This window comes from Micromonospora sp. DT43, from assembly GCF_049841645.1.
In the GTDB taxonomy this organism is placed as follows: domain Bacteria; phylum Actinomycetota; class Actinomycetes; order Mycobacteriales; family Micromonosporaceae; genus Micromonospora.
In genome coordinates, this window is the sequence record NZ_JBNCKR010000003.1 from 619941 (window position 1) to 801963 (window position 182023).

165 protein-coding genes, 3 tRNA genes and 3 pseudogenes (1 of these 171 running past the window's edge) are annotated in these 182023 nt (G+C 71.9%); 69 read left to right on the plus strand and 102 right to left on the minus strand.

Annotated elements, in window-relative coordinates; all coding sequences use genetic code 11:
- A protein-coding gene (locus ACLQ26_RS10615) for a YhjD/YihY/BrkB family envelope integrity protein (protein WP_425744254.1) crosses the window boundary here: on the minus strand, positions 1-107 show its start. The gene continues 754 nt to the left of window position 1, outside the view; 107 of the gene's 861 nt are visible here — the first part of the coding sequence; its start codon is at positions 105-107; the stop codon falls past the left edge of the window.
- 51 nt (positions 108-158) lie between these two features.
- Between ACLQ26_RS10615 and ACLQ26_RS10620 the strand changes: the two genes are divergently transcribed.
- Entirely contained in the window at positions 159-710 is a 552-nt protein-coding gene (locus ACLQ26_RS10620) for a GNAT family N-acetyltransferase (protein WP_425744255.1), read from the plus strand.
- Between the two features lie 278 nt (positions 711-988).
- Positions 989-4957 (plus strand): CARDB domain-containing protein, encoded by a 3969-nt coding sequence (locus ACLQ26_RS10625; RefSeq protein WP_425744256.1) that lies wholly within the window; start codon positions 989-991, stop codon positions 4955-4957.
- A 173-nt stretch (positions 4958-5130) separates the two neighbouring features.
- Here the strand turns inward: ACLQ26_RS10625 and ACLQ26_RS10630 are convergent, their stop codons facing one another.
- Positions 5131-5574, minus strand: a complete 444-nt coding sequence (locus tag ACLQ26_RS10630) for a hypothetical protein (RefSeq protein WP_425744257.1) — start codon at positions 5572-5574, stop codon at positions 5131-5133.
- A gap of 165 nt (positions 5575-5739) precedes the next feature.
- Positions 5740-5907, minus strand: coding sequence for a hypothetical protein (locus ACLQ26_RS10635; protein WP_425744258.1), 168 nt, complete (start codon positions 5905-5907; stop codon positions 5740-5742).
- Between the two features lie 180 nt (positions 5908-6087).
- On the opposite strand from ACLQ26_RS10635, the gene ACLQ26_RS10640 reads away from it, so the two are divergent.
- The 4 genes from ACLQ26_RS10640 (at position 6088) to ispG (ending at position 10528) form a co-directional block, all read left to right on the plus strand.
- The gene (locus ACLQ26_RS10640; RefSeq protein WP_425744259.1) at positions 6088-6729 is read left to right on the plus strand and encodes a Uma2 family endonuclease; all 642 of its coding nucleotides are present in this window, start codon (positions 6088-6090) and stop codon (positions 6727-6729) included.
- A gap of 156 nt (positions 6730-6885) precedes the next feature.
- Positions 6886-8097 carry a 1-deoxy-D-xylulose-5-phosphate reductoisomerase gene (gene dxr / locus ACLQ26_RS10645; RefSeq protein ID WP_425744260.1) on the plus strand — a complete coding sequence of 404 codons (1212 nt, stop codon included), beginning with the start codon at positions 6886-6888 and terminating at the stop codon, positions 8095-8097.
- The gene (locus tag ACLQ26_RS10650) at positions 8097-9347 is read left to right on the plus strand and encodes a M50 family metallopeptidase (RefSeq protein WP_425744261.1); all 1251 of its coding nucleotides are present in this window, start codon (positions 8097-8099) and stop codon (positions 9345-9347) included. Before dxr ends, ACLQ26_RS10650 begins: the two co-directional genes overlap by 1 nt.
- An 8-nt stretch (positions 9348-9355) precedes the next feature.
- Positions 9356-10528: a flavodoxin-dependent (E)-4-hydroxy-3-methylbut-2-enyl-diphosphate synthase gene (gene ispG, locus ACLQ26_RS10655; protein WP_425744262.1), complete on the plus strand. Its 1173-nt coding sequence runs from the start codon at positions 9356-9358 to the stop codon at positions 10526-10528.
- 73 nt (positions 10529-10601) lie between these two features.
- On the opposite strand, the gene ACLQ26_RS10660 is transcribed toward ispG, so the two are convergent.
- Positions 10602-11192, minus strand: coding sequence for a PadR family transcriptional regulator (locus tag ACLQ26_RS10660; protein ID WP_425744263.1), 591 nt, complete (start codon positions 11190-11192; stop codon positions 10602-10604).
- A gap of 111 nt (positions 11193-11303) precedes the next feature.
- On the opposite strand from ACLQ26_RS10660, the gene ACLQ26_RS10665 reads away from it, so the two are divergent.
- Both ACLQ26_RS10665 and ACLQ26_RS10670 read left to right on the plus strand, forming a co-directional pair.
- Positions 11304-12527, plus strand: a complete 1224-nt coding sequence (locus ACLQ26_RS10665) for an MFS transporter (RefSeq protein ID WP_425744264.1) — start codon at positions 11304-11306, stop codon at positions 12525-12527.
- 57 nt (positions 12528-12584) lie between these two features.
- On the plus strand, positions 12585-13424 hold the full coding sequence (locus tag ACLQ26_RS10670) for a GNAT family N-acetyltransferase (protein WP_425744265.1): 840 nt from the start codon (positions 12585-12587) through the stop codon (positions 13422-13424).
- A gap of 113 nt (positions 13425-13537) precedes the next feature.
- Here the strand turns inward: ACLQ26_RS10670 and ACLQ26_RS10675 are convergent, their stop codons facing one another.
- Positions 13538-14104, minus strand: a complete 567-nt coding sequence (locus ACLQ26_RS10675; RefSeq protein ID WP_425744266.1) for a hypothetical protein — start codon at positions 14102-14104, stop codon at positions 13538-13540.
- A 657-nt stretch (positions 14105-14761) separates the two neighbouring features.
- On the opposite strand from ACLQ26_RS10675, the gene ACLQ26_RS10680 reads away from it, so the two are divergent.
- Positions 14762-15058, plus strand: a complete 297-nt coding sequence (locus tag ACLQ26_RS10680) for a DUF1540 domain-containing protein (RefSeq protein ID WP_355063537.1) — start codon at positions 14762-14764, stop codon at positions 15056-15058.
- A gap of 15 nt (positions 15059-15073) precedes the next feature.
- Here ACLQ26_RS10680 and ACLQ26_RS10685 read toward each other — a convergent pair whose 3' ends face one another.
- Positions 15074-17074: a protein meaA gene (locus ACLQ26_RS10685; RefSeq protein WP_425744267.1), complete on the minus strand. Its 2001-nt coding sequence runs from the start codon at positions 17072-17074 to the stop codon at positions 15074-15076.
- Positions 17075-17226: 152 nt separating this feature from the next.
- Between ACLQ26_RS10685 and ACLQ26_RS10690 the strand changes: the two genes are divergently transcribed.
- Entirely contained in the window at positions 17227-18078 is an 852-nt protein-coding gene (locus ACLQ26_RS10690) for an ABC transporter ATP-binding protein (RefSeq protein ID WP_425744268.1), read from the plus strand.
- Complete coding sequence (locus ACLQ26_RS10695; protein WP_425744269.1) at positions 18075-18920, plus strand: ABC transporter permease; 846 nt, start codon at positions 18075-18077, stop codon at positions 18918-18920. The genes ACLQ26_RS10690 and ACLQ26_RS10695 overlap by 4 nt, the downstream gene beginning before the upstream one ends.
- Positions 18921-18962: 42 nt before the next feature.
- On the opposite strand, the gene ACLQ26_RS10700 is transcribed toward ACLQ26_RS10695, so the two are convergent.
- Both ACLQ26_RS10700 and murA read right to left on the minus strand, forming a co-directional pair.
- On the minus strand, positions 18963-19811 hold the full coding sequence (locus ACLQ26_RS10700; protein ID WP_363679853.1) for a 3-hydroxyacyl-CoA dehydrogenase family protein: 849 nt from the start codon (positions 19809-19811) through the stop codon (positions 18963-18965).
- A 75-nt stretch (positions 19812-19886) separates the two neighbouring features.
- Positions 19887-21329 carry a UDP-N-acetylglucosamine 1-carboxyvinyltransferase gene (gene murA / locus ACLQ26_RS10705; protein WP_425744270.1) on the minus strand — a complete coding sequence of 481 codons (1443 nt, stop codon included), beginning with the start codon at positions 21327-21329 and terminating at the stop codon, positions 19887-19889.
- Here murA and ACLQ26_RS10710 point away from each other — a divergent pair.
- Positions 21328-21900, plus strand: a complete 573-nt coding sequence (locus ACLQ26_RS10710; RefSeq protein ID WP_425744271.1) for a cob(I)yrinic acid a,c-diamide adenosyltransferase — start codon at positions 21328-21330, stop codon at positions 21898-21900. The genes murA and ACLQ26_RS10710 overlap by 2 nt on opposite strands.
- A gap of 438 nt (positions 21901-22338) precedes the next feature.
- On the opposite strand, the gene ACLQ26_RS10715 is transcribed toward ACLQ26_RS10710, so the two are convergent.
- From ACLQ26_RS10715 to glyA, 13 genes are all read right to left on the minus strand, one after another.
- Positions 22339-22794, minus strand: a complete 456-nt coding sequence (locus ACLQ26_RS10715; protein WP_405429862.1) for a DUF2550 domain-containing protein — start codon at positions 22792-22794, stop codon at positions 22339-22341.
- 13 nt (positions 22795-22807) lie between these two features.
- Complete coding sequence (locus ACLQ26_RS10720; protein WP_425744272.1) at positions 22808-23089, minus strand: F0F1 ATP synthase subunit epsilon; 282 nt, start codon at positions 23087-23089, stop codon at positions 22808-22810.
- An 89-nt stretch (positions 23090-23178) separates the two neighbouring features.
- A complete protein-coding gene (locus ACLQ26_RS10725; protein ID WP_425744273.1) occupies positions 23179-24321 on the minus strand; it encodes an LCP family protein in 1143 nt (380 codons plus the stop codon).
- A 219-nt stretch (positions 24322-24540) separates the two neighbouring features.
- Positions 24541-25977, minus strand: a complete 1437-nt coding sequence (gene atpD / locus ACLQ26_RS10730) for a F0F1 ATP synthase subunit beta (protein WP_425744274.1) — start codon at positions 25975-25977, stop codon at positions 24541-24543.
- A complete protein-coding gene (locus ACLQ26_RS10735; RefSeq protein WP_266245724.1) occupies positions 25977-26906 on the minus strand; it encodes a F0F1 ATP synthase subunit gamma in 930 nt (309 codons plus the stop codon). The genes atpD and ACLQ26_RS10735 overlap by 1 nt, the downstream gene beginning before the upstream one ends.
- A 4-nt stretch (positions 26907-26910) precedes the next feature.
- Positions 26911-28563, minus strand: a complete 1653-nt coding sequence (gene atpA, locus ACLQ26_RS10740) for a F0F1 ATP synthase subunit alpha (RefSeq protein WP_393300213.1) — start codon at positions 28561-28563, stop codon at positions 26911-26913.
- Positions 28564-28731: 168 nt separating this feature from the next.
- Positions 28732-29553, minus strand: coding sequence for a F0F1 ATP synthase subunit delta (locus tag ACLQ26_RS10745; RefSeq protein ID WP_425744275.1), 822 nt, complete (start codon positions 29551-29553; stop codon positions 28732-28734).
- Positions 29553-30092 carry a F0F1 ATP synthase subunit B gene (locus ACLQ26_RS10750; protein WP_425744276.1) on the minus strand — a complete coding sequence of 180 codons (540 nt, stop codon included), beginning with the start codon at positions 30090-30092 and terminating at the stop codon, positions 29553-29555. The genes ACLQ26_RS10745 and ACLQ26_RS10750 overlap by 1 nt, the downstream gene beginning before the upstream one ends.
- A 27-nt stretch (positions 30093-30119) precedes the next feature.
- Positions 30120-30347 (minus strand): ATP synthase F0 subunit C, encoded by a 228-nt coding sequence (locus ACLQ26_RS10755; protein ID WP_007464523.1) that lies wholly within the window; start codon positions 30345-30347, stop codon positions 30120-30122.
- 63 nt (positions 30348-30410) lie between these two features.
- Positions 30411-31208 (minus strand): F0F1 ATP synthase subunit A, encoded by a 798-nt coding sequence (gene atpB / locus ACLQ26_RS10760; protein WP_425744277.1) that lies wholly within the window; start codon positions 31206-31208, stop codon positions 30411-30413.
- An 11-nt stretch (positions 31209-31219) separates the two neighbouring features.
- Positions 31220-31456 (minus strand): AtpZ/AtpI family protein, encoded by a 237-nt coding sequence (locus tag ACLQ26_RS10765; RefSeq protein WP_039908965.1) that lies wholly within the window; start codon positions 31454-31456, stop codon positions 31220-31222.
- Between the two features lie 189 nt (positions 31457-31645).
- Positions 31646-32056: a hypothetical protein gene (locus ACLQ26_RS10770; RefSeq protein WP_425744404.1), complete on the minus strand. Its 411-nt coding sequence runs from the start codon at positions 32054-32056 to the stop codon at positions 31646-31648.
- 7 nt (positions 32057-32063) lie between these two features.
- Positions 32064-33353 (minus strand): serine hydroxymethyltransferase, encoded by a 1290-nt coding sequence (gene glyA / locus ACLQ26_RS10775; protein WP_425744278.1) that lies wholly within the window; start codon positions 33351-33353, stop codon positions 32064-32066.
- A gap of 35 nt (positions 33354-33388) precedes the next feature.
- Here glyA and ACLQ26_RS10780 point away from each other — a divergent pair, with 35 nt between their 5' ends.
- Positions 33389-34852: an SDR family oxidoreductase gene (locus ACLQ26_RS10780; protein ID WP_425744279.1), complete on the plus strand. Its 1464-nt coding sequence runs from the start codon at positions 33389-33391 to the stop codon at positions 34850-34852.
- A 19-nt stretch (positions 34853-34871) separates the two neighbouring features.
- Here the strand turns inward: ACLQ26_RS10780 and ACLQ26_RS10785 are convergent, their stop codons facing one another.
- The 4 genes from ACLQ26_RS10785 to prmC form a co-directional block, all read right to left on the minus strand.
- Positions 34872-36986, minus strand: a complete 2115-nt coding sequence (locus ACLQ26_RS10785; protein ID WP_425744280.1) for a transglycosylase domain-containing protein — start codon at positions 36984-36986, stop codon at positions 34872-34874.
- Positions 36987-37092: 106 nt separating this feature from the next.
- Positions 37093-37704 carry a phosphotyrosine protein phosphatase gene (locus tag ACLQ26_RS10790; protein WP_425744281.1) on the minus strand — a complete coding sequence of 204 codons (612 nt, stop codon included), beginning with the start codon at positions 37702-37704 and terminating at the stop codon, positions 37093-37095.
- Positions 37705-38352: an L-threonylcarbamoyladenylate synthase gene (locus tag ACLQ26_RS10795; protein WP_007464540.1), complete on the minus strand. Its 648-nt coding sequence runs from the start codon at positions 38350-38352 to the stop codon at positions 37705-37707. It abuts the gene before it with no gap.
- The gene (prmC, locus tag ACLQ26_RS10800; protein ID WP_425744282.1) at positions 38352-39299 is read right to left on the minus strand and encodes a peptide chain release factor N(5)-glutamine methyltransferase; all 948 of its coding nucleotides are present in this window, start codon (positions 39297-39299) and stop codon (positions 38352-38354) included. Before prmC ends, ACLQ26_RS10795 begins: the two co-directional genes overlap by 1 nt.
- A gap of 72 nt (positions 39300-39371) precedes the next feature.
- Here prmC and ACLQ26_RS10805 point away from each other — a divergent pair, with 72 nt between their 5' ends.
- Positions 39372-40919, plus strand: a complete 1548-nt coding sequence (locus tag ACLQ26_RS10805; protein WP_425744283.1) for a diguanylate cyclase domain-containing protein — start codon at positions 39372-39374, stop codon at positions 40917-40919.
- 161 nt (positions 40920-41080) lie between these two features.
- On the opposite strand, the gene prfA is transcribed toward ACLQ26_RS10805, so the two are convergent.
- Together prfA and rpmE are read right to left on the minus strand one after the other, a co-directional pair.
- Positions 41081-42169: a peptide chain release factor 1 gene (prfA, locus tag ACLQ26_RS10810; RefSeq protein ID WP_425744284.1), complete on the minus strand. Its 1089-nt coding sequence runs from the start codon at positions 42167-42169 to the stop codon at positions 41081-41083.
- 126 nt (positions 42170-42295) lie between these two features.
- On the minus strand, positions 42296-42520 hold the full coding sequence (gene rpmE / locus ACLQ26_RS10815) for a 50S ribosomal protein L31 (protein WP_007464546.1): 225 nt from the start codon (positions 42518-42520) through the stop codon (positions 42296-42298).
- 275 nt (positions 42521-42795) lie between these two features.
- Here rpmE and ACLQ26_RS10820 point away from each other — a divergent pair, with 275 nt between their 5' ends.
- Entirely contained in the window at positions 42796-43692 is an 897-nt protein-coding gene (locus ACLQ26_RS10820; RefSeq protein WP_425744285.1) for an AAA family ATPase, read from the plus strand.
- Positions 43693-43836: 144 nt separating this feature from the next.
- On the opposite strand, the gene rho is transcribed toward ACLQ26_RS10820, so the two are convergent.
- The 9 genes from rho to argS all read right to left on the minus strand — a co-directional run bounded on the left by rho (position 43837) and on the right by argS (position 58591).
- On the minus strand, positions 43837-46053 hold the full coding sequence (gene rho / locus ACLQ26_RS10825; RefSeq protein ID WP_425744286.1) for a transcription termination factor Rho: 2217 nt from the start codon (positions 46051-46053) through the stop codon (positions 43837-43839).
- A 295-nt stretch (positions 46054-46348) separates the two neighbouring features.
- Positions 46349-47293 (minus strand): homoserine kinase, encoded by a 945-nt coding sequence (thrB, locus tag ACLQ26_RS10830; RefSeq protein WP_425744287.1) that lies wholly within the window; start codon positions 47291-47293, stop codon positions 46349-46351.
- 97 nt (positions 47294-47390) lie between these two features.
- The gene (locus ACLQ26_RS10835; RefSeq protein WP_425744288.1) at positions 47391-48635 is read right to left on the minus strand and encodes an MFS transporter; all 1245 of its coding nucleotides are present in this window, start codon (positions 48633-48635) and stop codon (positions 47391-47393) included.
- Between the two features lie 11 nt (positions 48636-48646).
- Positions 48647-49462 (minus strand): polysaccharide deacetylase family protein, encoded by an 816-nt coding sequence (locus tag ACLQ26_RS10840; RefSeq protein ID WP_425744289.1) that lies wholly within the window; start codon positions 49460-49462, stop codon positions 48647-48649.
- 159 nt (positions 49463-49621) lie between these two features.
- Positions 49622-52906, minus strand: coding sequence for an efflux RND transporter permease subunit (locus tag ACLQ26_RS10845; protein WP_425744290.1), 3285 nt, complete (start codon positions 52904-52906; stop codon positions 49622-49624).
- Between the two features lie 119 nt (positions 52907-53025).
- Positions 53026-54075: a threonine synthase gene (gene thrC / locus ACLQ26_RS10850; RefSeq protein WP_363679910.1), complete on the minus strand. Its 1050-nt coding sequence runs from the start codon at positions 54073-54075 to the stop codon at positions 53026-53028.
- Positions 54076-54208: 133 nt separating this feature from the next.
- The gene (locus tag ACLQ26_RS10855) at positions 54209-55519 is read right to left on the minus strand and encodes a homoserine dehydrogenase (RefSeq protein ID WP_425744405.1); all 1311 of its coding nucleotides are present in this window, start codon (positions 55517-55519) and stop codon (positions 54209-54211) included.
- Positions 55520-55527: 8 nt separating this feature from the next.
- A complete protein-coding gene (lysA, locus tag ACLQ26_RS10860; RefSeq protein ID WP_425744291.1) occupies positions 55528-56913 on the minus strand; it encodes a diaminopimelate decarboxylase in 1386 nt (461 codons plus the stop codon).
- A gap of 4 nt (positions 56914-56917) precedes the next feature.
- Positions 56918-58591 carry an arginine--tRNA ligase gene (gene argS / locus ACLQ26_RS10865; protein WP_425744292.1) on the minus strand — a complete coding sequence of 558 codons (1674 nt, stop codon included), beginning with the start codon at positions 58589-58591 and terminating at the stop codon, positions 56918-56920.
- Between the two features lie 97 nt (positions 58592-58688).
- Here argS and ACLQ26_RS10870 point away from each other — a divergent pair, with 97 nt between their 5' ends.
- From ACLQ26_RS10870 to ACLQ26_RS10890, 5 genes are all read left to right on the plus strand, one after another.
- On the plus strand, positions 58689-59495 hold the full coding sequence (locus ACLQ26_RS10870) for a DUF3105 domain-containing protein (RefSeq protein ID WP_425744293.1): 807 nt from the start codon (positions 58689-58691) through the stop codon (positions 59493-59495).
- A gap of 8 nt (positions 59496-59503) precedes the next feature.
- Positions 59504-60172, plus strand: coding sequence for a DUF305 domain-containing protein (locus ACLQ26_RS10875; protein WP_363679918.1), 669 nt, complete (start codon positions 59504-59506; stop codon positions 60170-60172).
- Positions 60173-60521: 349 nt separating this feature from the next.
- A complete protein-coding gene (locus tag ACLQ26_RS10880) occupies positions 60522-61214 on the plus strand; it encodes a winged helix-turn-helix domain-containing protein (protein ID WP_363679920.1) in 693 nt (230 codons plus the stop codon).
- Between the two features lie 93 nt (positions 61215-61307).
- Positions 61308-61379: transfer RNA gene (locus tag ACLQ26_RS10885), tRNA-Arg, on the plus strand.
- A 469-nt stretch (positions 61380-61848) separates the two neighbouring features.
- On the plus strand, positions 61849-62316 hold the full coding sequence (locus ACLQ26_RS10890) for a hypothetical protein (protein WP_425744294.1): 468 nt from the start codon (positions 61849-61851) through the stop codon (positions 62314-62316).
- A 16-nt stretch (positions 62317-62332) separates the two neighbouring features.
- Here the strand turns inward: ACLQ26_RS10890 and ACLQ26_RS10895 are convergent, their stop codons facing one another.
- From ACLQ26_RS10895 to ACLQ26_RS10910, 4 genes are all read right to left on the minus strand, one after another.
- On the minus strand, positions 62333-64714 hold the full coding sequence (locus ACLQ26_RS10895; RefSeq protein ID WP_425744295.1) for an ATP-binding cassette domain-containing protein: 2382 nt from the start codon (positions 64712-64714) through the stop codon (positions 62333-62335).
- A 77-nt stretch (positions 64715-64791) separates the two neighbouring features.
- The gene (locus ACLQ26_RS10900; protein WP_425744296.1) at positions 64792-65241 is read right to left on the minus strand and encodes a helix-turn-helix transcriptional regulator; all 450 of its coding nucleotides are present in this window, start codon (positions 65239-65241) and stop codon (positions 64792-64794) included.
- A gap of 82 nt (positions 65242-65323) precedes the next feature.
- On the minus strand, positions 65324-66283 hold the full coding sequence (locus tag ACLQ26_RS10905) for a DNA polymerase domain-containing protein (protein WP_425744297.1): 960 nt from the start codon (positions 66281-66283) through the stop codon (positions 65324-65326).
- On the minus strand, positions 66280-67740 hold the full coding sequence (locus ACLQ26_RS10910) for an MFS transporter (protein ID WP_425744298.1): 1461 nt from the start codon (positions 67738-67740) through the stop codon (positions 66280-66282). Before ACLQ26_RS10910 ends, ACLQ26_RS10905 begins: the two co-directional genes overlap by 4 nt.
- A gap of 75 nt (positions 67741-67815) precedes the next feature.
- Between ACLQ26_RS10910 and ACLQ26_RS10915 the strand changes: the two genes are divergently transcribed.
- From ACLQ26_RS10915 to ACLQ26_RS10930, 4 genes and pseudogenes are all read left to right on the plus strand, one after another.
- Positions 67816-68250, plus strand: coding sequence for a winged helix-turn-helix transcriptional regulator (locus ACLQ26_RS10915; RefSeq protein WP_425744299.1), 435 nt, complete (start codon positions 67816-67818; stop codon positions 68248-68250).
- Between the two features lie 100 nt (positions 68251-68350).
- Positions 68351-68902: a TetR/AcrR family transcriptional regulator gene (locus tag ACLQ26_RS10920; protein ID WP_425744300.1), complete on the plus strand. Its 552-nt coding sequence runs from the start codon at positions 68351-68353 to the stop codon at positions 68900-68902.
- A gap of 34 nt (positions 68903-68936) precedes the next feature.
- Positions 68937-69942, plus strand: a pseudogene (locus ACLQ26_RS10925) (MMPL family transporter); the annotation flags it as partial.
- A 110-nt stretch (positions 69943-70052) separates the two neighbouring features.
- Positions 70053-71180, plus strand: a pseudogene (locus ACLQ26_RS10930) (MMPL family transporter); the annotation flags it as partial.
- Between the two features lie 57 nt (positions 71181-71237).
- Here the strand turns inward: ACLQ26_RS10930 and ACLQ26_RS10935 are convergent.
- A complete protein-coding gene (locus ACLQ26_RS10935; protein ID WP_425744301.1) occupies positions 71238-72494 on the minus strand; it encodes an erythromycin esterase family protein in 1257 nt (418 codons plus the stop codon).
- Between the two features lie 100 nt (positions 72495-72594).
- On the opposite strand from ACLQ26_RS10935, the gene ACLQ26_RS10940 reads away from it, so the two are divergent.
- The gene (locus tag ACLQ26_RS10940) at positions 72595-72786 is read left to right on the plus strand and encodes a DUF2795 domain-containing protein (protein WP_363679940.1); all 192 of its coding nucleotides are present in this window, start codon (positions 72595-72597) and stop codon (positions 72784-72786) included.
- 8 nt (positions 72787-72794) lie between these two features.
- On the opposite strand, the gene erm is transcribed toward ACLQ26_RS10940, so the two are convergent.
- Together erm and ACLQ26_RS10950 are read right to left on the minus strand one after the other, a co-directional pair.
- Positions 72795-73592, minus strand: coding sequence for an ErmE/ErmH/ErmO/ErmR family 23S rRNA (adenine(2058)-N(6))-methyltransferase (erm, locus tag ACLQ26_RS10945; RefSeq protein WP_425744302.1), 798 nt, complete (start codon positions 73590-73592; stop codon positions 72795-72797).
- A 483-nt stretch (positions 73593-74075) separates the two neighbouring features.
- A complete protein-coding gene (locus ACLQ26_RS10950) occupies positions 74076-74978 on the minus strand; it encodes a Gfo/Idh/MocA family protein (protein ID WP_425744303.1) in 903 nt (300 codons plus the stop codon).
- A gap of 531 nt (positions 74979-75509) precedes the next feature.
- Between ACLQ26_RS10950 and ACLQ26_RS10955 the strand changes: the two genes are divergently transcribed.
- The 3 genes from ACLQ26_RS10955 (at position 75510) to ACLQ26_RS10965 (ending at position 77643) form a co-directional block, all read left to right on the plus strand.
- Positions 75510-75902, plus strand: a complete 393-nt coding sequence (locus ACLQ26_RS10955) for a hypothetical protein (protein ID WP_393300297.1) — start codon at positions 75510-75512, stop codon at positions 75900-75902.
- A complete protein-coding gene (locus ACLQ26_RS10960; RefSeq protein ID WP_425744304.1) occupies positions 75895-76302 on the plus strand; it encodes a hypothetical protein in 408 nt (135 codons plus the stop codon). The genes ACLQ26_RS10955 and ACLQ26_RS10960 overlap by 8 nt, the downstream gene beginning before the upstream one ends.
- A gap of 138 nt (positions 76303-76440) precedes the next feature.
- Positions 76441-77643: a DUF418 domain-containing protein gene (locus tag ACLQ26_RS10965; protein WP_425744305.1), complete on the plus strand. Its 1203-nt coding sequence runs from the start codon at positions 76441-76443 to the stop codon at positions 77641-77643.
- Between the two features lie 26 nt (positions 77644-77669).
- Here ACLQ26_RS10965 and fabG read toward each other — a convergent pair whose 3' ends face one another.
- Both fabG and ACLQ26_RS10975 read right to left on the minus strand, forming a co-directional pair.
- A complete protein-coding gene (gene fabG, locus ACLQ26_RS10970) occupies positions 77670-78428 on the minus strand; it encodes a 3-oxoacyl-ACP reductase FabG (protein ID WP_425744306.1) in 759 nt (252 codons plus the stop codon).
- A gap of 43 nt (positions 78429-78471) precedes the next feature.
- Positions 78472-80124, minus strand: a complete 1653-nt coding sequence (locus ACLQ26_RS10975) for an alpha-amylase family protein (protein WP_425744307.1) — start codon at positions 80122-80124, stop codon at positions 78472-78474.
- A 78-nt stretch (positions 80125-80202) separates the two neighbouring features.
- Between ACLQ26_RS10975 and ACLQ26_RS10980 the strand changes: the two genes are divergently transcribed.
- Positions 80203-80817 carry a DUF1349 domain-containing protein gene (locus ACLQ26_RS10980; RefSeq protein ID WP_425744308.1) on the plus strand — a complete coding sequence of 205 codons (615 nt, stop codon included), beginning with the start codon at positions 80203-80205 and terminating at the stop codon, positions 80815-80817.
- 121 nt (positions 80818-80938) lie between these two features.
- Entirely contained in the window at positions 80939-81610 is a 672-nt protein-coding gene (locus tag ACLQ26_RS10985; RefSeq protein WP_425744309.1) for a DedA family protein, read from the plus strand.
- 33 nt (positions 81611-81643) lie between these two features.
- Here the strand turns inward: ACLQ26_RS10985 and ACLQ26_RS10990 are convergent, their stop codons facing one another.
- Together ACLQ26_RS10990 and ACLQ26_RS10995 are read right to left on the minus strand one after the other, a co-directional pair.
- Positions 81644-82387 carry a YidC/Oxa1 family membrane protein insertase gene (locus tag ACLQ26_RS10990; protein WP_425744310.1) on the minus strand — a complete coding sequence of 248 codons (744 nt, stop codon included), beginning with the start codon at positions 82385-82387 and terminating at the stop codon, positions 81644-81646.
- A gap of 98 nt (positions 82388-82485) precedes the next feature.
- Entirely contained in the window at positions 82486-82779 is a 294-nt protein-coding gene (locus tag ACLQ26_RS10995; protein WP_425744311.1) for a DUF6412 domain-containing protein, read from the minus strand.
- A 207-nt stretch (positions 82780-82986) separates the two neighbouring features.
- Here ACLQ26_RS10995 and ACLQ26_RS11000 point away from each other — a divergent pair, with 207 nt between their 5' ends.
- The 3 genes from ACLQ26_RS11000 to ACLQ26_RS11010 all read left to right on the plus strand — a co-directional run bounded on the left by ACLQ26_RS11000 (position 82987) and on the right by ACLQ26_RS11010 (position 86574).
- Positions 82987-84123 (plus strand): carboxylate-amine ligase, encoded by a 1137-nt coding sequence (locus tag ACLQ26_RS11000; RefSeq protein WP_425744312.1) that lies wholly within the window; start codon positions 82987-82989, stop codon positions 84121-84123.
- Between the two features lie 24 nt (positions 84124-84147).
- Complete coding sequence (locus tag ACLQ26_RS11005) at positions 84148-85527, plus strand: FAD-dependent oxidoreductase (RefSeq protein WP_425744313.1); 1380 nt, start codon at positions 84148-84150, stop codon at positions 85525-85527.
- Positions 85528-85599: 72 nt separating this feature from the next.
- The gene (locus ACLQ26_RS11010) at positions 85600-86574 is read left to right on the plus strand and encodes a LacI family DNA-binding transcriptional regulator (RefSeq protein ID WP_425744406.1); all 975 of its coding nucleotides are present in this window, start codon (positions 85600-85602) and stop codon (positions 86572-86574) included.
- Positions 86575-86665: 91 nt separating this feature from the next.
- Here ACLQ26_RS11010 and ACLQ26_RS11015 read toward each other — a convergent pair whose 3' ends face one another.
- The 3 genes from ACLQ26_RS11015 to ACLQ26_RS11025 all read right to left on the minus strand — a co-directional run bounded on the left by ACLQ26_RS11015 (position 86666) and on the right by ACLQ26_RS11025 (position 89550).
- Complete coding sequence (locus tag ACLQ26_RS11015) at positions 86666-87619, minus strand: carbohydrate kinase family protein (RefSeq protein ID WP_425744314.1); 954 nt, start codon at positions 87617-87619, stop codon at positions 86666-86668.
- Entirely contained in the window at positions 87616-88884 is a 1269-nt protein-coding gene (locus tag ACLQ26_RS11020; protein ID WP_425744315.1) for an AGE family epimerase/isomerase, read from the minus strand. The genes ACLQ26_RS11015 and ACLQ26_RS11020 overlap by 4 nt, the downstream gene beginning before the upstream one ends.
- Before the next feature lie 240 nt (positions 88885-89124).
- Positions 89125-89550 (minus strand): nucleoside deaminase, encoded by a 426-nt coding sequence (locus tag ACLQ26_RS11025; RefSeq protein ID WP_425744316.1) that lies wholly within the window; start codon positions 89548-89550, stop codon positions 89125-89127.
- 76 nt (positions 89551-89626) lie between these two features.
- Here ACLQ26_RS11025 and ACLQ26_RS11030 point away from each other — a divergent pair, with 76 nt between their 5' ends.
- Positions 89627-90493: an aminoglycoside phosphotransferase family protein gene (locus ACLQ26_RS11030; protein ID WP_425744317.1), complete on the plus strand. Its 867-nt coding sequence runs from the start codon at positions 89627-89629 to the stop codon at positions 90491-90493.
- A gap of 14 nt (positions 90494-90507) precedes the next feature.
- Here the strand turns inward: ACLQ26_RS11030 and ACLQ26_RS11035 are convergent, their stop codons facing one another.
- The 3 genes from ACLQ26_RS11035 to ACLQ26_RS11045 all read right to left on the minus strand — a co-directional run bounded on the left by ACLQ26_RS11035 (position 90508) and on the right by ACLQ26_RS11045 (position 92665).
- A complete protein-coding gene (locus ACLQ26_RS11035; protein WP_425744318.1) occupies positions 90508-91317 on the minus strand; it encodes an Fpg/Nei family DNA glycosylase in 810 nt (269 codons plus the stop codon).
- Between the two features lie 267 nt (positions 91318-91584).
- The gene (locus ACLQ26_RS11040; protein ID WP_425744319.1) at positions 91585-91785 is read right to left on the minus strand and encodes a DUF397 domain-containing protein; all 201 of its coding nucleotides are present in this window, start codon (positions 91783-91785) and stop codon (positions 91585-91587) included.
- Positions 91778-92665: a helix-turn-helix domain-containing protein gene (locus tag ACLQ26_RS11045; RefSeq protein WP_425744320.1), complete on the minus strand. Its 888-nt coding sequence runs from the start codon at positions 92663-92665 to the stop codon at positions 91778-91780. The genes ACLQ26_RS11040 and ACLQ26_RS11045 overlap by 8 nt, the downstream gene beginning before the upstream one ends.
- Positions 92666-93073: 408 nt before the next feature.
- On the opposite strand from ACLQ26_RS11045, the gene ACLQ26_RS11050 reads away from it, so the two are divergent.
- The 3 genes from ACLQ26_RS11050 (at position 93074) to rocD (ending at position 96674) form a co-directional block, all read left to right on the plus strand.
- Positions 93074-94297 (plus strand): hypothetical protein, encoded by a 1224-nt coding sequence (locus ACLQ26_RS11050; protein ID WP_425744321.1) that lies wholly within the window; start codon positions 93074-93076, stop codon positions 94295-94297.
- A gap of 350 nt (positions 94298-94647) precedes the next feature.
- Positions 94648-95463, plus strand: a complete 816-nt coding sequence (ddaH, locus tag ACLQ26_RS11055) for a dimethylargininase (RefSeq protein ID WP_181518433.1) — start codon at positions 94648-94650, stop codon at positions 95461-95463.
- Positions 95460-96674: an ornithine--oxo-acid transaminase gene (gene rocD, locus ACLQ26_RS11060; protein ID WP_425744322.1), complete on the plus strand. Its 1215-nt coding sequence runs from the start codon at positions 95460-95462 to the stop codon at positions 96672-96674. Before ddaH ends, rocD begins: the two co-directional genes overlap by 4 nt.
- A 52-nt stretch (positions 96675-96726) precedes the next feature.
- Here rocD and ACLQ26_RS11065 read toward each other — a convergent pair whose 3' ends face one another.
- The 7 genes from ACLQ26_RS11065 to ACLQ26_RS11095 form a co-directional block, all read right to left on the minus strand.
- On the minus strand, positions 96727-97881 hold the full coding sequence (locus ACLQ26_RS11065; protein WP_393300346.1) for an FHA domain-containing protein: 1155 nt from the start codon (positions 97879-97881) through the stop codon (positions 96727-96729).
- Positions 97878-98171, minus strand: coding sequence for a 4a-hydroxytetrahydrobiopterin dehydratase (locus tag ACLQ26_RS11070; protein ID WP_425744323.1), 294 nt, complete (start codon positions 98169-98171; stop codon positions 97878-97880). Before ACLQ26_RS11070 ends, ACLQ26_RS11065 begins: the two co-directional genes overlap by 4 nt.
- Before the next feature lie 94 nt (positions 98172-98265).
- Positions 98266-99318, minus strand: coding sequence for a fatty acid desaturase family protein (locus ACLQ26_RS11075; RefSeq protein WP_425744324.1), 1053 nt, complete (start codon positions 99316-99318; stop codon positions 98266-98268).
- Between the two features lie 133 nt (positions 99319-99451).
- On the minus strand, positions 99452-103024 hold the full coding sequence (locus ACLQ26_RS11080; RefSeq protein WP_425744325.1) for an SCO7613 C-terminal domain-containing membrane protein: 3573 nt from the start codon (positions 103022-103024) through the stop codon (positions 99452-99454).
- A gap of 48 nt (positions 103025-103072) precedes the next feature.
- Positions 103073-103393: a divalent-cation tolerance protein CutA gene (cutA, locus tag ACLQ26_RS11085; RefSeq protein ID WP_363679981.1), complete on the minus strand. Its 321-nt coding sequence runs from the start codon at positions 103391-103393 to the stop codon at positions 103073-103075.
- Between the two features lie 9 nt (positions 103394-103402).
- Positions 103403-104419: a 1-acyl-sn-glycerol-3-phosphate acyltransferase gene (locus ACLQ26_RS11090; RefSeq protein WP_425744326.1), complete on the minus strand. Its 1017-nt coding sequence runs from the start codon at positions 104417-104419 to the stop codon at positions 103403-103405.
- The gene (locus tag ACLQ26_RS11095; protein ID WP_425744327.1) at positions 104419-105252 is read right to left on the minus strand and encodes a patatin-like phospholipase family protein; all 834 of its coding nucleotides are present in this window, start codon (positions 105250-105252) and stop codon (positions 104419-104421) included. Before ACLQ26_RS11095 ends, ACLQ26_RS11090 begins: the two co-directional genes overlap by 1 nt.
- 165 nt (positions 105253-105417) lie before the next feature.
- Between ACLQ26_RS11095 and ACLQ26_RS11100 the strand changes: the two genes are divergently transcribed.
- Positions 105418-106926, plus strand: coding sequence for a serine/threonine-protein kinase (locus ACLQ26_RS11100; RefSeq protein WP_425744328.1), 1509 nt, complete (start codon positions 105418-105420; stop codon positions 106924-106926).
- Positions 106927-106941: 15 nt separating this feature from the next.
- Here ACLQ26_RS11100 and ACLQ26_RS11105 read toward each other — a convergent pair whose 3' ends face one another.
- The 9 genes and pseudogenes from ACLQ26_RS11105 to ACLQ26_RS11145 all read right to left on the minus strand — a co-directional run bounded on the left by ACLQ26_RS11105 (position 106942) and on the right by ACLQ26_RS11145 (position 116104).
- Complete coding sequence (locus tag ACLQ26_RS11105; RefSeq protein ID WP_425744407.1) at positions 106942-107997, minus strand: glycosyltransferase family 4 protein; 1056 nt, start codon at positions 107995-107997, stop codon at positions 106942-106944.
- Between the two features lie 157 nt (positions 107998-108154).
- Positions 108155-108643, minus strand: a pseudogene (locus tag ACLQ26_RS11110) (BON domain-containing protein); the annotation flags it as partial.
- Between the two features lie 137 nt (positions 108644-108780).
- Positions 108781-110442 (minus strand): trypsin-like peptidase domain-containing protein, encoded by a 1662-nt coding sequence (locus ACLQ26_RS11115; protein ID WP_425744329.1) that lies wholly within the window; start codon positions 110440-110442, stop codon positions 108781-108783.
- A 62-nt stretch (positions 110443-110504) separates the two neighbouring features.
- Positions 110505-112067, minus strand: a complete 1563-nt coding sequence (locus tag ACLQ26_RS11120) for a sensor histidine kinase (protein WP_425744330.1) — start codon at positions 112065-112067, stop codon at positions 110505-110507.
- The gene (locus ACLQ26_RS11125; protein ID WP_110561683.1) at positions 112064-112765 is read right to left on the minus strand and encodes a response regulator transcription factor; all 702 of its coding nucleotides are present in this window, start codon (positions 112763-112765) and stop codon (positions 112064-112066) included. The genes ACLQ26_RS11120 and ACLQ26_RS11125 overlap by 4 nt, the downstream gene beginning before the upstream one ends.
- Positions 112766-112850: 85 nt before the next feature.
- On the minus strand, positions 112851-113462 hold the full coding sequence (locus ACLQ26_RS11130; protein WP_425744331.1) for a PadR family transcriptional regulator: 612 nt from the start codon (positions 113460-113462) through the stop codon (positions 112851-112853).
- Complete coding sequence (locus ACLQ26_RS11135) at positions 113459-114283, minus strand: DUF4097 family beta strand repeat-containing protein (protein WP_425744332.1); 825 nt, start codon at positions 114281-114283, stop codon at positions 113459-113461. Before ACLQ26_RS11135 ends, ACLQ26_RS11130 begins: the two co-directional genes overlap by 4 nt.
- A gap of 103 nt (positions 114284-114386) precedes the next feature.
- A complete protein-coding gene (locus ACLQ26_RS11140; protein ID WP_425744333.1) occupies positions 114387-115325 on the minus strand; it encodes a lysophospholipid acyltransferase family protein in 939 nt (312 codons plus the stop codon).
- Positions 115322-116104, minus strand: coding sequence for a GNAT family N-acetyltransferase (locus ACLQ26_RS11145; RefSeq protein ID WP_425744334.1), 783 nt, complete (start codon positions 116102-116104; stop codon positions 115322-115324). The genes ACLQ26_RS11140 and ACLQ26_RS11145 overlap by 4 nt, the downstream gene beginning before the upstream one ends.
- A gap of 151 nt (positions 116105-116255) precedes the next feature.
- On the opposite strand from ACLQ26_RS11145, the gene ACLQ26_RS11150 reads away from it, so the two are divergent.
- The 3 genes from ACLQ26_RS11150 to ACLQ26_RS11160 all read left to right on the plus strand — a co-directional run bounded on the left by ACLQ26_RS11150 (position 116256) and on the right by ACLQ26_RS11160 (position 118793).
- On the plus strand, positions 116256-116900 hold the full coding sequence (locus ACLQ26_RS11150) for a hypothetical protein (protein ID WP_425744335.1): 645 nt from the start codon (positions 116256-116258) through the stop codon (positions 116898-116900).
- Between the two features lie 139 nt (positions 116901-117039).
- On the plus strand, positions 117040-117975 hold the full coding sequence (locus tag ACLQ26_RS11155) for an ABC transporter ATP-binding protein (protein WP_425744336.1): 936 nt from the start codon (positions 117040-117042) through the stop codon (positions 117973-117975).
- Positions 117972-118793 carry an ABC transporter permease gene (locus ACLQ26_RS11160; RefSeq protein WP_393300392.1) on the plus strand — a complete coding sequence of 274 codons (822 nt, stop codon included), beginning with the start codon at positions 117972-117974 and terminating at the stop codon, positions 118791-118793. Before ACLQ26_RS11155 ends, ACLQ26_RS11160 begins: the two co-directional genes overlap by 4 nt.
- Positions 118794-118844: 51 nt before the next feature.
- Here ACLQ26_RS11160 and ACLQ26_RS11165 read toward each other — a convergent pair whose 3' ends face one another.
- Positions 118845-119252, minus strand: coding sequence for a hypothetical protein (locus ACLQ26_RS11165; RefSeq protein WP_425744337.1), 408 nt, complete (start codon positions 119250-119252; stop codon positions 118845-118847).
- Complete coding sequence (locus ACLQ26_RS11170; protein WP_425744338.1) at positions 119249-119587, minus strand: hypothetical protein; 339 nt, start codon at positions 119585-119587, stop codon at positions 119249-119251. The genes ACLQ26_RS11165 and ACLQ26_RS11170 overlap by 4 nt, the downstream gene beginning before the upstream one ends.
- Before the next feature lie 256 nt (positions 119588-119843).
- On the opposite strand from ACLQ26_RS11170, the gene ACLQ26_RS11175 reads away from it, so the two are divergent.
- Both ACLQ26_RS11175 and ACLQ26_RS11180 read left to right on the plus strand, forming a co-directional pair.
- Entirely contained in the window at positions 119844-123614 is a 3771-nt protein-coding gene (locus ACLQ26_RS11175; protein ID WP_425744339.1) for a multifunctional oxoglutarate decarboxylase/oxoglutarate dehydrogenase thiamine pyrophosphate-binding subunit/dihydrolipoyllysine-residue succinyltransferase subunit, read from the plus strand.
- Between the two features lie 64 nt (positions 123615-123678).
- Entirely contained in the window at positions 123679-123858 is a 180-nt protein-coding gene (locus ACLQ26_RS11180; RefSeq protein ID WP_425744340.1) for a DUF6104 family protein, read from the plus strand.
- Positions 123859-124242: 384 nt separating this feature from the next.
- On the opposite strand, the gene ACLQ26_RS11185 is transcribed toward ACLQ26_RS11180, so the two are convergent.
- The 3 genes from ACLQ26_RS11185 to ACLQ26_RS11195 all read right to left on the minus strand — a co-directional run bounded on the left by ACLQ26_RS11185 (position 124243) and on the right by ACLQ26_RS11195 (position 129604).
- Entirely contained in the window at positions 124243-124743 is a 501-nt protein-coding gene (locus ACLQ26_RS11185; RefSeq protein ID WP_425744341.1) for a hypothetical protein, read from the minus strand.
- Positions 124740-128834 (minus strand): polymorphic toxin-type HINT domain-containing protein, encoded by a 4095-nt coding sequence (locus tag ACLQ26_RS11190; RefSeq protein ID WP_425744342.1) that lies wholly within the window; start codon positions 128832-128834, stop codon positions 124740-124742. Before ACLQ26_RS11190 ends, ACLQ26_RS11185 begins: the two co-directional genes overlap by 4 nt.
- A 254-nt stretch (positions 128835-129088) precedes the next feature.
- Positions 129089-129604 carry a hypothetical protein gene (locus ACLQ26_RS11195; protein WP_425744343.1) on the minus strand — a complete coding sequence of 172 codons (516 nt, stop codon included), beginning with the start codon at positions 129602-129604 and terminating at the stop codon, positions 129089-129091.
- A 689-nt stretch (positions 129605-130293) separates the two neighbouring features.
- On the opposite strand from ACLQ26_RS11195, the gene pta reads away from it, so the two are divergent.
- Both pta and ACLQ26_RS11205 read left to right on the plus strand, forming a co-directional pair.
- A complete protein-coding gene (gene pta / locus ACLQ26_RS11200) occupies positions 130294-132363 on the plus strand; it encodes a phosphate acetyltransferase (RefSeq protein ID WP_425744344.1) in 2070 nt (689 codons plus the stop codon).
- Positions 132360-133475 (plus strand): acetate/propionate family kinase, encoded by a 1116-nt coding sequence (locus tag ACLQ26_RS11205; protein WP_425744345.1) that lies wholly within the window; start codon positions 132360-132362, stop codon positions 133473-133475. Before pta ends, ACLQ26_RS11205 begins: the two co-directional genes overlap by 4 nt.
- A gap of 60 nt (positions 133476-133535) precedes the next feature.
- Here ACLQ26_RS11205 and ACLQ26_RS11210 read toward each other — a convergent pair whose 3' ends face one another.
- On the minus strand, positions 133536-133706 hold the full coding sequence (locus ACLQ26_RS11210; protein ID WP_425744346.1) for a hypothetical protein: 171 nt from the start codon (positions 133704-133706) through the stop codon (positions 133536-133538).
- Between the two features lie 154 nt (positions 133707-133860).
- Here ACLQ26_RS11210 and ACLQ26_RS11215 point away from each other — a divergent pair, with 154 nt between their 5' ends.
- Positions 133861-134757: an alpha/beta hydrolase family protein gene (locus ACLQ26_RS11215; RefSeq protein WP_425744347.1), complete on the plus strand. Its 897-nt coding sequence runs from the start codon at positions 133861-133863 to the stop codon at positions 134755-134757.
- A 51-nt stretch (positions 134758-134808) separates the two neighbouring features.
- A complete protein-coding gene (locus tag ACLQ26_RS11220; protein WP_425744348.1) occupies positions 134809-135354 on the plus strand; it encodes a nucleotidyltransferase domain-containing protein in 546 nt (181 codons plus the stop codon).
- Here the strand turns inward: ACLQ26_RS11220 and ACLQ26_RS11225 are convergent.
- Positions 135236-135697: a MerR family transcriptional regulator gene (locus ACLQ26_RS11225; protein WP_425744349.1), complete on the minus strand. Its 462-nt coding sequence runs from the start codon at positions 135695-135697 to the stop codon at positions 135236-135238. The genes ACLQ26_RS11220 and ACLQ26_RS11225 overlap by 119 nt on opposite strands.
- A gap of 90 nt (positions 135698-135787) precedes the next feature.
- Between ACLQ26_RS11225 and ACLQ26_RS11230 the strand changes: the two genes are divergently transcribed.
- Together ACLQ26_RS11230 and ACLQ26_RS11235 are read left to right on the plus strand one after the other, a co-directional pair.
- Positions 135788-136837 carry an aldo/keto reductase gene (locus ACLQ26_RS11230; RefSeq protein WP_425744350.1) on the plus strand — a complete coding sequence of 350 codons (1050 nt, stop codon included), beginning with the start codon at positions 135788-135790 and terminating at the stop codon, positions 136835-136837.
- Between the two features lie 176 nt (positions 136838-137013).
- Entirely contained in the window at positions 137014-137979 is a 966-nt protein-coding gene (locus tag ACLQ26_RS11235) for an alpha/beta hydrolase family protein (RefSeq protein ID WP_425744351.1), read from the plus strand.
- 106 nt (positions 137980-138085) lie between these two features.
- Here the strand turns inward: ACLQ26_RS11235 and ACLQ26_RS11240 are convergent, their stop codons facing one another.
- From ACLQ26_RS11240 to ACLQ26_RS11250, 3 genes are all read right to left on the minus strand, one after another.
- Positions 138086-139048: a zinc-binding dehydrogenase gene (locus tag ACLQ26_RS11240; RefSeq protein WP_425744352.1), complete on the minus strand. Its 963-nt coding sequence runs from the start codon at positions 139046-139048 to the stop codon at positions 138086-138088.
- A 106-nt stretch (positions 139049-139154) separates the two neighbouring features.
- Positions 139155-140333, minus strand: a complete 1179-nt coding sequence (locus tag ACLQ26_RS11245; protein ID WP_358142231.1) for an NAD(P)-dependent malic enzyme — start codon at positions 140331-140333, stop codon at positions 139155-139157.
- A gap of 145 nt (positions 140334-140478) precedes the next feature.
- Complete coding sequence (locus tag ACLQ26_RS11250) at positions 140479-140844, minus strand: S24/S26 family peptidase (RefSeq protein ID WP_363680020.1); 366 nt, start codon at positions 140842-140844, stop codon at positions 140479-140481.
- A 69-nt stretch (positions 140845-140913) separates the two neighbouring features.
- Here ACLQ26_RS11250 and sodN point away from each other — a divergent pair, with 69 nt between their 5' ends.
- The 3 genes from sodN to ACLQ26_RS11265 are packed head-to-tail and all read left to right on the plus strand — an operon-like array spanning position 140914 to position 142330.
- Positions 140914-141318 (plus strand): superoxide dismutase, Ni, encoded by a 405-nt coding sequence (sodN, locus tag ACLQ26_RS11255; protein WP_266245848.1) that lies wholly within the window; start codon positions 140914-140916, stop codon positions 141316-141318.
- Positions 141315-141890, plus strand: coding sequence for a GNAT family N-acetyltransferase (locus tag ACLQ26_RS11260; RefSeq protein WP_425744353.1), 576 nt, complete (start codon positions 141315-141317; stop codon positions 141888-141890). Before sodN ends, ACLQ26_RS11260 begins: the two co-directional genes overlap by 4 nt.
- 32 nt (positions 141891-141922) lie before the next feature.
- On the plus strand, positions 141923-142330 hold the full coding sequence (locus tag ACLQ26_RS11265) for an ATP-binding protein (RefSeq protein ID WP_425744354.1): 408 nt from the start codon (positions 141923-141925) through the stop codon (positions 142328-142330).
- Positions 142331-142456: 126 nt separating this feature from the next.
- On the opposite strand, the gene ACLQ26_RS11270 is transcribed toward ACLQ26_RS11265, so the two are convergent.
- Complete coding sequence (locus ACLQ26_RS11270; protein ID WP_425744355.1) at positions 142457-142846, minus strand: hypothetical protein; 390 nt, start codon at positions 142844-142846, stop codon at positions 142457-142459.
- Between the two features lie 43 nt (positions 142847-142889).
- Between ACLQ26_RS11270 and ACLQ26_RS11275 the strand changes: the two genes are divergently transcribed.
- Positions 142890-143840: a diacylglycerol/lipid kinase family protein gene (locus tag ACLQ26_RS11275; RefSeq protein ID WP_425744356.1), complete on the plus strand. Its 951-nt coding sequence runs from the start codon at positions 142890-142892 to the stop codon at positions 143838-143840.
- A gap of 447 nt (positions 143841-144287) precedes the next feature.
- On the plus strand, positions 144288-144545 hold the full coding sequence (locus ACLQ26_RS11280) for a WhiB family transcriptional regulator (protein ID WP_088950012.1): 258 nt from the start codon (positions 144288-144290) through the stop codon (positions 144543-144545).
- Between the two features lie 67 nt (positions 144546-144612).
- Here ACLQ26_RS11280 and ACLQ26_RS11285 read toward each other — a convergent pair whose 3' ends face one another.
- Genes ACLQ26_RS11285 through ACLQ26_RS11300 form a run of 4 tightly spaced genes read right to left on the minus strand, consistent with a single transcriptional unit; the run spans position 144613 to position 148026 of the window.
- Positions 144613-145401 (minus strand): sirohydrochlorin chelatase, encoded by a 789-nt coding sequence (locus ACLQ26_RS11285; RefSeq protein ID WP_425744408.1) that lies wholly within the window; start codon positions 145399-145401, stop codon positions 144613-144615.
- A complete protein-coding gene (locus tag ACLQ26_RS11290; protein ID WP_425744357.1) occupies positions 145398-146159 on the minus strand; it encodes a phosphoadenylyl-sulfate reductase in 762 nt (253 codons plus the stop codon). The genes ACLQ26_RS11285 and ACLQ26_RS11290 overlap by 4 nt, the downstream gene beginning before the upstream one ends.
- Positions 146156-146317, minus strand: a complete 162-nt coding sequence (locus tag ACLQ26_RS11295; RefSeq protein ID WP_167517323.1) for a hypothetical protein — start codon at positions 146315-146317, stop codon at positions 146156-146158. Before ACLQ26_RS11295 ends, ACLQ26_RS11290 begins: the two co-directional genes overlap by 4 nt.
- Positions 146314-148026, minus strand: coding sequence for a nitrite/sulfite reductase (locus ACLQ26_RS11300; protein WP_425744358.1), 1713 nt, complete (start codon positions 148024-148026; stop codon positions 146314-146316). Before ACLQ26_RS11300 ends, ACLQ26_RS11295 begins: the two co-directional genes overlap by 4 nt.
- Before the next feature lie 348 nt (positions 148027-148374).
- On the opposite strand from ACLQ26_RS11300, the gene ACLQ26_RS11305 reads away from it, so the two are divergent.
- Complete coding sequence (locus ACLQ26_RS11305; RefSeq protein ID WP_425744359.1) at positions 148375-149952, plus strand: glycosyltransferase family 39 protein; 1578 nt, start codon at positions 148375-148377, stop codon at positions 149950-149952.
- Between the two features lie 248 nt (positions 149953-150200).
- On the opposite strand, the gene ACLQ26_RS11310 is transcribed toward ACLQ26_RS11305, so the two are convergent.
- Together ACLQ26_RS11310 and ACLQ26_RS11315 are read right to left on the minus strand one after the other, a co-directional pair.
- Entirely contained in the window at positions 150201-151793 is a 1593-nt protein-coding gene (locus ACLQ26_RS11310) for a histidine kinase N-terminal domain-containing protein (RefSeq protein WP_425744360.1), read from the minus strand.
- A 30-nt stretch (positions 151794-151823) separates the two neighbouring features.
- Complete coding sequence (locus ACLQ26_RS11315; protein WP_425744409.1) at positions 151824-152855, minus strand: SIS domain-containing protein; 1032 nt, start codon at positions 152853-152855, stop codon at positions 151824-151826.
- A 183-nt stretch (positions 152856-153038) separates the two neighbouring features.
- On the opposite strand from ACLQ26_RS11315, the gene ACLQ26_RS11320 reads away from it, so the two are divergent.
- Entirely contained in the window at positions 153039-154868 is a 1830-nt protein-coding gene (locus ACLQ26_RS11320; RefSeq protein WP_425744361.1) for a tetratricopeptide repeat protein, read from the plus strand.
- A gap of 58 nt (positions 154869-154926) precedes the next feature.
- Here ACLQ26_RS11320 and ACLQ26_RS11325 read toward each other — a convergent pair whose 3' ends face one another.
- Positions 154927-156513 (minus strand): MDR family MFS transporter, encoded by a 1587-nt coding sequence (locus ACLQ26_RS11325; RefSeq protein ID WP_425744362.1) that lies wholly within the window; start codon positions 156511-156513, stop codon positions 154927-154929.
- 112 nt (positions 156514-156625) lie between these two features.
- On the opposite strand from ACLQ26_RS11325, the gene ACLQ26_RS11330 reads away from it, so the two are divergent.
- A complete protein-coding gene (locus ACLQ26_RS11330; RefSeq protein WP_425744363.1) occupies positions 156626-157237 on the plus strand; it encodes a TetR/AcrR family transcriptional regulator in 612 nt (203 codons plus the stop codon).
- Between the two features lie 71 nt (positions 157238-157308).
- On the opposite strand, the gene ACLQ26_RS11335 is transcribed toward ACLQ26_RS11330, so the two are convergent.
- A complete protein-coding gene (locus ACLQ26_RS11335) occupies positions 157309-157818 on the minus strand; it encodes a GNAT family N-acetyltransferase (RefSeq protein ID WP_425744364.1) in 510 nt (169 codons plus the stop codon).
- Positions 157815-158036 (minus strand): biotin/lipoyl-binding carrier protein, encoded by a 222-nt coding sequence (locus ACLQ26_RS11340; RefSeq protein WP_425744365.1) that lies wholly within the window; start codon positions 158034-158036, stop codon positions 157815-157817. The genes ACLQ26_RS11335 and ACLQ26_RS11340 overlap by 4 nt, the downstream gene beginning before the upstream one ends.
- Positions 158037-158258: 222 nt before the next feature.
- On the opposite strand from ACLQ26_RS11340, the gene ACLQ26_RS11345 reads away from it, so the two are divergent.
- On the plus strand, positions 158259-158333 hold the full coding sequence (locus ACLQ26_RS11345) for a 50S ribosomal protein bL37 (protein ID WP_369814844.1): 75 nt from the start codon (positions 158259-158261) through the stop codon (positions 158331-158333).
- Positions 158334-158456: 123 nt separating this feature from the next.
- Here ACLQ26_RS11345 and rsrA read toward each other — a convergent pair whose 3' ends face one another.
- The 5 genes from rsrA to ACLQ26_RS11370 form a co-directional block, all read right to left on the minus strand.
- Positions 158457-158744 carry a mycothiol system anti-sigma-R factor gene (rsrA, locus tag ACLQ26_RS11350; RefSeq protein ID WP_007464731.1) on the minus strand — a complete coding sequence of 96 codons (288 nt, stop codon included), beginning with the start codon at positions 158742-158744 and terminating at the stop codon, positions 158457-158459.
- Between the two features lies 1 nt (position 158745).
- Positions 158746-159573, minus strand: a complete 828-nt coding sequence (locus tag ACLQ26_RS11355) for a sigma-70 family RNA polymerase sigma factor (protein WP_039906834.1) — start codon at positions 159571-159573, stop codon at positions 158746-158748.
- Between the two features lie 216 nt (positions 159574-159789).
- Positions 159790-160407, minus strand: coding sequence for an alpha/beta family hydrolase (locus ACLQ26_RS11360; RefSeq protein ID WP_425744366.1), 618 nt, complete (start codon positions 160405-160407; stop codon positions 159790-159792).
- 53 nt (positions 160408-160460) lie between these two features.
- Entirely contained in the window at positions 160461-160853 is a 393-nt protein-coding gene (locus ACLQ26_RS11365; protein WP_425744367.1) for a WhiB family transcriptional regulator, read from the minus strand.
- A gap of 197 nt (positions 160854-161050) precedes the next feature.
- Positions 161051-161761, minus strand: coding sequence for an SOS response-associated peptidase (locus tag ACLQ26_RS11370; RefSeq protein ID WP_425744368.1), 711 nt, complete (start codon positions 161759-161761; stop codon positions 161051-161053).
- A 102-nt stretch (positions 161762-161863) separates the two neighbouring features.
- Between ACLQ26_RS11370 and aroA the strand changes: the two genes are divergently transcribed.
- From aroA to ACLQ26_RS11390, 4 genes are all read left to right on the plus strand, one after another.
- Positions 161864-163165 carry a 3-phosphoshikimate 1-carboxyvinyltransferase gene (gene aroA, locus ACLQ26_RS11375; RefSeq protein ID WP_425744369.1) on the plus strand — a complete coding sequence of 434 codons (1302 nt, stop codon included), beginning with the start codon at positions 161864-161866 and terminating at the stop codon, positions 163163-163165.
- A 121-nt stretch (positions 163166-163286) separates the two neighbouring features.
- On the plus strand, positions 163287-164297 hold the full coding sequence (gene rsgA, locus ACLQ26_RS11380) for a ribosome small subunit-dependent GTPase A (RefSeq protein WP_425744370.1): 1011 nt from the start codon (positions 163287-163289) through the stop codon (positions 164295-164297).
- Positions 164298-164325: 28 nt separating this feature from the next.
- Positions 164326-165144: an inositol monophosphatase family protein gene (locus ACLQ26_RS11385; RefSeq protein ID WP_425744371.1), complete on the plus strand. Its 819-nt coding sequence runs from the start codon at positions 164326-164328 to the stop codon at positions 165142-165144.
- Positions 165145-165203: 59 nt separating this feature from the next.
- Complete coding sequence (locus ACLQ26_RS11390) at positions 165204-166058, plus strand: hypothetical protein (RefSeq protein ID WP_425744410.1); 855 nt, start codon at positions 165204-165206, stop codon at positions 166056-166058.
- A gap of 115 nt (positions 166059-166173) precedes the next feature.
- Here the strand turns inward: ACLQ26_RS11390 and ACLQ26_RS11395 are convergent, their stop codons facing one another.
- Positions 166174-167373, minus strand: a complete 1200-nt coding sequence (locus ACLQ26_RS11395; RefSeq protein WP_425744372.1) for a glycosyltransferase — start codon at positions 167371-167373, stop codon at positions 166174-166176.
- 229 nt (positions 167374-167602) lie between these two features.
- Here ACLQ26_RS11395 and ACLQ26_RS11400 point away from each other — a divergent pair, with 229 nt between their 5' ends.
- From ACLQ26_RS11400 to ACLQ26_RS11410, 3 genes are all read left to right on the plus strand, one after another.
- Positions 167603-168598: an SDR family oxidoreductase gene (locus tag ACLQ26_RS11400; protein WP_425744373.1), complete on the plus strand. Its 996-nt coding sequence runs from the start codon at positions 167603-167605 to the stop codon at positions 168596-168598.
- Positions 168598-169404: an ATP-binding protein gene (locus tag ACLQ26_RS11405; protein ID WP_425744374.1), complete on the plus strand. Its 807-nt coding sequence runs from the start codon at positions 168598-168600 to the stop codon at positions 169402-169404. Before ACLQ26_RS11400 ends, ACLQ26_RS11405 begins: the two co-directional genes overlap by 1 nt.
- 88 nt (positions 169405-169492) lie before the next feature.
- Complete coding sequence (locus ACLQ26_RS11410) at positions 169493-170065, plus strand: DUF5709 domain-containing protein (protein WP_007464755.1); 573 nt, start codon at positions 169493-169495, stop codon at positions 170063-170065.
- A gap of 5 nt (positions 170066-170070) precedes the next feature.
- Here ACLQ26_RS11410 and ACLQ26_RS11415 read toward each other — a convergent pair whose 3' ends face one another.
- Together ACLQ26_RS11415 and macS are read right to left on the minus strand one after the other, a co-directional pair.
- Positions 170071-170718 (minus strand): response regulator transcription factor, encoded by a 648-nt coding sequence (locus tag ACLQ26_RS11415; protein WP_358104513.1) that lies wholly within the window; start codon positions 170716-170718, stop codon positions 170071-170073.
- A 14-nt stretch (positions 170719-170732) separates the two neighbouring features.
- Positions 170733-171857 carry a MacS family sensor histidine kinase gene (macS, locus tag ACLQ26_RS11420; RefSeq protein ID WP_425744375.1) on the minus strand — a complete coding sequence of 375 codons (1125 nt, stop codon included), beginning with the start codon at positions 171855-171857 and terminating at the stop codon, positions 170733-170735.
- Positions 171858-171975: 118 nt separating this feature from the next.
- Between macS and ACLQ26_RS11425 the strand changes: the two genes are divergently transcribed.
- Entirely contained in the window at positions 171976-172431 is a 456-nt protein-coding gene (locus ACLQ26_RS11425; protein ID WP_425744376.1) for an ATP-binding protein, read from the plus strand.
- Positions 172432-172444: 13 nt separating this feature from the next.
- Here the strand turns inward: ACLQ26_RS11425 and ACLQ26_RS11430 are convergent, their stop codons facing one another.
- Positions 172445-173383: a ribose-phosphate diphosphokinase gene (locus tag ACLQ26_RS11430; RefSeq protein WP_425744377.1), complete on the minus strand. Its 939-nt coding sequence runs from the start codon at positions 173381-173383 to the stop codon at positions 172445-172447.
- Positions 173384-173460: 77 nt separating this feature from the next.
- On the opposite strand from ACLQ26_RS11430, the gene glpK reads away from it, so the two are divergent.
- Positions 173461-174945: a glycerol kinase GlpK gene (gene glpK / locus ACLQ26_RS11435; RefSeq protein WP_425744378.1), complete on the plus strand. Its 1485-nt coding sequence runs from the start codon at positions 173461-173463 to the stop codon at positions 174943-174945.
- Positions 174946-175047: 102 nt separating this feature from the next.
- Here glpK and ACLQ26_RS11440 read toward each other — a convergent pair whose 3' ends face one another.
- Positions 175048-175881 carry a phosphoribosylaminoimidazolesuccinocarboxamide synthase gene (locus tag ACLQ26_RS11440; protein WP_425744379.1) on the minus strand — a complete coding sequence of 278 codons (834 nt, stop codon included), beginning with the start codon at positions 175879-175881 and terminating at the stop codon, positions 175048-175050.
- A 134-nt stretch (positions 175882-176015) separates the two neighbouring features.
- On the opposite strand from ACLQ26_RS11440, the gene ACLQ26_RS11445 reads away from it, so the two are divergent.
- The gene (locus ACLQ26_RS11445) at positions 176016-177347 is read left to right on the plus strand and encodes an ABC transporter substrate-binding protein (RefSeq protein WP_425744380.1); all 1332 of its coding nucleotides are present in this window, start codon (positions 176016-176018) and stop codon (positions 177345-177347) included.
- 55 nt (positions 177348-177402) lie between these two features.
- On the opposite strand, the gene ACLQ26_RS11450 is transcribed toward ACLQ26_RS11445, so the two are convergent.
- Complete coding sequence (locus ACLQ26_RS11450) at positions 177403-177657, minus strand: hypothetical protein (RefSeq protein ID WP_363680083.1); 255 nt, start codon at positions 177655-177657, stop codon at positions 177403-177405.
- A 194-nt stretch (positions 177658-177851) separates the two neighbouring features.
- Here ACLQ26_RS11450 and ACLQ26_RS11455 point away from each other — a divergent pair, with 194 nt between their 5' ends.
- Positions 177852-181625, plus strand: coding sequence for a S8 family serine peptidase (locus ACLQ26_RS11455; RefSeq protein ID WP_425744381.1), 3774 nt, complete (start codon positions 177852-177854; stop codon positions 181623-181625).
- A 120-nt stretch (positions 181626-181745) separates the two neighbouring features.
- On the opposite strand, the gene ACLQ26_RS11460 is transcribed toward ACLQ26_RS11455, so the two are convergent.
- Both ACLQ26_RS11460 and ACLQ26_RS11465 read right to left on the minus strand, forming a co-directional pair.
- Positions 181746-181822: transfer RNA gene (locus tag ACLQ26_RS11460), tRNA-Met, on the minus strand.
- 124 nt (positions 181823-181946) lie between these two features.
- A tRNA-Met gene (locus ACLQ26_RS11465) sits at positions 181947-182020 on the minus strand.
- Between the last annotated feature and the right edge of the window lie 3 nt (positions 182021-182023).

The window sequence follows — 182023 nt, forward strand, 5'->3', positions numbered from 1 at the left end:
GCGCCGTAGAAGGTGATCGCGGCGGCGTGCAGGGACAGGTCCCGCCCGCGTACCGGACGGAACGCGGCACTGGTGATCCGTTTTGCGCGCTGCCATCCGTTGCCCATCGCGACCTCCTTCCCCGTCGTCGGGGACGTCACTCCTTAAGATCGCCGCCCATGACTGTTCTCACCACCGAACGCCTCATCCTGCGCGACTGGACCGCCGAGCCGGACGACCTGGCCCGGATCTACGACATCTACCGCCGCCCGGAGATCACCCGCTGGCTGGGCGCCTCGCCGGGGCTGCCGATGACCGACCCAGCGCAGGCCGTCGAACGGTTGCAACTGTGGCGGGAGCGGCACGCCGCCGACCACGGACGGTACGGCACCTGGGCGATCGAGGTGCGCGAGACCGGCCTGGTGGCCGGCACCGCGTTGCTCAAGCCGCTGCCGGGGCGCGACGAGGCGGTGCGTACCGAGGACATCGAGACGGGTTGGCACCTGCACCCGGATTCGTGGGGTCACGGCTACGCCACCGAGGCCGCTCGGGCGCTCGTGGCACGGGAGTTCGCCACCGGTACCCGGGAGATCTACGCGGTCGTGTCGCCGGGCAACGATCCGTCGATGGCTGTCGCGCGGAGGTTGGGCATGACCCACGTGGGCCAACGCACCGACTGGTACGGCGGCGAGCTGCTGGAGACCTTCGTGCTGGCGGCTCCGGACGCCTGATCGTTCTCGTGGAGGCTGCGGCCCCGGTTCGCTCCGGCGGATCGGGGCCGCACGCACCCAGGCCCGTCAATAGTCACGACTGTCGAAGTGTTGACGCTCCCGTAGCACGTCAGTAACCTTTGGCCAAAGTCATGCAAGATTTGGACAACGGCGTGTCTGCTTTCTTGCATCTGCTCGGAAAACCCCGTGAACCGCTTTCGTGGTGCCCCCGCACCCACCACCTGCTCCACCCCGTGGTCCCGCCACCCGCGGCGCCGTCCCCCAACGACAGGACAGTCATGAGACGAACGAATCTGTTCCGGATGGTGGCGACGACAGTCGCGGCCACGATGATCGCGGCGGCAGGCGCGACGGCCGTGGCGACACCGGCCGCCGCCCGCCCCGTCGAGACGACCGCCGCGTCCGGCAGCGCCTTCGCGGCTGCCGCCACCAACCTCGCCCAGGGTCGTCCCACCCAGGAGAGCGGCCACGCCGACGTGTACGACTCGTCGAAGGTCGTCGACGGCAACGCCGGCAGCTACTGGGAGAGCCTCAACAACTCGTTCCCCCAGTGGGTGCAGGTCGACCTCGGCTCGTCGCAGTCGGTCAACCAGGTCGTGCTGAAGCTGCCGACCTCCGGTTGGGGCACCCGGACGCAGACGCTGAGCGTGCGGGGCAGCGCCAACGGATCGTCGTTCACCGACCTGGTCGGGTCGCAGACGTACAGCTTCAACCCGGCCAGCGGCAACACGGTCACGATCAACGTCAGCGCGACCTCTACCCGCTACGTCCGGATCACCATCACCGCCAACAGCGGCTGGCCGGCCGGGCAGCTCTCCGAGCTGGAGGTGTACGGCAGCGGCGGCACCACCCCCGACACCACCGCGCCGAGCGTCCCGGGCAACCTGTCGTACACCCAGTCGGGCACCACCATCAGCCTCACCTGGGTCGCGTCGACCGACAACGCGGGCGGCAGCGGCATCGCCGGCTACGACGTCTACCGCAACGGCGCGTTCCTCCAGTCCGTCGGGAACGTGACCACCTTCAACGACACCCAGCCGGCCACGGCGACGGTCTCGTACTACGTCCGGGCCCGTGACGCCGCCGGCAACCTCTCCGGCAACAGCAACACGGTCACCCGTACGGGCAGCGGTGACACCACCGCGCCGAGCGTTCCGGGGACGCTGTCGCAGAGCACGTCGGGCAGCACCATCACGCTCACCTGGGGAGCCTCCACCGACTCCGGCGGCAGTGGGCTCGCGGGCTACAACGTCTACCGGGGCGGCAACCTGATCGCGACGCTCGGCACCCTCCTGACCTATCAGGACACCCAGCCGGCCACGGCGACCGTGTCGTACTACGTCCGGGCCCGCGACGGCGCGGGCAACCTGTCCGGCACCAGCAACACCGTGACCCGGACCGGCAGCAACCCGCCCGCCTGCACGAACGTGGCGCAGGGCAAGAGCATGTCGGCGAGCGGCTCCACCTTCAGCTTCACCCCCGACAAGGCGAACGACGGACAGCTCGCCACCTACTGGGAGGGCGCGGCGAGCTACCCGCAGAACCTGACAGTGGCGCTGGGCGCGAACCACTCCATCTCCGCAGTCACCGTGAAGCTCAACCCGGACCCGTCGTGGGGCACCCGTACCCAGACCATCCAGGTCCTCGGCCGCGACCAGGCGTCGTCCGCGTACACCAGTCTGGTCGCTGCGGCGGCCTACCAGTTCGTTCAGGGCACCAACGCGGTGACCATCGGAGTCACCGCGACCACCGCGGACGTGCAGTTGCGCTTCACCGGCAACACCGGCGCACCGTCCGGCCAGGTGGCCGAGCTGGAGGTGTGCGGCACGCCGGCGCCCAACCCGGACCTGGTCGTCAGCTCGGTGACCTGGTCGCCCACGTCGCCCAGCGAGGCCAGCGCGGTCACGCTCTCGGCCGTGGTGCAGAACATCGGCTCGGCGTCCGCCGGTGCGACGACTGTCAACTTCAGCCTGGCCGGCGCGGTCGTCGGCAGCGCCACGGTGGGCGCGCTCGCCGCGGGCGGCTCGACCACCGTGTCGTTCAACGCAGGTACGCGGCCGATGGGCAGCTACGCCGTCTCGGCGGTGGTCGATCCGACGAACACGATCGTCGAGCAGAACAACGGCAACAACAGCCTCACGGCGGCGTCTCCGCTTGTGGTGACGCAGGCCCCCGGGCCGGACCTCCAGGTGCTCAGCATCGCGTCGAACCCGCCGAACCCGGCCGTCGGAGCCGCCGTCACGTTCACCGTGGCCGTCCGCAACCGGGGCACCACCGCGACGGGCGCGAGCACCGTCACCCGGCTGGTGGTCGGCGGCACCACGCTCAACACCACTACCGCGTCGATCGCGGCCGGCGCGACGGCCACCGTGGCCGTCAGCGGTAGCTGGACCGCCACCAGCGGCGGGGCCACCATCACCGCCACTGCTGACGCGACGAACGTGGTCGCCGAGACCAACGAGAGCAACAACGCGTTCAGCCAGGCCATAGTGGTCGGCCGTGGGGCCGCCGTCCCGTACGTCTCCTACGAGGCCGAGGCCGGCCGTTACCAGGGCACGCTGCTGGAACCCGACGCGCTGCGCACCTTCGGGCACACCAACTTCGCCAGCGAGTCCTCCGGCCGCAAGTCGGTACGGCTCACCAGCACCGGCCAGTTCGTCGAGTTCACCTCGGCCAACCAGGCCAACTCCATAGTGGTGCGCAACTCCATCCCGGACGCCCCCGGTGGCGGCGGCATCGAGGCGACCATCAGCCTCTACGTCAACGACGTCTTCTCCCGGAAGCTGACCCTGTCGTCGAAGCACAGCTGGCTCTACGGCAACACCGACGGGCCGGAGGCGCTCACCAACACCCCGCAGGCCGACGCCCGACGGCTCTTCGACGAGTCGAACGCGCTGCTGGCGCAGTCCTACCCGGCCGGCACGCGGTTCAAGTTGCAGCGCGACTCGGGTGACACCGCCTCCTTCTACGTCATCGACATGATCGACCTGGAGCAGGTGGCCCCGGCCGCGAGCCAGCCGGCCGGCTGCACCTCGATCACCGCGTACGGCGCGATCCCGAACGACGGGCTCGACGACACCGCCGCCATCCAGCGGGCCGTGACCGACGACCAGAACGGCGTCATCGGCTGCGTCTGGATCCCCGCCGGGCAGTGGCGGCAGGAACAGAAGATCCTCACCGACGACCCGCTGAACCGGGGTACGCACAACCAGGTCGGCATCAGCAACGTCACCATCCGGGGTGCCGGCATGTGGCACTCGCAGCTCTACACGCTCACCGAGCCGCAGAACGTGGTGGGCGGCATCAACCACCCGCACGAGGGCAACTTCGGCTTCGACATCGACAAGAACACCCAGATCTCCGACATCGCCATCTTCGGCTCCGGCCGGATCCGCGGCGGTGACGGCAACGCCGAGGGCGGCGTCGGTCTGAACGGTCGCTTCGGCACCGGCACGAAGATCAGCAACGTCTGGATCGAGCACGCCAACGTGGGCGTCTGGGTGGGCCGCGACTACGACAACATCCCCGACCTGTGGGGCCCGGCCGACGGGCTGGAGTTCAGCGGCATGCGGATCCGCGACACGTACGCCGACGGCATCAACTTCAGCAACGGCACGCGCAACTCGCGGGTCTTCAACTCGTCGTTCCGCACCACGGGCGACGACGCGCTCGCCGTCTGGGCCAACCCGTACGTCAAGGACCGCAGCGTCGACATCGCCCACGACAACCACTTCGTCAACAACACCATCCAGCTGCCCTGGCGGGCCAACGGCATCGCCATCTACGGCGGCTACGACAACTCGATCGAGAACAACCTGATCTGCGACACCGCCAACTACCCGGGCATCATGCTGGCGACCGACCACGACCCGCTGCCGTTCTCCGGCACGACGCTCATCGCCAACAACGGCCTCTACCGCACCGGTGGCGCCTTCTGGAACGAAGACCAGGAGTTCGGCGCCATCACGCTCTTCCCCTCGACCAGGGACATCACCGGGGTCACGATCCGCGACACCGACATCATCGACTCCACGTACGACGGCATCCAGTTCAAGAACGGCGGCGGCAACATGCCGAACGTCGCCATCACCAACGTACGTATCGACAAGTCGAACAATGGCGCCGGCATCCTCGCGATGAGCGGCGCACGCGGCAACGCCAACCTGACGAACGTGACAATCACCAACTCGGCCGACGGCAACATCGTCATCCAGCCGGGCTCACAGTTCGTCATCAACGGCGGCTGATCCCGGTCGCCGCTTGATCAACACGGTTTCAGTGAAGTCGGGGTGTCCGCAGCCAGCGGACGCCCCGACTTCCATGAAGGCGAGTCGATCACCGTGGCCTGGCGCGGCCCCGTCGTGGCGCCGCCCGTGGTGGCGGGGTGGGGCCGGGTGCGGCGGGGTGGGGCCGGGTGCGGTCAGGCGGTCGCCACCGGCACCAGGGCCGCCGCGAGGGCCTCGGCGTTCTTCTTGTCCACCCGGGGGAAGGTCAGGGTGATCCCGTCTCCCGCGGCGCCGAAGGCGATGCGCAGCAGGCTCACGATGCCCATCTTCGCCTCGGCGAGTGCGACCTGCTCCCGAGGCACCTCGGCCAGAACACCGGTGCCGGGCCCGCCGAGGAAGGTCTGCGGCAGGAAGATCAGTCGCCGGTCGGTGACGACGACGAACTGCTTCTTGGTCCGCGCCAGCGCGTGGCCCACCGCCCCGGCACCCGCAGTGATCAGTCCCTGCGAGACGACCGTGCCGAGTCGACTGGCCGAGAAACTGCCTACCATTGCCCGGGTCGCGGTGACCGGCTGTTCCCCGGGTTGCAGGATCGACGCCACTCGCTCGAACGCGCGGGTCTGAAGCTTCTGGTTCATGTGCTTCCCTCCGTGTTTGACCGTGATCGGCGCTGATGCTTGCGCAACAGGAGGCCCCGGGCCATCCGTCGATCAGGCGCATGATCAAGACGGTCAGCCATGGTCGGTGTCGGGTCACCCGCGGCTTCGGGCCTGCGCGCAGGGGCCGTCGTGGGCGTCGGGACGTCAGCACCGGCCGACGCCGCCGAGCCGGGCGTCACAGAACACTCGGGTACGTAGAAACTGCGCGTCCTCCTCGCTGAGCGTCATCTCGCCGAAGTCGACGACGGCGAGGTGGCCGAGCGAGTCGCACAGCGCCACGGCCAGCGCGGCGACCTCGTCGAGGCTGGTCAACGTGGTCGGCAGGTGGATGATCCAGCGTGGCCGGGTTGCGAAGCTCAGGGCAGGATCACCGTTCCTCCAGCGATCAACGTCTAGAGATCCGTGCGGACTGGGTGTGCGATGAACGTGCTTCTGGGGCTGCGGTGGCTAGGCTGAGCTGACCAGAATGTCCCGCTGAGGGGGTGAGCCCGGATGGCCCAGGCAGCGTTCACGCCGGAGCCGGCGCCGCAGCACACCGAGCCGTCGTTCGACGTCCTGCGGTGGCACGACGAGCCGTGGACCGCGCAGCTCGCCCTCGACCTGTTGCCGGAGACCAACGGCCCCAAGGTTGAGGTCCTGAGCGGAAGCGTGATCGTGACACCACATGCCGGGTACGACCATCAGGACGCGGAACTGGAGCTCGCCTACCTCCTCAAGCAGGCGGCCCGTCGCGCGAAGCTGTGGCTCTATCTCGAGACGAACATCGTCTCGGGCGGGGATCTCTTCATTCCGGACATCGTCCTTCTCGACGCTCCCGGCGGCGGTCGAACGACGATGGACATCGGGCACGCCGTGCTTCTCGGGGAGATCGTCTCCCCCGTAAACCGACGCAAGGACATCATCGACCGCCCGCGCGAGTACGCCTCCGCCAGCGTGCCCTTCTTCCTCCGGGTAGACCTGCGCAATCGGGTGCCCACCATCGCGTTGTACGAGCTGACCGACGGGGAGTACAGGCCGGTGGCTGCCGCTGCGGCCGGGACGCGCTTCGTCATGCGGGAGCCGTTCGAGTTCGCCATCGATCCGGCCGACCTGCTCGGCGAGGAGGCAGTCCCGGAAGAGCCCGGCACCGCTTGATCGACACGCGTTCAAGGAAGTCGGGCTGTCCGGGTGTGGGGGAGGCCGCGACTTCCTTGAAGGCGAGTCGATCATCGGCGCGCGACGAGGAAGCGGTGGGCGGGGAGGGCTGAGGCTCCCAGCGGGCGTCCAGCGACGGTGGGGGAGAATGGCCGCGTGACTTCCCCCCGCGACCTCGTCCTGCTCGGGTCCACCGGTTCGATAGGTACGCAGGCCATCGACATCGTCCGGCGCAACCCGGACCGGTTCCGCGTGGTGGCGCTCGGCGCCGGTGGCGGCAACGTCGGGCTGCTCGCCGCGCAGGCCCTCGAACTGGGCGTCGAGGCGGTCGGGGTGGCCAAGGCGTCCGCCGCGCAGGACCTGCAACTCGCGTTCTACGCCGAGGCGAGTCGGCGGGGCTGGGCCACCGGCGACTTCAAACTTCCCAAGATCGTGGCCGGGCCGGACGCCATGACCGAGTTGGCGCAGTGGCCGTGCGACATCGTGCTCAACGGCGTGGTCGGCTCGCTGGGCCTCGCTCCTACGCTGGCCGCGCTGCGCGGTGGTCGTACTCTCGCGTTGGCCAACAAGGAGTCGCTGGTGGCCGGCGGCCCGCTGGTCAAGGCCGCGGTGACGCGACCGGGGCAGATCGTTCCTGTCGACTCGGAGCATTCGGCGTTGGCCCAGTGCCTGCGGTCCGGGTCGCGCGGTGAGGTGCGGCGGCTGGTCGTCACGGCCAGCGGCGGCCCGTTCCGGGGTCGGCGGCGCGACGAGTTGACGCAGGTCACACCGGAGCAGGCGCTGGCGCACCCGACGTGGAACATGGGGCCGGTCGTCACGATCAACTCGGCGACCATGGTCAACAAGGCGCTTGAGGTGATCGAGGCGCACGAGCTGTTCGACGTGCCGTACGCCGACATCACCGTGATGGTGCACCCGCAGTCGGTGATCCACTCGATGGTCGAGTTCGTCGACGGGTCGACGATCGCCCAGGCCAGCCCACCGGACATGCGCCTGCCGATCGCGCTGGGCATCGGCTGGCCGGACCGGGTGCCCGAGGCGGCCACCGCCGTCGACTGGACGGCCGCGCACACCTGGGAGTTCACGCCGCTGGACGACGTGGCGTTTCCGGCCGTCGCCCTGGCCAAGGCCGCCGGGGAGGCCGGGCGCTGCCGTCCGGCGATCTACAACGCGGCGAACGAGGAGTGCGTGGCGGCGTTCGTGGCGGGTCGGCTGCCGTTCCTCGGCATCGTCGACACCCTCGAACGCGTGTTGGAGGACGCTCCGGACTTCGCCGAACCAGGTACCGTCGAGGACGTGCTCGCGGCCGAGTCGTGGGCGCGCGCGCACGCGCAGGAGATCATCGCGGGTTCGGTGGAAGGAGCTTGATGTCTAACCTGCTCGGGGTGGTGCTCTTCGCCCTGGCCATCCTCATCTCGGTGAGCCTGCACGAGGCCGGTCACATGGTGACCGCCAAGGCGTTCGGGATGAAGGTCACCAAGTATTTCGTCGGCTTCGGCCCCACCCTCTGGTCGTTCAAGCGGGGCGAGACCGAGTACGGCGTCAAGGGCATTCCGCTCGGCGGTTTCTGCAAGATCGTCGGCATGACCGCGCAGGACGATGACGTCGACCCGGCCGACGAGCCGCGCGCGATGTGGCGTTACCCCGTCTGGAAGCGGACCATCGTCATGAGCGCGGGCTCGATCACCCACTTCGCGCTGGCGCTGGTCACCATCTGGCTGGCGGCCGTCTCCCTCGGCCTGCCCAACCCCAAGTTCCCCACCAACGACACGCAGGTCCGGCAGGAGCCGGCGGTGATCTCGCTCTCCGACTGCGTGATGCCGAAACTCGACCAGCGCACCTGCGCCCCGGGTGACCCGGCCAGTCCGGCGGCCCAGGCCCAGTTGCGCGACGGCGACCGGATCACCTCGCTCAACGGCAAGCCGGTCAACAACTACGGTGAGATGCTCGCCGGCCTGCGGGCGCTGAAGCCGGGCGACACCGCGCAGATCGGGTACGTCCGCGACGGGCAGCCCGGCCAGACCAGCACGGTGCTCGCCCAGACCGAGCGTCCACCGATCGACGACCCGAAGGGCGCCGTCGCCCCGGTCGCCGCGCTCGGCGTCACGCTCACCATCACCACCCCGAACCGAGTGACGTACGGGCCGGTCGCGGCGTTCGGCGCCACCGGCGACTTCACTCGCGAGCTGGCCGTCGGCACCGTCCAGGCGTTGCAGCGGCTGCCGCAGAAGGTGCCAGCCCTGTGGACCGCCATCACCGGCGGCGAACGTGACGTGGACACTCCGATCAGCGTCGTCGGCGCCAGCCGCCTCGGCGGTGAGGCGTTCGCCAACAAGGCGTGGTCGCTGTTCGTGCTGCTGTTCATCTCGCTGAACTTCTTCATCGGCGTGTTCAACCTGCTGCCGCTGCTCCCACTGGACGGCGGCCACATCGCCATCGCCTGGTTCGAGCGGGCCCGCTCCTGGCTGTACGCGAAGATCGGCCGCGCCGACCCCGGGCGGGTCGACTACCTCAAGCTGATGCCCTTCACGTACGCGGTGATCCTGATCGGTGGCGTGTTCACGCTGCTGACCATCACCGCGGACGTCGTCAACCCGATCACGCTCTTCCCAAGGTGAGTGCTGAAGTGACCGCAATCAGTCTCGGTATGCCGGCCGTACCGCCCCCGTCGCTCGCCCCCCGCCGGGCCAGCCGCCAGATCATGGTCGGTTCGGTGCCCGTCGGCGGCGGTGCGCCGGTGTCCGTGCAGTCGATGACCACGACCCTCACGTCCGACGTCAACGCCACCCTTCAGCAGATCGCCGAGTTGACCGCGTCCGGCTGCCAGATCGTCCGGGTGGCCGTGCCGTCCCAGGACGACGTCGAGGCGCTGCCCGCGATCGCCAAGAAGTCGCAGATCCCGGTGATCGCCGACATCCACTTCCAGCCCAAGTACGTCTTCGCCGCGATCGACGCCGGCTGCGCGGCCGTCCGGGTCAACCCGGGCAACATCCGCCAGTTCGACGACAAGGTCAAGGAGATCGCCCGCGCCGCGGGGGCGGCGGGGGTGCCGATCCGCATCGGCGTCAACGCCGGCTCCCTCGACAAGCGGTTGCTGGCCAAGTACGGCAAGGCCACCGCCGAGGCGCTCGTCGAGTCGGCGCTGTGGGAGTGCTCGCTGTTCGAGGAGCACGGCTTCCGCGACATCAAGATCTCGGTCAAGCACAACGACCCGGTCGTGATGATCCGCGCGTACCGGCAGTTGGCCGAGCAGTGCGACTACCCGCTGCACCTCGGTGTCACCGAGGCCGGGCCTGCCTTCCAGGGGACGATCAAGTCGGCGGTCGCCTTCGGCGCCCTGCTCGCCGAGGGCATCGGCGACACCATCCGGGTGTCGCTGTCCGCCCCGCCGGTCGAGGAGATCAAGGTCGGCAACCAGATCCTGGAGTCGCTGGGCCTGCGTGAGCGCGGCCTGGAGATCGTCTCCTGCCCGTCCTGCGGGCGCGCCCAGGTGGACGTCTACAAGCTCGCCGAGGAGGTCACCGCCGGCCTGGAGGGGCTGCCGGTGCCGCTGCGGGTGGCCGTCATGGGCTGCGTCGTCAACGGTCCGGGCGAGGCCCGCGAGGCCGACCTCGGCGTCGCCTCCGGCAACGGCAAGGGCCAGATCTTCGTCAAGGGTCAGGTCGTCAAGACGGTGCCCGAGGCGCAGATCGTGGAGACGCTCATCGAGGAGGCGCTCCGCATCGCCGACGAGATGGGCGCCGAGCTTCCCGAGGAGCTGCGCGGGCTGGTCACCGGCCCGACCGTCACCGTGCACTGACCTCCGCTGCCTGCGGAAAGCGGCCGCCTCCCCTCGGGGAGACGGCCGCTTTCGTCTGTGCCGGCTTCGCGCGTCACTCGGACTCGGCGAGGATCGCGTACAGCTTGCGTCGGGTCTCGTCCAGCACCTTGGCGGCCCGCTCACGCTGGTCGTCGGTGCCGTTCATCATGACCTGACGCAGGGCGTTCATCGCCTGCGCGCCGGAGTCGCGGATGTCGTGCCAGCTGCTCACCGTGCCCTGGGCGACGTCCGCCCACGGCGGGGTCTGCGCTGCCTCGGTAGCCTCGGCCTGGCCGGCCTCGGTGACCGTGAACCGCTTACGTCCGCCGCCGGCCTCCTCGGTGCTGGCGACGATCGCACCCTCGTCCTCCAGGAGTTGGAGCGTGGGGTAGATCGAACCGGGGCTCGGCCGCCACGCCCCACCGGTGCGGGAGTCGATCTCCTGGATCATCTCGTAACCGTGCATCGGCCGCTCGGTGAGCAGGGCCAACACCGCACCACGGACGTTGGGGCGTCGGCCCCTGCCTCGTCCGCGACCGCGTCCGCCCCAGGGGCCGCCGTGTTCGTGACCGTGCGGGCCATGGGGGCCGGGCGGGACCGGCGGGAAGCCGAACCCACGCATCCGGGCCTCGTGCATCGGGTGGTGCTGTCGGTGGAACCTCATGGGGCTCTTCCTCTCTGCGTACTGTCGCTGATGCATCAACGATATATCGGCAATGCATCGTCGACAAGGCCCAATTCAAAAACCGTACGTACGTCTTGTTAAAGTGTCGGCATGCCCCTGCTTCCGCCGCCCGGCCCGGCCCGGGTCCTCACCCTCGGCACTCTGGTCAAGACCGTCGGGCGGGGCCTGTGGCTGGTGGCCAGCGCGCTCTTCCTCACCCGCTCGGTCGGTCTCTCGGCCACCCAGGTCGGTGTCGGGCTGACCATCTCGGCGCTCGTCGGCGTGCTCGCGAGCGCGCCGAGCGGCTACCTGGCCGACCGCGTCGGGCCGCGCGGCGCACAGGTCGGCGGGCTGATGGCGGCCGGCATCCTGACCGCCGGGCTGATCACCGTCCGATCATTCCCCGCCTTCCTGCTGGTCGGCGCGGCCACGGCGCTCGCCGACGCGGTCGAGCGCGGCGCCCGCGGAGCGCTCATCGCCGGCGCGATCCCTGCCGACCAACGGGTGCACACACGCGCCTACCTGCGGGCCACCACAAACGTCGGGATCTCCGTCGGCGCCGTCCTTGGCGGCTTCGCCATCGCCGCCGACACCCGCGCCGGCTACCTCACGCTGATCCTGACCACGGCGGCGGCGTCGCTGGCCGCCGCAGCGATCTCCGTCCGGCTGCCCACCGTCGCACCCGTCGCCGCCCCGACGCGAGGACCCCGGCTGGTCGCCTTGCGGGACCGCCCGTTCCTCGCCTTCACCCTGCTCGACGGGCTGATGTCCATGCACTTCAGCCTGCTCACCCTCGCCTTGCCGTTGTGGATCGCCGGGCACACCACCGCGCCGGCCTGGATGATCTCGGTGTTGACGCTTGTCAACACCGCGCTCGTGGTGCTCCTGCAGGTACGCGCGGCACGCAGCGCCGTCACCCTGCCGAGGGCGGCCCGCGCATCCGGCCGGGCCGGAGTCGCCATCGCCCTGGCCTGCGTACTGTTCGCTGCCAGCGGCGCACTGCCCACACCGGGCGCCATCGGGCTGCTCTGCTGCGGGTCGCTCGCGCACGTGATCGGGGAGCTGTGGCACTCCGCCGCCGGATGGGGGATCTCCTTCGGGCTGGCGCCCGCCGACGCGCAGGGCCAGTACCAGGGGACGTACGGCATGGGTTACGAGCTGGGCAAGATGCTTGCGCCCGTCGCGGTGACCAGCCTCGCCCTCGGTTGGGGCGTACCGGGATGGCTCGCGCTGGGCGGGCTGTTTCTCCTGCTCGGTGCCCTGGTGCCCCCGGTCGTCCGGTGGGCTGGCCGGACCCGTCCGGCCAGCCCTGTCACCGAGCCGCTGACCGTCTGACGACGGGCTCGCCACTCGGCCGGCGGGGCGGGGGGTCGATCTGGCAGGCTGGTAGTCGTGCTGACGGTGCCGGTACGGCAACTGGGGGAATCGGAGCGCCGCGCGGTCGAGCGCCTCCTCGACCGTGACCCGTTCGCGGGCGCGCAGGTCGCCGAGCGCATCGCCGCGCGCGGGCTCTCCTGGTGGCGGGCCGAAGGGCGGATCCTGGGGTACGGCGCCCGGCGCAACCTCGAATCGCTGTGCTGGCTCGGCGGCAACCTGACACCTGTGCTCGCCACCGACGCCGCCGTCTCCGCCTTCGCCGACCTGCTCGCCGGGGAGGAGCGGCTGTGCTCCTCCATCGTCGGCCGCGCCGACGCCGTCCTCGGCCTCTGGGACCGGCTCTCCGACACGTGGGGCCCCGCCCGCGACGTCCGACCCAACCAGCCACTGCTGGCGACCGACACAATGCCTCCCGTACCGGCCGACCCGCAGGTACGCCGCGTCCGCTCCGGCGAGGTCGACAGGCTCTTTCCGGCGGCCGTCGCCATGTACACCGAGGAGGTCGGGGTCTCCCCACTCGCCGAGGACGCCGGCCGCAGCTACCGCCGCCGGGTCAACGACCTGGTCCGCGCCGGCCGCGCGTACGCCCGGTTCGTCGACGGCAAGGTCGTGTTCAAGGCCGAGTTGGCAGTCGTGACCAAGCGGACCGCCCAGGTCCAGGGCGTCTGGGTCGCGCCGGAGTGGAGAGGCCGTGGCATCGCCGCCGCTGCGATGGCCGCCGTCGTACGCGACGCCCTGCTCCGGGTCGCCCCCACCGTCAGCCTCTACGTCAACGACTTCAACCTGCCGGCCCGCCGGGTGTACGAGCGGTGCGGCTTCCAGCCGGTCGGCACGCTCGCCACGGTCCTCTTCTAGCCCGTCCGCTGCTGCGGCTCACGGCACCCTTGCGGAGGTCGGGGTGCTGGATATGCCGCTGGCCGGCACCCGCAGTGCGGATGCCGGCCAGTCGGTCGGGGTCGTGCGGTGGGTCAGCTGTTCCAGTGCTGGGCGACGATGTCGGTGGCCTGCTGCTCCCACTGGGCGTACGCGTCCGGGTAGGCGGAGACCTGCACGGTCTGCGCGGCCTCGGTCAGCGGCATGTCCTGCCAGCCGTCGACCTGCTTGAGGCCCTTGAGGAACGCGGTCGTGGAGTACTCGGGGTTGGTGATCTGCTCCGGGGTGCCCCAACCACTGGACGGGCGCTGCTGGAACAGGCCCAGCGAGTCGTGGTCGTTGGCGTCGCCGAGGTGACCCAGGTTGTCGAGCTTCGACTCCTGCAGGCTCGTCGCGATCGAGATGACCGCGGCGCGCTCGGGCAGGCCGGCCTTCTTCGTGGCCGCGATGATCGCCTTGGCGTTGCCGGTCTGCTCGTCGTTCAGGTCGATGTGCGACTGCTCGCCCTGCGGCTTCGGCGCCGCGGTCTGCACGGCGGCGGCGACGGGCTTGGCGTCCATCGTCGGGGTGGCGGCGTGGGCGGCGATCGGGCCGGCGAAGACGCCACCGGCGAACGCGAGACCGGCAACGGAGAGCATGCTCTTACGGAAGATCGTGTTCATGAGGGGTAGCTCCTTCGGGGGTAGGAACACCCGCATCACCAGGGGGGCGGTGGCGCGGGTGTGAGCACCTCGTCCGGCGCTGCACAGTTCAAAGGGGGAAAGTCTGGGGGTCGGCGGCCTGCGAGCGGGGGGCTCGTGGCGCCGGGACCGTGTGTAACGACCGGCTGGCCGGGGTCATTCCCGCGGCCGGCCTGCCCAGGGATACCGGATCGGGCCGGTGCGCCCGGCGGGCCAGTGGTCGTTCGGGGATCTGCAACGACCCGACCGGGCCGGCCATTCCCACCCTCACCACGGGGCGGGCGGCGGTGGCCGTGGTCCTGCGATCGTCAGGGTGTGAAACGACCCCCGGCCCGCCACGATTCCGGCCCACGGATGCACCCGGTCACACCCGACCGAACGCAGAAACGGACATTGCGCCCAGACCGACCGAGCCGTGACACCGAAGCGGACGTGCAGGCGATGATCGACACGAGTTCGCTGATACCGGGCTATCCGGGGCACCGGGACCCCCCGGTATCAGTGAACTCGTGTCGATCACGCTAAACCGCCCCGGGTGCCCTGCCAGGAGGGCGCGAGGCTGATCGGCGGGCGGACATATCAAGTCTCCGGAGACCGGCAAATGCCTAGGATCGGGGCAAGAGCCTAGAGGAGGTTGGCATGACCACAGCGATGGAGATGCCCCGGGTCCAGGAGTGTGTGGTCGCGGCGTGTGCGTACAACCAGGGCGGTGACTGCCACGCCTTCGCGATCACCATCGGCAGCATGGACCACGCGCACTGCCACACCTTCGTCGAGTCGCCCGTCCGTGGCGGCGTGGACGGCCTCACCGCCCAGGTGGGCGCCTGCCAGCGTTCCGACTGTCGGCACAACGAGCAGTTGGAGTGCCACGCCTCGTCCATCAAGGTTGGCCCGGACAACGACATGGCCGACTGCATGACGTACGCCGGTCGCTGACCCGCGAAAGCGGGCTCAGGGCAGGTCGTTGGAGTGGCGGATGACCGTCACCAGGTCGTCGATGATGCCGGTGAGGGCGAAGTCCTTCGGGGTGAAGACCCGGGCCACCCCGGCTGCCCGCAGGGTGTCGGCGTCGCCGACGGGGATGATGCCGCCCACCACCACCGGCAGGTCCGCCCGGCCGGCGGCGCGCAGCCCGTCGAGCACAGCGGGTACGGCGGCCAGGTGTGAGCCGGACAGCACGGAGAGCCCGACCAGATCGACGTCCTCCTCGACGGCGGCTGCCACGATCTGCCCGGCGGTCAGCCGGATGCCCTGGTAGACGACCTCGAATCCGGCGTCGCGGGCGCGTACCGCGATCTGTTCCGCGCCGTTGGAGTGCCCGTCGAGGCCGGGTTTGCCGACCAGCAGCCGGAGCCGGCCGCGGCCCAGCTCGCGGGCTGTGGCGTTGACCCGCTCACGGACGGCGGCGAGGCCGGGGTCGCCGCCGCTGCCGGTGGCGCCGGCCAGGCCGGTGGGCGCCCGGTACTCGCCGAAGACCTGGCGCAGCGCGCCGGCCCACTCGCCGGTGGTCACCCCGTCGCGTACACATTCCAGGGTGGCGGGCATCAGGTTTGTCGTGGTCGCGGCGTCCGCGCGGAGCCGGGCCAGTGCCGCGTCGACCGCCGCGTCGTCCCGGCCGGCACGCCACTGGCGTACGGAGGCGACGGCCGCCGCCTCGACCGCGGGGTCGACCTGTTCGACGACATCCGCTCCGGCGGCGGTCAGCGGGGAGGGTTCGGTCTCGGCGTACCTGTTGACGCCGACCACCACGTCGGCGCCGGACTCGATCCGGCGGCGGCGTTCGGCCAGCGAGGCGACAAGCGCGCTCTTGAGGTAGCCGGTCTCCACGGCGGCGACCACCCCGCCCAGCTCCAGCACCTTGGTCAGCTCGGCGCGCGCCCCGGTGACGATCTCGTCGACGAGCGCGGTCATCACGTGCGAGCCGGCGAAGAGGTCGGGGTATTCGAGCAGGTCCGACTCGTACCCCAGGACCTGCTGCATCCGCAGCGACCATTGCTGGTCCCAGGGGCGGGGCAGGCCGAGCGCCTCATTCCAGGCGGGCAGTTGCACGGCGCGGGCCCGGGCGTCACGGGACATCGTCACGCCGAGCATCTCCAGCACGATGCGCTGGATGTTGTTCTCCGGCTGCGCTTCGGTGAGGCCGAGCGAGTTGACCTGTACGCCGTAGCGGAACCGGCGCTGCCGGGCCTCGGTCACCCCGTACCGGTCCCGGGTGATCTCGTCCCAGAGCGCGCCGAACGCGCGCATCTTGGCGATCTCCTCGACGAAGCGCACGCCTGCGTTGACGAAGAACGAGATCCGCTGGACCACCTCGCCCATCCGCTCGGCGGGCACCTGGCCGGAGTCACGGACGGCGTCGAGCACGGCGACTGCGGTGGCCAGCGCGAAACCCACCTCCTGGACGGGCGTGGCGCCGGCCTCCTGGAGGTGGTACGAGCAGATGTTGACCGGGTTCCACCGCGGCATGGTCTTCAGCGTGTGGGCGATGACGTCCGCGGTGAGCCGCAGCGAGGCGGCCGGCGGGAAGATGTACGTGCCCCGCGACAGGTACTCCTTGATGATGTCGTTCTGGGTGGTCCCGGAGAGCATGTCGACGGTCCAGCCCTGCTCCACGGCGACCGTTTCGTACAGGGCCAGCAGCCACATCGCCGGAGCGTTGATGGTCATCGAGGTGTTCATCTCGGCGAGCGGGATGCCGTCGAACAGCGCCCGCATGTCGCCCAGGTGGGCCACCGGCACGCCGACCCGACCGACCTCACCGGCGGCCAGTTCGTGGTCCGGGTCGTACCCCGTCTGGGTGGGCAGGTCGAAGGCGACCGACAGGCCGGTCTGGCCCTTGGCGAGGTTGCGGCGGAAGAGGGCGTTGGTCGCGGCGGCCGACGAGTGGCCGGCGTACGTGCGCATCACCCACGGGCGGTCCCGCTCGGGCAGGCGACTCGGCGTCTCATCCATGGCCGGAGTCTAAGTTACCGTCCAGTAGATCGGGTTGTGGAAAACCACACAGGTCCATGTCGCGGACGTCCAGGCGGGAACTGCCGACAGTGGCGCGCGTCGCCACACCCCGGGGCACCGGAGCGGCCGGTCCAGGGCGCACACTTGACGCCATGGATGACGAGCTGGCGATCTCCGTCCGGGGATTACGCAAGGCGTACGGCGAGAACGTGGCAGTTGCGGGTGTGGACCTCGACGTCCGCCGCGGTGAGGTGTTCGCGTTGCTCGGCCCGAACGGCGCCGGCAAGACCACCACCGTGGAGATCCTGGAGGGCTACCGCCGTCGCGACGCCGGCGAGGTCTCCGTGCTCGGCACGGACCCGGCCCATCCCGACGCGGGCTGGCGATCCCGGGTGGGCATCGTGCTCCAGGGCACCGGCGAGTTCGACGAGCTGACAGTTGCCGAGGTGGTCCGGCACTTCTCCGGCTTCTATCCCGACGCCGACGACCCGGCCAAGGTGATCGAGCGGGTCGGGCTTGCCGGCAAGGCGAAGGCCCGGACACACACCCTCTCCGGTGGGCAGAAGCGTCGTCTGGACGTGGCGCTGGGCATCATCGGCCGCCCCGAGCTGCTCTTCCTCGACGAACCGACGACAGGCTTCGACCCGGAGGCCCGCCGCGAGTTCTGGGAGCTGATCCGCGACCTCGCCGCGGCCGGCACCACAATCGTGCTCACCACCCACTACCTGGACGAGGCCGAGGCGCTCGCCGACCGGGTCGGTGTGATCGCCGCCGGTCGGCTGGTCGAGGTGGCCGCACCCAACCTGCTGGGCAATCGGCAGGAGGCCCTGGCCACGGTCTCCTGGCGTACCCCGGAAGGCGCGCTGGAAAGCGCGCAGAGCGCGACGCCGACGGCCCTGGTGGCCGACCTGGCCGCGCGCCACGGCGGCGAGGTCCCCGGGCTCACCGTGACCCGGCCGACCCTGGAGGACGTCTACCTCACCATGATCGGACACGCGCGATGACGACCACGACGAAGCCTGCGACGCCTGTCGCCGCGAGCCCCGGCCGGCGGCCGGGTACCGGCAGCCTCGCCCTGCGCCAGGGCCGCCTGGAGATCACCCAGTTCCTGCGCAGCCGGGAGTCAGTGGTCTTCACGATGGGCTTCCCCATCATCATGATCGTGATCTTCGCGTCGATCTTCCACGGCACGATCGGCGGCGGGGTCAAGTTCACGCAGTACTTCATCACCGGCATGATCGCGACCGGCCTGATGACTGTGAGCTTCCAGAACCTGGGCATCTGGATCCCTGTCGAGCGGGACCGGGGCGTGCTCAAGCGCTACCGGGGCACGCCCATGCCGAAGTGGGTCTGGTTCGCCGGCAAGGTGCTCATGGTGGTGGCGATCGGCATCGCCGAGACGGCGCTGCTGCTGGCCGTCGCGGTGGCGCTGTTCGACCTCGACCTGCCCGGCACCGCCGGAAGGTGGCTCACCTTCGGTTGGGTGTCCGTGCTGGGGGTGACCGCGTGCACCCTGTGCGGCATCGCCATCTCGTCGCTGGCCCGCAGCGCCCGCAGCGGCTCGGCGGTGGTCACCCCGGTCGCCCTGGTGCTCCAGTTCATCTCCGGGGTGTTCTTCGTGTTCACCGACCTGCCCACCTGGATGCAGCAGGTGGCGGCGCTGTTCCCGCTCAAGTGGATGTGCCAGGGGCTGCGCGCGGTCTTCCTGCCGGAGAGCTTCGGCGCCCAGGAGCCGGGCGGGTCGTTCGAGCTGGGCCGGGTGGCGTTGGTGCTGGCCCTGTGGTGCGTGATCGGCCTGGTGCTCTGCCTGACCACGTTCCGCTGGACCACCAAGCGCGACGGCTGAGCTGTCGACCGGGGCGGGCCGCCGCCCCGGTCGACGTCACTCTCAGTACGTGTAGAAGCCCTTGCCGGTCTTGCGACCCAGGTCGCCGGCGGTGACCATGCGCTGCAGCAGCTCCGGCGGGAAGAACTTCTCGTCCGCCGTGTCGGTGTAGATGTTCTTCGAGGCGTGCAGCAGGACGTCCACGCCGGTCAGGTCGGTGGTGGCCAGCGGGCCCATGGCGTGCCCGAACCCCAGGCGGCAGGCGGTGTCCAGGTCCTCGGCCGACACCACGCCGGCCTCGACCAGCTTGACCGCCTCCACCACCAGGGCGGAGATCAGCCGGGTGGTGACGAAGCCGGCGATGTCCCGGTTGACCACCACTACCGTCTTGCCGATCTCCTCGGCGAAGGCCCGCACGGTGGCGAGCGTGGCGTCGCTGGTCTTGTAGCCGCGCACCAGCTCGCAGAGCTGCATCATCGGCACCGGCGAGAAGAAGTGGGTGCCGACGACGGCCTCGGGCCGCTCGGTGACCGCGGCGATCTGCGTGACCGGAATGGCCGACGTGTTGGTGGCGAGCACCGCGTCGGACTTGCAGATCTTGTCCAGAGCGCGGAACACCTCGTGCTTGATCTCCAGCCGCTCGAAGACGGCCTCGACCACGATGTCCGCGTCCGCCGCAGCCTCCAGGTCGGTGGTCGGGGTGATCCGCGCGAGCGTCGCCTCGACGTCCGACGCCTCGATCTTGCCCTTCTCGGCGAACTTCTCCAGAGACTTCCGGATGCCGCCGAGCCCTCGGGTGGTGGCCGCGTCGTCCAGGTCGCGCAGTGTCACCTGCCAGCCCGCCTGCGCCGCCACCTGGGCGATGCCGGAGCCCATCAGCCCGGCCCCGACGACCGCGAGTCGACCCGCCATCTGCTTCTCCCTCGCTGCGATTGAGTGCCTGCCTGCACCCTAGTCGGCGAGCCTGAACGATGGCTAAGTGAGGCGTCAGATCTCCAACGCCGGCTCCTGCACGGTGGTGCCCCGCTCGACGGCCACACCGAGCGCACGCAGGTCGGCCACGAAGTCCGGGTACCCCCTGTCGACGTGGTGCACGTGCGAGACCTCGGTGGGCCCGTCCGCGCAGAGCCCGGCGATGATCAGCCCGGCTCCGGCACGGATGTCGGTGGCCCGCACGGGAGCGCCGGAGAGGCGTCCCCGCCCCCGGACCACCGCGTGGTGCCCGTCGGTCTTGATGTCCGCGCCGAGCCGCATCATCTCGTTGGCGAACATGAACCGGCCGTCGAAGATGTTCTCCGTGATCAGTGACGCGCCGTCGCTGACCGCCGCGAGCCCGATCGCCATGGGCAGCAGGTCGGTGGCGAAACCGGGGTACGGCAGGGTCACCACGTCCACCGCCCGGGGCCGGTCGTCCATCCGTACCCGAAAGCCGTCTCCCCGCGTCTCGACCAGGCCGCCGGCCGCGACGACCTTGTCCAGGGCGACCTCCAGGTAGGCCGGGTCCAGCCCCGTCACCGTCACGTCGCCGCGCGTCATGGCGGCACCGAACGCCCAGGTGCCGGCGACGATCCGGTCCCCCACGGTGGCGTGCCGCACCGGGTGCAGCCCGGGGACCCCGGTGATCCGCAGGGTGGACGTACCGGCACCGGAGATCCGCGCGCCCATCTGGTTGAGCATCGTGCAGATGTCGACGATCTCCGGCTCCCGGGCCGCATTGTCGATCATCGTGGTGCCCTGCGCCAGGACCGCTGCCATCACCAGGTTCTCGGTGGCGCCGACGCTGGGGAAGTCGAGAACGATGTCGGCGCCGCGCAGCCCGTGCGGTGCCTCGGCGATGACGAAGCCGTGCTCACCGGAGATCTCCGCGCCCATCCGTGTCAGCCCGGAGATGTGCATGTCCAGCCCGCGCGATCCGATCGCGTCGCCGCCGGGGTGTGCCACCCGGACGTACCCCCGGCGGGCCAGCAGGGGGCCCAGCACGCAGATCGACGCGCGCAGCCGCCGCACGAGGTCGTAGTCGGCCTCCGCGCCCGGCTGCTCGGGCACGTCGATGGTCACCGAACGGGACCTGGCGACTCCGCCTCGGGCCACCATCGGGTCGACGGGGTCGTCCGCGTCGAATCGGACGTCGCAGCCCAGCCGCCGCAGCACCTCCCCCATGATCGCGATGTCGGTGATCCGCGGAACATTGGTGATCACGCTGCGGCCGGGCGCGAGCAGCGCGGCGGCCATCAACTTCAGCGCGGAGTTCTTGGCGCCGACGACGTGCACGGTGCCCGACAGCCGGGCGCCACCGCAGACCCGGATGACGTCGACGTCGTCGACCGCCGAATCACCGGCGTCGCCGGGGCCCACCACCGCAGGCCAGCCGGCAGTGGCGTCCGGCCGCGCGGGGATCGTCAGGTCCGGTATCCGTAGGCTGTGCGTCATGGCCGTCCACCTCACGCGCATCTACACCAAGGCCGGCGACGCCGGCATGACCAGGCTGAGCAACAACGAGCAGGTGCCGAAGACCGATCCACGGATCGCCGCGTACGCGGATGTCGACGAGTGCAACGCGGCGATCGGCGTCGCGCTCGCCCTGGGCCACCTCGACGAGGAACTGCGGGGCGTGCTGGCGTCGGTGCAGAACGACCTGTTCGACGTCGGGGCTGACCTGTCCACCCCGGTGGAGCCGGAGCCGAAGTACCCGCCGCTGCGGGTGACCGAGGAGTACGTCGAGCGCCTGGAGGGCTGGTGCGACGAGTACAACGCACGCCTGAGCAAGCTCGACTCCTTCATCCTCCCCGGCGGCACCGCGGGCGCGGCGCTGCTGCACGTGGCGCGGACCACCGCCCGGCGTGCGGAACGGGCGGCGTGGGCGCTGGTCAGCCACGATCCGGACCGGACCAGCCCGCTCCCGGCAAAGTATCTCAACCGGCTCTCCGATCTGCTCTTTATCCTGTCAAGAACGGCAAATCCGGCAGGCGATGTGCTATGGGTGCCAGGCGGCAATCGCTGACCGCTCGCGCCGTGCAGGCGTGGGTTCCCCATCTGACCGCGCCCACGCGTAACCAGCGCTTGATCGACTCAGCCAGCCGGCCGACCAGCGCCTTGATCCACTCGGATTCATGAAACTCGGGGCATCCAGACCGCAGGACACCCCGACATCAGGAAAACCGAGTGGATCAGACGAGAAGGCGAGACCCAACCAAACCGGTAACGGCAGGTGATCGAAACCGCGCCGGGCTGACGCACAGCGACAACGACGGGTTTCCGGGGGAGCCCGCCCGGCGCAGGGATCAAGCCTGACCGCCCGGAGCCGGGCGGGCTCCCCCGGAAACCCACAAGAGCGACCACGGACGGCCCAGCAGGGCTCCCCCGGAAACCCCCAACAGCGACCACGGACGGCCCAGCAGGGCTCCCCCGGAAACCCGCAAGGGCGACCCAGACGAGCGGATCAGGCAGCCGGCCAGTCCTGGGAGGCCATACGCGGCGAGACCGCCCCCGGAGGGGCGGCCTCGAGCCAGGAGAGAAAACCGGTGACGGTCGATCGCGCCATGGCGATCTCCACCGGTGCGTGGTGACTCGTACAGCGGAGGATCACCCAGTCGGCCGGCATGGAGAGCCGTTCCTGCCCTTCGGGCAACCGCCGGCGCTCGACCGCCAGATCCTTGCGGAACAGAACCCGCTTGGGACGGAGCGCGAAGCTGAACATCCGATACCAGCGCAGCTCGTCACCGGCGAACCGGCCGAAGCCGGGTGACCAACCGCGCCCGTCGAGGACTGTGGTGACCCGGACGCTGAGCCGGATGATGCCACCGCTGCGGGTCACGACGGCCCGCCGGACGAAGAGCACGAGAAGCGCGACGAGGATGACGGCGACGCCGATCCCGATCCCTTCGACGATCTCCATCCTCGGTGTGAACTCAGCGGCTCTGCGCGGAGACCGGGGTTGCGCTCTCGGCCAGTACGGTGACGCCCTCGGCGCTCACCGAGAGGAAGCCGCCGGCCACCTCGTACGCGACCTGCTCGCCACCGGCCAGCTTGATGCGGACCTCGCCCGGCTCGGCGAGCTGGCCGAGCAGCGGCGCGTGCCCCGGCAGGACACCGAGCTCGCCCTCGGTGGTCCGGGCGACGACCATGTCGGCCTCACCGGACCAGACCTTCTCCTCGACGGCGACGAGCTCGACGTGAAGCTGCTGTGCCACGCTGTCTCCTTGCTGCGGCGACGGATTGCCGAAAGTCTAGTCGTGACGCCGAGCAGACCCCAAGGCGGGTGGGGAGAGCTGCGCCACGGCTACTTGGTCTTGTTCTGGAATTCCGGGTGCTCCAGCAGGAACGGGTCCAGTTGTTCATTGTGCAGGGCGGTGAAGAAGTCCGGGACGCCTGCCTGGAACTGCTCACCCTTGTAGGTCTTACCGTCGAAGACCCCGCCACCGGGGAGTTTGATCATCTGGATGGTGTTCGGGCGGATGTTCTTCAGGGCGAGCCCGAAGTCGACAACGCTGTTGCCCCGACCGTTGAAGATCAGCGACTGGCCGGCGGCGCGGAGCACCTTGTCCAGCTTGATCGGGTTGGCAACCACGTCGGCGCTGAACGCCTGCCCGACCATCGCCTTCACGAACTGCTGCTGGTGGCGCTGCCGACCGTAGTCCGAGTCCGGCACGCCGTTCTTCGGGTACCGCTGCCGGACGTAGTCCAGCGCCTGCCACCCCTTGAGGTGGTGCGTGCCCTTCGTGTAGACCGCCTGCGGCCCGACGTAACCCTCTCCGTACGTCTTGCCCGGCCGCGCAGTGCCGTCCGGCTGCTTGTGCTCGGACCGCACCTCCCGCTCGACGTACATGTCGACGCCGCCCATCGCGTCGACGATCTTCTGGAAGCCCGTGAAGTTGATGATCGCGCCACCGTCGAACCGCTTGATGCCTGTCACGTTCTGCACAGTGGTGGCCAGTAGCTCGAAGCCCCGCGCCGCGTCGGGGTTCTTGCCGGGCACCCGACTGCCGAACGACATCGCCGCGTTGATCTTGTTCTTCTCGCCGGGGAAGTTGGCCTTCTTGAACGCCGGAATCTGCACGTAGAGGTCCCGCGGCACCGAGAACAGGTAGGCCCGGTCCATCGAGGCCGGCACGTGCAGCACCATGATCGAGTCGGCCAGCGGCGCCGCCGTCGGCGTACGCGGGTCGATGCCGACCAGCAGGAGGTTGAGCGGGCCCTTGATCTCGCTCTTCTTCTCCTTGGCGCCCGCCGCCTGGTCACCGAAGAGGTCGGCCTTGCCGACGGCGCCCTCGTAGCGGGCCATCAGCACCTCGCTGCCGACGAGCACCCCGCCGCTGAGCACGGTAAGCACCATGCCGAAGACGGTGCACACCCTGGCCCAGCGCGGCACACCCCGCCAGATGGACGACTTGCGGCCACGCTTGCCGGCCTTACCCACGTGCATCTCCGTTCGTTACGCCCACAGACATGAGACGGGCGCACGTCGTCGAAAGGTTGCAGAAGTCAACGCTCGTTCTGGTGAACGCGCGGACCCGACCGTATCTCGCGTGTCGCCGGAACGACGACCACCGGTAACGGAAGGCGACGATGGTAAGACGCCAAGATGAACAAAAGACTGCCCCGACATTGCCGGGGCAGTCTTTTGCGGTACGAATCCGGGCTGTCAGCCCTTCATCAGCTCCTCAGCCTTGCGCTCCAGGTCCTCGAGACCGCCGCACATGAAGAACGCCTGCTCGGGGAAGTGATCGTACTCACCCTCGCTGATCTTGCGGAACGCCTCGATGGTCTCCTTGATCGGGACCGTCGAGCCCGGCACGCCGGTGAACTGCTCCGCCGCGTAGGTGTTCTGCGAGAGGAAGCGCTCGATCCGCCGCGCGCGCTGCACGGTGATCTTGTCTTCCTCGGAGAGCTCCTCGATACCGAGGATGGCGATGATGTCCTGCAGGTCGCGGTAGCGCTGCAGGATCCGCTTCACCTCGGTGGCGACCTGGAAGTGGTCCTGGCCGACGAACTCCGGGGCGAGGATCCGGGACGAGGACGCCAGCGGGTCCACGGCCGGGTAGATGCCCTTGTCGGAGATCGACCGCTCCAGGTTGGTGGTCGCGTCCAGGTGGGCGAACGTGGTGGCCGGAGCGGGGTCGGTGTAGTCGTCCGCCGGCACGTAGATCGCCTGCATGGAGGTGATGGCCTGGCCCCGGACGGAGGTGATCCGCTCCTGGAGCTCGCCCATCTCGTCCGCCAGGGTCGGCTGGTAACCCACGGCGCTCGGCATGCGGCCGAGCAGCGTGGAGACCTCGGAGCCGGCCTGCGTGAAGCGGAAGATGTTGTCGATGAAGAGCAGCACCTCCTGCTTCTTCACGTCCCGGAAGTACTCCGCCATGGTCAGCGCGGAGAGCGCCACCCGCAGCCGGGTGCCCGGCGGCTCGTCCATCTGGCCGTAGACCAGCGCGGTCTTGTCGATGACGCCGGACTCGGTCATCTCAGCGATGAGGTCGTTGCCCTCACGGGTGCGCTCACCCACGCCGGCGAACACCGAGGTACCACCGAAGTTGCGGGCAACCCGGGTGATCATCTCCTGGATGAGCACCGTCTTGCCCACGCCCGCGCCGCCGAACAGGCCGATCTTGCCGCCCTTGACGTACGGGGCGAGCAGGTCGATGACCTTGATGCCGGTCTCCAGCATCTCGGTCTTCGGCTCCAGGTCCGCGAAGGCCGGGGCCTTGCGGTGGATACCCCAGTGGTCGTCCGGGGTCAGGGTCTCGCCCTCTTTGAGGTTGAGCACCTCGCCGATCGCGTTGAACACGTGGCCCTTGACGGCGTCGCCCACCGGAACGGTGATCGGCTCGCCGCGGTCGGTCACCTCCGCGCCGCGGACCAGGCCGTCGGTCGGCTGCATCGAGATGGCACGGACCAGGTTGTCACCCAGGTGCTGGGCGACCTCCAGGGTCAGCGTCTTCTCACCGCCGGACAGGTTCACCTTGACGTTGAGTGCGTTGAACAGGGGCGGCATGGCGTCGCGCGGGAACTCGGCGTCGACGACCGGGCCGATGACCCGGACCACGCGACCCGTGGCCGTCTTGGTCTCTACTGGTGCAGTCATCACACTTCACTTCCCGACGCGGCCAGCGCGTTCGCGCCGCCGACGATCTCGCTGATCTCCTGGGTGATCCCGGCCTGGCGAGCCGAGTTCATCTCGCGCGTGTACTTCTCGATCATGTCTTCGGCGTTGTCGGTGGCGCTCTTCATCGCCCGCCGACGCGACGCCGACTCACTCGCCGCCGACTCGATCAACGCCGCGTAGATCCGCGTGTTGATGTACCTCGGCAGGAGCGCGTCGAGCAGCGCCTCCGCCTCCGGCTCGAACTCGTACGCCGGCAGCAGCCCCTCGGAGCGCGGCCGGTCCTCCACCTGCATCGGACCGATCACCTTGGTGACCGGGCTCTGCGTCATCAGCGAGTGGAACTCGGTGTAGACGATGTGCAACTCGTCGACGCCGAGCACCCCGTCCGCCCCGGCCCCGCCGTCGGCGTCGTCCGCACCGGCCGTGAACGCCTTGATCAGCGTCTCACCCACGGTACGGGCGTCCTCGAACGACGGCTGCTCGCTGAAGCCGGTCCAGTTCGCCTCGATCGGCCGATCGCGGAACCGGTAGAACCCGACACCCTTACGCCCGATGACGTAGAGCACCGGCTCCTTGCCGTCCGCCTTGAGCCGCGCGATGAGCGACTCCGCCATCCTGATCGCGTTGGAGCTGTAACCGCCGGCCAGGCCACGGTCGCTGGTAACCAACAGGACGCCCGCCCGCCGCACCCGCTCGCGCGGGGTGAGCAGCGGGTGGTCGATCCGCGCGTTGGACGCCAGCGCCGTGAGCACACCGGTGATGGCCTGGGCGTACGGCAGGGACGCCTGCACCCGGGCCTGGGCCTTGGCGATCCGGCTCGTCGCCACGAGCTCCATCGCCTTGGTGATCTTCTTCATCGACTTCGCCGAGCGGATCCGTTGACGAAGAACGCGTACCTGGGCCGCCATCGGATCAGCTCTCGGCCGGGCGGTCGGTAGTGCCGTCCCGGAAGCGGGTCACCGTCTCGCGGTTCTCGTCGCCCTCAAGCGGCTGCGCCGGCGCGTCGTTGACCTTGCGCTCGTCGGCCTTGCCGAGGAAGACCTGCTTGAACTCGGTGATCGCCGCCTCCAGGGAGCCGACGATGTCGTCGCCCCACTGGTTGTCGGCGATACCGGCCAGCACACCCTCGTGCTTGTGCCGCAGGTACTGGAGGAACTCCGCCTCGAAGCGCCGCACGTCACCCACCGGGATGTCGTCCAGCTTGCCCTCGACGCCGGCCCAGACCGAGACGACCTCCTGCTCGACCGGGAACGGCGAGTAGTTCGGCTGCTTGAGCAGCTCGACCAGGCGGACACCGCGGTCCAGCTGGGCCCGGGAGGCCCGGTCCAGGTCGGAGGCGAAGGCGGCGAACGCCTCCAGCTCGCGGTACTGGGCCAGGTTGAGCCGCAGCGAACCGGCGACCTTACGCATCGGCTTCACCTGCGCGGCGCCACCGACCCGGGACACCGAGGTGCCGACGTTGATGGCCGGCCGGACGCCCTGGTTGAACAGGTCGGTCTCCAGGAAGATCTGGCCGTCGGTGATCGAGATGACGTTGGTCGGGATGAACGCCGAGATGTCGTTGGCCTTCGTCTCGATGATCGGCAGACCGGTCATCGAGCCGCCACCCAGCTCGTCGGAGAGCTTCGCGCAGCGCTCCAGCAGGCGGGAGTGCAGGTAGAAGACGTCACCCGGGTACGCCTCACGGCCCGGCGGGCGACGCAGCAGCAGCGACACGGCCCGGTACGCCTCGGCCTGCTTGCTCAGGTCGTCGAAGACGATCAGGACGTGCTTGCCGCCGTACATCCAGTGCTGCCCGATGGACGAGCCGGTGTACGGGGCCAGGTACTTGAAGCCGGCCGGGTCGGACGCCGGCGAGGCGACGATGGTCGTGTACTCCATCGCGCCCGCCTCCTCCAACTGCCCCTTGATCGAGGCGATGGTGGAGGCCTTCTGGCCGATGGCGACGTAGATGCAGCGGACCTGCTTCTTCGGGTCGCCGGTGCGCCAGTTGTCCCGCTGGTTGAGGATGGCGTCCAGGGCGACAGTGGTCTTGCCGGTCTTGCGGTCGCCGATGATCAGCTGACGCTGACCCCGACCGATCGGGGTCATCGCGTCGATGGCCTTGATGCCGGTCTGCAGCGGCTCGAACACCGACTGGCGGGACATCACGTTCGGAGCCTGCAGCTCCAGCTCGCGGAAGCCCTCGTTGGCGATGTCACCGAGCCCGTCGATGGGCTGGCCGAGCGCGTCGACCACGCGGCCGAGGAAGGCGTCGCCGACCGGAACGGAGAGAACCCGCTCGGTGCGCTTGACGCGCTGCCCCTCCTCCAACTTGGCGGAGTCACCGAGAACGACGACACCGATCTCCCGGACGTCGAGGTTCAACGCCACGCCGAGCGTGCCGTCCTCGAACTCCAGGAGCTCGTTGGTCATGGTCGAGGGCAGGCCCTCGACGTGGGCGATACCGTCACCGGTGTCGGCGACGGTGCCGACCTCCTCGCGGGAGACGTCGGACGAGTAGGAGGAGACGTAGCGCTCCAGGGCGCCGCGGATCTCCTCCGTCGAGATGGTCAGCTCGGCCATCCTCTGCTTCCTTAAAATTCAGGGGCCCGGGATACCTAGTACCGACCGGTCCGAATGGCGTCTGTCAATCCGGGCGCTGCGGCGGCGGAGCCGCCCCAGCGTTGAGGCGGCGGAGCCACCGCATTGCTGAGGTAGCGGAGCCACCGCATTGCTGGGCGGCGAAGCCGCTCAGCGCTTCGCGAGCGCGTTGCGGGTCTCGTTGAGGCGGCGAAGGATGGTGCCGTCGTACAGGTCGGAACCGACCCGCACGCTCACGCCACCCAGGACGTGGGGGTCGACCGTCTGCTTGACGGAGACCTCTCGACCGTATATCGCGCTGAGGCTCGCTCCCAGTCGGCGCTCGTCCGAGTCACTCAACGGAGCCGCGACGGTCACGTACGCCACCTGCCGGTCACGTCGCTCGGCGGCGAGCTCCACCAGGCGGGTGAGTGCCCCGCTGAAGGAGCGGCCACCGAACCCGCCCAACGCCACCTCGACGAGGCGGACGGTGACCGGGCGGGCCTTGTCGGCGAGCAGCTCGCGGGCCAGGGTGGCCCGCTGCTCGACCGGGGCGACCGGGTCGGCAAGCGTGTTGCTCAGCGCCGACTGACCCGACACGACCTGACCGAAGCGGAACAGCTCGTCCTCGACCTCGCCCAGCTCGCCGGCCTTGTCTGCGCTGGCGAGCAGCGCCTCCACGCCCAGGCGCTCGGCGCCGTCGAGCAGCTCCGACGGTGCCGACCAACGGCCGGACACCAGCGTCACGAGCAGGTCGAGAGCGTCGGCGCCGATCCGCCCGCCCAGCATGTCGCCGAGCAGGGCGCCCCGGTCCGCGCCGGAGCGAGCCGGCTCGGACAGGGCCCGGCGCAGCCGCGGCTCGCGCCGCAGCAGGCCCGCCACGGAGAGGATGGCGTCGGCGGTGGACGTCACCGCCGACGGCTCCGCGCCGCGGACGTACGCGTCGAGGCGCTCGGCCGCGACCTTGTACGACTCCCGGCTGGCGGCCTGCATCAGCGGGCCCCCGTGCTCTCGAGACCGTTCAGGAACCGGTCGACGGTGCCCTTGCGCCGCGCCTCGTCGGCAAGCGACTCGCCGACGATCTTGCTGGCCAGGTCCACCGCGATCGTGCCGACCTCGGCGCGCAGCTCGCGCACGATGGTGGCCCGCTCGGCGGCGAGCTGGTCCTTGCCGGCCTGGATGACCCGGTCGGACTCTTCCCGCGCCTTGGCGAGGATGTCCTGCCGGATCCCCTCGGCGTCGGCCCGCGCGTCGTCCCGGATCTTGGCGGCGTCGGTGCGGGCCTCGGCGAGCTGGGCACGGTACTGCTCGAGCAGCTGGTTCGCCTCGGCCTGGGCGGCCTCGGCGCGCTTGATGCCGCCCTCGATCGCGTCGACCCGAGCCTGGAACGTCTGCTCCATCCGCGGGAAGACGAACTTCATCAGCACGAAGCAGAGCACGGCGAAGGCGATCGTGCCGACCACGATCTCCTCCCCGATCGGAATGATCGGGTTGTGGCCTGACTCACCACCCTCAGCGGCAAGGTTGAACATGGTGACCTCCCGGTCGAGGGGCGGGTACTACTTGGCCCAGATGAAGCCGAAGGCGATGCCGAACAGCGCGAGCGCCTCGATGACGGCGAAGCCGATCCAGACGTACGGCAGGGTCATCCGCGAGGACTCGGGCTGCCGGGCGGTCGACTGGATGTAGGCGGCGAAGACCAGGCCGACGCCGATGCCCGGGCCGATGGCCGCGAGACCGTAGCCGATGGCGGCGGTGCTGCCATTTACCGCGGCGAGAACGTCCATTAGTGGTTCCTCCTGGTTATCACGCGTGACTTTCACGCGGGACGACAACGGTTGGTGCGTGGATCAGTGCTCTTCGGCGAGCGCGCCCTGGATGTAGCTGGCGCTCAGCACCGTGAAGACGTAGGCCTGCAGGACGATGACCAGCGCCTCGAGAAGGGTCAGCGCCACGGTCATCACCCAGGACACCACCGAGACCGGTGCCAGCCAGGCGTTGGCGTTGAGCATCGCGAAGCCGCCGAGCGTGAAGACCAGCAGGAGCATGTGGCCGGCGAACATGTTCGCGAAGAGACGAACGGCAAGCGAGAACGGCCGGATGATGAAGGTCGAGAACGCCTCGATCGGGATCAGCAGCGGCAGGATGTACCACGGTGCCGGTGGGATCAGGGCGTGCTTGAAGTACTTCCCGAAGCCGTGGTGCCGGATGCCGATGTAGTTGAACAGCACGTAGCTGATCACCGCGAGGATCGCCGGGAAGGCGATGTGCGAGTTCGGCGAGATCTGGAACAGCGGGATGATCGCGAACGCGTTCGTCACCAGCACGAAGCAGAACAGCGTCGTGAAGTACGGAGCGAACCGCACACCCTGGTGCCCGATCATGTCGACCGAGATGTTGTTGCGCACGAAGCCGTAGATCGACTCGGCGAACCACTGCTTCTTGGTCGGCACCAACTTCGGGTTCCGATAGGTCGCCAGGAAGAAGATGATCAGCACGCCGACCGCGATCCAGATCATCAAGGTGAACTTGGTGACCCAGTACGAGTCGTGTGCACCCCAGGGCAGGATGCTGGGCAGGTAGAAGTCCTCCACACTGGGTGGGAAATTCGCCTGGCCAGCTGCCAGGACGTTCGCCTGTCCGAACACCGCGTCCCTTCCTAAGTAGGCGTGCCGAGTCGGCGGATGACCAGGATGACTCCCCCAGCCATGCCGAGCACGAAGCCGATGCCGGTGGCGACGCCACCGGTGTCGAGCCACTGGTCGACCAGCCAGCCGATGAAACCCCACACGAGCATGCCTCCGACGAGGTAGCTGAGCGCGGTCCAACCCTGACCGGCGCCGGACGGATAGTCGTCCGGTTGACCGGGGGGACGGGGGGTTTGGTCATCAGCCATGACGGGGCGAACGATATCAGCCGGGAAGACGAGGCTGTGCCTCACCCCCCGCACAACCATCGTTGTGTGGGCATCTCGGGGCTCGCGTCGTCTGTGGGCACGCTACTCCCCTTCCGCCCGTCGGAGAATGACCGGAGGCCGACACGTTCCCGCGCGTCCGATGGTTGGGACGACCGGCCGAGCGGCAGGTCAGCCCTGCGGTCGACGAGCGTGCACCGTGGTCAGCCACCAGAGGTGCACCGCCGTCCACACTGCCACCCCGGCGACGATGCCGAGGCAGAGAGGGATCAACCCGGGCCAACCGGTCGAGGCCACCGCCACCAGCACGACACCCAACAGGGTGAACTTCAGCGCGTACAGGCCCAGACCCAGCGGCAGCAGCAACTGTGGGTTGACCTGGTCGGCCCGGGCCAGCACCACAGTCGTGAGGGTGTAGCTGAACACCGTGACGCCCACGCCGGCCGTCGCGCCGAGCGCGGCCGTCGCGCCGCCGGTCACCGCGCCCACCACCGCGGCGAGCACGGCCAGGGCCACCGACGCGCCCAGGAGCACCGGCAGGTGCCGCAACCGCCACCGCCGGTCGGCGGCGGCCTCGACCACCCCGGGCTCAGCCACGGGGGTACGCCGGGAAGGCAGCGGCCAGCTCGGCTACCTCGGCGCCGATCCGGGTCAACGCGTCGACGCCGCCCGCGGCACCCGGGTCCGTCCGCACCGCGCGGGCGATCAGGGCGGCCACCTGCCGCAGCTCACCCTCCCGCATGCCCTGGGTGGTGACGCTCGGCGTGCCCACCCGGATCCCCGAGGCCACCAGCGGCGGCTGCGGGTCGTACGGGATGGCGTTCTTGTTGAGCGTGATCGCGGCGGCGTCGCAGCGGGCCTCGGCCTCGGCGCCTGTCACGCCCACCTCCCGCAGGTCGATCAGGGCGAGGTGGGTGTCGGTGCCGCCGGACACCGGGCGCATCCCCTCGTCGGCCAGCCCGGCGGCGAGCGCCTGCGCGTTGCGGACCACCTGGCCGGCGTACGTCTGGAACTCGGGTTGGGCCGCCTCGCGCAGCGCGACCGCCTTCGCCGCGACCGCGTGCATGAGTGGGCCGCCCTGCGTGAACGGGAAGACCGCCTTGTCGATCCGCTGGGCCAGCGACTCGCGGCAGAGGATCATGCCGCCGCGCGGCCCGCGCAGCACCTTGTGGGTGGTGGCGCAGACGACGTCGGCGTACGGCACGGGGGACGGGATCGCCCGCCCGGCGACCAGGCCGATGAAGTGCGCGGCGTCCACCATGAGGTACGCGCCGACCTCGTCGGCGATCTCCCGGAACCGCGCGAAGTCGATCAGGCGCGGGTACGCGGTGGCACCGCAGATGATCAGCTTGGGCCGGTGCGTCCGGGCCAGGTCGCGAACCTCGTCGTAGTCGATCAGCTCGGTGTCCGGCCGGACCGGGTAACCGACCGGGCGGAACCACTTGCCGGAGAAGTTGACCCGGCTGCCGTGGGTCAGGTGCCCGCCGTGCGGCAGGTCCATCGCCAGCACCGTGTCCCCCGGCTGCACCAGCGCGGCGTACGCGGCCAGGTTGGCGCTCGCCCCCGAGTGTGGCTGGAGGTTGGCGTGCTCGGCCCCGAACAGCTCCTTGGCGCGGGCGATGCCGATCTCCTCGGCCCGGTCCACCTCGGCACAGCCGCCGTAGTAACGCCGGCCCGGATAGCCCTCGGCGTACTTGTTGGTGAGCGTCGAGCCGAGCGCGGCCAGCACCGCCGGTGAGGTCAGGTTCTCGCTCGCGATGAGCTGCAGGCCGCCGCGCAACCGGTCCAGTTCGCCGAGGACCACCCCGGCGATCTCCGGGTCGGTGGCCCTGAGCTGCGCGAAATCCGGCCCCCAGAAGGTGCTCGTCTCGGTCTCCACAGCGAACGAGTCTAGGGGGCCGCACACTGGAAGCCGTGAGATGCCTCGTCACCGGCGCTACCGGATACATCGGCGGGCGGCTGACCCCGCTGCTGCTCGCCGACGGGCACACCGTGCGATGCCTCGCCCGCAAGGCGGTGCGGCTGCGCGACGTGCCCTGGGCCTCCGCGGCCGAGATCGTCGAGGGCGACCTGAGCCGCCCGGAGACACTGCCCGCCGCGTTCGCCGACGTGGACGTCGCGTACTTCCTGGTGCACTCGCTGGGCCGGTCCGACTTCGAGGCGGCCGACCGGGCGGCGGCGACCAACTTCGCGGCGGCGGCCCACGCGGCAGGCGTACGCCGGATCGTCTACCTGGGCGGCCCGGAGCCGGCGTCCGACGCGGAGGTGCCCTCACCGCACCTGCGGTCCCGCGCCGAGGTCGGCCGGATCCTGCTGGCCAGCGGGGTGCCCACCGCGGTGCTGCGCGCCGCGGTGATCATCGGCTCCGGCTCGGCGTCGTTCGAGATGCTGAGGTACCTGACCGAGCGGCTGCCCGCCATGATCACCCCCCGCTGGGTCCGCAACCGGATCCAGCCGATCGCGGTGCGCGACGTGCTGCGCTACCTGGCCGGCTGCACCGCGCTGCCGCCCGAGGTCAATCGCGGCTTCGACATCGGCGGGCCGGACGTCCTCACCTTCCGCGAGATGATGCAGCGGTACGCCCGGGTGGCCGGGCTGCGCCGACGGATCATCGTGCCGGTCCGGCCGCTCACCCCGTCGCTGTCCTCGCACTGGGTCGGCCTCATCACCCCGGTGCCGAACGCCATCGCCCGCCCGCTCGTGGAGAGCCTGATCCACGAGGCCGTGGCGCACGAACACGACATCGCCAGGTACGTGCCCGACCCACCGGGCGGCCTCACCGGCTTCGACGACGCGGTGGCACTGGCGCTGGCCAAGGTGCGCGACGCCCAGGTGGAGACCCGCTGGTCCACCGCGAGCGGCCCGGACGCGCCGGCCGAGCCACTGCCCACCGACCCGGACTGGTCCGGCGGTACCGCGTACACAGACGTCCGGGAGCGGACTGTCGACGCGTCACCGGCGGCGCTGTGGCGGGTCATCGAGGGCGTCGGCGGCGAGCACGGCTGGTACTCGTTCCCCCTCGCCTGGTCCGTGCGCGGCTGGCTGGACCGGCTGGTCGGCGGGGTGGGACTGCGGCGGGGCCGGCGTGACCCGCACCGCCTCCAGGTCGGCGAGGCGCTGGACTTCTGGCGGGTGGAGGAGATCGTCCCGGGTGAGCTGCTGCGGCTGCGCGCGGAGATGCGACTGCCCGGCCGCGCCTGGCTGGAGATGCGGGCGCTGCCCGTCGACGGCGGGCGCAGCCGCTACCAGCAGCGCGCGGTCTTCCTGCCCCGCGGGCTGGCCGGCCACGCCTACTGGGGATCGGTGGCCCCGTTCCACGCCGTGGTCTTCGGCGGCATGGCCCGCAACATCGCCCGGAACGCCGAACAAACCCCCTGACCGCCCCGCCTCGTTCGGGTCAGTTGCCGGTGCGGGCGCCGGTCGTCTGGAAGGCTGCGCGTTCGCTCGGCGGGACGAAGTCGCGGACCGGCTGGTCGCGCAGGGCGACGCGGAGCACCTCCCCCACCGCGGTCACCATCTGCGCCTGCACCGCCTGACCGACCGCGTCGCGCGGGTCGTCCGGGTTGGCCGCCATCGAGGCGACCGCCAACTGCGGGGTGAAGGCCACCACCGTCTCCGTCTCGTACCGCTCGGAGCTACCGGTCTTGCCTGCCACCGGGCGACCGAGGCGGGAGCGCAGGTCGGGTGCGGTGGCACCGTCGCACCGCCCGTACATCGACTGGTCGCCCACCGGGCACCGGGCCGCGTCCGCCGCCGCCCGCGCCACGTCGGTGTCGAGCACCTGCCGGCAGTCCGGCTTGGCGGCGTCCACCGGCCGGCCCGCCGAGTCGCTTATCGAGACCACCGGCAGCGGCGCGCACCAGGTCCCCTCGGCCGCCACGGTGGCGTACGCGGTGGCCAGGTCCAGCGGGGTCGTCGCGGCCACGCCCAGGGTGAACGGGCCCCAGTTCTTCGCGCCGTAGCGGGCCAGCCGCTCGTCGGAGTCGGCGCGCAGCACGACGCCGAGCCGCTCGGCCATCTCCACCACCCGGTCGGCGCCGACCCGCTCGGTGAGCCAGGCGAAGTAGGTGTTCACCGACCGGCCGAACGCGGTCCACATGGTGCGGGGGCCGTCCATCGACGACGGGCTGGCGTTCGACGGGCACCAACGGCCGTCGCAGCTTCCCGTCCCCGTCGCCGGGAACCGGGTGAGCAGTTGGCTCGGCGCCGTGAACTCGGTCGACAGCGGCAGGCCGGACTCCAGCGCGGCCAGCATGGCGAACAGCTTGAACGTCGAGCCGCCCTGGTAGCCGTCGATGGCCCCGCCGCCGGCGACGAGCTGGTTGACAGTGTTCGGATGGTTCTTCTGCCCGACCGGGTTGTCCGCGACGCTGTAGGCGCGGTTCACCGACATCGCCAGCACCCGCCCGGTGCCGGGCTGCACCACCGTGGTCGGCACCGCCCGCGCCTCGGTCGGGCGGTAGATCTTGCGCACCTGCTCGGTGGTGGCCCGCTGCACCGCCGGGTCCAGCGACGAGACGATGGAGAAGCCGCCCCGGCGCAACGTGCGCTGCCGCTCGTCGGCACTCGATCCGAACGCGGACTGGCTGCTCCACCAGCGGGTGAACCAGTCGCAGAAGAAGCCCCAGTCGTTGTGCCCGTCGGGCACCCCCGTGCAGTCGTTGGGCGTCTGGCTGGGCCGCAGCTGCAACGGCTCGGCCTGCGCCGCCGCCGCCGCGTCGGCCGGCACCTGACCGGTCTCGACCAGCCGTTCGAGCACGTACGTCCGTCGCCCCAGGGCGCTGTCGGCGTCGCCGTTGATCGGGTCGTCGCTGTCCGGCGAGCGGACCAACCCGGCCAGCAGCGCGGCCTGGGCCAGTGTCAACTCGGCCGGCGAGCGGGAGAAGTAGCGCTTGCTGGCCGCCGCGATCCCGTACGCTCCGGCGCCGAAGTAGGCGATGTTGAGATAGCGGGTGAGGATGTCCTCCTTGCTCAGCTCCCGCTCCAGCGCCAACGCGTACCGCATCTCCTGGAGCTTGCGGGCGGTGGTGACCTCGGTGGCCGCCTGACGCTCCCGCTCGGTCAGCCGGGGGTCGCTGCTGAGCACGTTGCGGACGTACTGCATGGTCAGGGTGGAGGCGCCCTGCCGGGTCTTTCCGTCCCGCTTGTTCACGGTGAAGGCGCGCACGACACCGCGCAGGTCCACACCGCTGTGCTGGTAGAACCGGACGTCCTCGGCCGCCACGATGGCCTGGCGCATCACCGGGGCGACCTCGCGCAGCGGAACGTCCACCCGGTCCTCCTGGTAGAAGGACGTGATCAGGGTGGCGCCGTCGTTGGCGTAGAGGTTGGAGCGCTGGGCGGTGGGCGGCGTACGCAGCGTGCTGGGCAGCTCCGAGTAGGGCGTGGACAGGGCGCTGAAGCCGATCCCGAAGACCAGGGCCGCGGGTAGGGCGGCCCCGGCCAGCACCAGCCCGGCCAGCACGCCGGCGATCACCACGGTCAGCAGTTTGTCGAGTCGGGCCCGGATCATCAGCTCTCCCCGCAGGAGCCGGTCACGCTAGGACCCGTTCAGAATGACCCGGAACACCCCTTTCGCCCCTGGTTTTCCCCAAACCCGGAGGAAACTCGCACGAGGGTCAGGGCAGCAGCGCGGCGGCCAGCGGGTGGACCGTCTCCTCGATCTCGTCGGCGACCCGGGTGAAGCACTGGTCACCGCGACCCCAGGGATCGTCGAGATCGTCGGTGGGCAGCGAGGACGCCCCCAGCCGACTGTCGTGCGCCGCCGCCACCAGGGCCACGCCCCGGGCGTACACCGCGTCCGGGGTCGCCTCGGCCGCCGGCAACACGGCGGCGTCCACCGCGGCCAGCAGCCGGCCGAACTCACCCAGCACGAAGGTGCGGGCCGCCGCGTCCGGGCGGAGCGCCACCACGTACTCCTGCTGGTCGGCAGTGGCCGTCAGGACCAGGTCGGCGGCGTCGATGTGGTCCGAACGCAGCTTGCGCGCCGCGAACCCCTCGACGGCGCCGCCCCGGTCGACGACCTGGCGCGCCGCCGGCGGGTTCATCTCCTCGCCCGCGTGCCAGCCGCCGGTGCCGGCGCTGTGGCTGTGCAGCAGCTCCTCGGCGGCGGCCGGGTCCTGCGCACGCCGGGTCAACCGCTCCCGCATCGCGAGGGCGAGCAGCCGCTCGGCCATCGGCGAACGACAGATGTTTCCCATGCAGACGTGCAGGACGGTGAACGGGGGCACTCAGGCCCCCTGGACATCGACGAGATCCGGAACGACGTCCCGCAGCTTCTCCAGCGGGATCGCGCCGGCCCGCAGCAACTGCGGCACCTCGCCGGTCAGGTCCACGATCGTGCTCGGCACCGGGTCCGGGCAGGGCCCGGCCTCCAGGTACGCGCGCACCGAGTAGCTGAGCTGGTCACGCGCCTCCTCGGCGGTGACCGCGGCCGGCTGGCCCGTCTTGTTGGCCGAGGAGACAGCCATCGGGCCGGTCTCCCGCAGGACCTCCAGGGCCACCGGGTGCAGCGGCATCCGCACCGCCACCGTGCCCGTCTTGTCGCCCAGGTCCCACTGGAGGCTCGGCGAGTGCTCGACCACGATCGTCAGCGCACCCGGCCAGAACGCCTCCACCAGGTCCCGTGCTGCCGTGGGCAGCGAGAAGACCAACCCGTCCAGGGTGTGGCGCGAACCGATAAGCACCGGCGGCGGCATCTGCCGCCCCCGGCCCTTCGCGTCCAGCAGCGCCTTGACCGCGTAGGGCGTGAACGCGTCAGCGCCGATCCCGTAGACCGTGTCCGTCGGGAGGACGACAAGCTCGCCGTTCTTGACCGCCTCGATGGCCGCAGCGATGCCGCGGTCCCGATCGGCGGGCGATCGGCAGTCGTAGAGCATCACGAGGAGTCAGTCTGCCACGCCGGCCCGGACGCGGTGTGCTGGCCGTCCGCCCGTCGGGACGCGGTCGCGTAGCGGGGGCGGCCGGTGAGGTCCGGATGCTCCGCGACGGCCTCGAACCGGCCGTCGGAGGCGAACAACGCCGGCACCGCCACGCCGTGCGTGTCGTCGTGCTCGACCCCGATGACGCCGCCGGGGCGCAGCAGCGCCGCCGCCCGGCCGATCACCGGTCGGATCACCGCCAGACCGTCCACGCCGCCGAAGACCGCCTCCGCCGGGTCGTGCGCCGCCACCTCCGGCGGCACCACCACCTCCACCGGCACGTACGGCGGGTTGCAGAGCAGCACGTCCACCCGGCCCATCAGGTCGGCAAGCAGGTCCGGCGCCGTCACGTCGGCCTCGACCACCTCGATCGGCCGGTCGCCCGCGGCGGCCCGCTCGGCCGCGTTGCGGCGCAGCCACTCCAGCGCCGCCGGGGACCGCTCGACAGCGATCACCCGCGCCCCGGGCAGCTCCTGCGCCACCGCCAGCGCGATAGCGCCGGTGCCGCTGCACAGGTCCACGACCAGTGGCTCGGATCTGCCCCGCCCCTGCTCGACACCCCAGCCCGCCAGCAGCTCCGTCTCCGGGCGGGGCACGAAGACGCCCGGACCGACCGCCAGCTCCAGATGCCGGAATCCCGCCCGACCGGTCAGGTGCTGCAACGGTTCCCGACCGGCGCGACGGCCGACCAGCTCGTCGAGCCGGACCAGCTGGGCGTCGTCCAGGTCGTCGGCGAGCGCCAGGCGACCCCGGGGCACCCCCAGCACGTACGCCGCCAGCAGCTCGGCCTCCACGCGCGCCGGGCCCACCCCGGCGGCGGCGAGCGCCCGTGCCGCGCGGGCGACCGCGGCGGACGGACGGGTACGGCCTGTCCCTTCGGGGGGGTGTTGCGGCAGAGTGGTCACGCGACAATCATGAGGCGTCACGGACGACGCCACGAACGGGTGCGTCAAGACGCACACGGCAGGAGGTTGTGGGTGGGCTGGCTCGACCGGGTCCACGACCAGGTTGACACCCTCACGCAGGCGCGGACTTTGCAAGAAGCAAGTCGCTCCGCGGAGTCGTACGCGTTGCTGGAGCGGGTGATCCGCACCACCACCGACCCGGCGGCCCGCGCGGACGCCCTGGTGCAGCGCCTCTCCGCGCTGATCAATCTCGGTCGGACGGCGGAGTTCACCCGGGCCATCGAGGAGGCGTCGGCGGCCGTTCGCGATCTCGCCGAGCCCTACCTGCACGGGCACCTCAACGCGCTGGCCGCGCTCGCCGCGCACCACCAGGGCGCGCTGGACCGCTGCGTCACCCACCTCGTCAAGGCCGCCCGGGCGCTCAGCGCCGTGGAGGACCCGGACCGGGACACCGCGTGGGGCTGGCACGACCTGGCGATGGCCTACAGCTACCTCAGCTTCCACGGCTACGCCCTGGGGGCTATCGAACGCGCGCGGCAGCTCGGGTCGACCTCCGGCATCCCGGAGGAGACGTTCGCCGCACCGGGCATCCGGCTGCGCAACGCCGTGGCACTGGACCACAACGGGGACAGCGACGGCTGCCTGCGGGTCCTGCGGGACGTCGCAGCCGACCTGGCCCGGTTCGTCCGCAGCGGGCGGGCCGGCCGGCTGCGCCCGAGCAGCCTCGCCGCGTACGGATACTCGGCGGCGCGGCAGGCCGCGCTCGGCGACCCGTTGGAGTCGACAGGCGAGGCCGAGCCGTCCCACCTGCTCAGCCACGGCGGGGACAGCGCCCGTGCGCGGGACATGCGACAGCTCGGCATGGTCTGCCTGGCCATCGCGGACGGTCGACCCATCGAGGCGGTCGCCCGGCTGGACACCATCCGGGTGTCCACCGAGACGCTCGGCGCGGCCGAGCCGGCCCGGCTGCGCAGCATCGCGCTGGCCCGCGCCGGCGACCACCCGGCGGCGCACCGTGCCGACCGGCTGGCGTTCCGGCTCGCCGCACAACGCAACGACCGGCTGCGCGACGTCTACATCGACGGCATCGCCGCCCGTATCGACCACGAGGAGATGCGCCGGGAGGCGGCACGGTACGAGGGCGAGGCGCTTACCGACCCGCTCACCGGGCTGCCCAACCGGCGTCGGCTTGAGCGGTACATCACCGCCGTCGTCACCCGGGGCGAGCGGGTCGTCATCGGCGTCTGCGACCTGGACGGCTTCAAGGCGGTAAACACCCGCCACGGGCACCACTCCGGCGACCTGGTGCTGCAACGCATCGCCGGGGTGATCAACCGGGTGATGCGCCGGGGTGACTTCGTGGCCCGCTACGGCGGGGACGAGTTCGTGGTGGTGCTCCCGGAGACCGGGATGACCGAGGCCGCCGAGGTGGCCCGCCGGATCGAGGCGGCGGTGCGCAACGAGGACTGGGAGTCCCTGGTGCCGGGCACCCCGGTCGGCGTGAGCATCGGCTTCGCGGAGGTGTCCGGTGGCGGCGGGCTGCGCGACGCGCTCAGCGTCGCCTTCGAACAGGCCGACCGGGAGATGCTGCGGGCGAAGTCACGCCCCCGCGCGAGCTGACCGCCGGCGTCCGGTGCGACCACCGCGCCGGCCTGGGCCGTCCGGTGCGACCACCGCCGGCCTGGGCCGTCTGGTGCGACCCGCCGGCCTGGGTGAGGAAGGCGGCAGCGTCCGCGACCCGGCTCGGCGCCGGCCCGCCCCACGGGTCGGCGGCGGCAGGGTCAGCGGCGGGTGAGCTCGGTGTCGCCGGCCAGCCGGGCGGCACGGTCGGCCTCGGCCAGGGCGTCCAGCACCCCGTCCAGGTCGCCGGCGAGCGCCAGGTCCAGGTTGTACGCCGTGTAGCCGATCCGGTGGTCGGTGATCCGGTTCTGCGGGAAGTTGTAGGTGCGGATCCGCTCCGAGCGGTCCACCGTCCGCACCTGCGCCTTGCGCGCGTCCGAGGCGGCGGCGTCGGCCTGCTCCTGGGCGGCGGCGAGCAGCCGGGCCCGCAGGATCCGCATCGCCTGTTCCCGGTTCTGCAACTGGGACTTCTCGTTCTGGCAGGAGACGACGATGCCTGTCGGCAGGTGGGTGATCCGCACCGCCGAGTCGGTGGTGTTCACCGACTGGCCGCCCGGCCCGGACGACCGGAACACGTCGATGCGCAGCTCGTTGGCGTCGATGGTGACGTCGACGTCCTCGGCCTCGGGCAGCACCAGCACGCCTGCGGCGCTGGTGTGGATCCGGCCCTGCGACTCCGTGACCGGGACGCGCTGCACCCGGTGCACGCCGCCCTCCCACTTGAGCCGCGACCAGACGCCGTTGCCACCCTCGGGTACGCCCTTCGTCTTGATCGACAGCGAGACGTCCTTGACCCCGCCGAGATCCGAGTCCTGCGCGTCGATCACCTCGGTGATCCAGCCGTGGCGCTCGGCGTAGCGGGTGTACATCCGCAGCAGGTCGCCGGCGAACAGCGCCGACTCCTCGCCACCCTCACCAGCCTTGATCTCGACGATCACGTCCTTGGCGTCGTGCGGGTCACGCGGGATGAGCAGCTCGGCGAGGCGCTCCTCCAGTCCCGGCAGGGACGCCGCGATGGCCTCGGTCTCGGCCGCGAACGAGGGGTCCTCGGCGGCCAGCTCGCGGGCCGCCGCCAGGTCGGCGCGCGCCTGCTCCAGCTCACCGGCGGCCTTGTGCAGCGGCACCAGCGCGGCGTACCGGCGACCGACCCGGCGCGCGGTGGCCTGGTCGGTGTGGATGGCCGGGTCGGCCAGCCGCTTCTCCAGCTCCGCGTACTCGTCGAGGAGGCCGGCCAGACGCTCGCTGCTCATGCTGCGGATGCTCCTTCGACAATGCGACACCGGCTGGCCGAGGACCGGTCGCCGGGCGGAACCACTGGGAAACGCGGACGGCGCCCGTGCCCGGTGGTAAACCGGACACGGGCGCCGAACGGGGAGTTACTTGGCCTTCTTGGCCTGAACCTTGGCGTACTTCTGCTGGAACTTCGCGACCCGGCCGGCGGTGTCGAGAACGCGCTGCTTACCGGTGTAGAACGGGTGGCAGGCGCTGCAGGTCTCGACGTGGATCGCCCCGCCCTTGGCGGTGCTGCGGGTCGTGAACGTGTTACCGCAGGAGCAGCTGACCTCGGTGGTCACGTACTCCGGGTGGATGTTTGCCTTCATCTCGCCTCGGTCCTCTCGTTGGTGGTCGCCGGGTCGCCGTCATCACTCGTCGCGCCGTACACGACGGGCTCGGGCGTGAACCGGAACCGGTGGCCGATTGACCAGTGTGCCATGGGCCTGAGCCGACCCGGCAAGCGGGCCGCACACCTCGTCCGGCATCGTCAACACGTGCCTACCCGTCCGCATTCCCGCCGCCTGCCGGGGCAATCGCGCACCCTGGGAGCCGCCACCGCGTACCCCACCGGGGGTACGCCTGTCGAGCCGGAGGTGTGCCGATGACCCGACTGATCGCGACCCGGGGGCTGCCCGCCTCGGGCAAGACCAGCTTCGCCCGTACGCTCCAGCCGTCAGTGGTGCGGGTCAACCGGGACGACCTGCGCCGGATGCTGCACGGCGAGCGCCTGTTCACCCAGTGGGCCGAGGCCCAGGTGACAGTCGTGCAGCGGGCTCAGGTGGAGGCGCTGCTGCGGGCGCGGGCGGACGTCTGCGTCGACGACACCAACCTGCGCGCCCGCACCCTGCGGGGCTGGGCCGAACTGGCCTCCCGACACGGCGCGGATTTCGAGGTGCACGACTTCACCGACGTACCGCTGGACGAGTGCCTGCGCCGCGACGCCGCCCGCCCGGCGGCCGAGCAGGTCGGCGCGGACGCGATCCGTCGGCTGCACGAGCGGTACCTGGAGGGTCGGGCCCTGCCCCTGCCGGTGCCGCAGGCCCGCAGCGGAGGACCCGCCGCCGTGCACCCGCCGTCGACCGAACCGCCGGAGATCGTTCTGGTGGACATCGACGGCACCGTCGCGCTGGCCGTGTCCCGCAGCCCGTACGACATGACCCGGGTGGGCGAGGACGAGCCGAACCCGGCGGTGATCGCGGCGGTCCGGGCCATGCACGCCGCCGGGTACGGAGTGGTCTTCTGCTCCGGGCGGGACGCCTCGGCCCGGCCGGCCACCGAGGCGTGGCTGGCCCGACACGTCCGGGTCCCCTACCTCGGTCTGAACCTGCGCGCCGTCGGCGACACCCGGAAGGACTCGATCGTGAAGCGGGAGATCTACGACCGGGAGATCCGGGACCGTTACCGGGTGGTCGGGGTCTTCGACGACCGCGCCCAGGTGGTCCAGATGTGGCGGGCCCTCGGCCTCACCGTCTTCCAGGTGGCCGACGGCGACTTCTGAAGCGAGGGGTTCCCGAGCGGCGCGGCATCCGTCCGTCGTGGACGATGGCCGGGAGGGGCTGGGTGCGTCGGCCTCCTGGCGGGACACGACGAAGGGGCACGGCCACAGCGGCCGTGCCCCTCGTCGTTAGTCACCCGGGGATGGCTACTCCCCCGGCGTGGACTTCGCGATCTGCATCAGGAACTCGATGTTGGTGCGGGACTGCTTGAGCCGGTCCAGCAGGAGGTCCATCGCCGCCTGCGAATCCAGCGAGTGCAGCACCTTCCGGAGCTTGTGGATGATGGCCAGCTCCTCGGGCGCGAGCAGGACCTCTTCCTTCCGGGTGCCGGACGGATTGATGTCGATGGCCGGGAAGGTCCGCTTGTCGGCGATCTTCCGGTCCAGCTTCAGCTCCGCGTTGCCGGTGCCCTTGAACTCCTCGAAGATGACCGTGTCCGCCATGGACCCGGTCTCCACCAGCGCCGTGGCGATGATGGTCAGCGACCCGCCGTTCTCGATGTTGCGGGCCGCGCCGAGGAAGCGCTTCGGCGGGTAGAGCGCGGTGGAGTCGATACCACCCGACATGATCCGGCCGCTGGCCGGCGCCGCCAGGTTGTACGACCGGCCGAGCCGGGTCACCGAGTCGAGCAGCACGACGACGTCGTGGCCCAGCTCGACCAGGCGCTTGGCCCGCTCGATCGCCAGCTCCGCCACCGTCGTGTGGTCCTGCGGCGGACGGTCGAACGTGGCCGCGATGACCTCGCCCTTGATCGACCGCTGCATGTCGGTGACCTCTTCGGGCCGCTCGTCGACAAGCACCACCATGAGGTGGCACTCCGGGTTGTTCCGGGTGATCGCGTTCGCGATCGCCTGGAGCACCATCGTCTTACCCGCCTTCGGCGGAGACTGGATGAGCGCCCGCTGGCCCTTGCCGATCGGCATGACCAGGTCGATGACCCGGGTGGTCAGGATGTGCGGCTCGGTCTCCAACCGCAGGCGCTCCTGCGGGTAGAGCGGCGTGAGCTTGTAGAACTCCGGCCGCCGCCGCGCCTCGTCCGGCTCCATCCCGTTGATCGTGTCCAGCCGCATCAGCGGGTTGTACTTGTCCCGCCGCTGGTCACCGGTGTTGCCGCCCTCGCGGGCCGCACGCACCGCGCCGGTGATCGCGTCACCGCGGCGCAGACCGTACTTCTTGATCTGGGACATCGAGACGTACACGTCGTTCGGGCCGGCCAGGTAACCGGTCGTCCGCACGAAGGCGTAGTTGTCGAGCACGTCGATGATGCCGGCCACGGGGACGAGCACGTCGTCCTCGCCGACCTGCGGCTCACGGCCACCGGTGTCGCCACCGGTCTCCGCCCGCTCGCCACGGCCACGGCGACGGTCGCGGAAGCGGCTGCGCCGGCCACGCCGACCGCCGCCCTCACCGTCGTCGTCGTCGTTGTCCCGCTCGACACGCTGACCGCGGTCGTTGCGGTCGGCGCGCTCCGAACGGTCGTTGCGCTCGGCGCGCTCGCCCCGGTCGTTGCGGTCGCTCCGGTCGTTGCGCTCGGTCCGCTCGCCACGGTCGGCACGCTCGCCCCGATCGTTGCGCTCGGCCCGCTCACCACGGTCGGAGCGGTCGTTACGCTCGCCGCGATCGTTACGGTCGGTCCGGTCGTTACGCTCGGTCCGGTCGTTGCGCTCGGTCCGGTCGTTGCGGTCGGCCCGCTCACCACGGTCGGAGCGCTCGGCGCGGTCGTTACGCTCGGCGCGGTCGCGACGGTTCTCGCCGCGCTCGGGCCGCTCGCCGGCCTCCACCTCATCGGTACGGGCCTCAGAGGAGCGGACCTCGGAAGTGCGCGCCTCAGAAGAACGCGCCTCAGAAGAACGCGCCTCAGAAGAACGCGCCTCGGAAGAACGCGGCTCAGAAGTGCGCGGCTCAGAAGTGCGCGGCTCAGAAGTGCGCGGCTCAGAAGTGCCGGCCTCGGAGGTACGAGACTCGGCCGAAGCGGTCCGGCTGCGCCGGGTACGACCACGACCCTCGGTCGCAGTCGCCGGCTCGGCCGACGCCTGCTCGGTGTTGCGGCCCTCGGTCGCCGGGCGATCCACGCTCTCCCGCACCTCCTCACGGGCCGGAGCGGCCGCAGCCGCGACCTCGGCTCGCGGTCGAGGGGTCCCGGCGGCGTTGCCGCCCTGCCGCTCGGAGATCGCGGCGATCAGCTCACCCTTACGCATGCGAGCCGTGCCGGAGATGCCGAGCGACGCGGCCAGGCTCTGCAGCTCTGGCAGCAGCATCGCCGACAGACCGGTGCCGCTGCGCCGACGACGGGCGGGAGCGGCAGCGGTGGCATCGCCAGCGACGTTGGAAACATCCGACGTCACGTCGGTGGTGTCGCTCAATGGATTCCTTCCCTCGATAAGGCCGGGACTGCCCGGAGTCGGAGCTCAGGTGGCCGGGCGGCCTCGGTGCACCCGCCTCGCAAGGACGCGTCGCGGGAGTCTGTGACACAGCAGCCGGTGGTTTCCCGACCCACCAAACGTCGGTGAGCAGGTCTCGCCGTCTGCGGCGACCTGTGGAAACTGCGGTGCGGCGTGGGCCTTGGCAGGGGTGACGGGCTGACCGCCGAGAGCTTCGGGGGTGCGCCGCCCCGCAGGAGATCGCGTGCTTCGCGGCTGTGCTAGGTCTAGAGCGTAATCAACTCTTCCGACCTGCGGCAACAGGGTCCCGCTCGGCGTGTCCCAGTCTACCCCGGGCGACCCGGGCACCGCTGACGTCTATCGGTAACTGCCAGATCTGCCAGTCTGTTCCCGCGTCGAGGCTTGGCGGCGGCTCACTGAGCGCCAGCACGCTCGGCCCGGCCCCACTGACCACAGCCGCCACACCGGCCGCACGCAGCTCGCTGACCAGGGCAGACGTGCCGGGCATCCCGGGCGCGCGGTAATCCTGGTGGAGGCGGTCGACGGTCGCAGACAGCAACAGCGCCGGGGCCGTGGTGAGCGCGTGCACCAGCAACGCCGCCCGCCCCGCCGTCAGCGCGGCGTCGGCGTGGGGCACGGTGGCCGGCAGCGCCGCCCGCGCGGTCGCGGTCAGGCCGCGCTCGGCCGGTACGAAAACCGTGGGTCGTACGTCGTCGGCTACCGGCAGGGACACCGCCCGCGCGCCGCCTGGCTCGGACCAGGCCACTGTGAAGCCGCCGAGCAGGCACGGCGCGACATTGTCCGGGTGGCCCTCGATCTCGGCGGCCACCCGGAGCACACCCGGCTCGTCCAGCCGGCGCTCGCCGTCGACGACCAGGGCACGGGCCAGCAGCACCCCGGCGACGATGGCTGCCGAAGACGACCCCAGGCCACGCGCCTGCGGGATGCGGTTCACGCACTCGACGCTCAGGCCGGCGGGCTGCGTGCCGAGAACGTCGAAGGTGGCACGCATGGCCCGCACCACCAGGTGCCGGTCGTCGTCCGGCAACTCACCCGCGCCCTGCCCGGTGACCGTCACCCGGACGCCGGCGGGTGCGACCTCGGCGGCCAGGTCGTCGTAGAGCCCGAGGGCGAGCCCCAGCGCGTCGAAACCCGGACCGAGGTTGGCGCTGGTCGCGGGGACCCGGACCCGGACCGGCCCGGCGGCGAAGTTCGTCGGCACGCGCTCATGCTAGGGCCTGTGTCAAAGTCCTCGGTCGAGCCGAGGCGGAGTCCAGGCGGCGATCCGGGCCGCCGCCCGCCACGGGACCGCCGGTTCTTCAGCCGGCCGGGTTGGCAACCGGCTCGGTGGCCGGGTCGGTAAGCGAGAGTCGGCGCGTGGCGATCCGCCAGCCGACCGCGTACACGAGGGTGACCAGGCCGCAGCCGGCCAGCACCACCCGCTCGTCCACCACGTCGACCACCAGGGCCACCGCCAGTTGACTCACCGAGATGGCAAGCGTCGCGAGCATCATGTCGGTGGCGAAGACCCGACCGCGCAGCCGGTCCGGCACCTCGCCCTGGAGGGCGAAGTTCGACATCACCCAGTTGCTGCCGCCCGCGAAGTGCGCCACGAACACCAGCAGCAGCACCAGCGGGAACCAGCGGACCACCGACGTACCCAGGTAGGACAGACCGTAGAGCGACATGGACAGCGCGAGTCCGGGCAGCAGCCAGGACCTGTTGGTCAACACCCGGCGCATCAGGATCGGCCCGACCAGGGCACCGGCCCCCCGGACCGCGAAGAGCAGGCCGGCGCCCAGCGAACCGACCCCGTAGACGCCGGCGAGCAGCGGAAACACGGTCAGCACGCCGTTGCCCAGGCCGACAGCCGACTTGACCGTGACAAGCGCCAGCACCCGCGGCCGGTGCCCGATGTAGCCGAGCGCCTCGCGGACCGCCGACCAGGTGCGCTGCGCCGGCAACTCCGGGTCGCGGGCCGCCTGCAGGGGCCGGCGGATCCGGGTGGCGAGGCCCGCGGCCAGCGCGAGGCCCACCGCCGCAACCCAGAAGCAGGCGTACGGGCCGGCAGCCGAGCTGAGCACACCACCCAGCGAGGCGCCCACCACCGTCATGGTGCCCCAGGCCGAGCCGGCCACGGCGTTACCGGCGGCCAGCTCGTGCGGCTCCAACACGTTGGGGAGCGCGGCCTGGGCGGCCGGTGAGTAGAACGCCTTGGCGACCGCGACGACCCCGATCGCCACCAGTGCCAGCCACGCCGTACCGCGGTTGCGGACGCCGAGCAGCAGCAGCACGCCGGCCAGCGCGGCCACGTTCGCGGCGATCATGATCTTGCGACGGTCGAAGCGGTCGGCGATCGTGCCGGTGTACGGCAACAGCAGGGCCACGATGCCGGTGTCCACCGCCAGCACGAGGGCGCCCCAGACCCCGCTGCCGGTCAACTGGGGCAGCAGCACCAGCAGCGGCACCATGACGAACCAGTCGGCGCCGAAGACCACCAACTCGGCGAGGAAGAGGTTGCGAAAGCTCCGATTGCTGGTGAGGACCGCGAGGGTGGACGCCACGCAGCGGGACCCTACCCGGTGGGCGTGGGGGCCACACCGGGTGCCAGCAGCGTCGAGACGGTGACGAAGGTGTAGCCACGCGCCCGCAGCCCGGCGATCATGTCGGGGAGGCCGTGCAGCGCGACCAGACGTCGCGGGTCACCGACATCGTGCCCGAGCACTATCGTCCCCGGCCGGACGTCGGCCACGATCCGCCGGGCGTGGCCGGCCGGGTCGTCGGGAAAGTCCCGCTCCACCATCTGCGACGACCAGAGCACGAGCCGGTAGTTCAGCCGGGCCGCCGCGTGCAGCACCGCACCACCCAGGTGGCCGTACGGCGGGCGGACCAGCTGGGGCGGCCTGCCGGTCACGTCGGCGATCGCGTCGTGGCTGCGGTGCAGGTCGTCGTACGCCGCGGCGGCATCCAGTTGCGCGAGGTCCCGGTGCGCCCAGCTGTGATTGCCCACCTCGTGCGTGGCGAGCCTGTCGCGCAGGAGGTCGGCGTGCTTCCTGACCTGGGCGCCGACCAGGAAGAACGTCGCGGGCACCCGGTGCTGGGCGAGGGTGTCCAGCACCATGGGCGTCCACCGTGGCGCCGGCCCGTCGTCGAAGGTGAGCGCGACCAGCCGCTGCGTGGTCGACCCCGACCAGATGACCGGCACCACGCCGGCGCCGACGTCCTGCGCCCCGTTGCCGACAGTGGCGCTGGCCGGGCCCCCGGCGAGCGGCAGCCGCCGGTGGGTGAACCACAGGTCGGTGGCGCCTGCACCGACGGCCGCTCCGGTCGCCAACAGGGCACTTCGGCGCAGCAGATCGCGCCGGGACCATCTGTGCGCGCTCTCGGTCATTCTGCCGCCCTGCTCGCCGACACCCCCGCCATGCCTACCAGGAGTATGCAAGACATGACGCAAGGTCCCGGGTTCGTCGACCGATCGGAGTGTCCGAGGTGGTACGGCGAACGCCCCCGGCAGGCGAGCCTGCCGGGGGCGTTCCGGGATATCGTCCGACTACTCGGTCGGCTCCGCCGGGGGCAGCGGCGAGCGACGGCTGCGGGGCAGCCGTAGCACCTCGAACTGGTCCGTGCCGTCCACGAGCGCGCCCGACGGGGTGGGGCGTGCCGCCGCCGGCTGCGCGCCCTCGGCCGGCGTCGAGGCCGGTGCGCTCGTCGGCACGGCCACCTGGTTCGGGCCGTCCGGCGCGGTCGGTCCGGTCGGCTCGGTCACCGTCGGGTCGCCGGAGCGCCGCCGACGACGACGCTCCCGCAGCGACTCCTTGGTGTGCTCCACCATCGTGTAGAGCGTCGGCACCAGGATCAGCGTCAACAGCGTCGAGCTGAGCAGGCCGCCGATCACCACGACCGCCAGGGGCTGCGAGATGAAGCCACCCTCGCCGGTCAACCCGAAGGCCATCGGCAGCAACGCGAAGATCGTCGCGACCGCGGTCATCAGGATCGGGCGCAGTCGGCGCCGGCCACCCTCGACCACCGCCTCCCGGACCCCCATGCCCTGTGCCCGGTACTGGTTGATCAGGTCGAGCAGCACGATCGCGTTCGTCACCACGATGCCGACGAGCATCAGCACACCGATCAGCGCCGGCACTCCCAGCGGCGTCCCGGTGGCCAGCAGCAGGCCGATCGCGCCTGTCGACGCGAACGGGATGGAGATCAACAGGATCAACGCCTGGGTGAGGCTCCGGAACGTGGCCACCATGATCAGGAACACGATCGCGATGGCGACCAGCACCGCCAGGCCCAGGTCACCGAAGGCGTCCGCCTGATCGGCGCTGACCCCACCGATGGTGAAGCTCGCCCCCGGGACGTCGATGCCGTCGAGCCGCTTCTGCAGCTCCTTGGTGGTCGCACCCAGGTTCGAACCGGTCGCGGCGCCGGTCACCGAGACGCTGCGGTCACCGTCGATCCGAGTGACCTGCTGCGGCCCCTCGGCCTGGGTGACGTCCGCGATGTCGTCCAGCTTCACCGGCCCGACCGGAAGGGCCCGCAGCTCCTCCAGCGACACCGGCGCGGTCGCGCTCAGCCGCAGCACCACGTCCTGCTGGCGGCCGTCGAGCGCCACCTGCCCCAGCGGAGCGCCACGGAACGCCTGCGACACGAGCTGACCCACGGCGGCCTCGGTGAGGCCGACCCGTCCGGCGGCGACCCGGTCGACTGTCACGTCGACCCTCGGCACCCGCTCGGCGAGGCTCGTGGTGACGTCCTCGACGTCCGGGACGCCTGCCATCGCCGTCCGGGCCGCCTCGGCGGCGCGGGTCAGCACCTCCGGGTCACCGGCCTGGACGATCACCTCCAGCTGGCTGGTCGAGGCATCCTGGCCACCGCCGAAGCTGACCTCACCCAGGCTGGTGCCGATCTTGTCGAACTCCCGGCGCAGCTCCTCACGGACCTGCTTGGCGTCGGTGTCGCCGTCGAGCGCCAACGACCAGCTCGCGACGTTGTTGCCTCCGCCGCCCGCCCACGGGGTGTCGCCCCCGCCCGCGGTCACCTGGTACGTCTCGACCCCGCCGACCCGCCCGAGGACCGCCTCGACCTGCTTGGCCGCCGCGTCGGTGGCGGCCAGGCCGCTGCCCGCCGGCAGTTCCTGCCGGAAGCTGAGCGTGTCCTGACCGGAGTCGTCCAGGAAGTTCGTCTCCAGCTTCTGCGCCAACCCGAAGGTGCCGAAGAGCACCAGCAGGCCGAGCCCGACGGTGATCCAGCGGGTCGACCGCTTGCGGGTGGCGAACCCGATCACCGGCAGGTACGCGCGCTGCAACGGGTTGCGCAGCTCCTTCTCCTCGGCGTCGCGGCGCACCGCCTCGTCGTCGACGGTGCCGCCGCGCGGCTTGAGGAACCAGTACGCCAGCACCGGGATCACGGTCAGCGAGACCAGCAGCGAGGCGAGCAGCGCCACCGTCACCGTGATCGCGAACGGCGCGAAGAGCTGCCCGACGAACCCGCCGACCAGGGCGATGGGTGCGAACACCGCCACCGTCGTGAGGGTGGACGCGGTCACCGCGCCGGCCACCTCGCGAACGCCTGTGACGATCGCCTGCCGCTTCTCCTCGCCGTACTCCAGGTGTCGTTTGATGTTCTCCAACACCACGATCGAGTCGTCCACCACCCGGCCCACCGCGATTGTCAACGCGCCGAGGGTCAGCAGGTTGAGCGAGTAGTCGCCGATCCACAGGGCGATCAACGCCACCAGCACGGAGAGCGGAATGGAGACCGCGGTGACCACCGTCGAGCGCACCGACAGCAGGAAGACGAGGATGACGATGACCGCCATCACCAGGCCCAGCAGGCCCTCGGTGGTCAACGACTCGATCGACTTCTCCACGAACGGCGCCTGGTCGAAGACCACTGTCAGCTCCGCGCCGGAGGCGTCCTTCAGGTCGGCCAGCCGGTCCCGGATCTCGTGGGAGATCTCCACCGCGTTGCCGTCCGGGGCGGCGGTGACGGCGATGCCGAGGCTGTCCTTGCCGTTGGTCCGGGTGATCGCGGTGGCCGGGGCGAGCTGCTGCTCGACCGCCGCCACGTCACCGAGACGAACCGGCGTCGCCCCGGGCGCGACGATGATGCCGCGCAGGTCGTCCAGGGTGGCGACCGGCGTTCCGACCTGCACCGGAAGGGCCAGGCCGCCGTCGGTCACCGCGCCGGCCGGCACCGACACGCCGTTGGTCTTCAACGCGGCGCCGATCGCTGTCGGCTGGACCTTCGCCGCTGCCAACTTCGCCGGGTCCGGGGTGACCACCACGACGTCGTCGCGGGTCCCGGTCACCTCGACCGTACGGACGCCCTCGATGCCCTCCAGCTCCGGCACCACTGTCGCGCGCAGCTTCTCGGCGAGCGCCCGCTCGTCGGCGCCGCCGGCCGCGGCCAGCACCACCGCCGGCAGGTCGTCGGTGCTCCCCGCGATGACCTGCGGGTCGACGCTCTCCGGCAACTGGGCGTCGATCCGGCTCAGCGCGGTCTGCATCTTGTTGACCACGTCGTCCAGGTCGGTGCCGAACTCGTACTGCACCTGGACCGTGGCCGACCCCTCGCGGGACGTGGAGGTGACCTTGTCCAGCCCGGTAATGCCCTGCAGGGCGTTCTCGATCGGCTCGGTCACCTGCGACTCGACGATCTCGGGGCCGGCGCCGGGGTAGGCGGCCACGATGAACGCGGCAGGGAACTCGAGCGACGGCAGCAGTTGCTGCTTCAGTGACGGCACGGCGAACGCTCCGAACGCCGTAATCACCACCGCGATGAGGGCGACAAGCCCTCGGTTGGCGAGGCTGAATCTGGCGAGCAGCGACATCGGCCTGGCTCACTCCTGAAAGAGAATGCGGGCGGGGATAGGGGAAAGTGTGCCGGATTCGATCACCGGAGCCCCCGCCGCCCCCGGCTGCGTCCCACCGCCGCCGGGCGCTACCGCTCTCAGGCCAGGTCGAGCGCGCGGGCCGCAGCCAGCGAGTCGTTCTCGATGGTCACCGGGGCGGGCGCGGTCGAGATCGCCCACTCCGGGTCCTTCAGGCCGTGGCCGGTCACCGTGCAGACGACAGTCGAGCCGGCCGGAACCGCGCCCGCCGCGGCCTGCTGGAGCAGGCCGGCCACGCTGGCCGCGCTGCCCAGCTCGACGAAGACGCCCACCTCGCGGGCGAGCAGCCGGTACGCGGTGAGGATCTCCCGGTCGGTCACCGCCGCGATCAGGCCACCGGAGGCGTCCCGGGCGTCGAGCGCCTTGGTCCAGCTCGCCGGATTGCCGATCCGGATGGCGGTGGCGATCGTCGACGGCTCCGGCACCACCTGGCCGGTCACGATCGGCGCCGCCCCGGACGCCTGGAAGCCGTACATCTTCGGCGCCCGCGTGGTGGTGCCGGCGGCGTGCTCCTCGGAATATCCCATCCAGTACGCGGAGATGTTGCCGGCGTTGCCGACGGGCAGGCAGTGGATGTCTGGTGCGTCGCCGAGCGCCTCGACGATCTCGAAGGCGGCGGTCTTCTGGCCGTGCAGCCTGTCGATGTTCACCGAGTTGACAAGCGCGACCGGGTGATCCTGGGCCAGCTTGGCGGCGAGCGCGAGGCAGTCGTCGAAGTTGCCGCTCACCTGGAGCAGCTTCGCCCCGTGCACAAGCGCCTGGGCCAGCTTGCCCAACGCGATCTTGCCCTGCGGCACCAGCACCGCGCAGGTCAGCCCGGCACGGGCCGCGTACGCCGCGGCGGAGGCGCTGGTGTTGCCGGTGGAGGCGCAGATGATCGCCTTGTTACCGGCCTCGACCGCCTTGGAGACCGCGAGGGTCATCCCCCGGTCCTTGAAGGAGCCGGTCGGGTTGGCGCCCTCCACCTTCAGGTAGACGTCGCAGCCGAGCCGGGCCGAGAGCACGGGCGCCGGCAGCAGCGGAGTGTTTCCCTCGTGCAACGTGACGACCGGCGTGGCCGCGGTGACCGGCAGCCGATCCCGGTACGCCTCGATCAGACCCCGCCACATGTCGCTCTCCTCGCCTCTGTCCCTGCACCGACCCGAGCATCAGGCACCCTGGACCACCCTGCCGCAGCCATCGATGGCACACCCCGGGTTACCCACCTGGCGGGACGCGGGAGCCGCCCGGTGGTTCAACGAGTCAGGCGCCGCCCTCGACCCGCAGCACGCTCGTCACCGAACGGACGATGTCCAGGCCCCGCAGCTCGACCACCGTCGCGGCGAGCGCGGCGTCCGGCGCCACGTGGGTGACGATTACCAACTCGGCGTCGCCGTCCCGGCCGGGCGCCCCGCCCGCCGAGCCCTGCCGCACGGTCGCGATCGACACGTCGTGCCGGGCGAACACGCCTGCCACCGCGGCCAGCACACCCGGTCGGTCGGCCACGTCCAGGCTCACGTGGTAGCGGGTCAGCGCCTCGCCCATCGGCCGCACCGCCAGGGCCGCGTACGCGCTCTCGCTGGCCGCGCGGACCCCGGCGAGCCGGTTGCGGGACACCGCCACCACGTCGCCGAGCACGGCGCTTGCGGTCGGCGCGCCACCCGCGCCCCGGCCGTAGAACATCAGCTGCCCGGCGGCGTCGGCCTCGACGAAGACCGCGTTGAACGCGTCGCCGACGCTGGCCAGCGGATGGCTGCGCGGGATCATCGCCGGGTGCACCCGGACGCTCACCGTCTCCTGGCCGGCCGGGTCGACACCCCGCGCCGCGATGCAGAGCAGCTTGATCGTGCAGCCCATGGCCTGGGCGCTGGCCATGTCGGCGGCGGTCACCTCGGTGATGCCCTCGCGGTGCACGTCTGCCGCCCCGACCCGGGTGTGGAACGCCAGCGAGGCGAGGATCGCGGCCTTGGCCGCCGCGTCGAAGCCCTCCACGTCGGCGGTGGGGTCGGCCTCCGCGTACCCCAGCTCGGTGGCCTCTTCCAGGGCCTCGGCGAAGCCGGCGCCGGTGGCGTCCATCGCGGAGAGGATGAAGTTGGTGGTGCCGTTGACGATGCCGGTGACCCGGTTGATCCGGTCACCGTGCAGCGACTCGCGCAGCGGTCGCAGCAGCGGGATGGCGCCGGCCACGGACGCCTCGTAGTAGAGGTCGCCGCCGCCCTCGGCGGCGGCTTCGTGCAGGGCCACGCCGTCCTCGGCGAGCAGCGCCTTGTTGGCGGTGACCACGCTCTTACCGGCCCGCAGCGCCTCGACCAGCCAGCTTCGGGCCGGCTCGATCCCGCCGACCACCTCGATCACCACGTCCACGTCGTCGCGCTTGATCAGGCCGAGCGCGTCGGTGGTGAACAGGTCCTCGTCGACCGGCAGGTCACCGCGGTCGCGGCCGAGCCGGCGGACGGCGATGCCGGCGATCTCCAGTGGAGCGCCGATGCGGGCGGCCAGGTCGGCCGACTGCTCGTGCAGCAGCCGGACCACCTCCTGGCCGACCGTGCCGCAGCCGAGCAGCGCCAAGCGCACAGGTGACGTCATCCCACATCCAATGCCAGCAGATCGTCTTCGGTCTCCCGCCGGACGATCAGACGCGCCTCGCCGTCGCGCACCGCCACGACCGGTGGCCGGGGCACGTGGTTGTAGTTGCTGGCCATGCTCCGGCAGTAGGCGCCGGTGCCGGGCACTGCGACAAGATCTCCGGGCTGCACGTCGGCGGGCAGGAATTCATCCTTCACCACGATGTCCCCGGACTCACAGTGCTTTCCCACCACGCGGGCGAGCAACGGCTGCGCGGTCGACGCCCGGGAGGCCAGCGTCGCCGAGTAGGACGCGTCGTAGAGCGCGGTGCGAATGTTGTCGCTCATCCCGCCGTCGACGCTGACGTACGTGCGGAGGCCCTCCAGGTCCTTGACCGTGCCGACCTCGTAGAGGGTGAACACGGCCGGCCCGACGATGGCCCGCCCCGGCTCGATCGACAGGTGCGGCACTGCCAGGTTCTCCGCCGCGCACTCCGAGTCGACGATCTTGCGCAGGCGCTTGGCCAGGTCCTGCGGAGCGGCGGGGTCGTCCTGGGTGGTGTACGCGATGCCGAAACCGCCACCCAGGTCCAGCTCGGGCAGCTCCACCCCGCGCGCGTCGCGGATCTGCGCCTGCAGGGCGAGCACCCGGCGGGCCGAGACCTCGAAGCCGCTGGCGTCGAAGATCTGTGAACCGATGTGTGAGTGCAGACCCCGCAGCTCCAGCACACCCTCGTCGAGGATCTTGAAGGCGGCGTTCGCGGCGGCACCGCCGGCCAGCGAGAAGCCGAACTTCTGGTCCTCGTGGGCGGTGGCGATGAACTCATGGGTGTGCGCCTCGACACCGACGGTGACCCGGACCAGCACCCGCGGCCGTACCCCGCGCTCGCGGGCCAGCGCGGTGAGCCTGTCGATCTCGGTGAACGAGTCGACGATGATCCGCCCCACCCCGGCGTCCAGCGCCCGGGCCAGCTCGGCGACCGACTTGTTGTTGCCGTGGAAGCCGATCCGCTCCGGCGGCATCCCGGCCGACAGCGCGGTGGCCAGCTCACCACCGGTGCAGACGTCGAGGTGCAGCCCCTCCTCGGCGATCATCCGGACCACAGCCCGGCAGAGGAACGCCTTGCCCGCGTAGAAGACGTCCTCGGTCGGGAAGGCAGCCCGGAAGTCGCGGCAGCGCGAGCGCAGGTCGGCCTCGTCGAGGACGTACACCGGGGTGCCGAACTCGGCCGCGATGTCGCGGACGCTCAGGCCCGCGACGGCGACCGCGCCGTCGGCCCCGCGCGTCACCGACCGTGGCCACAGCGCCGGCACGAGGGCGTTGACGTCGGCCGGGGCACGCAGCCACGCCGGCCCCTGGTTGCTGATGTCCGCGTGCAGTGCTCCGGCCTCGTGAGCGCGCATCGTGCTACATCCTTTCCGGGGCGGAGACGCCGAGCAGGTGCAGCCCGTTGGCGATCACCGTGCGGGTGGCGTCGTTCAGCCAGAGCCGGGCGCGGTTGGCGTCGGTGACGGGCTCGTCGCCGCGCGGCAGGATCCGGCAGGTCGGCTCGTCGTAGAACCGGTGGTACGCCTGCGACACGCGCTCCTCGAGGTAGCGCGCGACCCGGTGCGGTTCCCGCAGCTCGGCTGCCGACGCGACCACGGCGGGGAACTCGGCGAGCGCCTTGAGCAGCTCGTTCTCCTTCTCGTGGTCGAGCAGGTCGGGGCGGAACGCCGCGCCGTCGCCACGGGTGAGGCCGACCTGGGCGGCCTGGCGGGCGGCGCTTGCCGTCCGGGCCGCCACGTACTGCACGTAGTAGACCGGATTGTCGCGGCTCGCCCGGGTCCACAGTTCGATGTCGATGTCGATGGGCGAGTCGCTGGAGTAGCGGGCCAGCGCGTACCGGGACGCGTCCACGCCGATGGCGTCGACCAGGTCCTCCAGGGTGATCACCGTGCCGGCCCGCTTGCTCATCCGCATCGGGGCGCCGTCGCGCAGCAGGTTGACCAGCTGCCCGATGAGGATCTCCAGGTTGCGCTCCGGGTCGTCGCCGAAGCACGCGGCCATCGCCTTCATCCGGCCGATGTAGCCGTGGTGGTCGGCGCCCAGCATGATCACGACCCGCTCGAAGCCGCGCTCGCGCTTGTGCAGGTAGTAGGCGCAGTCCGCGGCGAAGTACGTCCACTCGCCGTTGGACTTGCGCAGCACGCGGTCCTTGTCGTCACCGAAGTCGGTGGTACGCAGCCAGGTGGCGCCCTCGGACTCGTAGAGGTGGCCCTGCTCGCGCAGCCGGGCCAGTGCGAGGTCCAGCTCACCCCTGTCGTGCAGGTCCTTCTCGTTGAAGTAGGTGTCGAACTCGACCCCGAAGTCGCGCAGCGACGAGCGGATCTCGTCGAACATCAGCGCGACGCCCTCGACCCGGAAGACCTCCTGGGCGGCGTCGTCGTCGAGCGAGCGCACCTCCGGCCGGCGGGCCTGCACCTCGGTGGCGATCTCGGCGATGTACGCGCCGCCGTAGCCGTCCTCCGGCGCGGGCTCGCCCTTGGACGCGGCGAGCAGCGAGCGGGCGAACCGGTCGATCTGGGAACCGGCGTCGTTGAAGTAGTACTCAGTGCCCACCTCGGCACCGGTGGCCCGCAGCAGCCGGCTCAGCGCGTCACCGACGGCCGCCCAGCGGACCCCGCCGATGTGCACCGGGCCGGTCGGGTTGGCCGAGACGAACTCCAGGTTGATCTTCTCGCCGGCGAGCCGGTCGCTGCGGCCGTACTCCGCGCCGGCCTCGACGATCAGCCGGGCGAGCTGGCCCGCGGCGGCGGCGTCGAGGCGGATGTTCAAAAAGCCCGGCCCGGCGATCTCCACCGACTTGATCCCCGGCGCCCGGCCCAGCTCGTCGGCCAGGGCGCTGGCCAGTTCGCGCGGTGGGACGCCCACCTTCTTGCTCAACTGCAGAGCGAGCGTCGAGGCGTAGTCGCCGTGCTCGGGGTTGCGCGGTCGCTCCACCACCGTGCGCTCCGGGAGCGCGGCGTGATCCAGGCCACGGTCGGTGAAGACGGCGTGGGCGGCGGTGAGGACGACCGAGGCGAGTTCTGCAGGAGTCACCCAACCATGTTATCGGGGGTAGACTCGGGCACTCGGCGGCTACCCTGCGCGTCATCCGGCCCGCCACTCCCCTGACCGACCGACCTGACGAGGCACGATGAGCATCAGCACCCCGGGCGGCCCTGAGCGCCGCCCGACCGTGGTCAGCACCGGCAAGAAGCCGGCTGCGGGCCGGCCGGCGTCCGGCGCCAAGGCCGGCACCGGCAAGCCGGCAGGCACGCCACGGGCAGGCGGCAGCGGCAAGGGCCCCCGCAAGCCGGTCACTCCGGTCAAGGTGAGCCAGGGCCGGGCCTGGGGCCCGATCGCGCTCTTCGTGACCGTGGGCGTGCTGGCCGCCGGCATCATCGGCTACGGCGCCTGGGCGTCGTTCCAGGGCTCCAAGCCGTGGGACAAGAAGGCCAACGCCATCGAGGGCATCGTCAACATCCGCAAGACCGACAAGACGAGCCTCGAGTACGAGTCCCACAAGTCGGGTCCGCTCACCTACAAGTACTCGCCGCCCGTGGGTGGGGTGCACAACGCGGCCTGGCAGAACTGCATGGGTGACGTCTACGACGCCCCGATCGCCAACGAGCACGCGGTGCACAGCCTGGAGCACGGCGCGGTCTGGATCACCTACCGCCCGGATCTGCCGAAGGACCAGGTCGACAAGCTCGCCGGCAAGGTGCGTGGCGTCGAGAAGATGCTGATGAGCCCGTACGAGGGTCTGGACAAGCCGATCTCGCTCCAGGCGTGGGGCTACCAGCTCAAGCTCGACAACGCCGACGACAAGCGGATCGACGAGTTCATCAAGGACCTGCGGGTGAACGCCTCCGTCGAGGGTCCGACCGCCCTCTGCAACACGGGCGTCACCGCCACCGGCACCACGCCGCGCGACCTCCAGCAGCAGCAGCCCACACAGTAAGGACGGCTATGACAGCCCCCGCCACCACCGACACCGAGCACGACGACGTCGTGGCCGCCCCGGACGAGGACGGCCGGGCCCCGGCGCGGCGCTACGGCCTCGCGGCGCTCGCCATCATGGTGGTGGTGGGCCTGCTGCTCGGGTACGCCGGCGGTCTGCTCACCCCCCGCCTCGTCCGGCCCGGTGACTCCTCGGTCGAGGCGGGCTTCGCGCGGGACATGACGACCCACCACGCCCAGGCGGTGGAGATGAGCCTGATCGCGTACCGGTCGGCGACGCTGCCAGAGGTCCGGCAGATCGCCGTCGACATCGCCACCGGCCAGCAGGGCGAGATCGGCGCCATGCAGACCTGGCTGCGCGAGTGGGGTCTCAGCCCGACCGGTTCGAAGCCTCCGATGTCGTGGATGTCGGACGGGGCCACCGTCAAGGACGGGCTGATGCCGGGCATGGCCACGCCGCAGCAGATGGCCTCGTTGCGCGACGCCAAGGGCATCGAGGTCGACAGGCAGTTCCTGAAGCTGATGTACGACCACCACCTGGGCGGCATCCACATGATCGACGCGGCGCTCGGCGAGACCGACAACGCCGAGGTCGTACGGGTGGCGCAGACCATGAAGAACACCCAGCAGTCCGAGCTGAACAACCTCCGGCAGCTCCAGGCGCAGGCCAAGGGCTGATCCACCGCACGGGCACACCGGGCCCGCGTCACCGCCACCCACTGGCGGGGCGCGGGCCCGCGCCGTTCGGGCGCAAGCCCGGCCCGCGCCGCGCGAGCCCGGCGCGAGCCCTCCGCCCAACGCGAGCCCCGGCGCGGGCGCGTCACGCGATGATCGACTCGGGTTCCTGTAAGTCGGGGTGTCCGAGGCGCGTTGACAGCCCGGTTTCCAAGAATCCGAGTCGATCAACGCCCGTCTTGTCCGCATAGTTCCGTATGGGGCGATTGACCGACACAGGCGATTACGTTGCTTAGAGAGTTTTCTCCACACATATCGTGACCAGAGGTGATTCGGGCTCGTTGCCCAAGACGTGGGGGTTGCACTCAGAGACGCACGGCGCTCGGTCACCAGTTGGTGCCGACGCCACACCATCGGCGGTGACGGGGCGGTGGCAGCCGTCCGTCGCGGACAGCGGCAGGGCGAGCCGGGAACGCTCAGTCGCGAACAGGAACTCGAACTGATCGACACACTCCGGGGCGTCCACCCCGACGAGTTCGGCCTGGACGACGAGCTGTGGACGCGGCAGAGCCTCACCACGCTCATCCAGCGCCGGTTCGACCTACCGCTTGACGCGGGCGCGGTCGGGGCGTACCTGCGGGCCTGGGGGTTGGGTCCGCGGGAACCGCGCGAGCGGGCCTGCGGGCTCTGCGTCAGCGCGGTCGAACGCTGGGTACGCAGCGAGTACCCGGCGATCACCCGGACGGCCCAGGAGCACCTGGCCGAGGTCTACTGGATCGGCCGGGTTCGGCTGCGCGGCACGATGCCGGCGGCCGACGTGATCTCCGCGGTGTCGTCCCGGGGCCGGGTGCGCTTCATGATCACCACGCCGACTGTCGACCCGCCGCTCCCCCGCGACTTCGTGCTGCGACTCAGCGGCGAGGAGCAGCGCACCGTGCACCTGATCGTGGACGGGTCCTGGCCGCGCAACGAGTGGCCACGGCGCCTGCCCCGGCGGATCGTCCTGCACCCGCTGCCCAGCTGCGGGCGGGCGATCGCGGCCTGAAGTACCGGGTGGGCCGGTCGCCGACACGATCGGCTCACCCGATACCGATTCGGCGTACGCCGAGGAGGTTTGCTAGTCTTCTCCAGTCGCTGAGCCCCCGTAGCTCAGGGGATAGAGCACCGCCCTCCGGAGGCGGGGGCGCAGGTTCGAATCCTGCCGGGGGCACAAGCTTTCGCGCTCCATGTCCGCTGAGAAGCGCGGACCTGGGGCGCTTGTCATTTCTGCTCCGGGGCCGAGCCCCGGGCCCCACGCTCCCGGTGCCGGCTTGCGGCTCCCGCTCCCGGCTCCCCGGCTCCCCGGCTTGCGGCTCCCGGCTCCCGGCGGCTCCCGCTTCCGGCTCCCCGGCTCCCCGGCTCCCCGGCTTGCGGCTCCCGGCTCCCGGCGGCTCCCGCTTCCGGCTCCCCGGCCCCCGGTGCCGGCTCCCGGCTCCCAGTGCCCGGCTCCCCGGCTTGCGGCTCCCGTGCCCGGCTCCCCGGCGGCTCCCGCTTCCGGCTTCCCGGCTCCCCGGCCCCCGGTGCCGGCTCCCGGCCCCCGGTGCCGGCTCCCGGCCCCCGGTGCCGGCTCGCGGCTCGCGGTGCCGGCTCCTGTCGGACCCTCTGCGGGCGACGTCGCGTTGTGGATCAAGAATGGCGCCATGCTGTTTCTCGTGTTGCTCCTCGCCGCGCTGAGCGGGGTCGCCGTCGCGGTGTTCCTCACCGTTCGTGGGCTCCGCGCGGTGGTGAGAAGAAGCGAACGCTCCCACCCAGGGGGTTGGCTGCGGGCGGTGACGCTCCTGGCCGGTGCGGGCGCCGTCGCGATGTACGCGTGGGGCCTGCTCCATGTCGGCTTCGCGGTCATGCAGGCGGAGGACGGCGGCGCCGGCTCCTACCCGATCGAACCCTGCCGGGAGGCCGGGTCGCAGCTCGCCAGCCGGGTCGACGGGTACGCGGTCAGCTACCTCCCGATCCGCTTCGAGTGCCACCTCAGCGACGGCGGCAGGTACGTCACCTCATCCGTTCCCGGGTACGTCAATCCGGTCGTGGCCGCCCTCGGGCTGATCACCGCCACGAGCGGGATTCTCGGCAGCACGACGGCACGGCGCACCCGACCGCCGGTGGCGTGACCGTTCGACAGGTCCGTCACGAGCCGACGTACGCCGCCAGGTGCTCCCCGGTGAGGGTGGAACGGGCAGCGACGAGGTCGGCGGGGGTGCCCTCGAAGACGATCCGACCGCCGTCGTGACCGGCGCCCGGACCCAGGTCGATGATCCAGTCGGCGTGCGCCATGACCGCCTGGTGGTGCTCGACGACGATCACCGACTTGCCGGAGTCGACGAGCCGGTCCAGCAGGCCGAGCAGCTGCTCGACGTCGGCGAGGTGCAGGCCTGTGGTCGGCTCGTCGAGGACGTACACGCCGCCCTTCTCGGCCATGCGGGTGGCCAGCTTGAGCCGCTGCCGCTCGCCGCCGGACAGTGTGGTCAGGGGCTGACCGAGGCTGAGGTAGCCGAGGCCGACGTCGACGAGCCGGTCGAGGATGGCGTGCGCGGCAGGCGTACGTGCCGCACCCGTGCCGAAGAACTCCTCGGCCTCGCGTACCGACATCGCCAGCACCTCGCTGATGTCGCGACCACCGAAGCGGTACTCCAGGACCGACGCCTGGAACCGCCGCCCCTCGCACTCCTCGCAGGTGGCGGCGACACCTGCCATCATTCCCAGGTCGGTGTAGATGACGCCGGCGCCGTTGCACCCGGGGCAGGCGCCCTCGGAGTTGGCGCTGAACAGCGCCGGCTTCACTCCGTTGGCCTTCGCGAACGCCTTGCGGATCGGGTCGAGCAGACCCGTGTACGTCGCCGGGTTGCTCCGTCGCGAGCCACGGATCGCGCTCTGGTCGACCGACACCACCCCGTCGGAGTCGGACACCGAGCCGTGGATCAGCGAACTCTTTCCCGAGCCGGCCACGCCTGTCACGACCACGAGCACACCGAGCGGAATGTCGACGTCGACGTCGCGCAGGTTGTGGGTGGCCGCGCCGCGTACCTCAAGGACACCCGTCGGCTTCCGCACGGACGTCTTCAGGTGGGCCCGGTCGTCCAGGTGCCGCCCGGTGAGCGTGTCGCTGGCGCGCAGCCCGTCGACAGTGCCCTCGAACACCACCTCGCCTCCGGCTGTGCCGGCGCCGGGGCCGAGGTCGACGACGTGGTCGGCGATCGCGATCGCCTCCGGCTTGTGCTCCACCACAAGGACCGTGTTGCCCTTGTCGCGCAGCCGCAGCAGCAGGCCGTTCATCCGCGCGATGTCGTGCGGGTGCAGCCCGATCGTCGGTTCGTCGAAGACGTACGTGACGTCGGTGAGCGACGACCCGAGGTGGCGGATCATCTTGGTGCGCTGCGCCTCGCCACCGGAGAGCGTGCCCGACGGCCGGTCGAGCGACAGGTAGCCCAGCCCGATCTCCTCGAACGAGTCGAGGAGGTGTTGCAACCCGGTGAGCAGCGGCGCCACCGACGGCTCGCTGACGCCCCGGACCCAGGCCGCCAGGTCGCTGATCTGCATCGCGCAGAGGTCGGCGATGTTCTTGCCCTTGATCTTCGACGACCTGGCCTCCGCGCTGAGCCGGGTGCCGGCACAGTCGGGGCAGGTCGTGAACGTCACCGCGCGGTCCACGAAGGCGCGGATGTGCGGTTGCAGGGTGTCCACGTCCTTGGCGAGGAACGACTTCTGGATCTGCGGGATCAGGCCGACGTACGTCAGGTTGATGCCGTCGACCTTGATCTTCGTCGGCTCCCGGTGGAGCAGGTCCTGCAACTCCTTCTTCGTGTACTTGCGGATCGGCTTGTCCGGGTCGAAGTAGCCGCAGCCACGGAAGATCCGGCCGTACCAGCCCTCCATGCTGTAACCGGGGATCGTGATCGCGCCCTCGTTGAGCGACAGGCTGTCGTTGTAGAGCGCGGTCAGGTCGAAGTCGGTGACCGCGCCCATCCCCTCGCAGCGCGGACACATGCCGCCGAGACGGTTGAAGGTCGCCTTCTCGGTCTTCGTCCGGCCCGCGCCGCGGTCCACCGTGATCGCGCCGGTCGCCCGCACCGAGGGGACGTTGAAGGAGAACGCGTTCGGCGAGCCGATGTGCGGTTGCCCGAGCCGGCTGAAGAGGATGCGCAGCATGGCGTTGGCGTCGGTGGCGGTGCCGACTGTGGAGCGGGCGTTGGCGCCCATCCGCTCCTGGTCGACGATGATCGCGGTGGTCAGCCCGTCCAGCATGTCGACCTCGGGCCGGGTCAGCGTCGGCATGAAGCCCTGCACGAAGGCGCTGTAGGTCTCGTTGATCATGCGCTGCGACTCGGCCGCGATGGTGCCGAACACGAGCGAGCTCTTGCCGGAGCCGGAGACGCCTGTGAACACCGTCAGTCGGCGCTTCGGAAGCTCAACGGTGACGTCCTTGAGGTTGTTCACCCGCGCGCCCTGCACCCGGATCAGGTCGTGCCGGTCGGCGACGTGCGCCGCGGGCGGGTCCGTGGCCTTGCTCATGGTGTCTCCATCTTCTCGGGCGGGCGGGGGCCCTCAGGTCACGGCCTGCGCGGCTCGCAGCGCCCTACCCGTGGCGGTCACGCTAGGGGTGGCGGCGTGACAGGCGCTTCTCGATTCCTGATCGGTCTGGTCACCTGCTTCGCCGTGCACGACGGCATCCCGGCCGTCGCGAGCGCCGCCTCCCGCCGGTAGGTGCTGGGCGGCACACCTACCAACTCGGTGAAGCGGGTGCTGAAGGTGCCGAGCGACGAGCAGCCGACCGCGAAACAGACATCGGTGACGCTCAGGTCGCCGCGCCGCAGCAGCGCCATCGCGCGCTCGACGCGCCGGGTCATGAGATAGCTGTACGGAGATTCGCCGTAGGCGAGCCGGAACTCCCGACTGAGGTGTCCGGCCGACATGTGAACGCCCCGGGCGAGCGCCTCGACGTCCAGGGGCTGCGCGTACTCCCGGTCGATGCGGTCGCGGACGCGGCGCAGCCGCGCGAGATCGCTCAGGCGCTGGCTCTCGGCGGATCGGCTGCTCACCTGGAAAATCGTGCCACACACCCCCGACGAGATGGACCGCCCAGGGCCGCGCGCCTCGCCTTGCCGGGGGTGGCGCGTACCGTCAGCCGGCCTCGCGGCGGGCGCGGGCCCGGCGCTTGCCCTCGTGCATGGCCTGCACCCGGGCCACCGGGATGGTCCGGCCCTCCTCGACCAGGTCGGCGGGGAGCGACTGCGGCGCCGGCATCAGCGCGACCCACGGGTCGGCCCCGGCGACCAGCGGCGGCACCGTCCGGATGGTGAAGTCGGCCGGGGTCACCTCGGTCAGGTCGGACCAGTCGACCGGGAAGGACACCGGCATTCCGGGCCGCAGTCGCGGGCTGTACGCGGCCACGACCGTCGCGCCGCCCGCCCGGGTGGCGTCCACGAAGACCTTCCCACCCCGGTCTTCCTTGATGTACGCCGTGGTGGCGAGCGCCGGGTCGAGCCGCTCGGCGCGGACGGCGAGCGCCCGGGTGGCGGCGGCCAACTCCTCGGCGGTGGGGTCACCTGCCACCGGAACGAAGACGTGCACGCCCTTGGCGCCGCTGGTCTTGACGGCCCCGGCGAGGCCGGCGTCGGCGAGTGCCTGCCGGACCAGCAGGGCGGCGGCGACGGCCGCGCGGAACCCGTCGCCCTCGGGCGGGTCCAGGTCGAGCACCAGGTGCGTCGGCCGGTGCAGGTCGGCCACCGTGGCCAGCGTCGGGTGGTACTCGACGGCCCGCTGGTTGGCGAACCAGAGCAGGGTGCGCCTGTCGTCGCAGAGGGCGTACGAGATCTCCCGGTGTGACGCCTCGGCCCAGACCGGCGTCCGGCGGACCCAGTCCGGGGTGTAGCGGGGCAGGTTCTTCTGCATGAACGGCGGCTGGCCGGGGCGGACCCGGATCACCGACAGCGGCCGGTCCCGCAGCTGCCCGATGATCGGCTCCCGGACCGCGTCGAGGTAGTCGACCAGGTCGCGCTTCGTCGCGTCGTCACGGTCGGACAGCGGCTGGTCCAGGTTGGTCAGGGCCACGCCGTCGCGGGTCTCGTCAGCCTCACTCACCCGATCACCCTCCCGGCCCCGGCCCTGTCGGTCAACCGGACGCGGCGCTTCGACACGGAACGATTCCGGGGCAGGGTGCCCAGCGCCACCAGCAGCGCGGCGAGCACCAGGGCGGCGGCCACGGCGTACGCGACCCGGTAGCCGCCGGCCAGCGCCACCACCTCGGCCCGACCGGCGGCCCGGAGGCCGTCGCTGCGGGCCGCGGCCAGGGTCGCCAGCGCGGCCAGGCCGACCGCCCCACCGACCTGCTGGGTGGTGTTGGCCAGCCCGGACGCGAGCCCGGCGTCGCTGTCGGTCGCGCCGACCATGGCCAGCGTGGTGACCGACGGCAGGGTCAGGCCGCCGGCCACACCGAAGACCAGCATCGCCGGGAGTACGTCGCCGAGGTAGCCGCCGTCGGCGGGTAACCGGGTGAGCAGCAGGAAACCGATCGTCGCCAGGCCCAGCCCGACCAGCAGCACGGTTCGGGCACCCCAGCGGCCGATCAGCCGGCCGGCCAGGCCGAGCGAGACCACCGCGATCACCACCGGGGTGGGCAGGAACGCCCAGCCGGTGGCCGCCGCGTCCAGGCCGAGCACCAGTTGCAGCTCCACGGCGAGCAGGAACTGGAAGCCGAAGAACGCGGCGACCATGAGGAACTGCACGGCGTTCGCCGCCACCAGACCCGGGACGCGCAGCATCCGGGCGGGCACCAGCGGGGTCGCCGCCATCCGTTGGCGCAGGACGAACCCGCCGAGCAGCAGCGCCGCGACGGCGACCGCGCCGAGGGTCCGCGGGCTGGTCCAGCCGTGCTCGCCGGTCCCCACGATGCCCAGCACGGCGACCATCAGACCGGCCGTGACGAGCAGCGCGCCGGGCAGGTCCAGGCCAGCCCGCAGGCCGATCCCCCGTTCGGCGGGGAGCAGGCGGAGGGCCGCGAGCAGGACGCCGGCCCCGATCGGCAGGTTCACCAGGAAGATCGCCCGCCAACCGGCCCCATCGGTGAGCACCCCACCGACGACGGTGCCGATCGACGCGCCGGCCGCACCGGTGAAGCTGAAGACGGCGATGGCGCGAGCCCGCTCGACCGGCTCGGGGTAGAGCCGGACGATCATGCCGAGGCTGACCGCCATGGCCAGCGCGCCGCCGACGCCCTGGCCGAACCGCGCGGCGACCAGCAGCCCGGGACCGGTGGCGACCGCGCAGGCCAGCGAGGCCAGCGTGAACAGGGCGACGCCGGCCAGGAAGACCCCGCGCCGGCCGAGCAGGTCACCGAGGCGGCCGGCGAGCAGCAGCAACCCGCCGAACGCCACCAGGTACGCGTTCACCACCCACGCCAGGCCGGCGGCGGTGAAACCCAGGTCGCGTTGTACGGCCGGCAGCGCCACCGCCACCACGGTGCCGTCCAGAATGATCATCAGGCTGCCGGCGCAGAGTACGAGCAGGGCCGGCCAGCGGGCCGGGACGGTACGGTCCATCGCACGCCTCCTTGGTGCACGGTTTGTTACCGACGCCATCGTCTGTGACCATGAGCCGGAGCGGAAGGAGGCACTTTGATGTCCCAGAGGAACAGCGATGTGTCCGCGACTGTCGCCGCGGAGTCCACCTGCGCCGCCGGGAACGTGCCGTTCACCCCCGGGCAGGCCCGGGCGTGCACCGTCCGCGAGGTGCTGGACCGGGTTGGCGGCAAGTGGAGCATCGGCATCCTGGTGGCCGCGTCGAACGGCCCGGTGCGCTTCACCGAGCTGGAACGGCACATCGAGGGCATCAGCCGCCGGATGCTCACCCTGACCCTGCGCAACCTGGAGCGCGACGGTCTGCTGCACCGCACGGTCTATCCGACCGTCCCGCCGAAGGTGGAGTACACGGCCACCCCGATGGCACTGGAGCTGTACGAGTCGCTGGTGGCGCTTACCAGTTGGGCCGAGCGGCACCGCCGGGCCATCGCCGAGGCGCGGACCAGGTACGACGCCGAACACGCCGGCTAACCCGGACCCCTGTGTGGGGAACGCCACCACGTTTGTCTGACCGATCGGTCAGGGTCTGACCGATCGGTCAGGCATGCTGGTTTCCGGAGGTGGACCGGTGATGGCCAGAGCGGTGTCCGAGACGCACGGTGAGATTCTCGCCGCGGCGGCGCGACGGTTCGCGGTGACCGGCTACCGGGGCACCTCGTTGCAGGACATCGCCCGGGAGGTCGGCTGCTCCAAGGCCACGGTGCTCTACCACTTCGCCAACAAGGAAGCCCTGCTCGCCGAGCTGATGGCACCCGCGATCGGCGTGCTGCGCGACCTCGACGACCAGCTCACCGGCCAGACCGGAGCGGCCGCCCAGGAGGTCGCCGCCCAGGGCTTCGTCGACCTCGCGGTCCGGTTCCGGCGGGAGATCGGGGTGCTGCGCGGCGAGTTCCCCGAGCTGCTGTGCCAGCCGGCTTTCGCGCACATCCAGCAGATCTCCGACCGGCTGCGCGACGCGTTGGCCGGGCACTCCGACCGACCGGGCGCCCGGATCGCCGCGCTGGTGCTGCTCGCCGGCATCTCCGAGGCGTGCGCCGAGTTCGCCGACATCCCCGACGACGAACTGCGCGCCGCCCTGCTCGCCCTCGTCCGGCGGGCCGTCGAACCCGTCGACGCACCCTGACCCATCCACCCACGACCGAGGACAAGGACTCCTGATGGCCACCCTGCTCTACCGGCTCGGCCGGGGCGCGTTGCGCCGGCGACGGCTCGTCGTCGCGCTCTGGCTCGTCGTACTCGTCGGCGCCGGTCTGGCCGCGGCGACGCTGCGCGGCCCGACGGCGAGCAACTTCACCATGCCCGGCACCGAGAGCCAGCGCGCGCTCGACCTGCTCGCCGAGCAGTTCCCAGCGGCCAGCGGCGCGACCGGCACCATCACGGTCAAGGCGCCCGCGAACGGCCAACTCGGCACCCCACAGGGCCAGGCCGTGGTCCAGGAGCTGGTCCAGCAGGCCGGGACGCTGCCCGGCGTGGTCGGAGCGGTCAACCCGCTCCAGGTCGGCGCGGTCTCACCCGACGGCAGGTACGCGTTGATCCAGGTCCAGTTCGCCACCGGCGGGGACGAGGTGACAGACGAGCAGAAGGACGCGTACGAGCAGGTCGGCGCGGCGGCGAAGGCACAGGGTTGGCAGGTCGCCCCGGGCGGCGAGGTGCTCGGCGGGGAGCCGGAGATCGGCTCGACAGAGGCGCTCGGCGTGCTTGTCGCCGCGATCGTCCTGATCATCACGTTCGGCTCGCTTGTGGCCGCCGGAATGACCATGCTCAACGCGCTGATCGGCGTGGGTGTCGGCATGGCCGGCCTGTTCGCGCTGAGCGGTGCAGTCCAGTTGACCAGTACGGCGCCGATCCTGGCGCTGATGCTCGGCCTCGCCGTCGGCATCGACTACTCGCTGTTCATCACCTCCCGGCACCGACAGAACCTGCTCGACGGTCTGCCCCCGGACGAGGCCGTCGGTCGGGCCGTGGGCACCGCCGGCTCCGCAGTTGTCTTCGCGGGCGCCACAGTGGTCATCGCACTCGCCGGGCTGGCCGTGGTGGACATCCCGTTCCTCACCGTGATGGGTCTCGCCGCCGCCGGCACAGTCACCGTGGCCGTGCTCGTCGCCATCACCCTCCAACCGGCGCTGCTCGGCTTCGCCGGACGCCGGGTGCTCCCCCGCCGACTGCGCGCCGTCCCCACCAACGGCACCGACACCGACGTCGCCGCTGACGAGGACGACACGGACGTCACCGACCGACCGGCCGCGACGACGACCACGACCACGACCGAGCAGAGCAACCGGTTCGGCTTCCGCTGGGCACGCCTGGTCACCCGGTTCCGCGTACCTGTCATCCTGGTCGGCCTGCTCGGCCTGGGGCTGCTCGCGCTGCCCACGCCGGACATGCGGCTGGCCCTGCCGGGCGCCGCGACGGCGGCCGTCGGCTCACCCGCCCGGGTGGCGAACGACCTGACCGTCGAGGGCTTCGGACCGGGCTTCACCGGCCGGCTCGCGGTGGTGGTCGCCGGTGATTCGCCGCAGGCCACCTCGGCCGCCGTACCGCAGGTCACCGCGCTGCTCCAGCGCACCGACAACGTCCTCGCGGTGGCACCGCCCCAGCTCAGCCCGGACGGCCGGACGGCGCTGCTCGGCGTGATCCCGAAGACCGGTCCGACCGACGCGGCCACCGAGACGCTCGTGCACGACATCCGCGGCTCGGTGAGCGGCATCCGCGACGCGGACGTGCTGCTCACCGGCGTCACCGCGATCGGCATCGACGTGTCCGAGAAGCTCTCCGACGCGCTGCCGGTCTACCTGCTGCTGGTGGTCGGGCTGTCGGTCCTGCTGCTGATGCTCGTGTTCCGCTCGCTGCTGGTGCCGGTCAAGGCCGCGTTGGGCTTCCTGCTCACCGTCGCCGCCACGTTCGGCATCACGGTGGCGGTGTTCCAGCAGGGGCACCTCGCCGACCTGGTGGGCCTGGACACGCCCGGCCCGCTGATCAGCTTCCTGCCGATCCTGCTCATCGGCATCCTGTTCGGGCTCGCCATGGACTACGAGGTGTTCCTCGTGTCCCGGATGCGGGAGGACTTCGTGCACGGCGCGACCGCCCGGCAGGCCACGATCAGCGGCATGGGGCACGGCGCCCGCGTGGTCACCGCCGCCGCCCTGATCATGATGTCGGTGTTCGGAGGATTCGTCTTCCTCGACGACCCGGTGATCAAGTCGATGGGCTTCGCGCTCGCCATCGGCGTGGCCATCGACGCCTTCGTGGTCCGCATGACGATCGTCCCGGCCGTGATGTCCCTGCTCGGCGACCGCGCCTGGTGGCTGCCGAAGTGGCTCAACCGCGCCCTGCCGAACGTCGACATCGAGGGCGAGGGCCTGCGCACCCACCTGACGACCCAGATTCCCACCCGGGTCTGACCCGCTTCGACCACGGAGGGTGCGGCTCCCACTCGGGGCCGCACCCTCCGGCATCGCTCACACGCCCGCCGGGTACGTCTCCATCTCGCCGGGCACGGCGGGGACCGCCAGCGGATGCAGGGCCGTCGTCTCGTCACACCAGATGAGGGCGTCGTAGCGATCCCCGAGCCGGGTCGGCACGTAGTTGCCCCAGGACTCGAAGGACGGGTCGTAGACCACCCCGATAGCCCGATGGTCCGCGGGTTCGGTGACCCAGTCCGGCTGGTCGTCGCCGCCGAAGACGAGCACCGCCCGCTCCGGCATCAGCTCGTGCAACAGCCGTTCCACCGAGCCCTCCCGCGCCGGCGGCACCACCATCGCCTCGGACGGCGAGCCCCACCGGGGAGCGGCGATCACCGTGCCCCGGTAGGTGCCGAACCCGATCAACGCCACCGCGTCGTCGCCGTGCCGCTCACGGGCCAACTGACCGATGTTGACCATCCCGTCGGCGGCCATGTCGGTGGCCCGCGCATCACCCACGTGCGTGTTGTGCGCCCAGACGATCCCGCGGGCGTCCGGGCCGTAGCGTTGCAGCAGCCGGTCCAGGGTGTCCTGCATGTGGGTGTCGCGGATGTTCCACGAGTCCGGGCCGCCGGCCACCATCGCCCGGTAGTACCGCTCCGCGCCGGCCACCACCTCCGCGTTCTGCCAGGCCGAGAAGCGGTCCGGGCCGTCCGACATGGCCTGTTCCCGGGTACGCGCCAGCAACCGGACGACCTCCTCCTCGCAGCGCGCGGAGACGAACCGACTGGCCGCGCCGTACTCCTCGACCCGCTTGCCGTACGGCTCGAAGCACCGGTACGCGTCCTGCGCCGCCTCCAGCGAGGTCGGGTCCTCCTCCCCCAGGTAGTCGAAGATCGCCTGCATCGACTCCCAGAGGCTGTAGACGTCGAGCCCGTGGAAACCGGCACGCCCGTCCTCCGGCCGCTCCAGGTTCCACGCCCGCAGCCAGCGGCAGAAGCGCGCCACCTCGGCGTTCGCCCACATCCAGGTCGGCCACCGCTCGAAGTGTTCCAACGCGGTCTGCGGATCGGGGGCCCCTCCCGGAGCGGCGGTGACCGAGCGGTGCACCCGGTCGCAGTCCGGCCAGTCCCCCTCCACGGCCACGAACGAGAAGCCGCACTCCGCGATCAGCCGGCGGGTGAGCTGCTCGCGCAGCCGGTAGTAGTCGTAGCTGCCGTGGGTGGACTCGCCGATCATCACCACCCGGGCGTCCCGGACGCGCTCCAGCAACGGGTCGAAATCGCTCGGCGCGCCGAGCCGCTGAACCAGCATGGCAGCGGCTACCCGGCGGCCGCGCCGGCAAACCGGCGGCGAGCCGCCCGCCGACACGCCGTGCGCGTGTACGGCCGCGGCGAGTGGGTAGCCGACCGGCATGACCGTTCCCGGCGTGCAGTTGCAGGAGTACCTGGCCGGCCTCGACTACCCGGTCTCCCGCGAGGACCTTGTCCGTTGGGGGCAGGAGAACGGGGCCAGCACGGCCATGTTGCAGATGTTGCAGGCGTTGCCGGCCGAACAGTTCGAGTCGCCGGCCGAGTTGAGCGAGGCGCTTACCACCCTCGCCTGACCCGCCGGTCACCGCGCGTGCAGCAGCCGGAACAGCACCAGCCACTGCTCCGGCCAGACGTACCCCACCGGGGTGTCCGACGCGATGCGCGTCGCGCGCAGAGCGGCCGCGACCCGGGCCGGCGGGTGGTGCCGGCGCAGGGTCGCGGCGAGCGAGCCGCCGACACCCTCGAAACCCCACCCCACAAGCCTCTGGTACGCCGGCAGCGCCGCCGCCGGCAGCAGTGGCTCCGGCCGCCGCTCGATGCGCAGGATCCCTGCGTCGACGGCCGGCACCGGCCGGAACGCGGTACGCGGCACCCGCCCCGAAAGCCGCCACTCGTACTCCGGCCAGGTCGAGACGGTGAGCCGGGTCCACCGGCCGTAGTCGCCACTGCGGCGGCGGGCGTACTCCAGTTGGGTGAGCAGGGTCGCGGACCGCAACCGGGGCGCGGCCAGGCACCACCGCACCACGGCCGAGGTCAGCGACCACGGGATGTTGCCGACCACCGCGAACGGCTCCGGTGGTGGCTCGGCGGCAAGGAAGTCCGCCTGCCGATGCTCCACGTTGGACAGCTCCGCGCAGACGGTGGCCAAGTCGCGGCGGACGCCCGGGTCCACCTCGTAGGCCCTCAGCCGCCCGCATCGGGCCGCGAGCGGTCGGGTGAGCTGGCCCCGGCCGGCGCCGACCTCCAACAGGAGCCCGGCCGGATCGGGGTCGGCGGCACGGACCAACCGCTGGACGGCCGCACGGTCGACGAGGAAGTTCTGGCTGAGTACGCGACGGGACCGGTCGCGTTCGGTTGGTCGAAACGGGCGGGGCGCCACGGGTCGTCGTCCTGTCTGTCGCCGCTCGGCGACGGGCTGGACAGGCAGCAGGAAGTGCCGGACCTGTCCGAGTGGGATCGGGACTCGGACGGCCCTGGACGATGCGCGGGTACGCGATGACGAGGCGGCGGCCTCGTGCCGTGGCGAAGGATCAGCGGCGGCGGGGCGGAAGCCCCGGCGCACCGCGAAGTGGACCGATCAGCGGCAGGTCACGTCCCAGCCCGTCAGGGCCGGACGCCGGACGCGCGGACGGGACACCAGCAGGGCACCCCGGGCGGCCGGCGTACCGACCCCCTCGATCAGGGCATGCGTGATCATGCCCGCCACCCTACCGACACCCACCCCAACTCCCCACCCATTTCCCACCCCCGCCCACCGCTGCGTTGATCATGAAGTTATTGCCACGACACGCCGGGCGGGACGGCAATAACTTCATGATCAACGGGGCGGGCGGGCGGGGTGAGGGGGGTGGGGAGGGGTGGGTTACGGGAGGGGGATTGTGCGGGCTTCTGTGCGGGCGGTTTCGGCGGCGGCGAGGATCGTCACGACCTCGCGGCCGAAGCGGACGTCGCAGCGGTGGTCGCGGGTGCCGGTCTGCACCTGCTCGACGAGCTGGTCGATCGCGACACCGAACGCCGTGGCGGGGTCGTTCTCGCCGACCGGGACGGTCTCGATCCCGTTCTCGCCGTAGAACACGAACTCCCGGGCCATCGCCTCGCTCGGGGCGTCCAGGGACAGCGAGGCGCTGCTGGTGGCACCGCCGTCGTGGGTGAGCAGTAGGTGCACCATCCCGCTCGGCCCGTCCATCGCCGCCACCCGGGTCACCCGACCCAGCACCGGCAGGAGAATGGAGAGCGCGTGCGGGGCGATGTCCCAGAGCGCACCGTGCTCACGACGCCAGAGGGAGCCGCCGTACGGGCTGCCCTCCTGGAAGATCGACGCGAACGCCGTGGTGTGACCGTGCTGCCAGCCACCGGCGGCGGCGGTGGAGGCGAGGAACGCGGTGACGTTCGGCTGGAAGCGCTGGGTGAAGAACACGACAGACGCGACCCCGGACGCCTCGGCGGCGGCGACCACCCGGTCGGCATCCTCGACGCTCAGCGCAAGCGGCTTGTCCAGCAGCAGGTGACGGCCGGCGGTGGCGGCACGGACCGCGATGTCGGCCTGAACGTCCGGCGGCAGCGCGACGGCGATCGCCTCGCACTGCTCGATCAGCGCGTCGACATCGGCGTAGGCCGGCACCCCGTACCGCTCGGCCAGCGCCGAGGCCCGCTCCGGGTTACGCCCCCACACGCCTACCAGTTCGGCTTCCGGGTGTGCGTGCAGTGCCTTACCGTGCGTCTCGATCGCCCAGTGACCGGTGCCGAACAAGCCGAACCGCAGCACGTGTACCTCCGCTGTTTCCCCGCACCGTGGCGACGCCACGGACGCGATCCACGCTAGTCGCCCCACCAGGGGCACCGGCGGCGGGTCGACCAACCGGAGCAGTTCATGTCCGGTGCCACCGGGGCGTGACCGGGTCCGGTCGATGCCATGGCCGGTGCCACCGGGCGTGACCGGGTCCGGTCGATGCCATGGCCGGTGCCACCGGGGCGTGACCGGGTCCGGTCGATGCCTGTCGAGCTGCCCCAGAGGTGGGGCGGCGCCGCCGCCGGCCGCGCCTACCGTGGCCACCGGCTGCATGATCGACTCGACTTCCTTGACTCCGGGGCATCCGCAGGCCATCGACACCGCGCCTTACAGGAAACCGAGTCGATCATGACTTCTCCGGCCGCGCCCCACTCGTGGGGCAGCTCTACAGCGAGCGACCGACACCCTGCCGGCCGCCCGCGTTCGGTCGCGGCGAGGCAGATCACCCGGGTACTACGACGGTTAGTAGGCTGTGCCGGTGACCGAGGCAACGACCAGGTGGGGCCGATGACGAGCGCGGCGGCCGACTCGCCGGTGGACGGGCTCCTCGCGACGGCGTCGATCGTGCTGTCGCTGCTCGTCGCCGTGTGGGCGCTTGTCGCGGCGGTACGCCAACGGCCGCCGGACCGGGTGCAGTTCACCGGCCTTGCCGTACTCGAACTGGCGCTGCTCGCGTTGGGGGTGCTGGCTCTGGTCGCGGTCGGTGGCGGGGACCGGCCGGGCGAGCCCGGCGCGTTCTACGGCTACCTCGTCACGCTTGTCTGCCTGCCGCCGCTGGCGTGGGTGCTGGCCCGGATGGAGCCGACCCGCTGGGGGTCGGCGATCGTCTGCGCGGTCTGCCTGGTGGCGCCGGTCGTGGTGGTCCGGCTGCAGCAGACCTGGGAGGTCCTCGGTGGTTGAGACACAACCGGCCCGACGCGCCACGAACGCCGGTCCGGGTCGGCTGCTGATCGCGGTCTACCTGCTCTTCGCCATCGCGGCGACCAGTCGGGCAGGTCTGCAGATCGCCACCAAGTTCGACGAGGCCCCGGTCGCGTACCTGCTCTCCGCCCTGGCCGCGCTCATCTACATCGTGGCCGCGATCGGCCTGGCCCGTGCCGGGCACACCGGCCGACGGGTGGCGCTGGCCTGCTGCTCGGTGGAGCTGGTCGGGGTCGTCGCGGTCGGCATCCTCAGCGTGGTCGACAAGGACCTGTTCCCCGACGAGACGGTGTGGTCGCAGTTCGGCAGCGGGTACGGCTACATCCCACTGGTGCTGCCGGTGCTCGGCCTGTTGTGGCTCTGGCGCACCCGCCGCTGACCCCGACCACCGGCAGCCGAGGTAGGGCACACCCCACCTGCGGCCTTCCCGCTCACTGGCTGTCATCCGGACAGGCCACTTCCTAGGGTCACAGGAGAGTCATCGAACGCTACTCCTGGCCGTTCCGGAGGTGGTCACGTGCATCCTTCCATCGAAGACCCGCCCGTCGAGAACCGCGTGTCCGGGACGGTCTCCCGGATCATCGACGTCGACGCTTTGCGGGCCGTGGCGCTGCTTCTCATCCTGATCGTCAACATCGCCTTCTTCGCCTCCGGCTACGCCTTCCAACTGGTGCCGGATCCCGCACAGGACTCGTGGGGCGACCGGACGGTTCTGTGGCTGGTCGAGCTTCTCTTCACGATGAAGGCGTACCTGCTCTTCTCCTTTCTGTTCGGCTACAGCTTCACGCTCCAACTCGATTCCGCCGCACGGCGGGGCGTCGACTTCGCCCCACGGTTCCGGCGACGACTGGCCGGGCTCTTCGTGCTCGGCATCCTGCACGCGGTGCTGCTGTTCCAGGGCGACATCCTGACCACGTACGCATTGCTCGGTCTGGTCCTGCTCGCCATGCGACGCGTCGCCGTCGGGACCGCCCTGCGCACCGCCGTGCTGGTGACCGGCGGGATCGGCTTCGTCCTCGCGCTCGCCGCCGTCGGCGGGACCCAGTTGGTCACCGATCCGGCGACGGCAATCGAGGCGGGACAGCGGTCCACCGAGGCGCTACAGGGTGGCCTCGGCTCGGTGATCGCCGAGCACGTACGCCAACTGCCGGCGATGGTCGGCGCGCTGCTCGTGCAGGGGCCGCTCGCCTTCTCGGCCTTCCTCTTCGGTTACGCGGCCGGGCGGCGACGGCTGCTCACGACCGTCGTCGAGAACCGGCAGCTTCTGCGCCGGGTGCAGCACATCGGCTATCCGGTCGGCCTGGCCGGCGCGGTGATCTTCGCGTCGGGCGGGGGCACCGCCAACCTGACCGGGCTGACGGCCGGCGTGCTCACCGCGCCACTGCTCGCGGCGGCGTACGCGGCCAGCCTGCTCCAGTTCTTCCAGACCGGCCGGGGGCGGCGGGTGGTCGCCGTCCTCGCGCCGGCCGGACGGATGTCCCTGTCGAACTACCTGGGCCAGTCGCTGCTCTGCGTGCTCGTCTTCACCGGCGTCGGTCTGGGGCTCGCCGGCGCCGTCGCGCCTGCGTTCGTGGTCCTCATCGCGGTCGCGATCTACTGTGTGCAGCTCGCCGTCAGCGCGGCGTGGATGGCCCGGTTCCGCTACGGGCCGATGGAGTGGCTGTTGCGGGCGTGGACCGAGCAGCGGTGGCCACGGCTGACGAGGGCGCTTCCTCGGTGAGAAAGCGCCCTCGTCGGACGGCCGGGTCAGGCCCGTGGGCCGCCGGCGACGTAGATGACCTGGCCGGAGACGAATCCGGCCCCCTCGCTGGTCAGGAACGAGATGGTGTGCGCGACGTCCTCCGGGCGCCCCGGGCGGCGGACCGGGATCTCGGCTGCGGCGTGCTTCTGGAGGTCCTCGAAGTCGACCTTCATGCGGGCGGCGGTGGCCGCGGTCATGTCGGTGACGATGAAGCCCGGCGCGACCGCGTTGACAGTCACCCCGAACGGCCCCAGCTCGATGGCGAGCGTCTTGGTGAAGCCCTGAAGGCCCGCCTTGGCCGCCGCGTAGTTCGCCTGACCCCGGTTGCCCAGCGCGGACGTGCTGGAGAGGTTGACGATCCGCCCCCACTTGCGGTCCACCATGTGCTGCTGCGCGGCCTGGCTGAACAGGAAAGCGCCACGCAGGTGCACTCCCATGACCGTGTCCCAGTCGGCGTTGGTCATCTTGAACAGCAGGTTGTCGCGGAGCACGCCTGCGTTGTTGACAAGCACGGTGGGCGCGCCCAACTCGGCGGCGACACGGGCCACCGCCGCCTCGACCTGGTCGCGGTCGGAGACGTCGGCGCCCACACCGAGCGCACGGCCGCCCGCGCCGACGATGGCGTCCACCGTCTCCTTGGTCGCGGCCTCCTCGATGTCGACCACGGCGACGGCCATCCCGTCGGCGGCCAGCCGTCGGGCGGTGGCCGCGCCGATGCCGCGTGCGGCTCCGGTGACGATGGCGACGCGGGACTCCTCCGACATGATTACCTCCCGGTAACGTGGGGTCGATCGGAGGAGCTTAACGTCAGAACCCCTGACCCCGGCATAGGCGAATCCACCGGTATCCGTGCCCGGAGACCTTCACCGCGCCGAGCTTGCCCAGCTCGCCGTAGCCACGGTCGGTGAGCACGTCGATCGGCATGTCGGCCTCCGGCTCCAGGCTGCTCAGGTCCACCTCGACGTCGTCGGTGCCCAGGTTGTGCACGAAGACCATCGTGCCGGTCGGCCCGTCCGCGCGGTGTGCCAGCACTCCGGCCGGCACCGCCACGTCGATGTGCGTCGTCGAGCCGGACCCGATCTCCGGGGCCTCCCGCAGGGTCCGGATCATGCGCTCGAACCAGGCGAGCAGCGACTTCGCGTCGCCCCGCTGGGCGGTGACGTTGATGTTCTGGTAGCCGAACTCACCCTTGTCGATCACCGGGCGGACCAGCTTCTCCGGGTCCGCCGTGGAGAAGCCGGCGTTCGGCTTGTACGACCACTGCATGGGGGTACGGATGGCGTCCCGACCCCGCAGCGAGAGGTCCTCGCCCATTCCGATCTCCTCGCCGTAGCGCAGCACCGGCGTGCCGCGCAGCGAGAACTGCAGGGCGTACGCCAGCTCGATGCGCCGCCTGTCGTTGCCGAGCATCGGGGCGAGCCGGCGACGGATGCCCCGGTCGTAGATGCGCATGTTCTCGTCCGGGCCGAACTCCGCGTACACCTGGTTGCGTTGTTCGGTAGTCAACCGGGACAGGTCGATCTCGTCGTGGTTGCGCAGGAAGGTGGCCCACTGCCCACCGACGGGCAGCGTCGGGGTGTCGTGCAACGCGTCGATCAACTGTTCTGGGTCCTGGCGGGCCAGGGAGAGCATGAGTCGACCGTTGAGCATGAAGTCGAAGAGCATGTGGATGCGGTTGCCGGAGCCGCTGCTGTCGCCGAAGAACGTGGGCAGTTGGTCCGGTTCGACGTTCGCCTCGGCCAGCAGGACGGCGTCGCCGCGCCGCCACTGCACGTGCTGGCGCATCTCGGTGAGGAACTCGAAGTCCTTCGGCGAGTTCGGGTTGCCCGGCTCGGTCAGCTCGATGATGAACGGCACGGCGTCCATCCGGAAACCGGAGACCCCGAGCTGGAGCCAGAACGACATGATCTTCTTGACCTCGGCGCGGACCTGCGGGTTGGCGAAGTTGAGGTCCGGCTGGAACTTGTAGAACCGGTGGTAGAACCACGCCTTGGCCGTCCGGTCGTAGCTCCACGTCTCCTTCTGCTCACCGGGGAAGACCATGCCCTGGTGCCTGTCGTCGGGCTCGGTGTCGGACCAGACGAACCAGTCGCGGTACGGCGAGTCGGGCGACGAGCGGGCGGACTGGAACCACGGGTGCTCGTCGGAGGTGTGGTTGACCACCAGGTCGATGATCACGCGGATGCCCCGGTTCTGCGCCTGGTGCAGCAGTTCGGCGAAGTCGCCGAGGGTGCCGAAGCGTGGGTCCACGTTGTAGAAGTCGGTGACGTCGTAGCCGTCGTCGCGGTTGGGTGACGGGTGGATGGGGTGCAGCCACAGGCAGGTCACGCCCAGCCGCGCCAGATAGTCCAGTCGACCGATCAACCCGCGGATGTCACCGACCCCGTCGCCGTCGGAGTCGGCGTACGTGTCGATGTCGAGGCAGTAGACGACGGCTTCGGAATACCAACGGTCACCCATGCCGGAGGAACATCTCCGGTCGATCACCACGGCAAACCCGGGCGGCGAGGCCCGGCGCGGTTGGTTACCGTGCCGGTCATGGAGATCGACCTCGTACCGCCGAGCGAACCGCTGGACTGGGCCCGGGGCGCGTGGTTGCACCCGCCGGTCCGCGCCGAGGAGGGTCCGGCCGGCGAGCTGGTCGTCGAGGCCGGGGCGGAGACCGACTTCTGGCGGCGAACCAGCTACGGCTTCGTCCACGACAACGGGCCGGCCCTGCTGGCACCGCTGCCGGTAGGGGCCGCCATGGAGGTGAGCTTCGCCCTCGACTTCTCGGAGCAGTTCGACCAGGCCGGTGTGCTGGTCCGGGTGGACGAGGGGACGTGGGTCAAGGCGGGCGTCGAGGTGAGCGACGGCGAGGCCCAGCTCGGCGCGGTGGCGACCCGGGAGTTCTCCGACTGGTCGGTGTCCCCGGTCCCGGGGTGGGCCGGCCAGGAGGTGACCGTGCGGGTCAGCCGGGCCGGCGACGCGCTTACCGTGCGGGCCCGGGTCGCGGACGCGGCCTGGCGACTGGTCCGCCTCGCACCGCTGGATCCGGCGGCCGAGGCCGTGGCCGGCCCGTTCTGCTGTGCGCCGACGCGCGCCGGCCTCACCGTGGCGTTCACCGGCTGGCGGCAGGGCCCGGCCGACACCGCGCTGCACCCGGAGGGCTGACCCGGCCCCTGCGCCCGCAGGGCTGATCCGGCCGGCGTGGCACGGCTCACGCGTAGGTGTGCGCCGCCGGCCACTGGGTATGACCATCCGATCCCCGCTAGCCGGCTCGGAAGGACGACCAATGGCGTACGCCCAGACTGGTGACCCGTCCGAGTTCACGGGCCTGACCGGGTGGGTGGCGGCGGTGATCGAGGCGATGGGCCCGGTCGGTGTGGCGCTGCTTGTCGCGCTGGAGAGCATCGTCCCGCCGATCCCCAGCGAGATCGTGCTGGCGCTGGCCGGCTTCCTGGCCCACGAGGGCAAGTTCAACGTCGTCGTCGTGGTGCTGGCCGCGACGGCCGGTTCCCTGGTCGGCGCGCTGGTGCTCTACTGGCTCGGCGCGGCCCTCGGGGAGGACCGGCTCAAGCGCTGGCTGGACCGGATCCCGCTGGTGGACCGCGACGACCTGGAGAGGGCCGACCGCTGGTTCGAGCGGCACGGCCGGTGGGCGGTGCTGATCGGCCGGGTGGTGCCTGTGGTCCGCAGCCTGGTCTCCGTCCCGGCCGGCGCCAACCGGATGCCGCTGGGCGAGTTCGTCCTGCTCACCACGATCGGCAGCGGGGTGTGGAACACCCTCATCGTCGGGGCCGGTTACGCGCTGGGCAGCCGCTGGCAGGACGTGGCCCGCTACAGCGACTGGTTCAACTACGCCATCGGCGTGGTCTTCGTCGTGATGGTGGTCGGTTGGGTCATCCGTAAGATCCGCCGTCGTCGCGAGCGCGACGACCGGCGGTCGGTGACCGCCGGTCGCTGATCCGCGTTCCACTCAGCCGGGCAGCGCCACTTCTCAGCCGGGCAGTGCGACGGGCTGCTGGGGGCGGCGCAGCACCGCCTGCTCCAGCGCCGTCCAGGCCGTCGTCGTCACCAGGTAGATCACCGCCGCGAGCGGCAGCACCAGCGCCACCAGCACTGTGGTGAACGGCACCAGGGGCAGCAGCCGGCCGAGCGCGGCGGCTCCCGGCCCCTCGGTGGGCGTACCGGCGACCGTGCCGACCGCCGCCTGCGCCAGGCGTGCCCTCCGCGACGACCACCAGGCCAGCGCCAGCAGCAGGGCCAGCAGGACGACGAAGAGCGGTCCGGCCGCGCCGGCCAACCCGTCGCCCACGTGGTGGCCCAGCGGCACCCCGGCCAGCCGCTCGTCCAGCAGCCCCGTGCCGCCCTCGTCGGTGGCGAACAGCCGGTACAGCACCAGCAGGAACGGCGCCTGGAGCAGCAACGGCAGGCAGCCGGCGATCGGGTTCGCGCCGGCCGAGCGGTACAGCGCGAACACCTCGCGCTGGAGTGTCGCCGGGTCGTCGGCGTACCGCTGCTGGAGATCGCGCACCTGGGGGGCGAGCGCCGCGCGGCGTCGTTCCCCGCGGACCTGCGCGACGGTCAGCGGCGCGATGAGCAACCGGACGGCGATGGTGAGCAGCACGATGGCGGCGACTGTCGCCGTGCCACCGGCCAACGGTACGAGCAGATCGGTGAGCCAGGACAACGCGGTGCCGGCGGCGCCGACGACGCTGTGCAGTGGTGCGAAGGCGAGCATGGGAAACCCCTCGGTCCGATTCCGATGGGTCCTCCCCGGCGGCGGCCGCCGGCACGGAGGACCGGTGACGGTGGGATCGGCCGCGCGGCGGTGTGGCGCTACGCGGCCGAGGGGCGTCCGGGTGCGCGGGGGCGGGGTCGTCCGGCGGCGTCCGGGTCGATCTGACGGGGAACCCGGCGACCTCGGGCGCGGGCACGCAGCCCGGCCCAGCGTCGCGCGACGCCCGGTGCCCCCGCCTGACCGACCACGTGCGCGGCGAGCAGCGCGGCGAACAGGACCAGGGCGGTCAGGGCAGCCCCCGCCAGCAGGCCGGCAGGGCGGTCCGCGAGCACGGTGAGCTGGGCGAACGCGGACATCCACGCGACCCAGAGGAAACTCAGCGGCACCGGCACGGGCTCAGCATAGGACCCGCTGTCACGCCTCCCGGCCGAATCGCGATCGCCCCGATGGCCGGCCCGTGCCGCACCACGCGCCAGTTGTGGCCCGACACGCGCGGGCAGCGCGCCGTTCCACGTTTCCGGGCGTTGCCACTGTGGGTAACCAAGCGGCCGACCGACGCGGACGGACCGCGACAGGCAGAAACGGACGGTGGTGTCGCGATGACGGGCCAGCTGGCGGAGGCACCCAGCGGGACGACCGCGGGAACCGATGCACTCACAGTGGGTGTCGAGGAGGAGTTCCTGCTCGTCGACCCACACACCGGCGCCGCGGTGCCCGCCGTCGACCTGGTGCTGGAGCAGGTGCCGGCGGAACTGCGCGGCCAGGTCGAGCGCGAGTTCCAGACCAGCCAGATCGAGATCGGCACACCACCCGGGTTGGAGCTGTCCTCGATTCGGCACTCCCTCGGCGTACTGCGTAAGGCTCTGAGCGACGCGGCCGAGCGGGCCGGCGTACGGCTGCTGGCCATCGGCACCGGCCCGGTGGACGGCCCGGTACCGCCGGTGGTGGACAAGCCCCGCTTCGACCGGATGATCGAACGGTTCCGCCTGCTCGTTCCCGGCCCCGGCAACAACGGCATGCACGTGCACGTGGGCATTCCCGACCCGGAGACCGGCGTGCAGGTGCTCAACCACGTCCGGCCGTGGCTGCCGATGCTGCACGCCATCACCACCAACTCGCCGTTCTCCCACGGCGAGGACACCGGCTACGCGAGCTGGCGATCGGTGGAGTGGGAGCGCTGGCCGTCGGTGGCGCCGACGCCCTGGTTGGAGTCGCACGAGCACTACCAGCGGCTGATCCGCCAGTTGATCTCCAGCGGGGTGATGCTCGACGAGGGGATGCTCTACTGGTACGCCCGGCTGTCGGCGAAGTACCCGACCGTGGAGCTGCGCATCGGCGACGTCTGCCCGACCGTCGACGACGCGGTGCTTGTCGCCGCGCTGGTCCGGGCCCTCGTGGCCACCGCCATCGCCGACGTCGAGGCCGACCGGCCGGCCCTACGGACCGACCACCACCTGCTGGTCGGCGCGCACTGGCGGGCCGCCCACGACGGCCTGGAGGGCGACGGCGTCGACGTCACCACGGGCGAGCTGCGCCCGGCCTGGGAGTTGCTGGACGGGTTCGTGGAGCGGCTACGGCCCGCGCTGGAGCAGCACGGCGACTGGGCGGAGGTGTCCGACCTGCTGGGCGGGCTGCGCCGCCACGGCACCGGCGCGGCCCGGCAGCGCGCCGTGTACGCCCGTACCGGACGGCTCGTCGACGTGGTGCAGGACGTGGCGCGACAGACCCGCGGGTGAACGCACCCGTGACAGGATGATCCCGTGGCGCAACGACTGATCGTCATCGGCGGGGACGCCGCCGGCATGTCGGCGGCGTCCCAGGCGCGACGCCGTCGCGGCCGCGCCGACCTGGAGATCGTGGTCTTCGAGCGGGGTCACTTCACCTCGTACTCGTCGTGCGGCATCCCGTACTGGATCAGCGGGATGGTGTCCGGTCCCGAGGAGCTGATCGCGCGGACGCCGGAGACGTTCCGCACGCAGTACGCCATGGACGTGCGGATGCGCCACGAGGTGACAGCCATCGACCTGGAACGCCGCGAGGTCGTCGCCCGGGACCTGGAGGGCGGCGGCGAGGTCCGCGAGCGCTTCGACGACCTGGTGTACGCCGCCGGCGCGGTGCCGGTGCAGCCACCGTGGGCGGACACCGACGCGGGCGGCGTGTTCGGGATGCAGACCCTCGACGACGGCGCGGCCCTGCGCGCCTGGCTGGACGCCGAACCACAGCCGCGTCGGGCCGTGGTGGTCGGTGGCGGGTACATCGGCGTCGAGATGGCCGAGGCGCTGATCGAGCGCGGCCTCACGGTGACCCTGGTCGAGGCGGGTCAGCAGCCCATGGCGACTGTCGACGGCGACATGGCCGAACTGGTCGCCGAGGCCATGCGCGGCCTCGGTGTCACGATCCGCACCAGCCTGCCGGTGACCGGCCTGGAGCAGCGGGACGGCCGGGTGTCCGCGATCGTCACGGCCGAGGGGCCGATGCCCACCGACGTCGTGGTCCTGGGTCTGGGCGTACGCCCGAACACCGCGCTCGCCAAGGCTGCCGGCTTTCCGATCGGGCCGACGGGCGGCATCCGGGTGGACCGCCGGCTGCGGGTGCCGGGCCTGCCCGGGGTCTGGGCGGCGGGCGACTGCGTGGAGACGCTGCACCGGGTCAGCGGAATGCCTGTGCACGTGCCGCTGGGCACGCACGCCAACAAGCAGGGCCGGGCGGCCGGCATCAACATCGGCGGCGGGTACGCGACCTTCCCGGGCGTGATCGGCACGGCGGTGACCAAGGTCTGCGACCTGGAGGTGGGTCGGACGGGCCTGCGCGAGCGGGAGGCCGAGGCGGCGGGCTTCGAGTTCGTCTCGGTGGTCGCCGAGTCGACAAACCGGGCCGGCTACTACCCGGGTTCGCGGCTGATGACCGTCAAGCTGATCGCCGAGCGACCCAGCGGCCGGCTGCTCGGGGCGCAGATCGTCGGCTGGTCCGAGGCGGCCAAACGGATCGACACGTTGGCCGTGGCGCTGTGGAACGGCATGACGGTGGATGACATGACCGCGCTCGACCTGGGCTACGCTCCGCCGTATGCGCCGGTCTGGGATCCGGTGCTGATCGCCGCCCGAAAGGCGGTCGACGCGCTCGCCGCCCTCGACCGCTGACCCGCGCCCGCCGTGGAGGACCACCTCGTGACCCAGACTCCGACCAGGTCGACCGCGCGCCGACGTCCGACAATGGTCGATGTCGCCCGGCACGCCGGGGTCAGCCTGAAGACGGTCTCCCGGGTCGTCAACGACGAGCCGGTCGGGCAGGAGTTGCTCGGTCGGGTGCTGGCCGCCATCGCCGAGCTGGGTTTCCGGCGCAACGACATCGCGCGCAATCTGCGCTCGCGGCAGCTCAACGCCACAGTCGGGCTGCTCATCGAGGAGATCGCCAACCCGTTCTACGCCACCATCGCCAGCGTCGCCGCCGAGATCGCCGCCGCTCACGGCACCATGTTGATCACCGCATCCTCCGAGGAGGACCCGGAGCGGGAACGCGCCGTCCTCCAGGACTTCACCCAGCGCCGGGTCGACGGGCTGCTGGTGGTGCCGGCCGGTCCCGACCACTCCTTCCTGCGCCGCGAGGTCGAGCTGGGCATGCCTGTGGTCTTCCTGGACCGGCCGCCGCAGGGGTTGCTCGCGGACGCGGTGCTGCTGGACAACCGGGGTGGCGGCCGGGACGGGGTCGCCGCACTGCTCGACGAGGGGCACCGGCGGGTGGGTCTCCTGCTCGGCGCGCCGAGCGTCCCCACCATGCGTGAACGGCTGCTCGGCGCGCGGGCCGCGCTGGCGGCGGCCGGGATCGAACCGGACGACTCGCTGGTCCGCGACCGCCTGATCGCTCCCGAGGACGCCGGCCGGGCGGTCGCCGCGCTGCTCGACCTTCCGGACCCGCCCACCGCGTTCTTCTGCGGCAACAACCGGCTCACCGTCGGCGCCCTCGCCGAGCTGCACCGCCGGGGCAGCGACGCGGCGTTGGTCGGCTTCGACGACTTCGAGCTGGCCCACCTGATGCCCCGCCCGTTGCGGGTCGTCGGGTACGACACGCGGGAGCTGGCCCGGGTGGCGACGGAGCGCCTGTTCCACCGCATCGCCGGCGACGACTCCCCGCCGGCGACCACGGTCCTCCCCACGAGGCTCCTGCGCCGCGGCCTGACCGGCCTCTAGCCGCCCTTCCCGGGTCGATCACGGAGTTGTGGTGCCCCGCGCATTACGCGAAGTGCGCACCACCAGCCCATGATCGACCCGGCGAGGTTTTCTAGCCCGCGACGGCGAGGAGGGCGTCCACCTCCGGCTTTCGGGGTGGGTCCGCGCCCCGGTGGGCGCAGGTGAGCGCGGCCACCGTCGCGGCCTGGCGCAGCACCGCGCTCCACTGCTGCTCGGTCACCGCGGCGAGGCGGTCGGCCGGCCGGTCACCGAGCGCGTCGACGTCGGCCAGCGCGGCCAGCAGGCCACCGGTGAACGAGTCGCCCGCGCCGACGGTGTCGACCACAGTGGTGCGTACCGCCTGTTGTTCGTGCAGTGCGCCGTTCGGGGCGAGCAGCAACGCGCCCTCGCCGCCCCGGGTGACCACCGCGCAGGACACCCCGGCCTCGCGCCACTCGGCCAACACGTCGCCCACCGAGCGGTCCGGGTAGAGCCAGGCCAGGTCCTCGTCGCTGGCCTTGACCAGGTGCGCGAGGCGGATCTGCCGGCGTACCCGCTGCTGCTCCGCGGCCCGGTCCGTGACGATGCTCGGGCGCAGGTTGAGGTCGATCGAGATGGTCAGCCCGTCGCGGTCGCGTTCGCGGGAGAGCAAGCCCTCCAACACGTGCGCGCCGGGTGCGAGTGCGAGTGCGAGCGACCCGGTGTGCAGGGCCGTCGCCGACGATCCGGCGAGGTCGGGCAGCTCCTGCGGGGTCCACTGCCAGTCCGCCGTGCCGTCGAGCCGGAACTCGTAGCTGGCCTGCCCGGTCGCGTCGAGGGTGGCCACCGCGACCGAGGTGGGTTCCTCGGCGTGGACCGCCCACCGCAGGTCCACCCGGTTGGCCGCCAGGTGCTCGGCGATCTGCCGGCCGTACTCGTCGGGGCCGAGCCGGGCCAGCAGCCGCACCGGCTGGTCGAGCCGCGCCAGGGTGACCGCCACGTTCGCCGGGGAGCCACCCGGCACGGCCCGCTGCCCGTCGGGGGTGACCACCAGGTCGATGAGGGCCTCGCCGGCGACCACGATCATGCGGTCACCGTGCCCGGGGCGAGCGGACCGGGGCCACCGAGCCCGTCGGCCGAACGGGACAGCAACACCGCCTGGTACGCGTGGTAGACGTCCGGCCGGCCGTGCCAGACCGTGTCGGCCGGCAGGTTCCGCGCGTCCAGCTCGTGCCGCCAGCCCGTGCCGTCGATCAGGTGGCGGCGCGCGTACGCCCAGAAGACCCGGTACCAGTCGGCGTAGACCGCGTCCCCGGTGCGGCGGTCCAGGGTGATCGCCGCGCCGACGGCCTCGGCCAGCACCCAGTGCATCCGGGAGCGCACCACCGGCCGGTCGTCCCAGTCGATCGTGTAGACGAAGCCGTCGGCGCCGTCGACAGCCCAGCCGCGCCGCACGGCGGCGGCGAACAGGGTACGGGCGTCGGCGAGCAGCCAGCCCGGTGGCTGCGGCAGGACCGCCTCCAACTCCAGCAGCAGCCGGGCCCACTCCAGCCAGTGGCCCATCGTCGAGCCGTACGGCCGGAACGGGTCGGCGGGCTGGTCCCGGTTGTAGTCGAGCAGGGGCGTCCAGTCGGCGGTGAAGTGCTCGGGCAGTCGCCAGTCGTGCCGGGCCGCCTCGGTGTGCACCAGGTGGGTGGCGATCCGCAGGGCCCGGTCGGTCCAGCTCGCGTCGCCGGTGGCGGCGGCAGCGGCGAGGAACGCCTCGACCATGTGCATGCTGCTGTTCGCGCCTCGGTAGTCCTCGGTGACGGTCCAGTCCCGGTTCCACGATTCGCGGACCGCGCCCACCTCGTCGTCCCAGAACCGGTCGCGCACCACGGCCAGCACGTCGGCGAGCAGGCGGTCGGCGCCGGGTCGCCCGGCCCGAGCGGCGCTGGACGCGGCGAGCAGCACGAACGCGTGGTCGTACCCGGCCTTGCGCTCGTCGGTGGGCGTGCCCTGCTGGTCCACTCCGCCGAACCAGCCGCCGAACTCGTCGTCGCGCAGCAGCGTGCTGAGCGCGGCGACGCCGTGGTCGACGAGGGCGGCGGCATCCGGGTCGCCGCCGGAGTGGGCGAGCGCGGCCACGTGGGTCATCCGGCAGGTGATCCAGGTGTGGAGGGGCTCGCCACGGTCCGGGGTGCGATCGTCGGTGAGCCACCAGAACCCGCCCTCGGGGCGGACCGCGCGGCGGACCGTGTCGAGCAGCGTGCGGGCCTGGTCGGCGAGGAACCCGTCCAGGTCGGGCAGGTCGGGCGACCCTTCGGGAGCGGGGGTCGTGGTGGCGTCGTCGGGTAGGGGCACGTCGGTCATCTCAGCTGGTCACCGTCGGGTAGGAATGGGGCATACGGCCAGAATCGGCGGACGGACCGGGTTCGCGTCGGGAAACCCGCCAACGGAACACCGTAAACCGGCCGGTCGCGCCGGGTAAGAGCAAGAGGATCATGTGTACGATTCCTCCCCCCTTGCCCGTTGACATCGTTGTCAGGCCTCAACCCTGCTCCGGTTGCCCGCCAACTGTCAATCGCGCCTGCGTCACACCCGCGGCCCTGCTCAGTAGTAGTCGTCGATCGGCCGACGCGCCTCCTCGAACAGCGCCGGTCCCTCGTACCGGACCGGAGGCAGCGGCGGGGTGACCGGCTTGACCTCCTCGAACTGCTCGCCGGACAGGGCGTACACCACCCGCCCCAGGCCGGAGCGGTCGATCGCGGTCGCGCACATCGGGCAGGGCTGGCAGCTCGTGAACATCGTGGTGCCGGCGGCCGCCTCCGGCGAGAGCTCCCGGGCAGCCCAGCGGGCCAGCTTCAGCTCCGGATGGGCGGTGATGTCCGAATCCGAGACCACTGTGTTGTGGTCCTCGATCAGGACGACGCCGTCCGCGCCGACAAGCAACGAGCCGAACGGTCGTTCGCCGGCAGCCCCCGCCCGAGCGGCGAGGTCGACGGCACGGCGGAGAAAGGTCTCGTCCTCGGGTGTCATCCGTCCACGCTAGCCACAGTGGACCCGACACGCGAACACTGTCGATTCAGCGCGGCGAATGCCTCAGGATAACCGGATGGATCTGCCCGAGGGGCTTGCCTGGATACGAACATCAGCTGTCGGCCGGGCCTGGCTGGCCACACTTCCGACGTTGCTGGCGGAGTGCGCCGAGCGGTGGTCGCTGCGGCTCGGCCCGCCCTTCCGGTACGCGTACGCCTCCCTCGCTCTCCCCGCCGATCTGCCCGACGGCACGGCGGCGGTGCTCAAGCTCCAGTTCCCGGCCGAGGACAGCCAGCACGAGGCCCACGCGCTGGCCCACTGGGACGGCGACGGGGCGGTCCGGCTGCTCGCGCACGACCCGCACCGCCACGCGCTGCTGGTGGAACGCTGCCGACCCGGCACACCGCTGTACGAGCTGCCGATGGACCGGGCGCTGGACGCGGCGATCGACGTGCTGCCCCGGCTCTGGCGGCCGGCCGGCGCACCGTTCACCCCGCTGGCCGAGGAGGCCGCCGGCTGGCTCGACCGAATCCCCCGAAGCTGGGAACGGACCGGCCGGCCGTACGAGCGGCGACTGCTCGACGCGGCGCGGGCCCTGCTCGTCGACCTGGCGTCGAGCCAGGGCGAGCAGGTGCTCGTCAACCAGGACCTGCACGCCGGCAACGTGCTCGCCGCCGACCGCGAGCCATGGCTGGTGATCGACCCGAAGCCACTGAGCGGCGAGCGGGAGTTCTCGGTCGTGCCGCTCGTGCGCGGTCAGGAGCTGGGCCACTCGCCGGCCGCCGTCCGGCACCGGCTCGACCGGCTCAGCACCGAGCTGGGGCTGGACGCCGAGCGGGTACGGGGTTGGACGATCGGCCACACGATGGCCTGGAGCATCGACGAGGACGTCGTCTTCCCGCACCAGATCGAGACCGTCCGCTGGCTACTCGACGGCGAATGATCCGCGGTGGCGGTTCAGTCGGGCTGACAGGTGCGGCACCAGTAGAGGTTGCGGCCGGCCAGCTCGTCCCGGCTGACCTCGGTGCCGCAGACGTGGCAGAGGCCCCCGGCGCGGCGGTAGACGTAGACCTCACCGCCGTGGCGGTCGACCCGCGGTGGGCGACCCATCGCCTCCGGCAGGTGCACGTCGCGGACCGTGTCGATCCGCCCCTGCCGCAGGGCGAGGCGCATCAACTCGACCAGGTCGGCCCAGAGGGCGTCCCAGCCGGCTCGGGTCAGCCCTCGGCCGGGCATCGTCGGCGACAGTCCGGCCCGGAACAGCGCCTCGGTCACGAAGATCAGCCCGGTGCCGGCCACCACCGACTGGTCCAGCAGCAGCGCCGCGAGGGGCGTCGGGCTGCGGGAGATCCGGGCGTACGCCCGCTCGGGGTCGGCGTCGGCGCGCAGCGGATCCGGTCCGAGGCGCTCGCGCAGGGCGGTGACCTCGGGCGGGGTGAACAGTTCGCAGGCTGTCGGCCCGCGCAGGTCGAGCCAGTGCCGGTCGCTGGCCAGCCGCAGCCGCACCTGGCCGACGGGATCGGGCGGCGTCCCCGGCCCGTCGGTGAACTTTCCGTACAGGCCGAGGTGCACGTGCAGGGTCAGCTCACCGGCGTAGTGGTGCAGAAGGTGCTTGCCGTACGCCTCGGTGCCCTCCAGGACGGTGCCGGAGAGTCGGGCCGCCCCCTCGGCGAAGCGGCCCTGCGGACTGGCGGCGTGCAGCTTGTCCCCGGCGAACAGCTCGGCGTGCCGGGCCGCCAGGCGATGAATCGTGTGTCCCTCTGGCACGTTTGCCAAGGATAGCCAGCCCGGCGAGCGCGACCGGCGGGGCGCGGCCGAGCAGTCCCGCCGGCGCACCGTTCGACCCGGGCGCGTGGCGCTGACCGCGCTCGGGGCGCGACGCTCGGGCGCGTGGCGCTGATCGACTCGGGTTTCTGGAAAACGGGGTGTCGTGATGGGCGGGACACCCCGTTTTGCAGGAAGGCGAGTCGATCAAGAGCGGACGGGCGCGGCCGACGCGACGGCGGACGCGGGCGGGCGCGCCGGGCTGCGGCGTCAGCCCTTGCGCTGGTCCTTGAGGTCGGCCACGAAGGCGGCCCAGATGGCCGGGGCGAAGGTGAGCGCCGGGCCGGTCGGGTCCTTGCTGTCGCGCACGCCCACGACGCCGGCCAGATTGTCGGCCACCTCGACGCAGTTGCCGCCGCTCCCGCCGCTGCGGGTGCTCTTGCGCCAGCGGGCACGGGCACTGTCAGTCATGATGCTCCTCGATGATCGAAGTGATCATTTTCTCTGATTCTGCCTCACCCGACGCCAGCGTCTCCAGGTCCGACCAGACGTGTGCGAAGGCGGCCACCTCGGCTGGCTTGTCCAGATACAGCGCTCCGGTGATGTTCTCCAGGTAGACGGTGGTCGGCTCGGTCGACGCCCGGCCGAACGCCTGCGGGAAGCCCAGCAGGACGAAGGTGCCGGTCTCGCTGGCCAGGGGCGGACCAGCGGCGAACGGGAGCACCCGCAGGCTCACATTCGGCAGCGCGGCCACGTCGAGCAGGTGGCGAAGTTGACCCCCCATCGCCCGGCGGTCGGGGATGGTGCGCCGCAGCACCGCTTCGCTCAGGACGACCCGCAGCACCGGCGCGGTGGGCAGCCGGCGTACGAGGATGCCCTGCCGCTGCAACCTGACCTCGACCAGTTTCTCGCGCTCCTCCCCGCTCAGGGTCGGGTTCTTGCGGCGGAACAACTCGCCGGCGTATTCGCGGGTCTGGAGGAGTCCGGGGATCAGCTCAGCGTCGTATTGACGCAGGGTCGAGGCCGACGATTCCAGGCCGACGTACAGCGAGAACCAGGACGGAACCACATCACCGTACGAATGCCACCACCCTTTGGCGCGAGTCTCCTTCGCCAAACCGGCGACAATGTCCCTCATGTCATCCGGCACGCGGTAGAGAGCGCACATGGCGCGGGCGTCCACCACGCGCACCGGGACCAACCCCTTCTCGATGCGCCACACCTTCTGCCGCGAGCAGTCCAGTGCCTGGGCTGCGGCGTCCAGCGTCACCGCGGCGTCCACCCGGAGCTGGGTGAGCAGCCGGCCGAGCTGTCGCCGAGGGACCGTGGACCCGCTTGTTTCATCCGTCATGCAACATCACCGCACCCCTCCTGCAACATCGAATGTTTCACCCCGCACGCATTTCTTTTCCATTCCGCGTGCGTCAATACGGCACGAGAGTAGGGCGGTGGGGAGCGTTGCACAAGGGGGCCGCCATGGAACACGCTGTCACGTATCCGGGTCGCGATAAACGCCGCCCCGAAATGGCGTTCGGTGGCCCGACACTAATGCGGGATCCGGGCCGGGAAATTCGTGGGGAAGGAATGCCGTGGCGCGCGTGTCGTACAACGAATATCTCTTGGTCACCGCGGTGACCCTCGCCCGCCGGCATCGCCCCGTCTGGAGTTGGGCACGCTGGCGCAGGGTGTGTCGCTGCGGCGCGGAGTTGCCCTGCCGCGCACGCCACCGCATCCCGATCAACCGTGGGCACTGGCCGACGTGACAGACCTGAAGCCCGGCGATCTCCTGCTGATCGGCGAGGACTGCTCGGTGCAGTTCTCCGGCGACCGCGCGCTGCGCCTGCGACTGGTGAGTGTGGACACACGCCCGACGTACGACGGGTGGGTCTGGTTGGCCGGCTACGTCCTGAGCGACAAGGACCTGGCTGTCGACAAGCGGGACGTGTCGTCCGGCGGGCCGGGCTGCGGGTGCTGCGTGCCGCCCCCGCGCCGGGCCGGCGGGCCCGGGCTTGACGGGCCGTACCCGGGATTGGTGTCAGGAAACGTCCAGGTGGGTATTTCCGGGTCGTACCGCGTGGGTGCCACCCGTTTCGTCGGCCACCACGCATTCAATAGGAGGTGTGTAGTGGTCAGGATTCCTTCGCTGTCCCGCCGGTCCGAGCCGGCGCCGACGCGGGACGAGAACCTCGACGGCCGGATCGACGGCCGCGACACCCCGGTCGCCGACCGGGACAGCAGCACGGCGGTCACCGTCACCGGCCGGTCCGACGACGTCACCGGCCGACCGGTGGTCACCGACCGGGACGCCGACCAGACGACGTACCGCAGCACGACGGCGACCGACGACCAGGCCGGCGCGGCCGAACGGCGTGCCGCGGAGCGCGCGGCCGTGGCCCGAGCCGCCACCGCCCGCCCGCTGGAGGGCGATTCCCGGCCCGGCGCCACCCGGCCGGCCAGCGCCACTGCGACGGCCCCGACCATCGACCGCACCGTCGACCGCGACACCGACCTCGACCGCACGACCCGACGGCCGGAGGCCGACACGGACCTCGACCGGACGACCGGGCGACCCGACCCGACGGACCGGGTCGTCACCGACCGCCGGGTCGACCCGACCCCCGGTCACACCGAGCCGGAGCCGCCGGTGACGCGCGGCCCGAAGCCACGGGCCAGCCTGCTCGCCACCCTCGGCCTGATCGTCTCCGTCGCCGGTGCGCTGTTCGTGCTGACCGGCACCCTGGCCGGGTACGGCATCGGGCTCGGCGCGTTCGGCTCGGTGCTCTCGGTGCTCGGGCTGATGGCCACCCGCCGCCGGCACGTCGCCGGCAAGACGGACGCGCTCTTCGGCGTGCTCATCGGGCTCGCGGCAGTGGTGATCGGTGTGCTGGCGATGACCGGGCAGTTCGACTGGCCGACCACCGACGGCGACTGGGTGCCGCGCTTCCGGGAGTGGCTTGACTCACAGTTTGTGGACCGTTTCTAGCGGGCACTGTTCCGCTCGCCGGTGATGCACCGGCGAAGACCCGGCGGTTCGCCGGCAGCCCGACCACCCGGTGATTCACCGGCCGGGCACACCCTTTCAGGGGCGGCGGTTCGCCGCCCCTGAAGTGTTTCCGGGGCCCGGTTCGCCGGGCCCCGAAGCGTTTTCACGACTCCGATGGCCCTCTACACAACGAATCGCAGCCGCAGGCCGCCCAGACGCAACGAATGTTCGGTCTGCGCAACTCTCGGTGGTGGATCCTGCCGTCCCGGGCGCATAGCGTTGAGCAACGGCGCCAGCCCGTGGGCCACGGAGGCCGGGCGCGCCCGACCCCTGGGAGCAGGACAATGACGATGGACGCCACCAGCCAGCGCCTGTTGATGTGCCGGCCGACGTACTTCGCCGTCGACTACGCGATCAACCCCTGGATGGACCCGAGCGCGCCTGTCGACGCCGCGCTCGCCGTCCGCCAGTGGGAGCAGCTGCGCCAGACGTACCTGGACCTGGGCCACACCGTCGAGGAGATCACTCCGGTGCCCGGCCTGCCCGACATGGTCTTCGCCGCCAACGGCGGCACCGTGATCGACGGCAAGGCGATGGCCGTGCAGTTCCGCGACCCGCAGCGCGCCGACGAGGCACCGGCCTACCGGGCCTGGTTCGAGGCCGCCGGCTTCGAGATGTACGACCCGAAGCACGTCAACGAGGGCGAGGGCGACGTCCTGCTCGCCGGTGACCACCTGCTGGCCGGCACCGGCTTCCGCACCGCCCACGCCGCGCACGCCCAGTTGCAGGAGGTCTTCGGCTACCCGGTGATCACCATGCAGCTCGTCGACCCGCGCTTCTACCACCTGGACACCGCGCTGACAGTGCTCGACGAGCGGACCGTGGCGTACCTGCCGGAGGCGTTCTCCCCCGGCAGCCAGGCCGTGCTGCGCCGGCTCTTCCCCGACGCGGTGCACGCCACCATGGCCGACGCCGAGGTGCTCGGCCTGAACGCGGTGAGCGACGGCCGGCACGTCGTGCTGCCCGCGCAGGCCACCGACCTGGCCGCCAAGCTGCGCGACCGGGGCTACGAGACCATCGGGGTCGACCTGTCCGAGCTACGTAAGGCCGGCGGCGGACCGAAGTGCTGCACGCTGCGACTCCGTCAGGGAAAGGCAAGCAAGTGATCGAGGACATGCTGCGAACCCCGTCCGCCGTCCGGGACGCGGAGAAGTACACCGCGCACAACTACCACCCGCTTCCGGTGGTGATCTCGTCCGCCGAGGGCGCGTGGCTCACCGACGTGGACGGCAAGCGCTACCTGGACTGCCTGGCCGGCTACTCGGCGCTGAACTTCGGCCACCGGCACCCGCAGCTCATCGCCGCCGCGCACGCGCAACTGGACCGGCTCACGCTTACCAGCCGCGCGTTCATCCACGACCAGTTCGCCGACTTCTGCCGGGAGCTGGCCGAGCTGTGCGGCAAGGACCTCGTGCTGCCGATGAACACCGGCGCGGAGGCGGTGGAGACCGGGATCAAGGTGGCCCGCAAGTGGGGCTACCAGGTCAAGGGCGTCACCCCGGGCCAGGCCAACATCGTGGTCGCCGAGGGCAACTTCCACGGCCGGACGACGACCATCGTCAGCTTCTCCACCGACGAGGACGCCCGCGCCGACTTCGGGCCGTACACCCCGGGCTTCACTGTCGTGCCGTACGGCGACCTGGACGCGCTGACCGCCGCCATCGACGAGAACACGGTGGCCGTGCTGCTGGAGCCCATCCAGGGCGAGCAGGGCGTGGTGGTGCCGCCGGAGGGCTACCTGCCGGGCGTACGCCGGGTCTGCACCGAGCGCGACGTGCTGTTCATCGCCGACGAGATCCAGTCCGGTCTGGGGCGTACCGGTCGGACGTTCGCCTGTGACCACGAGGGCGTCGTGCCGGACATGTACCTGCTGGGCAAGGCGCTCGGCGGCGGCATCGTGCCGGTGTCCGCGGTGGCCGCGAACGCCGACGTGCTCGGCGTGCTCAAGCCCGGCCAGCACGGCTCCACCTTCGGCGGCAACCCCCTGGCGTGCGCGGTGGCCATCGAGGTCGTCCGGCTGCTGGCCACCGGCGAGTTCCAGCGGCGCTCGGCCGAGCTGGGCGAGCGGCTGCGGGCCGGCCTGGAGGGCCTGCTCGGCAAGGGCCTCGTGGCGGTGCGGGTGCGCGGGCTGTGGGCCGGCCTGGACATCGACCCGGCGCTGATGACCGGCCGGGAGGCCTGCGAGCGACTCGCCGAACGCGGCGTGCTCGCCAAGGACACCCACGGCTCGACCATCCGGCTCGCCCCGCCGCTGGTGATCACCGAAGAGGAGATCGACCTCGCGGTGGCCACGCTGGCCGAGGTGCTGGGCGGCTGACCCAGGAACTGTTGGAAGGCGGGCGTCGGAGTTCCGGCGCCCGCCTTCCGCGTCAGGGGCGGGGTAGGCGCATGGCCATCGTCGGGGCCTCGGCCATCACCGAGGTGGGGGTGAACGGGGCGCCGGTCGGCAACTCCTCGGCACGGCCGATCTGCACCCCCGGGTACAACTCGATCATGTCGTTCTCGCCCAGCACCCGGGACTGCTGCGGGGCCAGCGGGATCCGATCCGCCTCGTTCATCGACCCGGACGGCCGGATGCCGGACCCGTTGGTGCTGACATCGGTCACGATGACCTCGCCGACCCGCAGCTCGAAGCGGACGTGACCACGGCTGATCCAGCGCCGGGCCTCGTCGTTGAGCCACTGCCCGAGCATGATCCCGCCGTCCTGCTCGGGTGCCCGGCCGGCCACCACCGGTTGCTCCTCGCTCAGCACGAACCGCCGCCGGACCAGGCCACCCACGCGCACCGCGAGCACCTCCGTACGCGGTCGAGGCCCGCCGTCACCGAGGCGCGCGCCGTGTCGGGGGCAGGTTGGTACGCCGTTGCGCAGCGAGGGCGGCGGTTGCGCGGCCGGGCTGCGATCCGCTCCCCCGGCCAGGTCGGCGAACGCGCCGCCTCCACCACCGCTGCCGAACAACGCGCAGCCCGACTCCGGGCAGCGCCACTGCCGGGCCAGCAGCTTCGCCCCGGTCGGCGAACGCGTGCCGCTCACCGGGGCGTGCCCGCCGCCGACGTGCGCGATGAAGACCGGCCCGCCGGCGCCCGGCACCGGGGCGACGACCCGACCGGGCTGCTCGACCAGCCACGGGAACCGCCCGCGCAGCCCGTCGAAGCGGACCCGGCTGAGCACCGGCAGACCGAGCAGGTCGGCGACCTCCAGCATCCGGTCACCCGGGTTGTCGAGCACCTCGACGAGCCCGTCGTCGGCCCAGCGGCGAACGACCATCCGCTCGTTGGAGGTCAGGTCGGCGTCCGAGAGCAGCGCGCGGTGCACCACGGCGTACACCTGGACGCTGTCCTCCTCCAGTTCGCGGGAGAGCGCGTCGATGACCATGCCGAGGCGCAGCAGGCTCGCCGGCCGGCCACCGTCGATGTCCTGGTAGCGGATGATCTCGGCCAGGTCGAGCACCGCGCGGGCCAGTGACGGGTCGGTGCAGACCCGCCCCTCGATGGCGTCCAGAACCTTGCTGATCTCGAATCTCATGCCGCACTCCGGACGATGTCGTCGATCCGCCGGGCCAGCTCGAAGTCCCGGTGGGTGACCCCACCGGCCGAGTGCGTGACACAGCGGAAGGTCAGGGTCCGCCATCGGATGTCGATGTCGGGATGGTGGTCGAGCTCCTCGGCCACCGCCGCCACCCGGTCCACCACCGCGATGGCGTCCGGGAAACTGCCGAGCTGGACGGTACGGCCGATGCCGGTCGGGTCACCCGACCAGTCGGACAACCCGCCCAGCTCTTTCCGCACCGCGTCCGCGGTGAGCAGGTCTGCCATGAGCAGACCCTACCGGTGGCGGAGGCGGCCAGAAACGCTCGGCGGGGCGGCATCATCGGATGCCGCCCCGCCGACCGGTCTCACGTCGGGTCGTTCAGCCGCGCAGCGGCCGGCCCACCTCGTGCAGGTGGCCGAGCGCCTGCCGGTACGACTCGATCAGCCCGGTCTCCGCGTACGAGATGCCCTGCTCGACGCAGTAGGCGCGGACGATCGGCTGCGCCCGGCGCAGGTTCGCCCGGGGCATGTTCGGGAACAGGTGGTGCTCGATCTGGTAGTTGAGCCCGCCCAGCGCCGTGTCGACCAGCCGGCTGCCCCGCACGTTGCGGGACGTCAGCACCTGCTTACGCAGGAAGTCCAGCTCGTCCTCGGCGGTCGGCATCGGCATGCCCTTGTGGTTCGGCGCGAACGCGCAGCCCATGTAGAGGCCCCACAGCCCCTGGTGCACGGCGGCGAAGACAAGCGCCTTGCCCGGCGACATGACCGCCAGCAGCAGCGCCACGTAACCGACGGTGTGTGCGAGGAGCAGCCCGGCCTCGACCGCGCGGTGCCGCATCGGGGTCGCGTACCGGCCGCTCTGCTCCCGGCCGATGATCGCCCGGATGCTCGCCACGTGCAGGCTCAGGCCCTCCAGGAAGAGCAGCGGGAAGAAGAGGTACGCCTGCCGGCTGGCCATCCAGCGGTGCGCGCCCCGGGTTTCCAGCGCCTGTTCGGGAGTCCACACCAGAGCGCCCGCTCCGACGTCCGGGTCCTCGTCCTCGTGGTTCGGGTTGGCGTGGTGCCGGTTGTGCTTGTCGACCCACCAGCCGTAGCTGATCCCCACCGCCGCGTTGCCGGCGACCAGCCCCACGACCTCGCTGGGAAAGCGTCGACGGAACATCTGGCGGTGCCCGGCGTCGTGACCGAGGAACGCGACCTGGGTGGTGGCCACCGCCATCACGGCCGCGAGCGCCACCTGCCACCAGGAGTCGCCGACGAGGAACACGGCGACCCAACCGGCCACGAAGGCGCCGAGGGTGAGCACGAGGCGGGCAACGTACGAGGCAGGGCGCCGCTCCAGCAGACCGGCCTGACTGATCCGTCGGGACAACTGTGCGTAGTCACTACCCCGCCGTCGTACCGGCGGTTCCGCCACCGCTCCGAGCGCCATTACTGCTCCCGTTCCGCTTGCGCCCGAACCGGGATGGTTCGGGGTCAATGGCAGTCTTCCCGCATCGGTTGCGCTGAGTAACCCTGGCAACCCCCGAATGGGGGGTAGGGCGGGCCCTACCCCCAGCTTCGGTTCAGCCCAGCCGGGCCACCACGGCGCGTAGTCGCGCCAGGTCACGACGCCGCCGCTCGTAGCTGGCGGCCAGCCCGATCAGCGCCAGTCCGCCGGCACCCAGGTAGATCCAGCGCGGCAGCAGGTCCCAGCCACGGACCAGTTCATGCAGCGCCAGGACCGCCAGCACCGCGCCGCCGAGCAGCACCGGAGCCTGCCAGCGGCGGGTGGCGCCGGCGAGCACAACGCCCAGCGCCGCTCCGCCGAGCAGCAACCGCCGCCACGGCTGCGGGTCCGGCCCGGCCAGCACCGACGCCAGGCTCGGCAGCAGCGCGGCGACGAGCCCCGGGCCGAGCGCCGGCCAGCTGGTCAGTCCCGGCCGGGCCCGCAACGCCAGCAGGCCCGCGCCGAGGGCGAGCACCGCAGCCGGCACCGTGTACGCCTCCAGCACGGTCACCCCACCGGCGGCGAGCAGCACCCACGCCCCGAGCAGCTCGCTGGTCCCGGCAATGACGGCGAACCGCCACCGTCGACCGACCGGCTCGCCCCGCCGCAGCAGCCGTAGCGCGACGGCCGCGCCCCACAGCACACAGACGGTCGCGAGGTGCCGCGCCGCCTCGACGGTGAGCACCGCCGCCACCACCGCCACCGCCTGCGCGGCGGCGTCCAGCACCCGCCCGACCGGCGCCGGCGCCGTTGGCCTCCGCCCGGTCGCGACGCCGGCAGCGACCACCCGCGCCGGCCTGGTCGCGGCGGCGGCGGCCAGGATCAGCACGGCCACTCCCAGCAACGGGTACGCCGCCGCCCGCACCGGCAGCCCGCCGGCGAGCGGAGCGGTCACCGCCAGCGCACACGCCGCCACCACCGCCGCGACGGTCCCGACGACGCGTGCCCCGACCGCCCGCCCGCCGACCGCGACGACCACCGCCGCCACCACAAGCGCGCCCTCGGCCGCGAGCGTGCCGGCCCGGGTCGCCAGGAGCCCGGTCACGCCTGTCGCGACCAGCACCACCCCCACGGGTACGGCGATCGGCTTCAACGCCGGACGCGGCACCACCAGGGCGGCGAGGAGCAGCGTGGACACCCCGACGAGCAGGGTGGCGACCGGCAGCACCGGCCACGGCGCGCCCACGGCGACCAGCAGCACCGGCAGCGCGGCGGCGGCGAACGGCAGAGCGGCAAGCAGCGGCGGGCGCACCCGCCGACCGGTCAGCACCGCCGCCACCGCCACCGCGACGAGCGCCAGCCCGACGGGGACCATCCCCCGGTCGGCGACGGCCGTCGGCGCACCCGACCAGACCACCCACCGGCTGCCGTACGGGGCGATCAGCGCCAGGAGCACCGCCGGCAGCGCGGCTAGCACCGCTACCCCCGCCAGCACGACCTCCGCCGCCACCAGCACATCCGACGGCCTGACCGCCGATGCCCGCCCGACCGCCGCCGGTTGCCCGACCCCCGGATCCCCCGATCCGGGCGGCCCGTCGGCGCGCACCACAGGCACTCCGTCACCCGACCGCTCCCCGACCACCGAGCGCTCCCCCAGCCCGCCCGGCTCGTCACCGGCAGCCGGCAGGTCCCGGCGGACGACGAGCGCGACGCCCAGCGCCGCCAGCGCGGCGTACAGCGTCACGGGCTCGTTCCCCGCCGCCACCAGCGGCGCGACCCCGGCCGCGAGCACCGCGACCACGGCGCCCGTGACCGCGTACCCGAGCAGGTCGACCCGCAGGCGACGCACCGCGAGCACCGTGACCAGCGCAAGCCCGGCGGCGCACAGGGCGAGCCGGGCCTGCCACCACGGCGGCGCGCCGGCGGCGAACAGCGCCACCGCGGCGATGCCGGGGAGCGTGAGCTGCGCGATCAGCAGACCCGTGCCCGCCACCCGGCGGTACGCCCCACCACGACGCGACGCCGCCGCCACCCCGAGTACGGCGCTCGTGCCCAACACCACCACCACGCCGACCGGATCGGCCAGGGCCACCAGCAGCGCGTGCCCGACCAGGACGGCCCCGCCGAGCGCCCCGCCGAGCAGGGCAGCCGGGCGGATGGCCGGGCGAGCCAGCACGGCGAGCACGAGCGCGACCCCACCCGCCAGGTCGACGGCCACCACAGTCGCCCACGACGCCGTCCAGCCGGCCGGCACGGCGAGCAGCACCGCCACCGCACCGGCCGAGGCGAGCAGCGCCCACCCGCTGCGGGGCAGCAGCAACGCCGTCGCGCCCAGCGCCAGCGCGACGCCGGGCGCCACCTGCCAGCCCCAGCTCAGGTCCGGCCCCCACCCGGCCCCGTGCCACGGCGGCAGCGATCGGCCGGCGGCGGCGACCGCCAGCACACCCGTGATCACCATGGCTATCTGCGCCGTCCCCGCCGCGACCAGCAGCGACCCGGCGCGCGGCCCGGCCCGCCAACCGGTCGGCAGCAGCCGCACCGCCCCGGCCAGCACGAGCGCCACCGTCGCCGCCGCGAGCAACAGCAGCGACGGGCGCAGCTCACCCACCGGGCGCAGCACCGCGGCGGCGAGCACCGGAACCAGCACGCCCGCGGCCACCGCCCGCAGCGCCGCGAAACCGACCAGCAGAGCCGCGCCGAGACCTGTCACCGCGACCAGCAGCAGGGGCACCCCCGCCAGCAGCGGCGACCCCGCCGCCCGCCCCAGCAGCAACGGCGCCAGGGCACACGCGGCGGCGGCGACGAGCGCGCCGACGTGGCCCACCCCGGCGAGCACCCGACCGGCGACGCGGCCCGCCCCCTCCCCACCGCGCAGGGCGGCCAGCACCGCCAGGTCCAGCAGGGCCACCCCGAGCAGCACCAGCGCCCAGCCGGCCGCGCCGGGCTCGGCGTCCGCCGCGAGCAGCGGCAGCACCGGCTGCGCCGCCAGCAGGCCGGCGAACCAGGGCCCGGTCAACCCGCTCCACCGGCCGTACGCCGCAGCGACCGCCGCGCTGGCCCCCCCGACCAGCGCGGCGTACCTGGTGCCCGGCCAACCGGCCACGCCGGCCAGGTTCACCGACCAGGCGGCGTACCCGTCCAGCACCACCAGCAGCAGCCCCACGGCGGCGAACGTCTCCGCCGTGCCCCGCAACCCCCGGCGGACCGCCAGCAGCGGGCCGGCCAGGACGAGCGCCGTGACCGCCGCCAGGATCAGCGCCCGGCCACCCACCCCCACGGCCGCCCAGGCCACCGCCGTGAAGACGACGGCCGCCGTGCCGAGCAGGAGTCCACCGAGGACGAACAGCAGCCCCTGCACCGTCCGGGTCGACGTCTCCGCCGCCCCCGGCGGGGCATGCCCCACCGAGCCACCGGGCGCGGTGGACGCGACGACCGACGGCGGCCCGACGACCGGGGCACCCGCCGCCAACCCCGCGCGGACGACCGCCGCCAACTCGGTCCGCCGCCGCGAGGTGGCCGCCAACAGCCCGGCCAACTCGGTGTACGCCAGACGTGCCCGCTCCACCTCGGGCTCGAGCCGAGCCACCTCCCGCCCCAGTCGGACCACCTCTGCCGCGACCGGGTCCGGTGGGCGGCGGCAGCCGGCGCAACCGGCGCTCAGATCGGCCGGGGCGCCGCAGGCGGGGCAGGGATAGCGGGTGTCGTCCACCCGGTCATCATCGAGATACCGACCGGCAACGGCACAGAGTGCGCGTACCTAGGGTCGGGTGTGGTCGTGCACCCACGCGGCGTACGCGGGGTCACCACTGTCCACCCGCGACACCAGGATCTCCGGAACCTCGTACGGGTGGCTGGCACGGATCTGGTCCACAAGCGCGGCCAACCGATCCGGTGCGGTCTTGAACTGCACGGACCACTCGGTGCTCGTCTCCACCCCGGATCGCCACCAGTAGGTGCTGTCCACCTGACCGCCGACCTGGGCACAGGCGGCGAGCCGCCCGGCGACGGCCGCGGCCGCCAGCACGTCCGCAACCGAACGCGCATCCACCACCGTCGTCACCACGCTGATCTGGTCCACGAGCGCACCCTACGCGGCGCCGTCCCGATTGGCCGCGATCCACGTGTCAATCTGCGCCCACCAGTCGAACAGCCAGTCGATGCGCTGCTGCCGTTCCGTGGGCACCTCCTCCGGGGGCACCGACCAGAACCGCATCACGATCCGCTTGTCCATGGGCAGTTCCCGCCACACATCGGCGACGGTGAGCATCCGGTCCAGTCCGGTGTGGGCGACGAAGATGACCCCGGCGTCCGGGGCTGCGTCCAACGCGGCGAGCACCCCGCCGGGCTGCGGGGCGAGCACGTGGCGCATCCGTTCGGCGCGCTGCGCCATCCGTTCCAGGCCGAGGGACCGCAGCCGGGCGATGGCCCGCAGTCGCCGCTTGGGGGTGAAGTTGCCGCCCTCCGGGAAGATCACGAAGGCGTCGTCGTCGTCCAGCCCGGTGGCCAGGTGACCGACCTGGCGTACCGTCTCCTCGCCGCGCTCCGGTGTGGGCGCGATGAACCGGGTGGGCAGGCGGTTGAGCAGCACATCGATGGCCGGGTCCCACTGGAGGCTGTCCTTCAGCACGATCCGCGGCTCCCGGTGGAACCAGTTGACCAGCCCGTGGATCAGGATGAACGAGTCGCCCGGCCCGGCGTGCCGGCAGAGCACCAGTTCGGGCCGGCCGGGCAACGCGGTGTCCGGGTCCGTGCCGACCACGTCGATGTGCAGCCGCAGCGACCAGCGCGCCTGCCAGAACAGCACCCGCAGGAACCAGCCGGCCAACACGTAGTGCGCGCGCTGGAAGGCCGGAGACCGGCTGCGCCAACCGAAGCCGGACGCGAGCCACAGGACGAACAGCGCGAGCAGTGCGGCAGCGTCCCAGACCAGGTAGACGCAGCCGATCCAGAGCAGCCGCAGGGGGCGTAGCCGGCCCGGGACCAGCGGCGAGGCGGCCGCCGCGAGCAGCGCCCAGACCGGCAGCGTCGTCACCACGGCGATCGCGAGCAGCACCACGCCGGGGGCGATCAGCAGCCGCCGCAGCCACCTGGGAGGCAGCGGCATCAGCGCTCCACGTTGGCGGCGAGGTAGCGGCGCGACGCGGTGTACGCCCGGCTGATCCGCCGTCCCACCGCCGCCATGTCCCGGTACGCCCACGGGGTGTCGTCGCGTGGGTTCAGCCCACCGGTCGGCAGGACGTGCACCTCCACCCCCTCGGGCAGCGCGGCCATCTCGCGGAAGAAGCGGTGCCGGCGGGAGATCTCGAACGCGACCTGCGCGATCTCCCACGGCCGCCGGGGCGGCGTCAGCTCCCGCTCGATCCGGCCCACCTGGAGGACGAAGATCTGGCCGGCGCCCGCGGCCACCGCCTCGCCGATCGGGATGGAGTTCACGATGCCGCCGTCGACGTAGTGCGCGCCGTCGATCTCGGTGGGCGGGAGCAGGCCCGGCACCGAGGCCGACGCCAGCACGGCCGGCACCACCGGGCCGGTGGAGAACCAGTGCTCGGCGGCCCGCTCGATGTGCGCGGCGCAGCAGCGGAACGGCACCCGCAGATCGGCGAAGGTGGTGTCGACGCCCAGTTCGGATTCCAGCAGCCGGCGCAGAGGCCGGGGCGAGTGCAGGTGGGTGCGGGCGGCGAAGCGGCGCAGTTGCCGGGCGACCGAATCGCCGTACACCTCGCTGGCCTCGGGTGAGGCCCAGAGCCGGACCAGCCGGTCGGTCACCGCCTCGGACGGGTCGGCGGCGACCAACGCGCCGTTGACCGCGCCGATCGAGGTGCCGAGCACCATGTCGGGTTGGATACCGGCGCGGAACAGGGCCCGCAGCATGCCCACCTCGACGGCGCCGAGCACCCCGCCACCACCGAGCACGAACGCCACCGGTCCCGCCGCCATGTCCTCATCCTGGCACGCGCCCGCCGCCGACCGACGGGCCGCCGCCGAGCAGCGGTGGGCGCGCCCCGGCCGCCGTCCGCCGACGATCCACCGCATCGGCGTTGACAGGCAGGACACATTCGCGCAACCTGATACCGCTCCCACCCCAGAGGGCAGGTGCGATAAGTGAAGGCAGCGCTGCATCCGGGCCGATTGCTGGCCCGCAGGTACCGACTCATCGACCAGATCGGTGCCGGCGGCATGTCGGTGATCTGGCGCGCACGGGACGAGGTGCTCGACCGCGTCGTGGCGCTCAAGGTGCTCGCGCCGTCGCTCGCCGCCGACGCGCGGTTCCGCGACATGGTGCGGGAGGAGGCGCGAGCCGCAGCCCAGTTGGTGCACCCGCACGTGACGTCGGTGCACGACTACGGCGAGACGGTCGACCCGGACGGGTCCATCACGTCATTCGTGGTGATGGAGCTGCTCAGCGGCGAGGAGTTGGAGCTGCGGCTCACCGAGGGCCCGCTGCCGTGGCCGGAGGCGGTCGAGGTGGGCGCCCAGGTCGCGGACGCGTTGGCCGCCGCGCACCGGCTGGGCATCGTGCACCGCGACATCACCCCGGCCAACGTCATGATGACAGCGATGGGGGTGAAGGTCCTCGACTTCGGCATCGCCACCCGGATCGGCGCGCCGGACGAGGACGAGGACGGCGGCACCTTCGGCACCCCGGCGTACGTGGCCCCGGAACGGCTCGACGGCGCACCCGCCCAGCCGGCCACCGACGTCTACTCGCTCGGCGTCCTGCTGCACGAGGCGTTGACCGGCCGGGTGCCGTACCCGGCCGACACCTGGGAACAGCTCAGCGCCGCGCTGGCCCGCGGCCCGGCGCCGACCCTGGCCGACCTGCCGGAGCTGCCCGCGGCGGTGGCCCGGATCTGCCTGCGGAGCCTCTCCCGGGACCCGGCGGACCGGCCGACCGCCCGGCAGCTCGCCACCGCGCTGCGCGACCACCGCCTGCCACCCGAGCCACCGACGGCCACGATCCGGGTGCCCACCCTGGCCCTGCCGTCGGCGGCCTCGCCGACGAACGCCACAGGGGCGGCGCACACAGGCGTCGCGACGGTGGCGACGGCGCTGCACGCGGGCGACGCGACAGTGCCGCCGCTGGATGACGTGGAGGAGACGCCCGGCCGGTCGCGGCGGCGGGCGCTGCTCCTGATCCCGGTGGTGCTGGCCGTCGGGGTGGCGCTGGCCGGTGCGGCCCTGCTGCCCGACCAGCAGCCGGATCGCCGGGCGCAGCCGTCGGCCGGCCCCGTGACGCCCGTGCCGACCGACCCGCCGACTGACCCGCCGGCGACCGAGCCGTTCCGACCGACCCCGGCGCCGTCGTCGCCACCGGCCACCCGCGCGCCCACCGGCGGGCCGAGCACACTCGTGGAGGCCGCCAACCGCGTCGACGGGCTGATCGACGCCGGCCTGCGCGACGGGGAAATCCGCGACGACGTCGCCCTCGACCTGCGCAACGAGCTGCGCAACCTGCTGGCCGCCGTCCGCTCCGGCCGGGACGAGCTGGCCCCGCCGGTGGCCCGGTTGCGCGAGAAGGTAGCGGTCCGCCTCGGCGAGGGGGCGATCAGCCAGGCGTACGCGCAGCGGCTCGACGTCGCCATCGCCGAGCTGGGCGCGGCACGGGTTTGATTCGGGGCGACGCCGTCAGCGGACCGCGACGGGGGCCGCCTCCCGGACGGCGGGCCGCCCGAGGGCGAAGCGCCGGTAGACGTCCTCGTAGCCGTACGCCATCCGCTCGACCGAGAAGTTCTCGGCGACGTGCGCCACGCAGTCCTGCGGGTCCAGCTCCCGGGCGGCCAGCAGCGCGGCGGGCAGCTCGTCGGGCCGTTGGCAGACCAGCCCGGTGAGTCCGGGCCGCACCAGTTCGGGTACCGCGCCCCGGTCGAGCGCGACCACAGGCGTACCGGTCGCCATCGCCTCCAACATCACCATGCCGAACGGCTCCTCCCACTGGATCGGCATGATCAGGCAACGGGCGTCGACGAGCATCCGCAGGGTCTCGGCGCGGTCGGCGTTGAGCACGACTGTCACGTCCTCGTCGACAAGCGGCGCGACGACCTGCTCGTAGTAGCGCCGTTCGGCCGGCTCGTTGCACTTGCCGGCCAACAGCAGCGGCAACCCGGCCTCCCGGCAGGCGCGGATGGCGATGTCCGGGCCCTTGTCCGGGCTGAACCGGGCCAGCCACAGCACCGGCCCAGGGCCGGGCACCGTCTTGCGCGGGAAGCCACGCAGGTCAAGCGCGTTGTGCACGGTGCCGGCCCAGGGCAGGCCCGGGTTGAGTCGGCGCTGGGCGTGCGAGATGGCCACCAGGGCGACGTCCTCGTCGGCGTCGCCGAGCACGTCGCCGTACTCCCCCACCGGGTTGCCGTGCACCGTCGCCACCGTCGGCACGGACCGGCGGCCGGCCACGAGCGGGCCGATAGTGGTGTGGTCGTGGATCACGTCGAAGTCGGCCGGCGTGATCAGGTGTTTGAGCCGGGCCAGGTGCGCCAGCTCCGGCAGTGACTCGCCGAGCCGCTCGTACTGGACCTCGGCGACAGTGGAGACGAATCCGCTGGCGGCGGTGCCGTGCTGCTCGCCGGCACCGAACAGCGTCACCGCGTGACCGTGCGCGGTCAACGCGTCGACCAGGCCGGCCACCACCTGCTCCAGGCCGCCGTAGCCGGGCGGCGGCACGGACAGCCACGGCGGGACCACCATCGCGATGCGCAACGACCGCTCGGGCGAGCGGTCGGCGGGCGGGTGGTTCACGGCCACGAGTCCTCCCCGTTGATCCCCGATCGGGTATCGCCGTCGGTCGGCATGGTCCGCGGCGGTTTCCCCACCCGGCCTCCGGTAAACCGGACAAGACGGACGCTTACCCGCCGACCAGGAGTTGGTCGTGCACCGCCCGTACGCCCGGGGCCGACCACGCCACCCGTTCCACCTGGTCCCGTTCCCACCACGAGCGGACCACGCCGGCAAGGAAAAGCGTGTCGCCGTCCACCTCCACCGTCACGCGCTCGGCGCCGAGCGTGCGCGCCAGTGCTCGCCGGACGTCCTGTCGCAGCCGCTCGCCGACCGGGGGCGCGGACGGTCGTACCTCGACCAGGTTCGTGACACCCCGTACGCCGTCCAGCCGCCGCAACTCCCCCTCGGCGGCCCGGCGCTGCCACCCGAACTCGACCTCACCGCGCAGCATCAACCAGCCGTTTGCCACCGTGACGTCCAGCCGTTCGGCGGGCACGGAACTGTCCCACTCCAGCGCCCGGGCCGCGGCGAGGGCGACATCGCCGTCGGTGCGTCCCGGCGTCCCGGGCAGCCGTACCTCGATCTCGTCGGCCACCACGCGCACCCCGCCGAACCTGCCGGGTGTACGGGTGACGGCGGTTCACCCTCTTCGGGTGAACCGCCGTCCGGGCGGAAAAGAGCGGCGGGTGACGGAGCCGACCCCCTCGGCCCCGCCACCCGCCGCCGGAGGGAGGAGGCAGGTTCAGTTGTCGGTCAGGACGTCTCGGCGAGCGTCACGGTCGCCGTCTTCTCGGCGCCGTCGCGCTTGAAGTGCACCTCGACCCGGTCGCCGACCTTGCCGGCCTGCACCGCGCCGACCAGGTCGTCGGAGTCGTTGATCACCTTGTCGCCGAAGCGGGTGACCACGTCGCCGCGCTGGAGGCCCGCCTTCTCGGCGGGGCTGCCCGTGGTGATCGAGGCGACCAGCGCACCGCCACCCTCGGCCTGGTTGACGCCGACCCCGAGCGAGGGGTGGCTGACCTTCTCGCCGCGCTGGAGCTTGCCCGCGACGTCCTTGGCCTTGTTGCTGGGGATGGCGAAACCGACGCCGATGTTGCCGGTGCTCTGCCCGGAGGTGGCGATGGCGGTGTTGACGCCGATCACCTCACCCCGGGTGTTGACAAGCGCGCCACCGGAGTTGCCGGGGTTGATCGGGGCGTCGGTCTGCAGCAGGCCGGAGATCGAGCTGACCGCCTGGCTCTGCTGGTTCGGGTCCTGCTGCTGGCCGCCCTCGCCGGCCCGGATGGTGCGGTCCCGGGCGCTGAGGATGCCCGCGGTCACCGAGCCCTGGAGGCCGAGCGGGCTGCCGAGGGCGAGCACCTGGTCGCCGACCTGCATCGCGTCGCTGTCGCCGAACTTCGCCGGCTTGAGGTTGCTCACCCCGTCGGCCTTCACCACGGCCAGGTCGGTCTTCGGATCGGTGCCGACGATCTTCGCCTGGGCCTTGTTGCCGTCGGCGAAGACCACCTGCACGGTGTCCCCGCTGGCGGAGGCGACCACGTGGTTGTTGGTGAGCACGTAGCCGTCGGCGGTGAGCACCACGCCCGAGCCCTCGCCGCTGTCGGTGGCGATGGAGACGACGCTGTCCTGGACGGACGCGGCGATCTTCGGCAGGTCCGCGCTGTTGAGCACGGGGGCCGCCGAGTAGGTGCGGGTGATGCCACCGTTGTCGCCGTCGAGGGCGAGCGCGAGCGCGCCACCGGCGACGCCGGAGCCGAGCATCAGGGCGAACACCGCGACACCGGCGCCGGCGAACTTGGCGATCCGGCTCGGCCGAGGCCCGGAGCCGGGCGGCGTGGCCTGCGGCCCCCAGGGCGGCACGGGCTGCCCCGGGTGGTGCTGCTGGTGCTGGGCGTGCTGCGGATGCTGCGGGTAGGCCGCACCCGGCTGGCCTCCGCCGGCCCAGCCGGACTGCTGGCCAGCGTGCCAGCCGGCGCCCGGGTACTGGCCGGCGGCCGGCTGCGGGTAACCGGAGTAGCCGGGCTGGCCCGGGTAGCCCGGCTGGCCGGGCTGAGCAGGCTGGCCAGAGTAGCCCGGCTGGCCGGGCGCCGGGTGGCCGGAGACCGGGTACGGGGGCGCGGACGCACCGGCGGCGGTCGGCGGCTCGTACCCCGTGGGCTGGCCGGCGGTCGGCGGCTCGTAACCGGTCGGCTGCCCGGCGTGCGGGGCGGACGCCGTCGGCCCGTCGGAAGCGGCGGGCACGGCCGGGGTGGCGGCGGTGGGCGCGGTATCCCCGTCGGTCGAGACGACCGGAACGGGGGTGGTCGGAGAGTCGGACTGCGCGCGCTCGTCGCGCGGCAGCTCGGCGGTGGGGTGCGACGGCTCGGCGTCGGTGGGGGCCGGCCGGCGCTGCGGGTCGGACTCGAACTCGGTCATGGGACTACCTTCTCCCCGGGCACTGCAATCAACCTGGAACCGTCCTGGAAGTTGCCTGAAAGTCACTCGCCCAGATCGTCGACCTTGGGCACCTGCGGCAGCCGGACCCGGAAAGTGGCCCCGCCGCCGGGCGTCTCGAGCACCTCGACCGAGCCGTGGTGAGCGGCGACAAGCGCCGCCACGATGGCCAGGCCGAGACCGGTGCCGGTGTTGCCGTCGGCCCGTCGGGTCCGGGCCGCGTCCGCCCGGTAGAACCGCTCGAAGACCCGCTCCGACTGTTCCCGGGTGAGACCGGGGCCGGTGTCGACCACCTCCACCACCGCGAGATTGCCCGGCTCGGCCCGCAGGCGCAGGCTGACGTCGGCGTCCGGCGGGGTGTGGGTCAGCGCGTTTGTCACCAGGTTGCCGATGACCTGCCGCAACCGCGCGTCGTCGGCATAGACGACGAGCGGGCCGGAACCGGGCTCGATCTCCAGCTCGATGCGCCGGTCCGGGGCGACGGCCCGCGCTGCCTGAACGGCGTCGGAGGCGAGCACCGGCAGCTCCACCGGGGCCAGCGAGAGCGGCCGTTCCTGGTCCAGCCGGGCGAGCAGCAACAGATCCTCCACCAGCAGACCCATCCGGGCCGCCTCGTCCTCGATCCGGCGCAGCAGCCCGGCGGTCTGCTCCGGTGCGCGGGCCGCGCCCTGCCGGTACAGCTCGGCGAAACCGCGGATGGTGGTCAGCGGAGTCCGCAGCTCGTGCGAGGCGTCCGCGACGAACCGCCGCATCCGCTCCTCGGAGCGCCGGGCCCGCGCCTCGGACGCCTGCGCGGCGGCGGCCGCGTCCCGGGCGGTGCTCTCCGCCGAGCGGGCAGTCGTCTCCGAGGCCGCGCGGGCGGTGAACGCCGCCTCGATCTGGGTGAGCATCGCATTCAGCGCGCGGGAGAGCCGGCCCAGCTCGGAGGTGGGCTGCTCGTGCCCCTCCTCCGGGTCGGGCACCCGGCGGGTCAGGTCGCCACCGGCGATGGCGGCGGCCGTCCGTTCGATATCGACGAGGGGCTTGAGGCTGGTCCGCACGATCGCCGCGCCCACCGACGCCAGCATGATCAGTACCGCGCCGCCGACCAGCAGGTCGATCCAGGCCAACCGCCTGACGGCGGAGTCGACGTCGGTGAGGTGCTCGCCGATGGCCGCCATCTGACCGCTGGGGAGTTCGGTGTAGAGCATCCGCCACCGCACCGAACTGTCCCGGGCACGAACGGTGAACGGATCGCCGTGGCGGCTCTGCTCCTGCGTCTGGAACCCCGCGGCGTCGCTCGGCCACGGCGGCAGGTCGTTCACCGTGAAGCGGGAATCGTCGTACACGGGGACCTGCACCTTGCCGGTGGACGAGCTGGTCAGCACCACCAGGTAATCGCTCGGCAACAAGACACCGCTGGGTCTCGAAGCGATGGACTGGATCCGGTTGGCCGAGTCCCGCAGTTCGAGATCGATCTGGCCGACAAGATAGCTGTGCAGGAAGTACGCGGTCGAGACACTGATCACCAACAGAGCGCCGGAGACCAGCGCGAGCACCGAGGCGACAAGCTTGACCCGCAGCGGTACGCCCCGCAGCCGTCCCTTCGCCTCCTGGACGGCGTTCACGCAGCCGGCTTGCGCAGCACGTACCCCACGCCGCGCAGGGTGTGGATCAGCCGGGGCTGGGTGGTGTCGACCTTGCGCCGCAGGTAGGAGATGTAGGACTCGACGATGTTGTCGTCGCCGCGGAAGTCGTAGTTCCAGACGTGGTCGAGGATCTGCGCCTTGGACAGCACCCGGTTGGCGTTGAGCATCAGGTAGCGCAGCAGCTTGAACTCGGTCGGCGAGAGCTGCACCCGCTGCCCGGCCCGGTGTACCTCGTGGGTCTCCTCGTCTAGCTCCAGGTCGGCGAAGGTGAGCCGGGACGGGGCCTGCTCGCCGGTGGTGGTGCGGCGCAGCACGGCGCGGATCCGCGCGGTCAGCTCCTCCAGGCTGAACGGCTTCGTGACGTAGTCGTCGCCACCCAGGGTGAGCCCGCGGATCTTGTCGTCGGTGGCGTCCCGGGCGGTCAGGAACACCACAGGCGTACGCGTACCGCCCTCGCGGAGCATCCGGATGACCTCGAAGCCGTCCAGGTCCGGCAGCATCACGTCGAGCACGACCAGGTCGGGCCGGTGGTCCTTGGCGGCGTGCAGCGCCGCGCTGCCGCTGGTCGCGGTGGCCACGTCGAAGCCCGCGAAGCGCAGGCTCGCGGAGAGCAGTTCGAGGATGTTGGGGTCGTCCTCGACGACGAGAAGTCGCGCCTCGGTCTGGGTAGCGGGCATGGGCCCAATCATCGGTGAACTCACTGCACCGGCGCTGGACGCTTCCTGGAAAAACCCTGTGAGTCGTCGGGGTTGCCGGCAGGTGTCAGCGCAGCAGTCGGCGCAGCCCGTCGAGGGCGCCGTCGAGCAGCCGGATCGCCGTGCTCAGTTGAGTGTCGCTGAACTGCCGCGCCCGCGCCAGACGGCTCACCTCGGCGGTGAACGAGGCCAGACGCTTGTCGAACTCCTCGAGCAGGGCGGCGCGCGAACCGTCGCCCGGCGGGGGCCGGTACGGCGACGCCTGCGGCTCCCACCGCGTACGCCGGGTCTGCCGGGTGGCCTCGCTCAGCTCCCGCTTGAGGTCGCGCGTCGAGCCGCGCACCTCGTTGCGGATCTCGCCGGCCAGGGTGGAGAGGTCGGCCACCGAGGCCGCGATGTCCGCTTCCAACGCGGCAAGCTCACCTGCGCGCTGGCGCAGCTCGGCGAGGCCGGCGTCGGTGATGGCGTACGTCTTGCGTCCCCCGGCGGCGGTGTGGCTGACCAGACCTTCGGCCTCCAGCCGTTGCAGGCGGGGATAGATGGTGCCGGCGCTTGGCGCGTAGAGCCCGAGGAACCGGTCCTCCAGGAGGCGGATCAGCTCGTAGCCGTGCTTGGGGCCGTCGTCGAGGAGCTTGAGCAGGTAGAGCCGGAGCCGCCCGTGGCTGAACACGGCGGTCACGGCAACTCCTCCTCGTCGGCGGCCACCGGCCGGGCGAGGAGCGAGATGCTCCCCGACGTCGCGGAGGCCCAGAGCTTACCTTCGCCGGCGCCGAGCACTCCCTCGCTGCTCGGCAGCGGGAATCTGGAGTTGCGCACCTGCGGGAACCCGCTGGTGATGCGGCCGGAGGCGGTGTTGAGCCGGACGGCGAGGTCGCTGTCCTCCCGGACCCGGACGGTGATGCTGCCCGAGATGGTGGTGAGCTGGATCTCGCTGCGTCGCGGATTGTCCAGGTCGCAGGTGATCGCACCGGAGACGGTCTGCGCACGCACCCGGTCGGCGGCGCTGTCGGCGAGGATCACCTCCCCGGAGACGGTCTCCAGGCTGAGGTCGCCGCGCACGCCGAGCGCCTCCACCGGGCCGGAGGTGATCTTCGCGGAGGTGTTGCCCCGCAGGCCCATCAGGGTGATCTGACCGGCGACGACGTGGGCCCTGGTCTGCCGGCGCAGGCCGGAGGCGACAAGCGACCCGGACACCAGCTCCAGGTCGGCGAGGACGTCGGCGGGCACGGCGACGGAGACGTCCACCCGCGGGTAGCGGTGGATCATCTGGAACCACCGCAGGACCTCCGACCAGCCGTGGCCGCGCTCCTGACGGATGCTGAGCCGCCCGTCGGAGTGGTCGACCAGGACCGGTCGACGGCCGACCTGGGTGACGTCGACCCGGGTCGGGCCGTCGGTGGCGACCACGTTGAGCCGTCCACTGATCAGGCGGACGTCCAGCCGGGTGACCGGGCCGTCCACGGTGAGCCGCTGCGGGCTGTCGACAGTCCATCCGGCCATGGCGTCCTCCCCTCGACGACGCGCCCATGCGCACCGACAGGGAGACAGTAACGCGATACATCGCGACACACAAGACTGTCGCGAGTCGCCCCCTCCCGCCCGCTCAGGCCGCCAGGCCCAGGTCCCGGCCAGCGGTCGGCGACAGCACGGGATCCGCCGGGGTCGGGGCGGGCACCGGCCGCAGCCGGGCCCGCGTCGCGGCGCGCACCGGAGGCACCAGGTGTACGGCCGACTCGGCGGCCCGGGCCAGCAACCGCCGGTCGGCGTCGCGGGCCGGGTGCAGCGCGGCGGCGATCGTCACCGTGACCACCAGGTGCCGCGCCGCCACCACCCGGCCCACCGAGCGCAGCAGGGTGTCCGCGCCGAGGAAGGCGGCGGCAGTCGTGACCGCTCCGGTGGCCTCGCACAGGTATCCGAGCCGCAGCGGCACCACCGGGCTGCCCGCGTCGATGGCGGCCTGGAACATCGCGGGCCGGAAGCCGCCCCCGGGGCGGCACTCGGCCGCGCCGTCCCCGGCACACCAGGTCGTACCCTCGGGAAAGACCGCTACCGACCGGCCGGCGCGCAGCGTGTCGGCGAGCCGGCGCACGGTGGCCGGCAGCGCCCGCGGCCGGGACCGGTCCACGAAGACCGTGCCCGCCGCAGCCGCCAGCAGCCCGACCAGCGGCCAGGACCGGACCTCCCGCTTCGCCACCATCCGGGTGGGCGCGACCGCCAGGACGGCGAGGACGTCCAGCCACGAGACGTGGTTGGCGACCAGCAGCGCGCGCCGCCGGGGCAGCCGACCCTTGATCACCAGCCGGACGCCGAACGCACGCGCGGTGCCCCGGGCCCAGCCGCGCAGCACCGCCTGCCGCTCGCGCGCCGGCAGCACGGGCAGCAGCATCGCCACGCCCACCCCGGCCAGCAGCATCCCGCTCGCCGCCACCAGCCGGAGCACCCGGCGAGCCACCGGCACGGTGGGCACCTCGCCGGCCGCCGGCAGGCAGTCGTCGTCGCAGCCCGAGAGGGGCCGCCACAGGTCGTGCGCCCCGGCGCTCACCGCTCGCCCCCGCCCAGGAAGTGCCGCAGGTAGCGCGGGTTCATCCGGTCCAGGGAGAAGAGCACGTAGAAGTCCGCGCACCCGAAGTCCGGGTCGTACGACGGTTCACCGCAGATCCACGCGCCGAGCCGCAGGTAACCACGCAGCAGCGGAGGGACGGCCACGCGGACGGCCGGGTCGGTGGCGGAGGCCGGGGCAGCCGGGGCTGCGGCCGACTCCGCGAACCACGGCCGCAGCGGTCGGACCCGCAGCGGCGGCGGCGACAGGTGCCGGGCCTGCGCCTGGGCCCACACCCCGGCGACCGTCCGACCGCCGTCGGCGACCGGTACGGAGGCACAGCCGCCGAGCCAGCGGGAGCCGCGCAGGTGCAGGTAGCGGGTGATGCCCGCCCACATCAGATTGATCACCGCGCCCGAGCGGTGGTCGGGGTGCACGCAGGACCGGCCGGCCTCGACCAGGTCGTCGCGGAGCGGGTCCAGCGCGCCGAGGTCGAACTCGTCCTCGGCGTACCGGCGATCGGTGCGACCGGGCGGCAGCAGCCGGTACGTGCCGACCACCTGTCCGGTGCTGTCCTCGCGGACGATGAGGTGGTCGCAGTGGGCGTCGAAGGGGTCCACGTCCAGCCCGGCGGCGCCGGGGCGGAGGGTGGCGCCCAACTCGGTGGCGAACACCTCGTGGCGCAGGCGTTGCGCGGCCGCGACCTGGGTGGGGTCGTCGGCGATCAGCAGGGTGTATCCGCTGGTCGTCAGGGGTGCGCCAGCGACATGCAGAACGGCCATGGGACCTGTGTAAATGCCCCGGGTTGCCATCGGTGGGCACCACTGGTGTCGCCCGGATGAACGCCGACCGGCGGATGCCTGCGATCGTGGCCGTGCGAGGCTGCCCGACGGTCCGGCGACGACGCAGCCCCACGCCCCACGGAGGTCACCTGTGCGCATCGAGTCCCGCTACAACGGGCCCACCGGCTCCGGCAACGGCGGTTGGAGCGCCGGCCTCTTCGCCGCCGAGGCGGGACCCGGACCGGTGGAGGTGACGCTACGTCGGCCACCGCCGCTGGAGACGGCGCTGAGCCTCGTCGACGGCGACGTTCGGGACCCGGCCGGCGAGCTGGTGGCCGAGGTCCGCCCCGCCGGCGTCGTGGATGCCGTCGTGCCCCCGGTCGACCGGGAGACGGCGGTGGAGGCGTCAACCCGCTACCCCGGGTTCGTCGGGCATCCGTACCCCGGCTGTTTCGTCTGCGGTCCGAGCCGGACCGACGGGTTGCGGATCTTCCCCGGCCGGTTGTCGGACGGTCGGACCGCCGCGCCGTTTCGCGCCCCCGAGCAGGTCAGCGACGCCACGGTGTGGGCCGCGCTGGACTGCCCCGGCGGCTGGACGGTGCTCGCACCGGACCGCCCGTACCTGCTCGGCCGGATCGCCGCGGTGGTCCACGCCCGGCCGGCGCCGGGCGACGAGTGCGTGGTGACAGGCGCGCTGATCGGCGTCGACGGCCGCAAGGCGCTTGTGCACACCAGCCTGTACGGCCCCGGCGGAGCGCTGCTCGGCGCGGCCCGTGCCACCTGGATCGCCCGCTGAGGCCCGCCGTCGTTCGCAGGGAGGAGACGCCTCCGCCCCGAGGGGGACCACGCCGTACGGACCGGGCCTGATTGACCTTGTTGCTCGGGACCGTCACGCTGTGCCACGGCGTACCTCGACGCCACACGGGAGGAGAATGATGACTGACGGGCAGCGAAGCCCCACCAGCGACGGTCAGATCGTGGTGTCCGGTCTGACGAAGCAATACAAGAACGTGCGGGCGGTGAACAACCTGTCCTTCACCGTGGCACCGGGGCGGGTGACCGGCTTCCTCGGCCCGAACGGCGCCGGCAAGACCACCACGCTGCGCATGCTGCTGAACCTGGTCACGCCGACCGGGGGCACGGCCACCATCAGCGGCCGGCGCTACGCCGACCTCACCGACCCGCTGCGGCATGTCGGCGCGATCCTGGAGGCGTCCAGCGCGCACAAGGGCCGCACCGGCATCAACCACCTGCGCGTGATCTGCGCGGCTGCCGGTCTGCCCCGTTCGCGGGCCGACGAGGCGTTGGAGCTGGTCGGGTTGACCCCGGCGGCGAAGCGCAAGTTCAAGGGCTACTCGCTGGGCATGAAGCAGCGGCTCGGTATCGCCGCCGCGATGCTCGGTGACCCCCGGGTGCTGATCCTCGACGAGCCGGCCAACGGGCTGGACCCGGAGGGCATCCGGTGGATGCGCGGGTTCCTCAAGAACCTCGCCCACGAGGGCCGCACGGTGCTGGTCTCCAGCCACCTGCTGTCGGAGATGCAGTTGCTCGCCGACGACGTGGTGATCATCGCGGCTGGGCAGCTCGTCCGGCAGGGTCCGGTCGAGCAGGTGCTCGGTTCGATGGCGCAGGGCGCCCAGGTGCGGGTCCGCACCCCGCAGGCCGAGGCGCTGACCACCGCACTGAAGGCACAGTCGGCCACCGTCACCACCGACGAGCAGGGTGTCCTGCTGGTCTCCGGGGTGGACGCCCCGACGATCGGCCGGGCCGCCCTGGCCGCCGGCGTCGAGCTGCACGAACTGACCACCGAACGGCCCGATCTGGAACGGGTCTTCCTGGAGCTGACGGCCGGAAAGGCGGGCATCCGATGAACCTCGTCCGATCCGAGCTACTCAAGATCCGTACCACCAACACCTGGTGGATCTTCGCGCTGATCAGCCTGCCGCTCTGGGCGCTCACGCTGCTCATCAACTGGTTGCAGGCCGATGCCCTGACCAGCACCAGCCCCGCCGACGTGGGCGACCAGGCCGCCCAGTTCGAGGCCGCGGCCACTCCGGACGCGCTCGCGTCGAACCTCTTCACCACCGGGCAGTTCTTCGGCCTGCTGATCATCATGCTGCTCGGCATCATCGTGGTGACAAGCGAGTTCTTCCACCAGACGGTCACCACCACGTTCCTGACCAACCCGCACCGCACCGCCGTGATGATCGCCAAGCTGGTCGCGGCGGGTGTGCTGGCGCTGCTGTTCTGGCTGGTCACCACCGTGTTCAACCTGATCGCCGGCTCGGCGGTGCTCAGCGCCGTCGGAGTGGACTCCCAGTTGGGCAACGACGCCGCCTGGCGGGCGATCGGGTTGAACCTGCTCGCGTACCTGCTGTGGGCGGTGTTCGGTGTCGGCATCGGCGTGCTGATCCGCAGCCAGATCGGCGCCACAGTGACCGGCATCCTGCTCTACCTGGGCGGCTCGATCGGTGCCATCTTCGTGATCGCCATCCTGGCCGACAGGTGGGGCGACTGGATCAACAACCTGCAACTGCTGGTGCCGTCGCTCGCCTCGTCGCTGATGGTCACCGGGACCGACATCCCCGGCAACCCGCCGCGCTGGGCGGGCGCCGCCGTGCTCATCGGGTACGCGGTGGTCACCGGCCTCGTCGGCAGCCTGCTGCTGCGCCGGCGCGACATTTCCTGATCGACGGAGCTCCGGGGTGGCGACGGCACGGTCGTCACCCCGGATCGCCCGTCACCCGCCCGGGCAGCCTCGCCCGCCGCTGATCGGAACGCAGTGCGTGACAGGCGGGTCGGACTCCTGATCGGCGGGGATGTGTCCGGTCAAGCCGGTGGTGGTCATGCTCGCGACCATCGCTACCGCCACGTAGAACAGCACCATCCCGCCGAGCGCCCCGGCGAAGTGCCGCCGCCAGACCGCCTCCCCGGCCAGCACGGCGAGCAGCAGCCCGAGCACCGGAAGCACCGCGTTGAGCAGGAGCCCGGTCGTCAGCACGGCGTCCGTTGTCGCGCCGAACGCCTGCGCGTCGTCGGCGCTCGGCGTGTACGGCCTGGAAACGCGCCGGATCACGCCCACCAGCAGTAGGAACGGCACCCCGTAGAGCCAGGCGAAGAAGAGCCCGCCGAGGCCGGCCCGTTTCACGAGCGACCCAGGTACGCGGCGGCGCAGACCCCGACGCCGAGCGCCGCGGAGGTGGTGCCGGCGAGCACCGCCGAGGGGATGACGCGGACGACAAGCGCGGCCACCAGCGCCGTCACGCCCAACAGCCCGAGCAGCACCGGCGCACCCCACACCAGCCCGACGAACACCAGCGACTCGCCCGGCGACAGGCAACTGAACCAGGCCGCGCAGTCGTCCCGCGGCGCGCTCGGCACACTCGTCGTGCCCACCGCCAGGGCCGCGATCGCGGTGACGTACCAACCGGACGCCACCGCCATGCTCCGGCCGTAGCGCCCCCGTACCCCGTGTCGATCCATGCGCCCGATCCTCGCCGGCAGCGGGAACCCGCACATCCGCACCCGTACTCAGTTGTGCGTTACCAGTCGATGATCGGCCGCGCAGGGGTTGCTGAACTTCTGGCATCTTCTGTGAAACCGGCCACCCGACCGAGGCGGAAATGCCTGGGGGATCTGTACGGCGTAGCCTGGGAGTCGTCCTGTCCGTGGTCCATCAACTGGACGCGACGGACACCGCGTGACACACAAACCCGCGTGAAAGAGGCGATTACCGGCCGTGTCGACCCAGCAGACTTCGCAGGAGAACCCACTGGCGGGTTTCGGCCCGAACGAGTGGATCGTCGAGGAGATGTACCAGCGGTACCTCGCCGACCCAACGAGCGTCGATTCGGCCTGGCACGACTTCTTCGCCGACTACCGACCGGCGCCCGGCGCCGGCACACCGCGCGGAGCGGAGACGTCGGGCAAGCCAGCCGCCGCGCCCGAGCCGGACGGCCAGCCGGAGGCCGCGGCCACGGTCAGCCAGCCGAGCGCCCCGGCTAAGCCGAGCGCCCCGGCTAAGCCGAGCGCCGCCAGCAAGCCCGCCGCCGCGCCGTCGGCGCCGGCCAAGGCCGCGCCAGCGCCCGCGAAGGCCACCCCGGACAAGGCCGCACCGGCCAAGCCGGCCGCGAAGGCCGCCGCGCCCACCGCCGACGGCCCGCAGACCACCCCGCTGCGGGGTGTCGCCGCGAAGATCGTCCAGAACATGGACGCCTCCCTGAGCGTGCCCACCGCGACAAGCGTCCGCGCGGTCCCGGCGAAGCTGCTTGTCGACAACCGCATCGTGATCAACAACCACCTCGCCCGGGGGCGCGGTGGCAAGGTCAGCTTCACCCACCTGGTCGGCTACGCGATGGTGCGGGCGCTGGTCCAGCACCCCGAGATGAACAACTCGTTCGCCGAGGCCAACGGCAAGCCCGCAGTGGTCCGCCCGGCGCACGTCAACCTCGGCATCGCCATCGACCTGGCCAAGCCGGACGGCACCCGCAACCTGGTGGTCCCCTCCATCAAGGGCTGCGAGCAGATGGACTTCCGGCAGTTCTGGCAGGCGTACGAGGACGTGGTCCGGCGGGCGCGGCGCAACGAGCTGACCATGGAGGACTACTCCGGGACCACGATCTCACTCACCAACCCGGGCGGCATCGGCACGGTGCACTCCATGCCGCGGCTCATGCAGGGCCAGAGCGCGATCATCGGCGTGGGCGCGATGGAGTACCCGGCCCCCTACCAGGGCATGTCCGAGGCCACCCTCGCCGAGCTGGCCGTCAGCAAGATCATCACGCTGACCAGCACGTACGACCACCGGATCATCCAGGGCGCGCAGTCCGGCGAGTTCCTCAAGGTCATGCACGAGCTGATCCTGGGCGAGCACAACTTCTACGACCAGATCTTCACCTCGCTGCGCATCCCGTACGAGCCGGTGCGCTGGGTGCGCGACGTCGCCGTCAACTCCGAGGGTCAGATCAACAAGACCGCCCGGGTGCACGAGCTGATCCACGCGTACCGCGTGCGCGGTCACCTGATGGCCGACACCGACCCGCTGGAATTCACCATCCGCAAGCACCCCGACCTGGACGTCCTCCAGCACGGGCTGACCCTGTGGGACCTGGACCGCGAGTTCCCGGTCAACGGCTTCGCCGGCCGTCAGCGGATGAAGCTGCGCGAGATCCTCGGCGTGCTGCGCGACTCGTACTGCCGCCGCGTCGGCATCGAGTACATGCACATCCAGGACCCGGAGGAGCGGCGCTGGATCCAGGAACGGATCGAGCGCAAGTACGAGAAGCCGTCCGCGGACGAGCAGAAGCACGTGCTCAACCGGCTCAACGCCGCCGAGGCGTTCGAGACCTTCCTGCAGACCAAGTACGTCGGCCAGAAGCGCTTCTCGCTGGAGGGTGGCGAGTCGCTGATCCCGCTGCTGGGCGAGGTGCTGGAGTCCTCTGCCGAGAGCGGGCTGGACGAGGTCGTCATCGGCATGGCCCACCGGGGCCGACTCAACGTGCTGGCAAACATCGTCGGCAAGCCGTACGAGAAGATCTTCTCGGAGTTCGAGGGTCACCTCGACCCGCGCTCGACGCAGGGCTCCGGCGACGTGAAGTACCACCTGGGTCAGAACGGCAAGTTCACCACCCCGGACGGCGAGCACGTCGTCAAGGTGTCGCTGGTGGCGAACCCGTCGCACCTGGAGGCCGTCGACCCCGTGCTGGAGGGCATCGTCCGGGCCAAGCAGGACCGGATCGACCTCAAGCTGGAGGGCTACACCGTGCTGCCGCTGGCGGTGCACGGTGACGCCGCGTTCGCCGGGCAGGGTGTGGTCGCCGAGACGCTCAACCTGTCGCAGCTGCGCGGCTACCGCACCGGCGGCACCGTGCACGTCGTGGTCAACAACCAGGTCGGCTTCACCACCGCCCCGGAGTACAGCCGGTCCAGCCTCTACAGCACCGACGTGGCCCGGATGATCCAGGCGCCGATCTTCCACGTGAACGGCGACGACCCGGAGGCCGTGGTCCGGGTCGCCCGGCTGGCTTTTGAATACCGGCAGGCGTTCAACAAGGACGTCGTGATCGACATGGTCTGCTACCGCCGGCGCGGCCACAACGAGGGCGACGACCCGTCGATGTCCAACCCTCAGATGTACAAGATCATTGACTCGAAGCGTTCGGTGCGCAAGCTCTACACCGAGGAGCTGATCGGTCGCGGCGACATCACCGTGGAGGACGCGGAGGAGCTGCTGCGCGACTACCAGGCGCAGCTGGAGAAGGTCTTCAAGGCCACCCGGGACGCCGCCGCAGCCCCACGCCAGCTCAACCGCCCCCGCCGCGAGGAGGAGCCGGAGCCGGCTGTCGACACCGCCACCGACGCCTCCGTGGTGAAGGCCATCGGCGAGGCACACACCAACCTGCCGGAGGGCTTCACTCCGCACAAGCGGATCCAGCAGCTGCTCGACCGCCGGGCCAAGATGTCCGTCGAGGGCAACATCGACTGGGGCTTCGGCGAGATCATCGCGTTCGGGGCGCTGCTGCACGACGGGGTCACCGTCCGGCTCGCCGGGCAGGACTCGCGGCGCGGCACCTTCGTCCAGCGGCACGCGTCGGTGGTCGACTCCCGCACCGGCGAGGACTACCTGCCGTTGAAGTCGCTCACCGGTGACGGCGAGCGCTCCCGGTTCTTCGTGCACGACTCGCTGCTCAGCGAGTACGCGGCGATGGGCTTCGAGTACGGCTACTCGGTGGAGAACGTCAACGCGCTCGTCGCCTGGGAGGCCCAGTTCGGCGACTTCGTCAACGGCGCCCAGTCGGTGATCGACGAGTTCATCTCCTCCGGCGAGGTGAAATGGGGTCAGCGTTCTGCGGTGACCCTGCTGCTCCCGCACGGCCACGAGGGCCAGGGCCCGGACCACACCTCCGGTCGCCCGGAGCGGTTCCTGCAGATGTGCGCCGAGGACAACATGCGGGTGTCCATCCCGACGACGCCGGCGAACTACTTCCACCTGCTGCGGCGCCAGGCCCTGTCGCCGAAGCGCAAGCCGCTCGTGGTGTTCACGCCGAAGTCGCTGCTGCGGCACAAGCTCTGCGTCTCCTCGGTGGAGGACTTCACCACCGGCACCTTCCAGCCGGTGCTGCGCGACACCGCGGCCCCGGCGCCCGAGTCGGTGAAGCGGGTGCTGCTCTGCTCCGGCAAGGTCTACTACGACCTGTTCCAGGCCCGGCAGGAGCGCGGCGTCACCGACACCGCGATCATCCGCATCGAGCAGCTGTACCCGCTGCCGGTGGAGGAGATCCGGGCCGCCCTCGCGCAGTTCCCGAACGCGGAGGACTTCGCCTGGGTGCAGGAGGAGCCGGCCAACCAGGGCGCCTGGTCGTTCGTCGCGCTCAACCTGCTGGAGCACCTCACCGACGTCCGGCTGCGGCGGATCTCCCGCCCGGCCGCGGCGGCCCCGGCGGTCGGCTCGGCCAAGACCCACGAGGTCGAGCAGACCGCGCTCATCGAGGCGGCACTCCCCCGCCCGTGACCTGACCGCAGCGGCCCGTCCCTCCACCGGGGGCGGGCCGCTGTCGTACGACGAGAGGACGACCGTGTACTTCACCGACCGTGGCATTGAGGAGCTGGTCGAGCGTCGGGGCGACGAGCAGGTGACCCTGGAGTGGCTGGGCGAGCGCCTGCGCGACTTCGTCGACCTGAACCCGGAGTTCGAGACGCCGGTCGAGCGGTTCGCCACCTGGCTGGCCCGCCTCGACGACAAGGACGATGAATAACCCTTCGCGTCCCACCGCAGCGGCCCTACTCGGGCTGACGGGCGTCAACGACATGCGGGAGGTGCTGGCCCGCCGCGACGCCGGCGACCCGGCCCGCAACCACGGCAGCGGTGACCGGCTGATCTCGCCGGCCGGCGCCGAAGGTCGCGGTGCTCGTGGTCGGCACATACGAGGAGCCGGAGAACGCCCGCTAGACCCGGGACGTGCTCGACGCCGACAACTGAGGCGGGCGCTCCGCTCCGCAGTCGTACGGCACCGGGAAGGCGCAACAGGCGGAACGAAACCGCCTGCCGCGTCTTCCCGGTGGCCGCCCCGGCGCGGTGGCCCATCTTCTCAAAGGCGAGCTGGCGCGAAGAAGATCTCTCTCCTCGCCAGACCTACAAATCAACCCCTGACAGTTCCTGGGCCCCTGATCTCAATCGACCAGACATCCCCACTTCCGCCCTCGCCGATCAATTCCTGCCGCTCTTCATGAACATGAACAAAAGAGCTGGTTCCATCTACGCGATAGCGAGTGAACTCGCCTTCCACCCCCTCGCGCACAATCTGCCCCCCCCGCATCGCGAGAGCCTGTGCGAACAAATCGGCATCGACCGAGGCGGCAAGTTGTCCGTAACGATCCCGCAACGCCGCCGGGATGATGCGAGTCCCTCCACTTGGTAGACGGTGAACTTGGATCGCCATTCCGAAGCACAACCACCCGGAGCCGCTTCTATTGAACTGGAACTCAACCAGGCCGTAATCGCGGCGCATCCGCCCTCTGCGTGCGTCGTCTACAAAATCCCGGCCCAGCGCATTCTGGATCTCGTCGGCGGTGGATCCCGGACCTACTCCGAGGATTGATCCAGACCGCGCTGCGTCTACATAAAACGCGAGATCGATCAACCCATTCTCTCCAAAGCCTTCATCAAGAAATACATCTCGGCCGCGCGGTTGCTGCTCATTCCCCACTCGCCGCTGTTCATGCTGCCCATCGCACTCCGGGCCTTATTGGCTAGGTCAGCCCGAAGCTGCGGGTTGCGCTGAAGTTCAGCAAGCGCCCGCTGCACATCCTCTGCGGTGGCAGTGCCCGAACTCAATCGGATCGGCTCAGCGCCGATACCGCCGTTTCCGTCCGGGAAAATACGTACCTCGTGGTTGCCGATGTGCATGTGCGCCCCCTTGGTGCCCCAATCCTGCGCCGACGGCGAGACCCGGATGGGCCCTCCACAGTTGTGCACAAGCACCGGTGTGGGGCCAGCGAGCACATAGTACGTGTGCAGGTCGGCGACGGTGAGGTTGTGCACCGACGTGGTCGCTACACGGGTGGATGTTGCGGTGACCGTCACCTGGGTGCCGTTCTGGGTGAGGACGGTCGAGTCTGCGGTCAAGAGCTCGGCAGGCAGCCACTCCTTTTGGGAGGGGCTCCAGAACGGGTGGCCGGGGGTGGTGGTGATGGTTTCTGGGTCGGTGTCGGGGTCGTTGTCGTCGTCAATGGCGAGGTCGATCAGGTGTTTGATGCCGGAACTGCTGATCGTGGCGGTCACCGGCTTGGGCGCCGTGCGCCGCGCGACGGGGTCGGTAGCCATGACGGTGTCGCCGACGTCCACGTCCTCGATGTTCTTGGTGCGTCCGCCAGTGAGGAGCACGCGTGTGCCAGGGGTGAAACTGTTGGGCACGGGACAAACGTCATTCTTGCGAAGCTTGTCGATCAAGTTTTTGATGTTGCGGAATTTGTCTGAGTTCTTCCATGCTTTGCCGGCGGTGCCGGCGGCGCCGACAAAGGGTATGGCGGAGAATCCGCTGAGCAGGCCGCCGACGTAGTCTCCACGGGCGAAGGAGATCGTGGCGTCGATGACGTCGCAGGCTTCGCCGACGCCGGGGACGAGCCCGCAGGCCATCAGCGTGAACTGCAGCATGTCCATGAGGACGTCTTCGTTCTCACCGATGAGCTGTTTGAGGTCGCCGACCATGGCGCAGCCAGTGGACGAGACGTCCGTCGGTGACTTGCACTTCTCTTTGTCGATGAGGGCCTGGGCGAAGTCCTTGAAGACCGCGCCGCATTCCTTGGACACCGAGGACAGTTCGATGGCCAAGCAGCCCCAGGTCTTGTGGTTCTCGAGGGCAGTGCCGTTGCCATCAGGGCCGCTGCCCGGTTCGGTGCTGCGTCGTTTCTGTTCTTCCTCCTTGAGCCGCTGGAGGTAGGTCTGGGTGGCCTCCTTCGCGGCCTGCGCGGCGGCGGCGGCGTCCAAGCCGGCGGCTTCGGCGGAGGCACGAGCGTCTCGTTTGGCTTGGAACGCGGCCCGGGCGTCGGCCTGGGCGCGTTCGGCGGCCGCAGTCGCGGTGGCCGCGGAGCGGGCGGCGCTGTCGGCGCTGGCCCGGGCCCGGTTCGCGGCGCTGCGGGCGGTCACGGCCGACGCGGCCGCCTGGTCCGCCGAGCGCTTCGCGTCGTCCGCGGACGCCTTCGCCTTGTTGGCGAACGTGATCGCCTGCGCGGCGGCGTTGTCCGCCCGCACCTTGGCGGCGTTGGCCTCGTTGGCGTAGCCCTGAGCCCGCTTCGCCGCCTCGACCGCCCGGTCGGCGTCCTCCAGTGCTGTCTGCGCGTACTGCTGCGCCTCGGCGATCAGCTTCTTCACCGTGGCCACGTGCGCGGCCTGTTCCTGGTCACGCTGCATGGCGTCGAACTGCCCGGTGCTCAGGAAGTACGACAGCTGCGACGGCGGACCGGCCAACGCGACCTTCGCCGCGGCCTGGACCTCCGGGCCCCCGGTGTCCATCACCCGGTAGACGTCGAGGCGCTCATCGGCCGAGCGCGCCGTGTACTGCCCGCTGCGGAGGAACTGGTGCAGCTCCGCCGCCGTCCCGGCCAGCGCGCGCTCGGTCGCGGCCTTGAGGTTCACCCCCGTGGCGGCGTCCGCCAGGATCTGATAGGCCCGCTGCCGGTCCTTGGTGATCTTCCCCGCATAGTTGCGGGTCCGCAGGAACGTCTCGACCGCCGCGTCGTCGCCGGTCAGGGCCGTCTGCGCGGCAGTGCGCTCCGGACTGTCGGGCAGCGTGTCCACCAGCCGCCACAACCGCGCCCGGTCGTCCTGACCGGCCGCGGACCGCCGACCCTCGGACAACCACACGCGCATCTCGGCCTCGTCGCCGGCCAACGCGTCCCGGGCGGCCTGTCTGGTCCAGTCACCACCGGTCGTCAGAAGCGCCAACGCCGCCCTACGGCCCCGGTCGAGGACCGTCGCGGTGTCCGCGCCAGCAGCGCCCGCCTCCGCCAGCAGCGTCTTCGTCGCGGCGTCGATCCGGTCCTGCTCGGCGGTGTCCCACAACAACGACCGGTTCCACGCCGCCAGCTCACCACCGGCGGCCAGCGACTCCTGCTCGGCCTGCAACGCCGTCTGAGCCTGCTGCACCCCCTGCTCGGTCCACTCCGCCAACCGCGACTCGTCCTCGGTACGAGCCATCTCCTCCAGCTGGACCGCCTGGTTCGCCGCGCTCACCGCGACGTTCGCCGCGTCCACCGCAGCCTGCGCGTGCTTCGCCGACTCCGCTGCGGAGAACTGCGCCCGATCCGCCGCGTCCGCCGCCGCCAACGCCTGCGTCACCGCGGTATCCGCATGCTGCGCCGCCGACTGCGCCAACGCGAACGCCTGGTCCGAGGCCTCCTTCGCCTGTCGCGCCAGCGCCTCGGCCCGACCAGCCGCCCGATCCGCCGACCCCGCCGCAGCCCGCGCCGCAGCAGCCGCGTTACGCGCCCGCTGCGCCTGCTGCGCCGACACCCCGGACTGCCGACCCGCCTCATCCGCGGCCACACCCGCAGCCGCCGCGTTCCCGCTCGCCGCCTTCGCCGCCGCAGCCGCCGCCGACGCCTTCGCCAACGCCCGGTCCCGCTCCGCCTTCACCTGCGCCAGCTCCTGGGCCCGAGCCGCAGCGTCCCGCGCCGCCTCGGCCGCCTCCCGCGCCAACCGCGCATCGCCGGCGTTCAACCGCGCCGACGCCGCCGCCTTCTGCGCCCGGGACGCTGCCTGCGCCGTCAACGCCGCCGCCGTCGTCGCCTTCCGCGCCGCGTCCGCCGCCACCCGCGCCGCGCGCATCGCCGCGTTCGACGCCGCCACCGCGTCCCGCGCCGCCTCGGCCGCACCGTCAGCGGCATCCGCCGCCCGGCCAGCCGCGGCCGATGCCTTCCGCGCATCGCCCCCCGCGGCCTTGGCCTCCGCCTCCGCTGCCTGCGCCGCCTTCTTCGCCTCGGCCGCCGCGTTGCCCGCCCGCGTCGAGGTCTCCTCCGCCGCCAACGCCTCCCGCGCCGTGACCTCGGAAGCCTGCTTCGCCTGCTCCGTCAGACTCCGGATCGACGCCAACTCCGCATCCCGCGCCCGGGCCACGAACTGACCCCACCGCAGGAACTCCTTCAGCTCCTCCGGCGAGCCGCCCAACGCCGCCTGCGCCGCCGAATCCAACATCGCGCCGCTGTTGTTCGGCCCTCCGGCCAACATCCGCGTCGCCGCCAACCGATCGTCGGCATGCTCCGCCGCCGCACGCCCCGACACCAGGAACTCATCGATTTGATCAGCACCACCGTCGAGGGCACGCTGCGCCGCCGTCCGAACCGTGACACCACCGGACTCCAGGACCCGGTAGACCCGCAACCGCTCATCGGCATCCCACGCCGACTGGAAACCATCGTTGAGGAATACCTGGAGTTCCTCGCGCGGCTTTTCCAACACGGCCAGGGCCCCCGCCCGCAACGCCGGCCCGTCCATTCCCGCTAGCGCCTGCACGGCTGCTTGCTCATCCGCCCGCTGTGCGGCATTGAACCCGGTCTCGTAGTAGGCCCGAACGTCCTGTTCGGAACCTAACAGCGCCGTCTCCGCCGCACGCCGGACCGACGGCCCGCCTTGGACCAGGTCCAAGACCGCCAGGTCACGGATCTCCGCGACGGTGAGTCCGTCATCGACGTCGGCGTGTGCCGGCACACCGGTGCCGGCCACCTGAACCGCCAACGCCAGCACCAGACCGGCGGCGACTGCCCGGAATCCTCGTCGGACAATCCGACGACCACGCGATGACACCGTCACAGGCGACGATGCGACCATCACAAACCCCCATGAAAAGGACAGACAAGAAGCCAAGTCGGCCCAACACAGAGGGACATGTGGTCGACAGACCCGGCGGCAGATACAGCGCTGGACCCCAGGCCAGGACCCGAGCGAAGTGAAGGAAGACGGACCGGAGAGGTCGAGGCCCTCCCGGCGGCCTACTGGTTGCGCAGCTCGACCAGGATCGCCTGCGGCGTCTCGCCCTCGTCGCCCGGCCTGATGGCCACCGGCTGGTTCGGCGGCACCGTCACCGTCGGAAGGACGGTGTCGTCCGGCAGCTTCGCCTTCACCTGGATCTCTTCGCTACCGCCGCGCACACCGAACGTGCCCGGCACCTCAAGCGTCAGATAACCCTTCGAGCCGATCAGCCGGAAGCAGTAATACATCCCGTAGGGCTCGACATCCAGGTGCTTCTCCACCTGGATCAGGCCGACCGGACACTGCGTCCCGGTGTACGGACGGGCCGAGTCGAACACGATGTGCCCGTCACCCTTGAAAACCTTCAACCCGTGCTCGGCCAGAATGGCGTCAGCCCCCGGATGCGTGTAGTCCTCCACGATGGACGGCGGCGCATCGGCCTGCTCCGCGGCAAAGCCACTCGAAGCGGTCAACGCAACCACACCACCGGCAGCAGCCAGGGCCACGACACCAACGAACGCGTTGGCACCCTTCATGATTTCTCCCCCGTAAAAAATCCGCCCCGACCCGGATGGGACAGAGAGCGACGGTCAGGACCTTATCGGTGGTCACGCATGTCCACAAGACCGGTCCGCGAGCCGTCCAAGGTAGAGGCCGCGAGAAACGCCCATGAGGACACTGGCCGTCGGCCCGGGGCTGCAGCGACTTCTCGCCGGGGGTCTACCTGTGCTCAGCCGACTGCCAACCACGCGACCACGGCGACGACGCCGCACCATCGGCTGCCTACCGTGCGGGGATGAGGGGAGGCTGCCGGTTGCCGTGCCGCTGGCGTCGCCGCTGATCGGCTGCGCTCCGGCCAGTGCCACCAACGACCCCGTCCCGGCCAGTGTCCGCGACCCACACCCGACCAGCCGCAACCGGTCGGCGTACGCCAGATCGTCGTGGACCCGGACGGTCCCGGCCCGGCCGGCCGCTTCCCGATGAACATCTACAGTCACGGGCCGCGCAGCCTGCCCATGCCGCACGCCCCGCTGGCGGCGCGATGGGCAGTCGCGGGGGTCGTAGTGTCCGCGCCCTCCCACCTGACCCCGCCTTCCCCGCGCGCGCTGATCACGAGGTTTCCGTCGCCAACAGCCCTCGATCGTGACGCAAACCTCTTGATCACCAAGGAGGGGAGGTGCGTAGGGCCCAGCTTTTGGGGATCGCGGTCTTCTAGGGTTGGCGTGTGGCCCGAAGTGTGTATCTGACGAGCGTGGGATCGGGCGGGGGCAAGTCGACAATCGCCCTCGGGCTGGCCGAGCTGCTGTCGCGACAGGTGGGGCGGATCGGCGTGTTCCGGCCGCTGGTCGCCGACGCCGTACCGGATTCGATCCTCGCCCTGCTCAGCGAGCGGTACCGGGTCGAGCTGCCGCTGTCAGAGCTGGCCGGGGCCACGTACGCCGAGGCAGCCGCGCTGGTGGCCGAGGGCCGCCGCGAAGAACTGATCTCCGCCGTGGTGGAGCGCTACCGGGCGGTGGAGCGGCAGTGCCCGGCGGTGGTCGTGGTGGGAAGTGACTTCGACGAGCCGGGCGACCCGGCACACCCCAGCGAGCTGGCCTTCAACGCCCGGCTGGCCACCGAGTTCGGCAGTGTGGTGGTGCCGGTGGTGGACGGCTACGAGCAGGAGGCGGCGGCCGTCGCGGCGGCCATGCGGGGGGCGTACCACGATGTGGCCGACCTGGGCGCGACGGTGCTCGCGGTGATCGCCAACCGGGTGTCCGAGCCGATGACGTTGCCGGAGCTGCCCGTGCCGGCGTACGCCATCCCGGAGGTGCCGAGCGTGTCGGCGCCGACGGTGGCCGAGGTGGCGGCGGCGCTCGGCGCGACCCTGCTGGCCGGGGACGACGCCGCGCTCGGGCGGGACGTGCTGGACTTCGTGGTCGGCGCGGCGCACGTGCCGACCCTGCTGGACCACCTCACCGAGGGCGCCCTGGTGATCACCCCCGGGGACCGGGCCGACCTGCTCGTCGCCGCCAGCGCGGCGCACGTGGCCGGGCAGGTGTCCGTGGCCGGGCTCGTGCTCACCCTGGGCGAGCAGCCCGACCCGCGGGTGATGCGGCTGGTGGAGGGCCTGAACACCGGTCTGGCGGTGCTCTCCGTGGGCAGCGACAGCTACGACACGGTGGCCGCGTCCAGCCGGATCGAGGGGCGGCCCAGCATCGCCAATCCGCGCAAGGTGGAGGCCGCGCTCGGCGCGTTCGAGCGCTGCGTGGACACCGACGACCTGGCCCGGCGGCTGCGGGTCAGCCGGTCGACACGGGTCACCCCGCTGATGTTCGAGAACGAGCTGATCGACAGGGCCCGTTCGAAGCCCCGGCACCTCGTGCTGCCGGAGGGCGCCGAGGAGCGCATCCTGCGGGCGGCGGAGATCCTGCTGCGCCGGGGCGTGGCGGACCTGACGCTGCTCGGCCGCCCGGACGACATCGCCCGCCGCACCCGCGAGCTGGGCATCGACCTCGGCGACGCGCGGATCGTCGACCCGGCCACCAGCCGGTGGCGCGACGAGTTCACCGCCGAGTACGCGCGGCTGCGCGCCCACCGGGGCGTCACCGCCGAGTTGGCGCACGACATCGTGGCGCAGCCGAACTACTTCGGGACGCTCATGGTGGCCGCCGGGTACGCCGACGGCATGGTCTCCGGCGCCACGCACACCACCGCCGCCACCATCCGACCCGCGTTCGAGATCATCCGTACCGTGCCGGAGGTCTCGGTGGCCTCCAGCGTCTTCTTCATGCTGCTGGCCGACCGGGTGCTCGTCTACGGCGACTGCGCTGTCAACCGCGACCCGGACGCCCCGCAGCTCGCCGACATCGCCATCTCGTCGGCCGACACCGCCGCCCGCTTCGGCATCGAACCGCGGGTGGCAATGCTGTCGTACTCCACCGGCAGCTCCGGCGCGGGCGCCGACGTGGAGAAGGTCGCCGCGGCCACCGCGCTGGTCCGGGAGCGTCGGCCCGACCTGCTTGTCGAGGGACCGATCCAGTACGACGCGGCGATCGATCCCGCGGTGGCGGCGACGAAGCTGCCCGACAGCCCGGTCGCCGGCCAGGCCACGGTCTTCATCTTCCCGGACCTGAACACGGGCAACAACACGTACAAGGCGGTGCAGCGCTCGGCCGGGGCGGTCGCCGTCGGCCCGGTCATGCAGGGCCTCCGCCGGCCGGTGAACGACCTGTCCCGCGGCGCGACAGTGCCGGACATCGTCAACACGGTGGCGATCACCGCCATCCAGGCGGCCGCCGAGGAGGCGTCATGAGTCGGGTGCTGGTGCTCAACTGCGGATCGTCGTCGGTGAAGTGGCGACACTACGACGGGGACCGGATCCTCGACCAGGGCACCGTCGAGCGGGTCGGTGAGCCGGGCGGCGGCCCCGCGGACCACGCCAGCGCCGTCCGGCAGATCCTGGCCGGGCTGGACCTGACCGGTCTGGCGGCGGTCGGGCACCGGGTGGTGCACGGCGGTCGGACGTTCAGCGCACCGGCGCTCATCGACGACGCGGTGCTGGCCGCGATCAAGGACCTGGTCCCGCTCGCCCCGCTGCACAACCCGGCCAACCTGGCCGGTATCGAGGTGGCGCGGGCCGCACTGCCGGACGTCGCCCAGGTCGCCGTCTTCGACACGGCGTTCCACCACACCCTGCCGGAGGCCGCCGCGACCTACGCGATCGACCGGGACACCGCGCAGCGCTACGACATCCGCCGGTACGGCTTCCACGGCACCTCGCACGCGTACGTCTCCCGGCGTACCGCCGAGCTGCTGGGCCGCCCTTACGACCAGCTCAACACCATCACCCTGCACCTGGGCAACGGTGCCAGCGCCTGCGCGGTCGCGAACGGCCGCAGCGTCGCCACCTCGATGGGAATGTCCCCCCTCGAAGGGCTGGTGATGGGCACCCGCAGCGGCGACCTCGACCCGACGGCGATCTTCCACCTGCGCCGCGAGGGTGGCATGTCTGTCGACGACATCGACGACCTGCTCAACCACCGCAGCGGTCTGCTCGGGTTGACCGGCGCCAACGACATGCGCGAGGTGCTCCAGCGCCGGGCGGCCGGTGACCCGGCCGCCGCGCTGGCCTTCGACGTGTACTGCCGGCGGATCACCGGGTACGTGGGCGCGTACTACGCGCTGCTCGGCCACGTGGACGCGATCGCGTTCACCGCCGGTGTGGGTGAGCACGCCGCGCCCGTCCGGGCCGCCGCGTTGGCCGGGTTGACCCGCCTCGGCATCACCGTCGACGAGGCGCGCAACAACGGCGACGGCGACCGGCTGATCTCGCCGGACGGCGCCGAGGTGAGCGTCTGCGTCATCCGCACCGACGAGGAACGGGAGATCGCCCGGCAGACCCGGGACGTGGTGGGGGCGGCCTGACCCCGCCCGAGCCGCGGGCGTGCGCCCGGCTCAGCCCCGACTCGTGCACATACGCCCCGCTCAGATCGCCAACCAGGCGACGAGTGCCACCAGCACGACGACGACCACCGCCGCACCGACGATGAGCGGCAGGCGGGACGGCGCGTCGGCCGGACCGGCGGCCTCCGGCGTCTGGGTGAAGGCGCGGAACGCCTCGGTGTTGCCGCTGGGGTCGGTGTAGTTCTCAGCCATGTCGGTGACCCTAGCGAAGCCCGTCGCGGCGCACCGCCCCCGCCTCCGCCCTCGGACGGGGTCGAGCCGGCCGGCGGAGGTGACCCGACCGGGTGGTGGACAGAGCCGGGCCGGACGGCGGGGTTGCTGGACGTACCCGGGCACCTACGGTGAAATGGTGGGGGCGGGACGGCTGGTCGCCGTACTGGTGACAGCGCTGCTCGCCGGTTGCGCACCGGCCAGCGCCGTGGCGGGCGGGTCCACCGGACCGCAGATCGCGCGCCGAGCGCCCGAGGGGTCGTACGTCGTCGGCGTGCGTACGCTCACTCTCGATCCGCGCTCGGCGCGCCCCCTGCCGGTCACCATCTGGTATCCGACCGGGACCGCCGGGGTGGCCGCCGGCCGGTTCCCGGTGGTGATCTACAGCCACGGGCTGTACAGCCGACCCGAGCTGCACGCCGAGTTGACCACCCGCTGGGCGGCTGCCGGTTTCGTGGTGGCCGCGCCCGCCTACCCGCACACCCGCGCGGGTGCTCCGCACTTCACCAGGGCCGACGTGCGCAACCAACCCGCCGACGCTTGGCGGCTGGTCCGGCACCTGGGCCGCCTCGACAACACCCCGGGTGATCCACTCGCGGGCCACCTGGATCTCACGTCGATCGCCGCCGCCGGTCACTCGGCGGGCGGCTTCACCACCGCCGGCATGTTCACCGAGGGCCACCCGGCCCGGCTGCGCGGGGGCATCGTGATCGCCGGCGGCGGGCTGCCCGGCAGCTTCGCCGGACCGATCGCACCGGTGCTCTTCGTGCACGGCACTGCCGACCCGGTGGTGCCGGTGACTGTCGGCCGGGCCGCCTACGCGCGTACGCCGGGGCCGGCCGCGTTCCTCAGCGTGCTCGGCCAGGGCCACGGCGAGTACCTCACCCCCGGCAACCCCGGATTCGCCGCAGTCCTCGCCACCACCACCGACTTCCTGCGCTGGACCCTCTACGGCGACCGGACTGCCGGCGCCCGCCTGCCCACCGACGCCCGCGCGCCCGGCACCCGATACGAGTCCCGCCCGCCCACCTAGGGCGTGTGCCGCCCTCCCCCGCGCACCCGGAAATGCCGCTAGGGTGCCCCGGTGGACGACCTCGCGCGCCGCCAGTTGGCGAGCATCGCCGAAGTCGTCGAGGTGGCCGGATCGGCGGGCGTCCCGGTGTGGTTGCGGGGCGGCTGGGCGATGGACTTCGCGCTCGGCGAGGTGTCCCGGCCGCACGTCGACGTCGACTGGTACTGCTGGCGCGAGGACGCGGACCGGCTGGCCGCCCTGCTTTTGGCCCGGGGTTGGCGCCCCGATCCCCGGATGCCGGTGGAGTTGCAGCTCGACCTGTTCGCCGTCGACGTGGAGGTGAGCGTCGCGTACCTGGGTCGGGACGACGCTCGTCGACCGACAGTGGGCGCCGGGCCCTGGGCCGGTACGCCGCTGCCGGCCGGGATGCTGGACGCGCCAGCCGGTCGCATCGGCGCGTTGACCGTGCCGACGATCTCGGTGCCGGCCCAGATCGAGTTCAAGCAGATGTTCCCGGTGTGGATGCCGGAGCGGGCCCGCCGCCCGAAGGACGCGGACGATCTTGCTCGACTGCGCGCTGGGCCTCGTCGAGCAGATCCTCGTACACCCCGACCTTGAAGCCGATCAGGTCCAGGCACTGGGTGAGCCTGCCGATCTGACCGGTGACACGCTCCCGGTGCTCGCGCAGGAGGGCGAGCCGTTCCTCCTCGTTGCCGGCGCCCTCCCGGACGAGGTCGGCGTACCGGCGGAGCGCGGGCAACGGCATGCCCGAAGCGCGGAGGATGATGCAGACGGTCAGCCAGTCCACGTCGTCCTGGCTGTAGACGCGACGCCCGCCGGGCCCACGGCGTACGGGTTCGACGAAGACGCCCTCCTGCTCGTAGAAGCGCAGGGCGTGCACGCTCAGGCCGGTGCGTTCGGCGACCTGCCCGATGCTCAGACTCACGGTGTCCTCGGCCATGCCGAGCAGGGTAACGAGGCTTGACCTAGAGCCGACTCAAGCTCCTAGGGTCCTCCGTGATCGTTACGAGATCACCAAGGGAGCATCGGCATGCGCTATCGCACACTCGGCGGCACCGGCATCGAGGTGAGCACCCACTGCCTCGGGACCATGATGTTCGGTGCCGTCGGAAACCCGGACCACGACGACTGCGCCCGCATCGTCCACGCGGCCCTGGACCAGGGCATCAACGTCGTCGACACCGCCGACATGTACGGCCGGGGCGAGTCCGAGCAGATCGTGGGCAAGGCGCTGCGGGGGCGCCGGGACGACGTCGTCCTCGCCACCAAGGTGCACTTTCCGATGAGCGAGGGGCCCAACCAGGGCGGCAACTCCCGGCGCTGGATCCTCAAGGCGGTCGAGGGGAGCCTGCGGCGCCTGGGCACCGACTGGATCGACCTCTACCAGGTCCACCGCCCCGACTCGTCGACCGACATCGAGGAGACGCTCTCGGTGCTGACCGACCTCGTCCGCGAGGGGAAGATCCGCGCCTTCGGCTGTTCGACGTTCCCCGCCGAGGAGATCGTCGAGGCGCACCAGGTCTCCGAGCGTCGGGGCCTCGCACGCCTGCGCACCGAACAGCCGCCGTACTCGATCCTGGCCCGCGGGGTCGAGGCGTCGATCCTGCCGGTCTGTCAGCGCTACGGCATGGGGGTGCTGGTCTGGAGCCCGCTCGCCTTCGGGTTCCTCAGCGGGAGGTACCGCAGAGACCGGCCCGTCGACCTGTCGACCGGGCGTGCCGCGCTCCGGCCGGCGCAGTTCGATCCCACGATCGCCGAGAACGCCGCCAAGCTCGACGCCGTCGAGCAGCTCGTCGATCTCGCGGCAAGCATCGACTGCACGCTCCCGCAGCTCGCCATCGCCTTCACCGTGGCCCATCCGGCGGTCACCTCGGCGATCATCGGACCGCGGACCATGGCGCACCTGGAAGACCTGCTCAAGGGCGCCACGCTCACCCTGGACGACGCGGCCCTCGACCGCATCGACGAGATCGTGCCGCCCGGAACCAACCGGTACGACCCCAACGCCGCCTTCCCGACACCTTCCCTGACCGACACCGCCCGGCGGCGACGCCCGCTCCCCGAACGCGCCGCAGCCTGAGTCAGCCGGTCGCGGCGTGACCTGCACGAACCGGCCATGCCGCGGCCTGAGTCAGCCGGTCGCCGGCGTGGCCTGGACGAGCCCGCACACCGCGGCCTCCGGGATCCCGTCACGGGGTGGGCACCGTGCGTCGAACAGCGCCGAGCCGGCCGGCGCGGCGGGGCACAATTGACCTCATGTCGCGTCGCGTCGCCCCCACGCTGCTGGCCAGCGCCCTGCTCATGGCCGGGCTGGTCGGCTGCTCCGCCGACGCCCGCAAGACCGAGAACTGGCAGGCACCGGCCGAGCCACCGCCCGCCGCCACGCCGACGCCGAAGGTGCCCGCCGGGACCGCACCGAAGAGCGCCTTCGGCGTCGGCGTACGCCAGCTCAAGCTGAACCGGGACGGCCGTGCGCTGCCGGTGACGCTGTGGTATCCGGCGGCCGGGACGACCGGCGACGCGGCCAAGCGGTCCGCGACGGCCGCGACGGGCCGGTTTCCGGTGGTCATGTTCAGCCACGGCCTCACCGGGCGGCCGGAGGACTACGCGACCCTGCTGACCCGCTGGGCGGCGGCGGGCTTCGTGGTGGCCGCGCCGACGTTCCCGCACACCTCCCGGGGCGGCGACGGCAACGTCCTCGACGTGCTCAACCAGCCGGCCGACGTGTCGTACGCGCTGACCCAGGTGTTGGCGCTCGACGGCAAGGCCGGTGACGGGCTGCGCGGCCGGTTGGACGCCGACCGGGTGGCCGCGGCCGGGCACTCGGCCGGCGGGGTGACCACCATCGGGCTGTTCACCACCAACCGGGACGAACGGCTGGACGCGGGTGTGGTGTTCGCGGGCACGGCGCTCGGCGTGGGTACCGCGTTCGCCGGGGCGGCCGCCCCGCAACTGTTCGTGCACGGTGAGCTGGACGAGGTGGTCGAGTACGCGGCGGGCAAGGCCGCGTACGACAAGGTGCCCTGGCCGAAGGCGATGCTCAGCCTGCCGAAGGGCGACCACGGGCGGACGATGCTCAAGGACAAGGCCGCGCTGCGGGTGGTGTCGGACACGTCAATCGAGTTCCTGCGGTGGTCGCTGTACGGCGACGCGGGGGCCAAGAAGCGGATCCCCACCGACGCGACGCGCGGCGACATCGCCACCTTCGACAACCACCTCTGACCCGCCTCCCCAAGATCCGCGCAACGTCAGGGATGTTGCTGCCTCAGCGCGCCAGCAGACAGCAGTTTCCCCGAAGTTGCGCGGATCTTCGCGGATCGTGAAGGCGTCAGGCGGTGTGGTCGATGACGATCTTGCCGAAGGCGTCGCCGGAGTGCAGGCGGGCGAAGGCGTCCTCGACCCGGCTGAACGGAACCACGCTGTCGATCACCGGACGGACCTCGTTCTCGGCGCAGAACGCCAGCAGCTCGTACAGCTCCCCCGGCGTGCCCATCGAGGTGCCCAGGATCTCCAGCTGCATGGCGAAGACCCGGCGGAGGTTTACCGACGGCTGGTGGCCGGCGGTGGCGCCGGAGACCACGATCCGGGCCATCGGCGCGGCCGACTTCAACGAGTGGTCGAACGTCGCCGCGCCCACCGTCTCGATCACCACGTCGACCCGCTCCGGCAGCCGGGCACCCGACTCCAGGGCGTTCGCCCCGAGGGCGGTGATCCGTTCCCGCTTGGCGGCGTCCCGGCTGGTCGCGTACACCCGCTTGCCCATCGCCAGGGCGAGCGCGACGGCCGCGGTGGCGACGCCGCCGCCCGCGCCCTGCACCAGCACGCTGTCGGCGTCCGCGACGCGGCCCTTGGTGGTAAGCATCCGCCACGCGGTCAGCCAGGCCGTGGGCAGGCACGCCGCGTCGGTCGCCGCCATGCCGTCGGGCAGCGGGATCAGATTCGACCGGGGTACGGCGACCCGCTCGGCGAGCGTCCCGGCGAAGTGCTCGGACAGGATGGAGACCCCGCGCGGGTCACCGGGCGTCACGACGACCGGGTAGACGACCATCTCGTTGCCGTCGGCGTCCACGCCCACCGCGTCGCAGCCGAGGACCATCGGCAACTGGGCCTCGGTGAGGCCCACCCCGCGCAGCGACCAGAGGTCGTGGTGGTTGAGCGAGGTGGCCCGCACCTGCACCGTCACCCAGTCGTCCTCCGGGTGGGTCGGCTCGGGCCGCTCACCGACGGTGAGGGCGGCGAGCGGATCGGCGTCGTCGAAACGGGAGGCGAAGGCGGCACGCATGATCGGCACGGTAACAAGCTGAGCGCCCGTTAAGAAGGGCCCCTTCCTGGTGCGAGGGCCCCGGCGCGTGGGCCGGCGGCGCGTGCTGCGCCGGAGCGCCCCCGGCCCACGCGTCTCAGCGGCGGGCGACTCCGTCGCGGCGGGCCGCTTCGGCGACGGCCTCGGCGACGGCCGGGGCGACGCGCGGGTCGAGCGGTGACGGGACGATCGCGTCGGCGGTCAGCGACTCCGCCACCACGCCCGCGATGGCGTCGGCGGCGGCGACCTTCATCCCCTCGGTGATCCGGGTGGCCCGCGCGTCCAACGCGCCCCGGAACACCCCGGGGAAGGCCAGCACGTTGTTGATCTGGTTGGGATAGTCGCTGCGTCCGGTGGCGACCACCGCGACGTGCCGGGCGGCCACCTCTGGGTGCACCTCCGGGGTCGGGTTGGCCAGCGCGAACACGATCCCGCCCGGGGCCATCTGAGCCACCGCCGCCTCGGGGATCTGCCCGCCGGAGACCCCGATCAGCACGTCCGCGCCGCGCAGCGCCTCGGTGATGTCGCCCTGGCGGCCGTCGGCGTTGGTGCTCGCCGCCAGCTCGGCCTTGGTGCCGGTCAGCTCGCCGCGGTGCCGGCCGATGATCCCCTTGGAGTCGCACACGACCACCTGGTCGGGGTTGACCCCACCGGCGATGAGCATCTTCGTCACGGCCACGCCGGCCGCGCCCGCGCCGCTCACCGCCACCCGCAGGTCACCGAGCTTGCGGTCGAGCAGGGTGGCGGCGTTGCGCAGCGCGGCGAGCACCACGATGGCGGTGCCGTGTTGGTCGTCGTGGAAGACCGGGATGTCCAGCGCCTCGTCGAGTCGCCGCTCCACCTCGAAGCAGCGCGGCGCGCTGATGTCCTCCAGGTTGATCCCGCCGAACGACGGGGCCAGCGCCCGCACCACAGCCACGATCTCGTCCACGTCCTGGGTGTCCAGGCAGACCGGCACCGCGTCCACCCCCGCGAACTGCTTGAACAGCACCGCCTTGCCCTCCATCACCGGCAGCGCCGCGCGCGGGCCGATGTTGCCGAGCCCGAGCACCGCCGATCCGTCGGTGACGACGGCGACGGCGTGCGACGCCCAGGTGTAGTCGTCGGCCAGGGCGGGGTCGGCGGCGATCGCCTCACACACCCGGGCGACACCAGGGGTGTACGCGAGGGAGAGGTCCTCGCGGCTGGTGAGCGGGACCGTCGAGGCGACGGCCATCTTGCCGCCCCGGTGCAGTTGGAAGACGGGATCAGCGGGGTCCACGGTGGACGAAGACATGGCGGTGACTCCAGGATCTGTCGAGCAGATGTGAGGCGGCCGGGCCGGCCGCGAGGTGGGCGGCGAGCGGTGGCGCGCGGTGCGGGGGGTCACCCGGGCACTTTCCGAGCATAGTGTCGGCACTGCCCCTCGGATGTGAGCAGGGTCATAACGGCCGACGGGGCACCCGTCCGAGGCGGGGCCAGTAGCGGAACACCACCCTTGCGCGCACGTCGGCCACTCCGTACGCCCGGGAGTCGTCGGTGACCAGACCGTTGTCGCCGCGCAGCCACCAGCCGCCGTCCTGCGGCCGTACCGCCCGCTTCACCACCAGCAGCTCGGGACGCGTCCGGAAGACGGCGACCACCACGTCACCGGGCCGGATCGGGCGTCCGCCCGGGCGGACCAGCACCGCGTCGCCGTGGCGCAGCGTCGGTGCCATGGAGGGACCGGTCACGAGGACGGCCGTCAGCGGACCCCGCAGCCGGGGTGCCTCCTCCGGATGATCGGCGCGCACTGGTTTCACCTCCATCCGGTTCGGGGAGCATTCCCAGGAGTAATGTCGCCTTTGATCATCGCAAACTTCCCATGGAGGATCCCGATGCGACTTCCGCGCATCCTTGCGCCCCGCGTCACCGCGAGCGCTCACTGCGACCTGCCGTGCGGCGTCTACGACCCGGCCCAGGCCCGGATCGAGGCCGAGTCGGTCAAAATGATCTGCGAGAAGTACCAGGCCAACACCGACCCGGAATTCCGTACCCGGGCGGTCATCATCAAGGAGCAGCGCGCCGAGCTGGTCAAGCACCACCTGTGGGTGCTCTGGACCGACTACTTCAAGGCGCCGCACTTCGAGAAGTACCCGAACCTGCACACCCTGTTCAACGAGGCCACCAAGCTCGCCGGCGCCACTGGCGTCAAGGGCAGCCTCGACCCGGCCACCGCCGACAAGCTCCTCGCGAAGATCGACGAGATCGCGAAGATCTTCTGGGAGACCAAGAAGGCGTGACCAACCCGGTCACACCGACGATCCGGCCGGTACGTCCCGAGGACGTGCCGGCCGTCGTCGCCATGGTGCACGAGTTGGCGGCGTACGAACGCGCCCCCGACCAGTGCCACCTCACCACCGACCAACTCACCACGGCGCTGTTCGCGACTGTTCCAGGTCGAGGCGCGGCGTCAGACGCGCCGAACTGGAGTGGTCGTAGTGCTGCCCCGGCGCTCTTCGGTCACGTCGCGGTCGACGGGCGCGACAAGCCGGTCGGCTTCGCGCTGTGGTTTCTCAACTTCTCCACCTGGGCCGGCGTGCACGGCATCTACCTGGAGGACCTCTACGTCTCCCCGGCCGCCCGGGGCACCGGCGCGGGCCGGCTGCTGCTCGCCACGCTCGCCGACATCTGCGTGCGGCGCGGCTACCAACGGCTGGAGTGGTGGATGATCGACTGGAATCCCGCAGCCGGTTTCTACGCCTCCATCGGCGCCGAGCAGATGAACGAGTGGGTCCCCTACCGGCTCAGCGGTGACGCGTTGCACGGCCTGGCCGCTCAGACGGAGGCCGCCGAGACGCGCCCGAACGACTGACCGGGTAGAGTCCCCGACCGGGGGGATGAGGCGTGACTCAACTGACCGGCCAGCCAGCGACCGACGACGACGTGGTGCACCTCACGGTGCCCGCCGACGGCGGTTACCTCGGCGTGCTCCGCACCGCCACCGCCGGTCTCGCGGCCCGGTTGCAGTTCGCGCTCGACGAGATCGAGGATCTGCGGATCGCTGTCGACGAGGCGTGCGCCATGCTGCTCGCCATCGCCACCCGCGACGCCGAGTTGGAGTGCCGGTTCTCGGTCACCAACGACGCGCTGACAGTCGAGGTGACAGTTCCGACCGTGCGCGGGGCGACGCTGCCCGCCGAGTCGTCCTTCGCCTGGAAGGTGCTCACCGCACTGACCACGTCGGCGTCCGCCACGGCCATCGAGGGCCGGGCGACGATCTCGTTGCTCACCCGCCGCTCCGGCGGCTACTGACCGACGCACGACGCCGCCCTCGCCGGACGACAGGGCCGGGCGGGCGGAGGCGTCTGACCCCCGGCCGTGTTCGCGGGGCGGGGGCGCTCACAGCGGGTCCGTGTTTCGCCGCGCCCGCCGCCCGGGTCACTCGAAGCCGAGGGCCTTCGTCGTGGGCGGGCTGACGAGCAGCCAGCCGACGCCCAGGCCGAGTGCCATGAGCGGTACGCCCAGCCAGCCCAGACCGCCCTGGATCATGAACCAGCCGATCGGCAGCAGCATGAGCTGAAGGACGATCGCGGGGGCCCGTGCGCCAGCCTTTCGGCGCAGCAGCGCGCGGCCCAGCGCCCAGAGCGCGACGGCCGCCCCGACGGCGAACGCGGTCACCAGCAACGCCGACGCGAGGTCGGTGGTGGTGGCGGTGAGGTCGGCCCAGACCAGCCAGACCGCGATCAGCCCGACGGCGACCGCCTCCGCCCACAGCAGCCGCACCGCCCAGCGGAGGGTGACGGGAATCGGGGCCGAGTCGATGGTCACGCGCGCCACGATACCCGGGCTACCGAGAGGTACAGTGCCGCCCATGCGGGCCGTCCTGGTGGTCAATCCGAAGGCCACCACCACCAGCGAACGCAGCCGGGACGTGCTTGTCCGGGCGCTGCGCAGCGAAGTCGACCTCAGTGTGCGCTACACCCGTCGCCGGGGGCACGCCATGGCGCTGGCCCGGGAGGCCGCCGCCGAGGGGGTCGACCTCGTCGTCACCCTGGGTGGTGACGGGACCGTGAACGAGGTGGTGAACGGCCTGATGACGGCCGAACCGCCGGCCGGCGCCGCGGGCGCCTCGATGGCGGAACGCCTGCCCGCGCTGGCCACCGTGCCGGGCGGTTCCACGAACGTGTTCGCCCGCGCGTTGGGTCTGCCCCGGGAATGGCCGGACGCGACCAGCATGATCCTCGAAGGGCTGCGCCTGGGCCGGCAGCGCACGGTGGGGCTGGGCCGTGCGGACGACCGCTACTTCACCTTCTGCGCCGGCTTCGGGCTGGACGCCGCGGTGATCCACCGGGTGGAGCAGGCCCGGCGAAAGGGTCGGGTCTCCACTCCCGGGCTCTACCTGCGCTCGATCATGGGCCAGTACTTCTTCGCCTCGGACCGGCGGCACCCGGCGATCAGCCTGGAGCGTCCGGGCGAGCCGGCGGAGGAGGAGCTGGCCACGGTCATCATCCAGAACACCGCCCCGTGGACGTACCTGGGCGACCGCGAGATCAACCCGAACCCGTCGGCGTCGTTCGACCTCGGGCTCGACGTGTTGGCGTTGCGTCAGCTCCGGGTGGCTAGCACAACACGTACAGTGACGCAGTTCGCATCCCGCAAGCCGGATCCTCGTGGACGTCAGGTGTTACGACTCCATGACACGGCGGAGTTCACCCTGCTCTCCAGCCGTCCGCAGGCGTTCCAGCTGGACGGGGACTATCTCGGCGAGCGGGAGAAAGTCAGATTCGCATCCATTCCGGCCGCACTCAGAGTAATCTGCTAGGTCTCGGGTACTGCCCTTGGTCGACGCGGCACCGCAACCGCAACGACGGGTGCCGCCACACCGAGGGGCAGGTGCCGGAAATGTCAGCAATGTCACGCGGACTGTACTATATTGATCCTCGGCTGTGGCACGGCGGGTAACCAGGAACGCACTGGAACCCGGACAAATGGGTTGTGGGCTTGCTCACCGCCCGGAGTTTTTCCGAGCGTCACCCTTGACATCACGACTGTTCGTGAAAGTATTCACAAGCGGACTTGAGTTACCGGGACATAGCCTGGATATGCTCGTCAGGTTGAGCTGTTCCAGCAGGTCCCCGGCGCTGAACGCCTGCTCACGCACTGCCGAATGGACGGACGCGAACTGTCACCATCGGCACTGCTGATGCATATAGGAAAAGCACGACAAGCAATTGTTCGTCACCCATCCAGAATGAGGAGTGTTGCCGCCATGGACTGGCGTCACCATAGTGTCTGCCGCGACGAGGACCCGGAGCTGTTCTTCCCGATCGGGACGTCCGGACCGGCTCTCCTGCAGGTCGAACAGGCAAAGGCCGTCTGCAGGCGCTGCTCCGTGACCGACCAGTGCCTGCAGTGGGCGCTCGAGTCCGGTCAGGACGCCGGCGTCTGGGGCGGGATGAGCGAGGAGGAGCGGCGCGCTGTGAAGCGGCGCGGCGGCCTCCGGGTGCTGCGCGCTCACTCCGCCTGATCCCCCAACGACACAGCTGCACGCCCCGGCAGGTCCGCCTGCCGGGGCGTACTGCTGTCCCGAGCCGTCAGGCCGTCGGTGCCAGCGCTCCCCGGTCGTCGACCCGGCGCAGCACCAGCTCGGCCAGCTCGGGCGCATCAGTCAACGGGGCCGACACCGCCACCGCACCGGCCGCCCGAGCCGAGTCGGCCACCGCGTCGTGGAACAGGCCCGGCGCGAGGAAGTACGCGGAAACCGCCACCCGGCGTGCGCCGGCCGCCCGCAGCCGGGTCACCGCCACACCTGTCGCCGGTGGGGCCGCCGAGGCGTACGACACCCGGCAGGGCACCCCGAACTCCGCGCCGAGCGCGTCCGCCACCCGGCCCACCGAACCGCGCGCCCGGGCGTCCCGGGTGCCCGCAGCGGCAAGCACCAGCGCGTCGAAGCGCCCCGGGTCGACCTCGCCGAGCCGACGGCGCAGCCCCGCAAGCAACGCCGGCGCCACCGTTCCGTCCGCCGGACCGAGCACGTCGGTCACGCGTACCGCCAGTGGGGGGCCGGTCTCCGTCGCGGCGGCGACGGCCGCCGGAATGTCCACCCGGTGGTGGTACGCGGCGGTCAGCAGCAGGGGCACGACCACCGCACGCGCATGACCGGCCTCGGCCAGCATCCGCAGCACGCCGGTCGGGCCCGGCTCGGTGTGGTCCAGCCAGCTCGCCCACACCGACAGGCCGGGCCGGACGGCCGCCACCGCCCGGGCCAGCGCACGGGTGGCCTCGGCCGCTCGTGGATCCCGGCTGCCGTGGGCGACAAGCACCACCGGGGCCGCCCCGCCGGCCGCGTCAGGGCCGGTCGGGGTCGTCGATGACGGGGTCAGACGTGCAGTCCGCACTCGGTCTTCTCGAACATGGCCCACCGGCCGGCCCGCGGGTCCTCGCCGGCAGTCGTCCGACGGGTGCACGGCCAGCAGCCGATCGAGCCGTAGCCCTGCTTGAACAGCTCGTTGACCGGGACGTTGAAGCGGGCGATGTAGGCGTCCACGTCCTTCTGCGACCAGGCAGCGATTGGGTTGACCTTCACCTTGCCGCGCCGCGCGTCGAACGTCACCACTGGCGTGTTGGCACGGGTCGGCGACTCGTCCCGGCGCAGACCGGCGGCCCAGGCGTCGTACCCGGACAGCGCCCGCTCCAGCGGCTCCACCTTGCGCAGCTGGCAGCAGTCGTCCGGTGACTTGTTGAACAGTCGCGGGCCGTACTGGCCGTCCTGCTGGCCGACGGTGAGCCGGGGCCGGATGGACCGGACGTTCACCGGCAGCGTCCGGGCCACCTCGTCGCGGACCCGCAGCGTCTCCGGGAAGTGCAGGCCGGTGTCGAGGAAGACCACGTCCACACCCGGGGCCACCCGGGACACCAGGTGGGCCAGGACGGCGTCGGCCATCGAGCTCGTCACGCAGAAGCGGTCACCGAAGGTCTGCGCCGCCCAGCGGGCGATCTCCAGGGCGGGTGCACCCTCCAGGTCCCGAGCAGCCTGCTCGGCAAGCGCCCGCAGCTCGTCCGGGCTGCGTCCGGCCGGGCCGGTCGACGTCTGCGCGCCCGGACCGACCAGGCGCAGGCTCGCGGCGGAGACGAGGCTCATCGCGTCACCGCCCGGGAGAGCAACCCGGTGAACTTCACCGAGAAGACCCGCGCGCAGGCGTGGCACTCCCAGGCGCCGTGGCCCGCCTCGTGCGGCCGCAGGTCCTCCTCGCCGCAGTACGGGCAGTACAGGGGTGCCGCTCGGTTCTCGCTGCTCACCGCAGTTCCTCCTCGTCGACTCTGATCACCCAGTTGGCGAACGTCTCGCCCGCGCTCCGCCCGGCCAGGTAGCGGCGGGCCAACCGTTCCACGTACTCCGGAAGCTCCTCGGCGGTGGTCTTCAGACCGCGCAGCTTGCGGCCGAACCCGGCGGTCTGGCCCTGGGCCATGCCCAGGCCGCCGCCCAGGTGCACCTGGAAGCCCTCCACCTGCCGGCCGTCCGGGCCGACCACCAGCTGACCCTTGAGGCCGATGTCGGCGACCTGGGTGCGGGCGCAGGCGTTCGGGCAGCCGTTGATGTGAATCGAGATGTCCGCGTCGAAGTCGCGCAGCCGCTGCTCCAGCCGGGCCACCAGCTCCTCGCCGCGGGCCTTCGTCTCGACGATGGCGAGCTTGCAGTACTCGATGCCGGTGCACGCCATCGTGCCGCGCCGCCAGGCCGACGGCCGGGCCTCCAAACCGATGCCGCGCAGCGCGTCGACAAGCGACTCCGTCCGCTCCGACGGCACGTCGAGCACCAGCAGCTTCTGGTACGGAGTCAGCCGCACCCGGTCACTGCCGTGCGCCTCGACCACGTCGGCCAGTTGGGCGAGCTGCCCGCCGGACACCCGCCCGACCACCGGGGCGGCCCCCACGTAGTGCCGCCCGTCGGCCTGCTCGTGCACGCCCACGTGGTCGATCGGCTTCGCCGGCAGCTCCGGGGCGGGGCCGTCGAGCAGCGTACGACCCAGGTATTCCTTCTCCAGGACCTCCCGGAAGCGCTCCACGCCCCAGTCGGCCACCAGGAACTTCAGCCGCGCCCGGTTGCGCAGCCGCCGGTAGCCGTAGTCGCGGAAGATCCCGACCACGCCGGCCCACACGTCGGGGATCTCGGCAAGCGGCACCCACACGCCGAGCCGCTGGGCGAGCATCGGGTTGGTGGAGAGCCCGCCACCGACCCAGAGGTCGAAGCCGGGGCCGTGCTCGGGGTGGTCGACGCCGAGCAGAGCGATGTCGTTCGACTCGTACGGGGTGTCGACAAGCCAGGAGATGGAGGTCTTGAACTTGCGGGGCAGGTTGGAGAACTGCTTGTCACCGACGTACCGGGCGACGATCTCGTCGATCGCCGGGGTCGGGTCGAGCAGCTCGTCGCGGGCCACCCCGGCGACCGGGCTGCCCAGCACGATTCGCGGGCAGTCGCCGCACGCCTCGGTGGTCTGCAGGCCGACGGACTCCAGCCGACGCCAGATCTCCGGCATGTCCTCGACGCGGATCCAGTGGTACTGGATGTTCTGCCGGTCGGTGATGTCGGCGGTGTCCCGGGCGAACTCCCGGGAGATGTCCGCGATCACCCGCAGCTGGGCCAGGCTGAGCTGGCCGCCGTCGATGCGGACCCGGAGCATGAAGAACTCGTCCTCCAGCTCGTGCGGCTCCAGCACGGCGGTGCGCCCGCCGTCGATGCCCGCCTTGCGCTGGGTGTAGAGGCCCCACCAGCGGAAACGGCCGCGCAGATCCTGCGGGTCGATGGAGGCGAAGCCACTGTGCGCGTAGATGTTCTCGATGCGGGCCCGAACGTTGAGCGGGTCGTCGTCCTTCTTGATCCGCTCGTTGGGGTTGAGGGGCTCGCGGTGGCCGAGCGCCCACTGACCCTCACCCCGGGGCCGGCGTGGCGCCCGGGCCGGGCGGGCCGTCGGGTCCTCGGAACGGGCCGGGATGCTGCTGACCGCCATCGCGGCGTCCTCCGTTGTCTGCTGTGCCTCGGGCTACGCGGGGCGCGGCGGCCGGCCCGCGAAGCGGGCGGGACAACGGTGTCTTCAGACAGCCGGCGCGGAGCGCGCCCGAGACGGATTGGTCGGGCGTCGTCAGTAGGCCGGACAGATCGCGCTGCGCACGCGGCCGTAATCGACGTGGCGACGAGCCACGAAGCGGCGGACGACTGCGGCGGTCATACGGGCCATGCTGCCACACCACATGGGGGCCGGCCAATGTACACGTGCTGGATCCCACATCACGGGCCCGGGGCCAGCGGGTGGCAGCGGGCGGACCCGTGAGCGCCATCGCCGTGGCAGGCTCGGACCGTGGGCGGATTGTCCGAGTCGACCGGGGCGGCGTGGGAGCACCTGCGTCGCCTGCCGGTGTGGCTCACCCCGGCGTTGCTGACCCTGGCGGTGACCCTGACCGGGCTCGGGTCGGCGCAGCTCTGGCGCGACGAGCTGGCGACCTGGAGCGCGGCCAGCCGGTCGCCGGGCGACCTGGCCCGGCTGGCCGGCACCATCGACGCCGCCACCGGGCCGTACTACCTGCTGATGCACATCTGGACCACGGTCTTCGGCGACTCGACGATCGCCCTCCGCCTGCCGGCCGTGCTGGCGATGACGGTGGCCGCCGGACTGCTCGCCGTGCTCGGTGCGCGGCTCGTCGACCGGCGCACCGGCCTCCTGGCAGGGCTGCTGTTCGCGGTGCTGCCGAGCACCTCCCGCTATGGCCAGGAGGCTCGCCCGTACGCCCTGGCCACCGCGCTCGCGGTGCTCGCCACCCTGCTGCTGGTGACGGCGCTGCGCCGGCCGGGCTGGGCCCGGTGGGCCGGCTACGCGGTCGCCGTGGCCGCGCTCGGCCTCACGCACCTGATCGCGCTCACCCTGCTGACCGCCCACGCGCTGGTCGTGCTGGTCACCTGGTGGCGTGGCCCGGGCGCGGCGGGCGTCGCGTCGCCGGCCACCGGCACCACGCCGAGCCACCACACCACGCCGAGCCACCACACCACGCCGAGCGACCACACCACGCCGGGCACCGGTTCCGCCGGCCGGGACCGGCGGGTGTGGCGGTGGGTGGTCGCCGTGATTCCGGTGGCGGTGCTGGCCGGTCCGTTGCTCCTGAAGGCCCGGACCCAGCAGTCCCGGCAGCTCAACTGGGTCGGCCTGGCCCGGCTGGACGACCTGAGCGCGCTGCCCGGCGGCGTGGCCCAGAGCAGCGTGGTGGGCGGTCTGCTGGTCGGGGTCGCCGCGCTGGGCGCTGCCCGGCTCGGGCGGCGTGCCCTGCTGCCGGTGAGCGCGGTGCTGCTGCCCGTACTGCTGCTCTTCGCCGCCGGCACTGTCGTACCCCTGTGGGTTCCTCGGTACCTGGTCTTCGTGGTGCCCTTCGCGTGCCTGCTGGCGGGCGCGGCGCTGGCAGCGGTCGCGGCGCCGGCCGCGGTCGTCGTGGTGGTCCTGGCCGCGCTGCTCGGCCTGCCCGACCAGGCCGCGCTGCGGCGGACCCACGAGTGGCCGCGCAACGCGCCGGTGGACTACGCGGGCGCGGCTCACGTGATCGGCGTGGGCCAACGGCCGGGCGACGCGGTGGCCTACTCGCCCCGGCACAGTTGGCTCTTCCTCGACCTCGGCATCGAGTACCACCTCGGCGACCCACCACGGGACGTGCTGGTCACCGAGGACGAGGTCCGCCGGGGCGACCTGTGGGCCGCCGAGTGCCCGCAACCGGCACAGTGCCTGGCCGATACGTCACGGGTGTGGTTGGTCGTCGCCGGCCGGCACGCCGAGCCGCTGGCCGACGTGCCGGGCGTCAAGGGCGACGCGTTGCGCGCGGACTTCACAGTCGCCCAGGTCTGGCAACGCCCCGGCCTGACCGTAGCCCTGCTGACCAGCCGCCCCGGACGCTGACCGACCCGCCCAGCCACCCCGCGGCGGTCCGACGCGGGTGCGCCGCCCTCGACTGCGCCTGACCCATGCAAGCCGTTGAGCGGTATACCTGTGAGTCATAGTTATGACTCACAGGTATACCGCTCACCACCGCAGGTGCGTCCGAACGGAGACACGCCAGGGCGACGGCGAGCGGGCCCGAAAGGCAGCCAGCGCGCGGGCCGTCGGCGGCCAGGGGGCGTGGCCGGGGAGAGGTCGACAACGGCCCGTCAGCCCTGTGAGCGGCCATCCGGGGCGTTGCGGGCCAGCGGGACGACGAGCAGGGCCTCGGTGCCGCCCTTGGCGCCCGCGCGCAGCTCGATGGTGCCGCGCAGCTCACCGGTGACCAGGGCCCGCACGATCTGGAGACCGAGCCGGCTGCCGCGTTCGGCGTCGAACTCGGGCGGCAGCCCGCGCCCGTTGTCGGTCACCGAGACGTGCAGCATCTTGCGGAACCGGTGCGCCGAGACCACCACCTCGGGTCGCGCCGACGGATCGACCTCGGCAACGGCGGCCGGCACCATGCCCGTGGTGGGGGGCGGGGGTGCGTCGTCCGTCTCGTCGGCCGGCGGGAAGCCGTGCTCGACGGCGTTGAGCAGCAGTTCGTTGAGGACCATGACCAGCGACGTGGCGATCTCGGCCGGCAGGACGCCGAAGCTGCCCCGCCGGCGCATGCCGACGCTCACCTCGGTGGCCGCGACCTCGGTGGCCGCGCTGGCGACCCGGTCGACGATGCCGTCGAACTCGACCGCCTCGTCACTGGACATCGAGAGCGTCTCGTGGACGAGGGCGATCGAGGCGACCCGGCGGACCGACTCCTCCAGGGCGACCCGGGCCTCCGGCATCGCCACCCGGCGGGCCTGCAACCGCAGCAGCGCGGCCACCGTCTGGAGGTTGTTCTTCACCCGGTGGTGGATCTCCCGGATGGTGGCGTCCTTGGTGATCAGTGCCCGGTCCCGGCGGCGCACCTCGGTGATGTCGCGCACCAGCACCAGCGCGCCGATCGGCACGCCGGCCGGCATCAGCGGCAGCGCCCGGGTGAGCATCGTGGCTCCCCGTGCGTCGATCTCCCGCCGGGGCGGCGCCTCGCCGCGCAGCGCCGCCAGGATGCCGTTCGCCGCCTCGGTGCCGTCCAGCGGGTCGCCCGCCAGCCGTCGGTGCAGCGCGGCCAGGTCCTCACCCACCAGGTGGGAGGCGTAGCCCAACCGTCGGTACGCGGACTGGGCGTTCGGGCTCGCGTAGGTGACCTTGCCACCGGCGTCCAGCCGGACCAGGCCGTCACCGACGCGGGGGGCGGAGGTGGTCTCGCCCGGGTGCCGGGGCGGCGGGAAGGTGCCGTCCGCGATCATCTGGGCGAGGTCGTCGGCGGTGGTCAGGTAGTTGAGTTCCAGCTGGCTGGGCGTACGCGCGGTGGAGAGGTTGGTGTCCCTGCCGACCACGGCGATCACCTCGCCGGCCTCGCCGTCGGCGGTGCGCAGCCGGACCGGGATCGCCTCGTGTCGGGCCGGCACGTCGCCGTACCAGACCGGGTCGCCCTCCCGCCAGATCCGCCCCTGGGAGTAGGCGACCCCCAGGTGGGCCACCTCCGAGCCGCCGATGATCCGGCCCACCTGATCGTCCTGGTAGGCGGTGGGCGCGGTCGTCGGACGGACCTGGGCGACACAGAGGAACGTGCCCTCGGCGTCGACCGGCACCCAGAGCAGCAGGTCGGCGAAGGACAGGTCGGAGAGCAGCTGCCAGTCGCCCGCTATCCGGTGCAGGTGGTCGATGTCGGCCGGACGGAGATGGGTGTGCTCCTCGGCGAGGTCGCGCAGCGTGGACACGGTGACCAGGGTGCCACGCCGCGCCGCGCCTCACATCGTCGCGGTGACCTTCTTCAGGCCACGCGGCGCGTCCGGGTCCTCGCCACGGGTCAGTGCCAACGCCAGCGCGAGGCGCTGCAACGGCAGGATGTCAAGCAGTGGCGCGTACCGCTCGTCTACCTCGGGGACGGCGAGCCGGGTGGCGCCCGGCACGTCGGCCGAGCCGACGACCACCACGTCGGCGCGCCGCTCGCCGAGGCGGGGCAGCACCTCGCCCATGGACCGGCCACCCGGGCCGGAGCCGACCACCGCGAGCACCGGGACCTCCGGGTCGGTCATCGCGAGCGGGCCGTGCAGCAGGTCGGCGCCGGAGAAGGCGAGCGCCGGCAGGTACGAGGTCTCCATCAGCTTCAGCGCGGCCTCACGGGCGGTCGGGTAGGCGTACCCGCGGCCGGTGGTGACCAGTTGGCGGGCGAAGCGGTAGCGGGGCGCGAGCTGGGCCGGGGTGTCGTCGGCGAGCGTCCTGGTGGCCAGGTCGGGCAGAGCGGCGAGCGCCTCGCGCTCGGCCGCCGGGAGCGCACCGTCGCCGGCGCGGATGCCCTCGACCAGCATGAGCAGGGCGAGCAGTTCGGCGGTGTACGTCTTCGTCGCCGCCACCGCCCGCTCGTGCCCGGCGGCGATGTCGATGCTCAACTCCGCCGTCTCGGCCAGCGGGGAGCCGGGGGCGTTTGTCACCGCGAGGGTGAGCGCGCCGGAGGCCCGCGCGGAGCGCAGCACCTCGGCCAGGTCGGGTGAGCCGCCGCTCTGGCTGACCCCGACGACGAGCGCGTCGGACAGGTCGGGGCGGGCACCGAACAGGGTGACCACGCTCGGCGAGGCGAGCCCGGCGGGCAGGCCGAGCCGGATCTCGGTCAGGTACGCCCCGTAGAGGGCCGCGTGGTCGGAGGTGCCCCGGGCGGTGAAGACCACGTGTCGCGGTCGACGCTCGGCCACGACAGCCGCCACCCGGGCGATCGCCGCGGCGTTGGCGCTGTCGAGCAGGCGCGCGTAGCCGGCGGGCTGCTCGTCGATGTCGGCGGCCATTCCGGACCCTGGACGTGTCACGAACGCTCCCCTCGTGCGCGATTGCCGCGCGTTTCCTGCTCAGTCTTGCACGGTAAACTCGACAGCAGCAATTGTTCGAGCAGGAGTGCGCAGTTGATCACTTGATCATCTCAATATCAACTACGCTGGCCCCGCTGTCTGCAGCTCCGACGAGAGGACACCGTGCCCGAGGGAAGGGACGACCCCGCGCTCTCCGCGACGGAGGAGCTGGCCCTCGCCCGGCTGGCACTCGACGAGGGTGACCTGCACCACGCCGCGAGCCACCTCGCCGGCGCGCTGGCGCGGGCGCCCACGCTGCCCGAGGTGCACGAGACCCTGGCCCGCCTCGCCGCGGCCGACGGCGGAGGGCTCGACCTCTTCCCGATCAGCCACCACACCTTCGTGGGCGCGGTCGTCGCCCGCGCGCACCTGCTGGCCGCCGCCGGTCGCCCCGCCGAAGGGCTGGAGCTGCTGGCCGCGGCGACCGGCCACGCCCCCGGCACCGAGTGGGCGGGCGTGCCGTGGGTGACCGCCTCCGAGCTTGTCGAACGGCTGGAGCCGGACCACATCGCCCGCGTCCTCATGCAGGTCTGCGCGGCGTTGACCGACCCGGTGCCCCGGGCCGGCCGGGCGGCCCTCACGCCGTACCTCACGCTGGCCCGCAACGCCGCCACCGTGCACCCCGAGCACGGCCTCCTGCTGGGCGCGGCGTCCGCGCTGGCCCGGCGGCTCGGCGAGGTCGCGCTCGCGATCCGCTGGGCAAGCCGGGGAGTACGGTGCCAGCCGTCGAAGATGGGCGAGGTCTGGCTCGGGTACGCGTACCGCAGCGCTGGTCGAACCGGCGAGGCCCTCGCGGCGCTCGGCCGGGCCGTCGACCTGGACCCCGACGACCTGGCCGTCTACGCCGACATCGCCGGCACCCTCGCCGACATCGGCCGACTCGACGAGGCGCTGGAGTGGACCGAGCGGGCGCTGGCCCGGGACCCGTCGTTCGACTGCGCCGTGCACACCGCGCACCGCCTTCGGCACCTACGCGACGGCGACCTGTCCCACCTGGTCGCGCTCGCCGACTTCATCCGTGACCACCCGGACGACAGCCACGAGCACGGCGATCTGGCCCAGTGCTGCCGGGGCCGGCCCTGGCTCGGGCAACTGACGCCGGCCGGCGGCCCCCTGGTCGACGCGCTCCGCCAGGCGGTCGCCGCCGACGACATCGGTATCGGCGGCGCCGTACGCCTCGCGGCGGCAGCCCCACCGAGCGCCCTGCGGACGGCGACGGCGGTGGCCCCCGGACTGCGGATCGAAGTCGCCGGCGCGGCGGAACCGGACCCGCGCGAGCCCCGACGCCCGTCCGCGCAGCGGCTGTGGCACTTCGCGGAGGACATGCCGACGCCGGCGCTGCCGGCACCCTCGCCAGCGGCTGTCGAACGGATCGCACAGGTGGCCCACCCGGCCTGGCCGCATCCGCCGGCGGCCTACGACGCGGCGGTGGGCCTGGCCGGCCTCGAGGTCGACGACCTGCTCGGGCTGCTGGTGCACCCACCCGCGGCGCCGGCGAGCGGGCTGGGTCGACTGCTGGCCGTCCAGGATCCGTCGATCTGGGTTCGCGGGGTGCAGGTGTGGGCCTGTCTGGGGCTGCTGCACCAGCGCACCGACGAGCCCTGGGCGGACTCGACCCGACGCCGGGTACTGCTGGACCTGGTCTGGGGCGTGGAGGACTGGGTCACCGAGGCGGCGCTGTTCGCCCTGATCACCGCCGCCTGGGTGGACCCGGCGGTGCGACCGGACGTGGCACGCGTGGTGGCCGAGCGGCTGGCCGACGCGGCGGCGGTGGCCGAGGCCCGGCCGGTGCCGATCGCGGTCTCGCTTGCCCACCTGGCGCTGGCCGCTCCCGCCCTGGACTCGGACACGACGGCACTGGCCACCCGGATGATCGGCGAGCGAACCCCCCGGCTCCCCCGCCCCCGCAACCCGCTACGCCGCCTCTGGCACCGCCTGACCCGCCGTCGGTGAGAACGCGCGCCGCGCCTCCCCCGCTGGGGGACGACGCGGCGCGCGCTGTCGGTAGGGGTCAGGCGACCGGCGCCTTGCCGAGGGCGATCTCGGCCTCCTCCTCCGGGGTGGCCGCTGCGGCCGGCGCCTCGTTGGCGGTGCGCAGCGGGATCTCCTTGATGAACCAGGCGAGCACCGGGATCACGATGGTGAAGAGCACGGCCCAGAGGAACACGTGCGAGATCGCGTCCGAGAGACCGGTGAGGACCAGCTCACGCGCCTGGGCGGGCAGCTGCTTGAGCTTCTCCAGGTCCATCCCCCCGCCCTCGCCGCCGCCGGTGAACGCCCTGCCGGCGGCCGAGTCGGCGAGCCGGTTGGCGAAGATCGCGCCGAACAGCGAGATGCCGAACGAGCCGCCGATCGACCGGAAGAAGGTGGCCGCGCCGCTGGCCGCGCCGAGGTCCTTCTGCTCAACGCTGTTCTGCGCGATCAGCATGGAGGTCTGCATGAGGAAGCCCATGCCGGCGCCGAGCACGACCATGTAGAGCGAGGACTGCAGCTTGCTGGTGTCGGTGTCGAGCATGGACAGCAGCGCCATGCCGCCGGTCATCACCACGCCGCCGATGATCGGGTAGGCCCGGTACTTGCCGGTCTTGGTGATCGCCCGGCCGATGACAAGCGAGACGACAAGCATGCCGAACATCAGCGGCAGCAGTAGCAGGCCACTGTTGGTGGCCGAGGCCCCCTGCACGGTCTGCTGGTAGAGCGGCAGGAAGTTCATCGCGCCGAACATCGCGAAGCCGAGCAGGAAGCCGATCAGCGAGATCAGCGCGAAGTTGCGGTTGGCGAACAGTGCCAGCGGCAGGATCGGCTCCGGAACCCGGCGCTCCACCAGGCCGAACGCCACAAGCGCCACAAGCGCCACCACGGCCAGGCCGAGGATCTGCGGCGACGTCCAGTCGTACTCGTTGCCGCCCCAGGTGGTGATCAGCACGATCGCGGTGATACCGACCGAGAGCAGCGCCGCGCCGAGCCAGTCGATCCGGTGCTCGGTGCGGTACTTCGGCAGGTGCATCGTGGTGATCAGCACGAGCAGCGCGATGCCGCCCAGCGGCAGGTTCACGTAGAACGCCCAGCGCCAGGAGAGGTTGTCGGTGATGAAGCCACCGACGAGCGGGCCGGCGACCATGGCGATGGCCATGATGCCGGCGATCATGCCCTGGTAGCGCCCGCGCTCGCGCGGCGGAACCAGGTCGCCGATGATCGCCATCACGCCGACCATCAGGCCGCCGGCACCCAGGCCCTGCACGGCGCGGAAGGCGATGAGCTGCACCATGCCGTCCTGTGGGCCGCCGAGCATCCCCGAGCCGGCCATGCCGCAGAGGGCCGAGCCGACGAGGAAGATGCCGACCGAGGTCAGGAAGACCGACTTGCGGCCGTAGAGGTCACCGAGCTTGCCCCAGATCGGGGTGGAGACGGTGGTGCCCAGGACGTACGCAGTGACCACCCAGGTGAAGTGGTTGAGGCCGCCGAACTCGCCGACGATCCGCGGCAGCGCGGTGCTGACGATCATGTTGTCGAGCATCGCGAGCATCATCGCGATCATCAGCCCGAACAGCACGACCCGTACGTTGGGTCGTGCGCCGGCCTGTGTTGCCTGAGTCATGGGTAAGCTCCCCCCGAGGATTGCCGTACTTACTTGCCGCCCGGCTAGTCACCTTACTAGCCGCACGGTAAGTTGGGTACCAACTGACGGTCAAGTGAATTGGGGGGCGTGGGTGAGGGAGAGCACAGGCGGCACCCGAGAGCGGATCAAGGCCGTCGCGTTGGAGCTCTTCACCGAGCAGGGGTACGAGAAGACCTCGCTGCGGGAGATCGCCGAACGCCTGAATGTCACCAAGGCAGCGCTCTACTACCACTTCAAGAGCAAGGACGACATCGTCGCCAGCTTCGTGGAGGACCGGCTGGAGCAGATGGACGCGCTGACCGCCTGGGCCGACTCGCAGCCGGCGACCCTGGCCACCCGCCGTGCGCTCATCTCCCGCTACGCCGACACGATGTTCGGCGGCGACATGCCGTCGGTGATGCGCTTCTTCGAGCAGAACCAGACAGTGCTCAAGAGCCTCTCCTCCGGGCAGCAGATGCGTGGCCGGATGATGCGGCTCGCCAGCGCGCTCTGCCGGGGCGACGACTCCCCCGCCGCCCAACTGCGCGCCACCCTGTCCCTGTTCGCCGTGCACACCAGCTGGTTCGCCGTGCGGGCGCCGGGCATCACCGACGGGGAGCGCCGCCGGCTCGCGCTGGAGGTGGCCGACGAGTTGCTGGCCGCGATCGGCACGGATCCCGACGAGGACGCGGCCTCGGCCGACGCCGCCGGCGTACGGGGCTGACGAACCAGCTCAGCCGGCGCGAGGTCGACGAGCCAGCTCAGCCCAGCAGACGGCTCGATGAGCCGCGCCGGTCAGGTGCGGGGCAGCTCCAGCCGCAGGCCGAGCAGGGCCACGCCCTCCACCGGCGACCAGTCCTTCTCCGGCATGCGGACGAACCCGAGGCGCTCGTAGAGCCGGTGGGCCGAAACGGCCATCCCCGCGCGGACGCAGATCACGACCGCGGTGCAGCCCAACTCGGCCGCCCGACTGACGCACGCCTGGGCCAGCGCCGCGCCGACACCGCGCCCCTGCGCGGCCGGATCGACAGCCAGCATGCGGAACTCCGCCTCGCCCGGCCCGGACAGCTCGGCGAACGGTGTGCCCGGCAACACGAAGGTGACCGAGCCGAGCACCGCGCCGGTCGCCTCGTCGACCGCGACCAGCACCTCGCCGCTGGCGGCCCGGGTCGACACGTCGGCCAGCACCGTCCCGTACCCGTGCTCGCCCTTGAGCTGCCCGTCCGCCTCGTACGCGGCCACGGTCAGCCGGGCGACCGCCGGGAAGTCGGCCGCGTCGGCGAGCCGGACCAGCAGGCCGCTCAACCGATCACCGCGATCAGGTCGCCGTCCTGCACGACGTCGCCCTCGTGCACGGCGAGCTGCTGGACCACGCCGTCGCCCTCGGCAACGACCGGAATCTCCATCTTCATCGACTCGAGGATCACCAGGGTGTCGCCCTCGGACACGGTGTCGCCGGCCGAAGCGACGACCTTCCAGACGTTCGCCACCATCTCGGCGCGGATCTCCTCGGCCATGTCCACGGCCCTCCCTTTTTCGCGATGTGCCTGCCGACGTATCCAATCACGCGAGGGTGGGACGTGGGTGCGGAGCGGTGCGGCCCACCGACCGGGCAGCCCCGGGGGAAGGCGTCGGGTGTCGAGCGCACTACCATCAGCGGGTCGGACCCGACGCCGGGCGGCCGGTGGGTGCACCGGCGCGAGGCCGCGCGCAGCACGGATCCGACCCATCACGAGGAGGTCAGCATGGCGAAGAAGTCCCGCAAGAAGAAGGCTCGTAAGAAGAGCGCCGCGAACCACGGCAAGCGTCCCAACTCCTGAACGCGCCGACGGGCCGACGGCCCGTCACCGGTCAGTTGGACCCGGCGGAGGCCGGGTACGCCGGTGGCCCGGGTCGAGATCGACCCGGGCCACCGGTGTTTCACCGTTTCGGTACGCCGACGCTCAGTCGGCCAGCTCACGGGAATCGCTGGTCTCGAAGACCACCAGCTCGGTGAGCTTGACCCGCAGCCGCTCACGCAGCTGATCGGGTGCCGTCTCGTTGCCGCAGCAACGGGCGACAAGTGCCCGCACCTCCTGCTCGAGCCCGTACTCGCGCAGGCACGGCCCGCACTCGTCGAGGTGGTGCCGGATCAGCGAACGCCGCTCGTCGGCGCACTCAAGATCCAGGTAGAGGTAGACCTCCGCGAGCACCTCGCGGCAGTCCGTCTCGTGCGGCTTCCCACAGCTCACGTCACACCTCCCGGCCGGCAGCGGCTGCGGTCGAGCCCTTCGCGGAGCGGGCCGCACTGAAGCCCCGCTCCCCGGCGTACTGCTCGAGCAGCTTGCGCAGATTACGACGGCCACGGTGCAGACGCGACATCACGGTGCCGATCGGCGTGCCCATGATGTCGGCGACCTCCTTGTAGGAGAAGCCCTCCACGTCGGTCAGGTAGACGGCCAGGCGGAACTCCTCCGGCAGCTGCTGGAGGGCCTCCTTGACGTCGCTGTCCGGCAGCCGGTCCAGAGCCTCGGTCTCGGCCGACCGCAGACCACTGGAGGTGTGCGACTCGGCCTCGGCGAGCTGCCAGTCGGTGATCTCCTCCGTGGGCGCCTGGATCGGTTGGCGCTGCCGCTTGCGGTAGGAGTTGATGTAGGTGTTGGTCAGGATCCGGTAGAGCCAGGCCTTCAGGTTCGTGCCCTGCTCGAACTGGTGAAAGGCCGCGTACGCCTTCAGGTAGGTCTCCTGGACCAGGTCCTCGGCATCCGCCGGGTTGCGCGTCATGCGCAGCCCGGCAGCGTAGAGCTGATCGACGAATGGCATCGCGTCCCGCTCGAACCGGGCCCTGCGCTCGTCCGTCTTCTCGGTGGTCAACCGCACATCCCCTCGCGTCGGATGCTTTCCCGCCGAGGATACGCGCACAGACCTGCCCACAGATTCACTTCCGGCCGGTGTGCCCGTGCTCACCGCACCCACCCCGCCCGGTCCCGCTGTCACGGGCCAGTCCGGACCATCCAACAGCCGCTGCAGCTGCCGGGCGTCCCGCTCGTCCCGTTCCAGGCTTCGTGTCTCGGTCGGCACCGGTCACCCCCCTCGCAGATAAGTCGTCCGGGGTTAGTAACGCGGATTGACCCGTGAGGCATTCCGCCCGGCTCTCCCGTTCCTGGTCCCGACCCCGGTGGCGCCGGCGCTGGGACCAGGAAGGGCCTGGGAGGACTGGCGTCGCCCGTCCGGATCGGGCCGGCGGCACCATCGGATGCAACGACCCGCGCCGGGCAGCGGAAACGGTCAGGCGGTTCAGTCGGTCGCCCAGCGGTGCAGGCGCAGCCAGTCCCGCACCACGTCCGCGGTGCCGGCCGGATCCCGCCGTAGGTCGTGCGTCTCACCCGGCCGGGTCACGACCTGCACGGCCGGTCCCGACGCCGGCACCCCGAACGGATCCCGGTCGCCGTTGACCACGAGCGTCGGCAGGCCGGTCGCCAACTCGGCGGCCCGGGAGCGTTCCGGTCGGCCGGGCGGGTGCAGCGGAAAGGCCAGCGCGACGACGCCGGCCGCACCCACCGCGTGGGCCGTCCGGCAGGCCACCCTCGCTCCGCTGGAACGACCCCCGACCAGCACAGTCGGCACCTCGTGGTGGCGAGCGCGCAGCGCGGTGAGCACCGCCGTCCACGCCTCGTCGAGGTGCCCGGCGGGTGCCGGCGCCCGTCGGCCGGCGACCCGGTAGGGCTGGGTCACCCGAATCACCGTCAGGCCGGCCGCCACCGCAGCGTCCCGCACCGCGAGCAGGTCGGGCGCGTCCACGCTGCCGCCCGCCCCGTGCCCGAGAACGAGCAGGGCGGACGGCGACCGGGCCGGCAGGTCGGTGTCGATCCGCGCCGGGCCGCGTGGGGTGTCGATCTCTTCGCTGGGCAGCACCGACCCATTCTGCGCCGGCCCTGCCGGTCACCGGGACGGGTTCACCCCGGCGGTCAGCTCAGCGGCACCAGGGTGAGCAGGCGGTCGCGTACCGGAGGGCCGGCGTCGTCGGCCGCGTCCGGATCGGGCTCGACCTCGCCGCGCCAGGCGACAAGCATCGCCCGCCTCTCGCGGGGTGTGGTCGCGCCCCACACGCCGTGGCAGTCGCCCACCTCCAGCGCCCATGCCAGGCAGGACCCCTGCACGTCACAGCTGCGGCACAGCGCGACGGCGGAGTCGGCCGGTTCGTTAGGTGCCGGAAAGAACGTCTCCGGATCGACGCTCTGGCACGTTCCTCTGGTGCGCCACGCGTCGTCCTCTCGGCGTTCTCGCAAGGCCCGTAGCAGCCGCGGATCTCTCCGTGCAGCAGCCACCTCGTGCGGGCGGGGCATACGCGCCCGTGTCATTCCACCCACCTCCCCCGTGGGACCGGCAAGATCGGTGGATGTCGTCCGCCCCGTGCGAATCGACAGCCACTACCGGCGCTGTGTTGTATCGCACTTCCGGACACCGGGACAAGGGTCTACCGAGAACATGGCTGAACGGTCAGGCGACGAATCGATCAGAACCCTGGCAAATCGGTGCCCGACGATGCCTGTCATTTTCAGAACAGGGTCAGCTCCGCTGGGGACGGCAGCGGCGGAACGGACACCCGGGCGGTCAACTCCGGGCCGTCGTTGCGGACGTCGCCCACCGCCGGACCGACCGGGCGAATCTCCAACCCGGCCAGTCGATCGGGCGACGCGGGCGCGAGCAGGCGTTCGGGCTCGTCGCACGGCCCCAGCCAGGACGACCACCGATCGGGCGGCAGCAGCACCGGCATCCGGTCGTGCACCTCGGCCAACTCGCCGAGCGCCGCGGTGGTCAGCACGCTGAAGGTGAGCCGACTCTCGGCGTCGGACCCCCAGACCGACCAGATGCCGGCCAGGGCGAGCACCGAGCCGTCGGCCGGGGTCATGAAGTACGCCTGCCGGGCGCCATCGGGCTGGCGGACCCACTCGTACCAGCCATCGGCCGGCACGAGGCAGCGGCGGCGGGCGAACGCACCGGCGTACGCCCGGCTGGTGGCCACCGTCTCGGCACGCGCGTTGATCATGCGAGCCGCACCGGCGGCGGACCGGGACCAGTGCGGCAGAAACCCCCAGCGGGCGACGCAGAGGCTGCGGTGCCCCTCCGCGCTGAGCCGGACCAGCGGCGCGCGATCGGTGGGCGCGAGGTTGTGATCCGGCCGGATCGCGCCGTCGGTGTCGTCGGACGACTCGAACAGCGCGCTCAACTCACCGGAGCCACGGGTCGTGGCGTACCTGCCGCACATGCGCTCACGCTAACCCGTCGGGGGTCCGGCCTGCTGTCCCGCCAACCGGGAGTACGACGGCCGGGGGGCGTCACCCACCGGCCGACACGGCAGAATGTAACCGTGGGGAATCTAACCGCGACCCGGCCACCGCAGCCGTGGAGCGCACCAACCGCGTCCGACCCGGTGGCGGCGACGCTGCGCCTGCCCGGCTCCAAGTCGATGACAGCCCGCGCCCTGGTGCTCAGCGCCGTGGCCGCCGGGCCGTCGACGCTTGCCGAGCCGCTGCGGGCCCGCGACACCGAACTGATGGCCGCCGGTCTGCGGGCGATGGGCACGCACGTCTCGATCAGCGACGACGAGCGGTGGCTGGTCCGGCCACACCCGCTGGTCGGCCCGGCACACGTGGACGTGGGGCTGGCCGGCACCGTGATGCGGTTCCTGCCGCCGGTGGCGGGGCTTACCGACGGGCAGGTCACCTTCGACGGCGACCCGTACGCCCGCACCCGTCCGCTCGGCCCGCTGGTCGGCGCGCTGCGCTCGCTGGGCGTCCGGATCGACGTCACCGGCGCTGGCAGCCTGCCGCTGACCGTGCTCGGCACCGGTGGGGTCGCAGGCGGTGAGGTGGTGATCGACGCGTCCGTGTCCAGCCAGTTCGTCTCCGCGTTGTTGCTGGCCGCCCCGCGCTTCGACCGGGGCGTCGTGGTCCGCCACGTCGGTCCGCCGGTGCCCTCCGCACCGCACCTGCGGATGACCGTGCGGATGCTGCGGGCCGCCGGCGCCGCCGTCGACGACACCACGCCCGACGTGTGGACCGTCGAGCCCGGCCCGCTCACCGGGCGCGGCTGGGAGATCGAGCCGGACCTCTCCGGCGCGCTGCCGTTCTTCGCCGCCGCCCTGGTCACCGGCGGCGAGGTCACCCTCGCGGGGTGGCCACACAGCAGCGCCCAGCCGCTCGAGCAGCTCCGCTCGCTGTTGCACCAGATGGGCGGCGAGGTCGCCCTCACCACCGCCGGGCTGACCGTCCGGGGCACCGGGGTGGTGCACGGCCTGACCGCCGACCTGTCCGACGTCAGCGAGCTGACCCCCGTGCTGACGGCGCTGGCCATGCTTGCCGACTCGCCCTCGGTCTTCACAGGCGTCGCACACATCCGCGGCCACGAGACCGACCGACTGGCCGCGCTGGCGCGGGAGTTCGCCGCCCTCGGCGCCGACATCACCGAGCAGCCGGACGGCTTGGAGATCCGGCCCCGGCCGCTGCGCGGCGGAATGTTCGGCACCTACCACGATCACCGGATGGCGCACGCCGCAGCGGTGGTCGGACTCGCCGTTCCGGGCATCGAGGTGGACGACGTCGGGTGTACCTCCAAGACCATGCCCGAGTTCCCGGCACTATGGTCAGCGATGGTGACCGGCAAGAGCTGACGCGAGAAGAGGACAGGTCCTGGCGACCAGACGGCGGGAGTACGACGAGGACGATGTACGGGTCCGGCCCGGGAAGTCCTCGCGTCCGCGTACGCGGACCCGGCCCCAGCACAGCGACGCGGTGGACGGCTTCGTCATAGCCGTCGACAGGGGGCGCTACCAGTGCGTGCTGGCCGGCGCCGAACGCGGCGTGGTGGGGGCCGAGCTGCCCACGGTGACCGCGATGCGGGCCCGGGAGCTGGGCCGCAAGTCGGTGGTCGTGGGTGACCGTGTCAGCCTCGTCGGCGACACCTCCGGCGCCGAGGGGGCGCTCGCCCGCATCGTCCGGATCGCCGAGCGCCGCTCGGTGCTGCGCCGCACCGCCGACGACGACGAGACCACCGCCGAGGGCCGGCTGGAACGGGTGGTGGTGGCGAACGCCGACCAGTTGGTGATCGTCAGCGCGTTGGCCGACCCACCACCGCGCACCGGGTTCATCGACCGCTGCCTGGTGGCCGCGTACGACGCCGATGTCGAGCCACTGCTCTGCCTCACGAAGGCCGACCTGGCCGGGCCAGAGGAGGTGCTGGGTTACTACACCGAGCTGGAGCTGCCGTACGTGCTCAACCGCCCCGACTCCGACCTGGGGGCCCTGCGCGCGCTGCTGAGCGGCAAGGTGTCGGTGATGGTCGGGCACTCCGGGGTGGGCAAGTCGACGCTTGTCAACCGCCTCGTCCCGGACGCGCTGCGCGCCGTCGGGGTGGTCAGCGCGATAGGTCGCGGCCGGCACACCTCGACAAGCGCGGTGGCGCTGCGACTGCCGCCGGTCCCCGGAGTCGACACCGATCCGGGCTGGATCATCGACACCCCCGGCATCCGCAGCTTCGGGTTGGCGCACGTCTCCGCCGACAGCCTGCTGCACGGCTTCCCCGACCTGGTGGAGGGCACCGTCGAGTGCCCGCCCAACTGCCCACACACGGCCGACGAGGCCGACTGTGGGCTGGACGCCTGGGTGGCCGCCGGCAAGGCCGACCCGCGCCGGCTGGCGTCGTACCGCCGGTTGCTCGCCTCGCGGGCCGGCGACGGCGACGCGCGCGGCGACAGCGACCAGCGCGGGCCGGGCGAGGGTGACAGGCGCGGGCCCGACGAGTGACCCGCCGGGCGTCGGCTAGGTTGCCGGCATGACCGGGTACGCCGACGACCTCGCCCTCGCCCACCTGCTCGCCGATCGGGCCGACGCCATCGCCATGGACCGGTTCCGGGCGCTCGACCTGCGGGTGGAGACGAAGCCGGACCTGACGCCGGTCTCCGACGCGGACACCGCGGTGGAGCGGGAGATCCGTGCGCTGCTCGCCGAGCACCGACCCGCCGACGGGCTGCTCGGCGAGGAGTACGGCGCGCAGCCGTCCGTCGACCCGAACGGCCGGCGGTGGATCGTCGACCCGATCGACGGCACCAAGAACTTCGTCCGTGGCGTGCCGGTGTGGGCCAGCCTGATCGCGCTGTACGACGGCGACCGGCCGGCGGTGGGCGTGGTGTCGGCGCCGGCGCTGGGCCGACGCTGGTGGGCCAGTGCGGGCGGGGGCGCGTACGCCGGGCCGGGTCCCGCCGGGGGCGACCGGATCGGAGTCTCGGCGGTACGCCGGGTCGCCGACGCGAGCGTCTGCTACTCGTCGCTGACCGGCTGGGAGGACGCCGGGCGGCTCGACGCGCTGCTCGACCTGCTGCGCGCCGGTTGGCGCAGCCGGGCGTACGGCGACTTCTACGGCTACATGCTGCTGTCCGAGGGTGCCCTGGACGTGATGGCCGAGCCGGAGTTGTCGCTGTGGGACGTGGCGGCGCTGGTGCCGATCGTCACGGAGGCGGGTGGCACGATCACGGATCTGGATGGCCGACAGTCCCCGACCGGCGAGCCGGGCACCGAGAGCAGCGTGGTGGCCACCAACGGTGTGCTGCACGCCGACATCCTCGCCCGGCTGAATCGGCCAGCCGAGCGCTGACCCCCGGCAACCTCTATCCTCGCCAGGTGGTCTCCTCCGGCTGGTGCTTCCTCGCGGCGATGATCGTCGCGTACGGCTTCGCCAACCTGCTCCAGTCGGTGGCTGCGGCCCGCACCACAGTGCACCACTCGTTCGATCCGGGTCTGCTGCTGCGACTGGCCGGGCACCGGTCGTACCTGGTGGGGTTGAGCTGCCAGATCGGCGGTTTCGTGCTCGCCTTCCTGGCCCGGCGGGACCTGCCCCTGTTCCTGGTGCAGGCGAGCGTGGCGGCCGGGCTCGGGGTGACAGCCATCATCGGGGTGCTGGTGCTCAAGTGGCGGTTGCCGATGGCGGAGGTGGCCCTGTTGGCGCTTCTCTTCGCCGGGATCACCGCGCTGGTGCTGGCCGCGCGGCCGGCGCCGTCGAAGCAGCTCGGCACCGCCGGCTCGGTGGCCCTGCTTGTGGCGCTCGGGGTGATCGCTGTGCTCGGTGTCTTCGCCGTCCGACTGCACGGAGCGCCCGGGTCGGTGGCCCTGGGCTCGCTGGCCGGGCTGGCGTTCTCCTCGGCCGCGGTCGCGGCCCGGCCGCTGGCGTCCGCGCCGTCGGCCGAGGCGTTCCTCGCCGACCCGCTGTTCTACCTGCTGATCGCCCACTCGATCGTCGGCCAACTGCTGCTCGGCCTGGCCATGCAGCGCGGCTCGACGACCGCCGCGGTCGCCGCCATGGACGCCGCCGGCGCGGTGCCGGCGGCCATCGTCGGTCTGCTGCTGCTCAACGACAAGATCTGGCCGGGTCGGGAGTGGCTGGCCGCCGTCGGTTTCCTGGTCACCCTGGCCGCCGTGATCGGCCTGACCCGTTACGCCCAGCCGCAGCAGCAGCGCTCCGTGACGCACCGCCGCGACCGGGCCATGGTCGGCGTCGGCCGGCCCGTCTGAGCGACATGGTCGGCGCCGGCCGGTCGGTCTGAGCCAACGTGGTCGGTGCCGGCCGGCCGGTCTGACCGAATGCCCACGCCGCCCCGGTGAGGGCGCGGCGTGGAGTTTCCTCGGCTCAGGCTTCGACGGGCTTGCGGCGACTCACCACCCGCTCGTAGAGGCGTTCCAGCGCCCCGGCGGTCCGTTCCCAGGTGTAGCTGCTGCGGACCCGATCCACGGCGGCGTGACCGTAGGCGAACCGGCCGGCGTTGTCGGCGAGCAGCCGGCGCAGGGAGACCCCGAGCGTCCGCACGTCCCCGGGGGGCACCAGACGGCCGGTGACCTCGTCGACCACGGCGTCCGCCAGGCCGCCCATCGCATAGCCGACCACTGGCACGCCGCAGGCCATCGCCTCCAGCGAGACCCGGCCGGCCGACGAGTAGTGCGGGGTGCAGGCGACCACGTCGGCGGACCGGTACCAGGTGGCCATCTGGTCGTGCGGAACCGCCCCGACCAGGCGCACCTGGTCGGCTACCCCGGCCCGCTCGGCCAGCTCGCGGAGGCGACGCGCCTCCGCATGGTTGGCGAGTTCACCGGCCGGTGGGCCGCCGGCGATCACCAGCTCGGCGTCGCCGACCAGCCGCATCGCCCGGATCAGGTCGTCCTGGCCGTGTCCCGGGGACAGGCCGCCGACGGAGAGGATGCGGGCGCGCTGCTCGCGCGGCGCCGCCTCGCCGTCCGGGTGGAACTGCGCGATGTCCACCCCGGCCGGCACCATCGCCACCGAGGTGCGTTGCAGACCCATCCGGGTCAGCTCGTCCACCTCGTCGTTGCACTGGGCGACGGCGATGTCCACCGCCCTGGTCAACGCCCGCTCCAGCGGGATCCGTTCACCCGGGCCGTCGTACTCGCCGCCCAGGTGGCGCAACTGCTCCACCCCGAGCGAGTGGAAGGTCTGCACGACCGGGATGTCTGTCTCCCGGACGGCGTGCGCGGCGGCCAGGCCGCCGATCCAGTAGTGCCCGTGCACCACCTCGGGACGCCAGGCGCCGCTCCACTCGTCGGTCAGCCACCGCCCGAACTCGGTGACGTGCGGGATCAGCCCGGCGGTGGGCAGTGCGGTCGCCGGGCCGACGGGCACCCGGTGAACCTGGTAGCCGTCGACCTCCGCCATCGCCGGCAGCCCCGGATCGTCCCGGCGCTCGTAGATGCGGACGTCGTGGCCTCTGCCGGCCAGCTCGGCGGCAACCCGCGCGATGTGTTGTCGGGTGCCGACCGGCGGGCCGTCGGCGTGCCGGTACGAACTGGTGTGCGCGCAGACGAGGCCGACGCGCATGGGTCACCTCCCTGCGATCTTTTCCTCGGCGGTCCCGGTCAGAGCGTCCCATTAACCTGTGGACCCGGAGCCGAAACCTGGCAGATCGGGAACAGTCACCGCAGGTGCCACCGACACTTGCGCCACGGCAATCACACTGGCCCCGATCCCCGCGCGAGTCGGGCGCATCGTCGATGATCCGCCGGCGGCCGATGGTATGACCGGGCCCGACCTGGGGTACCGCACAGGAATGCCGCTGACCCGCACCCTCGACGATTCGACCGTGGTGATCACCGGCGCGTCCAGCGGGATCGGCACGGCCACCGCGTACGCGCTGGCCCGCCGGGGCGCCGCCGTGGTGCTCGCCGCCCGCAGCGAACCCGCGCTGCGACAGGTCACGCAGCGCTGTCGGGAGCTGGGCGGCCGGGCGTTGGCCGTCCCGACCGACGTGACCGACCTGGAGTCGGTACAGCAACTGGCCGACCGCGCGGTGGGCGAATTCGGCCGCATCGACGCCTGGGTCAACAACGCCGCGGTGAGCGCCGTGGGTCTGTTCGACGAGATCCCGGTCGCCGAGTTCCGGCGCGTGCTGGAGGTCAACCTGCTGGGCACTGTGCACGGCATCAAGGCCGCGCTGCCGTACCTCGGCGAGGCCGGCGGCGGCGTGCTTGTCAACAACGCGTCGGTGCTGGCCGAGGTGGCGATGCCGTACCAGTCGGCGTACAACGCCGCCAAGCACGGCATCCGCGGGCTGGCCGACACCGTCCGACAGGAGCTGCGGGTCACCGGCCGGGGGCAGATCTCCGTCTGCACAGTGCTGCCGGCCACCATCGACACCCCCTTCTTCCGGCACGCGGCCAACCACAGCGGTCGGGAGCTGGTGCCACCCCCGCCGGTCTACCCGCCGGAGGTGGTCGCCGAGACGATCGTGCGGTTGCTGCGCCGGCCGCGCCGCGAGGCGTACGCCGGTGGCGCCGCCCGGCTGGTCGGCCTGCAGTGGCGGCTGGCCCCGGCTCTGGTGGAGCGCACCCTCGGCTGGTACGTCCACCGCACCCAGTTCGGCCCGAGCGCGCGGCTGGACAGCACCGGCAACGTGTTCCGCGCCGACGGGCAGGCCAGCCGCAGCGGAGGCTGGCACGGTCGGCGGCGTCAGCTGGTGCGGATGACCGCCGCGTTCGGTCTCGCCGCGGCCGGCACCGCCGTCGGCACGATGGCCATGAACCGCCGATCCCGGTCGGACCACTGATGACAGGCGTCGACCGACCGGACGCGCCGTTCGTCCGCGTGCCACACCCGAAGGCGACCGTCCCGGTGGACGAGCGCTGTCGGGTGGAGGTCGACGAGTCGTCCCCGGTCGTCCGGCTGAGCGGCGTGCTCGACGCCGCCGAGGCGGGCCGGGTCCACGACGTGTTGCTCGCACGGCTCGGCGACCGGCCCGGTCCGGTGGTCGCCGACGTGACCGGGCTGCTGGTCACCGATCCGGCCGGGCGGAGCGTCTTCGCCGAGGTCCGTCGGGAGGTCGCCGACTGGCCCGCGGCAGACCTGCTGCTCTGCGACCCGGCGGTCTCCGGGCCCGGTCGCCGCGACGCCGTCCTGGCGGGTGTGCCGGCCTGGCCCACCCTGGACGCCGCGCTGGCCGCGGTCGCCGCGGCCCCACTGGCGGCGGTGCTGACCGCCGAGCTGCCGCCGACAGCGGACTCCGCCCGGCAGGCCCGCGAGCTGGTCGCCACCGGTTGCGCGCGCTGGGGCATGGCGGCCCTGACCGAACCGGCGCAGATCGCGGTCACCGAGATGGTCAACAACGTGGTCATCCATGCCCGGACGCCGATGAACGTCCGGTTGGCGCCGCAGGGCGACACCCTGCACCTGGCGGTTCGCGACCACTCGTCGCGCCGGCCCACGTTCGCCGGCCTGTCCCCGCCGAACCGCGTGGGTGGCCGGGGCCTGCTGCTGATCGACACCGTGGCCCGCCGGTGGGGCACCAGCATGGTGCCGGACGGCAAGGTCGTCTGGTGCGTGCTGCACCCGGACGACGAGGCAGCGCACGGCTGACGGGCTTCCCGCACCCGGTGTCCGTTTCGGCGCGGCATGACCGGCGGTGCTCCGGTTACGGCGGGAGGGCAGCGGGTAGTGATCAGACATGCGCGACAACGAGTATCCGACCCCCGTGTCCGACACCGAGGCGGAGGGGCTGCCCGACACCGCCGACGACGACTCGACCGCCAACGACGACGTCCTCACCGGGCGCGAGGCGGACGGCCCGGAGCCGGCCCAGCTGCCCGGCGACCGGACGCCGGTGGCGGTGGACCGCTTCGGGACGACCGCCGAGGAGCAACTCGACGGGGAGTCGTTGGACTACAAGCTCGACCGGGAGGTCTACGAGCGGCCGGTGGACGACCCGCTGGCCGGCCCGGTCGACCCGAAGATCGCCTTCGAGGCCGAGAACGAGGCCGCCGCGGCGGAGGCCCAGCTGGACGCCGACGTGATGGACCCGGGGCCGACCTCGGATCCCAACTCGCCGGTCTCCCTCTACGACCACGGCCAGCTCGGCACGGTCGCGGACCACACGGTGGGTCGGCTGGTGGAGCCGGACGAGGGGGCGCACACCGACCAGGAGACCGACTCCGTGGCGTACGACGCCGGGTCGGCGGGCGGTGGGGCGACCGCTGAGGAGTTGGCGATCCACGAGACCGAGCCGCCGCGCTCGGTCTGAGCCGATCAGTCGTCCAGGCCACGCTCGATCGCGTAACGGGTCAACTCGACCCGGTTGTGCAGCTGCAGCTTGCCCAGCGTGTTCTGCACGTGGTTCTGCACCGTGCGGTGGGACAGGCCGAGCCGCTGCGCGATCTGCTTGTACGACATCCCCTTGGCCACCAGGCGCAGCACCTCCGTCTCCCGGTCGGTGAGGCGGGGCATTCCCGGTTCCGCGTCCCCGGTCGTTCCCTGCCCCGGCCCGGCGGCCAGCCGCCGGTACTCCCCCAGCACCAACCCCGCCAGGCCGGGCGTGAAGACGGGGTCACCGGCGGCGGTGCGGCGTACCGCGTCGAGGAACGCGGCGGGCGCCGTCGACTTCACCAGGTAGCCGGTGGCGCCCGCCTTCACCGCGTCGAGCACGCTCTGCTCCTCGCCGCTGGCGCTGAGCATCAGCACCCGGACGTCTGGCAGCGCGGCGCGCAGCCCGACGACCACCTCGACGCCGGAGATGTCCGGTAGTTGCAGGTCGAGGACTACCACGTCGGGTCGGGCGGCGGCGGCGACCCGGATCGCCTGCCGACCCTCGCCGCTGGTAGCCACCACCAGGAAACCGGCCTCGGCCAGGTCGCGGGCCACACCCTCGCGCCACATCGGATGGTCGTCGACGACCATCACCCGCACGGCCGTCACCGCGGCGTCCTCGGCACGGTCAGCTCGATCTCGGTGCCGGCATCGGGGATCGACAGGATCCGGACGGTGCCCCCGAGGTCGGTCACCCGCCCGCGGATCGACCGGGCCACGCCGAGCCGTCCCTGCGCGGCGGCCTCGACCAGCCTGCCGTCCGGGATGCCCGGCCCCTCGTCACGGATCGACACGGTCACGGTCTCCCCCTCATCCTCGATCAACACCCAGGCCCGTCCGCCGGCGTGGCGGCCCACGTTGTCCAGGGCCGCCCCGGCGGCGGCCGCCAACTCGCCGGCCACCTGCCGGGGCAGGGTGACCGGGGTGGCGGGGGCCGAGAGGGACACCGCCGCCGACGCGTACCTGCCGAGCAGGCTGCGCAGGTCCACCGCGTCCGCACCGTCGGCAGCCGCCGGTGCGGTGCCCGCGATCAGGGCCCGCAGGGCGGCCTCCTGCTCACCGGCGAGCCGGGCCAGTTCGCCGGCCTCGCCGGGCAGGTGCGCGCCGCGCCGCTGCACCAGCGCCAGTACCTGGAGCACCGAGTCGTGGATGTCGCGTGCCAGTCGTTCCCGCTCCCGGGTGGCGGCCTCCAGCTCCACCGCGTGTTGCAGGCGTTCCTCGGCGGCCACGGCGAGCCGGGCGACGTGCCCGACCACCACGCCGGCGAGTAGCAGCAGGATCACCCCGGTGAACGAGGACTGGCCGATCCGCTCCCGGGTGGCCAGGTCCGCGCCGGCGACAAGCAGTGCGGCCATCGTGCCCCGCCGCCGGCCGCCGGAGACGGCCCAGGCCAGCACCGGGCCGGCCATCCAGGCAACCCCCAGGGTGGGTACGCCGTGCCCGAGCGCCTCCCGCCCGACCACCCAGGGGGTGGACAGCACGATGGCGATCACCACACCGAGGTCGGCCAGCAGCAGCGGCCAGCGGCGCCGGGCGGGCCGGGCGTACCCGACGGCGGTCGCACCGGTCCAGAAGATCATCGTCAGGATCAGGGCGGCGACGGCGAACGGGTGGTCGTACCGGTCGGCGTCGCGCACGGCGAGCGCGCAGACGTACACGAGGGAGGCCACCCGGAACACGGTGAGCGCCCGCCAGAGCGGCACCTCGAAACCACCCGGTGGCGACGGCATGGCGGTCAGGATGCCACAGCCGGGCCGGCGGCGCGGTGCCACGGAGTGCGCCTCGAGGAACCCTGACGTACGGTGGAAAAGCCGCGAAATACTCCGAGATCCGCCGTCGGGACGGGCCATGACGAATGCAGATCCGCACGCACCGCGTACGGTTGTGCCCATCGAACCCTCCCTCCTGATCGCCGAGGCCTTCGAGCAGGCCCAGGTGACCGAGATTCGACACTCGGTCACCTCCTGCGCGCACGCCTCCGGCCTCGGCGGCCAACGGCTGGACGACTTCGTGCTGGCGGTCAACGAGTTGATCACCAACGCGGTGCGGCACGGCGGCGGGCGCGGGTGGCTGCGACTCTGGCGGGAGCCGGGCGCGCTGTTCTGCGAGGTGGCGGACCACGGGCAGGGCATCACCCCGCAGCGGCTGGGCGACCGGACCCGTCCCGCCGCGGACACCGCCGGCGGGTGGGGTCTCTGGCTGGCCCGGGAGCTGACCGACGACATGGAGATCGCCACCAGCGCCGCCGGCACCACCGTCCGCATCACCGCCACCCTCGCCGCCACCGACCGCACCCAGCGCTGAGACCGGGCCAGGCTCAGCCGAAGAGGGCCGAGACCGACTCCCCGTTGTGGATCCGGCGCATGGCCTCGGCCAGGGCGGGCGCCACCGAGAGGACCTCGAGTTTCCCGACCCGCTTCTCGGCCGGGATCGGGACCGTGTTGGTGCAGACGATCTCCAACACGCCGTCCTGGTCGCTGAGCCGCCGCAGCGCGTCGCCGGAGAACAGGCCGTGCGTGCAGGCCAGCCGGATCGAGCGCACCTTCAGGCCGCGCAGGTGCTCCATCAGCTCGACCACAGTGCTGCCCTTGGCGATCTCGTCGTCCAGCACGATGACGTCCCGGTCGGTGACCTCGCCGATCACCGCACTGATCTTGACCAGGTCGTCGCTGAACCGCTGCTTCGCACCTGCCGCCACAGGCGTGCCGAGCAGCCGGGCGAAGGCGGCGGCCTCCTTGGCGTTGCCCAGGTCCGGCGAGACCACCACGGTGTTGCTCAGGTCGTAGCGACGGAAGTGGGTGGCCAGCTCGCGCAGCGCGTGCAGATGATCCACGGGGACGCTGAAGAAGCCGTGCACCTGCGGCGAGTGCAGGGTCATCGCGAGCACCCGGTCCGCCCCCGCCGAGGTGAGCAGGTCGGCGACGAGCCGCGCGCCGATCGAGATCCGCGGCGCGTCCTTCTTGTCCGAGCGGGCGTACGCGTAGTGCGGCAGCACCACGGTGATCCGGCCGGCCGACGCGCCCCGGGCCGCGTCGATCATCAGCAACAGCTCGACGAGGTTCTCCTGGACCGGCGGCACCAGCGGCTGGATCAGGAAGACGTCCCGCTCCCGGCAGTTGGCCTGCAACTGCACTTCCAGACAGTCGTTGGCGAACCGGGAGACCCGCACCGGATGCAGCGGCACCCCCAGGTGGGCGCAGATCTCGGCAGCCAGGTCGGGATGGGCGGTTCCACTGAAAACGGCGATGTCACGCACGTTCGCACATCGTAGGCGACGCGGAGGCCGACGTGACGTCGGTCGCTCCGCGCCGCCGGTTTGGGTACGGTGCTGCCGTGACCCCCCAGTACGTCGCCGCCATCGACCAGGGCACCACCTCCTCGCGGTGCATCGTCTTCGACTCCGCCGGGGACATCGTCGCCGCGGCCCATCGCGAACACCGGCAGATCTTTCCCCGGCCGGGCTGGGTGGAGCACGACGCCGAGGAGATCTGGCACAACGTCCAGCAGGTGGTCGCCGAGGCGCTGCGGGCCGCCGGCACCGACGCGGCCGGACTGGCCGCCGTCGGCATCACCAACCAGCGGGAGACCACAGTCGTCTGGGACCGGGCCACCGGCCGTCCGGTGGCCAACGCCATCGTCTGGCAGGACACCCGCACCGGGCCGCTGCTGCGCGAGCTGGCCTCGGCGTACGGCGAGGAGCGCCTCCGGGCCCGCACGGGCCTGCCGCTGGCCACCTACTTCGCCGGCCCGAAGGTGCGCTGGCTGCTCGACGAGGTCGACGGTCTGCGCGAGCGCGCCGAACGGGGCGAGGTGCTCTTCGGCACGATGGACAGCTGGCTGATCTGGAAGCTGACCGGCGAGCACGTCACCGACGTGACGAACGCCAGCCGGACCATGCTGATGGACCTCACCACCCTCGACTGGGATCCGGAGCTGCTGGACGCGCTGGGCGTGCCGGCGGCGATGCTGCCGGAGATCCGCTGCTCCGCCGAGGTGTACGGCACGGCCTCCGACGTGCTCGCGGGAGTGCCGGTGGCCAGCGCGCTCGGCGACCAGCAGGCCGCCCTGTTCGGGCAGACGTGCTTCCAGCCGGGCGAGGCGAAGTGCACCTACGGCACGGGCAGCTTCCTGCTGCTCAACACCGGCGCCAGCCCGGTGCCGTCGGCGCACGGCCTGCTCACCACAGTCGCGTACCAGATCAAGGGTCAACCCCCGGCGTACGCCCTGGAGGGCGCCATCGCCGTCACCGGCTCACTCGTGCAGTGGCTGCGCGACAACCTTGGGCTGATCTCCACGGCCCCGGAGGTGGAGGAGCTGGCCCGCACCGTCGACGACAACGGCGGCTGTTACGTCGTGCCGGCGTTCTCCGGGCTCTTCGCCCCGCACTGGCGCAGCGACGCGCGGGGCGTGATCGCCGGCCTGACCGGCTACATCACCAAGGGGCACCTGGCCCGGGCGGTGCTGGAGGCGTCGGCGTGGCAGACCCGCGAGGTGGTCGACGCGATGAACGCCGACTCCGACGTGGCGCTGCGCCGACTCCGGGTGGACGGCGGGATGACCGCCAACAGCCTGCTCATGCAGTTCCTCGCCGATGTGCTCGACGTGCCGGTGGTCCGCTCCCGGATCACCGAGACCACCTGCCTCGGCGCCGCGTACGCCGCCGGCCTGGCGGTGGGCTTCTGGCCGGACCTCGCCACCCTGCGCGCCCAGTGGCGCTCGGACGCGCAGTGGGAACCGGCCATGGCACCGGAGCTGCGCGAGCAGGAACTGCGTCAGTGGCGCAAGGCCGTGCAGCGCACGCTCGACTGGGTGGAGTGAACTCCGCCCGGAGTGGATCGCAGGCGGCGGACAGCGGACGCTGCACCACCACCACCACGGCCGCGAGACTGACCGATACCGGGACGCGCGTGAGGCGGCGGCTCAGCTCCAGCGGTTGCCGGTGAGCCTCTCGTAGACCTCGACGTAGCGGGCGCGGGTCGCCTCGACGACCTCGGCGGGCACGTCCGGGGCCGGGGCCTGCTTGTCCCAGCCGCTGCCCGTGGCCCAGTCCCGCACGTACTGCTTGTCGTAGGAGAACTGCACCCGGCCCGGCTGGTACGAATCGGCAGGCCAGAACCGCGACGAGTCGGAGGTGAGCAGCTCGTCGGCGAGGACCAGGGTGCCGTCCGGCGCCCACCCCAACTCGATCTTGGTGTCGGCGATCAGGATGCCCCGGTCGGCGGCCAGCTCCGCGCCGCGCCGGTAGACGTCGATGGTGATCTGCCGCAGCCGCTCGGCGGTCTCCGCGCCCACCTTGTCCACCACCTCGGCGTACGTGATCGGCTCGTCGTGCTCGCCCATCGGCGCCTTGGTCGACGGCGTGAAGATCGGCTCGGGCAGGATCGACGCCTCGCCCAGCCCGCGGGGCAGCGGCACGCCGGAGACGGCGCCGGTGCGCTCGTACTCCCGCAGGCCGCCGCCGGTGAGGTAGCCCCGGGCGACGCACTCGACCGGGATGATGTCCAGCCGCTGACAGCGGATCGCCCGCCCGGCGAACTCCGCCGGCACGTCGGTGGCCGAGATGACGTGGTTCGGCACCAGGTCGGCGAGCTGCTCGAACCACCACAGGGAGAGCGCGGTGAGCAGGCGACCCTTGTCCGGGATCGGCGTCGGCAGCGCCACGTCGTAGATCGAGATGCGGTCCGAGGCGACCAGGATCAGATCGTCGCCGTCGGCGTAGATGTCTCGAACCTTGCCCGAGTGCAGAAGTTCCACGCGCCCTAGTACATCACGCGATATCGGAGGGACCGATTCGACCACCGGAGTCGGGGGTGACCGGATGGACGTTGACACCCTCCTGCGCCGCCTGCGTGAATGGTCCGACCCGTCCGTACGCGCCAGGAGCCCCCGTGCCCGTTGTCCGTCCCCCGATCGCCCGCTTCGGCGCCGACCCGGGCCGACGCCGAGTGCTCACCGCGCTGCTCGGCGCTCCCCTGCTGGCCACCGGTGGGCTGGCCGGATGCAGCGACGGCGCCGACACCTCGACGAAGGACGGGCCGGTCGAGCTGTCCGTCTTCTGGTGGGGCGCGACGAAGCGGGCCGAGCTGACGGAGAAGGCCCTTCGGCTGTATTCGGAGCGCAACCCGCGGGTCAGCTTCCGGGTCACCTGGCAGGGCGCCGACGGCTACTACGAGCGGTTGGCCACGCAGGCGGCCGGCGGCAACGTTCCGGACCTGATCCAGCTCGACGACGCCATGCTTACCGAATACTCCCAACGCCAGATCATCCTCGACCTCACCGAACGGACCGCCGACCACCGGTTGGACCTGCGCGGCCTGCCGGACGGTCTGATCCGCTACGGCACCGTGGACGGGCGGACGATGGCGGTGGCGGCCGGGCAGACCCTCGCGGCAGTGGTCTTCAACCGGGACCTCCTGCGCGAGCTGCGGGTGCCCGAACCGCGCGGCGGGATGTCCTGGGTGGACTACATCGCCTGGGCGCAGCAGGTCACCGAGGCCAGCGACGGCCAGGTGGCCGGCACGGTGGACGCGTCCGGCGACTACCGCGCCCTCTGGCTCTGGCTCCGGTCCCAGGGCAGCGACTTCTACCGGGGGCGGCAGCTCGGCTTCGGCGCCGAGGAGCTGATCGCCTGGTTCGAGCTGTGGCAGCGCGCCCGCACCGGGCGGGCCACCCCGGGCGCGGCCCTCGTCGAGCAGGCCGACAGCGGGGAGCCGACCCGACAGTTGGTGGTCACCGGGCTGACCGCCGCGTCCTTCGCCTGGTCCCACCAACTGCCGGAGCTGCAACGACTCACCAAATCCGAGCTGGGCGTGGTGGGCCTTCCCGGCCCCCCGGGCGCCCAGTGGCCACGGGCCTCGATGTTCTGGGCCGGGTTCCGGGGCACTCGCCACCCGGACACGGTGGTCGACGTGATCAACTTTCTGACCACGAACGGCGAGGCGGGCACCATCCTCGGCCACGAGCGGGGCCTCAACGCCAGTCTCGCCGTGCGCCGCTACACCGAGGGCAGCATCACCGACCCGGCTCAGCAGCGCGCCGCCGCGTTCGGCGCCAGCATCGCCGGCCAACTGGGGCCGGCCCCCGCGCCACCACCGAAGGGCCATGCCAGGGTGCGGTCCCTGCTGGTCGCCGCCGCGGAGAGTCTCCGCGCCCGGCGGGCCGGCACTCGGGCGGCCACCGCACGGTTCCTCGCCCAGGCCAACGCCGCCCTGGCAGCCTGACCCAGGCCGGCGCCGTCGACCGGTGGTCGTCGGCGGCCGGCCGGTTGGGCGACGGTCAGCGCGGAGGGCCGCCGCGCCGGTTGCGCGTCAGACGCAGCACCAGGAACACGATGATCGCCACCACCACGAGGCAGCAGAGCAGACCGAGGAAACCGAAGCCGCCGCCGCCACGGGAGCGCCGCCGGGCGGCCTCCACCACCACCTCGCCGGCCCCCGTGGACGCCCACGCCGCGACCGGCACGAAGACCGCCAGGACAACCGCACCGAGGACCGCGCTGAGCCGGCCCCACCACTTCCCGAATGAAGACATGCGCCCATCCTCGCCGAAGGACGCAACCTCGGCACGTCGGTCCACGCCGAATTCACGCCGACGCCGCGAGCGGCCGGGCGGCCGGGCGGACCCGCCGCCGGAAATGCTCCCGCAACCTCCCCGCAAAGATGATGATCTTTACAGGAATTCATGGAGGTGATCGGATTCGGCAACCGGTCACACCTGGAGGCACTGTGCGGCTCTCTCTCACCCGAAGATCTGCGGCAACAGCTGTCGGCGTCACAATCGTCGCCGCTCTGGTCACCCCCACGTCGGCCCACGGCGCCCCCGCGCCCCCGCCACCGCCCACACCACCCGCCCACAGCGGTGACGCTCCCGGTACGCCGGTCAGGGTCACGCTGATCACCGGTGACACGGTGACGGTGACCCCGGGACGCGACGGAACGCCGCCCACCGTGGACGTCGCACGGCCGTCGGGCGCCACCGGCGCCGTACGCGTCGCCACCGAGGGCGGCGACACCTACGTGTATCCCGACGAGGCGCTGCCGTACCTGGCGACCGGTCGCCTCGACAGGCAGCTCTTCGACGTGACCCAGCTCGTCGCCCAGGGCTTCGACGACGCGCGGACCAGCGCGCTTCCCCTGATCGTGACCCGCACCACGGGCTCGGCGACGCTTCGGACCAGCACCGCGCTGCCGGGGGCGGAGACCACCCTGGACCTTCCGTCGGTCCGGGGCCAGGCCGTCCGGGCCCACCGCCCCCGGGCCGCCGAGTTCTGGTCGGCCCTCACCGGCGGTCGACGACCCGACGCCTCGCCGTCGACGGCCCGATCGACAAGCGCCGCGGCGCCGTCCTTCGCCGCCGGGGTCGACAAGGTGTGGCTCGACGGCAGGGCGAAGGCCGCCCTCGCCGACACCACTGCGCAGATCGGCGCACCAGCGGCCTGGGCCGCCGGGGGAACGGGCAGCGGCGTACGGGTCGCCGTCCTGGACACCGGAGTGGACACGACCCACCCGGACCTCGCCAACCGCGTGGTGGCGTCGCGCAGTTTCATCCCCACCGAGGACATCATCGACCGCAGCGGGCACGGCACCCACACCGCCTCGACCGTGGCCGGGACCGGCGCCGCCTCCGGAGGCAGGGAACGCGGCGTCGCCCCCGACGCCGACCTGGTGATCGGCAAGGTCCTCGACCACAACGGAAGTGGGTCGATCTCGGGGATCATCGCGGGCATGGAGTGGGCGGCGCGGACCGAACACGCCAGGGTGATCAACATGAGCCTGGGTGTCAGCGCCTGGCACACGCAGGACGATCCGCTGAGCCAGTCGGTGAACCAGCTCACCGCCGAGACGGGAGCGCTCTTCGTCGTGGCCGCCGGCAACAGCGGTCCCGACGCGTACACCCTCGGGGCGCCCGGAACCGCGGACGCCGCGCTCACCATCGGCGCGGTGGACGGCTCGGACCACCTGGCCGACTTCTCCAGCGCCGGGCCGCGGATGGTCGACGAGGGCCTCAAGCCCGACCTGACCGCCCCCGGCGTGGACGTGCTGGCGGCGCGCTCGCAACACATCGGTTGGGGTGAGGGTTTCTACCAGGTGGACAGCGGCACCTCGATGGCGGCGCCGCACGTCGCGGGGGCCGCCGTCCTGCTGGTGCAGAAGCACCCGACGTGGAGCGCGCGGCAGATCAAGGACGCCCTGATGGGCACCAGCGTGCGCACGCCCGACTACGACGCCTACCGGGCGGGCAGCGGACGGCTGAACGTGGCCGCCGCCTACCACTCCGACCAGATCATCGCGACCGGGTCGGTGGACGCCGGCCTCGTGCCGTGGTCACCCGGCACGCAGCCGCAGCGGATCACCCGGACGATCACCTACACCAACACCACTGACAAGGCCATCACGCTGGCACTCTCCGTCGACGGTGGTGACTCCCCCGCGACGGCGTTCACGGCGGGCGGCACACAGGTCACGGTGCCGGCGCGGGGCACCTCGACGGTGGACGTGGTGGTGGACCCGAAGGGGCTCGCCCCGGGCCGGTACTCCGCGCAGGTCACCGCCTCCCACGCGGCAGGTGCGGTGCACACGGCCGTCGGGGTCGCCGTGGAGTCCAAGAAGTACGACCTCACGATCCACCTGAGGGACCGCGCCGGCCAGCCGATGAGCGGCGAGGTCGAGGTCGTCAGTGCCGACGGCGTGTCCACCTTCATGTGGGTACGGGACGGGACCCTCACCAGCCGCTGGGCGCCCGGCACCTACACGGTTGTCGGCGGCGTCGACGTGGAGGGTCTGCACGGCGACGACTCGCTCGGGCTGGCGCTGCTGACCGTGCCCGAGGTCGACCTGACGGCCAACCGGGTCGTCGAGCTCGACGCCTCGAAGGCCCGCCAGGTGAAGGTGAAGACGCCCCAGCCGACCGCCGTAACCAACAGTCGCATCGACGTCTACCGCTCCTTCACATCCAGCGAGCCGACGCCCGAGGACACGGACGCCCTGCACGAGACGTTCTGGCCGGGCGCCACCTACGACAGCCTGTGGGCGCTGCCGACCAGGGGCAAGGTACGCAAGGGCAGCTTCGTCTTCACCACCCGGATCCGCGCCGAGCAGACACCGCTGGAGATCAGCCACAACGGCCGCCGCCTCGGTGACCCCCTCCCGCAGCCGGGATCCCGACCGCTGCCCGACGGCACCTCGCGACTGGACGCCGTCTTCGCAGGCCTCGGCTCGACCGCCGACTACGCGGGCGTGTCCGCCCGCGGCCGGGCCGTCGTGGTGCGCCGCAGCGACGCCGTCACCCCGGCGGACCGGGCGGCGGCAGCTGCCGCCGCCGGGGCCACGCTGCTCCTGGTCGTCAACGACGGCGAGGGCCGGGGCAGCGAGTGGTACGGAAACGCCGACGGTACGACGAACGGGCCGCTCCCGGTCGCCTCGCTGATCCGGGGTGCGGGCGAGACCCTGATCAACACGATCACCGCCGCCGGCCGCAGGGGCATACGCCTCACGGTCAGCGCACACCCCTCGTCGAGGTACCTGTACGACCTGGTCGACTACCACTCCGGCGGGGTGCCCAGCGACCCGTCGCCCCGGACGGATCCGTCGCACCTCGCGCGGATCGACCTCGTGTTCGCCCCGCCGCCGGGCCAGCAGGCATACGAGACGCGGATGGACTTTCCGCCGTACGAGTGGGCGGCGGCACGCGCCCTCCCGTTCGAGCCGGTCGCCCCGGGGCCGCGTACCGACTGGGTCTCCGCCGGCGAGGGCATCCGCTGGAAGCAGGACGCCTACGTCGACGGCTGGACGCGGTCGCACACGGACGAGATCGCCTACCGGCCGGGCAGCGTCCAGAAGGACCGCTGGTTCGGGCCCATCACGCGGCCACGCCTGCTGACCTACGACATCCCGTTCCGCGGCGAGTACGGCATCAGCGCGTACATCCAGGGGTTCGGCGACGCGGGCGCCGCGCACAGCGGCGGGGCCGGCATGCTGCAGCGGATCTCGTTCTACCAGGGCGACAAGCAACTGGTGCAGTTCGAGGGCTGGCCGGAGTTGTTCGCCGGTGAGCTGTCGCCGGAGAAGTTGCCGTACCGGCTGGTCGTGGAGACCGAGACCAGGCCCGAGTACAGCCCGTACTCCTCCACCACACGCACCGACTGGAGTTTCCTGTCCGGCGCGGCAGCGGACGTGCAGGCCATTCCACTGGTCCAGTTGGACTACGAGACGGACGTGGACCTGGCGGGCCGCGCCCCGCGCAGGAGTGACCTCGTCATCACGCCGGTCGTGGTCGGCAGTACCGCCGCCCAGGACGGGGTCTCCTCGCTCGGTCTCGAGATCTCGTACGACGACGGACGCACCTGGCAGCGGCAGGGTCTCAAGGAGCGCAGGGGCACCTGGACGGCGTCGGTGAACGCGCCGAGCCGGGCCGAGTACGTGTCCATCCGTGTCACCGCCGCGCAACGCAACGGCGGTGGCGTCACCCAGACCGTCATGCGGGCCTTCGGCCTCAGGTGACAGCCGTGGGGGTCGGTGCCCGTCCGGCGCCGGCCCCCGCTCGCACCGGCGGTCATCCCGACCGGGAACCAGAAAACCCGGCCCCATGATCTGGGACCGGGCTTCGGTGTGCACTTTCCGTGGTAGCGGGGACAGGATTTGAACCTGCGACCTCTGGGTTATGAGCCCAGCGAGCTACCGAGCTGCTCCACCCCGCGTCGACTGGTTAACCTTAGCGCATCCGCTCCGACGATGATCAGCGGGGTCCCCATCGAGGCGGGACACGAGTCCCGGACATGGCGAAAGCCCGCCTCCGGCGAACCGGAGACGGGCTTTCAGTCGTAGCGGGGACAGGATTTGAACCTGCGACCTCTGGGTTATGAGCCCAGCGAGCTACCGAGCTGCTCCACCCCGCGTCG

Coding starts and splice junctions, on each gene's coding strand:
- ACLQ26_RS10685 (WP_425744267.1), bottom strand. CDS start 17,074: ATGGATGAGACGCCGAGTCGCCTGCCCGAGCGGGACCGCCCGTGGGTG.
- ACLQ26_RS11250 (WP_363680020.1), bottom strand. CDS start 140,844: ATGGAGGTGAAACCAGTGCGCGCCGATCATCCGGAGGAGGCACCCCGG.
- ACLQ26_RS11315 (WP_425744409.1), bottom strand. CDS start 152,855: ATGGCCGCCGACATCGACGAGCAGCCCGCCGGCTACGCGCGCCTGCTC.
- ACLQ26_RS11395 (WP_425744372.1), bottom strand. CDS start 167,373: ATGCGCGTCGGCCTCGTCTGCGCGCACACCAGTTCGTACCGGCACGCC.
- ACLQ26_RS11230 (WP_425744350.1), top strand. CDS start 135,788: ATGCGCTATCGCACACTCGGCGGCACCGGCATCGAGGTGAGCACCCAC.
- ACLQ26_RS10875 (WP_363679918.1), top strand. CDS start 59,504: ATGACAGCCCCCGCCACCACCGACACCGAGCACGACGACGTCGTGGCC.
- lysA (WP_425744291.1), bottom strand. CDS start 56,913: ATGCGCGCTCACGAGGCCGGAGCACTGCACGCGGACATCAGCAACCAG.
- thrC (WP_363679910.1), bottom strand. CDS start 54,075: ATGTGGCGGGGTCTGATCGAGGCGTACCGGGATCGGCTGCCGGTCACC.
- ACLQ26_RS10895 (WP_425744295.1), bottom strand. CDS start 64,714: ATGAGCAAGGCCACGGACCCGCCCGCGGCGCACGTCGCCGACCGGCAC.
- atpD (WP_425744274.1), bottom strand. CDS start 25,977: ATGACTGCACCAGTAGAGACCAAGACGGCCACGGGTCGCGTGGTCCGG.
- macS (WP_425744375.1), bottom strand. CDS start 171,857: ATGCCGTCGCCACCGGGTGGTTTCGAGGTGCCGCTCTGGCGGGCGCTC.
- ACLQ26_RS10660 (WP_425744263.1), bottom strand. CDS start 11,192: ATGAGGTTCCACCGACAGCACCACCCGATGCACGAGGCCCGGATGCGT.
- ACLQ26_RS11410 (WP_007464755.1), top strand. CDS start 169,493: ATGCGCGACAACGAGTATCCGACCCCCGTGTCCGACACCGAGGCGGAG.
- ACLQ26_RS11195 (WP_425744343.1), bottom strand. CDS start 129,604: ATGAAGGGTGCCAACGCGTTCGTTGGTGTCGTGGCCCTGGCTGCTGCC.
- ACLQ26_RS10920 (WP_425744300.1), top strand. CDS start 68,351: ATGGCCAGAGCGGTGTCCGAGACGCACGGTGAGATTCTCGCCGCGGCG.
- ACLQ26_RS11210 (WP_425744346.1), bottom strand. CDS start 133,706: ATGGCTGAGAACTACACCGACCCCAGCGGCAACACCGAGGCGTTCCGC.
- ACLQ26_RS11425 (WP_425744376.1), top strand. CDS start 171,976: ATGACGAATGCAGATCCGCACGCACCGCGTACGGTTGTGCCCATCGAA.
- ACLQ26_RS10820 (WP_425744285.1), top strand. CDS start 42,796: ATGACCCGACTGATCGCGACCCGGGGGCTGCCCGCCTCGGGCAAGACC.
- ACLQ26_RS10975 (WP_425744307.1), bottom strand. CDS start 80,124: ATGGGTGACCGTTGGTATTCCGAAGCCGTCGTCTACTGCCTCGACATC.
- ACLQ26_RS10870 (WP_425744293.1), top strand. CDS start 58,689: ATGAGCATCAGCACCCCGGGCGGCCCTGAGCGCCGCCCGACCGTGGTC.
- ACLQ26_RS11160 (WP_393300392.1), top strand. CDS start 117,972: ATGAACCTCGTCCGATCCGAGCTACTCAAGATCCGTACCACCAACACC.
- ACLQ26_RS11135 (WP_425744332.1), bottom strand. CDS start 114,283: ATGGCCGGATGGACTGTCGACAGCCCGCAGCGGCTCACCGTGGACGGC.
- ACLQ26_RS11115 (WP_425744329.1), bottom strand. CDS start 110,442: ATGACCGAGTTCGAGTCCGACCCGCAGCGCCGGCCGGCCCCCACCGAC.
- ACLQ26_RS10845 (WP_425744290.1), bottom strand. CDS start 52,906: ATGTCGCTGCTCGCCAGATTCAGCCTCGCCAACCGAGGGCTTGTCGCC.
- ACLQ26_RS10765 (WP_039908965.1), bottom strand. CDS start 31,456: ATGGCTGATGACCAAACCCCCCGTCCCCCCGGTCAACCGGACGACTAT.
- ACLQ26_RS11030 (WP_425744317.1), top strand. CDS start 89,627: ATGGATCTGCCCGAGGGGCTTGCCTGGATACGAACATCAGCTGTCGGC.
- ACLQ26_RS11215 (WP_425744347.1), top strand. CDS start 133,861: ATGGTGGGGGCGGGACGGCTGGTCGCCGTACTGGTGACAGCGCTGCTC.
- ACLQ26_RS11065 (WP_393300346.1), bottom strand. CDS start 97,881: ATGAGATTCGAGATCAGCAAGGTTCTGGACGCCATCGAGGGGCGGGTC.
- ACLQ26_RS11040 (WP_425744319.1), bottom strand. CDS start 91,785: ATGACTGACAGTGCCCGTGCCCGCTGGCGCAAGAGCACCCGCAGCGGC.
- ACLQ26_RS10985 (WP_425744309.1), top strand. CDS start 80,939: ATGGCGTACGCCCAGACTGGTGACCCGTCCGAGTTCACGGGCCTGACC.
- rpmE (WP_007464546.1), bottom strand. CDS start 42,520: ATGAAGGCAAACATCCACCCGGAGTACGTGACCACCGAGGTCAGCTGC.
- ACLQ26_RS11450 (WP_363680083.1), bottom strand. CDS start 177,657: ATGTCTTCATTCGGGAAGTGGTGGGGCCGGCTCAGCGCGGTCCTCGGT.
- ACLQ26_RS11015 (WP_425744314.1), bottom strand. CDS start 87,619: ATGATCGTGGTCGCCGGCGAGGCCCTCATCGACCTGGTGGTCACCCCC.
- ACLQ26_RS11020 (WP_425744315.1), bottom strand. CDS start 88,884: ATGACCGACGTGCCCCTACCCGACGACGCCACCACGACCCCCGCTCCC.
- ACLQ26_RS11405 (WP_425744374.1), top strand. CDS start 168,598: ATGACAGGCGTCGACCGACCGGACGCGCCGTTCGTCCGCGTGCCACAC.
- ACLQ26_RS11400 (WP_425744373.1), top strand. CDS start 167,603: ATGCCGCTGACCCGCACCCTCGACGATTCGACCGTGGTGATCACCGGC.
- ACLQ26_RS11275 (WP_425744356.1), top strand. CDS start 142,890: ATGCGGGCCGTCCTGGTGGTCAATCCGAAGGCCACCACCACCAGCGAA.
- ACLQ26_RS11245 (WP_358142231.1), bottom strand. CDS start 140,333: ATGTCTTCGTCCACCGTGGACCCCGCTGATCCCGTCTTCCAACTGCAC.
- ACLQ26_RS11000 (WP_425744312.1), top strand. CDS start 82,987: ATGACGGGCCAGCTGGCGGAGGCACCCAGCGGGACGACCGCGGGAACC.
- ACLQ26_RS10755 (WP_007464523.1), bottom strand. CDS start 30,347: ATGGACGTTCTCGCCGCGGTAAATGGCAGCACCGCCGCCATCGGCTAC.
- ACLQ26_RS11235 (WP_425744351.1), top strand. CDS start 137,014: ATGTCGCGTCGCGTCGCCCCCACGCTGCTGGCCAGCGCCCTGCTCATG.
- ACLQ26_RS10795 (WP_007464540.1), bottom strand. CDS start 38,352: ATGCTCTACGACTGCCGATCGCCCGCCGATCGGGACCGCGGCATCGCT.
- ACLQ26_RS10700 (WP_363679853.1), bottom strand. CDS start 19,811: ATGGCGGGTCGACTCGCGGTCGTCGGGGCCGGGCTGATGGGCTCCGGC.
- ACLQ26_RS10890 (WP_425744294.1), top strand. CDS start 61,849: ATGCTGTTTCTCGTGTTGCTCCTCGCCGCGCTGAGCGGGGTCGCCGTC.
- ACLQ26_RS11280 (WP_088950012.1), top strand. CDS start 144,288: ATGGACTGGCGTCACCATAGTGTCTGCCGCGACGAGGACCCGGAGCTG.
- ACLQ26_RS10625 (WP_425744256.1), top strand. CDS start 989: ATGAGACGAACGAATCTGTTCCGGATGGTGGCGACGACAGTCGCGGCC.
- ACLQ26_RS11155 (WP_425744336.1), top strand. CDS start 117,040: ATGACTGACGGGCAGCGAAGCCCCACCAGCGACGGTCAGATCGTGGTG.
- ACLQ26_RS10710 (WP_425744271.1), top strand. CDS start 21,328: ATGGCCGTCCACCTCACGCGCATCTACACCAAGGCCGGCGACGCCGGC.
- ACLQ26_RS10745 (WP_425744275.1), bottom strand. CDS start 29,553: ATGCAGGCCGCCAGCCGGGAGTCGTACAAGGTCGCGGCCGAGCGCCTC.
- ACLQ26_RS11170 (WP_425744338.1), bottom strand. CDS start 119,587: ATGGATCGACACGGGGTACGGGGGCGCTACGGCCGGAGCATGGCGGTG.
- ACLQ26_RS11415 (WP_358104513.1), bottom strand. CDS start 170,718: ATGGTCGTCGACGACCATCCGATGTGGCGCGAGGGTGTGGCCCGCGAC.
- ACLQ26_RS10910 (WP_425744298.1), bottom strand. CDS start 67,740: ATGGACCGTACCGTCCCGGCCCGCTGGCCGGCCCTGCTCGTACTCTGC.
- ACLQ26_RS11225 (WP_425744349.1), bottom strand. CDS start 135,697: ATGGCCGAGGACACCGTGAGTCTGAGCATCGGGCAGGTCGCCGAACGC.
- ACLQ26_RS11145 (WP_425744334.1), bottom strand. CDS start 116,104: ATGGCCGTTCTGCATGTCGCTGGCGCACCCCTGACGACCAGCGGATAC.
- ACLQ26_RS10935 (WP_425744301.1), bottom strand. CDS start 72,494: ATGCTGGTTCAGCGGCTCGGCGCGCCGAGCGATTTCGACCCGTTGCTG.
- ACLQ26_RS10640 (WP_425744259.1), top strand. CDS start 6,088: ATGGCCCAGGCAGCGTTCACGCCGGAGCCGGCGCCGCAGCACACCGAG.
- ACLQ26_RS10735 (WP_266245724.1), bottom strand. CDS start 26,906: ATGGCGGCCCAGGTACGCGTTCTTCGTCAACGGATCCGCTCGGCGAAG.
- murA (WP_425744270.1), bottom strand. CDS start 21,329: ATGACGCACAGCCTACGGATACCGGACCTGACGATCCCCGCGCGGCCG.
- ACLQ26_RS11365 (WP_425744367.1), bottom strand. CDS start 160,853: ATGACACGGGCGCGTATGCCCCGCCCGCACGAGGTGGCTGCTGCACGG.
- ACLQ26_RS10725 (WP_425744273.1), bottom strand. CDS start 24,321: ATGCACGTGGGTAAGGCCGGCAAGCGTGGCCGCAAGTCGTCCATCTGG.
- ACLQ26_RS11125 (WP_110561683.1), bottom strand. CDS start 112,765: ATGCCCGCTACCCAGACCGAGGCGCGACTTCTCGTCGTCGAGGACGAC.
- ACLQ26_RS11075 (WP_425744324.1), bottom strand. CDS start 99,318: ATGGCGCTCGGAGCGGTGGCGGAACCGCCGGTACGACGGCGGGGTAGT.
- ACLQ26_RS10690 (WP_425744268.1), top strand. CDS start 17,227: ATGGATGACGAGCTGGCGATCTCCGTCCGGGGATTACGCAAGGCGTAC.
- ACLQ26_RS10785 (WP_425744280.1), bottom strand. CDS start 36,986: ATGATCCGGGCCCGACTCGACAAACTGCTGACCGTGGTGATCGCCGGC.
- fabG (WP_425744306.1), bottom strand. CDS start 78,428: ATGTCGGAGGAGTCCCGCGTCGCCATCGTCACCGGAGCCGCACGCGGC.
- ACLQ26_RS11045 (WP_425744320.1), bottom strand. CDS start 92,665: ATGACGGATGAAACAAGCGGGTCCACGGTCCCTCGGCGACAGCTCGGC.
- ACLQ26_RS10665 (WP_425744264.1), top strand. CDS start 11,304: ATGCCCCTGCTTCCGCCGCCCGGCCCGGCCCGGGTCCTCACCCTCGGC.
- ddaH (WP_181518433.1), top strand. CDS start 94,648: ATGGACGCCACCAGCCAGCGCCTGTTGATGTGCCGGCCGACGTACTTC.
- ACLQ26_RS11010 (WP_425744406.1), top strand. CDS start 85,600: ATGGTCGATGTCGCCCGGCACGCCGGGGTCAGCCTGAAGACGGTCTCC.
- ACLQ26_RS10955 (WP_393300297.1), top strand. CDS start 75,510: ATGACGAGCGCGGCGGCCGACTCGCCGGTGGACGGGCTCCTCGCGACG.
- ACLQ26_RS11025 (WP_425744316.1), bottom strand. CDS start 89,550: ATGACACCCGAGGACGAGACCTTTCTCCGCCGTGCCGTCGACCTCGCC.
- ACLQ26_RS10630 (WP_425744257.1), bottom strand. CDS start 5,574: ATGAACCAGAAGCTTCAGACCCGCGCGTTCGAGCGAGTGGCGTCGATC.
- prfA (WP_425744284.1), bottom strand. CDS start 42,169: ATGAGCAGCGAGCGTCTGGCCGGCCTCCTCGACGAGTACGCGGAGCTG.
- atpA (WP_393300213.1), bottom strand. CDS start 28,563: ATGGCCGAGCTGACCATCTCGACGGAGGAGATCCGCGGCGCCCTGGAG.
- ACLQ26_RS11090 (WP_425744326.1), bottom strand. CDS start 104,419: ATGCCGCTGCCTCCCAGGTGGCTGCGGCGGCTGCTGATCGCCCCCGGC.
- ACLQ26_RS10695 (WP_425744269.1), top strand. CDS start 18,075: ATGACGACCACGACGAAGCCTGCGACGCCTGTCGCCGCGAGCCCCGGC.
- ACLQ26_RS10750 (WP_425744276.1), bottom strand. CDS start 30,092: ATGTTCAACCTTGCCGCTGAGGGTGGTGAGTCAGGCCACAACCCGATC.
- ACLQ26_RS11390 (WP_425744410.1), top strand. CDS start 165,204: ATGATCGTCGCGTACGGCTTCGCCAACCTGCTCCAGTCGGTGGCTGCG.
- ACLQ26_RS10620 (WP_425744255.1), top strand. CDS start 159: ATGACTGTTCTCACCACCGAACGCCTCATCCTGCGCGACTGGACCGCC.
- ACLQ26_RS11105 (WP_425744407.1), bottom strand. CDS start 107,997: ATGGTGGTCCCGCCGTGGCTGTCCGTGCCGCCGCCCGGCTACGGCGGC.
- sodN (WP_266245848.1), top strand. CDS start 140,914: ATGCGACTTCCGCGCATCCTTGCGCCCCGCGTCACCGCGAGCGCTCAC.
- ACLQ26_RS11095 (WP_425744327.1), bottom strand. CDS start 105,252: ATGGCGGCGGGACCGGTGGCGTTCGTGCTCGGTGGTGGCGGGGTGCTC.
- ACLQ26_RS11070 (WP_425744323.1), bottom strand. CDS start 98,171: ATGGCAGACCTGCTCACCGCGGACGCGGTGCGGAAAGAGCTGGGCGGG.
- ACLQ26_RS10650 (WP_425744261.1), top strand. CDS start 8,097: ATGTCTAACCTGCTCGGGGTGGTGCTCTTCGCCCTGGCCATCCTCATC.
- ACLQ26_RS10675 (WP_425744266.1), bottom strand. CDS start 14,104: ATGAACACGATCTTCCGTAAGAGCATGCTCTCCGTTGCCGGTCTCGCG.
- ACLQ26_RS10840 (WP_425744289.1), bottom strand. CDS start 49,462: ATGACCGAGAGCGCGCACAGATGGTCCCGGCGCGATCTGCTGCGCCGA.
- ACLQ26_RS10990 (WP_425744310.1), bottom strand. CDS start 82,387: ATGCTCGCCTTCGCACCACTGCACAGCGTCGTCGGCGCCGCCGGCACC.
- ACLQ26_RS10940 (WP_363679940.1), top strand. CDS start 72,595: ATGACCGTTCCCGGCGTGCAGTTGCAGGAGTACCTGGCCGGCCTCGAC.
- ACLQ26_RS11290 (WP_425744357.1), bottom strand. CDS start 146,159: ATGAGCCTCGTCTCCGCCGCGAGCCTGCGCCTGGTCGGTCCGGGCGCG.
- ACLQ26_RS11385 (WP_425744371.1), top strand. CDS start 164,326: ATGACCGGGTACGCCGACGACCTCGCCCTCGCCCACCTGCTCGCCGAT.
- ACLQ26_RS10715 (WP_405429862.1), bottom strand. CDS start 22,794: ATGGAGATCGTCGAAGGGATCGGGATCGGCGTCGCCGTCATCCTCGTC.
- ACLQ26_RS10980 (WP_425744308.1), top strand. CDS start 80,203: ATGGAGATCGACCTCGTACCGCCGAGCGAACCGCTGGACTGGGCCCGG.
- ACLQ26_RS10680 (WP_355063537.1), top strand. CDS start 14,762: ATGACCACAGCGATGGAGATGCCCCGGGTCCAGGAGTGTGTGGTCGCG.
- ACLQ26_RS11325 (WP_425744362.1), bottom strand. CDS start 156,513: ATGACTCAGGCAACACAGGCCGGCGCACGACCCAACGTACGGGTCGTG.
- ACLQ26_RS11300 (WP_425744358.1), bottom strand. CDS start 148,026: ATGGCGGTCAGCAGCATCCCGGCCCGTTCCGAGGACCCGACGGCCCGC.
- ACLQ26_RS11205 (WP_425744345.1), top strand. CDS start 132,360: ATGAGTCGGGTGCTGGTGCTCAACTGCGGATCGTCGTCGGTGAAGTGG.
- ACLQ26_RS11370 (WP_425744368.1), bottom strand. CDS start 161,761: ATGTGCGGCAGGTACGCCACGACCCGTGGCTCCGGTGAGTTGAGCGCG.